The 199,800-nt window shown below is 60.0% G+C and carries 198 protein-coding genes, 7 tRNA genes and 3 CRISPR repeat arrays (1 of these 208 cut by a window edge); of the genes, 73 read left to right on the top strand and 132 right to left on the bottom strand.

Annotation, left to right across the window (positions count from 1 at the left end; translation table 11 throughout):
* The 4 genes from QXU97_06140 to QXU97_06125 all read left to right on the top strand — a co-directional run.
* The coding region (locus QXU97_06140; protein ID MEM4036168.1) for an AAA family ATPase at window positions 1-659 on the top strand (659 nt) is incomplete at its 5' end.
* A 25-nt stretch (window positions 660-684) separates the two neighbouring features.
* A complete protein-coding gene (locus tag QXU97_06135) occupies window positions 685-3,195 on the top strand; it encodes a GNAT family N-acetyltransferase (protein ID MEM4036167.1) in 2,511 nt (836 codons plus the stop codon).
* Complete coding sequence (locus QXU97_06130; GenBank protein ID MEM4036166.1) at window positions 3,179-3,976, top strand: tRNA (adenine-N1)-methyltransferase; 798 nt, start codon at window positions 3,179-3,181, stop codon at window positions 3,974-3,976. Before QXU97_06135 ends, QXU97_06130 begins: the two co-directional genes overlap by 17 nt.
* Window positions 3,977-4,021: 45 nt before the next feature.
* On the top strand, window positions 4,022-4,336 hold the full coding sequence (locus QXU97_06125; protein ID MEM4036165.1) for a twin-arginine translocase TatA/TatE family subunit: 315 nt from the start codon (window positions 4,022-4,024) through the stop codon (window positions 4,334-4,336).
* Here the strand turns inward: QXU97_06125 and QXU97_06120 are convergent.
* Both QXU97_06120 and QXU97_06115 read right to left on the bottom strand, forming a co-directional pair.
* Entirely contained in the window at window positions 4,333-5,757 is a 1,425-nt protein-coding gene (locus QXU97_06120) for a nodulation protein NfeD (GenBank protein ID MEM4036164.1), read from the bottom strand. The two genes, QXU97_06125 and QXU97_06120, sit on opposite strands and share 4 nt — an antisense overlap.
* Entirely contained in the window at window positions 5,754-6,563 is an 810-nt protein-coding gene (locus QXU97_06115; protein MEM4036163.1) for a slipin family protein, read from the bottom strand. The genes QXU97_06120 and QXU97_06115 overlap by 4 nt, the downstream gene beginning before the upstream one ends.
* 82 nt (window positions 6,564-6,645) lie before the next feature.
* On the opposite strand from QXU97_06115, the gene QXU97_06110 reads away from it, so the two are divergent.
* Window positions 6,646-6,939: a hypothetical protein gene (locus QXU97_06110; GenBank protein MEM4036162.1), complete on the top strand. Its 294-nt coding sequence runs from the start codon at window positions 6,646-6,648 to the stop codon at window positions 6,937-6,939.
* 19 nt (window positions 6,940-6,958) lie between these two features.
* Here QXU97_06110 and QXU97_06105 read toward each other — a convergent pair whose 3' ends face one another.
* From QXU97_06105 to QXU97_06075, 7 genes are all read right to left on the bottom strand, one after another.
* On the bottom strand, window positions 6,959-7,636 hold the full coding sequence (locus tag QXU97_06105) for a winged helix-turn-helix domain-containing protein (protein MEM4036161.1): 678 nt from the start codon (window positions 7,634-7,636) through the stop codon (window positions 6,959-6,961).
* An 88-nt stretch (window positions 7,637-7,724) separates the two neighbouring features.
* Window positions 7,725-8,897: a nicotinate phosphoribosyltransferase gene (locus tag QXU97_06100; protein ID MEM4036160.1), complete on the bottom strand. Its 1,173-nt coding sequence runs from the start codon at window positions 8,895-8,897 to the stop codon at window positions 7,725-7,727.
* Window positions 8,898-9,026: 129 nt separating this feature from the next.
* On the bottom strand, window positions 9,027-9,443 hold the full coding sequence (locus QXU97_06095; GenBank protein MEM4036159.1) for a hypothetical protein: 417 nt from the start codon (window positions 9,441-9,443) through the stop codon (window positions 9,027-9,029).
* A gap of 69 nt (window positions 9,444-9,512) precedes the next feature.
* Window positions 9,513-9,779, bottom strand: coding sequence for a hypothetical protein (locus tag QXU97_06090; protein ID MEM4036158.1), 267 nt, complete (start codon window positions 9,777-9,779; stop codon window positions 9,513-9,515).
* Window positions 9,776-11,050: an alkaline phosphatase family protein gene (locus QXU97_06085; protein MEM4036157.1), complete on the bottom strand. Its 1,275-nt coding sequence runs from the start codon at window positions 11,048-11,050 to the stop codon at window positions 9,776-9,778. The genes QXU97_06090 and QXU97_06085 overlap by 4 nt, the downstream gene beginning before the upstream one ends.
* Window positions 11,051-11,054: 4 nt before the next feature.
* The gene (locus QXU97_06080) at window positions 11,055-12,560 is read right to left on the bottom strand and encodes an NAD(P)H-hydrate dehydratase (protein ID MEM4036156.1); all 1,506 of its coding nucleotides are present in this window, start codon (window positions 12,558-12,560) and stop codon (window positions 11,055-11,057) included.
* Between the two features lie 14 nt (window positions 12,561-12,574).
* Window positions 12,575-14,149 carry an ATPase, T2SS/T4P/T4SS family gene (locus QXU97_06075; protein MEM4036155.1) on the bottom strand — a complete coding sequence of 525 codons (1,575 nt, stop codon included), beginning with the start codon at window positions 14,147-14,149 and terminating at the stop codon, window positions 12,575-12,577.
* 88 nt (window positions 14,150-14,237) lie between these two features.
* On the opposite strand from QXU97_06075, the gene QXU97_06070 reads away from it, so the two are divergent.
* Complete coding sequence (locus QXU97_06070) at window positions 14,238-15,104, top strand: geranylgeranylglycerol-phosphate geranylgeranyltransferase (protein MEM4036154.1); 867 nt, start codon at window positions 14,238-14,240, stop codon at window positions 15,102-15,104.
* A 54-nt stretch (window positions 15,105-15,158) separates the two neighbouring features.
* Window positions 15,159-15,521, top strand: coding sequence for a hypothetical protein (locus QXU97_06065; protein MEM4036153.1), 363 nt, complete (start codon window positions 15,159-15,161; stop codon window positions 15,519-15,521).
* 27 nt (window positions 15,522-15,548) lie between these two features.
* Here QXU97_06065 and QXU97_06060 read toward each other — a convergent pair whose 3' ends face one another.
* From QXU97_06060 to QXU97_06050, 3 genes are all read right to left on the bottom strand, one after another.
* Entirely contained in the window at window positions 15,549-15,851 is a 303-nt protein-coding gene (locus QXU97_06060; GenBank protein MEM4036152.1) for a winged helix-turn-helix domain-containing protein, read from the bottom strand.
* A 72-nt stretch (window positions 15,852-15,923) separates the two neighbouring features.
* On the bottom strand, window positions 15,924-16,406 hold the full coding sequence (gene hjc, locus QXU97_06055; GenBank protein ID MEM4036151.1) for a Holliday junction resolvase Hjc: 483 nt from the start codon (window positions 16,404-16,406) through the stop codon (window positions 15,924-15,926).
* Window positions 16,407-16,527: 121 nt separating this feature from the next.
* A complete protein-coding gene (locus QXU97_06050) occupies window positions 16,528-16,905 on the bottom strand; it encodes an iron-sulfur cluster assembly protein (protein ID MEM4036150.1) in 378 nt (125 codons plus the stop codon).
* 75 nt (window positions 16,906-16,980) lie between these two features.
* On the opposite strand from QXU97_06050, the gene QXU97_06045 reads away from it, so the two are divergent.
* A complete protein-coding gene (locus QXU97_06045; GenBank protein MEM4036149.1) occupies window positions 16,981-17,103 on the top strand; it encodes a hypothetical protein in 123 nt (40 codons plus the stop codon).
* 57 nt (window positions 17,104-17,160) lie between these two features.
* On the opposite strand, the gene glyA is transcribed toward QXU97_06045, so the two are convergent.
* From glyA to QXU97_06030, 3 genes are read right to left on the bottom strand one after another with little or no spacing between them, the layout of a single operon-like run.
* Window positions 17,161-18,465 (bottom strand): serine hydroxymethyltransferase, encoded by a 1,305-nt coding sequence (gene glyA, locus QXU97_06040; GenBank protein ID MEM4036148.1) that lies wholly within the window; start codon window positions 18,463-18,465, stop codon window positions 17,161-17,163.
* Window positions 18,466-18,508: 43 nt separating this feature from the next.
* On the bottom strand, window positions 18,509-18,964 hold the full coding sequence (locus QXU97_06035) for an RNA-binding domain-containing protein (GenBank protein MEM4036147.1): 456 nt from the start codon (window positions 18,962-18,964) through the stop codon (window positions 18,509-18,511).
* Window positions 18,931-19,506: an AAA family ATPase gene (locus QXU97_06030; GenBank protein MEM4036146.1), complete on the bottom strand. Its 576-nt coding sequence runs from the start codon at window positions 19,504-19,506 to the stop codon at window positions 18,931-18,933. Before QXU97_06030 ends, QXU97_06035 begins: the two co-directional genes overlap by 34 nt.
* 86 nt (window positions 19,507-19,592) lie before the next feature.
* Here QXU97_06030 and thpR point away from each other — a divergent pair, with 86 nt between their 5' ends.
* Genes thpR through QXU97_06015 form a run of 3 tightly spaced genes read left to right on the top strand, consistent with a single transcriptional unit; the run spans window position 19,593 to window position 22,229 of the window.
* On the top strand, window positions 19,593-20,147 hold the full coding sequence (gene thpR, locus QXU97_06025; GenBank protein MEM4036145.1) for an RNA 2',3'-cyclic phosphodiesterase: 555 nt from the start codon (window positions 19,593-19,595) through the stop codon (window positions 20,145-20,147).
* A gap of 22 nt (window positions 20,148-20,169) precedes the next feature.
* Window positions 20,170-21,576, top strand: coding sequence for a CCA tRNA nucleotidyltransferase (gene cca / locus QXU97_06020; GenBank protein ID MEM4036144.1), 1,407 nt, complete (start codon window positions 20,170-20,172; stop codon window positions 21,574-21,576).
* The gene (locus QXU97_06015) at window positions 21,552-22,229 is read left to right on the top strand and encodes a hypothetical protein (protein ID MEM4036143.1); all 678 of its coding nucleotides are present in this window, start codon (window positions 21,552-21,554) and stop codon (window positions 22,227-22,229) included. The genes cca and QXU97_06015 overlap by 25 nt, the downstream gene beginning before the upstream one ends.
* Here the strand turns inward: QXU97_06015 and QXU97_06010 are convergent.
* Complete coding sequence (locus QXU97_06010; protein MEM4036142.1) at window positions 22,212-22,529, bottom strand: hypothetical protein; 318 nt, start codon at window positions 22,527-22,529, stop codon at window positions 22,212-22,214. The two genes, QXU97_06015 and QXU97_06010, sit on opposite strands and share 18 nt — an antisense overlap.
* A gap of 203 nt (window positions 22,530-22,732) precedes the next feature.
* On the opposite strand from QXU97_06010, the gene QXU97_06005 reads away from it, so the two are divergent.
* Window positions 22,733-23,797 (top strand): hypothetical protein, encoded by a 1,065-nt coding sequence (locus tag QXU97_06005; GenBank protein ID MEM4036141.1) that lies wholly within the window; start codon window positions 22,733-22,735, stop codon window positions 23,795-23,797.
* On the opposite strand, the gene QXU97_06000 is transcribed toward QXU97_06005, so the two are convergent.
* The 4 genes from QXU97_06000 to QXU97_05985 form a co-directional block, all read right to left on the bottom strand.
* On the bottom strand, window positions 23,775-24,797 hold the full coding sequence (locus QXU97_06000; protein ID MEM4036140.1) for a radical SAM protein: 1,023 nt from the start codon (window positions 24,795-24,797) through the stop codon (window positions 23,775-23,777). The genes QXU97_06005 and QXU97_06000 overlap by 23 nt on opposite strands.
* A complete protein-coding gene (locus tag QXU97_05995; GenBank protein MEM4036139.1) occupies window positions 24,794-25,519 on the bottom strand; it encodes a nucleotidyltransferase domain-containing protein in 726 nt (241 codons plus the stop codon). The genes QXU97_06000 and QXU97_05995 overlap by 4 nt, the downstream gene beginning before the upstream one ends.
* A gap of 136 nt (window positions 25,520-25,655) precedes the next feature.
* Window positions 25,656-26,183 carry a DUF2286 domain-containing protein gene (locus tag QXU97_05990; protein MEM4036138.1) on the bottom strand — a complete coding sequence of 176 codons (528 nt, stop codon included), beginning with the start codon at window positions 26,181-26,183 and terminating at the stop codon, window positions 25,656-25,658.
* Window positions 26,184-26,717: 534 nt separating this feature from the next.
* A complete protein-coding gene (locus tag QXU97_05985; GenBank protein MEM4036137.1) occupies window positions 26,718-27,797 on the bottom strand; it encodes a radical SAM protein in 1,080 nt (359 codons plus the stop codon).
* A 59-nt stretch (window positions 27,798-27,856) separates the two neighbouring features.
* On the opposite strand from QXU97_05985, the gene QXU97_05980 reads away from it, so the two are divergent.
* Entirely contained in the window at window positions 27,857-28,228 is a 372-nt protein-coding gene (locus QXU97_05980) for a hypothetical protein (protein ID MEM4036136.1), read from the top strand.
* A 9-nt stretch (window positions 28,229-28,237) separates the two neighbouring features.
* Here the strand turns inward: QXU97_05980 and QXU97_05975 are convergent, their stop codons facing one another.
* A complete protein-coding gene (locus QXU97_05975) occupies window positions 28,238-29,029 on the bottom strand; it encodes a radical SAM protein (GenBank protein MEM4036135.1) in 792 nt (263 codons plus the stop codon).
* 50 nt (window positions 29,030-29,079) lie between these two features.
* Between QXU97_05975 and QXU97_05970 the strand changes: the two genes are divergently transcribed.
* Window positions 29,080-29,976, top strand: a complete 897-nt coding sequence (locus QXU97_05970; GenBank protein MEM4036134.1) for a hypothetical protein — start codon at window positions 29,080-29,082, stop codon at window positions 29,974-29,976.
* Between the two features lie 52 nt (window positions 29,977-30,028).
* On the opposite strand, the gene QXU97_05965 is transcribed toward QXU97_05970, so the two are convergent.
* The 3 genes from QXU97_05965 to QXU97_05955 form a co-directional block, all read right to left on the bottom strand.
* Window positions 30,029-31,642, bottom strand: a complete 1,614-nt coding sequence (locus QXU97_05965) for a glutamate synthase-related protein (GenBank protein ID MEM4036133.1) — start codon at window positions 31,640-31,642, stop codon at window positions 30,029-30,031.
* A gap of 100 nt (window positions 31,643-31,742) precedes the next feature.
* A complete protein-coding gene (locus tag QXU97_05960; protein MEM4036132.1) occupies window positions 31,743-32,576 on the bottom strand; it encodes a CBS domain-containing protein in 834 nt (277 codons plus the stop codon).
* A 54-nt stretch (window positions 32,577-32,630) separates the two neighbouring features.
* The gene (locus tag QXU97_05955; protein ID MEM4036131.1) at window positions 32,631-33,842 is read right to left on the bottom strand and encodes a CoA transferase; all 1,212 of its coding nucleotides are present in this window, start codon (window positions 33,840-33,842) and stop codon (window positions 32,631-32,633) included.
* A 143-nt stretch (window positions 33,843-33,985) separates the two neighbouring features.
* On the opposite strand from QXU97_05955, the gene QXU97_05950 reads away from it, so the two are divergent.
* From QXU97_05950 to folP, 3 genes are read left to right on the top strand one after another with little or no spacing between them, the layout of a single operon-like run.
* Window positions 33,986-35,923 carry an arginine--tRNA ligase gene (locus QXU97_05950; GenBank protein MEM4036130.1) on the top strand — a complete coding sequence of 646 codons (1,938 nt, stop codon included), beginning with the start codon at window positions 33,986-33,988 and terminating at the stop codon, window positions 35,921-35,923.
* Window positions 35,924-35,957: 34 nt separating this feature from the next.
* Window positions 35,958-37,172 carry a magnesium transporter gene (locus QXU97_05945; protein MEM4036129.1) on the top strand — a complete coding sequence of 405 codons (1,215 nt, stop codon included), beginning with the start codon at window positions 35,958-35,960 and terminating at the stop codon, window positions 37,170-37,172.
* 49 nt (window positions 37,173-37,221) lie between these two features.
* The gene (gene folP / locus QXU97_05940; GenBank protein ID MEM4036128.1) at window positions 37,222-38,097 is read left to right on the top strand and encodes a dihydropteroate synthase; all 876 of its coding nucleotides are present in this window, start codon (window positions 37,222-37,224) and stop codon (window positions 38,095-38,097) included.
* 13 nt (window positions 38,098-38,110) lie between these two features.
* On the opposite strand, the gene QXU97_05935 is transcribed toward folP, so the two are convergent.
* The 4 genes from QXU97_05935 to QXU97_05920 form a co-directional block, all read right to left on the bottom strand.
* On the bottom strand, window positions 38,111-39,445 hold the full coding sequence (locus tag QXU97_05935; protein ID MEM4036127.1) for a TRAP transporter large permease subunit: 1,335 nt from the start codon (window positions 39,443-39,445) through the stop codon (window positions 38,111-38,113).
* Entirely contained in the window at window positions 39,442-39,951 is a 510-nt protein-coding gene (locus QXU97_05930) for a TRAP transporter small permease (protein ID MEM4036126.1), read from the bottom strand. The genes QXU97_05935 and QXU97_05930 overlap by 4 nt, the downstream gene beginning before the upstream one ends.
* Window positions 39,952-40,044: 93 nt before the next feature.
* The gene (gene dctP, locus QXU97_05925; GenBank protein MEM4036125.1) at window positions 40,045-41,139 is read right to left on the bottom strand and encodes a TRAP transporter substrate-binding protein DctP; all 1,095 of its coding nucleotides are present in this window, start codon (window positions 41,137-41,139) and stop codon (window positions 40,045-40,047) included.
* 92 nt (window positions 41,140-41,231) lie between these two features.
* On the bottom strand, window positions 41,232-41,771 hold the full coding sequence (locus QXU97_05920) for a hypothetical protein (GenBank protein MEM4036124.1): 540 nt from the start codon (window positions 41,769-41,771) through the stop codon (window positions 41,232-41,234).
* Between the two features lie 112 nt (window positions 41,772-41,883).
* Here QXU97_05920 and QXU97_05915 point away from each other — a divergent pair, with 112 nt between their 5' ends.
* From QXU97_05915 to QXU97_05885, 7 genes are all read left to right on the top strand, one after another.
* On the top strand, window positions 41,884-42,099 hold the full coding sequence (locus QXU97_05915; GenBank protein MEM4036123.1) for a tautomerase family protein: 216 nt from the start codon (window positions 41,884-41,886) through the stop codon (window positions 42,097-42,099).
* A 232-nt stretch (window positions 42,100-42,331) separates the two neighbouring features.
* Window positions 42,332-43,165 carry a prephenate dehydratase gene (gene pheA / locus QXU97_05910; GenBank protein ID MEM4036122.1) on the top strand — a complete coding sequence of 278 codons (834 nt, stop codon included), beginning with the start codon at window positions 42,332-42,334 and terminating at the stop codon, window positions 43,163-43,165.
* A 60-nt stretch (window positions 43,166-43,225) separates the two neighbouring features.
* Window positions 43,226-43,801 (top strand): ECF transporter S component, encoded by a 576-nt coding sequence (locus QXU97_05905; GenBank protein MEM4036121.1) that lies wholly within the window; start codon window positions 43,226-43,228, stop codon window positions 43,799-43,801.
* Window positions 43,767-45,143, top strand: coding sequence for an ATP-binding cassette domain-containing protein (locus QXU97_05900; protein MEM4036120.1), 1,377 nt, complete (start codon window positions 43,767-43,769; stop codon window positions 45,141-45,143). The genes QXU97_05905 and QXU97_05900 overlap by 35 nt, the downstream gene beginning before the upstream one ends.
* Window positions 45,140-45,841 (top strand): energy-coupling factor transporter transmembrane component T, encoded by a 702-nt coding sequence (locus tag QXU97_05895; protein ID MEM4036119.1) that lies wholly within the window; start codon window positions 45,140-45,142, stop codon window positions 45,839-45,841. The genes QXU97_05900 and QXU97_05895 overlap by 4 nt, the downstream gene beginning before the upstream one ends.
* Before the next feature lie 27 nt (window positions 45,842-45,868).
* The gene (locus QXU97_05890; GenBank protein ID MEM4036118.1) at window positions 45,869-47,122 is read left to right on the top strand and encodes an Nre family DNA repair protein; all 1,254 of its coding nucleotides are present in this window, start codon (window positions 45,869-45,871) and stop codon (window positions 47,120-47,122) included.
* The gene (locus QXU97_05885) at window positions 47,101-47,934 is read left to right on the top strand and encodes a radical SAM protein (protein ID MEM4036117.1); all 834 of its coding nucleotides are present in this window, start codon (window positions 47,101-47,103) and stop codon (window positions 47,932-47,934) included. Before QXU97_05890 ends, QXU97_05885 begins: the two co-directional genes overlap by 22 nt.
* Here QXU97_05885 and QXU97_05880 read toward each other — a convergent pair.
* The 3 genes from QXU97_05880 to QXU97_05870 all read right to left on the bottom strand — a co-directional run bounded on the left by QXU97_05880 (window position 47,909) and on the right by QXU97_05870 (window position 49,400).
* Entirely contained in the window at window positions 47,909-48,331 is a 423-nt protein-coding gene (locus QXU97_05880; GenBank protein MEM4036116.1) for a hypothetical protein, read from the bottom strand. The genes QXU97_05885 and QXU97_05880 overlap by 26 nt on opposite strands.
* Window positions 48,332-48,498: 167 nt before the next feature.
* Window positions 48,499-48,780 carry an ATP cone domain-containing protein gene (locus tag QXU97_05875; protein MEM4036115.1) on the bottom strand — a complete coding sequence of 94 codons (282 nt, stop codon included), beginning with the start codon at window positions 48,778-48,780 and terminating at the stop codon, window positions 48,499-48,501.
* A gap of 56 nt (window positions 48,781-48,836) precedes the next feature.
* A complete protein-coding gene (locus tag QXU97_05870; GenBank protein ID MEM4036114.1) occupies window positions 48,837-49,400 on the bottom strand; it encodes an archaemetzincin family Zn-dependent metalloprotease in 564 nt (187 codons plus the stop codon).
* Window positions 49,401-49,534: 134 nt separating this feature from the next.
* Between QXU97_05870 and QXU97_05865 the strand changes: the two genes are divergently transcribed.
* Both QXU97_05865 and QXU97_05860 read left to right on the top strand, forming a co-directional pair.
* Window positions 49,535-49,972: a hypothetical protein gene (locus QXU97_05865; GenBank protein ID MEM4036113.1), complete on the top strand. Its 438-nt coding sequence runs from the start codon at window positions 49,535-49,537 to the stop codon at window positions 49,970-49,972.
* A 3-nt stretch (window positions 49,973-49,975) separates the two neighbouring features.
* Complete coding sequence (locus QXU97_05860; GenBank protein MEM4036112.1) at window positions 49,976-50,428, top strand: hypothetical protein; 453 nt, start codon at window positions 49,976-49,978, stop codon at window positions 50,426-50,428.
* A gap of 63 nt (window positions 50,429-50,491) precedes the next feature.
* Here QXU97_05860 and QXU97_05855 read toward each other — a convergent pair whose 3' ends face one another.
* From QXU97_05855 to QXU97_05840, 4 genes are read right to left on the bottom strand one after another with little or no spacing between them, the layout of a single operon-like run.
* Entirely contained in the window at window positions 50,492-51,499 is a 1,008-nt protein-coding gene (locus QXU97_05855) for a membrane dipeptidase (GenBank protein ID MEM4036111.1), read from the bottom strand.
* Between the two features lie 56 nt (window positions 51,500-51,555).
* On the bottom strand, window positions 51,556-52,455 hold the full coding sequence (locus QXU97_05850) for an ARMT1-like domain-containing protein (protein ID MEM4036110.1): 900 nt from the start codon (window positions 52,453-52,455) through the stop codon (window positions 51,556-51,558).
* Window positions 52,452-53,546, bottom strand: coding sequence for an alanine--glyoxylate aminotransferase family protein (locus QXU97_05845; protein ID MEM4036109.1), 1,095 nt, complete (start codon window positions 53,544-53,546; stop codon window positions 52,452-52,454). The genes QXU97_05850 and QXU97_05845 overlap by 4 nt, the downstream gene beginning before the upstream one ends.
* A complete protein-coding gene (locus tag QXU97_05840; GenBank protein MEM4036108.1) occupies window positions 53,530-54,534 on the bottom strand; it encodes a D-2-hydroxyacid dehydrogenase in 1,005 nt (334 codons plus the stop codon). The genes QXU97_05845 and QXU97_05840 overlap by 17 nt, the downstream gene beginning before the upstream one ends.
* 66 nt (window positions 54,535-54,600) lie before the next feature.
* Here QXU97_05840 and QXU97_05835 point away from each other — a divergent pair, with 66 nt between their 5' ends.
* From QXU97_05835 to gltA, 3 genes are all read left to right on the top strand, one after another.
* Window positions 54,601-55,323 carry a DUF72 domain-containing protein gene (locus QXU97_05835; GenBank protein MEM4036107.1) on the top strand — a complete coding sequence of 241 codons (723 nt, stop codon included), beginning with the start codon at window positions 54,601-54,603 and terminating at the stop codon, window positions 55,321-55,323.
* A 650-nt stretch (window positions 55,324-55,973) separates the two neighbouring features.
* Window positions 55,974-56,819: a sulfide/dihydroorotate dehydrogenase-like FAD/NAD-binding protein gene (locus QXU97_05830; GenBank protein ID MEM4036106.1), complete on the top strand. Its 846-nt coding sequence runs from the start codon at window positions 55,974-55,976 to the stop codon at window positions 56,817-56,819.
* Window positions 56,816-58,183 carry an NADPH-dependent glutamate synthase gene (gene gltA, locus QXU97_05825; protein MEM4036105.1) on the top strand — a complete coding sequence of 456 codons (1,368 nt, stop codon included), beginning with the start codon at window positions 56,816-56,818 and terminating at the stop codon, window positions 58,181-58,183. Before QXU97_05830 ends, gltA begins: the two co-directional genes overlap by 4 nt.
* Before the next feature lie 19 nt (window positions 58,184-58,202).
* Here gltA and QXU97_05820 read toward each other — a convergent pair whose 3' ends face one another.
* The gene (locus tag QXU97_05820) at window positions 58,203-59,507 is read right to left on the bottom strand and encodes a hydroxymethylglutaryl-CoA reductase, degradative (protein ID MEM4036104.1); all 1,305 of its coding nucleotides are present in this window, start codon (window positions 59,505-59,507) and stop codon (window positions 58,203-58,205) included.
* Window positions 59,508-59,734: 227 nt separating this feature from the next.
* Here QXU97_05820 and QXU97_05815 point away from each other — a divergent pair, with 227 nt between their 5' ends.
* Window positions 59,735-60,625, top strand: coding sequence for a hypothetical protein (locus QXU97_05815; GenBank protein ID MEM4036103.1), 891 nt, complete (start codon window positions 59,735-59,737; stop codon window positions 60,623-60,625).
* A 1-nt stretch (window position 60,626) separates the two neighbouring features.
* Here QXU97_05815 and QXU97_05810 read toward each other — a convergent pair whose 3' ends face one another.
* The 3 genes from QXU97_05810 to QXU97_05800 form a co-directional block, all read right to left on the bottom strand.
* Window positions 60,627-60,953, bottom strand: coding sequence for a hypothetical protein (locus QXU97_05810; protein MEM4036102.1), 327 nt, complete (start codon window positions 60,951-60,953; stop codon window positions 60,627-60,629).
* Window positions 60,950-61,681 carry a flavodoxin family protein gene (locus tag QXU97_05805; protein ID MEM4036101.1) on the bottom strand — a complete coding sequence of 244 codons (732 nt, stop codon included), beginning with the start codon at window positions 61,679-61,681 and terminating at the stop codon, window positions 60,950-60,952. The genes QXU97_05810 and QXU97_05805 overlap by 4 nt, the downstream gene beginning before the upstream one ends.
* Window positions 61,682-61,768: 87 nt before the next feature.
* Window positions 61,769-61,846: transfer RNA gene (locus tag QXU97_05800), tRNA-Asp, on the bottom strand.
* 74 nt (window positions 61,847-61,920) lie between these two features.
* Here QXU97_05800 and speB point away from each other — a divergent pair.
* The gene (gene speB / locus QXU97_05795) at window positions 61,921-62,832 is read left to right on the top strand and encodes an agmatinase (protein MEM4036100.1); all 912 of its coding nucleotides are present in this window, start codon (window positions 61,921-61,923) and stop codon (window positions 62,830-62,832) included.
* Here speB and QXU97_05790 read toward each other — a convergent pair.
* From QXU97_05790 to QXU97_05730, 13 genes are all read right to left on the bottom strand, one after another.
* The gene (locus QXU97_05790) at window positions 62,825-63,001 is read right to left on the bottom strand and encodes a hypothetical protein (GenBank protein ID MEM4036099.1); all 177 of its coding nucleotides are present in this window, start codon (window positions 62,999-63,001) and stop codon (window positions 62,825-62,827) included. The genes speB and QXU97_05790 overlap by 8 nt on opposite strands.
* Window positions 63,002-63,127: 126 nt before the next feature.
* Entirely contained in the window at window positions 63,128-64,348 is a 1,221-nt protein-coding gene (locus QXU97_05785; GenBank protein ID MEM4036098.1) for an acetamidase/formamidase family protein, read from the bottom strand.
* Window positions 64,349-65,067: 719 nt separating this feature from the next.
* Window positions 65,068-65,403 (bottom strand): 50S ribosomal protein P1, encoded by a 336-nt coding sequence (gene rpl12p, locus QXU97_05780; GenBank protein ID MEM4036097.1) that lies wholly within the window; start codon window positions 65,401-65,403, stop codon window positions 65,068-65,070.
* A 100-nt stretch (window positions 65,404-65,503) separates the two neighbouring features.
* The gene (gene fdhF / locus QXU97_05775) at window positions 65,504-67,546 is read right to left on the bottom strand and encodes a formate dehydrogenase subunit alpha (GenBank protein MEM4036096.1); all 2,043 of its coding nucleotides are present in this window, start codon (window positions 67,544-67,546) and stop codon (window positions 65,504-65,506) included.
* A gap of 118 nt (window positions 67,547-67,664) precedes the next feature.
* A complete protein-coding gene (gene purQ, locus QXU97_05770) occupies window positions 67,665-68,480 on the bottom strand; it encodes a phosphoribosylformylglycinamidine synthase I (protein MEM4036095.1) in 816 nt (271 codons plus the stop codon).
* The gene (gene purL, locus QXU97_05765; GenBank protein ID MEM4036094.1) at window positions 68,453-70,828 is read right to left on the bottom strand and encodes a phosphoribosylformylglycinamidine synthase subunit PurL; all 2,376 of its coding nucleotides are present in this window, start codon (window positions 70,826-70,828) and stop codon (window positions 68,453-68,455) included. The genes purQ and purL overlap by 28 nt, the downstream gene beginning before the upstream one ends.
* Window positions 70,825-71,082, bottom strand: a complete 258-nt coding sequence (purS, locus tag QXU97_05760) for a phosphoribosylformylglycinamidine synthase subunit PurS (protein MEM4036093.1) — start codon at window positions 71,080-71,082, stop codon at window positions 70,825-70,827. Before purS ends, purL begins: the two co-directional genes overlap by 4 nt.
* A gap of 3 nt (window positions 71,083-71,085) precedes the next feature.
* Window positions 71,086-72,453, bottom strand: a complete 1,368-nt coding sequence (locus tag QXU97_05755; GenBank protein ID MEM4036092.1) for an ATP-grasp domain-containing protein — start codon at window positions 72,451-72,453, stop codon at window positions 71,086-71,088.
* A 7-nt stretch (window positions 72,454-72,460) separates the two neighbouring features.
* Window positions 72,461-73,984, bottom strand: coding sequence for a phosphoribosylamine--glycine ligase (purD, locus tag QXU97_05750; protein ID MEM4036091.1), 1,524 nt, complete (start codon window positions 73,982-73,984; stop codon window positions 72,461-72,463).
* Between the two features lie 5 nt (window positions 73,985-73,989).
* A complete protein-coding gene (locus tag QXU97_05745; protein MEM4036090.1) occupies window positions 73,990-75,288 on the bottom strand; it encodes an amidophosphoribosyltransferase in 1,299 nt (432 codons plus the stop codon).
* Between the two features lie 6 nt (window positions 75,289-75,294).
* On the bottom strand, window positions 75,295-76,797 hold the full coding sequence (locus QXU97_05740; protein ID MEM4036089.1) for an amidophosphoribosyltransferase: 1,503 nt from the start codon (window positions 76,795-76,797) through the stop codon (window positions 75,295-75,297).
* Window positions 76,794-77,753 carry a phosphoribosylaminoimidazolesuccinocarboxamide synthase gene (locus tag QXU97_05735; GenBank protein ID MEM4036088.1) on the bottom strand — a complete coding sequence of 320 codons (960 nt, stop codon included), beginning with the start codon at window positions 77,751-77,753 and terminating at the stop codon, window positions 76,794-76,796. The genes QXU97_05740 and QXU97_05735 overlap by 4 nt, the downstream gene beginning before the upstream one ends.
* A gap of 163 nt (window positions 77,754-77,916) precedes the next feature.
* Window positions 77,917-79,083 carry an AIR synthase-related protein gene (locus QXU97_05730; GenBank protein ID MEM4036087.1) on the bottom strand — a complete coding sequence of 389 codons (1,167 nt, stop codon included), beginning with the start codon at window positions 79,081-79,083 and terminating at the stop codon, window positions 77,917-77,919.
* A gap of 81 nt (window positions 79,084-79,164) precedes the next feature.
* On the opposite strand from QXU97_05730, the gene purE reads away from it, so the two are divergent.
* Window positions 79,165-79,692: a 5-(carboxyamino)imidazole ribonucleotide mutase gene (purE, locus tag QXU97_05725; protein ID MEM4036086.1), complete on the top strand. Its 528-nt coding sequence runs from the start codon at window positions 79,165-79,167 to the stop codon at window positions 79,690-79,692.
* 6 nt (window positions 79,693-79,698) lie between these two features.
* On the opposite strand, the gene QXU97_05720 is transcribed toward purE, so the two are convergent.
* Entirely contained in the window at window positions 79,699-79,986 is a 288-nt protein-coding gene (locus QXU97_05720) for a hypothetical protein (protein ID MEM4036085.1), read from the bottom strand.
* A 91-nt stretch (window positions 79,987-80,077) separates the two neighbouring features.
* Between QXU97_05720 and QXU97_05715 the strand changes: the two genes are divergently transcribed.
* Complete coding sequence (locus QXU97_05715; GenBank protein MEM4036084.1) at window positions 80,078-81,514, top strand: rhomboid family intramembrane serine protease; 1,437 nt, start codon at window positions 80,078-80,080, stop codon at window positions 81,512-81,514.
* Between the two features lie 34 nt (window positions 81,515-81,548).
* Complete coding sequence (gene panB / locus QXU97_05710; protein MEM4036083.1) at window positions 81,549-82,370, top strand: 3-methyl-2-oxobutanoate hydroxymethyltransferase; 822 nt, start codon at window positions 81,549-81,551, stop codon at window positions 82,368-82,370.
* A gap of 6 nt (window positions 82,371-82,376) precedes the next feature.
* On the opposite strand, the gene QXU97_05705 is transcribed toward panB, so the two are convergent.
* Window positions 82,377-83,531: a thiamine-phosphate synthase family protein gene (locus QXU97_05705; protein MEM4036082.1), complete on the bottom strand. Its 1,155-nt coding sequence runs from the start codon at window positions 83,529-83,531 to the stop codon at window positions 82,377-82,379.
* A gap of 124 nt (window positions 83,532-83,655) precedes the next feature.
* Here QXU97_05705 and thiW point away from each other — a divergent pair, with 124 nt between their 5' ends.
* Genes thiW through QXU97_05680 form a run of 5 tightly spaced genes read left to right on the top strand, consistent with a single transcriptional unit; the run spans window position 83,656 to window position 86,696 of the window.
* Window positions 83,656-84,168: an energy coupling factor transporter S component ThiW gene (gene thiW, locus QXU97_05700; protein MEM4036081.1), complete on the top strand. Its 513-nt coding sequence runs from the start codon at window positions 83,656-83,658 to the stop codon at window positions 84,166-84,168.
* The gene (locus QXU97_05695; GenBank protein ID MEM4036080.1) at window positions 84,128-84,676 is read left to right on the top strand and encodes a hypothetical protein; all 549 of its coding nucleotides are present in this window, start codon (window positions 84,128-84,130) and stop codon (window positions 84,674-84,676) included. Before thiW ends, QXU97_05695 begins: the two co-directional genes overlap by 41 nt.
* On the top strand, window positions 84,673-85,419 hold the full coding sequence (locus QXU97_05690; protein MEM4036079.1) for an ABC transporter ATP-binding protein: 747 nt from the start codon (window positions 84,673-84,675) through the stop codon (window positions 85,417-85,419). The genes QXU97_05695 and QXU97_05690 overlap by 4 nt, the downstream gene beginning before the upstream one ends.
* Entirely contained in the window at window positions 85,376-86,071 is a 696-nt protein-coding gene (locus tag QXU97_05685; GenBank protein MEM4036078.1) for an energy-coupling factor ABC transporter ATP-binding protein, read from the top strand. The genes QXU97_05690 and QXU97_05685 overlap by 44 nt, the downstream gene beginning before the upstream one ends.
* Window positions 86,046-86,696, top strand: coding sequence for a hypothetical protein (locus QXU97_05680; protein ID MEM4036077.1), 651 nt, complete (start codon window positions 86,046-86,048; stop codon window positions 86,694-86,696). The genes QXU97_05685 and QXU97_05680 overlap by 26 nt, the downstream gene beginning before the upstream one ends.
* On the opposite strand, the gene QXU97_05675 is transcribed toward QXU97_05680, so the two are convergent.
* Window positions 86,649-87,068 carry a hypothetical protein gene (locus QXU97_05675; GenBank protein MEM4036076.1) on the bottom strand — a complete coding sequence of 140 codons (420 nt, stop codon included), beginning with the start codon at window positions 87,066-87,068 and terminating at the stop codon, window positions 86,649-86,651. The genes QXU97_05680 and QXU97_05675 overlap by 48 nt on opposite strands.
* A 116-nt stretch (window positions 87,069-87,184) precedes the next feature.
* On the opposite strand from QXU97_05675, the gene QXU97_05670 reads away from it, so the two are divergent.
* Window positions 87,185-88,006, top strand: coding sequence for an aldo/keto reductase (locus QXU97_05670; protein ID MEM4036075.1), 822 nt, complete (start codon window positions 87,185-87,187; stop codon window positions 88,004-88,006).
* Here the strand turns inward: QXU97_05670 and QXU97_05665 are convergent.
* The 5 genes from QXU97_05665 to QXU97_05645 form a co-directional block, all read right to left on the bottom strand.
* Window positions 87,993-88,286 carry a DUF123 domain-containing protein gene (locus QXU97_05665; GenBank protein ID MEM4036074.1) on the bottom strand — a complete coding sequence of 98 codons (294 nt, stop codon included), beginning with the start codon at window positions 88,284-88,286 and terminating at the stop codon, window positions 87,993-87,995. The genes QXU97_05670 and QXU97_05665 overlap by 14 nt on opposite strands.
* Before the next feature lie 85 nt (window positions 88,287-88,371).
* Window positions 88,372-89,781, bottom strand: coding sequence for an NAD(P)/FAD-dependent oxidoreductase (locus tag QXU97_05660; protein ID MEM4036073.1), 1,410 nt, complete (start codon window positions 89,779-89,781; stop codon window positions 88,372-88,374).
* On the bottom strand, window positions 89,782-90,795 hold the full coding sequence (locus QXU97_05655) for an adenylosuccinate synthetase (GenBank protein ID MEM4036072.1): 1,014 nt from the start codon (window positions 90,793-90,795) through the stop codon (window positions 89,782-89,784).
* Window positions 90,789-92,135, bottom strand: a complete 1,347-nt coding sequence (gene purB / locus QXU97_05650) for an adenylosuccinate lyase (GenBank protein MEM4036071.1) — start codon at window positions 92,133-92,135, stop codon at window positions 90,789-90,791. The genes QXU97_05655 and purB overlap by 7 nt, the downstream gene beginning before the upstream one ends.
* Window positions 92,136-92,218: 83 nt before the next feature.
* Entirely contained in the window at window positions 92,219-92,668 is a 450-nt protein-coding gene (locus tag QXU97_05645; GenBank protein MEM4036070.1) for a winged helix-turn-helix domain-containing protein, read from the bottom strand.
* 144 nt (window positions 92,669-92,812) lie between these two features.
* Here QXU97_05645 and QXU97_05640 point away from each other — a divergent pair, with 144 nt between their 5' ends.
* Window positions 92,813-94,858 carry a beta-propeller domain-containing protein gene (locus tag QXU97_05640; protein MEM4036069.1) on the top strand — a complete coding sequence of 682 codons (2,046 nt, stop codon included), beginning with the start codon at window positions 92,813-92,815 and terminating at the stop codon, window positions 94,856-94,858.
* A gap of 103 nt (window positions 94,859-94,961) precedes the next feature.
* On the opposite strand, the gene QXU97_05635 is transcribed toward QXU97_05640, so the two are convergent.
* From QXU97_05635 to metG, 4 genes are all read right to left on the bottom strand, one after another.
* Window positions 94,962-95,744, bottom strand: coding sequence for a DUF2208 family protein (locus QXU97_05635; GenBank protein ID MEM4036068.1), 783 nt, complete (start codon window positions 95,742-95,744; stop codon window positions 94,962-94,964).
* Between the two features lie 116 nt (window positions 95,745-95,860).
* Window positions 95,861-96,130: a hypothetical protein gene (locus QXU97_05630; protein ID MEM4036067.1), complete on the bottom strand. Its 270-nt coding sequence runs from the start codon at window positions 96,128-96,130 to the stop codon at window positions 95,861-95,863.
* A 156-nt stretch (window positions 96,131-96,286) separates the two neighbouring features.
* Window positions 96,287-96,763 (bottom strand): deoxyuridine 5'-triphosphate nucleotidohydrolase, encoded by a 477-nt coding sequence (locus QXU97_05625; GenBank protein ID MEM4036066.1) that lies wholly within the window; start codon window positions 96,761-96,763, stop codon window positions 96,287-96,289.
* A gap of 16 nt (window positions 96,764-96,779) precedes the next feature.
* Complete coding sequence (gene metG / locus QXU97_05620; GenBank protein ID MEM4036065.1) at window positions 96,780-98,489, bottom strand: methionine--tRNA ligase; 1,710 nt, start codon at window positions 98,487-98,489, stop codon at window positions 96,780-96,782.
* 111 nt (window positions 98,490-98,600) lie between these two features.
* Between metG and QXU97_05615 the strand changes: the two genes are divergently transcribed.
* Window positions 98,601-99,368: a hypothetical protein gene (locus QXU97_05615; protein ID MEM4036064.1), complete on the top strand. Its 768-nt coding sequence runs from the start codon at window positions 98,601-98,603 to the stop codon at window positions 99,366-99,368.
* Window positions 99,365-100,408: a hypothetical protein gene (locus tag QXU97_05610; protein MEM4036063.1), complete on the top strand. Its 1,044-nt coding sequence runs from the start codon at window positions 99,365-99,367 to the stop codon at window positions 100,406-100,408. The genes QXU97_05615 and QXU97_05610 overlap by 4 nt, the downstream gene beginning before the upstream one ends.
* Here QXU97_05610 and QXU97_05605 read toward each other — a convergent pair.
* Entirely contained in the window at window positions 100,377-100,817 is a 441-nt protein-coding gene (locus QXU97_05605; protein ID MEM4036062.1) for a hypothetical protein, read from the bottom strand. The two genes, QXU97_05610 and QXU97_05605, sit on opposite strands and share 32 nt — an antisense overlap.
* A 49-nt stretch (window positions 100,818-100,866) precedes the next feature.
* On the opposite strand from QXU97_05605, the gene QXU97_05600 reads away from it, so the two are divergent.
* Window positions 100,867-101,415 (top strand): nicotinamide-nucleotide adenylyltransferase, encoded by a 549-nt coding sequence (locus tag QXU97_05600; GenBank protein ID MEM4036061.1) that lies wholly within the window; start codon window positions 100,867-100,869, stop codon window positions 101,413-101,415.
* A gap of 13 nt (window positions 101,416-101,428) precedes the next feature.
* Here QXU97_05600 and QXU97_05595 read toward each other — a convergent pair whose 3' ends face one another.
* The 3 genes from QXU97_05595 to QXU97_05585 form a co-directional block, all read right to left on the bottom strand.
* A complete protein-coding gene (locus QXU97_05595; protein ID MEM4036060.1) occupies window positions 101,429-102,160 on the bottom strand; it encodes a hypothetical protein in 732 nt (243 codons plus the stop codon).
* 234 nt (window positions 102,161-102,394) lie between these two features.
* The gene (locus QXU97_05590) at window positions 102,395-103,555 is read right to left on the bottom strand and encodes a radical SAM protein (GenBank protein MEM4036059.1); all 1,161 of its coding nucleotides are present in this window, start codon (window positions 103,553-103,555) and stop codon (window positions 102,395-102,397) included.
* On the bottom strand, window positions 103,501-104,409 hold the full coding sequence (locus QXU97_05585; protein MEM4036058.1) for a hypothetical protein: 909 nt from the start codon (window positions 104,407-104,409) through the stop codon (window positions 103,501-103,503). Before QXU97_05585 ends, QXU97_05590 begins: the two co-directional genes overlap by 55 nt.
* A gap of 169 nt (window positions 104,410-104,578) precedes the next feature.
* Here QXU97_05585 and QXU97_05580 point away from each other — a divergent pair, with 169 nt between their 5' ends.
* The 4 genes from QXU97_05580 (at window position 104,579) to QXU97_05565 (ending at window position 107,117) form a co-directional block, all read left to right on the top strand.
* A complete protein-coding gene (locus tag QXU97_05580) occupies window positions 104,579-105,523 on the top strand; it encodes an NAD(P)-dependent oxidoreductase (GenBank protein ID MEM4036057.1) in 945 nt (314 codons plus the stop codon).
* Window positions 105,524-105,591: 68 nt separating this feature from the next.
* Window positions 105,592-105,679, top strand: a tRNA-Leu gene (locus tag QXU97_05575).
* Window positions 105,680-105,754: 75 nt separating this feature from the next.
* A complete protein-coding gene (thiI, locus tag QXU97_05570; protein MEM4036056.1) occupies window positions 105,755-107,008 on the top strand; it encodes a tRNA uracil 4-sulfurtransferase ThiI in 1,254 nt (417 codons plus the stop codon).
* Window positions 107,009-107,042: 34 nt separating this feature from the next.
* A tRNA-Arg gene (locus QXU97_05565) sits at window positions 107,043-107,117 on the top strand.
* Window positions 107,118-107,373: 256 nt separating this feature from the next.
* On the opposite strand, the gene QXU97_05560 is transcribed toward QXU97_05565, so the two are convergent.
* Window positions 107,374-108,300: a cation diffusion facilitator family transporter gene (locus QXU97_05560; GenBank protein MEM4036055.1), complete on the bottom strand. Its 927-nt coding sequence runs from the start codon at window positions 108,298-108,300 to the stop codon at window positions 107,374-107,376.
* A gap of 379 nt (window positions 108,301-108,679) precedes the next feature.
* Here QXU97_05560 and QXU97_05555 point away from each other — a divergent pair, with 379 nt between their 5' ends.
* The 4 genes from QXU97_05555 to QXU97_05540 are packed head-to-tail and all read left to right on the top strand — an operon-like array spanning window position 108,680 to window position 113,994.
* Entirely contained in the window at window positions 108,680-109,372 is a 693-nt protein-coding gene (locus QXU97_05555) for an ABC transporter ATP-binding protein (protein ID MEM4036054.1), read from the top strand.
* A 59-nt stretch (window positions 109,373-109,431) separates the two neighbouring features.
* The gene (locus tag QXU97_05550) at window positions 109,432-112,320 is read left to right on the top strand and encodes a hypothetical protein (GenBank protein ID MEM4036053.1); all 2,889 of its coding nucleotides are present in this window, start codon (window positions 109,432-109,434) and stop codon (window positions 112,318-112,320) included.
* Entirely contained in the window at window positions 112,317-113,534 is a 1,218-nt protein-coding gene (locus QXU97_05545) for an FtsX-like permease family protein (protein MEM4036052.1), read from the top strand. The genes QXU97_05550 and QXU97_05545 overlap by 4 nt, the downstream gene beginning before the upstream one ends.
* A 16-nt stretch (window positions 113,535-113,550) precedes the next feature.
* Entirely contained in the window at window positions 113,551-113,994 is a 444-nt protein-coding gene (locus QXU97_05540; GenBank protein MEM4036051.1) for a ParB N-terminal domain-containing protein, read from the top strand.
* Between the two features lie 18 nt (window positions 113,995-114,012).
* Here the strand turns inward: QXU97_05540 and QXU97_05535 are convergent, their stop codons facing one another.
* Together QXU97_05535 and QXU97_05530 are read right to left on the bottom strand one after the other, a co-directional pair.
* Window positions 114,013-114,732 carry a hypothetical protein gene (locus tag QXU97_05535; GenBank protein ID MEM4036050.1) on the bottom strand — a complete coding sequence of 240 codons (720 nt, stop codon included), beginning with the start codon at window positions 114,730-114,732 and terminating at the stop codon, window positions 114,013-114,015.
* The gene (locus QXU97_05530) at window positions 114,729-115,028 is read right to left on the bottom strand and encodes an MTH1187 family thiamine-binding protein (protein MEM4036049.1); all 300 of its coding nucleotides are present in this window, start codon (window positions 115,026-115,028) and stop codon (window positions 114,729-114,731) included. Before QXU97_05530 ends, QXU97_05535 begins: the two co-directional genes overlap by 4 nt.
* A 97-nt stretch (window positions 115,029-115,125) precedes the next feature.
* Here QXU97_05530 and QXU97_05525 point away from each other — a divergent pair, with 97 nt between their 5' ends.
* Window positions 115,126-115,992, top strand: a complete 867-nt coding sequence (locus QXU97_05525; GenBank protein ID MEM4036048.1) for an N-glycosylase/DNA lyase — start codon at window positions 115,126-115,128, stop codon at window positions 115,990-115,992.
* Here QXU97_05525 and QXU97_05520 read toward each other — a convergent pair.
* The 6 genes from QXU97_05520 to QXU97_05495 form a co-directional block, all read right to left on the bottom strand.
* Window positions 115,986-116,453, bottom strand: coding sequence for a small multi-drug export protein (locus QXU97_05520; protein ID MEM4036047.1), 468 nt, complete (start codon window positions 116,451-116,453; stop codon window positions 115,986-115,988). The two genes, QXU97_05525 and QXU97_05520, sit on opposite strands and share 7 nt — an antisense overlap.
* On the bottom strand, window positions 116,437-117,060 hold the full coding sequence (locus tag QXU97_05515; protein ID MEM4036046.1) for a phosphatase PAP2 family protein: 624 nt from the start codon (window positions 117,058-117,060) through the stop codon (window positions 116,437-116,439). The genes QXU97_05520 and QXU97_05515 overlap by 17 nt, the downstream gene beginning before the upstream one ends.
* Before the next feature lie 22 nt (window positions 117,061-117,082).
* Window positions 117,083-117,868, bottom strand: coding sequence for a hypothetical protein (locus tag QXU97_05510; GenBank protein ID MEM4036045.1), 786 nt, complete (start codon window positions 117,866-117,868; stop codon window positions 117,083-117,085).
* 365 nt (window positions 117,869-118,233) lie between these two features.
* Window positions 118,234-119,190, bottom strand: coding sequence for a hypothetical protein (locus tag QXU97_05505; GenBank protein ID MEM4036044.1), 957 nt, complete (start codon window positions 119,188-119,190; stop codon window positions 118,234-118,236).
* Entirely contained in the window at window positions 119,174-120,163 is a 990-nt protein-coding gene (locus QXU97_05500) for a hypothetical protein (protein MEM4036043.1), read from the bottom strand. The genes QXU97_05505 and QXU97_05500 overlap by 17 nt, the downstream gene beginning before the upstream one ends.
* A 68-nt stretch (window positions 120,164-120,231) precedes the next feature.
* On the bottom strand, window positions 120,232-121,305 hold the full coding sequence (locus QXU97_05495; protein ID MEM4036042.1) for a hypothetical protein: 1,074 nt from the start codon (window positions 121,303-121,305) through the stop codon (window positions 120,232-120,234).
* Window positions 121,306-121,487: 182 nt separating this feature from the next.
* On the opposite strand from QXU97_05495, the gene QXU97_05490 reads away from it, so the two are divergent.
* A tRNA-Arg gene (locus QXU97_05490) sits at window positions 121,488-121,562 on the top strand.
* 184 nt (window positions 121,563-121,746) lie between these two features.
* Here the strand turns inward: QXU97_05490 and QXU97_05485 are convergent.
* Complete coding sequence (locus QXU97_05485) at window positions 121,747-122,466, bottom strand: sulfite exporter TauE/SafE family protein (protein MEM4036041.1); 720 nt, start codon at window positions 122,464-122,466, stop codon at window positions 121,747-121,749.
* A 40-nt stretch (window positions 122,467-122,506) separates the two neighbouring features.
* Window positions 122,507-122,836: a CRISPR direct-repeat array (repeat unit 24 nt; unit sequence CTTTCAGTCTTTTCTGATTGCTTC).
* Window positions 122,837-122,996: 160 nt separating this feature from the next.
* Between QXU97_05485 and QXU97_05480 the strand changes: the two genes are divergently transcribed.
* Both QXU97_05480 and QXU97_05475 read left to right on the top strand, forming a co-directional pair.
* Window positions 122,997-123,470, top strand: coding sequence for a hypothetical protein (locus QXU97_05480; protein ID MEM4036040.1), 474 nt, complete (start codon window positions 122,997-122,999; stop codon window positions 123,468-123,470).
* 66 nt (window positions 123,471-123,536) lie between these two features.
* Complete coding sequence (locus tag QXU97_05475; GenBank protein ID MEM4036039.1) at window positions 123,537-123,983, top strand: hypothetical protein; 447 nt, start codon at window positions 123,537-123,539, stop codon at window positions 123,981-123,983.
* Window positions 123,984-124,167: 184 nt separating this feature from the next.
* Window positions 124,168-125,220: a CRISPR direct-repeat array (repeat unit 24 nt; unit sequence CTTTTAGTTCTTTGTTATTTTGCG).
* Window positions 125,221-125,339: 119 nt separating this feature from the next.
* Here QXU97_05475 and cas1 read toward each other — a convergent pair.
* The 8 genes from cas1 to QXU97_05435 all read right to left on the bottom strand — a co-directional run bounded on the left by cas1 (window position 125,340) and on the right by QXU97_05435 (window position 133,659).
* Window positions 125,340-126,314, bottom strand: a complete 975-nt coding sequence (gene cas1 / locus QXU97_05470) for a CRISPR-associated endonuclease Cas1 (protein ID MEM4036038.1) — start codon at window positions 126,312-126,314, stop codon at window positions 125,340-125,342.
* The gene (locus QXU97_05465) at window positions 126,311-126,958 is read right to left on the bottom strand and encodes a hypothetical protein (protein ID MEM4036037.1); all 648 of its coding nucleotides are present in this window, start codon (window positions 126,956-126,958) and stop codon (window positions 126,311-126,313) included. The genes cas1 and QXU97_05465 overlap by 4 nt, the downstream gene beginning before the upstream one ends.
* On the bottom strand, window positions 126,930-127,211 hold the full coding sequence (gene cas2 / locus QXU97_05460) for a CRISPR-associated endonuclease Cas2 (GenBank protein MEM4036036.1): 282 nt from the start codon (window positions 127,209-127,211) through the stop codon (window positions 126,930-126,932). The genes QXU97_05465 and cas2 overlap by 29 nt, the downstream gene beginning before the upstream one ends.
* A gap of 13 nt (window positions 127,212-127,224) precedes the next feature.
* Window positions 127,225-129,423 (bottom strand): hypothetical protein, encoded by a 2,199-nt coding sequence (locus tag QXU97_05455; GenBank protein MEM4036035.1) that lies wholly within the window; start codon window positions 129,421-129,423, stop codon window positions 127,225-127,227.
* 18 nt (window positions 129,424-129,441) lie between these two features.
* Complete coding sequence (locus QXU97_05450; protein ID MEM4036034.1) at window positions 129,442-130,164, bottom strand: hypothetical protein; 723 nt, start codon at window positions 130,162-130,164, stop codon at window positions 129,442-129,444.
* Window positions 130,161-131,321: a type I-D CRISPR-associated protein Cas7/Csc2 gene (cas7d, locus tag QXU97_05445; protein MEM4036033.1), complete on the bottom strand. Its 1,161-nt coding sequence runs from the start codon at window positions 131,319-131,321 to the stop codon at window positions 130,161-130,163. Before cas7d ends, QXU97_05450 begins: the two co-directional genes overlap by 4 nt.
* Window positions 131,318-131,728, bottom strand: a complete 411-nt coding sequence (locus tag QXU97_05440) for a hypothetical protein (protein ID MEM4036032.1) — start codon at window positions 131,726-131,728, stop codon at window positions 131,318-131,320. The genes cas7d and QXU97_05440 overlap by 4 nt, the downstream gene beginning before the upstream one ends.
* A 92-nt stretch (window positions 131,729-131,820) precedes the next feature.
* Window positions 131,821-133,659 (bottom strand): HD domain-containing protein, encoded by a 1,839-nt coding sequence (locus QXU97_05435; protein ID MEM4036031.1) that lies wholly within the window; start codon window positions 133,657-133,659, stop codon window positions 131,821-131,823.
* Window positions 133,660-133,744: 85 nt separating this feature from the next.
* Here QXU97_05435 and QXU97_05430 point away from each other — a divergent pair, with 85 nt between their 5' ends.
* The 3 genes from QXU97_05430 (at window position 133,745) to QXU97_05420 (ending at window position 139,900) form a co-directional block, all read left to right on the top strand.
* Window positions 133,745-134,410: a hypothetical protein gene (locus QXU97_05430; protein MEM4036030.1), complete on the top strand. Its 666-nt coding sequence runs from the start codon at window positions 133,745-133,747 to the stop codon at window positions 134,408-134,410.
* Complete coding sequence (locus QXU97_05425; GenBank protein ID MEM4036029.1) at window positions 134,407-135,267, top strand: hypothetical protein; 861 nt, start codon at window positions 134,407-134,409, stop codon at window positions 135,265-135,267. The genes QXU97_05430 and QXU97_05425 overlap by 4 nt, the downstream gene beginning before the upstream one ends.
* A 116-nt stretch (window positions 135,268-135,383) precedes the next feature.
* A CRISPR array of direct repeats spans window positions 135,384-137,633; the repeat unit is 24 nt; unit sequence CGCAAAATAACAAAGAACTAAAAG.
* A gap of 911 nt (window positions 137,634-138,544) precedes the next feature.
* Entirely contained in the window at window positions 138,545-139,900 is a 1,356-nt protein-coding gene (locus QXU97_05420; GenBank protein ID MEM4036028.1) for a radical SAM protein, read from the top strand.
* Window positions 139,901-140,058: 158 nt separating this feature from the next.
* Here QXU97_05420 and QXU97_05415 read toward each other — a convergent pair whose 3' ends face one another.
* The 6 genes from QXU97_05415 to QXU97_05390 all read right to left on the bottom strand — a co-directional run bounded on the left by QXU97_05415 (window position 140,059) and on the right by QXU97_05390 (window position 143,711).
* The gene (locus QXU97_05415; protein MEM4036027.1) at window positions 140,059-140,811 is read right to left on the bottom strand and encodes a 7-cyano-7-deazaguanine synthase; all 753 of its coding nucleotides are present in this window, start codon (window positions 140,809-140,811) and stop codon (window positions 140,059-140,061) included.
* An 87-nt stretch (window positions 140,812-140,898) separates the two neighbouring features.
* Window positions 140,899-141,675, bottom strand: coding sequence for an FkbM family methyltransferase (locus QXU97_05410; GenBank protein ID MEM4036026.1), 777 nt, complete (start codon window positions 141,673-141,675; stop codon window positions 140,899-140,901).
* Window positions 141,672-141,866 (bottom strand): hypothetical protein, encoded by a 195-nt coding sequence (locus tag QXU97_05405; GenBank protein MEM4036025.1) that lies wholly within the window; start codon window positions 141,864-141,866, stop codon window positions 141,672-141,674. Before QXU97_05405 ends, QXU97_05410 begins: the two co-directional genes overlap by 4 nt.
* Window positions 141,867-141,902: 36 nt before the next feature.
* On the bottom strand, window positions 141,903-142,550 hold the full coding sequence (locus tag QXU97_05400) for a YkgJ family cysteine cluster protein (GenBank protein MEM4036024.1): 648 nt from the start codon (window positions 142,548-142,550) through the stop codon (window positions 141,903-141,905).
* A complete protein-coding gene (locus tag QXU97_05395; GenBank protein MEM4036023.1) occupies window positions 142,547-142,870 on the bottom strand; it encodes a hypothetical protein in 324 nt (107 codons plus the stop codon). Before QXU97_05395 ends, QXU97_05400 begins: the two co-directional genes overlap by 4 nt.
* Window positions 142,848-143,711, bottom strand: coding sequence for a biotin/lipoate A/B protein ligase family protein (locus QXU97_05390; protein MEM4036022.1), 864 nt, complete (start codon window positions 143,709-143,711; stop codon window positions 142,848-142,850). Before QXU97_05390 ends, QXU97_05395 begins: the two co-directional genes overlap by 23 nt.
* Window positions 143,712-143,834: 123 nt before the next feature.
* Between QXU97_05390 and QXU97_05385 the strand changes: the two genes are divergently transcribed.
* From QXU97_05385 to QXU97_05375, 3 genes are read left to right on the top strand one after another with little or no spacing between them, the layout of a single operon-like run.
* Complete coding sequence (locus QXU97_05385; GenBank protein MEM4036021.1) at window positions 143,835-145,151, top strand: Clp1/GlmU family protein; 1,317 nt, start codon at window positions 143,835-143,837, stop codon at window positions 145,149-145,151.
* A gap of 24 nt (window positions 145,152-145,175) precedes the next feature.
* Window positions 145,176-146,357 (top strand): MFS transporter, encoded by a 1,182-nt coding sequence (locus QXU97_05380; GenBank protein MEM4036020.1) that lies wholly within the window; start codon window positions 145,176-145,178, stop codon window positions 146,355-146,357.
* Entirely contained in the window at window positions 146,354-146,863 is a 510-nt protein-coding gene (locus QXU97_05375) for an RpiB/LacA/LacB family sugar-phosphate isomerase (GenBank protein ID MEM4036019.1), read from the top strand. The genes QXU97_05380 and QXU97_05375 overlap by 4 nt, the downstream gene beginning before the upstream one ends.
* A 15-nt stretch (window positions 146,864-146,878) precedes the next feature.
* Here the strand turns inward: QXU97_05375 and sucD are convergent, their stop codons facing one another.
* Genes sucD through QXU97_05355 form a run of 4 tightly spaced genes read right to left on the bottom strand, consistent with a single transcriptional unit; the run spans window position 146,879 to window position 149,922 of the window.
* Complete coding sequence (sucD, locus tag QXU97_05370) at window positions 146,879-147,769, bottom strand: succinate--CoA ligase subunit alpha (protein ID MEM4036018.1); 891 nt, start codon at window positions 147,767-147,769, stop codon at window positions 146,879-146,881.
* Between the two features lie 3 nt (window positions 147,770-147,772).
* Window positions 147,773-148,936 (bottom strand): ADP-forming succinate--CoA ligase subunit beta, encoded by a 1,164-nt coding sequence (sucC, locus tag QXU97_05365; protein MEM4036017.1) that lies wholly within the window; start codon window positions 148,934-148,936, stop codon window positions 147,773-147,775.
* Between the two features lie 24 nt (window positions 148,937-148,960).
* The gene (locus QXU97_05360) at window positions 148,961-149,542 is read right to left on the bottom strand and encodes a YkgJ family cysteine cluster protein (protein ID MEM4036016.1); all 582 of its coding nucleotides are present in this window, start codon (window positions 149,540-149,542) and stop codon (window positions 148,961-148,963) included.
* Complete coding sequence (locus tag QXU97_05355; GenBank protein MEM4036015.1) at window positions 149,539-149,922, bottom strand: MGMT family protein; 384 nt, start codon at window positions 149,920-149,922, stop codon at window positions 149,539-149,541. The genes QXU97_05360 and QXU97_05355 overlap by 4 nt, the downstream gene beginning before the upstream one ends.
* Window positions 149,923-150,015: 93 nt before the next feature.
* On the opposite strand from QXU97_05355, the gene QXU97_05350 reads away from it, so the two are divergent.
* Window positions 150,016-150,333, top strand: a complete 318-nt coding sequence (locus QXU97_05350) for a hypothetical protein (GenBank protein MEM4036014.1) — start codon at window positions 150,016-150,018, stop codon at window positions 150,331-150,333.
* 11 nt (window positions 150,334-150,344) lie between these two features.
* On the opposite strand, the gene QXU97_05345 is transcribed toward QXU97_05350, so the two are convergent.
* From QXU97_05345 to QXU97_05300, 10 genes are all read right to left on the bottom strand, one after another.
* Window positions 150,345-150,464: transfer RNA gene (locus QXU97_05345), tRNA-Arg, on the bottom strand.
* An 82-nt stretch (window positions 150,465-150,546) separates the two neighbouring features.
* Window positions 150,547-153,813 (bottom strand): carbamoyl-phosphate synthase (glutamine-hydrolyzing) large subunit, encoded by a 3,267-nt coding sequence (carB, locus tag QXU97_05340; protein ID MEM4036013.1) that lies wholly within the window; start codon window positions 153,811-153,813, stop codon window positions 150,547-150,549.
* A gap of 3 nt (window positions 153,814-153,816) precedes the next feature.
* Window positions 153,817-155,004, bottom strand: coding sequence for a glutamine-hydrolyzing carbamoyl-phosphate synthase small subunit (carA, locus tag QXU97_05335; GenBank protein ID MEM4036012.1), 1,188 nt, complete (start codon window positions 155,002-155,004; stop codon window positions 153,817-153,819).
* 82 nt (window positions 155,005-155,086) lie between these two features.
* Window positions 155,087-156,004, bottom strand: coding sequence for an ABC transporter permease (locus QXU97_05330; protein MEM4036011.1), 918 nt, complete (start codon window positions 156,002-156,004; stop codon window positions 155,087-155,089).
* 6 nt (window positions 156,005-156,010) lie between these two features.
* Window positions 156,011-157,033, bottom strand: a complete 1,023-nt coding sequence (locus QXU97_05325) for an ABC transporter permease (GenBank protein ID MEM4036010.1) — start codon at window positions 157,031-157,033, stop codon at window positions 156,011-156,013.
* Window positions 156,996-158,585 (bottom strand): ABC transporter ATP-binding protein, encoded by a 1,590-nt coding sequence (locus QXU97_05320; protein MEM4036009.1) that lies wholly within the window; start codon window positions 158,583-158,585, stop codon window positions 156,996-156,998. The genes QXU97_05325 and QXU97_05320 overlap by 38 nt, the downstream gene beginning before the upstream one ends.
* A gap of 89 nt (window positions 158,586-158,674) precedes the next feature.
* Window positions 158,675-159,961: a BMP family ABC transporter substrate-binding protein gene (locus tag QXU97_05315; protein MEM4036008.1), complete on the bottom strand. Its 1,287-nt coding sequence runs from the start codon at window positions 159,959-159,961 to the stop codon at window positions 158,675-158,677.
* Between the two features lie 140 nt (window positions 159,962-160,101).
* The gene (locus QXU97_05310) at window positions 160,102-161,286 is read right to left on the bottom strand and encodes an RsmB/NOP family class I SAM-dependent RNA methyltransferase (GenBank protein MEM4036007.1); all 1,185 of its coding nucleotides are present in this window, start codon (window positions 161,284-161,286) and stop codon (window positions 160,102-160,104) included.
* Between the two features lie 24 nt (window positions 161,287-161,310).
* Window positions 161,311-162,678: a VWA domain-containing protein gene (locus tag QXU97_05305; GenBank protein MEM4036006.1), complete on the bottom strand. Its 1,368-nt coding sequence runs from the start codon at window positions 162,676-162,678 to the stop codon at window positions 161,311-161,313.
* A gap of 49 nt (window positions 162,679-162,727) precedes the next feature.
* The gene (locus tag QXU97_05300; GenBank protein MEM4036005.1) at window positions 162,728-163,960 is read right to left on the bottom strand and encodes an AAA family ATPase; all 1,233 of its coding nucleotides are present in this window, start codon (window positions 163,958-163,960) and stop codon (window positions 162,728-162,730) included.
* A gap of 591 nt (window positions 163,961-164,551) precedes the next feature.
* Here QXU97_05300 and QXU97_05295 point away from each other — a divergent pair.
* Together QXU97_05295 and QXU97_05290 are read left to right on the top strand one after the other, a co-directional pair.
* Complete coding sequence (locus QXU97_05295) at window positions 164,552-165,310, top strand: DUF2192 domain-containing protein (GenBank protein ID MEM4036004.1); 759 nt, start codon at window positions 164,552-164,554, stop codon at window positions 165,308-165,310.
* Complete coding sequence (locus QXU97_05290) at window positions 165,273-166,136, top strand: hypothetical protein (GenBank protein ID MEM4036003.1); 864 nt, start codon at window positions 165,273-165,275, stop codon at window positions 166,134-166,136. Before QXU97_05295 ends, QXU97_05290 begins: the two co-directional genes overlap by 38 nt.
* On the opposite strand, the gene QXU97_05285 is transcribed toward QXU97_05290, so the two are convergent.
* Genes QXU97_05285 through QXU97_05275 form a run of 3 tightly spaced genes read right to left on the bottom strand, consistent with a single transcriptional unit; the run spans window position 166,123 to window position 169,242 of the window.
* The gene (locus QXU97_05285) at window positions 166,123-166,752 is read right to left on the bottom strand and encodes an HAD hydrolase-like protein (GenBank protein MEM4036002.1); all 630 of its coding nucleotides are present in this window, start codon (window positions 166,750-166,752) and stop codon (window positions 166,123-166,125) included. The genes QXU97_05290 and QXU97_05285 overlap by 14 nt on opposite strands.
* Window positions 166,736-167,878 (bottom strand): hypothetical protein, encoded by a 1,143-nt coding sequence (locus QXU97_05280; GenBank protein MEM4036001.1) that lies wholly within the window; start codon window positions 167,876-167,878, stop codon window positions 166,736-166,738. The genes QXU97_05285 and QXU97_05280 overlap by 17 nt, the downstream gene beginning before the upstream one ends.
* Entirely contained in the window at window positions 167,875-169,242 is a 1,368-nt protein-coding gene (locus QXU97_05275) for an aspartate kinase (GenBank protein ID MEM4036000.1), read from the bottom strand. Before QXU97_05275 ends, QXU97_05280 begins: the two co-directional genes overlap by 4 nt.
* A 199-nt stretch (window positions 169,243-169,441) precedes the next feature.
* Between QXU97_05275 and QXU97_05270 the strand changes: the two genes are divergently transcribed.
* Genes QXU97_05270 through QXU97_05260 form a run of 3 tightly spaced genes read left to right on the top strand, consistent with a single transcriptional unit; the run spans window position 169,442 to window position 171,848 of the window.
* Entirely contained in the window at window positions 169,442-169,732 is a 291-nt protein-coding gene (locus QXU97_05270; GenBank protein MEM4035999.1) for a hypothetical protein, read from the top strand.
* Window positions 169,733-169,783: 51 nt separating this feature from the next.
* Window positions 169,784-170,722 (top strand): polyprenyl synthetase family protein, encoded by a 939-nt coding sequence (locus tag QXU97_05265; protein ID MEM4035998.1) that lies wholly within the window; start codon window positions 169,784-169,786, stop codon window positions 170,720-170,722.
* 28 nt (window positions 170,723-170,750) lie between these two features.
* Window positions 170,751-171,848, top strand: coding sequence for a hypothetical protein (locus tag QXU97_05260; GenBank protein MEM4035997.1), 1,098 nt, complete (start codon window positions 170,751-170,753; stop codon window positions 171,846-171,848).
* A gap of 95 nt (window positions 171,849-171,943) precedes the next feature.
* Here QXU97_05260 and QXU97_05255 read toward each other — a convergent pair whose 3' ends face one another.
* The 8 genes from QXU97_05255 to serS all read right to left on the bottom strand — a co-directional run bounded on the left by QXU97_05255 (window position 171,944) and on the right by serS (window position 178,423).
* Window positions 171,944-173,026, bottom strand: coding sequence for a site-2 protease family protein (locus tag QXU97_05255; protein ID MEM4035996.1), 1,083 nt, complete (start codon window positions 173,024-173,026; stop codon window positions 171,944-171,946).
* Between the two features lie 51 nt (window positions 173,027-173,077).
* Window positions 173,078-173,746: a thioredoxin family protein gene (locus QXU97_05250; GenBank protein ID MEM4035995.1), complete on the bottom strand. Its 669-nt coding sequence runs from the start codon at window positions 173,744-173,746 to the stop codon at window positions 173,078-173,080.
* Window positions 173,747-173,858: 112 nt separating this feature from the next.
* The gene (locus tag QXU97_05245; GenBank protein ID MEM4035994.1) at window positions 173,859-174,632 is read right to left on the bottom strand and encodes an ATP/GTP-binding protein; all 774 of its coding nucleotides are present in this window, start codon (window positions 174,630-174,632) and stop codon (window positions 173,859-173,861) included.
* 29 nt (window positions 174,633-174,661) lie between these two features.
* Window positions 174,662-175,708, bottom strand: a complete 1,047-nt coding sequence (gene amrS, locus QXU97_05240) for an AmmeMemoRadiSam system radical SAM enzyme (protein ID MEM4035993.1) — start codon at window positions 175,706-175,708, stop codon at window positions 174,662-174,664.
* A 68-nt stretch (window positions 175,709-175,776) separates the two neighbouring features.
* On the bottom strand, window positions 175,777-176,016 hold the full coding sequence (locus tag QXU97_05235; protein ID MEM4035992.1) for an RNA repair domain-containing protein: 240 nt from the start codon (window positions 176,014-176,016) through the stop codon (window positions 175,777-175,779).
* Window positions 176,009-176,485 carry a hypothetical protein gene (locus QXU97_05230; protein MEM4035991.1) on the bottom strand — a complete coding sequence of 159 codons (477 nt, stop codon included), beginning with the start codon at window positions 176,483-176,485 and terminating at the stop codon, window positions 176,009-176,011. The genes QXU97_05235 and QXU97_05230 overlap by 8 nt, the downstream gene beginning before the upstream one ends.
* The gene (locus QXU97_05225; protein ID MEM4035990.1) at window positions 176,469-177,047 is read right to left on the bottom strand and encodes a DUF429 domain-containing protein; all 579 of its coding nucleotides are present in this window, start codon (window positions 177,045-177,047) and stop codon (window positions 176,469-176,471) included. The genes QXU97_05230 and QXU97_05225 overlap by 17 nt, the downstream gene beginning before the upstream one ends.
* Window positions 177,044-178,423, bottom strand: a complete 1,380-nt coding sequence (gene serS / locus QXU97_05220; protein MEM4035989.1) for a serine--tRNA ligase — start codon at window positions 178,421-178,423, stop codon at window positions 177,044-177,046. The genes QXU97_05225 and serS overlap by 4 nt, the downstream gene beginning before the upstream one ends.
* A 262-nt stretch (window positions 178,424-178,685) precedes the next feature.
* Here serS and QXU97_05215 point away from each other — a divergent pair.
* Window positions 178,686-178,778, top strand: a tRNA-Thr gene (locus tag QXU97_05215).
* Window positions 178,779-178,825: 47 nt separating this feature from the next.
* Window positions 178,826-179,653 (top strand): hypothetical protein, encoded by an 828-nt coding sequence (locus QXU97_05210; GenBank protein MEM4035988.1) that lies wholly within the window; start codon window positions 178,826-178,828, stop codon window positions 179,651-179,653.
* Here the strand turns inward: QXU97_05210 and QXU97_05205 are convergent.
* Window positions 179,625-180,326, bottom strand: a complete 702-nt coding sequence (locus QXU97_05205) for a hypothetical protein (GenBank protein ID MEM4035987.1) — start codon at window positions 180,324-180,326, stop codon at window positions 179,625-179,627. The two genes, QXU97_05210 and QXU97_05205, sit on opposite strands and share 29 nt — an antisense overlap.
* Window positions 180,327-180,331: 5 nt before the next feature.
* The gene (locus tag QXU97_05200; GenBank protein ID MEM4035986.1) at window positions 180,332-180,850 is read right to left on the bottom strand and encodes a hypothetical protein; all 519 of its coding nucleotides are present in this window, start codon (window positions 180,848-180,850) and stop codon (window positions 180,332-180,334) included.
* A gap of 95 nt (window positions 180,851-180,945) precedes the next feature.
* Between QXU97_05200 and QXU97_05195 the strand changes: the two genes are divergently transcribed.
* Complete coding sequence (locus QXU97_05195; protein ID MEM4035985.1) at window positions 180,946-181,743, top strand: ERCC4 domain-containing protein; 798 nt, start codon at window positions 180,946-180,948, stop codon at window positions 181,741-181,743.
* Window positions 181,744-181,874: 131 nt separating this feature from the next.
* On the opposite strand, the gene QXU97_05190 is transcribed toward QXU97_05195, so the two are convergent.
* The 3 genes from QXU97_05190 to QXU97_05180 all read right to left on the bottom strand — a co-directional run bounded on the left by QXU97_05190 (window position 181,875) and on the right by QXU97_05180 (window position 184,021).
* Window positions 181,875-182,083 (bottom strand) — tRNA-Trp (locus QXU97_05190).
* Window positions 182,084-182,145: 62 nt separating this feature from the next.
* Complete coding sequence (locus QXU97_05185; protein MEM4035984.1) at window positions 182,146-182,892, bottom strand: DNA polymerase sliding clamp; 747 nt, start codon at window positions 182,890-182,892, stop codon at window positions 182,146-182,148.
* Between the two features lie 82 nt (window positions 182,893-182,974).
* Window positions 182,975-184,021, bottom strand: coding sequence for an MBL fold metallo-hydrolase (locus QXU97_05180; protein MEM4035983.1), 1,047 nt, complete (start codon window positions 184,019-184,021; stop codon window positions 182,975-182,977).
* Between the two features lie 83 nt (window positions 184,022-184,104).
* On the opposite strand from QXU97_05180, the gene QXU97_05175 reads away from it, so the two are divergent.
* A complete protein-coding gene (locus QXU97_05175; protein MEM4035982.1) occupies window positions 184,105-184,512 on the top strand; it encodes an NfeD family protein in 408 nt (135 codons plus the stop codon).
* Here the strand turns inward: QXU97_05175 and QXU97_05170 are convergent.
* The 4 genes from QXU97_05170 to QXU97_05155 form a co-directional block, all read right to left on the bottom strand.
* Complete coding sequence (locus QXU97_05170) at window positions 184,463-185,218, bottom strand: ABC transporter ATP-binding protein (protein ID MEM4035981.1); 756 nt, start codon at window positions 185,216-185,218, stop codon at window positions 184,463-184,465. The two genes, QXU97_05175 and QXU97_05170, sit on opposite strands and share 50 nt — an antisense overlap.
* Entirely contained in the window at window positions 185,215-186,225 is a 1,011-nt protein-coding gene (locus QXU97_05165) for an iron ABC transporter permease (GenBank protein MEM4035980.1), read from the bottom strand. Before QXU97_05165 ends, QXU97_05170 begins: the two co-directional genes overlap by 4 nt.
* A 25-nt stretch (window positions 186,226-186,250) precedes the next feature.
* Window positions 186,251-187,360: an ABC transporter substrate-binding protein gene (locus QXU97_05160; GenBank protein ID MEM4035979.1), complete on the bottom strand. Its 1,110-nt coding sequence runs from the start codon at window positions 187,358-187,360 to the stop codon at window positions 186,251-186,253.
* Window positions 187,361-187,436: 76 nt separating this feature from the next.
* A complete protein-coding gene (locus QXU97_05155; protein ID MEM4035978.1) occupies window positions 187,437-189,785 on the bottom strand; it encodes a sodium-translocating pyrophosphatase in 2,349 nt (782 codons plus the stop codon).
* A gap of 162 nt (window positions 189,786-189,947) precedes the next feature.
* Here QXU97_05155 and QXU97_05150 point away from each other — a divergent pair, with 162 nt between their 5' ends.
* Window positions 189,948-191,069, top strand: a complete 1,122-nt coding sequence (locus QXU97_05150) for an aminopeptidase (GenBank protein ID MEM4035977.1) — start codon at window positions 189,948-189,950, stop codon at window positions 191,067-191,069.
* 3 nt (window positions 191,070-191,072) lie between these two features.
* Here QXU97_05150 and QXU97_05145 read toward each other — a convergent pair whose 3' ends face one another.
* From QXU97_05145 to leuS, 6 genes are all read right to left on the bottom strand, one after another.
* Entirely contained in the window at window positions 191,073-192,023 is a 951-nt protein-coding gene (locus tag QXU97_05145; protein ID MEM4035976.1) for a tyrosine-type recombinase/integrase, read from the bottom strand.
* A 188-nt stretch (window positions 192,024-192,211) separates the two neighbouring features.
* Window positions 192,212-193,177 carry a thiamine pyrophosphate-dependent enzyme gene (locus QXU97_05140; protein MEM4035975.1) on the bottom strand — a complete coding sequence of 322 codons (966 nt, stop codon included), beginning with the start codon at window positions 193,175-193,177 and terminating at the stop codon, window positions 192,212-192,214.
* Window positions 193,178-193,195: 18 nt separating this feature from the next.
* Entirely contained in the window at window positions 193,196-194,446 is a 1,251-nt protein-coding gene (locus tag QXU97_05135; protein ID MEM4035974.1) for a hypothetical protein, read from the bottom strand.
* A 29-nt stretch (window positions 194,447-194,475) separates the two neighbouring features.
* Complete coding sequence (locus QXU97_05130) at window positions 194,476-195,606, bottom strand: 4Fe-4S binding protein (GenBank protein MEM4035973.1); 1,131 nt, start codon at window positions 195,604-195,606, stop codon at window positions 194,476-194,478.
* Between the two features lie 215 nt (window positions 195,607-195,821).
* The gene (locus tag QXU97_05125; GenBank protein ID MEM4035972.1) at window positions 195,822-197,309 is read right to left on the bottom strand and encodes an Nramp family divalent metal transporter; all 1,488 of its coding nucleotides are present in this window, start codon (window positions 197,307-197,309) and stop codon (window positions 195,822-195,824) included.
* Window positions 197,310-197,391: 82 nt separating this feature from the next.
* On the bottom strand, window positions 197,392-199,800 hold the 3' portion of the coding sequence (leuS, locus tag QXU97_05120) for a leucine--tRNA ligase (GenBank protein ID MEM4035971.1). It continues 480 nt past the right edge of the window; 2,409 of the gene's 2,889 nt are visible here — the last part of the coding sequence; the start codon falls outside the window, past its right edge; its stop codon occupies window positions 197,392-197,394.

Here is a 199,800-nt window from a genome sequence, read left to right as displayed (position 1 = left end):
TGCTGGCCAAGGCCGTCGCGACGGAGAGCGAGGCCAACTTCATCGCCATAAGAGGCCCCGAGATACTGAGCAAGTGGGTCGGCGAGAGCGAGAGGGCGATAAGGGAGCTGTTCAGGAGAGCGAGGCAGGTAGCTCCGGCTGTGATATTCTTCGATGAAATGGACTCCATAGCAGTGGCCAGGGGGCTGCGCTACGACTCGAGCGGGGTCACAGATAGAATAGTGAATCAGCTCCTCACGGAGATGGACGGGATACAACCTCTGACGAACGTCGTCGTCATAGGGGCCACAAACAGGCCCGACTTGATCGACCCAGCGCTCTTAAGGCCTGGCAGATTCGACAGATTGGTCTACGTCCCGCCTCCAGACAAGAGAGCCAGATTAGAGATTCTCAAAATACACACGCGAAGGGTGCCCCTGGCCGACGACGTCAACCTCGAGGAGCTGGCCGAGATAACTCACGGCTACACCGGCGCAGACCTCGAGGCCTTAGTGCGCGAGGCGGTGTTCCTCGCCCTAAGAGAAAGACTCGAGGCTAGGCCCATCGAGATGAAATACTTCCTCCGCGCGCTAGAAATCGTGGGTCCAAGTCTCACCGAGGAGGACATAAAGCGCTACGAGAGGATGGCTCGCGAGCTGAAGAAGCTCGCGACAGGCTGAAAGCCGCTTAGGGAAGAAGACGACGATGACGAACGACCTCTCTAGGGAAAGCCTAGAGAAGATTGCCGAGGCGTCTCTCGAGAGAGGGGCCGAGCTCGTAGCCGAGGAATTCAAGAGGCTCCTCAAGAGGGTGAGGATGGACCTCAAGGCCAGCGCGAAGTTGAGACATAGACGGCTCCTAGTGATATGCGGCGGCTCTCCCGAGAAGCAAGGGACGTTGGCAGCCTACACTCTCCGCAGCCTGGCTCTGACTAGAAAACGAGCCGGCTCTCAGAGCTTTAGCGTGCTCTACATATATCACGACGAGTTTGAGCCCTCGAAGCTCAGGAAGGAAGTGTTCAAGCTCTACATGAAGAGGTTCGCTAGCAAGCGAGAGCTGGGAGTCGAGAGGACGATAGACGTCTACGAGAAAACCGATAGGTACCTGGGGATGACGTTCGACGCCCTAGTGTTAGATCTCAATGACGACCTCAGACCCAATGACGTGGGCAGACTCGTCGAAGTGGTCCGAGGAGGCGGGGTCGTCGTCTTCCTCGCACCTCCCTGGAGCTCGTGGGATGTCGCTCTCACGCTCTTCAAGCAGCGCCTCCTCGTACCCGGCTTCGCTGAGCCCAGGCACATTTTCATTACGAGGTTCAAACGCAAGCTAATGGAACACGACGGGATCTACATCTACAACGCCGAGAAGGACGAGATAATCAAGAGGCCTAGGGTTCGTAGGCCTAAACTCTCTGCCACGGAAACGCAAGCCGCGGGGCAGGTCACGCGACCCAAAGGAAGAGCGTTTCCCTCGGTCCTCTACGACATGGCTCTCACGAGCGACCAAGCGGAGGCAATCGAGGCTCTGGAGAGCCTCGTCCCGAGACCTAAGAAGGGGAGGAAATCTGTCGTGGTTATCACGTCGGATCGAGGCAGAGGCAAGTCCTGCGCCGTCGGCATAGGTCTCGTAGGACTCGCCGAGGCCTTGAGACGCTACAAGCACAGGGTCCGTATAATTGTCACGGCTCCGTCGCCTACCAACGTCCAATCTCTCTTCTCTCTCGCGTGCGCCGCCGCTAGAACTCTAGGTCACGAAGTGCGTACGATAGAAAAAGAGGGGACAGTGATAGAGCTCAAAGGCCCCTTCTATTCGATTGAGTACTGGGAGCCTTTAGCCGCCTCGAGAGTTAGAGGCGATGTGCTGGCGACGGACGAGGCCTCTGGCATCCATGTCCCAATGTTGCTGAGGCTTTACGAGTCCTACGATAGGCTGATCTTCACGGCGACGATACACGGCTACGAGGGAGCTGGCCGAGGCTTCTCTGTGAGGTTTCTCGGAGCTCTTAAGAACGACCCGAGAGCCGATCTCCGAATGTGCGAGCTCGAGGAGCCCATTAGGTACGGTCCCGGCGATCCAGTTGAAGCCTGGCTCTACGACACGCTGCTGTTGAGCGCCGAGCCTGCGGAGCTAGATGAGGACGACATGAGAGCGATCGAGAGAGGAGATCTTCGATACGTTGAGCTAGAGCCGGCGGATCTGTTCTCGGAACGTGGCGAGGAGACTCTCAAGCAGCTCTTCGGGATCTACGTCCTCGCGCACTATAGGAACGAGCCGGACGACTTAGGCATGCTGGCCGACGCTCCCCACCATCTTATTAGGGCGGTAGTGCTGCCGAGCGGGAAGGTCGTCTGCTCGCTCCAGGTGGCCGTAGAAGGAGGACTCGAGGAGGAGCTCATCGAGGTATTACTGAGAGGGAGCAAGATCCCCGGCAACATCATACCCGATAGATTGTTAAAGCACCTCAGGTTCCGAGAAGCCGGTCGAATGAAAGGTTACAGGATAGTCAGAATAGCGACTCATCCGGCGGTTCAGGGGCGTGGCATAGGCTCCTTCGCCATCTCGATGCTCCTGGAAGAGGCCAAGCGCTTAGGCATGGACTGGATCGGCAGCGGCTTCGGCGTCAACGCTCAGCTCCTCTCGTTCTGGTTGAAGAACGGCTTCGTGCCTCTCCACATGAGCCCGGATAGGAACCCCGTGAGCGGTGAGTACACGCTAATAGTACTTAAGCCTGTGAGCAGCGCGGCCGAGCTCCTCGTCAGGGTCGGGAAGGGGTGCTTCCTCAGGAAGCTCCTCAAGAGTCTCCGCGACGTCTATAGAGAACTCGAGACAGAGGTCGCTCTCATGCTGATCAAGACCCTCGAGGGCGACGAGGAGAGAGACCTGCTTCCTCTCGACGAGATAAATGCCGAGAGACTTTGGATCTACGCTCACGGTCCCATGACCTACGAGGCCTCGAGTGATGTTATGCTCGATGTCGCTATGCACTACTTCACACACTACGGGAAAACCAAGGTCTCGCTCTCGAAAGAGGAGGAGCTCGTGCTGTTGGCCAAAGTGCTGCAGTGCAAGGGGTGGGAAGAGGTGGCCCGAGAGCTGAAGCAAGACGAGACCAAAGTGATGTACAAATTGAAAGACGTGGCGCGGAAGTTCGTCGAGGCGTACCTAGGGCGCGGGCCCGACTCGGAGGTGGGCTTGAGCCTTGAGCGAGAGGCCTGAGCCGGGCTCCCCTGTCCTCCTCGTGTTTCGGGATGGAAGCGCCAGAGTAATCATCGCTGAGAGGGGTCGCGTGCTCGATACGAAACACGGACGCGTGCTGCACGACGACGTGCTGTCGAGCGCGTGGGGCTCTACCGTGATGACGAGTACAGGGTCTAAAGCCTTCGTGTTTAAGCCTTCTCTCATCGACATTCAAATGCACGTGGCCGAGAGAGTCACTCAGGTCATTTATCCGAAAGACTGGTGCTTCATGATAGCGGCCGCCGGCGTCGGGCCCGGCTCGATCGTGGTCGAGGTGGGGACCGGGTCGGGCTTTCTCACGATGGCGCTCGCTTGCGCGGTCAGGCCCACCGGACGCGTTTACACCTTCGACGTCCGGAGAGAGTTCGTTGACGCGGCCAGGAGGAACGTGGGGCTCAGCGGCTGCGGCGACGTGGTAGAATTCTTCGAGCTGGACGCGAAGTCCGGGATCCCCGTGAGAGGGGCCGATGCTGCTTTCGTCGACGTGCCGGACCCCTGGAACCTCCTCCGGCCTCTGCATGAAGCCCTGAAGAGCTCAGGCTCGCTGGCCGTCTTCCTGCCAACGGTCAATCAGGTCTCCAAATTGCTCGCCGAGTCCTCAAAGAGCGAGCTCTTCGGATATCCCAGAGTCTTCGAGATTATGCTCAGAGAGTATCAGCCGGACCCCAGCGCTCTTAGACCCATATCGATCCAAGTGGCTCATACAGGCTACGTGGTGTTGCTGAGGAGGCTCGCAGCGATCGATGAGGATCGACGTTAGAAATCCTTATCAGGAGGATCGACGCCGAGAAGAGCGCGTGGGAAGTTGCCCCTGAGCCTCGGAACCCCGGAGATCCTGATAATACTGGCCATAGCCCTTCTCATACTGGGCCCGAGCAAATTGCCGCAGCTGGCCAGGTCCCTGGGAGAGGCGCTCAGGGAGTATAGAAGAGCGGTTAGCGGGGAGGAGAACAGGCCTCGGGCCGAGAGGATGCCCGAGGTAGACGACGAGCTCCTCCTCAAGTTGGCCGAGAGGCTCGGCGTGAGCCGCGAAGGTAAGACGCCTGAAGAGCTCAAGCGCGAAATCCTAGAGAAGGCCAGAGAGAGCGGCCTCTTAGAGGAGGCGAGAGGTTCTAGTTAAGCCCTCCCTCGCGACTCGGCCTCCTCCGTCGCTTGCTCGCTGATCTTCTCCACGACTAGCAGCGGACCTCTCTTTTCTAGGACCCTTACGAGATCTCCGGCGGTTACGGGTCCGCCTCGACTAATCGCTCTCCAGTATTCTCCCTCGATAATGACGAAGCCCTCGGTGTTCTCGTCGAAGTTGTCGAGCGCCCTACCAGTCTTCCCTTCTACGGTCCAATACTCAAAGGGCTTCTTCTTCCTCACCTGAATGATCTTGTAGATAGCAAAGCCCGTGAGAGGGCCGAGCAGTCCGCCGCTCGCATAGGCCGCGTACAAGAAGCCTCTGGCGTATTCCCTCGAGAAGTAGTAGCCTCCGCCCGTCGGGAGGAGAGCTATTCCAAAGAGCAGCATAGCTATGCCTGTCATGCCGAGCACGCCGAAGCCCGGCGTGACGAGCTCTGTCACGAGAAGCGCCGTGCCGGCCGCCAAAAGAAACAAGGTCGTAGCGTTGATGCTATAGCCGGACCCGAGGAAGCCAAGCGCCAACAAGAGTACTCCGAGCGGAGCGTATTGCGGGTGGCCAGCCACTATCGATAAGAGAGTTATCGCTAAGCCGAGCGACAAAAGGACGCTATTGAGCATAGGCTCCGAGAGATGGTGCACTATCTTGACCCTCATGGGAGGCTCGTATCGCTCTACCGCAGCCCCGTCGGTCACCAACAAGAACCTCTTGCCCGCGTAGGGGATGAATACCTCCGTGCCATTCATCTGCCTCAGGAGATCGCTCAGGTCCCGAGCGACGTAGTTTATCACGCCGTACTTCAGCGCATCTTCCGCCCCCAAGTTCAAGTTCTCCGTAACGAACGCCCTCACCGCGGTCATGTTCCTGCCTTTGGGCCCCGCGTGCTCATCGAGGAACTCAAGTATCGGGTTGATTATCTTCGTGTCGTTCACGGGCACGTATCTGCCGGTGAGAGGGTCGTACTCTATTGGTTGCATAGACCCTATGATCGTGCCCGGCTGCATGGCCGCTACGTGCATCGTCACTAGTATGAGGGTCCCAGCGCTCAGAGCCCACCTATCGACGACCATGCCGACGACGGGTATCTTCGCTCGGTCGATCGCCAAGGCTATGTTAAGGGCGGAGTTCAGAAGCCCTCCGGGGGTATTGAGCTCAAAGACGACGAGGGCTCTCTCGCTCTCTGCTCTGCTTATGGCTCCGCTCACTAGCTCCTCCATAGCTGTGTCGATTATGCCATCGATCCTAGCCACCAGCACCTTATTGCCTATAAGCGTGTGCTCCGGCTCAACCTGCTGAGCTAACGCGAACTGAGACAAGAGAGAGGCTGAGGTCAATGCGACAAGTAATAATGTCAAAAAGACGCTCGTACGTGCTGCGCTCATAGCGCTCTCCTCGACGTCGCTCTCTAGACGACTCACCCGCTCTCGCCGCTCTTCTCCCTCTGCTGAGATGCCCTCGTGAGCGCCAGCAGCCCACCCATCTGCGAGAACTCCTGAGGCATCACTACAATTAGATTCTTCTCCCTGGCCACCTCTATGAGGGTCTGGAGCTCTCTCAATCTCATGGCCAGCGGGTGTATCTCGTAGAACTCCGCGGCCTCTGACATTATGCTGGCGGCCTGCCTCTCGCCCTCGGCCTCGATTACTCTGGCTCTCCTGAACCTCTCGGCCTCGGCCTGCTTGGCCATAGCCCTCAGCATGCTCTCGGGCAGCTTAACCTCCTTGAGCGTGACGGTCGTCACCTTTATGCCCCAAGGATCCGTCAACTCGTCGATTATCTTCTGAAGTCTCTTATTGATCTCTTCTCTTTTAGTCAGGAGGTCGTCTAACTCGACCTGACCTATGACGTCTCTCAACGTAGTCTGGGAGATCATCATCACCGCGAAGTGGTAGTTCTCAACGCTAACTATGGCCTTTACCGGATCCATGACCTTATAGTACACCACGGCATCTACTCCCACCGTGACGTTGTCCTTTGTGATTATCTTCTGCTCGGGTACGTCGACGGCGACGACTCTGAGGTCCACTTTGACCAGGGAATCGACGAATGGAATAATGAAGAAGAGTCCGGGCCCCTTAGCTCCCAGCAGCCTGCCGAGCCTGAACACGACCGCTCTCTCGTACTCACGCACTATCTTAATGGTCATGGAGAGGAGGAGGACGACTACGAGTAGCGTTATCAACATCCAAGCCAATCTAGCTAAGGTCTCGGCGAGCGTGGGCACCTACCATCTCACCGAGTAAAGAATTAAGACTCCCCCGTAATAAAAAGGCGCTCGAGCGCCGAGACTCGACGGTGTATCCACGTTGGGGCGGGAGAGAGCGAAGCGCGAGGAGTTAAGGCGAGAGCTCGTTGAGCTCATCGAAGAGAGCCGGGACTCTTGGATCAAGGCAGCGTTCTTCTCTGACCCGACCGTGGCTAATCTGCTCGAGGAGCTGCACGAGAGGTGGGCCGGCTCGGGAGGCGTGGGGGCGCCGCTCGACTACGCGGAGCAGAACGAATTAGAGGAGCTAGTCACTAGGGCTAGGAGATATTCCTCCATGAGCAGCTCCGAGGCCGCTAGACTGGTTATTGAGAGAATGACTGGCTCTCCGAGGTAGTGCTCAAAGGACGACGAGATTACAAGATCGACCTCGCGCCGCCGATGAGAGAGACTATGCGCTCGATCAACGTCTCCATAGGTCTGCTCTCGACCACCTTCACGAGAGCCTTCGCGGGTTCAGGCGTTATCGAAGCGATCTCTATTCTATCCGTCACGGCGATAGCCTTAGAGTTCGAGTCGAGCGCTGACATTATGAGATCGAGTAACTCGAGCTTCGCCTCCGTCTCCTCGAGACCTAAAATGACCTGGACGAGGTATCTCTCGCCCTCGCGGACCAGCACGGCGGTGGGCTTGTAGTCCGCCCCCGACCTCCCCATGACTTCTCTCCCGATCTTCACGTTCCAACCCATCTCGCCTAGCTTCTGCAACTCTCTAACGATGAACTCCTCCTCCGCGGACCTCTTAGGGGGGTAAAGAATCCTGTAGAGGGCCTTGAGAGCGATGAGGGCCTTCCTACCGGCCGGCCTCATCTTCACGATTTTGGATTTCGCCACCGCGATCTCTTCGATGCAGTCGGCCGACTTTAGGAGATCGAGATATCTGCTCAACATCTTCGAGTTGAGATTGGTCCTATACATCAAATGCGTCTTCTTCACACCTCTGTCGCCGGAGGCCGCAACAGTGCTCATTATCTCATAGAGTATCTCCACGTCCGATCTGTATTTCCTTTTCTCGACCGCTTGGGTGCTATCCATGACTCTCGGCTCCACTCGAGTTATCTATGCTATGTTATCTATATCATATTAACACTTAATAAGTTACACTTAATGAGAGCCAGCGCGCTCAGAGACTTAGCTGAGATAACTGCGCGAGCACCCTCTTTCTGACCTCGGCGAGGGGCCTCGGTGTCCTCACGATTCTTCCTCTCATCACAGCCGGCTTGAGCAGAGGTTCTGGTGAGGTTCCGTCCGAGCACTCGGGCGCCGACGCGCCCCACCTTACGACGTGATCTTCGTTGACGCTGCACCTGTAGACCTGTCTGGCCCCCGGCAGTTTCCCCCTCTTGGTCCTGGGCCTCCAAGCGCCTCCTTCCATTACCTCCACTATGTCCATGCTGATGTCGACGCTGGGGGGAAAGGCTATGGATGTGCCAACGCCGAAGCCGTCTACTAAGTCTCTCAGCCCGGCCGCCTCCTCCTCATCGATTCCCCCGCTGACGAAAATCTTGACACGCTCGAAGCCCTCGAGCCTCAGAGCCCATCTCACCTCCTCAACGATTCTCCTCATGTCTCCTCTCCTCGAGCTGGGCGTATCGAGCCTGACGCCGCTCAGCCTCTCCCCGAGAGTCCTAGCCGCTCTCAGAGCCTCCTCCCGCTCGTCTAAGAAGGTGTCCACTAACACGATCCTCGGGACTTCAGGCTCGACGTGCTTGTCGAATGCCTCAGCCGCTCTCTCGACGCCGCCGAGAACTATCACGAGGGAGTGGGGCATTGTGCCCACGGGCTCTACCTCGTTGTACTTCCTGGATAGGGCTCCGCTAACTCCGTCGACCCCGCCTATCAGAGCGGCTCTATCCACTGCGGGCTGAACGATTGGGTGCACGCACCTGAGGCCAAAGAACAGCACGGTCTTCTCGCCAGCCGCTTTCTTTATTCTAGCCGCCTTTGTCGCGATGCTTGTGTAGAACCTGAGCATTCCGAGCAGACTCGTCTCGAGCTCCACGAACTCGGAGTACGGGCCTTCTATCAACACGAGAGGCTGGAGGGCTCTGAAGACCGTGCCCTCCTCCATAGCGTAGACGTCGACGCTTCTGCCCTCGAAGAGCTTCAGCGCCTCATCTACTCCGGCCAAGACGGCCCAATTGTAGCCCCTCGGAAGCCCGTAGGCGTGGACCTCGGCTCTTACTCGAACCCCCTCTAGCCCCTCCCTCTCTAGGATCTTCTTGGTCCTCAAGAAATAGATGTCCGTAGCTTCGCCTCGTAAGATCTCGTCGTCGCTCGCCACTATGAATTTCACATCTGGTTCCCTCGCTTCGGGCCAACACGTCCTAGCGATTACCACATTTTAATCTTTTTTATTACTCTATTTCTACGGGGTCCCCCGGTCCGTGAAGCTCTCATATTTAGTTCGAACGCCGAGGTCCGGTCATCCCCCGCCGGTCATCGGATTGATCTTCTTGAGAGGCAGCTTGAGGTGCTCGGCCACTCGCTGAGTTGCCCAGAAGTACGATCTACTGCCAGTGCTTCTCCTGAGCTTGAAGCTCTTATAGACGCATTTCAACAGGAGCTCGCCTCTCGGGGAATAGACCGCCAGAGAGCCCGAGACCCTCCCGCCGAGCGACTTCACGAGCCTCACCTGAACGAGGACCGCCCCCTCACGCGGCGGGTCCTCCAGGCGAACCTCCTTCGCCGAGCCGCGGGAATAAATGGGCTTCGTCGGCGTTCCTTGAGAAGCGTCGACTTCCTCAACCTGACCGCTCTTCCACACCCAGTAAGCGTTAGCGAAGCACGCGTGCTTCCCGGTGGAGCTCCGGCTCTTCTCGATCCTACAGATGACGGGCAAGAGTCCTCCCCATCGCTCGAGCGTGGATTCCACCGCGCTGGGAAAAACTTTGAGCCTCGGCGACATCTCTCAGCTAATAATGACGCAGTCCCCGTGCTCCTCGGCGACTCCCCTCGCCGGCTCGAGCGCTAGAGTCAAGTCGACGCGAGCTAGAGGCCTCGTTAGCGTCAAGCGCGCTTCCCCCGCCTTTATCACGATACAGTGGGCTGAGCTCTTCAGGGAGCGCTCCTCGAGCAGCTTCCCCTCGCCGCTCGAGTAAACGCGTAGCTCTATCTCGAAACTCGATGGACTCGCAATCAAACGAATTAGTGCCTTCCTCTCCTCTTTCTCGCTCAATCAGCGCCACCCAAGACCCTCAGCGCGACCCTCAAAATCTCGGTTCCCCTCTCGAGCGTCCCGAGAGAGCCCGCGGCGCACGAAGACTCATCGAAGCTTTTCACGTTATCAGGCACGAGGCCTGGTCTGCGAATGAGGAGCGGAACGGGGTCGCTGCTATGCGATCTAAGAGAACAAGGCGTGGCGTGATCGGACGTGATTATGACGGAGAGGTCACGCTCTAGCTCGAGCAACTCGCCTAGAAAGTACTCATCGATAAGCTCGATGCTCCTCCTCTTGCCCTCATGATCTCCGTCGTGCCCGTACTCGTCGGGCCCCTTCACGTGCACGTACACGAAGTCGCTGTGAGAGAGTTCTCGCGATACCGCTCTCGCGAGCTCTTCGTAGTATCTCCTCTTGTTTCGAGCCCTCGGTATCTCCGAGGAGACCCTCATGCCGGTCGCCTTCGCTATGCCGATTTCGACTGGCATCTCCGCTATAGCTGAGCAACGCACCCAATGCCCGATCTTGAGCCTGAGAGGAGTGAGGCGAGGGAGTTTGTCGCCGGCGTCGCGCAGTAGGATGGCGTTAGCCTCGGGAAGGCCGCGGCTTCTTCTGCGAGCGTTAACGTGGTGAGAGGAGAGGACCTCGATCGCTCTCCTCGTGAACTCGTTGACTAGTTGGGCCGCCCGAAGAGGCGCTTCCCCCTCAAGTAGCGGGCGCGCCTCGGCCACTTTGCGCGGGAATTCGCTCGCCGCCTCGGAGGCGAGGCCCTTCCTCACGTACGCGGGGTCAGTGTTACTGACCTCCGCGGAGAGCTCTTTTTCGTGGCCCAATACTACGACGACTCTGTGCCCCACAGTATGTCTCACGCGCGCGTAGCCTTTCCCTCCATCGAGCTCCATGCCGTCGAGGGCTCGAGCTAGCTCTTTCCCCTCGCTTTCGTCGAGTACTCTACCGGCTCTCCTATCGATTATCTCCATTGTCGTGGGGTCCACCGTCGCGAAGTTGCCGCGGAGAGCTATCTCGTGTCCCTCGACGAAGTTGAGCCCGGCTCCTAGAGCCTCTAGCGGGCCCCGACCGGTGTAATACCGCTTAGGGTCGTAACCCAATATGGAGAGGACCGCGACGTCACTCTCCGGGGCTACTCCGCGAGCGACCGGATAGACGAGGCCGCACCGACCAGCTCTGGCCAGCAAGTCTAGTCTAGGCTTACGGGCGGTCTGGAGAGCGGTCGTCTCTCGAGATGGAGAGCCCGCGACCCCGTCGATGACGAAGTAAACGAGCCCCACGTTCTCATCCCCCGAGGTAGAGCGCGACCGGAATTGAGTCGAGGAGGTCCGTGGCGCTTATGCCCTCGCCGAGGCGCCGCGTCGCCATTTCTCCCGCTCTCCCGTTCACGTATGCAGCGATGAAGGCCGCCTCGAATATATCGCGCGTCCTCTTGACCAGAGCCGCCACGATACCAGAGAGCACGTCGCCCGTGCCGCCCGTCGACATGGCCGGCGTGCCCGTGGAGTTCCTCATGCACTTCTCCCCCTTGCATATCACGTCCACGGGAGCCTTGAGGAGCACGACGGACTCGCTCCTGGTGCTCAACTCGATGACCGTCCTCTCTTGCGGGAGATCACTCGGCAAGCCGTAGCCCTCGGAGAGGACTCTCAGCTCCCCTCTGTGGGGCGTGAGCACAGCTCTCCACCCCAGCTTGGGCCTCAATCGAGCCGCAACCTTGAGAGCGTCGGCGTCGACCACGAGAGGGGGGGCCCCCGAGGCCTTCCAGGCCTTCTCGAGGAAGACTGTGACGAACTCTTCGGTCTCTCTATTCAGTGACATGCCAGGCCCCAGCACGATAGAGTCGGACTTCTTCACGAACTCCATTACTTTGTCCAGGTGATCGGGGCTGAGGTAATCTCTGCCAACCGAGAACGTGATTATGTTTGGCGAGAAGGATGCGACAACGGGCCTCACGATCTCCGGGACGCCAACGAAGACTAGGTCCGCTCCGGTCCTCAGAGCCGCCATGGCAGCTAGAGCTGGGGCGCCAACGTATTCTACGCTGCCGCCCAGCACCAGCACCCTCCCCCCGTCGCCCTTCTTAGCATCCTTAGGTTTCCTTAAGACGAGGTGTCTGACGTGGCCCGGACCCACGTATTCTTCCGCTGCCCTCGGTATCCCCACGTTGCATACTACCACTTCGCCGACTCGAGAGCGCTCTAACACGTGCACGGGCTTCCTATAATGTATCGCGACGGTATAATCGGCGAAGACTGCCACGTCGCCGATGTAGCCGCAGTCCGGGTCCAGCCCGCTCGGTATATCGATAGCTATCTTCCGTGCTTTAGATGCATTTATCGCCTCGATGGCCTCGCGGATCGGGCTCCTCAGAGGAGGCCTCACTCCGGTGCCCAATATCGCGTCGATTATGAGAGATGCTCCCTCTAAACCCGCCGGACCGTGCTCCCTAAAGTACTGGATCTCTACTCCGGCTGCGCTCAGGAGAGCAAAGTTCGTCCTCGCGTCCGGGTGCTCGATCTCCTCGCGACCGTAGAGCGCCAGGACCCTGACCCTGTAACCGCGCGAGGCTAGGTGCCTCGCCGCTACGAAGCCGTCACCCGCGTTGCCTCCGCGCCCGGTCACAACGACGACGAGCTTTTCTTCGCGGGGCTCGCCGAGGAGCTGAGCCGCTAAGTCGGCCACGCACTTGCCGGCGCACTCCATCAAGTGGGAGAGCGAGAGCCCGAGAGTTGAGGCATTCTCTTCTATAGCTCTCACGTACCTGGACTCGAGAACCTCGCCCAGCAAGCTCCCTCCTCGGCTCAGCGTCCGTTCTCGGCTTCGATTCTGAGCTCGAGGTTGTGCTTCTCGGCTACTCTCCTGATTTTTCTCAATTTCCTGGAGGCAGCCCTGGCGGCCTCTCTTGGGACTCTGACGATGACGGCCACGTCGTCGATCTCGACGGTAGCCTCCGGCAGTAGGCGCTCTATTTGCGCTTTGAGCGAGCTCTTAGGCTTCTCCTTGCTCCTCCTCACCGGTACGACTACGACTTGCTCGCCGAACGTGTATAGCTCATACTCAAGCTCTCCCGTGATGAAGTCCCTCACCTCGACTACAGGCCTCGAGAGCTCGGCCTCCTTGAGGCCGGTTGGCAGCTTTATCGTCATTGTTATCTCGTAGACCTTCCTGACTGTCCCTTTATCGAGGAAGATCAGCGTATCTACGATGCTCGGTATCACGCCGAGCTCCACGCGACCGATGAATCTTTGTATCGCGTCTATCGGCGACGTGGCGTGGAGGACCCCTATCATGCCTATGCCCGCGAGCCTTAAGTCGACGTAGAGCTTGAAGTCCTCATCGGTCCTCAGCTCGTCAAAGACCGTGTAATCAGGCCTGCTGAGGAGCAAAATATCGTGTAATTCTCCCTTCTCGGCCAAGTGCTTGCTGTACTGAACAATATTGGGCGGCAATACCATGTCGCGCGGAGACTCAATGGTTTTTACTATCTTGCCCTTGCTGGCGTAGTATTCGGCCAGCGCTTGAGCGAACGTGGTTTTGCCCATGCCAGGCGCTCCTGCTACTAATATGCCCTCGGCCCTCTGCTCGAGTCTCTCGAGGAGCTTGCTTCCCAGCTCGTAGTCCGAGAGCGATAGCTTGACGAGAGGCCTCACCGCCGTGACCTCCCACCTGCTCCCCATGGGGGGTTTTACTACGATGATCCTATAGCGCTCCAGCTGGACTATCGTGCTACCCGCTCTGTCTATCTCAATAAAGGAGTCCTCGCGCGATTTCGCCTCCTCCACGATCTCCTCAACTATTTCTTGGATCTCCTCACGGCTCAAGGGCTTCTCTGTTATCTTCTCGAAGACCCAGTAGCCCGGCGTGCCCCTCTTAGCTACCGGAGGGGCCCCCTCTATTAGGTGCACGCTCATCGTTCTCTCGTCGAAGAATTCTTCCAGCTTCAGCCTCCCCCTCCTCTTATTTCCCGGCAAATAGACTACTCTCAGCCCTAAGGCTGAAGCGGCCAGTCTCGACACCTCGTCGCTCGTCACTAACACGGCGTTCAGCTCTCGAGCAAGCTCTCTCGCCGCTGCGCTGAGGATCAGAGGATCGAGATTTCTCGGGTCACGCGGCGTATCTCCGACGAAGATCACCTCGAGACCCTTCTGGGAGGCCAGCCTGGCGAGGGAGGAGAGCTCTTCGAGGCTGGCGAGGCCCAGCGACCTCCCCTCGGCGGCTAGCCTCTCGAGATACGTCAGAATAGCCCGGTGCACGTATATTTTGCTGCCCGGCCCAAGAGAGCCCTTCTCGATCAGACTCGTTGGGGCTCCTCGCATTATCGAGCTTAAGTCTAGGACGTAAGCCTCGCCCTCGAGGCTGGCTGCGATCGACGCCATCTCGTCCATCCACTACGAGCGGGAGTTCGTCTCTTTCCCTAATAAGCGGCTCCTGCTATATCGCGAAGAGTGCCCGCGGGTGAGCTCGATGAAGAGCTCGGTGAGAAGAGCGATCGCCCTCATTGAGATGGTGAGGCCTCTCAATTCTCTCATGATGGCCGCGGCGGTGCTAGTCGGGGCGCTCATAGTCGCGCCGAGCCACCGAGATCTCTCGGACAACGCGCTTCGTCTGTTGATCGGCTCGATCGTGGGATTCTCTTTGACCGCCTCCTCGATGGTCTTCAATGATATCATGGACGTAGAAATAGACAGGATCAATGCTCCTCACAGACCTATACCGAGCGGCAGAGCGAGCGTTGAGGAGGCTTGGGTCCTGTTCTCGGTCCTCTCGGTCGTCGGCATAGCTCTCTCCGCTCTCACGGGCCCTTACACGCTAGCTCTCGCCTCATCTTCTCTAGCCTCTTCGTGCCTCTACAGCCGTTGGGGCAAAAGGCTGGGGCTCCTTGGAAACGCTATGGTGAGTTACAACGTGGCGATCCCCATACCGTACGGTAGCCTCCTCATAGAGCGGATCGAGCCCAAGATCCTCGTCTTCTCTCTGATGATATTCCTGGCCAACATGGGAAGGGAGGTCACTAAAGGCATCGCTGACGAGGAGGGAGATAAAGCTCGCGGCGTGAGGACTCTCTGCGTGACTCGCGGCCCCGCGGTGGCAGCGGCGGTCTCCGTCGCGTTCTACTCCGCTGCCGTGGCTCTCTCACCCTTCCCCCTCCTGATGGGCTGGACTGGTCCGCTCTACGGCGCTCTAGTGGCTCTCGTAGACTTCGGATTCGCTTACTCTTCAATCGAATTATTGAGGGCGCCTTCGAGGAGCTCGGCGCTGAAGATCAAGCGGAGGGCGCTGCTCCTCATGTTGTTGGGGCTGTTAGCCTTCGCGCTCAGCCGAATTAGATGAGTCCTCCCCCTTTTATAGCGAGAGCCGCGGAGAGGCCTCAGCGGTATCAAAGCCTTGGTCTCTCCCGGCGATGCTCTGTCGAAAGTGGTGCTCTTAGTCGATTGGAGCGAGGAGAGCTCCAAGGCTCTCGTAAATCTACTGGAGGCGAGGAAGCTTCTGCACTCGATCGGCCCCGAGATCTTCCCGAGCGAGGTAGAGGTGATAGAGGCCGAAGTAAGTGGGGAGCCCTCTTGGGCGAGTCCCCCCGCACTAATTGTCAGCGGCTCCGTGATATTGTCGGGGAGAGCTCCAACGATCGACGAGTTATTAGACGCTCTGCTGCTCGGGTGCGTAACGAGCGAGGCGGAGAAGTTCGACCCCCTGAGATCCGCTAGGAGCTCGGCGAGTGCCGGCTCGGCCTCTCTCCTCGAGAGTTAGGGATTCTTATGATCCATTTATAGATGTTTAGATGTTTTGGTTATAGGGGAGGAGGGCGAATTCTCGCGCGAATTCCTCGTACTCCGCAATGAATTTGCGCCCCTTGTCCGTTATGTGTATTAGCCCGGTAACCTCGTCGACCTTGACGAGCTTAAGCGATAGAGCTAACGCGAGGTGCCTCTCCATGACGCGAAAGTCCAGCCTGGCCCTGTTCGCCAGCTGCGTCTTCCTCAGACCTCCGTTGGTCAGAGACCTCAACATGTCGTAGATTATCTCGAGCGTGGACCTCTTCTCTGAGTTCAACCGCTCCTCGTAGGTGGCGCAGACCAAAGCGCATCAAGTCTCCGGGGGATCCGTCTCTTCACGTCACTTTTCTACTGTGCTCGATAAGTTCGTTATCCTTCATGGTAATCCATCGCGATTTTGCAATCTATAAGAATCAATTCTACTTACATGAGGGTCAGTTAGATTCTTGAGAGAGAGGAGGTCATGCGCTCTCGAGAGGGCTTCCCGCGTCACCTTGGCGTTACCGCTCCGCGTCCTCTCAAGCCCGTCTATGGTTACAAAGCGCCATCCCATCTCTCTTCCAACGTAAACTGCTACAAGGGGCACGCAGGATTCTCCGATTCTCCTTCTCCACTCCTCTAGCTTCTCGATCTGCTCTTTCTCGACATATATTGTCGAGCTCTTGCGCCTAGTCTTGACTTCTATGACCAACACCCGACCGTTCCTTATCGCGACGATGTCCGGTTGAAGGACGTGCTTCGCCTTAGCGCCGCTGGCCGGCCCTCTCACGCACGCGAAGCCCATGCTCCACAGCTTCCTCGCCAACTCCCTCTCCTTTGAGAAGCCGCGGGAGCGGCTGGAGCCTCTACGCGCCTCCATATACATCACGTCTCTAATTATGCTACATAATTATCTTATCTCAGGTTTGCGTTTCCGGCTCTTTTGACCCCCCTTTTAAAGGGGCAGGAGCTCTCCTCTCCATCAAGCGCCAAAAGCTCCTCTACTTAGGTTTTCCCTTAGAAGAGAGCTCTCTAGATAACATTTCTCCGATTACATCGTAACCGTATATCTGTTTGAGCCTCTCTCTACCCTCGGGCGTCACTCTGCTGGGATGCCAAGGCGGGTCCAGCGTCACCTCGACCCGCACGCTCTTGGCCTCGGGCACTCTCCTCTTGATCTCCTCCTCTACGAGCGTCGCCATGTAAAACGCGATAGGGCAGAAAGGCGTCGTCACGCCCATCTTAACGTAGATTTCTCCTTCCTCGCTGACCTTCGCCTCGTAAACGAGGCCGAGGTCGTAGATGTTAACTGGGATCTCGGGGTCATATACTTCCCGGAGAGCTCTCACGAGCTTTTCCTCGAGCTCGCTCTGCGACAACCCAATTTCTACCCCGCGCGTGAGAGCTCGCTACTTTCCTTCATTAATTTTCGCCTTACCAAAATTAGAGAGACTATGGGGGCCGACAGGAGAGAGGAGGCGCCACCTATGAACGACGCTAAGCCCAGGGGGTCCGAGAGCCCTCTCCTAGCCGATAATGCAACGAGGAGGACTGCTACCAAGAGGAGCGGGACCTGATACTTGAAGAATTGGGCCAGAGATCTTCGGCTCGGGGTCGACCTCTTCAAGGGAGTCTCACGCTCTCAAGTCTAGGGTGCTCGTCAACTTGTTCAAGAGCTCGTGGCTCGATAGCGAGTACTTGACCTCGCGGAACCACTTCCTGAGTTCGACTACCTTCGACCGAACCTTGGCAGGGTCTTCGCCGTCTATTGCGACTCTCCTCATGAGGAATGCTATCTCGACCATCTCCTGCTCTCTCATGCCGTACCTCGTCATCTCCTGCACGCCTATTCTTATCCCACTCGGGTTAGCTGCTGCCGTTGGAGGGTCCCAGGGCAATAGATTCTTGTTGACGATTATGTTCGCCTCCTCGAGGATCGAAGCCACCTTGGCTCCGCCGCCTTGGGCCGATACATCCACGAGGACTTGATGGCTTCGCGTGTAGCCCAGCCTCTCGCCGACCACCTTGAAGCCCTCCTCCGCTAGAGCCTCGGCCAGCCTCCTCGCGTTCTTCACGATTTGATCAGCATAGCTCTCGCCGTGCACCATCATCTCGGCCGCCGTGACTATCGTTGCCGGTATCCTATGGAGATGGTGATTGCTGACAAAGTAGGGAAAGATCGTCTTTGACACGAGCTTGTAGACCTCCTCTTCCGAGAAAGCTATCAAGCCGCCCTGCGGACCCGGGAAAGTCTTGTGGGTGCTCGCCGTAAGAGCGCTGCCCCCGAGCTTCAATGGATTCTGCCATCTTTTCCCCACTATGAGTCCGAGGACGTGGGCGCCGTCGTAGACCACGCGGGCTTCCACCGTCGCGGCGACTTGAGCTATCTCGCGAACCGGGTGCGGGAACAAGTAAACGCTGCCTCCCAAAATCACGAACTTGGGCTTAACGCTCTCGATCACTCGGGCTGCCCCGTCGACATCTACGTTCATGCTATCGGCGTCGTAGGGTAGCTCGCGTTGCTTGAGACCGAGAGCTCCGACGGTGCCGAACTCCGTGTGACTGACGTGGCTCCCCGCCTGCACCGGGGCTACAAGCACGACGTCCCCGGGCTGAGCGAGCGCTCGGAAGACGGCCGCGTTGGCTACGGTCCCGCTCACGGGCCTTGACTCGATCATCTCGGTCCCTAGCAGCTCTCCCATCATTTGCTGCAACATGAGCTCCAGCTCGTCGATCTCGCGCGTACCTTGGTAGAACCTCTTCCTAGGTTTGCCCTCGGCATATCTCCCCATGAAGTCGCTCAGGTAAGCCTTCTCGGCGAGAGGGCTCATGACGTTCTCGCTGGCGATTAAGTTTAGACACTCGAGCCTCCGTCTCCTGTTAGCCTCGTTGATGAGCTCGATAGCCTTCTCCAGGTAGATTAGAGCTCTACCCTCCAAGCCCATCGCACCAGCGGTGAGTGAATAGAGCTCCTTTAAAAGATTAAAAGCTCGGCGCGCAGTCGGGTTGAGGCGTCTCTCTCTCCCACAGAGGTCTGCCCTCTCGAGTCGGAGGAGCGAGCCAGTCTACTACTTCGAGCGGCCTCTCGTGATACACCACGACCCTTACCGCGCCCAAAGGGCTCTCGCTTTCGTGATCGACTAACGAAAGCCTCCCACCAGCTAGCGCCTGCTTATGAATGAGCACCCTGAGCGTTTCCTCGCTGGCTCCGCTCAACATCCTCTTCCTGGCGGCGTCGAGTATTCTCTCCCTTCTGAGAAGGTCGCGCAATTTGGCTAGGGAAGATAAGCACCTTGAGACGGCCACGAGCCTCTTCTCACTCGCCTCTTCCTCCACGAACACGCGCTCCGGCTCTACGATGCGGTTCAAGAGCTCCAAGAGCTTCGATTCATCCTCGGTGAATCTCACCGGGACCTCCACGCGTACCTTCCACTGCATTCCTCGAGCACCTCTCTCGCTCTCTCCACGGACCTCGAGAGCTCCTCGAGCGTGGACTCATTCACTATCATGACGTCCGCCAGTGCTATGACCTCGCTTACGCCGAACTCGAGCTCGGCCGCGTCTCTGCGGACGAACTCCTCCCATGAGCGGGGGTCGCCGGCTCTCCCTCTTCCCCTAAGCCTCTCGAATCTGGTCTCCGGGCTTGCGTGAACCGCGACGACCTTAATGCACTCCGCCTCTCGTGCCAATACATCGAGCTCGGCAGAGCTCCTGACCCCTTCTACCACGACGAGCTTGCTCTCGATCCTCCTCAACTCATCTAGGACGAGCTCGGCCACGGCCCCGGCTCCCCGCTCGCGCCTCAGCTCGCGCGCGATCTTCATCACATTCTCTAAGTCCTCCCTCAGCCCGCGTTTCCTGACCTCTCTTCTCACGACGTCGCCCATTGAAATGACTGGGGGGCCGAGCAGCTTAGCCACGGTTGATTTGCCGGAGCCGGGGAGGCCGGCGACGGCCACGATTCTCTTCCCGCCCGACATTAGCGTCCCCCGCGACGTCGTGGTTGGGCAAAATTATTAACGCTATATCGGCGCCTGTGGACACGAAGCGGCGCGGAGCTATGGCGTTGAGGCTCTTCGTCTCAATTGACGTAGAGAATCCCGACCTCGTGGCCAAGATCTCCGAGCTGAAATCGCTCATTGATTCGGTAGGAGCGCCCGTGAAGCTCGTCGAGGACGAAAACCTACACGTGACGCTAGCCTTCATCGGAGAGGTCCCCGAGGTCCTCGTCGATAGAGTCAGGAACTGTCTGGCTAGGGTGAGTCGCCCCTCGTTCTCGGCGCATCTCCGAGGTCTCGGGGCCTTTCCCTCGCCTCAGAGGCCGAGGGTTCTTTGGGTGGGCATCGAAGAGGGCAGAGCCGAGCTCGAGGAGCTTCATAGAGCGGTTTCGAGGAACTTAATCTCGGCCGGTGTTGGCTTCAGAGGCTCGAGCTTCGAGCCTCACGTGACGATCGGGAGAGTAAAGGGCGCGAGGAATATCGCAGTTCTGACGAAGATACTGGAACAATACTCTGACTTCGAGGTGGGATGGCTGAAGGTCTCGGAGTTCAGGCTGAAGCGCAGCGTTCTCACGCCACGCGGCCCCATCTATTCAACCCTGGCCAGCTTTCCCCTACAGTGAGCCAGGAGTGGTGGTCTAGGCTTTGCGCTCGAAGAGAGAGGAGATCGAGAGAAGCGTCCTAGTCAGGATCAAGCCGAGCCCCGAACTCTACGAGGAGGGGCGCTCCATCTTCTCCGAGGTCGCTAATTTAGTGAGAGCCTTAGCCGCTAAAGAGGGTTGGACCTGCGACGTGAGGCTCGAGGGGAGCTTCGCTAAAGATACTTGGCTCGCCACGAGCCCTGAGCTCGACATCTTCGTGTTGTTCGACGAGGGGGTCTCGGGCGACAAGATAAAGACTGAGCTCTTCCCGAGGCTGCTGAAGATATTCGAGGCGTACGAGCCCGTGGTGAAGTACTCGGAGCACCCCTACCTCTCTTTCCAAAGAAAGAAGTTCAAGGTCGAGGTAGTGCCGGCAACGCGCGCTCGGCCAGGCGAGATGAGGACGGCCGTGGATAGGACCCCTTATCACACGAAGTACGTGCTCGAGCACTCGAACGAAGAGCTGAGAGACCAAATGAGGCTCCTCAAGCAGTTCTCCAAAGCGGTGGGGGTCTACGGCGCGGAGATCGCCGTAGAAGGCTTCTCCGGTTATCTGCTGGAGCTGCTGACGATATACTACGGGGGATTCGGGGAGGTCCTCGAGGCCGCGTCAAAGTGGGAACCCCCCGTCGTTATAGATCTCGAAGGCTACTATCGAGACGAGAGAGAGGCCGTCGAGAGGCTCGGGAAGAGACCTCTCGTGGTAGTGGACCCCGTTGACGAGAGGAGGAACGTGGCCTCGGCCCTCTCGCTCGACAAAATGATGGAGTTCTCTATGGCCTCCCGCCTCTATCTAACGAGGCCCAGCGTCTACTATTTCTTCCCCGAGGAGCTGCCGAGCTCCGAAAGATTGCTCGAACTCTTAATCGAACTCGCGAAACACGTGGTCGTGGTCGAAGTGAGACTGCGGGCCCCGCTCCCCCCCGACACGCTCTGGGGCGAAGCCAAGAGGCTCTCGAGAAACGTCTCCTCGTTCTTGGAGAACGAGGGTTATGATCTCATTAGATGCTCAACGTGGACCAACGAGTCAACGAGGGCGCTAGTGGCCTGCCTAGTGGAGGAGCCCTTCAAGCCGGGCCCGAAGAAGCACGCGGGCCCCCCTGTCACGAACTTCGAACACACTCTGAGATTCGTGGAGGCCTACGCCGGCCGACCCGGCTCGGGCCCCTGGATAGAAGGCGGGAGGCTCTACGCGCTCAAGGAGAGGAGACACGTGAGCGCCCCGGCCGCGCTCGAGAGCGCTCTCCGCAGTCTCCTAGTTTCGCACCTCAGAGAGGGAGAGGCCTCCGCGTACTCTCTCTCGTGGCGCTTGGACCTACTCGACGAGGAGCCCGGCGCATGGCTCAGGGAGTTCCTCTTGGGGAAGCCGAGATGGCTCCTCCCCTATTGCCTAGAGCTCGAGAAAGCATAGCCTGTTATCCACCCGACCGCGACGAGCGCGAGTGCCTCGAGACTATTAATGCGCTAGTCGCGGCCGGGTTCTCGCTCGAAGATCTTCGACCCTACGCCAAGGGGACGGACTCGCTCCTCTTGCTTAACGCTCCGACCAAGACGCTGATCAAGGTCCCGAGGCTGGACTCTAACGCCAGTCCGCTCAAGGAGGGACTCTTTCTGCTCCTCTTGGAGAAGTCCTCGGAGGTGAAGCTCGCTCCGAGGGTTTACTCCTTTTCCGAGAGGTTCGTCCACATGGAGCTGATCGAGGGGGAGGAGCTCGCGGATTTCTTAGATCGAGGGGGGAGGTTGAGACCGAGCCAGATATGCTCTCTCCTGAGAAAGGCCCTAGCCCTCGACCTCATCGGAGTAGACCACGGAGAGTTGGTCAGGCCGCATAAGCACGTCATGTTGACTAAGAGAGGGGGAGAGCCCGTCTTCGTTGATTTCGGGAGAGCTAGCGCGACGAGGAGGTCGAAGAACCTCGCGTCTCTGCTCTCGTTCCTCGTAGGATTGAGCGACGAGCTGAGCCGTATGAGGGCGCAGATCATAGAAGAGCTGAGGAGATGCAAAGTGGAGAAGGATAGATGCCGCCTCCTCGTGGAGTTCCTCTGCTCAGAGGTCGGAGCCTAGAGAGCTCTCGGCCTCCGCAGGCGCATAGAGAGGCTTCGGCGCAAGCCTCGCTCTGACGTCCACGTAGAAGGAGCCCCCGACCTCCACGGGCAGCAATCCCATTGTCTTTGCTGCATCCGCGCTTGTTATCAAGACGTCCTCCTGACTCGGTCGCGAGAGCCTGCTGCCGCATTTGGGGCACACGTATCCGTACCTACTTAAGACTTCGTAGACGGAGGGCACGCCCACGTAGTCCTGACCCACGTAGCGGAGATAGTGCAAGACGTAGCCGCAGCCTTTGCATCTGTAGACGAGGGGCAACGAAGGACACCACACCGAAAGTATTCTTTCGTCGAGTTATAATCAGAGCGCGAGGTGGTACCGCGCTCCGCATGGTATTATCTGCATCGATGAGGTGCACCGCGCAGATCTCGCGCTCGGCAAGGACAAAGTAATACCCCGCTTTTCTTCTTTTAAGGGAGGATGGTTCCTCCCGCGATTCGGCTCAGAGCGTGAGCGAGGCCATGAGATATCGATTTCTCGACCATAAGCGGAGGCTACTCGAGCTCAAGATAGAGTCTCCCGACGACCTATGGATCCTGCGCACGCTGGTCAGACCCGGCGACGTGATCACGGCGAGGACTACGAGAGAGGTCAAGCCGTCGAGGGGGGGCCCCGGCAGGAGAGTTCCAATGATCCTCAGCATAAGAGTTTCCTCGCTCGAGTTTCAGCCATTCACGAATAGGCTCAGAATAAGGGGGGTTATAGTCGAGGAGCCGGAGGAGTACGGGCTCCTCGGAAGCCATCACACCTTGGCCGTGGGGGTGGGCAGCGAGCTGCTGATAACTCGCGAGGAGGGCTGGTCCGACGCCGACCTCAAGAGGCTCTCTAGAACAATGGAGAGGAGGAAAAGAGTCGTGGTCCTAGCGATCGACCACGACGAATACGCCGTGGGGATCGTGGGAGTCCAAGGCCTCAAGATACTGACGGAGAAGGCCCTAAGCCTCCACGGGAAGGCGAGAGGTTTAGACCAAAGCGACGAAGTGGAGAGGGCCTTAGAGGAGGCGGTCCAAGTCGTATTGACCGCGGCAGAGAGAGAGGAAGCCGACGTCTTCGTGGTAGGCGGACCTGGCTTCCTCAAGGAGAGAGCCGCGGAGATCCTCTCCACCAGAGTCGGGCCCGAGCGCGTGCTGGTGGATGACGCCAGCTCCGGCGGGTCCGCCGGCCTCGTCGAGCTCGTGAGACGCGGCGCTCCTCTCAGAGCGGCCGAGGCGTTCGAGCTAGAGGAGGCCGAGAAGACCCTGGAAGAGGCCCTGAGGCTCATGACCCTGGACCCCGCGGCTTTGGCCGTGGGCCTCTCGGAATGCGGCGAGGCGGCGAAGCTGGGAGCGGTCGAGAAGTTGCTTATAGTCGACGACCTCCTCTCCACGTTTGATGTAAAACTGAGAAGCTCGATAGAAGAAGTCCTCGAGATTGTAGACGAAAAGCGCGGGGCGATCACGGTGGTGCCGTCTAAGAGCCCGGCCGGAGAGCGTCTACTGGGGCTGGGTGGGGTCCTCTGCCTCCTCAGATTTCGCCTGAGTACGTGACGTGGACTTCCTCGAGAACGGTCCTAGGATGCGTGGGTAGACCCCTGAGCATCTTCGCTCTCTTGACGCATTTCGCCGGCACGTGCTCGAGCGAGGCGGAGAGGAGCTTGCCCGAGCTCTCTGAGCGAAAAACCAGCCCCTTCTCGATCAACTCCTCGACCTCGCAGTCGTCGCTCAGCTCCACCTCGTACCACGCCACCTCGTAATCGCTGAGGGCTCGCTCGTATACCTGCAGGTCCGCGCGGAGGGCTCTCGCGTACCTGAGCTTATCCTGCACCGATGTCTTGAAAGAGGCCGAACAGAAGTGGATCGATATCCTAAGCCCGAGCTCGGCGATCTCTCGGATCACCGAGAGCGCTGCCTCTCTGCTCCCCCTCACGGCCACCCCGCTCTCGTCAGGCTCTAGGCCCAGCGCCGAGAGGGCGAAGATGTTTGGCTCGGCCGCCTCGAGCTCGTTCAAATTGATGAATCCTCCTCCGGCCTCGTGGAGAAGCCTCGCTAATTCGAGGATCTGCCTCTCGCGCCCAGGTATCGCCGGGACCTCGAAGCCCACGTCCATGCTCGTCAACTTTTTAGCGAGAATAGCCCTCCTCTCTAGGCCGGGCTCCACGGGATGGAACCTTATTTCGTCTAGACCCGCTCTCTCGAGCGCTCTGAGGACCTCGGCCGTGGCGAGCCTCCCGTTGGTGTATAAGTGTATGTGAAATCTATCGCCAAAGAGATCCTTCAATGCCTCTACGACGCGGAGCGTCCGGTCGAACCTATAGAGCGGCTCTCCGCCCGTTATCCCGGCTCCTCGCGCATCTACTCTCGCTACCTCGAGCACCAGCTCCTCGATCGAGCGAACCTTCTTGTCGCCGGCGAAGACCACGTCTCTTCTCCTGGCGCGACTGATGGGACAATAATAGCACTTGTACTCGCAGAGGCCGGTGATGAAGATGGGTATCTTGAGCCCCTCGCGGCAAAGCTCGCACCCTACGCTGAGCTCCGAGCCTCTCACGCGCCACCTCTCTCCTCGAGGACTTTGCGTACGGCCGGGTTCCTCGCGGCTAGCTCCTCTAGCGCCTCCTCGAAAGATTCGCCGGGCCCTAACCTCCTCTTAACGAAGACGCCCGTCCTGCCCAACTCATCTCTTCGCGTGAGTACTCTCACTCTCTCCATCACAGTCTCGAGACTCACGCCGAGCACCTTAGCGACCTCGGGCTCTATGCCCAAGATAGACGCCGCCACGTGTCCCCTCGGTGTCGGCCTGATCAGCTCGAGCCTCTTGTTAACTCCAGGCCTCCTCTCTCCTCTCAGGAGACCTTCTAGGTCTAGCGCTCCACCGAAGTAGTAGAATTCGAGCTCGCGCGGCAGGAGGCGAGCCAGCGGGAAGCTCACGACGACCTTCTCCGCTGGCTCGAGAACTAGATAGGCCTTGGGCGTGTGCCTCGGCGTAGCCTGGACCAGGAGCCTCTCCAAGATTTTGAAGCCGCTCTCATCGACCACGAGCTCTGCAACGTAGGGAGGAATCGGTGTAGGGATGAAGACGTCCACGTCGCTCTCCGGGCTCACATCGCCTCGAGCTACGCTCCCGTGGACTATTGGGTTGAGTCCCCATCTACGCATGGGCTCCATGAGCCTTCTAGCCGTTTTCCTCTTCTCCTCGAGGAGGAGCCACCTGGATGCGTTATAAATCACCTCGAACTCTGAGCCGGGCCTCGAGACTTTCTCTCTGACCAATTCCGTTCTACACCGGTGATGTCGCGTCCAATATTGAAGGAAGATTGGGTCGGGTGGGGGAGGTCCAAAGCCCCGCATCCTTGGCCGCTAGACGACCCGGCTCCGAGTGATATCGCTGAGAAGCGGCTCTTTAAGCTTAAGCCTTGGACTTACCCCCGCGACTTCTGCTCTTTTTCTCTTCTTCTATCAGCTCGCTCTCTAGCTCCTTGAGAGCTTCGACCTCCTCCTCTCTTAGGGTGGGGGCCTTCGTCGTCTCCTCGAGTAGCTCAATCAGCTCTTCGAGGTCCTCTTCGTCGTGAACAACCGAGACGGCGGCCACACCTCTGTCGTGGAATTCATCCTCTGAGAGCTTTAAGCTCTCGTAGACTATCAAATAAAGCGGTAGACTGGCCGAGGCCAGGTTTGAGTTTATCTTCTTGAGGTCGAACCTCTTGTAGAAGGCGTACTCGTCGTCGCTGAGCGGGAGCTCGAGCTCTACGTCGAGTTTATCCCTCAATACGATGAAGTCGCTCAGCTTAGGCAACCACTTTTCTCTGAGGAGCTCGGAGGCCACGCTCTTAACGACCTCCTCTATGCTCTCCCCCTCGATGATCTTCTTATTGACTACCTTCCCGGAGTACGCCTCGACCACCGCTATCTTGGTCTTCTCTTCCGCGATCTTCACGTCTCATCAGCTCGCCGTCTCGCCTCTTCGGCCCTCTCGCCTCTAAAAAAATAATTGGCTCTCGTTCCGAGCGGAGCGGGCCTCGGATCGGCTCTCCTCGTCACGCCTCAGCCGGGTAAGTTCTCTTCACGGGCCGAGTGCTCATCTATGTATTGGGCCGATTAAAAGCGTAAGAGAGACATTATTGTCCGCTACCTCACTCGGGAAATCACGCGAAGGGAAGCCCGAGGGATCGTGGTCGGATGGTCGGAGAGCCGTCGGGGGGTGTTAAGGCGCTATATCCGTAGCAATAGTCAAAACCCAAAACCGATGCCTGCTTCAGTCCCTAAGATCCGGCCTCCAAAAGCGAGGCGGGGCTCCGACCGAGGCTAAGCCGGCTGGTGAGCGTAGGCTCGCGCTCATCTATAGGGGTTCACTGAAGCTGATTATTGCTATTCTCAACGTCGTGGCGCGCGAGCCCCCTTCTAAGAGCCGCGGGGCGTTTTTATTCGAGACTTTTTATTCGAGAGAAGCGTTGAGTCTATCACGAGGGTCTCATAGGAAGAGCACGCGGCGGCGCTTAGCTACGTATTTGCCGCGTATGGGGACGGGCCTACCGCATCTGGGACACCGGTATCTCCCCTGAGCCTCCTCGAGCCCGAAGAACGTGACTCTATAATTGCGCCTCGCGATTAGCGCTTTATCGCACCTCGGACATCGCGTGGTCTCGAGCTCCGGGTCTCCGACGTTCCCCACATAGACGAATTCTATCCCCTCTCGCCGCGCCCTGTCGGAGATCTCGAGCAACCTCCTCAGGGGGGTTGGAGGCTCTCTCCAAAAGTGAGCCGGATAGTATCTGTTCACGTGGAGGGGGACCTCGGGGCCCAGAAGATCGAGGTGCCTCCCGATTATCCACTCTACGCACTCTTCGGAGTCGTTCGTGTTCGTGACAACGAGGTAGACCATCTCCACGTGCGCCCCAGAGTCCAAAGCCCTCTTCGCGTTCCTATAGACGATCGAGTGATCCACCGTGGTCAGGCTCCTCCTCATGGAGGGGCACCCCTTTATGTCGATGCTGAATCCGTCGTAGCCCGCCTCGATCAATAGGTCGAGAGCTCTCTCAGTGAAGTAGCCGTTCGTGACGAGGGTCAAGTAGAGGCCTCTCCTCTTTGCCGACTCACCGAGGTCCAGCAGATAGTCCAGGCCTACGATCGGCTCATTGAAGCTAGCGCAGAGTCCCTCGTCGCCGCTCTTCATGGCCTCCCTGATTAAGTCTTCGGGCAGCGTGAGAGGATCGTCGATTTTAGGTCGCCTGAAACTCAAGTGGAAGTTCTGGCACCAGGGACAGTAGAAGTTGCAACCCCAGAATGAAAAGGTCGTGGACGTGCTATTGGGCCAGTAGTGGAAGAGCGGCTTGATCTCGATGGGTCTGCTCTCCACGGCGCTAAGCCTCCCGTAGCCCACGTTGACTAGTCTCCCGCCTTCGTTGGCGTAGTTACCGCACGCCCCGAGCCTACCGATGGATATGCGGCACCTCTTCTCGCAGACTTCGCACTCTATTTCGCGCTCGCCGAGCGATCTCCACAATCTGGCCTCGATGGACCTCCTCGATCTGCTCGTCTCGGCGCGCTCCATTTTCTCGAGAGTTCGGTTGTCTCTCTCGACTTATTAGGCTCAGAGAGAGCGCTCATGGCGTGGTGGTCGCCGTGGCTACGAGCAGGCAGCTCAAGTTAGCGAGAATTTATGAGGAAAAGCACGGGGTACTCGGAGCCGTGGCGGCTAGATACGTGACAGCGGGCAGGAGCGTCGAGTTTAACCACCCCACGAGGCACGGGCCCGTCCACCTGCTCGTACGAGGCTGCGGGGAGACCCTCGTCGTCGAGGTCCACGCCGGCTCCTCGAGAGTAACGAGCGACGTGGTGCAGAGACTGGTCGAGAAAGCTAAGCTTCTGAGGGGGAGGCCGGTCCTAGTTCTCTACTCGAAGTCGGCCGAGCCCTCGCCCGAGGCCCTCGAGCTTTGCAGAGTACACGGAGTCAAGGTCAAGAGAGTGAGGCCGAGGAGCTGAGGCTCGATCTCACACCATCTCTCGAGGGACCCCCGACGGCGAGCAGGCTCTCAGAGGTCTGAGGCCGAGCGACTTGAGCTTCCGTTCTACATGCGGGTATAGAAAGACGTACTCCCAGTCCACGTCCTCGAAAGAGGGATGTAGAGCTCTCAGCCTCTCGACGAGCTCCATCACTCTCTCGTCGGGGCTGAAACCTATCATGACTGCTGGGTAGACCTCCGTGCCCGGCTTGAGCCCGGAGTTCACGAGGTTCTCGAGCGCTTTAAGCTGGAGCTCGAAAGCGCTGGGCCGAGCTCCTGTCAGTTTGTGGAACTCCTCCGGGTTGCAACCCTTTATTGAGACTCTGACCACTAAGCCCTCGAGGCGCGCCAGGTCGCTCGCGTAGCTTTCATCCCACCCTATGAGGATTCCGTTGGTCTCGAGCACGAAGACTCTGCCGCTTCCCTCGAAGAGCTTTATCAATTCTATTAGGTGCTTCCTCGTCAAGGTGGGCTCTCCTCCGCTGACTCTCACTTTGTTGATCCTCCTCTCGCTGGCCAACGCCTCTAGCCTCGAGAAGGCCTCGGCCGGGCTCAGGAGCCTCCCGAGACGCGGGTCGTCTCTGAACCTCCAGCTCCAACAGAAGACGCAGGAGAGATTGCAGCCTATGACGTCGCCCGTGATTATGCCTCCGTACCATCTATCTGCCCTAAATCTATAGTAGCGTCTGAGCTCGGTCTCGCCGTCGTTCGCGGCTATTGAGCGTTTCACCCTCTCGGCTCTCTCTATGGGATCGTAACCCGGCTCGCTCAACGTCCTCACCCGACTGAGCCTCTGTTTTATAGTGCACGCTCTCGAGGTAGAAATACCCGATGAGGGTCGAGCTAGAGGTCGCGGCGGTCCGACGCCTCAGCGAGCTGTTTTATCCCTCTTTCGCCTCGCCGCTCTTCGATATAGACGAGAGTGGAGCTCTCAAGAGATGGGGCCACTGCCGCGGGCTCGTCGTGAAGGTGCTTGGATCTCGGAAATACGCCGTCTCGCACGAGCTGGCGGAGTGCCTCGAGTACGCCATCTACGTGGTAGGGGCGTGGCTGGACCTAGAGAGAGCGGCTAAAACTGCCTCGAAGAGAGGCAAGCGTATCCTCGAGGCGCTTAGTGAGGCCTACGAAGGCTTCGGGATCGCGACCTCTCCTCTCGATGACCGCGAGCTCTTCGCGTCGATATTCCTCTCCAGGAACACGAATTACCACACGAACACGGTCAAATGGATGAGAAAGATCCTCGAGCTCCACGGGGGTTTAGTCGGAGAGCCGCCCTCGACCGTCTCGAGGAGCTACCAAGTTGGCCAGCTGCCGGAAGCTCTCGAGTGTTACGCCGGTCTTAGGTCGCTGATCTTAGAGAAGAGATCCTGGAGAGAGCTCCTCCTCTGTCGGAACGTCGGCCCGAAGACCTCTAGAGCCTTTGCTCTCCACGTGCTCCTCGAGCCTCGGGTCGCCCCGCTCGACGTTAATGCCGAGAGGCTCGCGAGTTATCTGGGGATCAAGCGCTGGAAGATGAGGCCCAATAAAGCTCTCTGCCTCGCGAACACCTGCTCTAGCTGTCCGGCTCGGTCGAATTGCGGGGGGGCCGCCTTCGAGGAGCTGTTCGGGGACGCCGCTGGCTGGGTGCAGACCATAGCGTTCGTGCATGTAGACGCGTACTGCTCTCGAGGAGCCTGCGCGAGTTGCCCCCTCGCCGAGATGTGCCATCGCGACCCGAAGATTCAATGAAGCAGCTGATACGAAGAGATATGCGAATTTATTTAAAAATTTATTTAAAAAGTCAAGAGAGAAGAATTCGCTCGAAGTCCTCCTTGTCTACTTCGTGGAGCATCGGAAGCCCCGTTACCTCGCTCGCCAGAGGGTCGAGAGCTGCCAAGTCGTCTCTGTTTATTAGCTCCAGCTTGAACTTCCTCGCGCCGGCGAGAAGCTGCTTCAGTCCCGTCGCCATCTTCTGTACATAGCTATAGAGGCCCAGTCCCCCCCACGGTATGTCTACTCCCGGCGTTCTGGCGTAGGTCCTCCTCACGTGCTCGTACAGCGAGAAGAACTTCTCTGGTCTCTCCCCGTACTTCTCCTTGAAGCCCGAGGGAAGCTTGCCTTCTACGGCGAGTCTGACGAAGTACTCCGACTTCATGACGGCGGTCAAAGGAGCTCTGGCCATCGTGACTGCCTTGACGAAGGGTCCGTCGCCGAAGTTGCTCATGGCTATGGCCTTGAAGATCTGGGTCTCATCGATGAAGCCTCCCGCCATGACTATGTCCGGCACGTGCTTTCCTCTCTTTTTCAATGTGGTGGCAGCTCTGAGCACGAGTGCCTCTAAGTAAACCGTGGGCACACCCATCTCATTCATCATGGGAACCGGTGACATTCCCGTCCCGCCGCCGGCGCCATCGAACGTGATGTAGTCTACCTTGAGCTCGCTGGCCACCTTCATTTGCCAAGCCACATCGGCCGGCCTGTAGGCCCCGGTTTTTATGGTGACGTTCTTCACGCCGAGTCCCCGGATGAAATCGACGAGCTCCTCGGTCGACTTCTCGGTCGGCATGCCGACTCTGCTGTGCCTCTCGAAACCGTCGATGAGACCTAGCCTGAAGGCCTCTTGAGCAATGGGGTCCTCGGGATCGGGCAAAACGATGTAGCCTCTCCTCTTCAACTCGATGGCTCTCTGTAGGTCTCTAACTCTGATCTCGCCGCCGATGGCCTTAGCCCCCTGTCCCCACTTGATCTCGACGACGTCGACCTCGAGCTTCGAGGCGGCGTACTCGTGCACGCCGAACCTCGTGTCCTCCACGTTTATTTGGACGACGATGCCTCCGTGCGAGCCATCCCAGTGGTCTCTGTAGATTCTCACCCTCCTCTCCATCTCGGGCGACCTGACCACTTTGCCTCTCTCGAAGAGAGCTTCGGGGTCGACGCCGCACACGTTCTCGCCTATGACTATAGCGCAGCCCGAGAGAGCGGCCCCCGAGGCCAGGCCGTCCCAGTACTTCCTGGCCACATCCGTCGATCCGTAAGCTCCCATGAGTAATGGGAACTTTAGCTTGAGCTTCCCCACCCTACTGGACACGTCGGCATTGGGGAAGACGGCGACGTCCGGATCCTCTTCCACCCCCTCGGCTCCCCGCAGCCTCGGCAGGATGTTTATGTGGCTCCAATCGATTCCGTAATCCTTCAGAGAAGATGCTGTGCTCTCCCCGAAGTATTTCGTGTCCGGGTATAGAGCCTCATTGGCTCTGAAAGCCGCGAGCGAGATCGAGCACACGAATGCACAATCGCTCACGCATATCGGACAGAGGCCGCTCTGCGGATTGACGTCCCTCACCCTGGTCCTAGTAGAAGTTGTCGACATGGCGTTAAGGTAAGATGAGTTCCTCAACACGCGCTCCAAGCTCACACCTGCTGGAGCGGGGGGGATAAGAGAAGTTATTATTTTTTCCTCTCAATAATGCCTTCCATGCTGCTTCTCGTGGAATTCGAGTGGTCTCCGTTGAGAGCTAAGCTGATCTCAACTCTCGAGCCAAGGCTCTAAGTACATCGCGCTCGGTTATGATGCCGGGCCCCTTTCCGAGCTCTCGGTCGTAGACCAGTACCGCTCCCATCGGGTCGGCCGATATCATGGAGGCTACCTCTTTCAACGTGTGACCGCAGTCGGCCTCCCACGGCGTCTCGGCTAAGGTTATGACCGGTTTCTCGAGCGGCGATCTCTCGCCTCTCATCAGCCTCCTCAAGATCTCGTCGCGCGACACGTAATCGAGGACTTGAGATAGTGAGACGAGCTTGTGGCCTCCGCCCGGCGCGGGTACTACGAGCCTCCTCACCCCCATCGATAGCATGTATCCGACCGACGCGGCTACATCCTCGTCTGGCTCTACCACTACAGGGTTCCACGTAGCCGCATCGCACGTGGCTTGAGTGGAGTACTCCGGGAACGCTCTGACGAGGAACCTCTCGTCGAGGACTCCCGTTAGCCTCCCGTTTTCGTCGACTAGAGGGAGACACCCCAATCCTCTGCTGACCATGACGCTCAGGGCCTCCTCGAGCGAGACGCTCTCGGGAGCGGTCACGGCCGGACGAGAGGCGTAGAGGTACGATGGGTTCTGAAGTATTCTACCGAGGCTCCCGGCCTCGGCGACCTCTATGCCCTCCTCCCCGATCACGAAGACAGCTCTGGCCGCGTCGCGCGCGCTGAGCACCCCCCACGGCGACCCCGCCTCGTCAACGAGGACGACGTGATAGCGCTTTCTCCTTATCATGCTCCTGACGGCTTGGAGCAGCGAGGTGCTGGCGTGTAGGACCACCGGTTTCTTGTCGCTGTAAACCGCGGCCATCCGCGTTCTCACCGAGGAGGATGCAATAATTGTTTCATCAGAATGTTTAAAAATCTATGGATTTTTTTCCGAGCGCTCGGTCTCGACCACTCCCATAGCTATGAGGCTCTCTATCTCCTCGTCAGTGAAGCCGACTTCCCTCAGGACCTCGCGCGTGTGCTCGCCCTTAAGAGGCGGAGCCCGCCTGATCTCGAAGCCAGTAACCGAAGACTTTAGGGGTACGCCGAGAGCCGGCACCTCGCCGTAGACGGGGTGCCTCATCTTGGTCACCATGCCCCTGTGGAGGACCTGCGGGTCGCTGAGCACCTCGCTGATTTTCTTGACGGGGCCGCAGGGGACTCCGGCTCTCTCGAGAAGCTCGACCACTTCGCTCGTCGTCATGCGCGAGAAGATCTCCTCGATTTCTTCCACGAGCTCTCGCCTGTTCGTCACCCTCAGCTCGTTGGTCTTGAACCTCGGGTTCTCCAAGAGGTCCTGTCTACCCAACGCCTTGCAGAAGTCGACCCAGAGCTTGTCATTGCCGACTGCCACTGCCACGTAGCCATCGGAAGTAGTGAAGACCTGATAGGGAGCTATGTTTGGATGAGCCGAGCCCAATCTCTCCGGGTCTCTGCCCGTGGCGAAATAGTTGTAGGCCTGATTGACGAGCAGGTAGACCTGCGTGTCCAGCATCGACACGTCTATGTATTGACCCACTCCCGTCTTCTCGCGTTGATGGAGAGCCGCGAGTATCGCTATCACGGCCATCATGCCGCTGGTCAAATCCGTTATGGGAACTCCGAATTTAACCGGGGGCCTTCCGGGCTCGCCGGTTATGCTCATGTGCCCGCTGAGAGCCTGGATTATAAGGTCGTAAGCCGGTTTCTCTCTGTAGGGTCCGGTCTGACCGAATCCCGAGATGCTGCAGTAGATGATCTTGGGATTTATCCTCGAAAGCGTTGCGTAGTCTATGCCTAATCTCTCGGCGACGCCCGGTCTAAAGTTCTCGACGACTATGTCGGCCCACTTGGCCAGCCTCTCGACCACGAGCCTCGACTCCGGCTTCTTGAGATCTATTACAATGCTCCGCTTGTTCCTGTTCGTGCTTAAGAAATAGGCGGCAATTCCCCTTATTTCGGGTGGGCTCCAATACCTCGTGTCGTCTCCCTGCGGAGGCTCTACCTTGACCACGTCGGCCCCGAGGTCTCCCAGTATCATAGTGGCGAAGGGGCCGGCCAAGACTCTCGAGAAGTCCAGGACTCTCACACCCGAGAGAGGGAGGCTCAACGATGGAGTCCCGACGAGAACCCGACAAACAACATTAAAAACGTTGGTTTAGGTGGTTCCCGGCGAAAGCGGCTCTGCTCGATGAGAGGGCTGGAGGTTCAAATCGAGCGCGACGCGACCGCGATGCGAGCGTGAGAGGGCCCGTGGGAGAGGCAAGAGAGCCCAAGCGGGATCCTTTCGGCTACGTAGTTGGGGAGCTGGGGACTCGTGTGGCCAAAGTTCTCGGAGTGGAGCCTGAGAAAGTAGAGGCCCTCATCGTTGAGCCTCCCCGGCACGTCGGCGCCGACCTTTGCGTTCCTCTCATGAGGTTGACCAGAGACTCCGATCTCGCGGCGGCGGCCTCCTCCGAGGTCTCGTCTCTCCCATTCGTTGAGAGGGCCGAGACGCAGCGAGGCTATCTCAACGTGTGGATCAAAGGTGAGGCCCTCTCGGAGATGCTGTTCGGGGCGCTCGATGCTCTGGGAGACTCCTATGGCATTCCGAGAATCGAGAAGAAGCTGAAGATAGTCGTGGAGCACACGAGCGCTAATCCCGTGCACCCCCTCCATATCGGGCACGCGAGAAATGCCTGTATCGGGGACTCGCTCGCAAGGCTCTTGGAGTTCGTTGGTCATGACGTTGAGAGGAGGTTCTACGTCAACGATGTCGGGAGGCAGACCGCTCTCCTAGTATATGGTCTCATGAAGCTCGGAGGACCGAGCGAGTGGCGCGAGCTCATGGGAGATACCAAGAGCGACCACTGGTTCGGCCTGGTCTACGCGTTGACCAATCTGCTCGTCGAGCTCAGAGCGCTCAGGAAGAGGCTTGAGGAGGCCGAGACCGACGAGGAGAAGAGAGAGGTTATCGCTAGACAGGACGCCTTGATCTCCAGAATAGCCAGAGTGGCCGAGAAAAGCGCCGAGCTCTTCTCGGCGCTGTCGAGCGCGATCTCCAAGGACGAGGACCCAGAGGAGGAGATCTCGAAGATAATGCGGTCCTACGAGGCCGGCGAGGAGCCCTATAAGTCTATAGTTCGCGAAGCGATCACTCTCGTGCTGAGAGGCTTCGAAGAGACCCTCGGCAGGCTCGAGATAAAATTTGACAAGTGGGACTTCGAGAGCGAGGTCGTGTGGGAGGGACTCGTCGATGAGGTCTCGAGAGAGGCCTCCCGCAGTCGTCTCTTGACGGTTTATAAAGACGCGTTAGCGCTCGATTTAACTCCCCTCGCGTCAACGAGAGAGTTGAGAGAGAGGCTCAGGATCCCCGCGGGACTCGAGGTCCCGCCGCTCATCTTGAGGCGCAGAGACGGCACCACTCTCTACACGACGAGAGACATCGCGTACACACTCAAGAAATTCGGGGAAAGCGGTGCGGACGTCGTCATCAACGTGATAGCGAAAGAGCAGACTCTACCGCAGGCTCAGCTCAGGCTGGCCCTCTACGCTCTCGGCTACGCGAGCTACGCCGAGAGGTTGATACATTACTCCCACGAGTTAGTGAGCGTGCCGGGGCTTAAGATGAGCGCTAGGCTGGGCGAGTACATCAGCGTGGACGAGGTGCTCGACATGCTTGAGGCCAGGCTGAGGAGCGAGTACAGCGGCAGAGGCCGAGAGGTTGACGGAGAAGCCGCGAGGGCGCTCGCGGCCGCATCGCTCAGGTACTACTTGGTTTCGGTAGATGCCGATAAACCGCTCGAGCTCAGATTGAGCGACGTGCTGGATCCCGACAAGAACACCGCCCCTTATCTTATGTACTCATACGCGAGAGCCTGCGGAATACTCAGAAAAGCGGAGAAGGAGCCCGTCGAGGCGATTGAGCACTTCTGGGCCTCGGAGTTCGAGCTCAGGCGTGAGCTCGTGAAGAGGTGCTCTCAGTTCCCCTACGTGGTTCGCAAGGCTTCTCACGACTTGAAGCCTTCCATGATTGCTGAGTACGTCGGAGAGCTCGCGAGAGTCTTCAATAAGTGGTACGATGAGGATCCTGTGTTGAGCGATCCTCTCGAGAGCAGGAAAAGGTACAAAATAGCATTGGTACGCGCAGTGCGAATCGTGCTATCCAATTCCATGAGGATACTTGGGATAAAGCCCCTCGAGAGAGTATGAGTTCGGAGGAAGAGATGCCAGAGATGACGCCGACGTGGCGCCGGTGGAAAGTCTCAGCGAGAGGCTCAAGCGAGAGAGAGGTTCCCTCAAAGAGTCTCTCTTCTCCATGAGCATTGCCGTTGGAGGGGAAGTAGCCTACAGCGCGGCCCTCGTCTCTGCGAGAGGCCTCATGCTCACCGTACCAACCATCCCGCTGCTCATTCCCGTGCTCGCGCAGGCGCGCGGCGGCGTTTACTCGAGCATCGCCTCGAGCGCCTCGACGAGGCTCCACTTCGGCCTCGGACCTTCTAAGCTGAGGGACCCTTGGGTCGCCTCTAGGCTCCTCGCCGCGAGCCTCGTGCTCCTCGTGGTAAGCCTGGCGGCCTCGATCTTCATCTACGTTGGGACGAGAGGTCTCGTTGGATTCGCGGAGCTCCTCTACGCCTCCTCCACCAGTCTCCTGTTGGCGAACTTCTTCCTCTTCCCCTTCACTCTCCTCTTGGCCGTATGGAGCTTCAGGCGAGGATGGAATCCCGACAACGTGATGGCCCCTATCCTCATGCTCATGGGGGACGTCGCGACGGTCCCGACTCTGATCGCGGTCGTGCTCGTTCTCCACCGAGCGGGGGCTCTCCCGGCCGCTCTCCTCGCATTGCTGACGCTCGCGCTGAGCGCGGTCTTCGTCATTGCGTTGAAAGAGGGGAGAATCGAAGGCGCGCTCATAGGAGAGGCTCTGCGAAGCTTCACGGTCCAGAACGGGGGAGCGGTGCTTCTCTCAGTCCTCATAGAGGCGGCCGCTGGGGTAGTCCTCGAGAAGAACGTAGAGCTCGTAGCCGCCTACGCGGGAGTCCTCGGGACTCTCCCCGTCATGATGCAGAGGTCGGGAGCTCTCGCGTGCATCACGGCCTCCAGAATGTCGACTGGGCTTCACCTTGGCACTTACCCGAGCAGCATTCGGCCGAGAGGAGAGCTTGTCGACGAGCTCCTCAGAAACCTCCTATTGGGCCTCTTTGGTTATGCCGTGGCCTCGTGCACCGGCATGGCCGGAGCCGCTCTGAGCGGAGCGCACGTGGACGTCATCCACACCCTCATCGTTTTGCTGTTGGTGGCTCTCGTGCTGACGCCGATGATCCCGGTCTTGGCGCACATCATCGCTGTGACGGGCTTCAGACTAGGCCTTGACCCGGACAACTTCAGTTTGCCGACTCTGGCGGCCCTCATGGATCTGCTCACGATCTCGAGCATCGTTGCTGTGCTCAAAATAATCTAGGGCTCGCTTTTAGACGCGAGGGCCCGGAGGTTCTGCGGGGGAGAGGGGCTTGACAGAGTCGGAGGCGCATCTGGGCAGAGTCCCGGTCGGGGATCGCCACCCCGTCAGAGTGATAGGCGTCATCAACGTTTCTCCTGAGTCCTTCTACGCCGGGAGCGTCGCGCGAGGCAGAGAGGAGATCGCGAGGAGAGCGGCGAGACTCGCCGAAGAGGGCGCCGACATCATAGACGTTGGGGGCAGGTCGACCGCGCCGTACCTCGAGACTGAGGTCCCTCTCGAGGTGGAGATCGAGAGAGTGGCCGAGGCGGTGGAAGCGGTGAAATCAGCGGTCGATGTCCCGATATCCGTGGACACATTCCGAGCGAGAGTGGCCGAGGAGGCCCTGAAGCGCGGCGCTGAGATCGTCAACGACGTCACGGGTCTCAGAGGAGACCAGCGAATGTTGTATGTTCTGCGCGAATACGAGCCCTCCCTCATAGTGTGCGCAAGCGACGACGGCGTGCGAGCGGGACCCGACCCTCTCGAGAAGATCCTGAGGACCCTCAGATGGTCTCTCGAGAGGCTCGAGCAAATAGACTATGACGTGTCGAGAGTGGTCGTCGACCCCTGCATCGGATTCTTCAGGAGAGAGTCGATTCCGTGGTATCTCTGGGACCTGAAGGTGCTGGCCGGTCTGCGGAGGCTGCGAGAGCTCGGGAGGCCCATCGTCGTTGGCGTGTCGCGGAAATCGTTCATTGGAGTAGCGACCGGGCGCGAGAGACCCGAAGAGAGGCTGCCGGGCAGCTTAGCCATGACCGCCGTGGCGCTGCTCGGCGGAGCTCACGCCGTGAGGACGCACGACGTCGAGGCGACTAGAGACGTTGCGAGAGCGATCGAGGCCTTCGCGAGATACGGTGTTCCTCTCGAGATAAAATACCCGAGGTAGCTTGGGAGAGCTCTCATCTCATCATGCGACTTGGCAACCAGAGGACGAGACCCGGGAAGAAGTATATCAAGATCAGCATTATGGCTATGCACAATAGATAAACCAGGCCTCCCTTGAGTATATCGCTAAATGATATATCAGGCGCTATGCCCTTCACGACAAAGAGATTGAGGCCGACTGGAGGGGTGATGAGGCCGGCCTCCAAGTTTATGGTGAGCATCACGCCATACCATATTGGGTCTATGCCCGCAGCCGTCACGACCGGCTGAAGTATGGGCGTGGTTATCACTATTATCGAAACGGGAGGTAGGAACATGCCCAATAGGAACAGGAAGAGGTTGACGACGAGGACGAGCTGCCACTTAGCGAGGCCCGCTCGAGCTATGAGCTCGGCGAACTCCTGCGAGAAGTGGAGCCTCGTGAGGACTATTCCGTAGAGGAAGGACATGGCTATGAGGAACAGCAGGAATACCGACTCCTTCACGGTGTCGTCGAGCATCTTGAAGTAGTCGCTGAGCCTAGGCCTGTAGAGCGCCGTCGCGATGAGAAGGGCGAAGAGGGCGCCCAGCGCTCCGGCTTCATTGGGCGAGGCAACACCGGCGTAGATGGAGCCTAAGATGAAGACTATTATCGCGATGAACGGGACGGTCCTGAGCAGTAGTTTAGTGGTCGATTGAGGATCCCCTCTCTCATCGAGGGACTCTCTTCCCACAGAAGAAGAGTCGGCCCCTCGAGCTCTCCTATCGAGGTAGACGTGGTAGAGGCAGGTCGTCGCGGCGTAGAGGCCTGCCAACGCGAGGCCGGGTATCACTCCGCCCAGGAATAGCTTGCCTATGGAGGTGTCCGTGGCTATGCCGTAAACTATCATGGTTATGCTCGGCGGTATCAATATGCCGAGCGTTCCTCCGGCCACCACGGAGCCCGCGGCTATCCGCGGATGGTATCCTCTCTTGAGCATCTGCGGGATTGCGATCTTGCCCACGGCCGCCGTGGCGGCTGCGCTCACGCCCGTGAGAGCGGCGAAAGCCGTCGAAGTCGCTATGGTGGAGAGGCCCAGAGAGCCGGGCAACCTCTTAAGGAGCCTCTTGGTGGCTTCGTAGAAGTCTTCGCCAGCTCTAGTCCTGGCGACCACCGCACCCAATAGGACGAACATAGGTATAGCCAGATATGAGAAGTCGTTGAGGGCCTCGAAGAGCCTGACAGCGAGCATGTTCAACTCCGCATATCCCACGAATACCAACGCAAAGAGCAGAGACGTGACTCCCAGAGCGAAGGCCACGGGCATGCCGAGCAATAAGAGTATCGTGAGAACGGCGTAGGCCAAGAACCCCGCTAAGAGGGGGCTCATCGCTTGCCTCCTCCTAGATCGATGATTAGGTTTATGACAATCTGCATCGATAGGAGGAGCATGCCGACGCCTATCAGCGCGTATATCGGCCAGAGCTTCATCTCGAATAGGCCGTAGGTCTTCCAGCCTAACACGTAGGTCCTCGCCGAGTAATCTATGCTCCTCCAAGCCATGACCGCGAACACAAGAGACGCGATCGCGTCGAAGAGGATCCTGAGGAACTTCTTAGTCCTGTCGTTGAATCGAACCGCTAAGACCTCAACAGCGACGTGCACTCCGTGCTTGTGACCGTAGCCAGCCGCTAGATAAGCCATGCAGAGAGAGACGTAGATCGCCAGGGGTATCTGCCAATAGGCCGACATGCCCAGTAGAGTCCTCGCCACTATGCCCCAGACTATGGCGACGAGCGCTATGACCACGGCCACGGTCGAGAGCTTCCCGAGGACCTCGTTAATGGCGCTCAGCGCGTAGATTAAAGCGCGCCCTCTCGGCTTACTCGCGGGCACTCGGCTGCACCTGCTCTCCGAGCGTGTCCACGTCGAGGAGAGCGAGCTAAAAAACCTTAGATCGTTATCCAAAAGTTCCAGAAGCCTCCATCGCTAAGCAGGGACCTTGAGGGCCAGATCGAGCAGTTCCTTGCCTCCAGGCACGGTCTCGGCGAAGTACTTCCACGCAGTTTTCTCGGCGAAGTCCCTCCAGGCCTTCCACTCGTCGTAGGTCATGTCGTGTACTTCGACGCCCTTCTGCTCGAACTCCGTTACCATGGCGGCGTTGTTGTCCTTGAGCTGTTGATAGACCCAGCTCTCGAGCTCTCTGCCGACTTCGAGTACGATCTTCTGCTGCTCGGGAGTCAGCGAGTTCCAGGTCTTCATGCTGATTATTAGAGGTTCCAGCATATACCATATCATGTAACCCTTTCTGTGCCCCGTGTAATACCTGATGACCTCGTACAGTCTATAGGAATAGAAGGAGTCCACCGAGGTGAAGGCCGAATCCAGTACACCTGTCTGGAGAGCCGTGTAGATCTCGGAGGAGGGCATTGACACTATAATGGCCCCGGCCTGAGCGAGCATGTATTCGAACATCTTGCCGGCCGCTCTCATCTTGAGGCCCTTCACGTCTTCGGGGAGCCTAATTAGCCTGGTCCTGGAGCCTATCCCACCAACGAACCAACCCCATGAGATTATCTTGGCCCCGTTCTTTTCCAATATTTCCTCGAACTTCGAGCCTATCTCGGCACCTCTCCACTTGAACGCCTGCTCGAGGCTCGTTATCGTGGCGGGCATTAGGGTTACCGAAATTTGGGGGACCTTCCCCGACGCGTAGTCGAGCGGAATGATCGTGAACTCGAGGTCTCCCGAGACTATGTAATCCCACTGCTCCGCCGCCTTGTAGAGGGACTGAGCCGGGTAGATCGTGAACTTGAGCTCTCCCCCGGTCCTCTCCTCGACCATCTGAGCGAATTTGACGGCCCAGATGTGCCTGACGTCGGTCGTGGACCACTGATGCGATATCTTCATGGTCCTCGGCGTGATGGTCTTAGCTGGAGATGGCGTAGGAGCGGTCTTGGTCGGAGTAGGGGTGGGAGTCCGCTTCGTGGAGATGGCGAGGCCCGCTCCAGCTGCTACGCCCGCTATCGCTGCGACCGCTACCGCCCACTTGAGAAATCCTCTCCTAGATACTCCGCTACCCATTTAAAGGTCAACCGGTGAGAGAATATTGCGGAGACTTTAAAAATTTGAATAAAATTATTAATAATTATTGAAAAGATTTCACCATCCGCGCTCTAGGCCTTCTCGATCGTTATTACCTTGACTCCGCAAGATAGTTCGACCATGCTATCGGGCGGGAGGTTGTGGGCGCTCCTGAGCGATGCGTAGATCTCCGGGATCAGGTAAGACGGAGCCACCACGAGTAGAACGCTCGACCCGCTCTTGATGCGGCTCAAAATAAGCTGGAGCTGCTCCTTCGCGTCGCTGTTCGCTCCCAGCAGTATCTCGAGGTGTTCGGCGCAGCCACCAGGAGACTCTGATCTCTTCGCTCTCACATCCTTCACGAGCCCTCTCTCCTTAAGCGCGTTGAGTAATCTGAGCAGGGACTCCCAATCCTTCAGGCCGCCGAGGGTCTCCTTAAGCACCACGAGCGCTGATCGGTCCACGACGACTCTGTCGCCCTCGAGTCTTACTACGCCGAGCCTCTGAGCCTCCAAGACGTACCTTCTAGCGCTCTCGAGCTTCACCCCCACGGTCTCGGCGAACTCACGCAGACTGAACTCCGTTCTGTTTGTCTTCCTTACGAACTCGTCGATCTGGCCCAAGCCGAACAAGCGCTTCCCCCGGAGGCTTCCTTTACGGGATCCCGCGCGCGCCGGAAAAATCGATTGCGCTCGTGACACGGAAGATTTTTCGCCAAGCGATCGCGAGCCGGTGACTCGGGCGATGGGGTTGCCCCTGGTTCACGTCTATCTCTGGACCGGCGCGTCGACTGAAGCCAAGAGGAGAATCATAGCTGGGATCACCAAGGTCTTCGCTGAGCTCGGCATACCGCCCGAGGCTGTCGAGGTCCTGGTGCACGAGCTGCCCAAGGAGAACTGGGGGGTCGCCGGCCAGCCGGCGAGCGAGCACCCGAGGCTGAGAGACGCTAGACCACCGTAGACTCGGCGAGTCTCGAGCTCGCGCTCAGCAGTCGACGAGGTGCATTTTTATCCCGCGAGCTCTCCTCGATATATACGAGCGAAGGGGCGTTGGTCTTCGAGAGTACTCGAGAGATCCGAGAAGGGAAGAAGCGCTGCCGAGAGCTCTGCGCGGAGCTCTGCCTCGGATATTCTGAATGCTTCTACGACTGCGTGCTCGAGTGCGAGTCCAAGCACTCGTGAGGTCCTGAGCTTTGCGTAGGATCTGCTACCTAGGACCTCCCGGGACATTCAGCGAGGAGGCCGCTCTCGAGGTATTCGGCTCGAGCGAGGAGTTGATCCCCCTCTCGAGGGTGAGCGAAGTATTCGAGGAGGTCTCGAGAGGCTTCTGCGAGTACGGCGTCGTCCCCGTCGAGAACTCGCTGGAGGGGGGAGTCGGGGAGACCCTCGACGAGCTGGCCCGCACGGAGCTGAGAGTGTGTTGCGAGGTGCAGCTCAAGATAGAGCTCGTCCTCGCGGCGAGGCCCGGGACCAGGCTCGAGGACGTTAACTTGGTGCTCAGTCACCCCAAGGCGCTGGCGCAGTGCAAGGGGCTCCTCTCGAGGCTCGGGCTGCGCTGCGAGGCCTGCGCAAGCACCGCCGAGGCCTTGAGGAGAGCTCTCGAAATAGAGGGGTCCGCCGCTCTCGCTTCACGCAGAGCGGCCGAACTCCTCGGAGCCGACGTGATACTCGAGAGGGTTCAAGACGAGCCCGAAGACTACACTAGGTTCTTTGTCGTGGGTCATCGAAGGCTCCCAGTGGGGCCTCCCTATAAGACCTCGCTGGTCATGTGGCTGCCCCACGTGCCCGGCTCGCTTTATCGGGCCCTGGAGCCCCTCGCCAGGAGGAGGATCAATCTGACGAGAATAGAGTCCAGGCCCGTGCGAGGGAGGCCATGGGAGTACTTCTTCCACGTAGACTTCGAAGGGGACGCCGAGGCGGATGAGGAGATAGCGGCGGCTCTCGAGGAGCTCGCGAGCATTGCTCGAGTTAAGCTCCTGGGCTCGTATGGGGTCATCCTACCGAGCCGAGGCTCTGACAAGCGATAACCGGATTAAGAGAAAAATATTAACCGAGGAAAACACTCAACATGCGCGGGTCATGTTGAGTTGACGAAGCTAGCCCCGAGAGACTGGGCGTTGATCGCCGGGTTCTCCGTGCTCTCCGGCGTGATCTTCGCTATAACATCGCTCGTCATAGCTCCGCCTCTCTACGTGTTCGGCCACGTTGGCATAGCTGTCATCTACGGGCTGTGGTTCGTCGGAGGCACGCTGGTGGGATACGTGGTTAGGAAGCCCTGGTCAGCCTTCTTGGGGGAGACCTTAGGAGCTATAGTGGAGCTTCTCATGTTGAGCCCTTACTCGATCATGCTGTATTACTACGGGCCGGCTCAGGGCATAATGACCGAGATAGTCTTCAGGCTCAGAGGCTACAAGAATTTTGACTATAAGACCATGGCTCTGGCGGGCGCTATGCCCACGATCGCCGCCTATCCCTTCGACTGTTTCGTATCGCCCTTCTACCCGGCTTGCAGAGAGCCCGGCTACCCGCCGGAGCTCCACGTAGCGTTGATAGCACTCTACTTGGTGAGCGGGGCTCTGCTCGCTGGCGTTCTCGTTAAATTCCTCGTCGACTCCGCGGTGAAGATGGGTGCCTTCGCTAGGAGACCCTCTGCTGAGCGCTAGAGACGCGTCGCCTAGGGAGGGCTCATCTAGCCCTCTCTCCGAAGGCGTGAGCTTCGACGTATACGAGGGCGAGGTCTGCGCGATACTCGGGAGGAGCGGTAGCGGCAAGAGCGCGCTCTTGAGGGCTATATTGGGCCTCGTCGAGTACTCCGGGAGCCTCAAGATCGAGGGGAGAGAAGTCAGAGAGACCCCTCGCGATGTCCTCCTCTCGAGAGTCTTCTACGTGCCCGAGAACCCCGAGGAGATATTCGTGATGAGTAGAGTCGAGAATGAGCTAGCGTTCTTGCTCGAGGAGAGGGGGGTGGAGCCCTCCGTGATTAGGAGGGAGATCGACAGAGCCCTCGAGCTCGTCGGCCTTGAGAGAAAGAGGAGCAAGAACGTGCGCGAGCTAAGCGGAGGAGAGAAGAGGAGATTGGCCATAGCCGAGGGCCTGCTCTCTCGCGCGAAGCTCATCTTGATGGACTCGCCTACGTGCGATTTGGACGTGTCCATGAGGAGAGAGCTCGAGGACCTCTTCGAGATCTTGAGGTCTTCAGATAAAGCCGTGATTTACACGGCCTGCCTCACGAGAGACGCTAGATACGCCGACAAAGTGGTGGAGCTGAGGGCCCCTCCGAGGAGGCTGAGGCTCGAGCCGGAGCCGCTCGGCGTTCGCTTGATCTCGCCCGAGCGCGGCTTTTCTCTCTTCGTGAACGATGTGTGGTTCGGCTACTCTAGGCGCGAGCCCATCATTAAGGGGATATCGTTGAGATCCGAGGGGCCTGGTTCGCTCCTGCTATTGGGGCCTAATGGGGCCGGCAAGACCACTCTCGCAAAGATCATTGCCGGTCTGCTCAAGCCCTGGAGGGGGCTCGTTAGGATCGATGGGGGAGGCGCGAGTGACGTCGTCTACGTCTATCAGTCACCGGACGACGGAATAGTCGGCAGAACCCCCATTGAAGACCTGGCGACGACTATTAGAGTGGCGCGAGGAGCAGCGGGGCCCGAAGCCGCCGAGATCGCCAGGAGGGCGCTCCGCGAGATAGGACTCGAGGAGCGCTCCGATGACCCCATATATTCTCTCGACAGAGGGGCGCTGAAGCTCCTCAGCTTGGTATCGGCCCTGCTGCTCGAACCGAGAGTCTTCGTCTTGGACGAGCCGACGAATTATCTAGATGACGCGCTGGCGGAGCTTGTGCTGCGCGCCGCCTTAGAGCTAAAAAAGACGCGGCTTCTCGTCGTCGCGACGCACGACTTGGAGCTCGCCGAGGCCCTCGGGGGCTCGGCCGTGGTTCTTAAAGAGGGGGCCGTGCTCTTCGAGGGGGCGGCCAACGAAGCTGTCGAGGTGGTCTCCGCGCTGTGAGCTCCTTCTTAGAACGCGCGACCCCCCTCTCCAAGACTATTCTGGCTATCATCATAATAGTTCCCCCGATGATGTCAGGCTCCGTAGAGCTCGCCCTAGCGTCTCTCCTCTACGCCGCGGTCCTGAGCTCTCTCGGCGGAATCGATTTCTCGAAGCTGACGAGAGACGTCGCGCCGTTCTCCCCCCTTCTCCTGGGCGTGCCGTTGGGCAACGCCGTGATAGCCTGGACGCGAGGGGCCGAGCCTCTCGAGGCCGGAGCGAGGGCTGCCGCGATGCTCGGGGTCCTCGTGATGAGCGCCACGATCTTCGCGTACACAACCACGCCCGACGACTTCGCTTACATGCTCGCCAAGCACTTGAGGCTGCCACCCGCCTTCGCGTTAGGAGTGGCGATGGTCTACGGGCTCCTCGTCGATTCTCTCGCGAGATACCATAGAGTTCTCGAAGCGTTGAGAGCGAGGAGAATCGTGAAGAGCAGAGCAGACGTCTTAAGGAACTTCGTGCCCATCGTAGCGAACTTGATATATTACGTGACGAGGAGGAGCGAGGAGCTGTCGGTCGCCCTCGAGATCAAGGGGTACGGCAATCCGAGGAGGACTTACGCCTACGCGCCGAGGCTCGGGCTCCTCGATCTGATGCTCGTAATCCCGGCCGCAGTCTACGTTGGGGCGGCGCTCGTCGCGCTCGGCTCCCGATAATTTATTTCCCGTCGCTCCGAAGAGCTTTTGGTCAAAGAAGTGGAGCTCGACGCGAGGCTCTGCCTGCTCTGCAGAGGCGGTAGGTACCTCTGTGGACTCGTCTATTGTCCCGTACTCGCGAGGAGCTCCATCTATCGGGGTCTCTCTCGAGTGGAGGGGGCGCGTGAGCTTTGGGGTTCCAGCCCGCCGACAATCTTCGTCGGGAGAGCGGGTTACCCGAGGGTGAGAGCGGGGCTCGGGGCTCCGCCTGTCGAGGGCGACACGAGCGTCTACGAGAGCCCCGAGGCGTGGACCGCGCTGCCGCTCGAGAGGGTCCTCGAGTTCAGAGTGGGCCTCGTATTGGGCTACGAGCTCGTCGACGTACACGGCGGTTCTTCGAGGATCCTCGATGAGCTGCGAGAGCTGGCTCTATCCTCCAGGCCTGTGGACGTAGAGATGGAGTTCGCCAGACCGTTGAGACCGCGGGTCCTATTGGACGAGCACGTCCCACCCATGGGTCCGGGCTCCCCGCTGAGGCGCCTCAGGCTAGCGAGCAACCCCTCCGTCCCGCGAGTGGTCGAGAGAGTGTCCTCAGATGTGGATCTCGACGCGGAGGAGGCCTTGGTGGAACTCTACGAGAACGGCGTACACGTGAGCTATATCCAGAGGCTTCTGAGCGCGGGCTGCCTCGGAGGGCGCTCTCGCAGGCTCGTGCCCACGAGGTGGTCGATCACGGCGGTCGACGACGTGATCTCGAGGGCGCTCCTCAGAGAAATCTCCTCCTCGCCCTCCATAGACGAGTACGAGGTATTTCACTTAGAGCACTCGAAGAATCTCTTCGTGGCGCTCCTGGCCCCAGGAGCCTGGGCATTCGAGTGGATGGAGGCCTGGTATCCGGGCTCGACGTGGAACCCGGCGAGCTCGGGCGAGCCGGCCATTGAAGGGGATCACGAGTTTCACTGGGGTAGGAGGACTTACGCGAGCATAGGGGGCTGTTACTACGCTGCCAGGCTAGCCGCAGCGGAGCACCTGGCCAGGCGCGGTAGGCGAGCCACGGTGGTGCTGTTACGAGAAATCTACCCCGGCTTCGATGTCCCGATTGGTGTCTGGTTCGTCAGAGAGAGCCTGAGAAAGATGTTCTCCTCGAGCGCCCCGGAGAGATTCTCCTCACTCGATGAGGCTCTGGCTCGCGTGGCCGAGCTCTCGAGGCTGGGCCTGAACAGGTGGCTCGCTCGCTCGAGGCTCCTCGAAGCCCTGAGAGCGCAGAGGAGGCTGGACGCGTGGACTGCTCCTACACGGTGAAGAGGGCCAGGGTAAGAGGGGCGCTCTCCCGCAGCGGCCTCCCCGGCCTTGACTACGCGCTCAACCCCTACGTTGGGTGCTCTCACGCGTGCATCTACTGCTACGGGAGGGAGTACGTGCGCAATGAGGAGGTCGCGAGGAGCTGGGGCTCCGTGGTAGTCGTTAAGGAGAATCTAGTGGAAGTCCTGAGGAAAGAGACGTCGAGCGTCGCCCTCGGGACCGTGGGGCTCGGCACAATCACCGACGCCTATCAACCCGTGGAGCGATCTGAAGCCGTCTCCAGGAGGTCGCTGGAGGTCCTGCTCTCCCGCGGCTTCGGAGTGAGCATTCAGACCAAGTCAAGCCTAGTCCTGAGAGACGTCGATCTGCTGGAGGCCTATTCAAGTAGAGTCGACGTTGGCTTCACCATAACGACCCTCGATGAGTCGCTCGCCGAGCTCATCGAGCCCTGCGCCCCCCCGCCGAGCGAGCGGGCCAGAGCTCTAGAGGAGCTGTCGTCGAGGGGAATCGAGACCTGGATCTTCCTCGGGCCCATAATACCCGGCGTGAACGACGAGTTCGAGTCGATCGAGGAGATAATCGAGCTGGCCTCGTCGACTGAGAGCGTGCTATACGTCGACAAGCTCAGAGTAAAGCCATTCATGATGAGAGCGGAAGGGCCAATCCGCGACTACGTGGCCAAGGCCCGATCCTACGATTGGGGGAGGCTCCTCGCGTCGATCGAGGAGCTCTGCGAAAAACGGGGAGCCGAGTGCCGCGGGGCCTTCGAGATTGAGCCGGAGAGCGCTACCTCCTCGCGAAGGCCACGATGAGTCCCACTATGAAGCCGAGCGAGACGGGGCCGAGCGCCAGCACGCCGAGCGTCCCCGCCAGAGCCTTGAGCTCGGGCAGGAGCTCTCTCAGCCTCTGCACCGCGTAGCTGATGGCCTCGCTCGCGTTGGAAACCCTCCCGAGGCTCCACACGTTCAGGGCCGCGCCCAGCACGAGGAGTGCGGCTAGCGCTACGACGTACTTGAGTATCCTGGCTGAAATGTAGCCCAGCCCGAACCCGAGGCCAAACTGTAAGAGCAAGTTCGCGAGAGCCCAAGGATCGCGCAGCGCGACTCTGAGCGCCTCGAGGGCTCCAGGTTCCTCGGCTCGCGCCAGCACCGCCAGCAGAGGGAGGACGAAGAGGATCAAGATGAGCTCTCTCGAGCTTCCCTCGCGCATCGCTACTTGACCTCTGCGCTCTACCCTCGCTCTTCGAGGGCGACGAATAAAAAAGCTCTTCACCTGCCACCTGCGGGGACGAACCGAGCTCTCCCGGGACAGCTGACGTGGGAGGCCTCGCGAGCCGGTCTGGAGAAGAGAGGAAAAAGCGAAGCCTCGGGTGACTTTTAGAGCTCCTCCTCAGTTCTCCTGCGCTTAATCGCCCGATCGAATACTATCCAGTTCCTGTACCACTCCTCGTTCTCTTTCTTCAATAGCTCGAGCACGTGCTTCGTCAGCTCCTTGGCCGTCACTTCGCTCTTCCCACTCTCGAGGATCCTAGCCTCAACTATCTTGGCGATCTTCCTGGCGGCCTCGAGCGTGGCCCCGGCCTTGAGACAGCTAACGACTATCTTCTCAAAGATGAAGGGCTCTCTCCCCCCATCTCTTTTGACCACGGTTATCTCCAAGTCGGCTCGCCACGAGAGATTCAACTATCTTTCTTAGATAAATTCTCTCCGGGAGCTCAGAGGGCGCGAGAGGTGCGAACGATTATACCTCTGCTCGCGAGCAGCGCCGAGCACGAAGAGCAGAATCTTGAGGTCTTGGCGTCTACCTCGGCCAGGCTGTTGCTGAAGCTCATTACGCAGAGCCTGCGAGAGCAGTGGCCTAAGCCGAGAAGGTGTCCCACCTCGTGTAGGGACTCCTTCTCGACGCGCTCGATGAGAAGCTCGAGACCTCCCTCTCTTTCGAGGGGGAGCTTGAGCCTGCTCAGAAATACCGCGGCTGCCCCGAGACGCGGGAGAGCGAGGCCGAAGACGAAGTTCAGACCCTCGACGTATGCGTCGACGTCGGCCAGGAGCAGGAAGAGCGCGCGCTCCTCGCGCCTATGAGAAGAGGCCCACGCTAAGACCGCCTCGGCCTTATATTGTCGTCTCCTCTCATCGAAGGTTGAGCTCGGAGGAGCTGGGATCCGATTCACGGTCGTTGCCCTTAGGCCCAGCGCGTCGGAAAGGACTAAGGCCGCTCGTTCAATGATAGAGAGTGGGACCTCGATAGTCCCGACGACCTCGATGCTCGGCGCTCGCAACGCCTCATCGCGATCTACACCTCGCGTGCTCCATAAAAACGCTACTTCCACGCTTTTCACAACATGTTATCAACGTGTTATAAATATGTTATGAAGCTTAAGTGTTTTTCGTCACTAATAAAGGGGAGGACGCAATGGAAAGAGGACGGAGGCGCAGGCTAGCCTTCATCGTGTTATCGTGTGCAGCTCTCCTGGCGGCGATCGCCGGGATCCGGCCACGGAGGGAGCGCATGGCCTTAGCCCTCATGACGCGCTCCAACATAGTCGACCCGCACTTCTCGAGGAACATGACGTGCCTAGACTGCCACAGCGCGAGCGAGGTCCACGGAGTGAAGTTCAAGCTCGACGGCTCGCCCTACATCAGCTTCTGGGAACCTGGCTTCTTTGACGCGAGCTGCGAGAAGTGTCACGTCGAGGGGACGGCCCCTAGGCCCCCGCAGAACGTAGCAGAGCACCAGGTCCACGTGTACGCGCTCAGGAACGTAGCGTGCGAGGCTCGTCACACGGCTACGGTGCAGACGTGCTACAGCTGTCACCTCGATGGGTCCCTGAGGGGGATCCCCCACGCCTAGCTCTTGACGGGGCCGCTCGTCGGATGGGTCTTCTTGGTGAAGTACGACGGCAAAGCGTACCCGGCTAACCTGATGAGTATAACCTACGAGGGTAAGAACGCGACGTTCGCCGTATGGGCTCCCTTCTTCTCGCACATCGTAGTCGAGGAAAGGAGGCGGTGCGCCGAGTGCCATGGGACGAGCGTCGTCAAGACCATCGTTGAGTCCAAGCAGTTGAGGCTCACGTGGTGGAATGAGACCGCCGGCGGCCTGGACTGGCTGAGAGGCTCCCCGACGAGGGGTCTGGTCATACCCGTAGTAGAGGGTGTTCGGTATGAGATGCTATTCGTCAAGAAGCTCAATTACACGACGGGCGAGATTGCCGCCTTCGCGGTGAGCACGTCCACACAGTCGAGCGAGCCCGTAGACGAGCTCGGTTACGCTGCGGTCATCGCGTTTGGGAAGCCGCTGAAATGAGAGGAAATGGTGAAGCTTAGTAATGGGATAGCCCGCGCTTTTCCTCAGTCCCTTCCGTGGGCCTCACCCGAGGTTCTCCCGGATCACTCTTAGGGCATTGCCGTAGGCTACCTTCTCTAGGTCCGAATCCTTGAGCCCGGCCTCGGCCAGCCTCTCGAAGAGGAGAGGAAGAGAGTCTACGGTCTCTAGCCCTCTCGGTATCTCCGCTCGCCGAAGTCCGAAGTAGTCCGTGCCGATAGCGAGGACGTCGGGTCCAAACCTCTCGTAAATGTAAACGAAGTGTTTGATCACGTCGTCCACGGTGGAGCGTCCTCCTGGCTTCACCATTGAATCAATGAGAGAGACCCCGATCACCCCTCCGCGCGAGCTGAGCGCCTCTAGCACCTCATCGTCAACGTTCCTCGGGCTGTCCACGATGGCTCTGACATTAGCGTGACTAATTATGACGGGCCTCCTCGAGACCTCGAGCACCTCGAGAGCAGTCTTCTTGCTGGAGTGAGCGACGTCTATTATCACGCCGAGTCTATTCGCTTCCGCTACGAGCTCCTCGCCCTCGCCGGTCAATCCTCTGTCTCGCCTCGAGAAGCACCCGGACCCGTATTTATTGTCGTGGTTCCACTGCAGACCGAGGCTCCTGACGCCCGCTCCATGCAATATCTCGAGGTCGTAAGGGCTGTCGAGCGCGTCGGCTCCCTCGAGATGCAGGAGCAGGCCGGGAGGTCTAGCCTCGGGAAAGTGGAGGAGCCGCTCGGCGTCCCTCGAGGTCTTCACGATCTCCATGCCATATAGCCTCGAAAGTCTGTAGTAGATCGAGAGGTGCTCGAACAGCAACTCCTTCGATGCTCTAGGCACGAGGACTTGCCGCTTCTCGTTGTACTTCGTCGAGAGGGTCCTGAAGAGTGTAGTCACTGATGCGAACACCAATCTAACGTTGGCTCTAGCGTACTTGGGGAGGTCAGCTTCTCGGCCCGACGAGTCCACGGAGAGATCGAGCTCGGCCCCCTCGGCTTGAGGCGACGAGTAATACAGGCACAGGTCCTCGTGGAGATCGATTATCGGAGGCCTTCTCAAATACTCATCCGCCCCAACGAGCGCCGACCGCCTCGAGCGCGCTCTATCGTTTATTGCTACGTCTCTCCAGGAGAGATCGCGACTAAGCTCAACGGCCCTCTCTCGAGCAACTCCATCACGCGGTGCTCCGAAGCGACCAGCGGAGAGCCCCGAGGCACTCCGAACATCTTAGCGATGGGAGGGCATTTCGCTCTGAGCGCGAAGAGGGCTTTGCCGCGAAGCCAGCCGGGCTCGTCCATGTAGGCTTCGAGGTTGGCTATGCCTTTAGCGATGACGAGGTCGACCCCCTCGAGGACCTCGACGACCTGTCTCGGCGCTCTCCTTCTGTAGAGCGCCGGGTACGGCGTCCCCGTTGAGAGTACTTCGATGTTCTCTCCCAGCAGCTCGAGAGCCTCGGCGTAAGTCACATCGATCTCGTAGGGCGACCCTCTGGCCACGACTTTTACTTCGAGACCGAGGCGGGAGAGCTCCGCCGCAACCAGAGCGTCGACTACCGCCTCTCCATGATTGTCGAGGACGTAGGCTAAGGTCCTCGCTCTGCGCAGCAAGGCCTCGTCTGCGTCGTTTATGAGCGGAGGAGTCGCCAGCAGATCGCTTAAGTTAGAGCCCTCGTTGAACTCGTAGCCTAGGACCCTCGTGTCTAGAGCGTTAGCCGAGGCCGCGAGCCCTAGGAGCCCCCTGATACCGTCTCCTTTAGCCGCCTCGAGGAGCAGAGGCGCTACCTCCGCTACCGCGCGCATGAGCCTCGTCTTCGTGGGCCCGTAGGGGTCCGAGACCCCGGTTAGCTTCTTGACCTCCTCGAAGCTCTCGACGAAAGCCTCAGTCCTCTCGAGCGCGGAGAGCCTGCTGAGAGCATCGAGCATGAGCAAGAGAGAGTCGCTAGAGGAGCCTAGCTTCAGAAGATCCTTCAGCCTGTTCTCAACGAGACAGACGAAACACTGAGGAGGCCTGTTCACTTCGAGAGCCCCTCCATGACTCTCCCAAACGCGGAGACTATCGTGTCGACATCCTCATCAGTCATGTAGCCCATCACTCCGATTCTGAGCATAGAGTCTCTGAGCTCGCCCATGCCCCGCGCGATGATCACGCCTTCTTCTTCGAGTTTGTCGACAACGATGGAGGCGGAGAGGCCCGGGGGAGGCCTCAGAGCGACGATCGTGTTGGCGCGGAAATCCCGCTCGGGGAAAGCCTCGAGGCCCAGCTCGCCCAGCTCGGTGTAGAGTCTGGACGCGAGATTGGCGTATCTAGCCCACCTGCGCTGGAGCCCCTCCTCGGCCAATAGAGTCAGGGCCTCTCTCATGGCGAAGAGCAGATTCACCGCTGGAGTAAAGGGCGTTTCGAATTTCTCGGCGAATTCTATGTACTTACTCAAGTCCAAGTAGGGGGGCTTGGCCTTGGTCTCGCGCGCTCTCCGAACGGCCTCTCGGCTTAAGAGAACGAAGGATAGACCGGGCGGGCCGCCAAGGCACTTCTGGCTGCAGGTGGCCACCGCGTCGATTCCCCACGCGTCCATGTAGAGAGGCTCTCCCCCCAACGAGGAGACGGCGTCTATGCATACGAGGAGCCCTCTCTTCTTAGCCTCCTCCGCTATCTCGCGGAGGTCGGAAAGCTTCGCGCCCGTGCTTGTCTCGTTGTGAACCGTGAAGAGGGCTCTGTAGTTCGAGCGCGTGTCTAGGACCTCTTCAACCTCTTCGACCTCGACGGCTCTCCCGGGCCGAGCTCTCAGGACCGTCACATGACAGCCCCTGGTCTCGAGAGTTTTCCTGAGCCTGGAGCCGAACTCGCCGAATTCGAGGAGGATTACTTCGTCCCCTGGGTCTACTATGCTGTAAACCATAGAGTCTACGGCCAGGGTGCCCGAGCCCGTGAGCAGAAGGGGGACCGCGTGCTCGGATAAGGCGGCTCTCCTCACTCCCTCGAGGATCTCCGCGAGCACTTTCCTGAACTCGGCACTTCTGTGGGAGAGCACCTGCTTCGAGAGAGCGGTCAGCACTCTCTCGTGCAGCTCAACGGGCCCCGGCGTGAAGATTCTAGCGCGCGTCTCCATCTCTCCTCTCCTCGCTCATCAGCGCTCTCAACCTGCTAAGGATCTCTGCTGCTATCCTCTTCTGAGCCTCTACGGTCTGGGAGCCTATGTGCGGCGTGACCAAGACCCTCGGGTGCCTCAGCAGCTCGAGCTCGTGGGGCTCTCTCGGCGGCTCGTTCTCAAGGACGTCCAGCGCCGCCGCCCCGATCTTGCCCGAGTTGAGAGCGTCGAGCAGAGCTCTTGTATCGATTACCGCGCCTCTCGAAGTGTTCACTAATATCGCTCCGTCTTTGAAGAGCTCGAACTCCCTCGGACCTATCATGTGATAGGTCTCCGGCGTTAGGGGGACATGGAGGGACACTATATCGGAGCGCCTCAGCAGATCGTGTAAGCTCCTCGCCACTTCGGCGCCGAGCGCTAGGGCCTTCTGGCTGACGTCCGCGACGTCGTAGACGAGGACGCGGGCTTCGAACGCCCTCAGGATGCGGGCGACCTTTGAGCCTATCCGGCCGAATCCGATTATTCCAACGAGCTTGCCTTGGAGCTCGAAGCCCTGCACCTTCTTCCAAGAGCCGGACCTAGCGAGTTCTATGGCCTCGGTCAGTCTGCGAGCGGCAGCTATCATGAGCCCTATAGTGAGCTCCGCGACAGATTGCGCGGGGGCCTCGGGAGCGCAGAGGACGGTTATCCCGAGCCTCGTGGCAGTTTCCACGTCAACGTTATCGAGGCCTACGCCCGCTCTCGCTACGACCTTGAGCCTCGCTCCCCGCTTCAGGACCTCGGCGTCTACCTTGGTCCTGCTCCTGACGATTAGCAAATCGTAATGTTCTATGGCGCGGAGGAGCTCGTCACGCGTTATATTCGGCGAATAAGTCACGCTGAAGCCCAGGCTCTCGAGGCCATTGATTAGATCTTCGTCTACCGGATCGGCTACGAGGGCCCGAGAGCCCAGCTCGAGGGCCCTCCGCGGCTGCGCGAGTCCGAGTCCGACAAAAACTCTCCACCTCAACCTAGAGCGCTCGCACAAAGAGCTTTCCTCGAGGATTTAAAAACTAAACGCCCAGAGGCTCTCGGGATGGCGACGAAGCCGGAAATCTACGTAGGCACGAGCGGCTGGCTTTACGATTGGAACCCCGAAGGCACCCTGGACTGGTACGTCTCCCACAGCGGCCTCAACGCCGTCGAGCTCAACGCGTCGTTCTACAGGTTCCCCTCGGTGCGTCACGTATCTTCGTGGGCGAGGAGAGGATCCGCGCTCAGGTGGAGCGTGAAGTTCCACAAGTCGATCTCGCACATCTACAGGTTGAACGAGAAAGCCGCCGAGATCGCATCAAGGTTCTTGGAGAGGTTCGAGCCGTTGGACCGACTCGTCGATTTCTACCTACTACAAATGCCGCCGACCTTCGCTAGGACACGCGCTAATGAGGAGAGGGTCGAGAAGATCTCCTCGAGGCTGGGATTGGGTCGGAGGCTAGCCATAGAGTTCAGGCATGCGTCGTGGTTCTCCGAGGAGGGGCTCGCCGTGGTCGAGAGAGCTAACGCGACGGTAGTTTCCGTCGACTCTCCCGATATCACGTGGATCGAGATGACAGGGGACGCTGTCTACTTGAGGATGCACGGCCGAGCGACCTGGTACGCCCACGACTACGAGCTTCGCGAGATCGAGGAGCTCCTGAGGTCGGCTTTGTCTATTGGTCCGGCGAAGCTATACATCTTCTTCAACAATAATCACTGGATGCTCAAGAACGCGAGAGAGGCCCTGAGGCTGGCTATGCTCCTTAGCTCGGAGCGACCCTAAAATGGCAGAGCCGAGCTCGTCCTCGGAGCTCTCCTGATCGGCTCGCTCGCCGCTCTAGCGGCGCTTAACGTCGTGGCCTCGGTCTTCGCGCGGATTCCAGTCTACGCCCAGCCGACCTCCATTTAATGCTCAAACGACCACGAGAAAAGCGTAGGCCTCTCCTCCCCCGATCTTCCTCGCGCTCTCCACAGCAGCGACGTAACCGATGCCGTTTCCCGCTCTAGGTTTTTGCGGGTTTTCCTAGGGCGGGTTGCGCCTCAGCCCCGCGGTTCACCGTGGTCACCGACCGCTCCGCGCAGGGGTCATGGGCACCGTTCGAGCCCAACGGCACGGGGCTCGCATTTAGTTTTAGAGCTGTGTTCCACGCTCCTATTACGTCTCTGTCGTGAGTGAACCCGCATTTACCACATTTTACGGGTCTGAAGCTCCAGCCTCTCCTCTGGGCATTGCCCGTCATTAGAGATAAGCTGGAGCCACAGACAGGGCATCTTCTGGACGTGTTTCTCGGGTCTACGAGCTCTACTCTTACACCATGCTCTGGCGCTATCGAGGACGCTCACAATGGGTCAAGAGGTAAGGCCGCGCACCAAAATAATAACGGCTCTCTCGAGGGCTCCCCGGTGTCGGGCGCGAGAGAGGGGCGTTGCGCCGTGAAGACGAAGCACGAGGTGCTGAGGAGGAGGGCCCTAGCCCCCGGCATAGTTGACATAGTGGTCAGGGCTCCGCTCGTCGCTAGAAAGGCCGAGCCCGGCCAGTTCGTCATGGTCATGGCCGATGAGAGGGGGGAGAGGATCCCTCTCACTCTCGTGGACTGGAGCCGCGAAGAAGGCTGGATAGAGATGGTTTTCCTCGAGGTGGGAGTCAGCACGAAGAAACTCTCCGCTCTGAGAGAAGGTCAAGAGGTCTACCACGTGGCTGGGCCACTCGGCAATCCCAGCAAGATAGAGCGGTACGGCAGAGTGGCCGTTGTGGGGGGAGGAGTCGCCAATGCTGCTCTTTACCCGATCGCGAGAGCGCTGAGAGGCCTCGGTAACGAGGTTATCGCGGTTGTCGGGGCCAGGTCCTCGTCTCTCTTGGTCTTCGAGGAAAAGCTCTCCGAGTTCTGCGACGAGGTCCACGTAGCAACCGACGACGGGAGCAGAGGATTCAAGGGTTTCGTCTCTCAACTCCTCGATGAGCTCATGGGAGAGGGGCTCGAGCTCGACGCAGTCTGGATCGTGGGCCCCGCCCTTATGATGAGGGCGTGCGCTCAGGTCGCCGCGAAGCGCGGCGTGCCCGTAGCATACGCGAGCCTCAACCCGATCATGGTATGCGGCATGGGGATGTGCGGGGCCTGCAGAGTAAAGGTGGGGGGCAGAGTTCGTTTCACGTGCGTCGAGGGGCCTGAGTTCGATGCGTATGCCGTCGACTGGGAGGACTTGATCAGGAGGCTGGGGGCCTTCAGGGACCAGGAGGGCCTTTCTCTAAGGCTCTACTCGGAGGCGAAGAGAGCTTGAGGCTCAGAGTACCCGTCCCAAAGAGAGATCCCCTCGAGAGGTCGAGAGACTTCGCCGAGGTCTCTCTAGGCTATGACGAGAGAGAGGCCGTGGCCGAGGCCTCGAGGTGCATACAGTGCCCCTCGAGGCCCTGCGTCTCGGGGTGCCCAATAGGGGTCGACGTACCGAGATTCGTGAAGCTCCTGGCCGAGAGGAAATTCTCCGAGGCCTACAGAGTTCTGACCGATAGGTGCCCAGTGCCCGCGATAACTGGGCGCGTGTGCCCCCAAGAGAGGCAGTGCGAGGCCCTGTGCACGCTCGCAAAGCTTGACCAGCCCATCGCCATAGGAGCGCTCGAGAGATTTCTCGGCGACTGGGCCTACGAGAACGGGCTCGAGAGGCCTAAGCGCGTCGACGCGGTGAGAGGGAAGAGCGTAGCCGTAGTGGGCTCAGGAGCGGCGGGTATAATCGTGGCATCTGACCTCGCGAGGCTAGGGTACGAGATAGTGCTCTACGAGGCCCTCCACGCCCCGGGGGGCGTCATGGTGTACGGAATACCCGAGTTCAGGCTGCCGAAGCGCGTAGTCGAAGCCGAGCTGAGATATCTCGACGAGCTTGGAGCGGAGGTCTTACTCGGAGCGGTCGTGGGCAAGACCTTTACGGTGGATGAGCTGCTGGACCAACACGACGCGGTGTTCCTCGGAACGGGCGCGGGGAGGCCTAGGCTCTTAGGAGTGCCGGGCGAGGAGCTCAACGGCATCTACACGGCAAACGAGTTCCTCGTTCGCGTGAATCTGATGAGGTCTTACCTTTTCCCCGAATACGACACGCCGTTAAAAGTAGGAAGCAGAGTCGCCGTAATCGGAGCCGGCAACACGGCCATGGACGCGGCCAGAACCGCGGTGAGGATGGGGGCGAGAGAGGTCTGGGTCCTCTATAGGAGGACGCGCGCCGAGATGCCCGCGAGGCTCGAAGAGGTGCGCAACGCCGAAGAGGAGGGGGTCAAGTTCGTGTTCCTGGTGAGACCGGTCGCGTTCCGCGGCTCGTTCTCCGTCGAGTCGGTTGTGCTCGAGAAAATGAAGCTGGGAGAGCCCGATGAGAGTGGAAGGCCCAGGCCCCTTCCAACCGGCGAGCTCATCGAGTTCGAGGTCGATACTGTGATAAACGCGATAGGCTTCCACCCGAATCCTCTCGTGCCTTCGGTGACGCCCGGCCTCAAGACGCTTCCCGACGGCAGAATATACGTCGACAGCTCCTGCAGGACGTCGCTGCCCCGCGTGTACGCTGGGGGCGACGTGGTAGTGGGCGAGGGCACCGTGATAGAGGCTATGGGCTGGGGCAGGAGAGCGGCCAAATCTATTCACGAGGATCTCGCGAGATCTTAAGGGCCGGAGCCGCCCTCATCTAGTCCTTTTGCTTAGGCGAGTGACCCTCGGAGCGTCTCCTCCTGAGGTCCTCTAGAGCTCTCGTGACGCGCTCGAGCGTCACGGGCCCTCCGCCCTCGAGAGATCTAGCCACCTCCTCGGCTTCCTCCGGCGTAGCTCCAGCCATTATGGCGAGGTTCCTCGCGTGAAGCCTCATGTGACCTCTCTGAATTCCCTCGGTCACGAGAGCCCTCAGAGCGGCCAGGTTCTGAGCCAATCCGACGGCCCCCATTACCTCCGCCAGCTCTCTGGCTCCGCTCACGCCCAAGATCTTGAGCGCTATCCTGGCCACGGGATGACTCCTCACGGCTCCCCCCACCGTGCCCACCTGAACGGGCATCTCCAGGACCCCCGCCAGGTCGCCCGCCCTGGTCTTCCACCATGTGGATAGAGGCCTGTATCTCCCGGTCCTCGCGGCATACGCGTGAGCTCCCGCCTCTATGGCTCTGTGGTCCTGACACGTGGCCAGAGCGACGGCGATTACCCCGTTCATTATGCCTTTATTGTGAGTCGCTGCTCTGTAGGGGTCGGCGTCGGCTAGAGCCCACGCGTCGACTATTGCGTCGACCACCTCCTCTCCCCCGAGCGCCTCCTTCTTGACGACGGCTCTGCTCCTGACAATCCTCCTATCGGCTAGATTGCTCACGATCTTGAGCCTGGCTTTGCCGCCGGTTATCTCCTCGAGAAGAGGCGCCACGGTCTCCGCCATGGCGTTCACCGTGTTAGCTCCCATAGCGTCTCTGACGTCGACGAGGAGGTGGACCGCCACCGCCGGGCCGCGCCTCGTCTCGAGGGACCTGCACTCTAGATCTTTAGCTCCTCCTCCTAGCTTGAGGAGGGTCTCGTTAGTCGAGTTGGCGAGCGAGAGTATCTCGCCCCTCCTCTCGAGAACCGCGGCGCACGCCAAAGTGGGAGCGTCGACGTCGATCAACATGACTTGCCCTATCATTATCGGGTCCGATGCGACGCTTATGATCCCTCTGCCCTCTCTCATCAGCTTGGCCGCGTGGCTCGCGGCCGCTACGACGCTGGGCTCCTCTATCACCATGGGCACTAAGTAGTCTCTATCGTTGACTCTGAAATTCGTCGCTATCGCGAGAGGGAGGCTCATTGCTCCAATTACGTTCTCGATCATTACGTCGGCGAGCTTGGGATCTAAGTTGCCCCAGCTGGACAGCAGAGCTCTCTCCTCGTTGCTCAGCTCCGCGATCTCGGCTATCAGCTCTAGCCTCTTCTCGAGCGGGATCTCGTAAAAGCGGGGCAGCCTCGAGCTCTTCTCCCTCAAGGCTCAGAGCCTCTAGCTACGATCCGCGCGCTCGACGCGAGGTCCTCTCGGTGAGCTCGCTGAGTCTCCCCGTGATGAGGCGAGGTTCATCCCCCCTCACCCGAGTCGCGCGAGCGCGAGCAAACAGTCGATGCTCGGACCTCATAAATGATGCGGGTCTACGGGCCGCGCGAGGCTATTACCCGGCCTGTCCGAGCTCTTCGCATCGAGCGAGAGGCCTCCGCCGCTTGACCACGAGCAGGTCTATTCTATGCTCGCGCTGTGGTAGGAGAGGAGCGGTGATCTACAGGCCCCTCACTAAGCAGAGGCTCTGTACAGAATGCCACTGGAGGCTCGTCGTCTCGACAGTCAAAGAGAACATGTCCTCTCCTCTGCTTCGAGGACGCGGCGTGCTCGTCACCGTGCCCATCCACCCTCTCGCCCCTCTCGAGAGTCTCCTCGTGCTCGAGGCCGCCGTAGAGGTGGAGAGGGCAATGGGGGGTTCCGTTGCCGCCGTCGCGCTCGAGGGCTACGAGCGCGCGCTCGAAGCGCTCCCTCCCACCTCTAGGCCGGACTTCTTGGTGCTGAGCTGGCGCAATGCGACTCGGCGCAGCGGGGCGCTGGGGAGCTCTCCGAAGAGCCTGGAGCAGCTGGGGCTGCCCGGGGCTTGGAGAAGGCTTAGAGCCCTCTACGCCTCGGTCGCTAACGAGCTCGCGGGAGAAAAGAGAGCGATAGGCGTCCTGCTCCTGCCCGCGTGCCCCGAGATGCTGTTGGTCCTCTCGCTCTCCTCTTTCATGCGTGGCGAGTGGGCCGGGCTGGCCGAATTCACCAGATCCTTCGTGCACCCGAAGCTCGACGTGCTCATCGTCAATGGCCTGTATGGGATCCCGTGCTACGAGGCCGCGGCCCTCGCCTCCATGAAGTACGGGCTCGAGGCCGCTGAGCTGAAGCTCCAAGCGCTCGACGGCCTTGACTCCCAGCTGGCTCGGCTGGTGGAAGAGGTTACGGCAGGGAGAAGCCTAGAATTCTTGTTCTCGCCGAGGAGAACGGCCGAGAAGATACGGGAGCTAATCGGCGGCGCCTGCTCTCTCTGCGGGGGGCCGGCGAGCAGCGACCCTTGTCTCTTCTGCTCTCAGTAGATCAGCTCTCGTCCCACTTGATTCTCCTGGCTATCTCCTCGGATCTCGCTCTGGCGAATCTCGACACGAGATAGCTTAGGAGAACCTGAAGCCTCTCCTCGTGTCTGCTCCTGATGGATCGAAGCTTGCGCTCCAGCTCGGCCGGCGAGGGGTCGGCCCCGCCGAACCAAAGCTCCACGATGTTCTTGTATATGTATCTGAGCAAGAAGTCGAACTCCTCCTCTACGTCGATGGGATAGCCCTGTTCCACGATTATCAGCTCGAGGAGGTCCCCGCAGAAGTCCTGGAGGATTTCTAGGTTCTCCCTTTCGATCCTTTTTCGCATCAAGTTCTGACCTCGGAGAGTGCTGGATAGCAGCTAGTCTCCGACATTTTTAATACTTTGTGCTCTGCGCCGACCTTAGCGACGATCTCGTCGAGCAAACGGAGGTACTCGGGGTCGGCCCTATACCAGGTCCTCGGAGCTCTCTCCCCCTCGTTAAGCATCCTCGCCGCCAAGACCACGACCCTCCCCACGTTCGCCGCATCCAAGAGGGCTTTGCGATTGGCGAGCGGGGAGCTCGGGGATTCGTGGTAGGCTAGGGCCCAAGGCGGTATCAGAGCTCCGAAGCTATTGAATACCGCCATGAGGTTTTGTATCACGGCTATGGCCCCCGCGTCGCTGCCAATGGCTATGAAGCCGCAGACCTTGCCCTCAAGCCAGCTCCTCCCGTCGAAGTGCAGCATGTTCTCGAGGACCGTCATCCTATCTATGGCGTTCTTGAGCAAACCGCTCACGTTGAACCAATAAATGGGGGTGGCGACGACGATCCCGTGACTCCTCAGCAGAGCCTCGTAGAGTTTCCTCCCGTCATCCTCGATGGGGCAGGGATATCTGCACTTGAGCTCGTCCTCACTGACGCACCCCTCGCAGGGCCTCAGGTTAAGGTCGGCCAGGTGCAGAACTTCCGTGGTCGCCCCCTCGGCGCGAGCCGCTTCCAGAGCCACGGCGAGGAGAGCCGAGGTGCCCCCCGTCCTCCTCGGCGAGCTGTTTATCCCGAGTACTCTGATAGGCAACTTGAACCTCCCCGCGGGAGTTCTTCATTGACTGTTTCGAGCTCTTCCACTCCTCGAGCTTTCCACCAATCGCTTCAACGAGTCCTCTGGCGCCGCGGCCGGGATTTGAACCCGGGTCACGGGCTCGACAGGCCCGCATACTCGTCCGGGCTATACTACCGCGGCTCCGCCTCATCGTCGCTGCGCGAGCTATTATAAGCTTTCGGCGAGCTCGTTAGCGCGCGACGAGGAGACGAGGCATGAGCTCTTGGGAGCTCTGGAGGATCCCGGCCTGGAGAGCCTTCGGGGGCTCCCCGAATCCGAAGCGCGACACGGTCAGGACCAGCCTGCTAGGAGTCCCCCTGGACTCTACGTCAAGCTTCTACCCGGGCTCGAGGTTCGCGCCCAGCGCGGTGAGGGCCGTCTCTGAGAGCCTGGAGTGGTACTCGTACGTAATGGAGAGGGCTCTGCCCGAGAACATGGTATATGACGAGGGAGACTTGCTCGTGAAGCCCGACGACGTCTCCTTCTCGCTGCGCGTGACCTCCGAGGCTCTGAGAGAGCTCGTAGAGGAAGGGAGGTTCCCCGTGCTCCTCGGAGGAGAACACACCGTGACGTACGCCGCGACGGAGATACTCGATGGGGATTCCCTCCTGGTGGTCTTCGACGCGCACTTAGATGCGAGGGACGAGTACCTCGGGTCTCGACTTAATCACGCGACCGTGATGAGGAGGATCCTCGACAAGCTCCCCAGCGAGTGCATTCTCTTCGTAGGTACCAGAGCGCTGAGCGAGGAGGAGGAGGAGTTCGCGAGAAGCACGGGCTTGAAGTTCATATCGTCGAGGCGCGTGTGGGCGTATGGACCTAGGAGAGCCGCTCTATCGCTTAGGGAGGCAGTAAGAGGAAAGGAGAGAGTATACATCTCGATCGACGTAGACGTGCTCGATCCCGCCTACGCGCCCGGCGTGGGGACCCCGGAGCCCCTGGGCTTGGATCCGCACTCTCTCCTCGCACTGCTGGGACCCCTCCTCTCCTCCGCCAACGTCGTTGGGGCCGACGTGGTCGAGGTCAATCCTCTGCTGGACCGCTCGAGCGCGACGTCTTTCATGGCGGCGAAGCTTATCATAGAGCTGGCGGCTGCCGCTCAGCTCCGGCGGGAGCTCTCTAGATAGCCTCGACGCGCTTGACCGAGGGCTTGCGCGCCTTGTAGATCACTCTGCTGCCGCAGTACACGCACTTTATCCCGTGGAGGAGCTCGAAGTCCTCCGGCCTCAGCTCCTTGCCGCATCTCGCGCAGTAGTACGCGATTTCTGCTCCAGGCTCCGCTTTATCGCGACTCAAGGCTCGAGGACACCTCTTCCCGCGGATAGAGGTCGAAGCCTAAAAATCGAGCGCCCGCCCCGGAGCCGGAGAGGGGGAAGAGAGGGAAAAACCGCGGATCGAGAGGCTCTGCCTCTCGGCGCTCGCTCACCTTATGAAGGAGTCCGACGCTACGATGCCAGGTGCCGCCGGGCCGCTTGGCAGAGTCAGAGTGTTCCTGTGAGGATAGCCCACGAAGATCGCCTTCGGGATATTGGCCTGTACCGAGAGCATCATATTGCAAGCCTCGTTTATCACGAAGTCCACGGCCATGCTCGCCACCGCGTAGGCTGTCTGTCTATCCAAGCCGTAGTTCCAGACGATGAAGTTCACGGCGTTCACGACGGCCTTCTTGAGAGCCGCGTCTAAGTCGGTGTCAAAGCCGAAGACGATCCACTTATCGACGGTTGACATCATGGGCTGGGTCAACTTGATGTCCTTCCGCACGTCGATTTTCATGACGATCCAGGCCGCTCCCTCGAGAGCCGAGGTCGTCACCTCGCCATAGCCCTGAGCTACGTGGAAGTCGCCGATCTTGAGGAGAGCCCCGCGTACCCATACAGGTATGTACTCGATCGTCCCAATGGTCCTGTCCGGCGTATCTATGTTGCCTCCGTGCTTTCCAGGGGCGACCCCGCTGTAGTGGCCCGGCTCGGGCAGCGCGACCCCCACCACGCCTGGATGCGGCCTGAAGGGTATGACGACGCCCGGGGCCACTTCGGATTTCTTGCCGTAGATGTCAAGGAAGTACCACCATATGCTGCCGTTACCGGCTAACTCGGGGACCGTTGGAGCGCCGGGCAACATCTCCTGGAACCCGTAGGGTTTAATGTAGAAGTCCAAGTAACGTATTTCGAGGACGTCTCCGGGCTCTGCTCCTCTAACGTATATTGGGCCCGTCAAAGTGTGATGGCCCTCTTCTTTGTTGGGGCCTCCCGGCCAAGCGTACGTGTAGTTGAGCGTCTTGGCCTTCGCCTCAGCGTGCCACTTCAGGATCTGCTCTATAGTCACGCCCGGTATGTTCTGGTCGAGGTGGTGATAGCACGTCTCGACGATCACTATGTCGCCCGGATTCACGTATAGGACCGGGGGCTCGGCGTTGTCGAAGAAAGACGCCGTGGCCGTGACTCCCGGCACGCACGGCAGTATGTGAACTCTGCCTGTCGCGTCCCACCTCTCTTCGGGAAGCCCATAGATCCCGAGAGGCGTCGGAGCCGACGAAGCGGGAGCCGCGACGAGCGCCAAAAGGAGGAGGAGAGTAGCGGCTGGGATTGCCGAGTAGAAAAGCGGCTGACGCATCACAATCACATGATAAAACCTTATCTTCATATATAAAAAATTATCTTCTCCGAGGTCTTGGCTCTCATTCCATCACAACGACGTCGTGAGAGCGGTGGGGCCTCGGTGGGACCGTCTCGCTTGACCCCTTGGAGTGAGAAAGAGTCTACCGTCGGAGCTGCGATACGGACCGTAGGAGCGCCCCACTCGGCCGTTAATCCGCAAATAATAGAGGCCTAGCGTTGGTCACACGCACTCAATCACCGTGAGCAACGACCGGCCACCACGAGAAGAACTCGTGGGAAGCTAAATGCATCTGGTGATCGGGCCGACGTTACGTGAGCTCTCCACCTCAGCACGATCGAGGTCCTGTCTCCACTCGAGGTCCTGAGCGCGCAGACTCGCGACCTTCGCTAGCTCTTCTCTAAGCAACATCTAAGCAGTAGGACCCCCTCCTCTCCGGCTCTCGCGCTTCTCTCCAGCGGGATCCTCCCATGCTTCCAATCAGCCCGGTGCTCGTGATTATCCGAGGATCGCCACGACCTCGGGTCTCTCAGTCTTGAGACCCGAGGGTCCCCCTGCAGGTGCAGATCTGCGGCGGGTAGTGCGCGAAGCCCTAGCTCGAGGTTGAGAATCTCGAGCACGTAGCCGCGCCTAGCTCCATGCGACAGAAGAGCGATGAGAGAGAAGAACGGGGCTGAGTCCGGTACTATCCTTAGAAGCTCCCTCGAGAGTTGAGAGCCCAGGGGCTCTCGAGCTCTTCTCGGATCTCATCCGAAGAGGGCGGCTAGGCCCGAGGCCAGCTCCTCTTCGCTCAGCTCCTTCTTCTCCTCCTCGGCCTCCTTCTCCTTCTCCTCCTCGACCGAGGCCTTGGCCTGGACCGCCGGCGCCGGGGCCGGGGCCGCGGGGGCAGCGGCAGGCGTTATGGCCGCGCTTCTCAACACCTCGTCTATGTTGATCTCACTGAGAGCAGCCACTGTGGCCTTCAACCTTACCTCGTCTACCTTGAGCCCAGCCGCCTCGAGCACCCTGCGCAAGTTTTCCTCGGTGATGCTCTTTCCCGCTCCGTGTAGCAGCAGCGAGGCATAGATGTACTCGAGACCCAAGTCTCACCACCACGCTCCTCACGAGCTCGTAGCAACATGTGTTCTTCGAGGGTAATTTAAGCTGTGCTGGGTCGCTCTCCGCCGCTCACTTCGAGCTCCGCTAGCGGCGGAGAGGCTCCAATGCGCAGGCACAAGATTTGAGAGCCGGGGCCCCAGAATAGGGATCGAGAGCGTCTAGCGTGAGCAGGTTAGCCTCCCAATGCCACGGGATCGAGACCAAGCCCTCGGCCACGCAGTAGCACGTTCTGACCGAGACCTCGAGCTTTCCTCTCCTGGTCCTCAAGATGGCTGGCTCACCGTTCTTCAGACCGAGGGCTTGAGCCGTCGCGGGGTTCACTAGGACCTCGATGATGCTTGGGCGCTGGACCGACCTCCCCGTTCTCCCCGTCATTGTATCGGTGTTGTAGACGGCGGCGAGCCTATACGTAGTCAGCAAGAGGGGGAACTCCTCGTCGGGGACTTCGGGCGGAGTCACGTAGTCGAAGAGTAAGGCTCTGAACTTCCCGCTTGGAGTCATGAAGCGCTCCTCGTGGAGCCTCTCAGTGCCTCGGTGATCGGGGGAGGGGCAGGGCCAGTGCACGCCCGCTGGGCTGTTCTTCAGCCTCTCGGGCGTCGCACCAGCATAGGCCGGAACGAGCGCATTTATCTCCGCGAGCACATCCTCCGGGCTCGAGTAGGGGAAGCGATGTCCGAGCCCGAGTTGTTCGGCCAGCGACGTCGTAATCCATAGGTCAGGTCTGGCCTCGCCCGGCGGCTCCGCGGACCTGAAGCTCCACTGTATCCGCCTCTCACCGCTCGTCGCGCTGCCCTCTTTCTCGAGCGGGCTCGCGGCCGGTAGAACTATATCGGCTAGCTGCGCCGTCTCCGTGAGAAAGAGGTCCTGAACTACGAGGAGCTCAAGCTTCTCCAGGGCTCTCCTCACTCTCGCGGAGTTCGCGAGGCTCACAGCAGGATTCGAGCCAGCCACCAGCAGAGCCACTAAGCTCCCTCGATCCGCCTCCATTATCATGCACTGCATTCTGAGCCCGACCTCGCTCGGCAGATCGTCGGTGCCCCACGCTCTCGCGAACTTGACCCTTTCGCGCTCGTCTTCCACGCTCGCGTAGCCAGGCAGGAACTCGGGCATGGCGCCCATGTCGCACGCCCCCTGGACGTTGCTCTGGCCCCTGAGACCGCCGACGCAGGTCCCTCTCTTCCCATACCACCCGAGGAGGGCGGCAAGCGTAGCGAGAGACGCCGCGCACGCGAAGCCGTTAAAGTGTTGGGTGACCCCCATCGACCAGAGCAGCGAGCCTTTCTCAGCGTCAGCTAAGAGGTGGGTTGCTTCGACTATCAGCTCGGGCGGTACACCGCAGATGCGGCTAGCGACTTCAGGGGTGTACTTCGAGACCATGGGCTCGAGGTCTTCTAATCCTTCGACTCTACTCTCGACGAAATCTCCATCATATAGCCCCTCTCGTAAGATCAGGCTTATCATTGAGTTCACTAACACGACGTCCGTCCCGGGTCTCACTTGGATGAAGAGGTCGGCGGAATTCGCCGTCGAGGTCTTAATGGGGTCGACCACCATCAGCTTCGCCCCTCTAGCCCTCGCCTTGGCCAAATAGTGCGATACCAAGACCGGGTAGGTCTCCACGGGATTCGTGCCCCACAAAACGATCAAGTCCGACTCTATCAGGTCCTCGAAGGAGCAAGTTAGAGCTCCCGCGCCGGTCGTCGCCCTCATGGCCAAGACCGTGGGGGCGTGGCAGAGCCTGGCGCAGTTGTCTACGTTGTTCGTGCCTAGGAGCCTCGCCAGCTTCTGGATCGCATAGATCTCCTCATTGAAGAGCTTCGCTCCCACGATGAATCCCAAGCTTTCGGGCCCGCGAGTTCTCGCGATCTCGCGCAGCCCCTCCGCGACCCTCTTGATGGCGTCTCTCCAGCTCAGCTCTCTGAAGCCGCTTTCCCTCCTCTCGAGCGGTCTCAGCAGCCTATCTCGAGAGGAGATGAACGATAGGTCTCGAGCTTTGCCGCAGATGGCTCCGTTGTGAGGACCTTCCCCCGGGAGACCCAAGATGATGCTAGCTCCATTGACCCGCTTCGCTCTCACTCGACAACCGATGCCGCAATAGGGGCAGAGGCTCGAGCGAGCTTCGAGCACACGAGGTGCACCGCCTGAGCTTGCTAATCAACCGCGCTCTAAAAAGCGGTTGCAACTCGAGTGAAACGAAGCCGGTCATTTGAGGAATATTTATCATGCTCTTGCCGGGCCGCCGACGTCACCTGAGCCGCTCAAGCACGTAATCGGCCATCGACGCGAAAATGAGCCGCCCGTCCGACCGCGAGTCGTTGCGGGGGCCCTCGGGCAGCTGCCACGAGTAGAGGGCTCTCTCCGGATGCGGCATGAGCCCCATAACGTTGCCGCGTTCGTTGCACAAACCGGCTAAGTCCATCATCGACCCATTCGGGTTGTATGGGTACTCGCCCGCCGCCGGGCTGCCGTCGGGCTTCGCGTACCTAAGGAGGGTCCTGGGGCGAGAGACTAGATCGCGTAGAGCCTCTGGCGGCGCAATGAATCTCCCCTCGGCGTGAGCCACAGGCATTCGCAGCAGAGCTCCCTCCGGCACGAGCCTGGTGAAAGCGCAGAGCTCCGGTCTCTCTACTATGAGCCTAACCCATCTGGCTTCGAACCTGGCCGTGACGTTGGGGGCCAGAGCCATCGAGACCCCGCCGAATCGCCCGGAGTCGGGCAAGAGCCCGGCTTCGACGAGAGCCTGGAACCCATTACATATCCCGAGCACTGGGGCTCCCGAGCTCACGTAGTCCCTGAGCTCGTCTCCCAGGTGCGCTTCGAGAAGCTTGCCCAATATCGCTCCGGCTCTCACTCTATCGCCATAAGAGAAGCCTCCGGGTATGATCAAGCCAGCGTAGTCCTCGAGCCTCTTTCTTCCGCGAATTAACAAGCTTACGTGAACCACCTCGGCCTCTAGGCCTACGTCTCTAACCGCCCTCGCCGTTTCCTCATCGCAGTTCGTTCCCGGAGCTCTCAGCACTAGTATTTTAACGCTCAACGGACCATCAGACCTCTTCTCCACGCTTCTCTGAGCTCGCTCACTCCCAAGTCGACGACCACCTCGTCCGGGCGCCTCAATCCGTAGACCACGAGCCTCCCGTCGCCTCTCACCTCACCGATTTTGGCGAACGCGCAACCCATGCTCGACATCAGCTCCTCGAACTCGCGCGCTCGGCTCCTCTCGACCTCGACCAAGAATCTGCCGTTGCTCTCGGAGAAGAGAGCGTGATCGTCGCGGTCGACCCCAACGCGCGGGAGAGAGCTGAGCTCCAGCACCACGCCGAGACCTCGCGCTAAGGTCATCTCTGCGATCGCTACCCCCAGACCTCCCTCCGATATATCGTGGGCCGCTAGGACGTGCCCGAGGTCTATGGCCCTCGTCAGAGCTCTCATAGTTTTCCTCGACTCGTCCGGGTACACCTTTGGAACCGAGGCTCCGACTATGCCTCGAAGCCTGTAGTACTCTGATCCGCCGAGCTCTCTCCTCGTGAGGCCCAATACGTAGATGGGATCGCCGGCCCTCTTCAATGAGACCGAGACGGTCTTCTTGGCGTCCGGGATCACGCCGATCGCGGTTATCAAGAGCGTGGGGAGTACCGGACCGAGCGGCGACTCGTTGTAGAGGCTGTCCTTGCCCGAGATGAAGGGAGTCCCAAAAGTCTTGGCGAAGTGATAGCAAGCCTCCACGGCTCTCAGGAGCGCCCCCATCCTATCCGGCTTCTCCGGATTACCCCAAACGAAGTTGTCGAGGATCGCTATCCTCCTGCCTCCCACCGCTACGTTATTCCTCAAAGCCTCCTCGATGCTTGAAGCCGCCATCCAATAGGGGTCTATTTTGGAGTAGGAGGGCTTGAGCCCGACCGAGATCACGACGCCAGCCCAGCTGTCGTCGAGCGGCTTTAGTACCACGGCATCGTTGGGACCGCCAAGCTCGCCGTCTAACGGCTTGAGCAGCGTGTTGCCCTGAACCTCGTGATCGTACGTTCTGATGATCTCTTCTCTGCTGGCCACGTTCGGAGACGCTAGGAGCCGGAGAAGCTCCGAGCTCAGGTCGCTCGGCTCGGGCAGCTCGGGCTCCTCGAGGCTCGGGGGCCTCCACGACGCGACCCTCACCGCTCTCGGGGGATTGAGAAGGAACTCTACGTCCAAGTCGGCTACGGTCTCTCCGTAATAGTAGACGCGCAGCGACCGCCCGCTCGTGAGACGACCGATCACCGAGGCCTCGAGCTCTTCCTCCTCGACGATGTCCAGCACTCTCTCGACATTTTCTCGAGGAACGGTCAGGAGCATCCTCTCTTGCGACTCTGAGACCCAGATCTCCCACGGTGCGAGGGGCTCGCGCAGATGAACCTCCCCGAGCTCCACCTCGGCCCCAGTCCCCGCTCTACCGGCTACTTCTGCAACGGCTACGGCCAGACCTCCTCCTCCTAAATCCGTGATGCCGGTGCCGAGGCCCTCATCTCGTATCCTGAGGATGGCCCTCTTGAGCTTCTCTTCTTCTATGGGATCCGGTATCTGGACCGCCGACCTGTGGGCCTCGGCCTCATTGCTGAGCTCGTCCGAAGCGAAGGTCGCGCCTCCTATGCCGTCCCTTCCCGTCCTATTGCCGAGGAGCAAGAGGTATTCTCCGGCTTTCGCGGCCCACTTGTAAGCGTTCTTCGGCAACACGCCTACGCAGCCAGCGTAAACGACCACGTTCCCAACGTAGCCCTCATCGAAGTAGACTGCTCCGGCGACCGTTGGGATGCCCACGTTGTTGCCGTAGTATCCTATCCCCGAGACTACGCCTCGGAAGAGATACCTGGGGTGCTTGACGCCGAGAGGGAGCCTCTCGTGTGGGTAGTCGAGAGGACCGAAGCACAATACGTCGATTAGCGCCACGGGCTTAGCCCACACGGCCAAGACGTCTCTTATGACTCCACCAACCCCGGTAGCAGCTCCACCGAATGGGTCAACCGCCGACGGGTGATTGTGCGTCTCGACCTTGACGGCGAGGGCGTAGCCGTCGACGAATTCTATTATCCCCGCATTGTCCTTGAGAAACGAGAGGACCCAAGGGGCTCCTATTTCCTCCGTGGCTCTCGCTATGTAGCTCTTGAGCATATCCTCGGCGACTACTCTCCCGCTCTCGTCGACGATCACTCCCCGGAAGGTCTTGTGTCTGCAGTGCTCCGACCACGTCTGGGCCAGAGTGTGCAGCTCAACGTCCGTTGGGTCCCTGCCGCGCTCCGCGAAGTACCTACTCACGGCGCGCAGCTCGTCGAGCGAGAGCTTCAAGCCCAGCTTCTCGTTTATCTCTCGGAGCCTCTCGTCAGAGGCTCCGACGAGCTTTATCGTCTCGACCAATCGGGAGCTGCGAGCGCTCCTCACTCCCTCCGCTCCTCCAGAACTACCGAGTACGTGTCCTTGACGGGATTCGCCAAGAGCCTCCTACACATCTCGTCGAGGACCTTCAACGCCCCTTCCTCGCTCTCGGCCTCGACCTCTATTGAGTAGACTTTTCCAACCCTGGCGTCGGAGACCTTATAGCCAAGGCTCCTGAGCGCCTCGATCACAGTCCTGCCCTCCGCGTCGACGAGGTCCCTCTTGAGCCAAACCTCGACTCTAGCTCTGTAGCGCGGCACAGACTACCCCTCGTAGATGACGGCCCTCTCGGCGAAGTGCGCAACCTCCTCAGCGATGCGTCTAGCCTCGGCGAGATCCTCGTGGAAGGCCACCGCGAGTCCCATCCTCCTGCCCGGGTAGGCGGTGGGCTTACCGAAGTACCATAGGTCGGCCGAGTATCCCCGGCTCATCGCGAAGGCCTTAACGGCTGAGGGTCTCCACGAGAGCACGCGAGCCCCTTCTCTAACTGCTTGAGGGGCCAGCACCACGTGAGCTACGGCGAAGCCTCGGGGCAGAGAGAGCGAGAGGTCCGCGCTTCCTATCGGGAGGCCCATCGACGCCAACAGGTGAAGCGCGCCTTCGTCTCTCGACATTGCCCACTTCGTCACCATCCCCGTGTCGTGAGGTCTATTGGCGAACTCGCTGTTGTATACCCGACCTCTTATCGCGAACTGCTCCACGGCATATATTCCGAGGCCCCCGAAGAAGTCTGCTATCTTCTTAGCGAACTGCCTGCAGCTCTCGCGAACGGAGCTCTGTAGAGTGGGGGGGAGCCAGCTCTCGTGATACGTGGCGCCTGGCCTCTGATGCTCTACGGGCGGCAGCTCGCTGCTAACCACGCTCCCCTTCTCGTCGAAGTGCCTCAGCACGAGCTGGGTTACCTCGAGCCCCTCGGTTTTGAGCTCTTCGAGGTACTCTTCCACCACCACCTCGTCTCCTCGCCCTCTCGCGTGTCTCAGGGCGTACTCGTAGGCTCTCTCCAGGTCCGCGCTCGTCTTGACTATCGTGGTCCCGTGTCCGCTGGAAGTCATAACAGGCTTCACGATGACCGGGAGACCTAGTTCCTTCGCGGCTCTTCTCAGCTCCTCTTCGTTACTCGCGTATCTCCACTCGACCATTGGTATCTTCAATTTCTCCATTAAGAGCTTCGTGGCCACTCGGTCCATGCCAACGAGAGGAGCGTAGGGGGTAGAGACGATGTTGTAACCCTCCTCTATCCCCATTCTGGCCACGGTAGCGGTATCGATCCTCTCTATCTCGAGGCATATCGCGTGCTTTCTTTCGCGAGGCCTCGGCACGTACTTCTTTATGGCTCTCCTCAGCTCGGCCCCGTTGAGTAGGTCTAGGACCTCGCTGTAGTCCGAGGAGTCCTGAGCGGGGAAGCCTTCGTACCTGTCCATGGTGACGGTGAGTACGCCTCCCCTGGCGCCTCCGAGGATGGTCCTCGCCGCCGTCACCATGAGGTCTCCCAGCTCTCCTCCGCCCAGAGAAATGAAAACGAACGGGTCGGTCGGTCTCAGTTCCTCGAGCGGCTCTAGTCTCTCCTCGAGCTCTCGGCCGAACGCCTCGGCCTCCTCGAGCAGTCTGAGCCTCTTCTCCAAGGGGTCCACGATCTTCTCACCCCCGCTCCGCGAGGGCCTCCTTCATCATCTCGATCGACGGGTCGACTTTGCCTACCTTGGGGATCCAATCCACTCTCCTGCCCAAGAGCCCTCGTTTTTCTCTGTACTTGTAGAGAGCCCTCGCTCTCTCGGCCAACCTCGTTCTCCTCGCGACCATCTCCTCAGAGCCTATGTCTCTCCTATAGAAGAGGCCCCATCCGTCGAGAAGCTTCACCGCACCCGTTTCGAGGCACTCGTCGAGGAGTCTGGAGGCCTCCTGCGGCGTAGCAGCGGAGGCCAGAAGCTCTACGGCCCTGGAGCCTCCGGTCATCATCGAGCCATCGTCGAACAGGTGAACCGAGCCCCAGTACACGCGACAGCCTCTGCTTCTGAGCTCCTCTTCATTGACTGCTATCGGGTGGCCTCGCGCTATCTCCTTGAAGTCGGGATAGCCCTTCGGCGCCACAGCTTTGACCACCGTGGCCTCCTCGGAGAACTCGAGCTTTAGGGAAGCTAGCCTCCCGTCCACTATCGCCTCGAGGAGGTCGAGAAAATCTGTCTCCATAGTGACGAGCACGTTGAGGGCCTCGGGGTCTCCCAGCCTCGAGTACATCTCTATTAACGTCGGCCCCTCGATCTCCGTCAACATCATCTGACCTGCCACGAAGCCCTTGTAGAGCTCGCCTGTCTCCCTCTGGATCGCCTCGACCATTCTCCTAACGATCTCGAGGCTTCTCTCGTACTCCTCAATCGTTATGAAGGGGAGCAGCATACCTCGGCCCGTGTAGGAGCCCATACCTCCAGTCTCGGGCCCGATGTCGAAGTCGTGAGCGTGTTTATTGTCTTGGACGAGCGGCATCCCGAGAACGGTCCTGCCGTCCGTCGCGCACTGGAGCGTGTACTCGGGCCCCCAGACCTTCTCCTCGACTAGTATTTTCTCCTCGATGTCCCCGTAGAGCTCCACGTACTTCTCTAGCCACTCGACATGTCTCCTCTTGAAGTCTCTCTTCTCTTCTCTCAAGTAGACCTGAGAGTCCTCGATCACCTTCACCCCTCTGCCCCCGGCCTGCCTCGCCGGCTTCAGAGCGACGTTCTGAAGCCACGTCGGGTCGTCCGCTCTCCTCGAGAGATCGGCCAGGGCCTCCTCGTAGCTCTTGTAGACTTTGAAGAGAAGCCTGCCCGGTATGCCGTGCCTCCACTGAATCCTCCGCATCTCCGCCTTCGACATCTCGAGAACAGCGAGTCTCCTCTTTGCTCCAACGCAGGGAATCCCCAATTTCTCGACTTCGTCCGGGATGCCGTGGAAGTTCGGCTCCTCTGGGCCCACAACTACGAGATCGACGCTCCACTCGGCCGCGAGATCAGCTACTCTTCTCGCGTCGTTCGTGTTGACGAGCGCGTAGCGACCCCCGGTCCTCTCGACGAGCCTGAATATGCCGGGGTTCCTAAGGTCCCCTGCCCAGAATATCTTGGGCTCCCTCGCGCTTCTCGCCAGGGCTTCCGCTATCGCGTGCTCCCTGGCTCCCGATCCCACTCCCATGACCTTCAACGCGCTTCACCTGCGCGCCAACAAAGCATACAGAGGCGATGCGTTGGGAGGCCCGCAGACTCGGCCAGCCCCTCCTCGGATATGAATGCTAAGCTGTCCGCACCCACGACCTCCGCTATTTCGCTCGGCGAGAGCGACCTCGCTATGAGCTCGTCTGGTTCGGTCGATCCGGGGTCGTATGGGCACGGGCTCCTGAGAGGCGGGCTGCCTATCCTCACGTGCACTCTCCTGGCTCCTCTGCGCTTGAGGTTCCAGACCGTATTCCTCAGCGTAGTGCCTCGGACCACGCTATCGTCTATGAGCACCACGTCTCGTCCCTCCACGGCGCATCTTATGGGGTTCAGCTTGAGTTGAACCCCTATCAGCCTCTCGAGAGCAGACGGCTTGAGGGCGGTCCTCAGCCTCCTGCCTGTCGTCACGAAGCCCAGGCTGGCCGGCGTGCCCGACGCCTTCGCGTAGCCCAGCGCGAATGGCGTCGCCGTCTCGGGAACGCCGATGACGACGTCGGCCTCGGCCGGCGCCTCGCGCGCTAGCCTTGCGCCTATCTTCTCCCTCACCGCGTATACGTCGATGCCGTCTACCACTGAGTCGTGTCTAGCCAGGTAAACTAGCTCGAAGCTGCATAGAGAGGGCGGATCACTCCCCCTAGGCCTCGCGCGCGCTCTCTCTATGCTGTATGGGTCGAGTTTAAGCACCTCGCCCGGTTTCACGGAGCCTGCGTGTTCCATGCCGAGCACGTCCAGCGCGCAGCTCTCCGACGCGACGGCTCCTATATCGAAGCCGAGCGAGCCGACCTCGAGGGGCTTGATCCCCCTCGGGTCTCTGCCGGCCAACATGATCTGTTCCGCCGTTATGGCCACGAAGGAGTACCCCCCTCTCGCTCTCTCTATCACGTTGACGGAGGCCCTGAGAGGGTCCCCTACTCTGCTCATCTCATCGCTCAGCACCTCGGCGAACGCTCTCCAGTCTCTCTCGCCGTCGAGCTCGGGACAGCCGTCTCCGGCCACGACGAGCTCGATAGGCGAGCTCGACGAGGCCAGCGAGTCTCGGGGGAGCGGCGAGACTCTACCGAGAGCAATGAAACCATCTAGGCCGCCCAGGTCATCGAGCTCGAAGGCCTCCTCGGCTGGGCCCGTCGCCTCGAGCACCCTCATTCCGCCTCTTCCTAGAACAGCTAGGCTCGCGGTCTCCTGCCCGCGATGCTGCAGAGCCATGAGGCCATAATAGACGAATCTCGCGATCTTCCAGTTCTCGCGACCCAAGCCGAAGGGATACAAGGCGATTATCCCGGGCACGAAGTCTCACGCTCCGTGGCTCTCCAAAATCCTTACCCTCCTAGTTCTGGAGCTCGTTAGCTCGATCCTCCTCGAGGCCTCTTCGCGGGCCTCGTCGGCGAGCCTCTGAGCGCGAGGAGTCGGGTAAATGCCCGTGACGCACGCCATACAGAGGGAGTTCGAGCCCACGGCCCTGACGTAGTCCTCAGGCTCTTGGTAGCAAACGGAATCGGCTCCGATCAGCCTGGCCACTTCCTCGGGTCCCCTCTCGAAGCCCGCCAGCTCCTCGTATGTAGCCATATCGATACCGTAGAAGCAGGGATGCGAGATCTTCGGGAAGGTGCTGAAGACGTGCACCTCCCTAGCCCCAGCCCTCTTGAGGCGCTCCACGAGCAAGCGCGTGGTCTCGCCGCGAACTATGCTATCGTCGATTAGCGCTATTCTGGCCCCGGCGACCTTGTCTCTGAGCACGTTGTACTTCATCTCTAGGATCCTCCTCCTGGTCGCCTCATCGAGTATGAAGGCCCTCTGCTTCACGTACCTGTGCCTCACGATGACCGGCTCGATGGGCTTGCCCGAGGCCGAGGCCAGCCCTAGAGCCGCGTCGACGGCCGTCTCGGGGACGGGCGCGATTATATCTATCCTGTTCATTACCTCTCGAAATCTCTCGGCCAGAATTGCCCCGAGCTCTCTCCTGATTTCGTAAACGTAGCGGCACCCCGGCAGGAGTCTCGAGTCGGGGCGCGCGAAGTACGCGAACTCGAAAGCGCAGAGCCTCTCCTCTCCGGGGGCGAACCTGAGCCTACTCGTCTCCTCGCCATCGAATGAGACTAGCTCGCCCGGGCCCACGTGGGTCCACGAGGAGACCTCGAGATCCTCCAAAGCGGCGCTCTCCGAAGACGCGAGGAACATTCTCCTCTCATCGATGGAGCCCACCGCGAGCGGCTTCAAGCCGCGAGGGTCCCTGAAGGCTAGCAGCGAGCCATCGCTCAGCGCGCACACGACAGAGTAGGCCCCGTCCACTCTCTCAGCTAGTAGCGCGAGAGCCTCGACCACGTCGCCTGTCTCGATTATCCCATCGAGGATCTCTCTAGCTAAGACGTCGGCATCCGCGAAGAGCCCGGTCTCGGAGCCTCTCGACCTCTGCTTCTCGGCGAGCTCTCGCGCGTTTACGAGATTGCCGTTGTAGGCTAAGGCTAGCCTCAGTCCGTTTCTCTCCACCAAGACGGGCTGGGCTCCGAGGAGGAGTTCGTCGGGCGAGTCTCCGCCGGAGGTGGCATACCTGACGTGACCGAGCGCGAGGCTCCCCGAGAGGCCGCGCGTGCCGACTAACTCTTCCAGATCCGTCTCGGATACGAGGCCGGCTCTCTTCAGGCCTCTGAAGACTCCGCCGTCGTAGGCCAAAATCCCGTAGGACTGCTGCCCGCGATGATTCAATACGATGAGCATCCTATACACGTAAGGCAGAACATCTTCCCCGATCGAGCTCGCTGCTCCAGCCACGCCGCAGCTCTCGGTTGGCTTCCTCATAGCTCTAGCTCCTCCAGGGATCTCAGCCCCAGGCTCTCTATCGATGACTTCCCCGCGAGCACCTCATAGGCCCCTCGGGCTCGCAAAGCCACCTGCCTGACGATCTCTCCGGGTAGGCGAGGCGGAGAGCCCTCTCCTCGATAGCCCCGCCTCTGCAGGTATGCCCTTAAGAACTCCTTGTCGAGGCAAAACGACTCCTGCCTTCTGCCAGGCTCGTAGTGCTTGGCAGACCAGAGCCTGGCCGAGTCGTGAGTGGGCGGCTCGTCTATTTGGATGATGCCCTCGCGCGTCCTGCCGAACTCCAGTTTCACGTCCGCCACTATGATGCCTCTCTTCTCGGCCTCTTTAGAGTAGAACTCGTACAGCCTGAGGCTGGCCTCCTCGAGCTCGGCCCACTCGTCGCGCTTCACGAGGCCGAGCGATATAGCCTGCTCCTTCGTTATCTCGACGTCGTGACCCACGTCACTCTTCGTAGTGGGAGTCAGCACGGGCTCCGGCAGCTTCTCGGCGAGCCTCAGCCCCGACGGCAGCTCCACGCCGGAGAAAATCCTCTCCCCTTTCTCGTAGGCTCTCCACATAGAACCGTAGATGTAGCCTCTGACTATCCACTCGATGTCTACTCTCTGAGCTCTGCTGACCAACAGAGTTCTATCGTCGACGAGCTCGATGAAATGGTTCGGGAAAACGCTCGCAGACTTCTCGAACCAGAGAGCCGAGAGCTTGGCGAGGAACGCCCCCTTCAGAGGCACGAGATCTTCTAAGACCACATCGAACGCCGAGACTCTATCGGTGAAGAATATGAGGAGCTCCCCGTTGCGCGAGTAGACCTCCTTAACTTTCCCCCTCCTCAGCCTAGACCCGCGAACCAGCTCGAGAGTGCCTCGGACGGCCTCGACGACCGAGCCCTCCTCGAATGGATTGGGGAGGATCTCTGTGATCGCGTCGAACAACCGCAAGAGGGGGGGCCTCTGAGCTCGCGCTCTCGCTAAGACCTCTTTTTAGCTTAGAGCGCCTCTTTTTCGGGAGATCCGAGGGGATCCTCAGAAAGGATCTGCGTCGAGAAAACTTCGCCCTCCAAAAGTTAATTGGCGAGCTGCCCGGGCTCGAAATCCCCCGAGGTCAGCCAACGGTCCTCGAATAGTGCAGCCTCGAGCTCTCCGCGTATACGACGAGCTCGTTTACTCCAGGCTCCCCCTCGACGACTCGTCCTATCACCGCGGCCTCGACATCGTACTTCTCCGACGCACTTATGATCTCCTCCTCGGCCCCCTTCTCCGCTATGACGACAATGCCGATCCCCATATTGAAGACCTCGTACATCTCCCTTAGGTCTATCCGGCCCTCGCGCCTTATCAGCTCGAAGATGGGGTCGGGCCTCGGAGGAGAGTCCACGACGTATCTCACGCCTCTGCCTAGGCGTGTGAGCTTGGTGAGGCCCCCACCCGTCACGTGAACTATCCCTCTCACTGACTCCGCGGCCCTGACCAGGACCTCACCGATGATCGGCGCGAATATCCTCGTTGGAGAGAGCAGCGCCTCTCCCACCGTCGAGCCGAGCTCATCGATATAGTCGTCGAGCTCGTACCTCCCGCGATAAGTGAGCTCGGCCGCTTTCTCTTCTCTCGTCTCCGGGTAACGCTCCGAGTACTTCTTGCTCAGTAGAACGTGTCGGGCCAGCGTCAGTCCGTTGCACATTATGCCGCTGTTCTCTCTCTCCTCGTACTTCGCTCTGCCGCCGCTTCTAAGCCCCACGAGCACGTCGCCCTCGCGCACGTTCCCTCTCACCGCCCTCTCCAAGTTGATCTCGCCGAGCACCACCCCCACCAGATCGAGGGTCCTCAATTGATCTGGAAGATCAGCCGTCTCTCCGCCGGCTAGCTCCAGCGGCACCCCGTGAGTGGAGAGGAGAGAGAGAGCTCTATCGAGCCCCCGCGCGAGAGCCCTCAGGAGAAGCTGCTTATCGATTCTGTGAGTGTTCACCGCTACGTAGTCGGCGAAGAGCAGAGGCCTCGCCCCCACGGCGATTACGTCGTCCACGTTCATCGCCACGACGTCCTGCATTAATCCATCGAAGCACTCGCCTCCCCCCTCCTCCTTATAGCACAGATAAGCTATGACGGGCTTGCTCCCGGCCCCGTCCACGTGGAGGACCAAACCGTCGCCGCGCTGGGGGCACCTCATTATGTTGGCGAAGGCTCCGGGCACCGCGCTCCTCAACAGACGAGAGAAGGCCTCCTCGACCCCCCTCTTCTGAGCGTCTACACCTAGCCTCTCGTAAAGACCCACGCCTCGCGTACCTCGCGAGCTCCTCGACTCAAAGGGGCTCTTTAAATGCCGCGCAGACCCATCGTCGGGTGGGGGTGATTCTTGCCTCCCCGAGTAGCGGTTGTCTTGGGGAGCGAGTCGGACCGCGAATTAGGAGACAAGATATGCTCGATCCTCGCGGAGCTAGGCATCGAGACGGAGTACGTTATCGTATCCGCTCACAGAGATCCCGACGAGCTCGAGAAGTACGTCGAATCGTCAGAGGTCGAGGTCTTCGTCTGCGTCGCTGGGCTCTCGGCGGCTCTGCCAGGTGCCATAGCGGCGAGGACTTTGAAACCCGTAGTGGGTGTGCCTAGGTCCGTCAAGCTGGGCGGTTTGGATTCCCTGCTCTCTATAGCTCAGATGCCGCCGGGCACTCCCGTCGCCTGCGTTGGGATCGACGCGGCAGAGAACGCTGCACTATTGGCGGTCAGGATTCTCGCCGTGAAGTACCCGGAGATCCGAGAGAGGCTCCGCGAGTACTACGAGAAGAAGATCAAGAGAGGGCTCAAGCGACTTGAGCTCCCCCGAGGAGCGGGAGGAGCTCCTCAGCCCTCAACCTCTAACTCGACGTCGAGAGCTCACCAATGAAAAGAATCAGTCGCCTACCCTGAAGAGCATCCTCTCGATGCTCTCGTCTCTGATTTTAGATCTCTCCTCCTCGGTCGGGAGGAGACTCAGCAGTTTTTCGGAGGCGTAACGCCGGCTGAGCTCCCGCACGATCTCGTCGAACACGGGGAGATCTTCTAGCCTGAGCCTCGGTATCCACCACTCGAGCCTCTTGATGTCTTCGAGAAGCTCCGGCCCGGGGTTCTGCAGCTCGGAGCGGATCGACGATAGCGTGGCCAGAGCTCTCCCCTTCCACGTCTCGAACGCTATGTTCACTCGAAGACACCTCGTTCTTCAGGAGGCATCGAGCGCTAATCTATCTATTCTTCGCGTTTCAGCTCTTCTTTTAAACTCGAGTCCGAAAAAGATGATGTTGGAGAGTAGCTGGGCTTTGATCCGTCGAGGCACGGGCGAGACGCCCAGGCTCAAGTATTTCCCAACCAGGACGAGCCTTCCGGGCATCTCGCCTAAGAGGGGGGTCACGCTGAGCCTCGTAGCGATCAACGCGGCCTTATACCTGATGACGTCTTCATCGAATTTCTTCCTGCGCTCCGCCGATCGATGGGTCTCCGAGCTCGGCTTCGTCCCCGCCGAGCTGGCGGTTCAACCCTCGAGCTTCTTAAAGATCTTCACAAGCATGTTCACCCACGCCGACGTCTTCCACATATTCTTCAACATGTACTTCCTGTACTTCTTCGGAAAGGCCCTAGAGGGGGTCCTCGGGTCGGGCAGATTCTTGACCCTCTACATGCTCAGCGGAGTCGCCGCCGCCGTAGCCCACACGGCCTTCGGCTTCGTGCAAGGCGTCTCGTCTCTCATCGTGCCAGCCGTAGGCGCCTCGGGGGCCATAAGCGGTGTCCTCGGAGCCTATCTGTTGCTGTTCCCGGGCACTCACCTCACGGCTTGCCTCTGGTTCTTCGTGCTCCCTCTCTGCTTCACGACGAGGGCCTCGTACTTCTTGCTCTTCTGGTTCGCCACGCAGGTGATCTACGGGTACGCGAGCCGCGGAGCGGCCGTAGCGTTCTTCGCTCACGCAGGGGGCTTCGTTGCGGGGATCGCTCTCCTGCCTCTCCTCCTGCGCGGAGAGAGGCTCGCCTCTTTGAAATACTATGTGGCGCTGAGAGAGGGGCTCTTCTCCTTCATTAGATTCTTCGGCCAGGCCAGGCCTTCGGGCCTCGGCAGAGGAGGGAGGCTCGCGTTAGCCATCCTCGTGGTCTCCATGATAGCGGGGCTGGCGTACGTCAACATCGCAGCGAGGCCGGGTCTCTCCGCCTCGCTCCTCGAGCTAAACATAGACGAGACGTTGAAGTCCTCGGGGAGGTTCCTGGTGACGTGGGTGAACGGATCCCCCGCTATAACGGGCTCGGAGCTCATGCCGGACGCCGCGAGGATCACGCTCAATAGGCTCTGGGGCTCGGGGCTGCTCTATAACCCCACGATGAAGGGGGGCTTGCTGGAGAAAGACTCGTTGACCACGACCGCTCGCGTGCTCGCTTGCCCCGGCTCCCCTCTCGAGGTCCCGGTGCAGTTCAGGGGGCTCGTAGCGGTCTACGACGAGAGGGGGCTCGCGAAGGAGGCGAGGGGTATCCTCGCGAGCGTCGTCGTCAACGTGACCTTTGGAACCGGGGGGGCCTGCTCAGCCAGCCCGGGCGAGCCTTTCGTGAGCTCCTTCGAAGTATCGTCTAGGGGGAGCGGCGACTTGGGGCTCCTCGCCGAATATTCCTCGATCGCTTCACTCATCATCGTTGCGGCCTCCCTATACGTGGCCGTGGCGCGCGACAAGCACTACGCCCTCGTCTCGTAGGAGTTTTTAGCGAGTCGAGCTGAGGAGCTCCGCGGTGAAGACGTTGGGGGAGAAGATCACCGTCAGAAAGATCTTGCGAAAGAAAGAGAGGGGAGAGAAGATCGTGATGACCACCGCCTACGATTACGTCTTCGCCAAACTGGTCGACGAAGCGGGAGTCGACATAATACTCGTAGGAGACTCGGCGGCCATGGTGGTTTGGGGTATGGACAATACTTTGGGCATCTCGATGCGCACGATGCTCGAGCACGTGAGGGCGGTCGCCAGGGCAAGGCCAATGGCGCTCGTAGTGGCCGACATGCCCTTCATGAGCTACGAGCTCGGCCCAACTCAAGCGGCGAGGAGCGCCGGAGCATTCGCGAGGGCCGGAGCCGAGGCGGTGAAGCTAGAGGGGGGCGAGGAATTTCGCGACGAGATAAGAGCCATCGTGAGAGCGGGGATCCCGGTCATGGGGCACGTGGGCTTGACTCCCCAGAGGTACCTGAGGCTTGGCGGCTACAGACTCATTGGAAAGAAGCTAGACGAGAGAGAGCAGGTGCTGCGAGATGCCGAGGCCGTTCAGGAGGCCGGCGCGTTCTCGGTGGTCTTGGAGTTCGTCGTCGCGGAGGTGGCTAGAGAGGTTACCGAGAGGTTGGCGATACCGACGATATGCATAGGCTCCGGTCCCTATTGCGATGGCCAAGTCCTCGTGCTCCACGACATAATCGGGCTCTCGGCATCTCCGCCGCCCTTCGCCAAAAAATACGCGGACATCTCAGCCTCGACGAGAGATGCTCTGAGGAGATTCGCCGAAGAGGTCAGAAGTCGCGTCTTCCCCGGGCGCGAGCACTACTTCACCGCGGCCGGTTCGACTTGATGAGCGTCAAATTAGCGAAGGGACTGCGCCGGCCGCCGCTCTGGCCATCCTCACGAGCTTATCTACGACGTCAGTAGCCCTCTCCCCGAATACCGTGAGCATGGGCTCTTTCCCGTAGTCGCCCACGTGGTAGATCACGTCGGGCCGCGCCCCCCTCAGCTTCTCCAACGCCACGCCCACGCCCCAGGGTATTGTGGCGCCCTCTCTGGCCTTGACCTCCTCCGGCTCCTCTCTCCTGTCGTAGCTGGAGACGTTCAGACCGAGCCACTGGGCCGCCTCGACGAGCTTCTCGCTGTATCTGACGTTGACCGCCGCCCTAACAACGGGGTGGCTCTTCTGAACCGCCAGGATCGCTCTGGCGAGGTGCCTCGAGGCGCCGAAAGTCGGAGGGCCTAGGGCTCTGAGAAGTCCCTCGGCCGCGACTATCCTTCCCGGGAAAGCCGCGACGTCCTCGGGTCCCCTCGCGTACTTACTCGGTAGAGACATGGCTACGTTTATTCCGACCTCCGGTACGAGACCCAGTGATATTATGAGGCTCGATGAGGCCGCCAAAGTCCCTAGAGCTCTCTGGAGATTCTCCAGGACCTCCCATCTGTGATAACCGAGCATTCTGGGAGCCTCGGGAGCCGGCACGCACCCATGCTCGCTCGGCTCGCAGTATCTCCACGCCTCCCAAGCCGCGGCCAGAGCTCGCTTGGCCGCGCTCCCAGGCTCCTCCCCGCGCGCGAGGAAGCACGAGGCTAGCGACGCTACCGTATTGGCGTAGGCTTGAGCATCGGGGCCCCTCCTCGAGACGAGGCTCTCTACGCTAACGGCCCTCTCTTTCTCCTTCCACGTCAAGAGGAGCTTGGATCCCTCGATCGATACCGCAAGAGAGGCCCTCGGCAGCAGCGCTCCCCAGAGGTCGACGCTCACGCCCGGCCCCAGCACGAGGAGCGCTCGGCTCGCCGAGATGAGCTCGGCCTCCTCGAGGCTTAGACCCGTCTCGTCCGTGAAGGACACTTTGAGTACGTCGTGCTCCGCGAGCGAGCTCAGCTGTTCTCTCAGCTTGGCGCGATTCAAGATGAGGGGGATTAAGTCGTAGGCGACGGCGGCTTTCACGTCCGCCTCAGCGCATCTGGCCGGGTCCGATGTGCACGAGAGCACAGCCAATCTAGCCAAGGCCTCTCCCCTTCCCCCGGTCTCCTCCTCTCTCCCCCGGCTAATTTTGTAGCGATCGCTGCTTTAATCTGGTTAAAGAAAAGTACATAATTCGGGGAAGATGAGAACCGAGGAGGGGTCGCGCGTGCCGGTCAAGTGGAGCGTGGAGCGTAAGATCGCCCTAGCTCTGATGCTGTCGGCCCTGGCCGTGGCGCTCGCACCGATAAACATACCGGTGGGTCCCACGAAAGCTTTCCCGTGGCAACACATGGTCAACGTGTTGGCCGGAGTGATCTTAGGACCCTGGTGGGCCACCGGCATGGCGATTCTCATAGGGACTGTCAGAATAGCCCTCGGTCTGGGCACGATCTTCGCTTACCCCGGCGGAATACCCGGGGCCCTCTTGGTGGGCTTGCTGGCGTTGTACCTAGAGAAGAGGGGCAAGCCGACGGAGTATGCAGCCTTCATCGAGCCCGTGGGCACGGCCGTCGTGGGCTTCCTGCTGGCTCTCTACGTCTTCGCCCCGCTCATTGGAAAATACGAGGCATGGATGGCCGCGTTGGTACCCATATGGTTGATATGGCTAGCGAGCACATCTATCGGGACGGTAGTAGGTTTTGCGGCCCTCAAGCTGCTCAAGACCGCGAAGCTCATTTAGACTGCTGATCATTGGCGAGACGGGCTCGGGCAAGACGGGGGTCACCGAGAGGATCCTAGGATCCCTCCTATCTTTTGTTGATCCCGGCCTGGTCACGGTGCTGGACTTCGCGCCGAATTATCGAGGAGTGGGGAGACCTCTCGCCGTGAGCGGAGTGGGCGGAGAGCGCGTCAGGCTCGTCAGGCCGCCCAGGATCTTCGCTCCGAGACTCGAGGGGAGAAGCTGCGAAGAGGTGTGGCTGTACGCGAGGCTCAACGCAGAGGCCACCTCGAGAGCCCTGTCGGAATATCTGTCGCGTCCCACGCCGGTGCTCTTCGTAAACGACCTGAGCGTGCATCTCCACGCCGGGGACGAGCGCCTCATGCTCGAGGCCCTAGAGAGGTCCTCCTTCTTCGTAGGGAACGCTTACTACGGCGAGAAGCTCAGAGACGCGTGCGGCCTGTGGGAGCGCGAGAGGAAATCCATCGAGAGGTTGGCCGAGGAGGTGGATTTGGTCTGGCGCTTGTGAGACTCAACGATGTATATTACAAGTACGACGAGAGCGGCCCTTGGGTTCTGCGCGGCGTGACGACGGAGGTGAGAAAAGGCAGAACTCTCGTGGTCGGGGCCACTGGGAGCGGGAAGTCCACCCTCCTGCGCGTGGCCTCGGGCCTCGCGCCCTCGGTTTACGGGGGCACGCTGCGAGGCAGAGTCGAGATAATGTCCAGGGTCATCGTGGTACCGCAGCTCTTCGAGGTCTTCATCTTAATGAGGACCCCGGAGGAGGAGCTGAGGTTCGTGGCGGAGAACGAGAGTTTACCGTGGGAAGAGGCTTCCGAGAAGATCGGGGAGATCGCCGAGAGGCTAGGCATCGAGAAGATCTTGAGAAGAAACGTGTCGAGGCTCTCGATGGGCGAGAAGCAGAGAGTGGCCATAGCCAGCGCCCTCCTCACGAGGGCGGAGCTTCTCATGCTCGATGAGCCTCTAGCCTACCTCGACCCGCGAGGGTGCATTGAGCTGATCGAGCTCCTGAGCGACCTCGAGGTCGAGGGCGTGGTAGTGGCCGACCACAGGCTCCACTACTTCGACGGCTGGTACGATAGAATCCTCGTGGTGATCGACGGGAGAGTCATCGAGGCTCGAGACCTACTAGAGGTCGGCGAGATCCTCGGCGATACGGTGTATCTCCCGATCCACGCTAAGCTGGGCTTCAGGAGGCTCGAGGACCTTGCGTCCCATCTTCGAGCTAGAGGATGTGTGGGTTCGCAATAGGCTGAGCGGCGTGACTCTGAAGATCTGGGGAGGGATCACGGCTCTCGTTGGTCGCAACGGCAGCGGCAAGACCACGCTGTTGAGGGTGCTCTCGGGAGCGCTGAGGCCCGATAGAGGTCGAGTCAGTAGGCCCGAGAGGATCGGCTCGTCTTGGCAGAACCCCTATTATTCGTTCTATAAGTCGACGGTGCTCGACGAGCTCAGCGAGGCTGTGGGCGGCCAGAGAGCTCGGAGCCTCCTAGAGGATCACGGGCTCTCGAGCCTGGCCCACCGATCGCCTTTCACGCTATCCGCCGGCCAGGCTAGGATCCTGTCCATTCTTCTGGCCATCTCGTGGGATCCCGACGCGGTCCTAATCGACGAGCCGACAACGGGGCTCGACGCGAGAGAGAGGAGGAAGGTTGCCAGGATGCTCCGCGAACTCGGTAAGCCCGTCGTCGTCGCGAGCCACGATGTGGACTTCGTTTTGGAGGTTGCGGACAGAGTGATCATCCTGCGCGAGGGCAAAGTGGTGCTCGAGGGAGAGGCCCTCGACGTAGTCTACAGCGGAGCGCTGTGGGAGGAGGGGTTCCCGAAGACGGACCTCGTCAAACTGGCCGAGAGCGTGGGAATGAGGCTGAGAAGCGTTGACGAGTGCCTCCGAGAAGGCTGAGGCGAGGCTCAATCCCTTCGCGTCGCTCGCGCTGGTTGCCTGGTTGCTCTTCGCGCTCGCGACGGGCAGGCTCGCTGAGGCGGGCCTCATCTCGCTAGCCGCGGCCCTATACACTAGAGCTCTCCGAAGGCTCTACCCGCTCTACGCGTGGGCCTCCGTTCCTTCACTCATCGTTGTGTGGGCCTTCATGGACTTGGAGACGGCTCTCGAGACGGCTTACAGAATACTCGTCCTAGTCGTGGGCACATCCTCTGCTCTCATCGCCGTCGACTTCTCAGGGCTAGCTCGACTGCTCAACAAGGCGGGCATCCCCCCATTGGTCGGATTCGCCCTTCCCGTGACGATCAGGCTATCGGAGTTCCTGCTTAGCTCGGTCTACGAGGCTTACGCCGCGATGAGAGGGAGAGGGGTGCGAGGGAAGGTCGCGATTGTCACCAAGGTCCCCCTACCCTTAGTGGTCTTCTCGTTCAACTCCTCGCTCTATTTGGCTGAGGCTCTGTACTTCAAGAGGCCCACGAGGAAGAGAGCTTGGTATGGGAAGATATCGTGGGGGCCAGCCGACGTCGTCTTCGTCTTCTTAGCGCTCCTCCACCCGCTGCTGCTCGTGTTCCTCAAGGGCCTTTAGTATGGCCTTCTTCATGGCCACGTAATCATAATTGAACTTGGAGGGGGGAAGCTCGACGAGCTTTGTCCCCTCGGGATTCTTCAGAGCGAGCACCACGAAGGGGCTCCTCTTCACCTTGAACTCCCCGAAAGCCTTCTTCGAGCCAGGGTCTCCGCAGTTGCTCTCGAAGTAAGTGCAAACCACGCGAGCGAAGTTGAGGGACCTCAATTCTCTGTCCTCGACCATGGCGTCCCACAGCACATCGAAGATCCTGCAGTACGGGCAGTTGACGTTGTCGAAGAATATCAAAGTGGGGCCGTCCGGCAGCTCGAGCCTCTCGGCTCGCTTCGGCACCCCGTTCTCGTAGAGGTAAACCCCCTCCGGCAGAGGCAAGAGCCGTCGCCCCCTCCGCTCGGGGATTCGCCGCTCTCTTTTCTCTCCAGGGCCTCGGTCTCGGAGCCCCAAATAATAATTGCGAGCGCGATCTACGTGAGAGGGCCCGGGGGCGTTTGAGCGTCGAGCTCGTGATCGACTGGGAAGACCGCAAAGAGCTGGGGAGGACGGGAGAGAGGGTTCCGGCCATAGGAATCGGCACGTGGGACATCAGAGACTACGCGAAAGCCGAAGACGCGTTGACGAGGGCGATCGAGGAGGGGCTGAACCTCATCGACACAGCCGAGATGTACGACTCGGGGAAAGCCGAGGAGCTCGTGGGCCGCGTAGTCGCGAGAGTCGGTCGCGACAACGTCTTCATAGTAACGAAACTCCTCCCGGAGCGCTTCACGTCGCCCGAGATGGTGCTGAGAGCGACCAGAGCGAGCCTCTCGAGGCTCGGCGTAAGCAGCGTGGACTTGCTCCTGATACACTGGCCGCACCCCGTATTGCCCATTGAGATCCAAGTGAGGAACCTCGAGCGAGCTGCCGAGGCCGGCCTCGCCAGATACATCGGAGTGAGCAACTTCGACGAGAAAGAGCTCGAGCTGGCGCTGAGCTCAACGCGCAAGCACGATATAGTGGTCGACCAGGTGAAGTATAGCGTGTTGGACAAGAGCGTCGAGAGGAGGCTGCTGCCTCTGTGCGTGGAGGCTGGGGTTACGTTGCAAGCCTATACACCGCTCGAGAGGGGGCTCGTGGTTGAAATAGAGGAGCTGAAGAGGGTGGGCTCGAAGTACGGGAAGACCGCCGCGCAGGTGGCTCTCAACTACTTGATATCGCACAAGCGAGTCATCGCGATACCCAAGAGCGAGAAAGCCAGGAGAATCGATGAATTTCGAGGAGCTCTAGGCTGGAGGCTCTCACGCGAGGACCTCGAGCTCCTCAGAGCTCTGTAAGCGCGTCAATGACCGATGCCAGCGTGGCTCTGAAGAGATGAGTGCCGGCCTTTCTATCATCGGAGGAGCCGAAACCCGGGACGCCCGGCAATATTCTCGAGAGGGAGAGGGCGAGAGAGGGCTCCGGCAGCCTCAGAACTACGACCGAGGTGGGAGAGCAAGCATCGGTCAGAAAATCGATGTGCCAGAAGCGTTTCTTCTTCTCTGAGAAGTGCCTAGAGATCCTCTTGGCGCAGCTCCTGCCGCACGAGCCCACGTAAACGTAGCTCCCCGCCTCCAACTCAAAGGCTCCAGCCCTCGTCTCAACTCTTCCGCTTCTACACGAGAGCTCGAGCAGGTAAGAGAGCGAGGCCGAGCCCCTCCTCCTAAGTCAGCTTCTCCAATATGCCCCTGGCCGCCAGGACTCCCGTCGCGGCCGCTCCATTGAGGCCTCTCGAGAGCCCGGCGCCGTCTCCTGCGACGAAGACGTTCTCCACGGTCGTCTCCAGCTTCTTCGAAACAACTGCTCTCACGCTGTAGAACTTCATCTCGGGTGCGTAGATGAGAGTTGAGCCGGAGTACAAGCCCGGCATGACGTCGTCAAGTCTCTCGATCGACTCGAGGAGATTTGACACGATCCTGTGAGGGAGAGCCATCGTGACGTCCCCGGGGGTCACGTTCTTCAGCGTAGGCTCAACATTGCTCCTCGAGATCCTGCTCCACGTGCTCCTCCTCCCAGACAGCAAGTCTCCCAGCCTCTGAACTATGGGCTTCCCGCCGCCCAGCTTGGTCGCTAACATAGCTATGCTCTTCCCGTAAGCTATCGTGTCCTCGAGGGGGTCCGTGAGCTTCACCGTGACCAAGAGAGCCATGTTGGTGTTCGCGCTCTTTAGACCTCTATAGCTGACCCCATTGACCGCGACCATCTCGTTATTGTAAACCTCTTGCACGACGAATCCGTTTGGGTTCGTGCAGAAGGTTCTCACCTTATCGTCGTAAGCTCTCGTATACATTATGATTTTCGGGTCCCTCACCACGTTCGTCACGCGCTCGGCCACGTAAGATGGTATCTCGACTCTTATGCCTACGTCGAGAGGGCCGGGCTCTACTTCTATCCCGAGCTCTCGGGCTATCGCCGAGAACCAGGCGGCGCCAGATCTACCCGGCGCCAGCAGAACGAAGCGCGCCGCTATCGTGCCAGAATTCGTCTCGAGCAGGAACGCTCGGCCGCTCGAGCGCACTCGCGCGACAAAAGTGTTGAGGAAAAATTTCACCCCCGCTTTCTCGAGGAAAGAGTGCATGTTCTCCGTCACTTTGAGCGTGCCCTCGGAGCCCAAGACGCGTTGAGGCGTGGGCACGAACTTCGCGCCGGTCTTCGCGACTAATCTCTCGAGCTCCGAGACCTCTTCGCTGGGCAGCACTAGGGAGTCCTCGGGAGCTCCCAGCTTAACTAGGATCGAGTCCACGTAGCTGATGAGTCTCTCGGCTGCGACGAAGCTGCCGATCAGCTTATCTATGTCTCCTCCGACGTCTGGCCTCAGATTGAAGGCGCCGCTGCTTATGAGGCCAGCCCCCCCGACGCCATGCATCACGCGACACGGCGCGCACTTGGCGCAAGGAGCTGGCTTCTCCGGCTCCCGCAACGAGGAGGCGTGCATTGGGCAGACGCGCTCCGACGCTCGAGCCCCTCGGTCGATAACGGCGATTCTCAGCTTATCGCCCGACCTCATCACCAGCTCGTATGCAGCGAATAGCCCCGCGGGCCCCGCTCCCACGACGGCTACATCGAACTCCACTTAGAGGCCCCCCGCTTCTCTTCTTCTGTCTACGATGCAATCCAGCTCTCTGCCGGTTCCTATCAGGGTCACGGGGACTCCTATTGAGTTCTCGATCTCCTCGACCCACCTCCTCGCCTCGAGCGGCAACTTCTCCCAGCTCCTCGTGCACTTGACCGACGCAAAGAGCGCGTCGAGCTTCGTCACCGCTGCCTGCGTAGCGGAGTTAAGCATAACGGCTCGACGGGCCAATTCTACGTTGAAGGGAGCCACTCTCCTCGGCCTCCCCGTCACGGTGCCTCGCTCGACCCAGCCGCGCTTGGCGGCCTCCTCCGAGGAGAGCTCGCCGGCCAGCGGGCCTTCTCCGACTCTCGTGACATAGCTCTTGAAGACTACCAAGACCTCGTCGACGTCCTTAGGCCCTATCCCGACCTCGGAGGCGAAAGCCGAAGCCGTCGTGTCTCTACTCGTGACGTATGGGTAGGTCCCGTGGTAGAGGCTCAAGAACGTGCCCTGGGTGCCCTCCACGAGGACCGTCTCGCCCGAGCGCGCCTTTTCTACGACTTCTCCCGAGACGTCCGTGAGCATTCCTCTCAGCTCCTCGAATTCTCTCGCCAGCCTCAACCTCCTTAGCACTCTGTCCGCCGTAGCCGCCCCGACCCCCTGCAGAGTCGAGCCAACGCGCTTGGCCAGATTTTCGTCTCCGGCCTCCATAGCGATGTGCCTCTCCTCTATGACGCCGGTCTTCTCGTCGAGGAACAGCCTCCCCCTGGTCCCCGTCCTCTCCATCTCCTCGAACAGCAGGTCGAGCCTCACGAGCGCCCCGGGAGCTACGAGGAGCCTGGTCGACGGATTGACGAAGGCCGCGGGGACGATCCTGAGCCTGTACTCGACTCCCCTCCACACGACAGTGTGTCCGGCGTTCACGGACCCGCATCTAACGGCGACGTCTGCGTCGTCGGCCAAGGCCAGGTAGGCCGTCACGCTGCCCTTGCCCTCGTCGCCGAAGAATCCGCCGACTATTATGGTTAGCATCTTCTCACAGCCTCTTCGACGTATTCGAGGGCTCTCTCCGTCAGCTCGCGCGCATTGCCTAGATATTTAGAATAGTTCAGACACTCTAGGGCTTCCCCGCGCTCGAGCAGGTCGTCCAGAGCCCCTCGGCTCAGAGCATCGCGAACCGTCTCCCTCCTCTCGGAGCAGAGCGAGATCAACTCCATTACTCTCGAGTAGGCCTCGCGCCTGGAGAGGCCCGCCATTGTTACGAGCTTCACTACTAAGCACTCGCTAGCCAGCGCGCCTCCGCTGAGCTCTAGGTTTCTCCTCATGGCCTCCTCATCGAATTCGACCTCGTCGAGGAATGCCCCCATGTCTATCAACATTTGGTCGACTACCAGAAGCGCGTGGGGAACCAGGATCCTCTCGAGGCTGCTGTTGGTTAGGTCCCTCTCGTGCATCAGAACTACGTTCTCGAGAGCCGAGGCGCAGAGTCCGCGCGAGAGCCTGGCTAAGCCCGAAACTCTCTCCGCTAAAATCGGATTCCTCTTGTGCGGCATGGCGCTGCTGCCTATCCTCCTCGCGGCTAACCTTACCTCGCCTATCTCGTCCCTGGCCAGCTCCCTCAACTCGAGAGCCAATCTGTCGAGCTGGCTGGCTATTAGGGCTAGAGAGCAGACGAGCTCTGCGAATCCGTCTCGCGGGGCGATCTGCGTCGATATGGCGTGAGGCTCGAGACCCAGGCGCGCGAGGGCTCCTCTCTCTACCTCGAGCCCTCGACCCATCCAACCCGCCATTGTGCCGACTGCCCCGGCGATCTTCCCTCGCGTCAGCCTCTTCTCGCACTCGCACAGCCTCTCATAGCTTCTGGCCAGCTCGTACGCGTAGTTGGCCAGCTTGAAGCCGAGGGTTATCGGGAGCGCGTGGCGCCCATGGGTCCTGCCCACCATGATCGTGCCCGAGTGCTCCTTCGCGAGCCGAGAGAGCCTAGCGACCAGGGAGAGCATTCTCCTCTTCAACACCGCGAGGGCATCGCGCAGGGCGAGGGCCCACGCCGTATCAACGACGTCGTAACTCGTAGCTCCCAGATGCACGTACTTGCCACACTCGCCGCATCTCTCGCCCAAGAGAGACGCGAAAGCCGCCACGTCGTGGCCCGTTCTCCTCTCCTCGGCGTCGACTTCTTCGGGCGCCACCGACGAAGAGCACTCGAGGATCCTCTCGTAGCAGCCTCTCGGGGCGAGGCCGGCATCCTCTAGGCCCCCAACTATAGCCGCCTCGACGACAGCCAACCTCCTGAGAGTAGCGCTCCTAGAGAAGATCGAGCGCATCTCGTCCGAGCCGTACCTGAAATCGAATGGGCACACCAAATCGCTCAAGAGGCGCACCCTACCTGGACGAATATAGGAGGGTCCGACGAAGAGGCGGGGAGGCGCAAAATAAGCTTATTCCTCTTTTGTAACTATCGATTATTAAGTCGCTCACCTCTTCCGCTCCCACTCCCTCGCGACGTGAGCTTAGAGGCGCGAGTTCCCTCAATCATCAGGACGACCGAGGCGGTGATCGCGGAGAAGAGAGCCACCACGCCGTCGGAATCGAGAGAGCCTCGAGCCGCCAGAGCTGCTGCCTCGCCCACCGCTATCCCCAAGAAAAAGAACGAGTAGATCATTAATCGGGGAACGAGCCTTCTTTTCAACAACACGTAGCCCTCAATAGGAATGAGCCTCGATACCGTGTAGCCCTCGCGGCCCCTCGCCACTAAGCCGAGCTCCTCGAGTCTTTTCAAATGATAGTGCACGCTGCTGGCGGATACACCGAGCTCTCTCGCCAGCTCTCTCACGCCCATCTCTCCCGCCTCGAGGAGCTTAGCGTAGATCCTAAGCGCCGTGATGCCCAGCTTCTCGGCCTGCAAGCTTCCTCGGCTCCACCGGCGGGTCCGGAGCCTAACATAATAACGTATCGCGGTCCTCTCGGCGCGTTCGAGAGATCGAACGAGAGCGTTCGGTCCTCGTAATTATCAGGACAACTATTGGAGCTACTCGCGGTGATTCTAGACGTGGAGAAACGCTTCGCCGTCCTGCTCCTCGCGGCACTAGTGCTGGGTCTATCGCTGCCTCTATCTCTGAGCACATTGATGGCCCCGGGAGCTCCGATCACTCCGAGTCAGGCCGCGATCTCGGGGCCGCACCACTCGGTCGGAGCCGAGCTGCGAGGAGTGCCTACCTTCTCGACCTACGAGGAGCTCTTCGCGTTCCTGGAACGAGCGGCTCGCTCGGCTCAATCGATTCGATACACGACCGCAGGGATGATCCCCGAAGCTCAGTCATTTAAGCTAGGCTCCGCCGCGGAGCCCTACTCGCTCACTAACGTGCAGGTAGAGGGAGTAGACGAAGCCGACGTCGTTAAGACCGACGGCAGGATCATCGCAGTGGCTTCGGGCGACAGAGTATACTTGGTCGACGCGGCCGGTAGGAGGATCATCTCTAGGATCGACGTGGGGGGGCTCGTCCTCGGCCTTTATCTGAATGGCTCGAGGCTCGTCGCGTTACACTCCGACTACACCATCGCACGGCCCATCAACACCACCGTTACGGTCTACGATGTGAGCGACCCCTCCGGTCCGCGCCGAGTCGGCTCACTCTCTTTTACCGGTTATCTAGTGAGCACTAGAATGAACAGCGGCGTGGTCTACCTCGTGTTGTCGCTCGCGGCCCTCCCGCGCATGGTCCCGCTCGTCGACGGGGCCCCGCTAGCTCCCTCCAGCATAGGAGTTCTTAGCTCGAGCCCCACGCACTACACCGTGGTAGCGGCCGTAGATCCCGACACGCTGAGGAGTTCGGCGGTCGCGTTCCTCACGGGGTCTAGCAGCTGGATCTACATGTCGGCCGAGGGCAGACTTTACGCCGCCTCGAGTTACGTTCCTTCTCGCGAGGACGCGGCGAAGCTGCTCCTGAGGGCGCTGGCGATGCACGCGCCGAGCGACGCCTCGTTGAACATAACCAGGGCGCTAGAGCAGGGAGACCTCGAGGCCGCTCTCCGAGCCGCCGAGGCCTACCTGAGAGGGCTACGAGGCGAGGAGGCCGACGCTCTCTTAAAAAAAGCGGCTGCTGAAGTGGGGACCCTTGAGGACAGCACGAGGTTCTACGTCTTCTCAACGAGGGGGCTCCACTTAGACTTCTCCGGCTCTTTCGAAGTCCCGGGCGTCGTTCTAGACCAGTTCTCCATGGAGGAGCGGAGAGGCCATTTCATCGTTGCCACGACCTCGAGAGCGTGGGGGATCGAGGCGCGGTTCGCCGAGCCCGTTAAGATACTCGGTCCACCGAAGGAGGAGCAGGGCCGCGTCGTAACCGTCGAGGTCCTCGAGTGCTCGAGAGGTACCTGCGAGGTCAAGCTCGTCAATTTAACCGTGGCGCCAGCCCCGCCGCCGGAGCCCGTTCTACAGATTTGGCCCCTCCAAGTCGGCGAGAGCGAAAACAACGTCTTCGTCGTCTCGACGGAGGGCCTGAGGCTGCTCGGAGAGGTGAGGGGGCTCGCCCCCGGCGAGAGGATCTACGCGTCGAGGCTCGTCGGCGAGATCCTCTTTCTCGTGACTTTCAGGCAGGTTGACCCGCTCTTCGCTATCGACATGAGCGACCCCTCTAGGCCCGAGGTCCTCGGATTCCTCAAAGTGCCGGGCTTCAGCGAGTACCTCCACCCGCTGCCGGGCGGCAAGCTGTTAGGCCTAGGAGTCGAGAGCAGCGCGCTGAAGATCTCGCTATTTGATGTATCGAATCCGAGGAGCATGAGAGAGACGGCCGCGCTGCACATCGCCGATTCGTGGTCTCAGGCCCTGGGCGATCACCACGCCGTGACCGTGGACCCCGACAGGCAGAGGATCTACGTCCCGGTCACTATACACGCTAAGTCGGCTCACTACACGAGCTCGGGCGTAGCCGTGATCAGATACGTTAACGACGAACTGACGTTAGAGGGCGTGCTCGAGCACCCCGGGGCCAGCAGGACGATCTACATAGGAGCGGAGGTCTTCACAGTTTCCGGGAGCTCCGTTAGGGTCTTTGACGCTGCGACGCTCGACCGCTTGGCCGAGGTGAAGCTCGAGTGAGCCCGTTAGGAGGGCCGAGAGGAGCGCGAGCTCCTCCCTCGGCTCGGGCTCAGCTGAGACAGGTCACCTCACGGCTCTCCGCTCGGCCTTTCTCTACTCATCACTACTTCCCCGCGCTCCTCCCGATCTCTTCTTTAGTCTCGCCTCTCTTACGCGTTATCACGGAGTACAATTTCTCTGGGTTCTTCGTGTAGAGCCTGAGCTTCACTACGCTCTTGTCTGTCTCCTTCACTAATTCAACGAAGTTTCTCGCTGGATTTACCTTCACCTCGTATTCCGTCAATGGGAACGCTAAAGCGCTCTTCGAGAATGCGCCCTGCAGCACTATGCCTCGGCTCGTTACAATATAGGCCCTCGGAGCATTTATCATCGTTAGCTTCCTCTTCTGCCCAGCGAAGATCCTCACCTCGAGGTACTTCTGGAAGAGTCTGCTGACAAGGTAGCTGCCCTCGAAGAGCAAGAAGAACGCGGCCACGTAGCCGAGCCTGGAATGGTCAAAGTATTTGGGTATGTGCGTGAGCACGGGCTGATACATCAAATAGAAATAGACCAAGATGGGCACCATCGTGAGGAGGCTGACCTGAGCCATCTTCATCTGCTCAGCGACCTCTCTCTGATATTCTACGTCCTCGAGGAGGAGCCTCGTCGCGTTCTCCTCTTTGAAGAGCACCTTGCCGCTCTCCACCTCCTCAACTCTCGCCTGAGCTACTCTGGCGGGATTGGCGAATCTCTGCATGGCCGCGGCGAAGACGATCATGTACAATAAGACGAAGACCCAGTAGGTCCAGCTCATCCTCCCCACGAGTCCGGCGACCAGAGAGAAGAGCGCTATAGAGATCTGATTCAGAATCAGCTGCCTACGCGTCGTCTCAATGGGAGCCGCCAAGAGTCCTCCTCTCTCCTCGAGTCGAGTGGTAAAGTGTAGGAGCGGATGCTTTAACTTTGCCGCGCCCCTCGGGTCCCGCGAGAAGCTCGCTCCGAACTCTCGACCGCGATGGCATGCTACTTGAAGACTACCTCGACCATAGGGCCTACCGCGTTTACTTTGGGCTTCCTGACCTCTCTATGCTCTATGGCCACGACGTGGGGGGAAATGATTATCCTTTCGTAGCTGAAGTCGGCCGGGGTGACCACTAGCAAGACCGTGCCGATCGAGAGCTCTAGGTGCCTTATCATGTATCTCCCGAGGATCCTCGTTGCGTTCTCGCCCAGCGCTTTAGCGAGTCCCTCGAGCCTCAGAGGAGCTCGCGGCTCCACGTAGATGTAGCTCATGCCGAGGCCCTCGCCTAGCGAGACGCTCGGAGGGGAGGGTAAGCGCAGCACGAGAGAGTCCTCGAGAGCGATGAGGTGCAGCTCGTCGAGCTCCAGCTCCAGCCTGGAGCCCTCGACATAGAGCCTCGAGGTCCATCATCTCCAGAGGAGCGCTGATTACATGTTCTCGCCGCGATACGCTCCGGAGTAGAGCGAAGAGATCCTCTCGGTTGTCTTAATGAAGATGAGCTGAGCCACTCTCGCGCCTCTCTCGAGCACGAGGCCGTTGGGGTTGAGCACGACGAGCAGGGACTCGCCTCTCCCCTCGTAGCCCGGATCCCACACGGCGCACTCGACGAAGGCGCCGTATCTGAGTAGAGTAGACCTGGGGAAGCACAGGCCCACGCAGTCCTCCGGCACGCGCACCGCCTCGCCGTAGATTATCTTATAAGCCCCCGGCTCCAGGCGCCAGACCCCGCCCTCGGGCTCTAGCTCTTCCACCTCAGCCGGCACTCTGAGACCTCGAGCCACCACGCCGGCCCCTCTGAACTTGAACACGCGCTGAACTGTGAGGTCGACTCCGGCCGGCTGGACTTGCGCCTCATCGGCGGCTCCGATCACGTAGCGGAGAACCTCGCGACCGGGCAGAGCCAAGGCGCATCGCCACGCGTCACCGAGCCACCCTGGGCCTCCCGGCTTGAGCTCTGTTCCTAGCCTCGGCTAAGAGCTCGTCGGCTCTCTCGGGGAAGTCCTCCGGGAGCTTACGGAAGAGAGGCTCAGGTTGTCCGAGCTCGTGGCCAGGTCTCAGCGAGATCTCCCCCGCCAGCCGCATCTCTCCCGGCTTCGGGCCCTCGAGACCTAGCATTGAGTAGAGCTTCGATGAGGAGCTAGGCATGATCGGGTAGAGCAGCAGAGCGAGAGTCCTTAGAGAATTGAGAGCCAGATATATCACGGCCTCGGCCTCGCTCGGTCGATCCCTCACGAGGTCCCAGGGGGCTCTCGCATTTAGGTACTGGTTTCCGCGCCTGGCCAGCTCAACTATAGCGTCGCTCGCGGCTCTAAGCCTCGTCGAGCTGTACATCTCGATCGCGCGCTTAGTCAGCCTCTCGACGTCGCTCCAAAAGACCGCGTCCTCCGCCTCCATGGAGCCCGGCCCCGGCACGGACCCGTACTTCCTCTTGGCGAACGTGAGGACTCTGTGGATGTAATTTCCCACGTCGTCGTTGAGCTCATCGTTGACCACCCTGTAGAATTCTCTCCAGCTGAAGCTCGTGTCCTTGGTCTCCGGCCTCATTCTAATCAGCGCGAAGCGCCAGTAGTCCGCGGGCAAGAGCTCTAAAGCCTCGTCGGCCCAAACACCAACGCCTCTGCTCTTACTGAACTTTTCCTCGTGAAACAACAGGTACTCGGTGGCTCCTATCTGCCACGGCAGAGCGTAAGGTCGCCCCGAGGCCATGAGCATAGCCGGGAGTATTATCGCGTGGAACGGTATGTTGTCCTTTCCAATGAAATACACGGTCCTAGTGTTTGGATCGAGCCACGTTCTCTCGAACTCCTCAGCTCTCCCGAGCTTCTCATAGTACTCCTTAGTTGCGCTTAGATATCCCAAGAGAGCCTCGAACCACACGTATATGGTTTTGCCCTCGGCGCCGGGGAAGGGCGCGGGCACCCCCCACGAGCTATCCCTCGTGATGCTCCTTTCCCTCAGGCCCTCCTCGACCCAGCTCAGGCTATAGTTCCTGACCGAGTCTGGCAGCTCCCGATGAGAGCGCAGCCACTCGAGCAGTCTATCTCTGAGCTTAGGAAGGTCGAAGAACCAGTGCGAGGTCTCCCTCTGCTCCGGCTCGGCTCCGCAGATGGCGCAGCGCGCCTCGATGAGCTCCGTGGGGTGGAGGAGCCTGCCGCAGTTCTCGCACTGGTCGCCCCTGGCTCTTTCGTAGCCGCAGTGGGGGCACCTGCCCACTACGAATCTGTCAGCGAGGAAGGCTTTGTCGATGGGGCAGTACGGTAGGACCTCCGTTTTGCGCCTCACGTAGCCATTCTCGTAAAGCCTCATCATGATTTCTCTCACGAACTCTATGTGAGTTGGATTGTGAGTTCTCGTGTAGTTCGAGAACTCTATGTCCCATCTCTTTATGAGCTCGACGACGTAGGAGTGCATCGCGTCGGTAAGCGTCTTGGGCTCTACGCCCAGCCTCCTGGCCTCTAGTTCTATTGGCGAGCCGTGTTCGTCGCTCCCGCTGACGTAGATCACCTCCTCGCCCATCAATTTGAGGAACCTCGCGTAGACGTCGCCGGAGAGCAGGCTCCCTATCATGGTTCCCAAGTGCGGTACATTGTTAACGTAGGGCCAAGCGCTACAGACGACATACCTGGCCAAGAGCTCGACCCCTAGATCTACGAATAGCTTGAGCTCGTCGGAGCTTATTTAGGAGGAGGCTCGGCAAAGCTTTATTTGCTAGCCCCAGAGCCATCGAGCGAGGAGCGTTTCGTGATTCGAGCGTTTCTCATCGTAGCGTTGCTGTTGCTCTCTACGATGGGGATCTCGCCCCAGCTCTCTGAGGCTCCGTATTGCTCCGTCTTGAGCCTCGAGCTATCGCGTAGGATCTTGTACTCGGGCCAGGTCGGCTCGGTGTACGTCGTGGTCGAGGGCCCGCGAGAGGGCTCGAGCTTGTGCGTCCTCAAGTTGAAGATCAACGGGACGCTTGTAGCCGAGCGGCTGGTCGAGCTCGAGGCGAGGGCGCGATCTAGGGTCTCGCTCGAGTTCACAGCCGGTCCGCGGGGCATTTATGTGGTCGAGGTCAACGGACTTCAGGCATATTTCGTAGTGATAGATCTTGCCAGGACCGGGACGATAGTGGTGCTAGACTTCGTGGTCCCGGAGAGCGTGACCCGCGGCGACGCTGTCGTCGCCAAGGTCCTCGTGGTTAACGCCGATGACGCGCCCGGCGTCACCGACCTCGTCCTCTTCGTAGACGGTGTGCCTCTCGAGATAAGGAGGGTCAGGCTTCCAGGGGGCTACTTCGGGTCCGAGGTCTTCGTGGTCAGGGGGCTCGGCCCCGGAGACCACGTGCTCGAGATCGACGGGCTCAAGAGGGTGGTCCGCGTTGTCGAGAAGACTAGACCGAGCAGCGAGGAGGCCTTCGACGTGGGAGCGCTCGTCGGCCAAGCGCTCTTGGCGGCTCTGCTCCTCGGGCTAATCGTGGCTCAGCGGAGAGTCTCGAAGATGGAGACCGTGCCGAGGGTGGCGCTGCGATGAGGTCCTCCCCGCGAGGCGACGGTAAGCCGACTATACTCTTCGCGGACTACTACTTGCCCAGAGATCAGGGGCTGGAGACCGGGTACGTTTACGTCGAGGGTGGCGTCATAGCGGAGCTAGGCTACGGAGAGACCCCCGATGATCTCAGAAGCGCCGCACTGATCTACGAGGGGTGGGGGAGGAGATTGCTCCTACCAGGCCTCTCCTCGCCGGTGATACACCTCGGTCTCTACCCACTGAGGACGGAGCTCGGCTTCACCCTGAGCTTCGATGCCGCCTGGAGAAGCGTGGCCGAGTTGAGTCGACGAGAATACTCTCTCCTCATGTTATTGGGGCTGAGAGAGTTGATCGAGAAGGGCTACACGAGCTTCGGCCTCTTCGAGCCCAAGCCTAGCGCGGCCGCGGAGGTCGTGGCAGAGTACGACCTCGACGCCCTCATCATAGCCCCGTCCGACGTCTCTCCAATGGAGGCAGAGAGAGAGGCTCTCTCGGGCCTCGAGGCCTCCGAGATCTGGATCGACCGAGCCGAGAGACTCGAGGGGCCGAGGGGGATCACCTTGGGCCTGTCGCTGGGCTCGGCCACGGCGCTCGCGTGGCCCAGCGCCGAGATGTGCGATAAGGTCGATTACTATGCCGTGGGGCACAACGCCTCTTTCTCGGGCAGGCTGCCTATTTTGCTCTGCGACGAGCCCGTGAGAGCGAGAGAGAGGCCTCCCAGGACTCTGAAGAGGCTCACGAGAACGGAGTGGAAGCGAGGCGAGAAGCCCAAGCTCGACGGGAGCTGGCTGGAGAGAGGAGGCCCAGCCGACCTAATTTCGGTCAAGCTCGACGAGCCTCCTCTGGCCGGACTGCGATGGGATGACATAGCTTGGGTGCTCTCGCGCCTCGACGTCTGGCCCCCGGCGCTAGAGACCGTCGTGATCAAGGGAGAGGTGGTGGTCGACGGAGGTCAGCAGCTCCTCCTCGAGGAGCCGCTGTTGTCATTAGCCGAGAAGGTGGCCGAGAAAGTCAGAGTGTTAGCGATGCGGAGAGGCCCCTGAGAGAGCTCAAAGATTCGAAGAACCACGCGAACTCTACGAGCACTCGAGCGTCTACGTATATCCTGCTCTCGTCTCCTCGTAGAGCAAAATAGCTCAAGCCCTCGAGGGGGTTCGGCGGCGGAGGAGGGGCGCCCGGGGGCCTCTCACGGCCGAGGTAGATCCACCTCAGCTCCGACCTATTCCCCCTCTTACCAGCGTATTCTACTCTATACCAGTACCTCCCATAGTAGAAGTAGACTTTGACGAGGCCGCCGGTCCCCCTTCTGTAGACGATGTGGACGGGCTTGAGATAGAAGAGCCCCCTCAGCGAGCGGTTGTACTCGTAGATCGGCTCGAGGAGCTCGCGCGCTCTGGCCTCGACCTCGCGACCATCGACGCGCAGCTCGATCAGTTCCCCCAACGCTGCCACCGATCCTCTTTTTACGATCTGAGACCCTTTTGTCCTCGGCGACTCCCAATTGAGCAGAGCCCTCTTCGTAGGTAGATTCCAGCCTCCTCACCTAGGGCACGTGGAGGTGGCCAAGAGGATCCTCGAGATACACGACGAGCTCGTGTTCGCGGTGGGGATGGCTTCGGAGAGCCACACTATGAGGAATCCCTTCACGGCTGGGGAGAGGATCGAGATGCTTAGGATATCCTCGCGTGATGCCGGGATAGATTTGGAGAGAATAATCACCGTGACCGTCCCAACGTTGGACGTACACGTGGCCAGCGCGCTGTTCATACTCAAGTACTCGCCCAAAGTAGACGAAGTGGTCGTTGGAAACAGGATCGTCGCGAGAATGTTCCAAGAGCTCGGAGTGAAGACTAGGATACCGGAGCCTATAGATAGAGCCAGACTGAGCGGCGCCAGAGTCAGGGAGCTCATGGCGCGGGGCGACCCCGAGTGGAAGGAGCTGGTCACCCCTGGCACAGCCAGATTCATCGAGGAACTAGGAGGCCCGGAGAGGCTCAAGTGGATATGGGCTCAAGAAGAGGCCCGCGTCCTCGTTAGAGAAGGCGTCTAATAGAGGCGAAGGCTCAGAGCCTCTTGAGGACTACGGTGAGTCGATAGCCCTCCGGCGTCTTCTCGCTCCTCCAGTCGTGAGCGACCATAGGAGTCAAGGAGAACTCCGAGAAGAACCCACATAAGAAGCTCGCCACGAAGAGCTCCGCGGTGGGGAGCGTCTCCTCCTTGACCTCAGCCCACGGATCTCTCAACCTCACGATTACGATGTCATCGTATGCTTCATGTCTATCGACGATGGGGCCTCCCGCGACGGCCACGGCCGCTTTCAAGATGCCAACGGCCTCCGACAGGCTCTCGACGCGAGGCGCCGCTTCCCGCCATACCCTGGCGAGGCTCCGGCCCAATGCGTAAGCTATGCTGCCTATGACCGCGTTCAACAACTGCTCGCGTCCCGCCCCGAGAGCTCTCCCCAATTCTTCTAGGAAGAGCTCGAGCTGATCCTCGCGGAGAATGTAACATCTACGGTCGCCCGTGATCGGCAAGAAACTCTCGCTATATATCAACGGGCCGAGCCTTTTGGCGCGCCTCGCTTCGAGGACTCCGTCGATCTGACCGAGTCTCTCGAGGAGTCCGCCGAGGCTCAGGCGAGGCTCGCTTTTGCTTAGGTCGAGTATCGCGAAGATTAGGAACGCGTTGTTGACGTTCGCTGAGCGCTCGGCGAACCTAATGAAGTACCCCTCTTCGTTGATCGCGCGGATGACCTCGTCGAATATCCCCGATCTGTCTATGACCAGAACCTCCACTCCTTCTAGCTTCTCGCCCGGTTTCTCCCTGACGAGCAGCGGGATCTCTAAAGGAAGCCGCTCGAGTTGGGCGGGGCTCCCCGGTCTTTTATCATTGGCTGCTCGCCGCTCGGGGAGTCCGTTCATCGAATTTCCCGATATTTTCCCCATTTCTCTCTAATATTTTTAATTTACGATAATGGTTGAGTATCTCGTTCATAATGCGAAGCCCCTTTCAGTTAACTAGGCGCTTGGCTAAGAGAGGAGGCGCAAGCGAGCTCTCCTCCGAGCGATGGTCTCTATGAGTTCCTCGAGCACGTCGAGTCGAGCCCTCGAGCGTTCGCCCTTGATTAGAGCCTCGAGATGTTCGCCGGCTCGGACTTCGACGACCTCGAGGCCGAGCACCTCTAGGGCCTCTCTGGCGTCATCTTCTTCGATCGGCGGCGGACATCCGACGCCACAGGGCCCCATGCGACACCTGGCGCAGGAGAGGCCGTGCGAGCTTACGCTGGCCGAGCACGAGGCCGGGTGCGCTCTCAGGTCCAGCTCCTCGGCTAGCCGCGCCGCTTTCGTCTTCAGCTCGGGCGCTCTGATCGGACTCAGGCCCGGCCCGGTCGGCCCGACTCTCCTCTCGACTTCGGCAGCGATCCTCGGAGCGGCTCTCAGCTTAGCGAGTATCTCGCCGTCGACTTGAAGGCTCCCGAGCACCACGTCTCTCACGCCTTTCTCCGAGCAGATCCTCATGATCTCGCGCAGCTCCTCGGAGGGGACCCCCGGCAGGAGAGGTCTCATGAAGAGGGCCGGCGAGAGTCCCGCCTCGGCCAGACGCCCGAGGAACTCGAGCCTCTCCATTGGCGGAGGGGCTCGAGGCTCTAGCACTCGAGCTAGCCTAAGCGAGATCACCGTCACGAGCACACTCGTTCTCGGCTCAGCGGATCTTCTGAGCTCCTCGAGCTCCTCGCCGCTTAGGACAGACTTCGTGGCCACTTGCACCGGATTACCGAGGACGTCGCGTATCGCTCTCAAGTAGGAGAGGGTCCTCGACGTCACGCGCTCGTCGAGAAACGGGTCGGTGACCGATCCGACTGCCAACAACGTGCCCTCAGGGCCCGGCAGGAAGTAAGGGTTCGCCAACAGAGCGAGCGCCAGCTCTTCTGGCATAAGGTCGCTCAACTCGACGTCCACCCTTGACGTCCTCCCCCATTTCAGGACGGAGGGAACGTAGCAGTAGAGGCACCCGCGCGTGCAGCCGATCGCCGGATGGATCGTGAGGCCGCACGGTCTCGGCCTTCTCCTGGCGTGAGGATCTGACTCCGCTCTCCTCAGCGAGGCCTCGTCTAACCTCGATGCCATAGCGTCTCTCAGCTTGACCTTCGCCGAGATCGCTCGCTCGAGCCTCTTCGCGAGAGAGCCCACGCTCTTCGCCCGGCTAGTGCCTGACTAGTCTTCGCGACCTCTCTTAATTTCCTCGCGAGCCTAGTCCGGAGGCTCTCTCTCGATCGTAGAATGGAGGGCTTAAGCGGCTCGTAGAGCAACTCCAGGGCTCTCTCCGTAGCGATAAGCAGCGCCTCGTCGAGCCGCTTGTACTCGAGCGAGAACTTCGCGAGGAGGTCTACGAGGACGACCTTTCCTCGATAATACATCGATAGGCGCGGCGAACGGAGAGAGGGCATCAGAGCCTCGGCCAACCACACGCTCGCCCTGGCCCGGACGATCCTGCCCAGGTCCTCGGGCATCCGCAGACTCTCGCTGCCCAGCGGGCCGTGCCTCTTGATCTTCACGCGAGCGAGCTTCGCTCGCCCCACCGGCAACGTAACGTGGCCCGCCGTGCTCGTCACGATCACCGTGGCCTTCAGCCCGAAGAGTTCGAGCTTCACCGCGAGGTGGTGGCCGCTGCGAAGTCTCGCTACTATGGGGACTCTGGGCCCGAGGATGGCCCACTCCTCGAGTAACCCCTTGCCGCTCAGAGCCCTCGCCACCCCGTATCCCGTGGGCCACCTCTCGTAGCCTATCATGGGCTGAAGGAACGTGAGCGCGACTCCGACTATTATGGCCCCCATGGCTATGAGCGGGCTACCGACGAGGCCAGCTACGATGAAGATGAGGGCTCCTATCGTCAACAGCAAGGCGGCGTTGACGTCCTCCCAGCGCTCCCCGCGCCTTCTGCTCAAGTCGTAGTTGGGAGGGGTGGCGAGAGGCGTCGGCTCTTCTCGAAGAGCTCTGCGCTCCTTCTCCTCCCTCCTGGGCTCCCCCGGGCTCCGGCGACGCAAGCTCAGCTTCTCTTTGAACTCCCACATGAGCGACAAAAAGTGCACCCGTTGTTCGCGCGAAATGTGGCAGGCGGCGCGTATAAAGTTCTGTCGAAGCGGAGCCCCGCGTGGAAACCCCGTTATAACAAGCTAAAATACTGGGTAGACAGACGCTTCACCGGTGAGCTCGGTGAGAGTCCTAGTGACGGGGGCGGCGGGCTTCGTTGGGTTGGAGCTGACTAAGGCCTTCCTAGAGGCCGGTCACGATGTCGTGGCCCTGGACAAGGTGGAGGGGGGCCTCGCCGGGCTCAAGCACCCGAGGCTCTCCGTGGTGCTTGGGGGAGTAGAAGAGCACGATGTCGTCAAGAGGGCTGTCGAGGGCGTGGACGTCGTCGTGCACTGCGCGTGGTCCTTCGCTCAGAGGGCCCTCGACGCGTTCAGAGTCGACTTGGCCGGCTACGCCAACGTCCTCGAGCTCTCCAGCGAGGCCGGCGTCAAGCACTTCATGTTCGCGGACAGCACCATAGCGTACGGGAGGCCTCTGTGGATCCCCGTCGACGAACAGCACCCCCTGATCCCCTACGCGTCTAGGGCTCCGCTGTACGCTCTGACGAGGGTGATCACGCTCGAGCTCAACGAGCTCTTCAGGAGGACCAAGGGCCTCAACTACACCATTTTCAGATTCTGGTGGGCCTTCAGCGACGAGAGGATACCCGGCAGGACCCTGCGAAGGCTCATAGATCGAGCGCTGAGCGGCGAGGAGATCGAGGTCCCGAGCGGAGCCGGCGGGAGCGTGGTCTACACCGGGGACCTCGCCAAGTTCCTCCTGGCGGCGGCCCTCAACGAGAGAGTTTTCAACGAGGTGATCAACGTGGCCAGCTTCTACGTGACTTGGGAGGAGCTGGTCAAGAAGCTGATAGAGCTGGCTGGCTCTCCCTCTAGGGTGAAGCTCGTCCCAGAGGAGGAGTGGAGAGGAGAGGCCTTCTTGACGGGCCGATGGCTCCTCGACACGACGAGAGCGAGAAAGCTCCTCGGCGTGGCCGTAGACGAGGAGGCCAGGCGCGCCAAGTTCTTTGAGGTGCTGAGCAGTATGGTCTCGACTAGGAAGAGCGAGCTCGCCTCCGGCCGGGCCTAGGCGCGCCCGCTCCCCGCGCAGCGCGGACTGCAAGTTTTTTAGTTCCGTCGCAGATCCCTCGCGCCGGGGCGGGGGTGCCCGAGCCAGGACAAAGGGGCGGGACTGAGGCTCCCGTGGCGAAGGCCTGCGTGGGTTCGAATCCCACCCCCCGCACCAGCGAGTTCTCGGGGCCTTCGAGAAAATCGCCGCGTCGTTAATAGGGCGGGACGCCGCAGTAGAGAGTCGAGGGTCATGGGGGCGATCGGGGCTCTCGTCGAAGAGGGGCTCAAGAGGGGCTCCGGCTGGGCCGAGCCGGCTCTACTGGTCAGGTTCGGCGAGATCGCGGTCAAGGGCTCCTACTCTCGGAGGAAGATGCAGAGGCTCCTCCTCGATAACCTCGAGAGGGCTCTCGACGCGAGAGGCGTCTCCAGAGCAGGGATCAGGATCGAAGAGGGCAGGATCATCGTCTCGAGGCCTGAGCCCATGGAGAGGGCCGTCGAGGCGGCGACCAGAGTCTTCGGCGTCGTGAGCGCGAGCCCCTGCCTCGTCTTCGAGGCCTCGAGCTTGGAGGAGATCGCCGAGAAGAGCGTCGAGCTGTTGGGGAGCTCGTTCGTCGGCAAGAAGATCAAGGTGGAGGCCAGGAGAGTGGGGCGGCACGACTTCACCAGCCTCGACGTGGCCAGGAGGCTGGGCTCGGCGATGCTAGAGAGGGGGGCCTCCGGCGTGGATCTGGAGAGGCCCGAGTACACCGTGCGCGTCGAGGTGCGGGGCAAGAGGGTCTTCCTCTACGACTCCGTCGCGGAGGGGCCCGGCGGCCTCCCCCTCGGGAGCGAGGGCAGAGTCCTCGCGCTGATATCGGGGGGATTCGACAGCGCCGTGGCGGCCTGGATGATGATGAAGAGGGGGGCGAGAGCGGACTTCGCGTTCTTCAACATAGGGGGCGAGGAGCACGCCAAAGTGGCGAGGGAGGTCGCGTGTTATCTCGCGAGAGAGTGGTCCTTCGGCCACGAGCCGAGGCTGCTCGAGGTGGAGCTGCGCTGGATGCTCCCCCTGCTCGAGTTAAAGTTCCCCGAGGGCTTCAGGCACGTGGCCCTCAAGATCGCGATGTACGTTGGAGCCGAGGCTCTGGCTAAGAAATACGGGGCCAGGGCCCTCGTCACCGGCGAGAGCCTCGCCCAGGTCTCCAGCCAGACCCTCCACAACCTCGTCGTGACGGAGGAGTACGTCGAGGTCCCGGTCCTGAGACCCCTCATCGGCATGGATAAGGAGGAGATAATACGGCTGGCGAAGAGGATAGGCACGCACGACATAAGCGTCAAGAGCAGGGAGTTCTGCGCTTTGGCCTCGCCGAGGGCGTCGACGAGCGTCGACCGCGATAAGCTAGCCTCGCTGATGGCTGAGCACGCCCCCAAGGACGTGATCGTCGAGAGGGCTCTGAGCTACCACAGAGAGCTCAGGCTCCCGAGAGACTGCGCGGAGCCCCCCGGGCCGGCGAGCTCAGCTTAATTTCGCGCGGATCGGCCTACTATGCTCACCCGATGGGCCCGTGGCCTAGCCTGGATAAGGCGCCGGCCTCCGGAGCCGGAGACCCCGGGTTCGAATCCCGGCGGGCCCGCTTCTCGTCCTCCGCCTCGAACGCGTCGAGCGTTTGCGCTCGAACGCGGGAGCCTCGGCGCGTCGTTGAGGCCCTCTATAGCTCGAGCGTCGTTGTTCTGGGCCTCCGAGCTCGCGATCTCCACCTGAGCTCCCGGCGCCTTGGGCTTCTATCCGCGTACGTGAGTCGCGACAATTCGTGGGCCAATGATCGAGGCCCGCCCCGCCGCGGAGACGCGTGTCGAGCGCGGCCTTAGCGCGTTCTCTCGCTTCCGCTTCTATTTCTCTCGATCTCCTCGGCCGCGCGCTTTGTCCCCGCGCTCCAGCTTCTCGCAGCTCTTCTCGGGCTCTAAATGCACCGTAGCCTCCCATCCTATTTTTTCTTTTATAGCTCTCTCTATCTTGTCGGCGATGCTGTGGGCCTCCTCGAGCGGCATGTCGCTCGGCATCTTCACGTGGAGCGTGATCTCAACGTGAGACCCGTACCTGTGGACTTTAATCTCGTGCGGCTCTCTCGCGCTCGGCGAGCAGGTCTCGACGATCTCTCTCAGGCGCTCCATCTCCTCCCTCGTCGCGCCGAGCCCCAGTAGCTCGTCCGCGGAGCTCCGGGCCAGCTTGAGCGACACGCGGAGGATCAGCGACGAGAGGATCAAGCCGAGGATGGGGTCTATCCACCACGCTTTCAACGATAAGAGCAGGCCCGCCAGGACGACGAGAGACGTGAAGACTTCGCTTCTATGATGCCACGCCTCGGCCACGAGAGGCGCGGCCTCCGCCTCTCTCCCCAAGCGCTCGGACCATCTAGCTAACAGCTCCTTAGAGGCTGCCGTCGCTATTAGAACGACGACGGCCGAGGCTCCGAAGAGGGGGGCTGCTCTCGCCAGGAGCTTCCCCACGCTCTCTCGGATTACCTCGACGCAACCAAAGATCAACAGCATCGCTAGAGCGAGGGCCATCACCTGCTCGGCTCGCCAGTGACCGAAGGGGTGCCTCTCGTCTGCCGGCCTCGAGGCCAGCCTATAGCCCAATAGTATACCGACCGAGATGAAGGCGTCGGCCGCCGTGTGGAGAGCCAAGCCAACGAGCGCGGCCGAACCGTAGAGGAGGCCCACGTAAAACTGCGCCAAGCCCAGTGCGGCGCTCACAAGTACTGCCGGGATGGCCTGCAGAAGCGCCGCTCTTCTCTTGTCGAGCCTCTTCATCATTGGGCTCCTCGGCTGCTTCCGGCTCCTCGGCGGCTCACGGTCTCGAGAGAAGAGGGCAGCAGAGTCCTCAGCGAGGCCCGGCTCTTTATCCTAGATTTGGAAGACGCGGCGAGGAGCTCCCCTCTCCCTAGGTTCTCAACTAAGGAGCTCCGACCCCCCGAGCCCGTCGAGATCGGCTCTCCTACACTCTCTCCCCGCTTCCTCCGACGATTTCGTGAGCCCGCACGAACGATGGAGCAGACCGAGCTCGAAGCCGAAGCGCGCAAAGCCCCTCTTCTCGCGCGCTCGCTCCCCCGGAGGTCTCCTCCTTTAAGGATTGCGACGCGTTCCCAAGCTCTCTTTTTTAAAATACTTTGTGCGAAGTGCAGCCAGATCGAGCATGGGCTCGACCGTTGAGCTGCGAGGCGTCTGGAAGATCTATAGGTCCGGGAGGTCAGAGTACGCCGCGCTGAGGGGAGTGGACCTCGACGTAGAAAGAGGGGAATTCTTAGCCGTTGTGGGGCCGAGCGGCAGCGGTAAGTCAACGCTCTTACACATAATCGGAGGTCTCGATAGACCTACGAGAGGCGTAGTCAGGGTCGACGGGCTAGACCTGGCCAAGCTCTCTCCTCGAGAGCTGGCCCGCTATAGGAACGAGAAGGTCGGCTTCGTCTTCCAGATGTTCAATCTCCTGCCCTATCTCGGAGCGCTCGAAAACGTCGCGTTACCGCTCATAATACGAGGAGTGAGGCCCAGCGAGGCCAAAGAAAGAGCCCTGGTCGCCTTAGAGGCCGTAGGCTTGAGGGATAAGGCGCGAAAGAAGCCGGCCGAGCTGAGCGGTGGAGAGCAACAGAGGGTCGCCATAGCGAGGGCCCTCGCGGCGGGGCCCTCCCTGCTGCTGGCCGACGAGCCCACGGGAAATCTGGATAGCGCCTCGGCCGAATCCGTGGTCGGACTCTTCGAGGAGCTGAGCAGAGAAGGAGTCACGGTGGTGATGGTCACTCACAACCTCGAGCTAGCGGCTAAATGCGATAGAGTCGCGAGGTTGAAGGACGGGGTAGTCGTCGAGGTGATTGGGGGGGACGCGGACTGAAGAGGATCGCTCTGCTATCGCTCATCGTTCTCCTGGCGATCTCCTCTTCGCTCGCGAGCGTGATGACGGGGAGCTCGTCGCCCTTCGAGGTCGAGAGAGTCTCGTGGATGTTGGGCTCCTCAGAGGTTAGCGAGGCGGCCCCGGGCGACGAGCTCGCCCTCGTCGTCGTGGTGAGATATGTTGGCGCCTCTAAGCTAGGGAAGCTGAGCTTCGAGCTTCTACTCCCAGACGGATTCAGCGCCGTGGGTCGCGGGAGGTCCTACCAGGTCGAGGTCCTGAGGGGGGTCGTGGTCGAGTACGGGGCTAAGTTCAACCTGAGCGCGCCCATTTACATCTCGCGCGAGCTGAGGCCCGGTACCTACGAAGCGACTCTGATCGCGCGCTACCAGACTTTTGCGTCGGTAGGAGAGGAGACCTGCGCTCTCGAGATCGCCCTCGAGGTGACGGGGAGGCCCTCGCTCGTTGCTCGACCTCTAACGCAGCAGATCGAGCCAGGAGTGGGCGCGGTAGTCATCGAGGTGACCAACGTGGGCTCCGCCGACGCTAAGGAGGTGGCCTTAAGGCTCAGGCCTCAGTCGCCCGGGGTTACTGTGCTTCAGGACGTCGCGTACGTCGGCGCGCTCTCCACATCGGAGAGGAAGGCCGTCGAGGTCCCGGTGGAGGTCTCGAGCGCGCAGGTCGGTTCCATGCTGACGCTAGCGATAGATGTCAGCTATCGAGGGCCGAGGAGCGTCGGCTATTCCTCGACCTCGGCGTCTACGCTGCGCGTCTCTCAGCCCTCTCAGCGCTTGCTCGTGCAACTCGACTCGACGCAGGTAGAGGCTGGCGTCTCCTCGACGGTGAGGCTGAGAATACTCAACGCGGGGCCCGGGCCCATCTCGGGCACGAAAGCGGTAGTGCAAGCTCTCCCGCCGCTCTCGCTATGCAACGAAAAGGCTCTCTACGAGATCGGGGACTTGAGCGAGGGCTCGTCGACCGAGATCGCGCTCGAGCTATGCGCCCCGCCGTCGAGCTACGACTCGAGCTCGCAGCTACAGGTCGAGCTGCGCTTCACAGACTCGCGCGGAGCTCAGAGGACCGAGACCCTCCAGCTCCCCCTGAGAGTGACCGCAACGCCTCCGCAGACGTCTCGAGTGCTCATCGAGGTGCGAGAGCGAGAGCTGAGTTGTTCGGGGCTCCGCTCGGTGGAGCTCGAAGTGACGAACTTGCTCGATTACGTCATGGGGGACGCGAGCTTAACCCTAGCGGCTCAGGGGCTCGCCCTGCTCAACGCCACTCCGATCAAGCTCGGAGAGCTCGAGCCGGGCGACAAGCGCCCTCTCGCGATCGGAGTCCAGGTCCCCGCCTGTTCTTCGACGTCGGTCGCTGCGCTGAGCGCTAGGCTAGACTGGAGAACTCCTTGGGGGACCTCGGCCAGCCACTCGCAAACGCTCCCTCTGACGCTGACCCCGGGGACTCCGACGGTCTCTCTCAATGTAACTGCGAGCCGACTCGAGCTCTGGCCTCTCCAAACAGGCAACGTGACGATCGAGGTGAGCAACGCGGGGTCTGCCTCTCTCAAGAGCGTTTGCGTTGCCCTCCAAGTCGCGAGCCCGCTGATCGCTTCGTCGGATAGACAGATCTGCTGGAACGAGCTCGAGCCGGGAGAGGCTGCGACGGCGTTCTTCGAGGTGATAGCCCCTCAGCTTCCCGGAACTTATTGGGCCACAGCTCTCGCGACATACGTTGATCGAGATGGCCAGGGCTCTCAGCTCAGGCGCGCGGTCGAGGTGAAGGTCAAGGAGCCTAAGCTCTCGGACTTCGTATCGGTGAGACCCGATAGGCTCCTCTCCCCCGGCGAGCGCGTCGTTGAGATGACGATTGAGAACACGTTGAGCTTTCCGATGCTCGACGCGAGCCTGGACGTAAAGCTCCAGGGCGCGAGCCTGCTCAACGCCACTCCGATCAAGCTCGGAGAGCTCGAGCCGGGGGAGATGAGGGAGCTCGTTCTCGCGGTCTTAGTCCCGAGCTACTCGCTCAGATCCTCCGGCTTCCTCTCGGTTACGCTCTCCTGGACCAGCCCGTGGGGGGCGGACTTCGCTCACGTAGCCACGATCCCCTTGGTCTTTGAGCCGGAGCCTCCATCCGCCGGGCTCCTCGTAGACTTAATCGCGAGCCACTTCACGATAGGAGCGCGCGAATCAGCGCAGTTGGTCCTGAAGAACGCCGGGACCTCCCCTCTGCTCGACGTGATCGTGAGCGTTGACGCTGGGCAGGGGGCCAGGATCGTGGGAGAAGCGTCATGGATCGTCAAGCTCCTGGAGGTCGGGGAGAGCGTCGTCCTACCTCTCGAGGTCTACACGCCTCCGAGCACGACGTCGCAGCTCCTCTCCGTGACCGTGACGACGCAATATAAGGAGCTCGGGAGCGGTCGTGTCCTGTCATCGAGCAGAAGCTTCCAGGTACCCCTCCGAGGACTAGTCGAGCTGCGCGCGCTCGACGTCTCCGTGCTACCCGAGGCCCCGTCGCCCGGTCAGCTGTTCTCCGTGGTAGTGACCCTAGTCAACACAGGGACGTCGAGCGCGCACTCGGTCATCGTATCGCCCAGAGTCGAGGGGCTCCCCCTGAGACTGGTGGGCTCGTCCTCGGTCTTCCTCGGGGACGTGGATCCCAACAGGCCAACCACGCTGACGCTGAACTTCGTGGTGCTCAACGCGACCGATATACTCGTCATACCAATCAAGCTCAGTTACTATGATAACCTGCGGAACCCTCTCGAGAGCTACGTCAACGTAACGGTGAAGACGTCGCACCAGAACCAGACCGGAGCGTACGCATTGAACGTCGCGAGGGGCTCGACCGCGCAAACGGCCCCCTGGGCGAGGCTCGCTCTCTTCGCGGTCGGCCTCGCCGCTGGGGTGGCCATCGTCTTCGCGTGGAAGAGGCTGAGGGGCGAGGTCGGGTCTTGAGAGCGCGCGATCTCGTCGGGCTCTCCTGGAGGCAACTGCGCGAGAGGAGGCTCAGATCGATCTTGACCGTGCTAGCCGTCTCCGTCGGTGTAGTGATGATCATAGCGCTCTCGTCGATAACGGGCGGAATAGCGCGAGAGGTCGAGAAGCGCCTCATCGCCTTGGGCCCGGAGACCGTGATAGTGTCGCAGCGGGGAAGTTCTCTGCTCACGGACGCGGACGTGGCCGTGGTGAAGAGCGTCCCTCGCGTGAAGAGCGTGATCCCGCTCAGGACCCTCGTCGCCCAGGCCCCGTGGAAAGACTCCGCTCTCACGATCGTTGGGATCTCGCCCGGCGATCTAGCTAAGCTGCTGGGAGAGCTCAAGCTGGCCGAGGGCTCGCTCTATCTAGATGCCCCCGCTCCCCTCGCCGTTGCGGGGTCCAACGCGCTCATAGACGATAGAAGCGGCCAGAGGGCGTTTTCCACAAATCAGCCGGTCTCTCTCAATGTAGGAGGAAGGATCGTCGTGCTCAATGTAGTCGGAGTGCTCGAGCCTTATGGTTCGTTCTTAGGCGGGATCCCCGTGGACGACGCCATATTCGTGTCGGCGTCCTACGCCGAGACCGTAGCTAGAGGGGCTGGGTACAACATGCTGATCGTGAAGGCCGAGAGCGTTGACTCCGTTGATGAGGTGGCCGAGAGCCTGAGCGTTATTCTGCGGGGAAGAGCCAGCGTCACTTCGCTCCGACAGATGGTCTCCCAGGTCGGCCAAGTCATGGGATACATATCGATGCTCCTCATCGGGATAGCCTCCACGTCCTTCGTGGCAGCTGGGCTCGGAACCCTAAACATCATGATGGTCTCGGTCCTGGAGCGGACGAGAGAGATAGGAGTGCTCAAGGCGCTCGGGATGAGAGACGGGGACGTCATGATGTTATTCGTCTCCCAGGGGCTGATCATAGGATTGCTGGGCTTCGCCGTTGGGCTCCCATCGGGCGTGGCCGCTGCTCACTTGATAATAAGGGGGCTCGGGTCGCTGCTCGGAGCGGGATTCGGGGGCTCTCCGCGGCCCGGAGGCGCGTCGCAGTTCGCTCTCAGCGTGAGCCCGGCGTTCGACCCGATCTACGTGACGCTCGCGGCGATCGCTTCGATCCTCGTCACCGCCATAGCCAGCATATACCCGTCCTGGAGAGCGGCTAGGCTGGACCCCGTGAGGGCCCTGAGGTACGAGTGAGCGGGCGCGGGTGCGGATGGGAGAGAGCCGGCGGAGCGAGAGCGGGCGAGGCCGAGGACTCGCGGGTCGGGCCGTCGGCTTAGACCTCCTACCTCTGGACGTGCTCAGACCTCACGAGAGAGTCTCGGAGGAGCGGGTCGCGCTCGTCATGGAGGAGATCTCGAGGACTCGGGCCCTCGCCGCCCCGATCCTCGTCGACAGCAAGACCTTGGTCGTGTTGGACGGCCACCACAGACTCGAGGCTCTTAAGAGGCTCGGGGCCAGATACGCGCCTGTCCTGCTGGTCGACTACGACTGCGACCTGGTCGAGGTCGCGGCGTGGAGGGAGGGCGAAATCGTGACGAAAGAGCTCGTGAGGAGGGCCGGCCTCACCGGCGAGCTCCTGCCACCTCGCACTAGCAGACACGTCCTCAAGTTCGAGCCCCCGAGGCGCGTTTTCTCGCTGGAGGAGCTTCTCTGAGGCGCGGGCGCTGGCTGCTCAGTAGAACCTCACGACGTAAGCCGTGAGCGCTATGAGGAGGAGCCCCCCGATCACCGATATCTCCCTCGAGCGAGACGAGAGGGCCCTCCTGAGCCCGGGGGTCGAGAGCCCCGCGCAGACCGCCGCCAGCACGGCGAGGAGAGGGGAGATGAAGACGAAGTCGTAGAGGAAGAGCAGCGGGGCGGCCCGAGCCGCGGGGAGCCCGGATATCAGGCCCAGGAAGATCACGTACGGGCCCGCGCTGCAGGGGAGCAGAGTGAGCGAGATCGCGAGGCCCAGCGCGAAGGAGGCCGCCGCGCTCGTCGAGGCCCTCGAGAGCAGGCCGCTCAGGCGCGCGAGCAGCGACGAGGAGGGACCGATGCGGGGGAATTCTATGCACTCCCCCGGGCACGACCGCCCGCTCAGCCCCCTGTAGACGCTCCAAGCGCCGAGCGAGAACCCCACGACCGCGAGGGCGGCCTTCGGGACCGGGGGCAGGAGGGCGACCAGCCCTAGCCCCAGCAGCGCGTAGCCTAAGGCGACGGCCGACGCGAAGCTGAGGCCGGCGAGCAGAGCCCTGCCGACGCTCGCTCGAGCGAGCGGATCGACCGATCCCGCCAGCGAGGCCGCGACCAACATGGACGCGTAGATGTAGAAGACGCACGGATTTATCGAATCGACGAGAGCCAGAGACACCGCGGCCCGCGCCAGGTCGTGCAAACCATCAGCCCTGCTCACGCGAGCTTCTCTCGAACGCTCTCGACCATCGACTCCATGCTCAGCGGCTTATCAAGTCTCTCGTCCAACTTTATCTCCGCGATCACCCTCAATACGCCTTCGCACCTCTTGACCTCCTCGATCGCCTCCGCGATGGTCTCCAGCGCCTCGCGCACGCTCGCCGCCTCGAATATCGTCGAGGCCGGAGTCACCATGTACTTGTGGCCGCGCTTCTTGACGACCTCGACCGCCCTGGCCACGATGTTAGACACGCTGGGGCCGCCGGCGATCGGGACAACGTAAAACATCGCTATCACCGCCAAGCTCTCACCCAAAATAGCGTTTCTTGAGTGGCTAGAATTAAGCTAAGCTCTATATTTTTCGCCGACCCCTCGAACGAGGAGGAGACCCTCGCTGCTCTATCTGAAGCGAGATAGGATCGATGTAGTAGCTCGAGCCGTAGCCGAGCTAGGGCGCGGAGCTCTGCTGGCTCTCGAGAGAGGCGACCCCCAATTCGAGGCCATCTCGAGGCTCGCGGCCTCCTCAAGGGACCCCGGCCTTTTCGTCGCCATGGTCGTGGCGAACGCTCTCGTTAGCTACAAGCTCACGAGCCGAGGCGAGGAGTTCTGGGCCGAGTTCTCGCTGGCCGCCTCTTCCTCGGATGCTAGCTCTGTCGCGGAGTTCTTCGAGCGCTTTCTGCGCGAATCCAGGGCGAACAGGGCGTTGCTCGAGCAAAAGCTGAGTAGAGTGAGGGCCTTCGAGAGCTCTTCTCTCTCCGCGCTCCTCAGGGCTAGGTGGCCCGAGATCCTGTCATCGGAGGAGGGGCTCAGGGTGCTGTGGCTCAAGCTGAGCCAGCTCTTCGGCCCATCGAAGACTTCGGCGTTCGCCGTCAAAATGGCGTACTACGCGGCGAGAGCCCTTGGCCTCGAGCCCGATCCCCCGCGCGAAGTCCCCGTCCCCGTGGACCTCAGAGTCGCGTTAGTCACCGCAACGAGCGGCCTAGTGGCGGGGCGCCACTGGAGAGAGGTCTGGAGAGAGCTCCGCGGGGGGAAGAGAGAGCTCGCTTCGAGGGCGTGGGTCGCCGTGGCGGAGCGCGCCGCGATCCCCCCGCTCAACCTCGACGCGCTGCTCTGGCTCTCCGCCGACGCCGTGAGGGCTTCGGGCTTCGAGTGTCGAGCCTCCAGGACCTCGATCGAGGCGAGGCTGCTCGGGCTCGCCGGAGCGTCCGGGGGGGCCGTGGCGAGAGAGCTGACGCTCTCCCTATGCGGTGGAGATCAGTGAGATTTCAGAGCAGCGAGAGGGAGCAGGACCACGAGCTCGGCCGCGAGTCCCCCGGTCAACAGAGCTAGGGCGGCTCTAGCTCTATCCATGCCTAACACTGAGGCCGCGATAGCGCCGGACCACAGCCCGGTGAGAGGTAGAGGCAGCGCGACGAAGAGGGCGAGGCCCAGCGGCCCGTACCTATTGACGTAGGGCGAGATCCTCCTCCTCGTCGACTCAACGTACTTCTCGTAGAGCCTCCCGATCGGGTTGAGACGCTTCCTCCTCAGAATCGCTCTCTCGAGCCTATCCAAGGAGACGGGCAGCGCGAGCGCTAGCACGGCCGTCCCGAGACTAGCGAGTAGGAGGGCCGCCGCCGGCTCGAGGCCCATGGCCAGCGCCGTCAGCACGGCGTATCTCCCCTCGAATCCCGGCGCCAGCGAGAGCAGGAGAATAGCCATAGCTCTATCCGGGCTGACCACCGCGCCTCCCCCGCACCCTCTCCCCCAACGCTAGCTCGGAGACCTTGGAGCCCCAATAACCCACTAGCAAGCCCGCGAGCACGTCGCTCGCCCAGTGAGCTCCGAGGAGAATCCTCGAGAGAGCTACGCAGGCGGCATAGATCCAGAGAGGCCACCTAAGCTCTGGCCGCTTCCTCGCCGCGTAGTACGCCAAGACGGCCGCTCTCGACGAGTGACCCGATGGAAAGGCGTAGTGCCCGGCGAGAACGGCGAGGGGCGTCGCTTCAGAGTGCTCGGCTCCCGGCCTGGGGACTCCGGCCGCGACCTTCAACGCAGCCACGAGAGCCGTCGTAATGAGCATGGCCAGCGCGAACTCCAGCGCCTCCGCGCGCCCTCGGCTCCTCCTCCGAGCCAGGATCAACGCCGCCGCCACGTAGGCCGCCGCCGCGTAGATCGAGGCAGTCTCGCTCAAAGCGATCAGCGGGAGCGAGGAGCTGCGCGGAGTCAATTCGTAGACCATCTCGTCGATGGGAGCGTAGACCCCGGCTCGCGCGAGGGCGGTCAGAACTGCCACGAGCGCTCCCAGCGCGAGCGCGCCGAGGACCGCGCGGGGCTCCTCGCGCGACATGAGCCTCTCGACTCCTCGCGAGCTAGATTTGTTGCGACCTAGCGTCCAGGTCAATGAGCGTCAGCACCTTGAAATCACTCGACGTCCTGAGCCCCTCTCTCTCCTCCAGCTCGTCCACTAAGCGCTTTAATCTGATCCTAGAGCCCACGACTACGAAGAGCCCGCAGAGCTCGGCGTGAGCGCCGGCCAAGAGCCCGAGGGTGGCCGCTATGGACGGTTCATCGCGAGCGCAGAAGGCCACGAGTAGAGCCCTCGAGCCCCTCCCCAAGCATTTTGCCGGGAGAGCCAGGGCGTGGACGTGGTGCTCGCCCTCGCTGTAAGCCGCGTAGAGGCTCTCCTCCGAGTATCGCTCGCGAGAGGCTAAGCAGAGCGTCGCTCTGAGGCGGCTCGAGATGACCGAGGCGAAGGCGCTCGAATAACTCTCCGGCGCCGAGACCACCGTCTCGATCCTCGAGGCTCCGAGGGCTTCTACCACTTTATGCGCCGAGAGCTCGATTATGCCCGGGTTGCTCGCGAGGACCCACAGCTCTCTCTCGTTGAGATTCAAGCGCGCGACCGCGCTCTCCAGGAGACCGCTTTCGCGTATCTTAACGAGCAGTCTGCGGGCGGTCTCGCGCTCGGGCACAGATCTCAGCGTCGCGTATCTCCAGAGCACTTGAGAGGGGATCCCGAGCGTCTCCTCGAGCTCGCGGAAAGAGTAGAAGTAGTTGAGGAGCCTCACGAGATCGACGAGGAGATGCCGTGAGCCTCTGTCCGCGTGTCCTTGCTTCATCGAAGAACCACTCTGACCCCCGACCTGCTCGGGCACCTACGAGACCTCCTCGAATCAGTTTAAAGTTATTTCGTTAATGATCTCGCGCCAATTCGTTAACCTCGCGTTGACTTTCTCATCTCACGCCGTGATGCTATTCGGAGCGGCCGGGCCGCCTTATGCCGCTTCGCTTTCTTCTCTCTCGCGTCAACGCACGTATTTATCGATGCCGCCGGAATACCGCTAAGCGGGAAGCACCATGAGCAAGAAGAAGGAGAAGAAGGAGGAGAAGAAGGAGGAGAAGAAGTAGAGCGACTTTCGAGGCTCCCGAAATGCTTGACTCTTACGCTTTTTATCGCTTCTCTCCCCCCTCCGCTTCGCTAATGATTCTCTGAGATCCGGCGGCTCTAGCTCGCGAGGGCTCAAGAAGCGTATCTAAGTAGCTCGCCCACGAGCTCGCCGAAGTCCACGGAGGCCACGGCTAGGTATTTGTCGGAGGCGCCGTAGTACACGTAGAGTCTGCCGTCGAGGATAACGTGACCGCAGGAGAACACTATGTCGCCTCCGTCTCTTTCGTACCACTCTCTCGGCTCTAGCAGAGGATACGGGAGCCTCGCCAACACGGTGGTCGGGTCCTCCCTATCCAAGAGGGCCGCGCCGAGCCTGTAGGCCCCATCGTAGGCGCTCCTCGCGTGATATATCATGACCCAGCCCTCGCTCGTCTCAACCGGCACGCCGGCCAGGCCGACCTTGTCGCTGTCCCAGGACCTCGGCCTGGGCCTCATCACCTCGTATCCTCTGACCCAATAGCCCTCGAAGTCTAGGCTCTCGACGAAGTCCACCCAGATGCTCGGGAAGAATCTGTGTATCACCACGTATCTACCTTGAATCCTCTTGGGGAGGAGGCAGGCGTTCTTGTCCCACACGCCCGGCGGGCTCACGAGGATCGGCTTAGTCCACGCCGACCACCTCCTCTCGAGGAACTCGCCGACGCGTATCGAGGTCAGGGCCACCCTGACGTAATCGAACGCGTCGCTGACGGCCGTGTACAACATGTAGATCGTGTCGTCCAAGATCGTGAGTCGCGGATCTTCGCAGCCCACCGGGCCGGGGCCGCCGAGCACCCTCGACTCGAACTCCTCTCTCGGCGCGTAGATAGGCTCGTCGAGGTTCTCCTCTATCGAGACGCCGTCGCTCGTCACCGCGAGACCTATGGTCGACGTGAGGTCCGCGGATTGCGCCCTGTACAATATATATATCTTGCCTCGAAGCATCAACGCCCCGGCGTTGAAGACGGCGCTGCTCCTGAACCGCCTCGCGGGGTCGGGCGACAGCAGGGGATTCGATTTGTGCCTCTGGAGCTTAACCGGCGCGCCCAACTCTACACTCCCTCAATAGATAGTCCAGGAGCCGCGCGAGCTCTACGCGAGCGAGCGCGACGTACTTGTCGGCGGCCCCGTAGTAGACCCAGACCTCGTCGCCCACCAGCAGAGCTCCCGAGGGGAAGGCGATCCCCCTCGGGTAGGCGTTCTGCGTGAGCTCGTACTCCAGCTCGGGCCTCAGCAGAGGCCTAGTCGAGAGAGCCACGAGCTCGCTCGGGTCATCCGCTCTGAGCAGCGCGGCGGTGATGCTGAACTCGACGAAGTGCCCCTTCTCGTAGAGTATATCCGGGAGGAAGAGGAGCCAGTGGTCGTCGACCTCGAGCGGAGGGGTCCCCAATTCGACGAAGGGTTTCTCGCTCGTCCCCCTCAGCAGCGCCTTAGCCTCGCTCAGAGCGCCTCTCCAAAATTCCTCCTCTAGCAGGTCCCTCACGTCGTCGAACGCGACGAGCACTACGCTGGAGGGGGGTCTATCGGGGTTCAGGGTCAGAGCCATCAAGTAGCGGCCCTCGTATTTTCTCGGGAAGACGAAGCCGGCTTTGGAGTTGTAGGGGCAAATCACGCCGACTTTCGTGCACTTGACCAGGTCCTCGGAGAGGGCCAGGGCGAGCCTCACGGACTCAGGCCTCGGGGGCCACCTGCTGACGGCCGTGTACGTGATGAAATAGGTCGAGCCGACTCGAGTCACCCTGGGGTCCTCCGTGGCGTAGGCCTCCCAGGGCCGCTCGGGCCCGATGAAAAGCCCCCTCCGCTCGAAGCTCACGCCGTCCGAGCTCTCCGCTCTCATTATCGTCGATATCTTGATATGCTCCTCGGGGGATCTTTGCAGAGGCCTCGATAGAGCGCGGTACAGCATCACCACCTTCTCGCCGCGCTTGATCACCGTCGGATTGAACACCGCCTCTCCCTCGAGCCAGAAATCCGCGCGCGGCGTCAGGATCGGGTTGCCCGCGTGCCTCCTCAGCTTAAGCAAGAGCGAGTCCTCCGGTCGATCGACTGAGAGCTCCCGAGCTAAAAGCGCGAGGGCTCGCCGGGAGGCCCTCAGAGCTCCCTCGACAGCTCGTCCCTCAGCGGGCCCAGGTCTAGCTCCCCGAGAGCCACGAAGTAGTCCGAGGCGCCGTAGTAAATGAGGAGCTTCTCTCCCTCGAGCAGAGAGCCCGTGGGATAAATCACGTTGGGAGTCACGGGCTCGTGGAGCTCGTACCAGGCCTCCGGCTCGGCGACGGGCTCGGGCGATCTGTACAGCACCCTCGACGGGTCCTCTCCGTCGAGTACCATGACGCCGATCTTGTATCTGTAGCCGTCGCTCTCGGCGAAGTCCCTCGGGCTCAGGCCCTCGCTGTAGTAGTAGTCGTCCCACCCGGTCACGCCGTAGTACGTCGCCAGGAAGTAGGGGCCCCACTCGACGACGCTGCCCACGCCTATCTTCCTGCTGTCCCACGACGGAGGCCTCGTTCTTATGGCGGGGTAACCCCATAGGTACCTCCTCGTCAGCTCCGAGACGTCGTCGACGTAGTCGAGCCACACGTGCGGGAATATCCTGTGGAAGAACGCGATCTTGCCCCTCACTCTCCTCGGCAGCATCACGACGCTCTTGTCAGGTATGCTGGGGTGCGTGACCGGGATCGGCTTGGCCCACATGTCCCACCTCTCGTTGAGAAAGTCTACGACGTCTATCCACGTGAGGGCGCCGCGGGGAGGGTCCACCCCGTTGAAGGCCACGTACGTCAGGTAAATCCTATTATTCATCAGCGCGATCCTCGGGTCCTCCACTCCGAAGCAGCTCGCCCCCGAGACGTGTCTGAAGCTCGCCACCCTGGAGCAGAAGTCCTTGCCGCGCAGCTCTCCCAGAGCCTCCGGGTGCGTCTCGAATCTGGCTCTCGGCACGTAGACGGGCTGGGGCATTCTATCGAGGAATTCGTAGCCGTCCCTCGATACGGCCAGGCCCAGAGTCGAGACGCAATTCCTCGAGACCTGTCTATACACCATGTAGATTTTGCCGCCGTATCTGAAGACCGCCGGGTTGAACGTCCCCCCGGCTTCCCAGAAGCAGCCGGGCCTGGGCGCGAGCACGGGATTGCCCTCGTATCTGCGCATGAGCGGGCAGGGGGCCACGACCGGCTCCTTATCAGGCCTCCTCGCGAACGGATTAAAAGCGTTCCACGCGGAAGCCGCCCCCGGCCGGCTCTTCGCGAGGCTTTGAGCACGAATCTTCAAATACGAACGAAGATAATAGATCGACGGCGCGGGCCGCGAGAGCCCTCGGTCCGATTTCCCGCTGGCTCGCCGAGAGGAGGGGGCCCGTGGCCTAGCCAGGATAAGGCGCCGGCCTTCGGAGCCGGAGACCCCGGGTTCGAATCCCGGCGGGCCCGCTGGTCTTTCGATCGCTTTCGCGGACCGGGGGGCTCTCGCGAGAGCGAGAGCCGAGCGCGCTCTCGGTCTTTTCTACTTGCTCCGCTTGGCGAAGAGCGAGGCGAGGTCTACGGCGCTGCTCCAATCCCCCGAATCCCTGCTCGGCCTCTTTTGACTCGAAGAGGTCTAGAGCCCGTCTCATGATTAAGTTAATAAAGTTAACAATCTATATAACGTCATGACTACTATTAATAGCCCGAAGAGCTTCCTTAACGTAGTGCTTAATATGTACTTAGATGTTATTCTAGCCCCCGCGTACGATGCCGCCGTACTAACAATAAGTAACGTAGCTACCATAGTTACGTCGAGCGACATGCTGCCTAACCTAGGTATGAGCGCCGAGAACGAGGGAGGGCACACCGCAACCGCGTTGATGCCCGCAGCCTTCTTAGGCTCGAAGCCGGCCACGATCAAAGTCGGCATTAGGAGGAATCCGGGGCCCACGCCCAGAAATCCCGAGAGCATCGATATGGGAACGGCGAGTAGCAATGCGATTAAGTACCTCTCATTCTTAGGTACTGCCTTAACAGGTTTAAACAACCTATAAGCCAAATATGATACAGCTATGAAGTAACTAATCCACACATATACCTGCGGTACATACATAACTAGCAAGGAACCTACGGGCGCCGATGAAGTAGTGACCACGGCTAATAACAGCGCCCTCTTCCACTCGACAAGCCCACTCCTAGAGAACCCGATGGCCGAGAATAATGCTGTAAATCCGTTCAACAGCAACGCCAGCGGCTGCACCTCGCGAACTAAATCAGTTAAGAAAATGCTCAAAAAAGGAATTGCCGCAAATGCCACACCGAGACCAAGCATGCCGGAGAGTAGCGATAAAACAGCGAGGCCGCAATTCATCAGCACAATCTCTTCTAACGACATACTACCAACTCAATGCCTTTCAGTCTTTTCTGATTGCTTCGCCTGAGGATCCGCGAGACTCTGTCGTAGCTGACGCTGCCGAACGCCTCCTCCTTTCAGTCTTTTCTGATTGCTTCGCGACGAGCGCGAGCGCGTACTCTAGCATGTTCTCTCCGAACCGAGAGTGCGACTTTCAGTCTTTTCTGATTGCTTCTCGACAGGTACGTCGACTCGCCCGAGGAGGCCGAGCGCTTGTGCTCGACGATTAACTTTCAGTCTTTTCTGATTGCTTCGCCGACGACTATTGAGATGGAATCCACCGGGAAGAGGAATATGCCCTTCTTTCAGTCTTTTCTGATTGCTTCCCGTCGGTCGAGGTAACCGCGTGGAAGGATGGATGGATAGATGTGGAGATAAGCGTCTTCCACTTCCTGACCTGGGCACTCGACAGGGACGAGATGTGTGAGGAGCTTGAAAAGGAGTTCTACAAGTTTGCGGAAAGCAGGGACGGATCGTGGTTCACACTAATGCAGGAATTCGCTGACGAAGTCCTCGGGGAGAAGTACGGATACGAGGTGCTGGGGCACTGGAACACCTACAACTTCGAGTGCAACCTGCTGTCGCAGGTTCTACAGGGAATAACATTCAAGGTTGGCGATGACTACTACGTGATGCTGCAGGTGCACAACGGATGCGACGTGCGCGGCGGGTACACGAAGCCCCGGTTCTTCAAGCTGGCGGTCGACGAATACGACTTCTACGACGCGATGTGCAGCGTGAGGGCGTCCTGCGGCTGCACAACCGTTTACATCGACCGCGGCGAGCTCCGAGTAGCATCTGACGACGACTCGGAGGGAGAAGTTGAAGAGGACGACGATCTGCCGGGCTACTGGCGAGCGGTGCCAAAACGCGAGAACGCCGAGAGCTGGGAGTACAAGCTCGCGTGCGAGCGCTGCAATCGCGAAGTGGAGTTCTACTCGTACATGGACGACTACGGATGACCGCCGCTAGCTCCGAACCCAAACGCCTTTTTTCCCCTCTTTCCACTTTTTAAACCTGGTGGTGGAATGAAGACCATTAAGCTTAAGGATGAGACGTACAAGGCGCTCGCCAGGGTCCTCGGAGAGCTCACCGCGGACTGCGGTAAGCGCCTGACGTTCGACGACGCGATAAAGACCCTCGTGGACCTCTGGTTCAAGGTCGGGAGAAAGCAGATGATACATGGGATACCAACGGACAACGTTGCGACGAAGGGTGAGGGCAGAGTGGGGCCGTTCATAGCTGGGCTGTACACTGCAGCCGTTAGGAGCGCTGAGGCAGCTATAAGGATAATGAAGGAGGAGGGGGATAAGCTGACGCCGGAGGACATAGCTTATCTCGAGCACGTGATCAGAGAGGGGAAGATAGCCAAGAGGTTCCTCGATGAGCACGGGATACGCGTTAAGTCGCCGCTGCTGGACAGCTACCAGATGGACGAAGACATCGATCAAAGCAGCACCGCAGGGCAGTCGTAATACTTCTTAATTAAAGTACACCCCGCTCGGGGAGGGTCTCGGTGAGCGAGGAAGTTGAGAGAACTCTCGAGAAGTTCTTCGAGGGCGTAAGAGGTGTAACCTGCTTCAGGGAGAGGCTCAAGATACACGCTCCAACGCTTTCAGTCTTTTCTGATTGCTTCGCGATTCTCCGCGCAAGCCCCATCTTTTAGTTCTTTGTTATTTTGCGACTTGTACACATAATAATATAAAGCGGGGGAATAATACTTTTAGTTCTTTGTTATTTTGCGTTCGTGGTAGACCTCGATGGTAGCGACGAGAAGATCTTTTAGTTCTTTGTTATTTTGCGCCCAAGTCCAGGTCCCCCGGTGGGGGGAGTTCGAACTCTTTTAGTTCTTTGTTATTTTGCGACTCCCGTTACGACTCTGTCTCCCTGGAACCTACCCTGCTTTTAGTTCTTTGTTATTTTGCGAGTCCTCGAAGCTCACTTCGAGTTCGCCCGCGAACTCTTTTAGTTCTTTGTTATTTTGCGTCATCCTCTCAACCACTTCGGGGCCGAGAGCGCTCTCTTTTAGTTCTTTGTTATTTTGCGGAGTAAACGACCTAGCCGCCCAACTAGTAACGTTATCTTTTAGTTCTTTGTTATTTTGCGGAAAAGTTTATTAACCTCAAAAACAAGAATAAGGGGCTTTTAGTTCTTTGTTATTTTGCGTATCCTTGCCCTCCTCGAGAGCCCTCTTGATCTCCACTTTTAGTTCTTTGTTATTTTGCGCCGGAGCTGGAGCACGTCCATGCCGTGCTATCAGCATCTTTTAGTTCTTTGTTATTTTGCGCGGCCCCCGGGCCAGGCGGAGGTGATCCTCCCTAGCTTTTAGTTCTTTGTTATTTTGCGAGAGTTAGCGACGTCGATTTGATCTTGCTGACGCTGAGCTTTTAGTTCTTTGTTATTTTGCGACGTGACCTGCCCGAGCTGCCGGAAGTATTTCAAGGCACTTTTAGTTCTTTGTTATTTTGCGACTACGTAGTCGATGGGGGTCACTCCGACCATCTCCTCTTTTAGTTCTTTGTTATTTTGCGTCTCTCGACTGAGGGAGAGGATCCTCGGGCAATGATCTTTTAGTTCTTTGTTATTTTGCGTTTGCGACAGCTCGGGCAAGTCACATAGATCATTCTCTTTTAGTTCTTTGTTATTTTGCGCCGGGGGGTTCCCCGCACAGACTATCTTAACGTTGCGCTTTTAGTTCTTTGTTATTTTGCGAGGTCTCTCGCGTGGCGCTTTTCATCTACTCTCCCGTTCTCACCCAAGGTTTATAGAGGTTCGGGCGAGAGGGCGAGCCCCGCCCACGAGAATCGACGCGAGTAGCTCACCTCCGTTGTCTATCTATTGCTGTTATGGTATAGTATCTTTTTCGGGTTGTACGTGTAAGTGTAGCGTACTTGTCTGCTTCCTGTCCTTATTCTCGTTGCGAGTTTAATCGCGTTGATGTAGATAGCTCTATGCGGCGTAATCCTCGTTCCCCGTACTCTCGCATTCAGTATATTGAATAGTTCTTTCGACATCACGCTCAGGGATTCCTTAGTTAAGTAGCCGCCTTCATCTAACACTGGGAGTTTCTCCGCCTTCCTAAGTACTCTGATCACAGCGTGCACAGCTATCGGTTTATACATCTCGGTATAGTCGTAGACGAGTGGGACGGAGTACCTTGTCTTATGATGTAGCCCGTATGTGGGGTCTAGTCCGCTGGCGAGGAGCGCTCTAGTGCTTAAGGAGTAGAGAACCGCGTACAGAGCCGATATGGACTGATTAAACGGGTCTTTCGCGCGTGGATTCCTACCCTGAAACTCGTACTTATTCTCAAGCTCGTTGAGTATGTTACTCGGTATGAGGTCTATCATTAGCTGCCAGTACCTGCGGCTCGCAGTCGCCTCCCAGCGCAGTAGGTCTCTCTTCGCTACTGCTTCCTCGAGATCCGCCTCCGGAGCGCTCTTCTCGTGGTATTTGAGTATGTTTGATAAGCCTCTGAACTTAGCCTTCAGAATCTCCAGCATGATTTCAGCTTTCTCATCATCGCTCAAAGAGTACTGAGCACGTCTTGTTTCACTATAAAGTGTCACTACTGGAACTGTTAGAATGGAGACACCCAACTTATTGACTATTGACAAAGGAATGTTATACCTAGAGAGTAGAGAAACTACTCCGCAGTCTATTCTAGTGGTAGCTCCTAGGACCACAACAGCCTCTATGTCTCTAATATTCACCTCTCTGTAGGTACCGTCTTTTCGATGTATGATCAAGCTACTACGGCTTTTCCTGGTCACGAGCTCAGCGTTCTTAATAAAGATCGTTCTCAAGCCTCACTCCCTAGAGGGCATGAATGCTTTAAATCACACAAGCTACAAATCCACGGATGCTCCGCCCTCCTGTTTTCAGATAGCTCTACTGCTTTCTCGTGCTTCAGTCTCGAGAAAAGCCTTCTGAAGCGATTAACGGCGTTTTCTCTGAATGAAACGAGGTAGACGTGTCTGGGGTTAACGACTAGCCCCACCACTCTGCAACCGTAGTAGATGTATGCGGCTATGGAGTAGAACAGCATCTCTCCGTAGATTAGGTGTCGTGTGCTGGGGGAGAGCGTTGCCTCGACAACCAAGATTAGATCGTCTAGCTCTGTGCCGTAGAGGAGGTACATTAGGTCGGGGACCCCGCATACCGTGTAGGTGGAGTCCTTCAGCGTTAGCGTGAGACACAGCTTCATCCGCTCTAGCTCGAGAGCCTTTACACGCTTCGAGAAGAAGGCGTTGCCGAGAGCGTTCCTTAAGACTTTCACTAGCTCGTCGTGCTTACCCTTCATCTCTTCAACCGTGTGAGGCGTCGTGTACGAGAGCGAGCCAGCCGATGAAAGCACGATGTTCTTAGCAAGAGGGCACTTAGCCATCCACGAGAGCATCGTGGCTGAGAGGTGCGCTACGCTAGACGACCTCGAAGGAGATGTCCTCAACCCTCTTGCAATCCACCTTGGTGCATAGAACAGCCCGCATGTACTCCTGCTCCTGTACAAGGACGATAAACACGCTATCGCGTTCTCCAACGAGCTCTCCAGCTTTCTCCCGAATTTTTTCCACGATGCTTTGTCCCCCGACGCCGGCGTAGACGCTTCTATTGACCATCGATAGACCGAGAAACCTGAGGAACCTGCGTAGGCGTCCCCGCACGCGTTCGTCCGAGACGTCAAAGGCGACGATGACATACATCCTATCACTCGCTCTATAAGTAGAGCAGGATGATAGAGCCCTTGTTCAGCTTAACCCTCAACCCCTTCCCAGCTCTGTAAATGTATTCACCGAGGTCGTCGCTCGTAGTGCTTGGAATAAGGAATAGCTGGTTCTCCAGCTCCCTGCTGAGGCGCCCCAGCTCTTCAGGCTCTCCGGGACCGTTGTAGACCGCGAGGCGGCATTGGAACAGGTCTCTGAGCGTGAGCCAGTCGATGATTATCGGGGCCTTCGGCGTCATCCTCTCTTCTCCTCTCTCAACGAAGCGTCTCAAATCGTCAGCCCTATCCCCATTGCACTTGATCCTTATCTCGCTTCTGCCGATGCTCTTGATAAGCGGGTACCCGTTGTAAGCCGTGACCTCATAGTTCCTTATTAGTGTCCCGAGGTCCTCGCCTCTGCTATAGCACTTAACCTCGCCCTGGATCTCGCGGCAGTAGGTTACGCTCGGACCGGAGGACCTGAACATCAGCAGGGTGCCCACGTGGTCCGGGGCCGCAATGATTCTCAGGTTCTGTAGTGAGGTGCGTAGTTTTTCGGCGTGGCTCGCTATATCTCCGTATCTTGCGCCCGAGAGTCTGAAGTGGAGGGCTAACCCGATGAGCTTCAACACGCTCTCCCTCACGGATATTATTCCACGGTACACCGTTTCGTAGCCTGTCGGTATCTTCCTCATGAGCGGTTTCCCTGTCTTCTCAGCCCACTCGGCTAGCTCATAGTAGCTCACCTTCTTCTTCGCGAAAACGCTGTCCTCCGCTACGCCCTCAAGCTCCTTCTCTGCCATTGGCACGAGAACCGTGCTCTCCTCTCTAAGCCTCCTACCTACCCTACTGATCGACTGAAGGAAGTCTACAGCCGAGACTCTAGCCACCACACCAAAGGAGACTCCCGGGAACTCGACGCCCTGCCCTATTTTAGCGCCGGTTCCGACCACGAGTAGGCTTCCGCTAACTTCGTATGCAGGCACCTCCTCGCATACGTCTTCACGTGGCATCGAGTACAGACATATCGGCTTAACCCCGGTTTCGCTGTACAGCTTCTCCGCAAAGACCTCTGCGTGTGATACCTTTTCGAGTATGACCGCCCCCTTGCCGCGACCCTCTTTAAGCTTCTCTACGAACTTCCTGAACCTCGGCGTCGATATCAGTTCGTAGGCTCGCCTGCTCGCACCGTAGAGCCTAGCGATCTGGTTTCCCCCATCTTCGCCCACCTCCGCGAAGACCAGCTTAATTGGTCCTCTGACCAGCTCGTCCGCATCCCCTCTCTCCTTAACGTACCTGAGCCCATCGATACGGTGAACAGGCGCCATACCCACCTCTTTTGCTAGCTCCTCCTGGAAGTCCGTGCTGGGTGTGGCCGACGATAGGATTACCCTCCCGCTCCATCCGCGCACGGTGGTCAGCGTGTAGAGTAGAGCCTTGAACGACGACAGCTCATAGTAGCCGTACAGGTGGTATTCGTCGATGAACAGCGACGACCTTCTGCAGGGGAGGAAGGCTCTGACCATCTTCTCGAGCTCGGCTCTACTCATGCCCAGCCTCCTCATTAGCTCGTCGAACTCTTCGTAGCTACGCGGTAGCTCTCCTCTAAGTAGAACGTGGTGGATGAGCCTGCCTGCGAGGTCGATGTTGCGGTAAGCGTAGAGTGTGAGCAGGAAGAAGGTATCCGGGGTGGCTAGGACGACGACGTATCCGTCTTCACTTATGCTCGCCAGCCTGTCCGAGGCCTCTATCAGTACGTCGAGCTTGCCGCGGTCGGCTACCGCCTTGACCACGTCCCCGCTCATCCCGACAATATATACCTTGCTGACTCGTCTGCCGAACAGGTCAACGCTTCTGTCAGACACGTAGATGTTCATCGGGACGTAGTTTTCAGGAACAGCTCCGGTCCTGCAGTAGTCGTAGAGCAGCGTTTCCTTTGGTTGCATCCCGATGTGGTTCACGATGAAGTTGTGCAACCCCGCCACCTGGCTACGCAGTAACTCGTTACTGGGGTACAGCCCAATCGATACGCCGCGCTCCCCGTCCGTTAGGAGCGTCGCCGTTTTACCGGAGCCTGTGGGGGCGGATAGAACCACGAACCCGTCCGTGACGTCGGCTACCTCTTTCTGAAACTTTCTAACTCTTATATCGCCGAGTTGCTCGCTGGACGATTCAACGTAGACGGGGGTGAGCATGACCTCGTGCTCGTACACGGAAAAGCGCCTCCACGATTAGGTGGAGATGAAAAAGGGTATGGGCTTGAGGATCCTCTCCCTATTGGTGCGTATCTCGAGAGCTTTGGTGAAGACCCCGGATAAGGCTATGTCTCCAGCATAGTGCTTGAGCACGACGAGACTGCTACTCACGGTCTCGGGCGGGACATCGGCTACGTTGAAAGGCGAGGACACGGCTACGGGGCGGTCCACTGCTTCGACACGTGCTTCCTGGACGTAGGTTGTCCTCCACACGCCGTACCTCTTTGCCCCGAGTCTCAGGTAGAGCTCCCTGGGTAGCCCTCTGTCCCTCGGGACCACGACCACAGTTTTACCTCTCGTGCCCGGGGCGAAGGCATTGTACGTAGCCATGATAGGTACGGCTAGCCTTGTCTGCTGTTTGTAGACCAGGTAGTCGGACTCGGACATGCTCAGCAGAAGCTTCTTGTAGAACACTCTATCGAGTAGCATCGGGTAGGCATAAACCATCGCCTCCGAGAACATGGTAGACGGCGGTCCAACCCTCTTGTACTCGTTGTACTTAGAAATGTACGACCCCTCGACTATTTGTCCCTGTAGCGCCAGCACCAGAGGGTAGTTGTGCACCAATGGTAGCGGCGTCTGGACGAAGGTTTTGAGGTGCGGCTGGGCTATGGTTGAGAACCACATGATGCTGTGTAGCTCTAACTCCACTACGTAGAACCTCAGCTCATCGACGCTGTACCTCTCGTTGGCGATCATCGAGCCTCCTCTTTACCTTTTCCCTTAGACTTCTTCTCCTTCTTCCCGCCTTTCCCTGTCTTGGGCTCTGCTCTAGCGATATACTTTACTACGTTGTCAGAGTACCAGTAGTTGTCCTCTCCCCATATTTTAGCTATCTCATCGTCAGAGACGGCCGCCACCGTGTCTAGGCTGTCGATCCCCGCCTTTTCGTCGATCACGACATCAAACCCCTTACCCTTTATGTAGTTAGCAACCTCCTTGACAACCACCTCTGGCTCGACCAGCGCGCCTCCGGTTTTCTCCAGTACGTGTCTAGCTATATCGTAGCTGCTAATGGTTTCCCTATCGCCCGCTCTCAGCCCAACGATTATCACCTGCACGGAGCCGTACTTCGTTTCACCGCCCCCCATCCTGCTTATCGTCGCCAGCGAGTGTAGCACTAGCTTCGCCTCCCTCTCCGTGACATCGTACATCGCGAGCTTACCTACGAAGACGGTCCCTGGCACTATGTGAGGCTCCTCGTATAAGCTCCTACCGGTGTAGCTCACCCCATCGCCGACCTTATTATGAGTTAACTCGACTACGCACTTCTCGTAGGGAACCGTGGCGAACGCTATGTCGTGGACCACTCTGCTCTTGATGCCGTACGATGTCGATGCAAGCCCGTGTTCATTCTCTGTTATTATCGCTCCGAGGATGTTGCACGCCGGGCAGAACCCGCACATCCCTAGGTCTGTCTCTCCCTCACCGCTGGGGGGCATGATGAAGCAGTTCCAGGAGCCGTCCTCTCCCAACTTATTGAACCCTAGCTCCCTGTACCTCTTCACCTGCTTCTTGACTTCATCGTTGAACTCGCTCCTTAGTATTTCCAGCATCCTCCTCCTGAGCTTCGCCTGTATCTTCTCTGGCAGTATGGCAGGCACTTCTACGTATGATTTGTTAGCGTCGTGTCCGCCCTCCGACGGCGTGGAGCTCTCCTTCCTTAGAGTGATACCGATGGTTGTTACATCACCGGCTCCTTCGGTTCTGAAGAGCGGAATACCCTTGCCTACCACAGCGTATATTACCTCTATTTTCTTGCCTTTTGCGAATATTCTATCCTGCTCATTCGGGTTTCTCAGATAGCTGCTTTTCTCCTTCAGGAGCTCAGACAGATTCTTGAGCTGCTGACTCATTCTACCTCCTCTCCTATACTCTCCTCCAGGACCTCGGATACTTTTTTCTTATATTCGAACGTCTCGCTAGCGGTGGCTATATTGTAGAGGTTCTCAACAGTTAGGTTCACCGACCGCCTTCTCCACATCAGCGATAGCCCTTTGGCCAACTCTACCGTCTCGATCAACAGTTTCCTCAACAACTCTCTGTAAGCTCTGTTCAACGCGTCGCTCTTAAACGGTGGGTTGGTGTACACCACGCTGACTAGAGCCTCGTCGACGGTTCTAATCAGCGGTGACCTCAGCGCTAGCTCCAGCGCTCTCCTAACCTCCTTGGTTACCTCGTGTACTGATGCCCCCCTAGACGCTTTAACTGAAAGTAACCTGCCTAAAGCTAGCACTACCTGCTCCCTCGTAGCTTTGGACACGTTTTTCACCCCTAGGGCTTCTAACACGCTTTTCGTTTTCTCATCTAGAGAGGGTTCACTCACGCCATATCCGCCCCTCCATCTACCCCTCCTTACCCCCACGTGCCCGACCTAGGGCTACGTGATGGGCGAGGGGCTCGAGCCTGCTTGAAGAGGCTGACCGGGTTTTCCCTAAACTCAAGGTAGGTAGACAGCACGGTTCTCCCCACACTATGCTTCAACAGCAGGTCTCTATGCATAAGATACGGATACCTCAGGTACTCCATGACGAGCTTGGTCCTGTCGTCTGTTAGTTTCGTGCCTCTGCGAGCGCTCAGCTTGGCGTCGAGGCTGTCGATAATTGATAGCAGAGCGACTAAGAGGGGTGTTTGATCCCTCACCTCCTTACTCGCAGGGTCTAAGTCGTATAGGGGGTAGGCTGGGCTCAGCAACCTCCTCTCCGTTAGGGGATCTATCTTGTTCGAAAACTTAACCGGGTATACACCAGTGAACAGGATAACCCTTGCGAGGCTAGATAGACAGGTGGCCATCGTTTCAAGCTCTCCGTCTATCTGTGGAATCACTTCGAAGTGTAACGCCCACGTCGAGTCAACCAGTATTGATTCATCTGTACTCTTGGTGTACTCCGTAACGTGTTCAGCGTATTTCTCGGGGTCAATATAGGACTCTTCAACTAAGCTGACAAAGCTCTCCCCATCGCCTCGTGAGGTAGCTGTGGACAGTATCCTGTGAGCTATAGCTGACAGCGATCTCGCTACCTCGTAGTGTGTGGGTAGGGGGAAGTACAGTACCGCGAAGTAGTCAGCCGACTTGATATTATTACCGTGCATCATACAGTAGACCTCGTAGGCGTCTAGAACGCAGAGGGGGCAGGAAACAATCCCGTAATCGCGCCAATTGTCTCCGCGGAAGAGGTAGTTCAAGTTAACTCCGACCGCAGGGGCTCTCGTGTTCCATCTCTCCATACTGCTTGAAGCGTACTGAAGGTAGCCGATAACTGCTGGATGAATAGATTCGACTACTGGTAGACCGCAGAACACGCACCTGCAGCCCGAACCTTTGTCCTCCCACGATACGTTCGCTAAGTCTATGTTGAGGAGAAGCTCTCGTGCGGACTTACCGAGAGGTATCTTATTGCTGGAGCCGCGGAGGAAAAGTTCTCGTCGCATCCTCTCATCGAAGGTGTCTCTTGACAGTGTGGGTGCACGCTTCTTGACGCTCTCGTAGATGATATCGTACTGCTCTGCATCTACTCTAAAGACGTTGATGTCTATCTGTATCCGCGGTACCTCCGTGTTAGATGCCACTATTAATCCGTCTCTCGCAAGTATGGGGACGGCAGATATCTTGCTGAGGGTCCTCACCACCTCGGAGTATATCCCAGACCTCAGCGCCACCTGTGGAAGTAGCACCGAGAAAACAGATATGTTGAGAGATCGCAACAGCTTCCGCAACTTCTCGTCTAGCCTGCTCGATCGCTCTATTATCCTCTGCTCGACAATGAGGGCCGAAGGGGCTCCGGCAATTGTATCTGCGAGCCACATGCTTAGGCCGGCGACGGGGTGCTTGCCAGCCCATATGCCCGGGTTCTCAGCGACGTTGTACCTAGTCGCCTCGTTAACTATGACATCAACGATCTTTTTCTCGACGCCGCGCTCTTCGAGAACGCGCTTTAATATTTCCTCCCCACTCCCGACGGTAAGTCCAACGCTATCCCCCTTCTGGTAATAGTCGTGGGTTAGACCGGCATATGTAGCTAGTTCGACCTCGTCCGCGTTGTCGGTGAGCAACTCAGCAATACCTCCAGCAATCGATGCGACGCTGAGCGAGTGGTAGAGAGCGGAGGATGGAATCGTGTACTTCCAGCTGACGAGACCTATGAATGGGGGGAACAGCGTACAGGCGGTCTCGATCAGACTTCGTAACTTCATCATTAGTCTCCGAGGAACATGTATTCGTTCACAATACTTATAAGCTTTTCTGTGTAATATGCGCATCGAAGGTGAGTAAATGAACATGAAGCTCGCAATCTTCATAGTGGGGTTTGATGAGAAGCTCGTCATCAGGGCTGGATTCAGGGTCGGGCTACAGCCCGGGGACACCGCTCTCTTGGTCTACAGCCTGAGCGGAAGCGATTACGAGAGGCAGAAGGTCTCAAATGCGGTTAGCGTGGTCAAGAGCGTCTTCTCGTCCGCCGGCGTAGCGGTCAAGGAGCTGGTGCTGGACGCTAACAACTTCGGTAGAGACGCCTCAGCTCTCGTGGACGCGCTAAGGGAGCTGAGACCCGAGAGGCTAGTGATGTCCCTCGGTAGCGGGATGAGGTATCTCGGTCTCGTTGTCATCTACGCGTCCCTCATCTACAGAGAGCTAGTGAAGGGCGTAGAGCTCGCGGTTCACGCGGCGAGGGAGGACGGGCTATACGATGTAGCCCTGAGCCTCGAAACCGTGAGGCTCTGCGTCGGCAGGAGCGAGCTGAGGATGATATGTCTGGTTGGGGACAGAGTTGAGAGAGACCTCGTGGTTAAAGAGGCGTGCGGTGAGGCGGGGAAATCGCCGTCAACGATATACATGCTGCTGCGGAGGATGGCGAAGAGGGGGCTGATACAGCTGAGGGATAATACCGTAGAGCTGACACCGCTCGGGGAAGCCCTGCGCTACGCGTTCTGCGGTGAGCGCGGTTGAGCGTCGCCGACGGCGCGGTACTTGCGCTCAGAGTCTACATGGAGAGTAACGGCTACATCTACAACTACACGGGCAAGCTGACCAAGACGTTGGTGCTTACGGAGGCTCCGGAGCTTGAGCCCCTCTTCAGACCGTCAAAGGGGTTCTTCAAGCTCCTAAGGGTGAGCCCGCCTCTAAGTGGAAACAGCTCGGTCATACCAGTCTACGAGGTGACACGAAATAACAAAGAACTGAGGCCGGTGCTTCTAAGGGGCGAGTACGTCGTTGAGGTCGGAGCGAACGGCGATACCGTCAGGTTGCTCTACAACCGGTTCAAGCAGATTGAGGGGGTCAGGACCAGGCTGAAGTTCGAGAACGCGGTCGTGAGCTATACGGTAGAGGATGCCAGCATACACACTCCACAAGATAACAAAGAACTAGAAGAAAAACTGAAAACTATAGTCGTGAGGACCCTGAGCCCAGCGCTGCTTCCACACCCGCTAGTGCCAACACAGCACGTCAGAAGGTTTACCACCAGCCCGGGCGTGTTCTTCTGGGTCCCTTACATGATTGCGCAGGGGACGCTCAGCCTCGATCCTCACAAAGCATTTCAAGCCGCGGTGGAGCTCGAGTCCTGCCTAGCGGAGCACTACTCAACCAAGCAGAAAGCCGTGTTCGTGAACTACGACAACAACCGAGAGCCGACACTAACAGCGAAAGCGAAGTACATCGTCTTAACAAGAGAGAAGAGGTGCGAGGAGATAGTCAAGAGAACGCTACAAACAGCAAGGATCTACGGGATAGGGGCAAGTAGAGCCAATGGCTTTGGAACAATAACCATAGCACCACAAAAAATAAAAATAGAAACCAAAAGATAAACGGAGGTGAGCTACTCGCGTCGATTCTCGTGGGCGGGGCTCGCCCTCTCGCCCGAACCTCTATAAACCTTGGGTGAGAACGGGAGAGTAGATGAAAAGCGCCACGCGAGAGACCTCGCAAAATAACAAAGAACTAAAAGGATCGCTCTCGATCGACAAATCACCACGTAACGCACGCAAAATAACAAAGAACTAAAAGTATTGTACCGCGCGCGGCGTTTCTTGTTTTTCGGTTAACGCAAAATAACAAAGAACTAAAAGACCCGAGGATTCATCCCGAGGATCCGGCCGATCACGCAAAATAACAAAGAACTAAAAGTTTGTAACTTACCTCTTGAAACAAGGAGTTAATCCGGCGCAAAATAACAAAGAACTAAAAGATGATTCAGGAGAAGGAGGCATCGTGGCTGCTAAAGCGCAAAATAACAAAGAACTAAAAGTCCTCGGGGGGCTCCGTTCTCAACTCGTCTCTTCTCGCAAAATAACAAAGAACTAAAAGCGAAGCCCGCGACTCTCCCCGACCTCTTTAGGAGCTCGCAAAATAACAAAGAACTAAAAGACAAATCCCGGGGGCACCACGTAAACCTCTCCGGCTACGCAAAATAACAAAGAACTAAAAGCGGATTTCCGAGGCCGTGCGAGCCTTCAAGAGGTTTGTAACGCAAAATAACAAAGAACTAAAAGTGAGCCTGAGTCCGTTGCGGCCGTCTCGCGGGCCCGCGCAAAATAACAAAGAACTAAAAGCGGCCCCAAGCGATGAGGAGCTCGAGCGGGCCCTGCGCGCAAAATAACAAAGAACTAAAAGTGCGCGAGCGCGTGTGCCAGGTGTGTCCACATTTCGCGCAAAATAACAAAGAACTAAAAGAGCCGGCGCCGCGCGTACTCATAATCTATTCCCTTACGCAAAATAACAAAGAACTAAAAGAGGTTGATCTACATCACGTGCCCGAGCTGTCGCAAACGCAAAATAACAAAGAACTAAAAGAGCTCCTCCGCTACCTCATTTAGAGTCAACAAGATCCGCAAAATAACAAAGAACTAAAAGGGATCCCTCCTCCGGGGGACCCTCCTCGGGGGCCTATCGCAAAATAACAAAGAACTAAAAGACAATATTTCCTTGACCGACGACTGGGAGATCCCGACGCAAAATAACAAAGAACTAAAAGTTTCGCCGACGGGGCAGCCGAGGATCTGGGAGAGCACGCAAAATAACAAAGAACTAAAAGAGAGGAGATTGGTCCGATGCCCGAAATGTGGCCACCCGCAAAATAACAAAGAACTAAAAGAGTTGTTTGAGATGGCGGAGCTCGAGAGAAAGAACCGCAAAATAACAAAGAACTAAAAGTTAACGAGAGAATTTTCGAGATCGGTTTAAACACAACGCAAAATAACAAAGAACTAAAAGACGTCGCGCGTCACTCGAAGGGCCTTTATCTCGCCCACGCAAAATAACAAAGAACTAAAAGAGGCGATATTCTCCAGACTAAGAGAGAGAATCCTCGGCGCAAAATAACAAAGAACTAAAAGCGAAGACTTTCGTCTCCTTGAAGTGCTCTCCGACATCGCAAAATAACAAAGAACTAAAAGGATATACTGCATCTGGCGTTGTTCCTCCATGGGAGTCGCAAAATAACAAAGAACTAAAAGGGCCGACCTGATCAAGAGGCTGCTCTCGCCGATGGACGCAAAATAACAAAGAACTAAAAGATCCTCCTCGGGAGGCCCAGCGCGCGCGCGGCCCTCGTCGCAAAATAACAAAGAACTAAAAGACATTCCCGCTCCCCTCCACAAAATTGCAGATACCGTCGCAAAATAACAAAGAACTAAAAGAGCTTGAGGTCCCTCGAGCTGGGATCGAGGACGGCGCAAAATAACAAAGAACTAAAAGTGGTCCTCTTGGTCTCGATACCGAGGGAGAGGAGGACGCAAAATAACAAAGAACTAAAAGCCGACAATTACTATTGGTGGGACACGGATCTCCAGCCCGCAAAATAACAAAGAACTAAAAGCTGGGGAGAATCCAGAGCACGTTTCCATATCTCTTCGCAAAATAACAAAGAACTAAAAGATTGTATCAATAGGATAAGGGCATAGCATCTGCCGACGCAAAATAACAAAGAACTAAAAGTTCGTGATTTCCTCTCGACCCTCGGCCTGGCCCTCCGCAAAATAACAAAGAACTAAAAGAGGGTGCTCATCCTCTCACCTCCAAAATGTGGGGGGCGCAAAATAACAAAGAACTAAAAGCCTTCTAGGGGTAAGGTAAACTTTGCCTCAGTGGGACGCAAAATAACAAAGAACTAAAAGTCAAGATTTACACTGCAGTACTCTGAGATTTCCATCGCAAAATAACAAAGAACTAAAAGGTATATTGAGGTTTTTATACCATAGGAGCGAAGATGGAACATACTGGTAGGTCGAGCAAGGCTCGGAGTTCAGCACATGCATTGGGGAGACGCCCTACGGTAGCGTAAGCTTTTGAATAGAGTTTAAACCTAGCAGGGACGCCCATATGCGAGGCACGTTTAAACTCCATGACAAGATCATCTATGTTTCTACAGGTAGACGCATACCCGCTAGGCCTGATATTATTGTAGTAGTTAGAGGCTATTACGAGAATACGAGAGACCTCGTTAGCTCTGGAAAGGATATAGAAGTCCTTGTAGAGTATAAAGAGGATCCCTTCAATAGATGGGAAAACGAAATAAGCTCACAAATCTTACCGTACTTGCACACCTTCGGACTGAGTACATTCATTTTAGCCTCTCTGCGACGTGTTCCAGAACATGTGAAGGACTTCCTCGATAGGAAGGGGGTAATAGTGATTGACAAACTTAGACCTCGTAGTTCAAGTGTTAGGCTGCTGCACGAGATCTTCTCCTCGCAATTCTCTCGATATTGATTAAATGATTGTGAAGATAGCACATCAATACCTTTAACTAAAAAAGCTTTAAAGCGAAAAGTAAAGCTATTTATTTGCTCTTCATTGCAATCGACTCACCCGAGGAATTTAAACCGAGCTCTTTTCGGTCTTTTCCTGCCGCTGCGTGGTCTCTCCAGTTTGGGTAGGCGGAAACCCCGACGGAGCCTCTCGGTGAACATTCCTATAACCCCTCTAAGCGCTGATCTCTCTGTGAGCGCTTTATCGGGTTCCGCAGTTCGGTCTTCGCGCTGCCGTCGCGGCGTCCGCCGATGCTAGCCGCCCTCCCGCAGATTTTTAAACGCGGCGATCAACGCGGATTTCTTGGTGCACTAATATATGAATTCAGGTGCACCAGTGCTGGATAGGGGGAGGCTGAGGGTATGTAGGCTGCTGAGGCGCATTCCCGCTCTAGAATTCTACAGAGTGGACGACCCGGGCGCGCACCTGGACCTCGTGAAAAGCTCTATCGGCAGAACCGTAGGCGTCTACGTCCACGTCCCCTTCTGTAGGTACACGTGCGCGTTTTGCCCGTACAATCGATACGTGTTGAGGGATAGAGGTGAGATTGAGAAGTACTTTAGAGCGTTGATGAGGGAGGTGAGCGTCTACGGCGAGCTCGTGGAGGGGGCGGGCCTGACCGTCGCGGAGATGCACGTGGGCGGCGGAACGCCGAGCCTCGTCCCCCCGAGACTGTACGGGGAGCTCCTGCGTCACCTGTCTCAGTTCTTCGAGGTCAAGTGCGGTCTCGGCATCGAGGTCAACCCCGAGGACTTCAGGCGCTACGAAGACGTGGAGGAGTTCTACTCGGCGGGCGTCGACGAGGTGAGCATAGGCGTTCAAAGCTTCGACGAGAGGATACTGAAGTCCTTGGGCAGAAAGCACCTGCCGGAGGACGGCGTTAACGCTATCGAGAACTCCCTCGAGGCGGGCTTTAAGTGGGTTAACGTGGACCTGATGTTTCTCGCCCCGAGCATCGACGGCCGCGTGGAGCTCGCTTTGGGGGAGAAGGTGAGGGCCTTCAGAGAGGACCTGGAGAAGAGCCACGAGCTGGGGGTTCACCAGATAACGTTCTACCCGACGATAATACCGAGGTACTCCCCGGGGTACAGGCTCGTCGAGCTCGGGAGGGTGCGTCAGGAGATAGACTCTATCGACAGATTCGTCGATGAGGCGATAGGCTTCGCCGAGGACCGCCGTCTGCACATCGTCAGGGTCTATTCCGTCTCCATCAAGCCCTACGAGTACGCGACGGTAAACCTGGAGATGGTGGGTCCTCTGCTCGGCTTCGGGGCGGGCGCGTGGAGCAACACCGGTCTCTACCAGTACGTCAACACTCACAGCGTGTCCCATTACATCGGTGCGGCCGAGAGGGGCGCGCCGCCGGCCATATACTCGCGAAGCATGAGCCCGTCCTCGAGAGCGTGGAGGCTGTTCTTCGATCAGCTCGCGGCGGCTAAGGTGAGCGAAGAGGCGTTCAGGTCCATAGGTCTAAGGGGCGTGCCGCTTAAGATGAGGCTCCTCCTAAAGGTCATGGAGTTAGAGGGCCTCGTTAGGAGGGCCGGAGACGCCTACAGGCTGACCAGGCGCGGCATCAGAGAGATGTACAGGGCTCTCACAAACTACATCATCGAGGTGCCCGTTAAAGCCACGGGGACGTTCATTCAGGTATCGAGATCGGGAGACCGCCCGGAGGTAATCAAATTGAGCTGAGGTCGCGCGTCGAGCCGGAGCCCCGCCCACTCGACCGGGCGGCCATTGGGCGGAGTTCGCGGGTCCTCTCGCTATCTCTGGCCGCTGAAGCGACGGAGAGCCCGAGGCGGTGAGGATCAACGAGACCCGCTCAGGGAAGCGACTAGAAAAGGAAAGGTTCAACTCATGTACTCGGTCTTATCGGGCAAACCGGCCTCTCGCAGAGCTCTCCTCCTGTTCGCGCAGCTCTCGCACGAGCCGCAGTGCTTCTCGAGCCCTCGATAACAGCTCCAGGTCTCGTAGATCAGATCCCCGATCAGCTCGTAGCACGACCTCAGGAGCTCGCTCTTCCCGATGCCGGCCGCGCTCGGGGCCCACAGCTCTATTCTCCTCTCGCCCCTGAAGTGGCATATCTTGAGAGAGGCCTCCAGGGCGAGGAGGCACTCGGGCGAGCAGTCGGGATATCTGGGCTCCCACGTGTCCTCCCTCGGCCTGACGTCATCGCGTTGGCTGCCCAGGATCACCAGCACTCGCTCGAGCCTCCTCGCGCTCAGGAGCGCGTAGGCGCGGGCCGCGGCGACCGCCGCCATGATCACGTTCCTTATCGGGACCACGACGGTCACGTCGTACTCCTCGGTCACTTCGACGCTCTCGTCCGTGAGCTGAGAGCCGACCCAGAGCCTCCCCAGCGGCTTCAGGTCGAGGACCGTTGGCTCCTCCACGCGCCCCCACTTCCTCTCGCCGGCGATCTCCCTCAGCCTCTCCACGATCCTCCGCAGAGCCTCCAGCTCGCGTTTCGCGGCCTTCTGGCCGTAGTCGAAGAAGAGGGGGGCAACGTCGCACCCTCTGCTGAGCCAATAGACCATCGAGCATACGCTATCCGGCCCGCCGCTGACCGCGGAGACGGCGAGGCATTCGCTCGAGGAGCTCAAGCGCATCGCCGAGCCGCCGAGCGTTGAGGCGTCCGGGGCTTTTTATGCGTGCCGCGGGGGCTCGCTCGGTCCCCGCTCCGCGGCCGCTCATCTCTTGGCGTAGAGCACGAGCTGGTCGGGGGAGCTCGGCGGGGCGTAGAGGGCGAGCTCGCCGAAGCCCTCTTCCTCGAGCAGCCTCTCGACGTCGGAGGGGTCTACCTCGTCCTCGTGAACCTCGACGACGAGCCTCTCGACCAGCCTCAGCTCCCGGCGCGAGCCCTCGAGGACCTCGAGCTCCGCCCCCTCTACGTCCATTTTCAGCAGGTCCACGGGGCCAAGCCTTCTGAGCAGCGCGCCGAGCTCGACGCAGACCACCTCGAGCTCCGCGACGACTTCCGTGTAGCGCTCGACGTGCTCTCTCGAGAGAGAGCTCACGGAGCCGTAGCGTCCGACGTAGAGGGCCCTCCTGCCCCTCCTCCCGCAGAGGGCCAGAGGCGCCGCGGAGGCCGGGCTCAGGCCGTTCAGCTCCAGATTGGTCCTCAAGTAGCCGAGGGCGAAGGGGTTCGGCTCGAGCGCCGTCAGCTCCGCCCGGGCTCCCCCGAGGGCTCGGGCAGCGGCCGAGTAGAGGCCCAGCGAGGCCCCCGCGTCCACGACCCTCCAGCCCGGCCGCGGAATGGACCAGGGCAGCTGGAAGTAATCGGCGTCGAGGAGCACGTGCTCGACGCTCTCGAGCACCTCGGGGAGCCACGAGGTCGGGATCGAGAATCTGAGCCCGTGGCCCGAGAACCTGACGCTGAGAGCTATGCTCCGAGCTCCGACGGCCCTCAGGAGAGGAGTGGCGGCCCGGAGAAGCGCGAGCGGGGGCCGGGGAGCGAGAGCTTTCACGGTAGCTGGAGAGATCTCCAGCTCCGAGGAGCTCTCTTGTAAGCGAACTCGTGGCCGCAGGCCGGGCACCTCACGTACTCGCAGTCTCCCAGCGTCGCCAGCGAGCAGGTCCTGCACGACACGATTCTCGAGTAGCCCACGTCGAATCTGAAGCCGCAGCGGGGACAGGTGACGGCCCCCGTGGCCAGCACACCCCCGCTCCTCGATTTGAGTGCCGAGAGAGGCTATTACGGTTTCCCGCGCGCTGACGTCAGCGCCTCCAGGAGCTCCAGCGGCCTCGGCTCGCGGCCGAGCGAGGAGGAGAGCTCCTCGAGCTCCCTCAGCGCTCGAGCGGCGGCCGGGCAGCTCTCGGGGGCGATCAGCCTCGGGAGCCCCTCTCCATCGTACGAGGCCATGGCCTCGGCCTGCTCGTCCTCGGTGGCCAAGGGGTAGGACAGACAAGCGTAGGGCTTGACCGGTTGCACGGAGCAGGCCCACCCGCGCAGGAGGGGGCAGGGGCGCGGCAGGACTCTAAGTCCCTCGACCTCCGAGAAGATGCTCGCGTCTACCCCCGCCTCGACTAGCTCCTCGAGGTCAAAGTCGTAGATCGGGAGCGGGGGGCCCTCGAGGCAGCACCGAGCGCCGCACGCCTCGCACTCGGAGGGCGTGGAGGGCGAGGTGTTCATGTAGAACTGCGCGACGAGCGCGTAGGCGGCGAACTTGATCTGGGGTAGGAACTCGTATCGCTCCAGCCGCTCTAGCACGCGCCTGAGCTCGCGGGGATCGCCCCTCAGGCCGAGCTTCGCCGCTCTATTGAGGTCGTCGAGTCCCAAGGCGCCTCCAGCTCCATTTCTCTCCTCGTCGGGGGATTCGCCGCGGACCGAGGCGGAGCTCAAGATCTCCCCCCGCGAGACGATTCGAGAGCCCTCGCGATCGCCTCTAGAACGTCGAGGGGCTCCACGCCTATCAGCGCGACCCCGCGCGAGCGCAGCTCTCTCTCGAGCAGCTCCGAGGCCCTCTCTAGCCCTAGAGCTGACAGAGATTTCGCGGGGCCCGCGACGATCTCCTCGAGCAGCTCGTAGCCCTCCTCGGGCTCCACGAAGAAGTCCCCGGAGATGAGCAGCCTCGTCGGCTCCCCGCGCTCGTCCAGCTCGACGCAGGCCTTGACGAGCTTGCCTCCGGGGCGCTTCTTCTCACCGCAGATCGCGCTCCCCACGGCCCACCGCCTCCGGCGAAGCGACGAGCCTCAGGGCCTCGACCTCCTCGGGCGAGAGGAGGCCGCGGACTTTCTCGAGGCACCAGAGGTTCCACTCGAGCCTGGAATACCTTCGCTCGTAGAGCTCTCGGGCCGCGCCGAGCTCGAGCTCGTCGGGGCCGCGCGGCTCGCTGAGCTCGGCCCCCAGGGCCTCGGCGAGGCTCTCGGCCACCGCCCTCCCCACCTCCAGCGGATCGACCCTCCTCCCCAGTTCTCTCTCGACCGTCGTAACCCTCCTGGGCCTGCTCGGCACGAAGCTCTTATCTGATAGCTTCTCCGGCGAGATCTTCAACACCCTCCACAGGACTTCTATGTCGCTCGAGACGAGCATCGCGCCGTGCACGAAGACCCTGCCGGCCGAGATCGAGGCCGCCATGCCGGATATCTTCAGACCTCCGGCCTCGACGTCGTTGAGGGGCCTGTAGGAGGCGCCCTCGACTCCGAGCCCCGAGAGGGCCTCGGCCACCGCCCTCCCCACGAGCTCGAAGGCCGAGCGAGCGTCCTCGACGCCGTGCCTCCTCCTATCGATCGTCAAGGCGTAGTTCAGATTGCCGAGGTCGTGGTAGACCGCTCCTCCCCCCGTGAACCTCCTCACGACTTTGACGCCGAGGGCCGCGCACTGGAGCGCGTCGACCTCGAGGGGCGCGCACTGGAGCCTTCCCACGACCACAGCCCTCTCGTTCCTCCAGAGCCTCAGGACCCCCGAGGCCCCCCCGCGAGGGCCGACGCGGTAGACCGCCTCCTCGAAGGCTAAGTTAAAGAAGGGGTCTCGAGGCCACTCGGCGACGATTAAGTCGAGCATATCGTCTCACGCGGAGAGGAGCTGAGCTCTGCGAGGAGTAAAAGCTTCCCCGCGGCCTCGAAGCTAAAAGGCGGGAACGAGAGGAGTCGTCCCTCGCCGGCCCCGCGAGGAGGGTGGCGAGAGATGACCGCTCCGGGAGGCAGAGTGACGCTCTCCGGCTATTACCTGGCCGAGGGGCCGCTGAGGCTGAAGGTCGTCCGCGGACTCGTCGAGGTGACGGGCAAGACGCTAGAGCCCGGCTCCGAAGTGGTCGTGCCGGCGGCCAAGGCCACGCTCGTCGAGACCGCGGAGAGCGAGGCCGAAGTCGAGGTGAGGGGGGGCTCTATGTCTAAGTGCGAATCCTCCACGGTGCCCCCGGAGTGGCGCTCCTTCATCGAGGAGCTCGCCAGCGAGAAGAGGGGGTTGACGTTGCTGGTGGGACCGGTCGACAGCGGCAAGACGTTCCTCGCGACGTACGCGGCAAATAAGCTCATGGGCTACTCGATAAGGGTCTCAGTGATCGACGGGGACGTGGGCCAGTCCAGCATAGGTCCCCCGACCACGGTCGGTCTGGGCGTCCTCGAGTCGCAGGTGGCATTCCTCGAGGAGGTGGAGCCTAGAGCGATGTACTTCGTGGGCTCCACGTCGCCTGCCGGACACCTGCTCCCGACGCTAGTTGGGATCGCGATGCTGCGCGAGATAGGCTCGAGCCTGAGCGACTCCGTGCTCGTGGACACGCCGGGCCTCGTCTTCGGGGGGCCCGCTCGAGCCCTCCACTATCACTTGGCTGAGAGCTTGAGGCCCACGAGAGTGGCTCTCCTTCAACACTCGCGCGAGCTCGAGCATTTGGCTAAGCTCCTTAAGAGCGTCGGCGTCGACGTGCTCGCGCTGCCGGCCTCTCCTTACGCGCGTAGGAGGAGCAGAGAGGAGCGCAGAGTTCTACGAGAGAGAGCGTTCTTCAATTACTTCGCGAGGAGGGGGGCGCGCGAGCTGCGCGTGGACCTGAAGCGCGTTCCTCTCTTGGGGTCTTTCATTGGGAGCGGCGAGGAGGCTCCCGATGAGCTGCGCCGGCTCGTCGAGGAGACGCTGAGGTGCCGCGTCAGCTATTGCGAGCTATCTACGGACTCTCTCGTCGTCGTAACAGATGGCGAGAGGAGCTCGGCGAGTCGCGAAGCCCTCGAGAGGTTGAAGGCGTCGCTCGAGCGCGGCGAGCAGGGCCCCGAGAGAGTAGTGAGGGTCCTGAAGAGGGGCTTCGAGGAGGGTCTCGTGGTCGGGCTCTTGGAGCGCGGAGGCCTCTGCGTAGAGGTCGGGGTGTTGAGGAAGCTGGACCTCGGCGAGCGAGCGGCGATCGTGTTGACCCCGCTCGGCTCGCTAGATCGCGTGACCGCGCTCAGGCTCGGGAGCGTCAGGCTCGACAGCAATTTGCGCGAGGTCGAGAGGCTGGATCCTGGCTTCGCGTGAATTTCGCGAGCAGCGAGGGGCGCCATGTCTAACAGGTCTTGGCTCATCGAGGGGAGGGCTCGGTGGTGCTACCTAGCCGTCGCGTTGCTCGGCTCCGGCAATGCCGCTTATTACGTCTATACGAGAGCGATCGTGGCGGCGAAGGTCGAGGACAGCTACGCCTTCGCCGTGATGCTAGGCGCCTTCGAGAGCTCTCCGGCCCTCCTGGCAGCGCTCTTAGCCTTCTACTTCGATAGAGCGGGGCGCAGGCTCTCCTCTCTGTTGGGCCTCGGCGGAGCCTGCGCCGCGATCTCGATGGGCCTCATCGATGTGAGACTCTACCCCTATGCCGCTTTCGCCGTCTTCCTGGCCGTGAGCTCCTATCAGTCGGTGCTCTACGGGGCCGTGCTGCACGAGGTCTCCGGCCGAGCGAGGTCCTTCGGCCTCTTCGGCGCGATGGGCTCGCTCGGTTGGTCCGTCGGAGGTTTGCTGCCCGGCCTCATTGTGGCAGCCGGAGGAGGGGAGAGAGCGGTCTTCGCCTCGGTCTCCGCTCTCTACGCTCTCTCCTCGCTCGTTGGTCTAGCCTCGATCCCCGAAGGGAGAGCCGCCGCTCCTCCCTCTCTCGCCGATCTGAGAGAGGGGCTGAGCCTCAATCTAGCGCGCCTAGTCGCTCTGCTGCTGGGCTCGGCGGGGCAGGGGATTCTGATCAGCGCGGCCGGCGTCAAGCTCTACCGACAGACGAGCGATCTGCTGACCTTCGGGGCGGCGGCCGCGACGCTCACGGGTCTCCCGAGCCTCGCGGCTAGACCGATAGCGGGGGCGGCCGTGGACTCCGTGGGTCCGCGCGGAGTCCTCCTCCTATCTCTATTGGGCTACGCCGCTCTGGCCCTGCTCCTCCCGAGCGCATCGGGGGCCTTCTACGTGGCTCTGTGGGCGCTCCCCGTGTATCCCTTCTACGAGGTCTCCAGCTACACGCTCCTCTCGAGACTCATGCCCCCGGCTCTCCAAGCTACCGCGGCAGGGCTCGTGGCCGCGAGCCTGTCGATTAGCGGCCTCGTGAACTACGCTCTATTTCTTGGAGCATTGCGGGGGAGAGGGTTCGCCGAGATGATGTCGTTCTCTCTCGCTCTGCTCGCTGCCTCCGCGGTCGTCCTCGCCGCGTGTCCGAGCGGCGCTCGTGGAACGGTTAAATCGCCGGCGCGAGAGAGATCCGGGGGCTCGAGTTGAGCGGGCGCATAGCGCGCGCCGCGGTAGGATCCGACGACAATTACGGCGTGGTCAAGTTCGTGGCGGAGTACCTCGCCTCTAAGGGGTTCGAGGTGATCCCCGTGGGCAGCCTGAAGACAGGGAAGCCGGAGCCCTGGCCTCTGGTCGGGTACGAAGTCGGGAAGCTCGTCAGCGGGGGAGAGGTCGCCTTCGGAGTGGTCGTATGCTATACCGGCACGGGTGTCTCGATAGCGGCCAACAAAGTCAGAGGGGTCCGAGCCGCTCTCTGCTTCGACGCCAAGACGGCTGAAGGCGCGAGGAGGTGGAACGACGCCAACGTTCTGGCTCTGAGCGCTAGGCTCCTCAGCCAAGAGCTTGCCAAGGAGATAATCGATGCGTGGCTATCCGTCGAGAGGCCCGACGAGTCCGAAAGCGAGAACATCAGAGTGATCGCGAGCCTGGAAGAGGCGGAGAGCGCTGGAGCCCGCCGCGCCGCTCGACGCGCTCGCAGAAAACGATCCGAGTGAGAGATCCGCGGGAGTTTATTTCATCCTCGACTCGAGAGCCCTCTTCACGAGCTCCGCGGCCTCGAGGGGGGTCCTGCCGACGGGGACCCCCGCCTCCTCGAACGCTTTTATCTTGGACTCCGCCGTTCCTCTCCTCCCCTCAATGATCGCGCCGGCGTGGCCCATCTTCTTGCCCGGTGGAGCCGTGACGCCCGCTACGTAAGCTACGACGGGCTTCTCGAATCCCCGCGCGATGAACTTCGCGGCCTCCTCTTCCATCGTTCCTCCTATCTCGCCTATCAGCAGGACCCCCTTGGTCTCTTCGTCTTCTTCGAACATCTCTAGGACGTCCACGAAGTCTAACCCGGTGATCCTGTCGCCGCCTACGCCTATCACCGTGGTCTGACCCACTCCGAGGCGAGATAGGTACTGGCAGACCTGATACGTCAGGGTCCCGCTCCTCGAGACCACCCCCACTCCTCCCCCCTCTTTGCGCGAGAAAGCGCCCGTCGGCATGATCCCCAAGTGCGCTACGCCGACGCTGAGCACGCCCGGCGTATTGGGTCCTATCATGATGGTGCCAGACTCCTTGGCTCTCCAATACATCTTGAGTTCGTCATGCACCGGGATCCCCTCGGTTATGACGACGACCAAGTCTAAACCGGCCTCGACAGCTTCCATGAAGGCGTCGGGAGCGGCGGGGGCCGGGACGAAGATTATTGAGGCGTTGGCTCCGGTCTCCTTCACCGCCTCCTCGACGCTATCATAGACGGGGACTCCGTGGACCCTCTCGCCTCTCTTGCCCGGTCTGACGCCGGCCACGATCTTCGTCCCGTAGTCCAGCATCCTTCTGACGTGGAAGGAGGCTTGTCTCCCGGTTATGCCCTGAACGACCACGCGCGTGCTCTCGTTGACCAGCACGACCACGTCTCATCCCCCGGCCAGCTGAGCCGCCAGCTTGGCCCCTTCCTCCATGGTGGAGACCACGTAGATCGCGAGCCCGCTTCCCCGCGAGAACTCCTCCAATATGGCCCTCCCCTCCTCCTCGTTCGTGCCGGTGAGCCTAATCACGAAGGGAATGCTCGGTCTCAGAGCTCGGAGAGCCTCTACGATGCCTCTGGCCACTTCGTCGCACCTCGTTATCCCGCCGAATATGTTCATGAAGACGACCCTCACGGACTCGTGCGTCAGTATTAGCTCGATCGCTCTCTCGACCACCTCGCTCGAGGCGCCGCCCCCCACGTCGAGGAAGTTGGCCGGTCTGCCTCCCACGAATTGCACGAGATCCATCGTAGCCATGGCCATTCCAGCGCCATTGGCCAGAATCCCGACGTTCCCCTCGAGCTTGACGTAATTCAGGCCCATCTCGCTCGCCATCCTCTCTAGAGCGTCGGCCTGCGTGTACTCTATCACGCTCTCCAGCTCTCGGTGCCTGAAGAGGGCGTAATCGTCTACGAACAGTCTAACGTCGGCAGCTACGAGCTCCCCCGACGCGGTCAAGACGAGCGGGTTCACCTCTATCAGCTCCGCGTCCAGCTCCACCATGGCCTTGTAGAGGGCCCTGATCAAGGTTGAGGCCTCGACCGCTTGAGGGTCCGGGAGAGAGAGCTTCTGAACGGCTCTCCTAACATGATGGTCCCAGAGACCATAGAGGGGGTGTATCTTCAACCTCAGGAGCTTTTCGGGGCTCTTTTCGGCGATTTCCTCGACGTCCATCCCTCCCTCGCTACTGACTATCAACGCTATCGCTTTCTCGACTCTATCGAGCGATAGACCTACGTAGAGCTCCCTCTCGATCTCGAGCTTCTCCTCAACGTAGAGCTTCCTAACGATGTGCCCCTTGAACACTCGACCGAGAAGTTCCGAGGCGACGCGGGCCGCCTCCTCGGGACTCGAGGCTGTTCTTATGGCTCCAGCCTTTCCTCTCCCGCCAACGAGGATCTGCGATTTGAGGACGACTGGCCGCCCGAGCTTCTCGGCGATCGCGGCGGCCTCCTCCGGCGTCTCCGCAACTTCTCCGCGCGGGATCTTAACCCCGTACCTCTCGCTCAGAATTCTCTTAGCTATGTACTCCTGGAGCTGCAACGGTCTCATCCGCGGAGCTCGGCGCTGCCTCGGTTATTCTCTTTTTCCCCTCGGGGCGCGCCGACCGCTCTCGGTACATCGTGCCGCGTCGAGAGAGGCTTTCACCAGAGCATCGAAGGGCTCTAACCCTTCCTCGAAGATCAATCTATAGAGTCTCGCGTAGTGTTCTCTCACCTCTCTCGAGTAGGTCTCGTAGAGCTCGGCGTCGACGATCACTCCTCTCTCGTCCTCGAACCAACCGGGGCACTTCTCATCGAGCTCCAACGTCGAGAGCCCCGGCGATAGGGGGAGTGCCGGGTAGAGTCTGCACCTCATCGGCCTGCACTCGTAGACTTTGCAGCGGTAGCGTCCGCCTTCGAGCTCCAAGAACACGCACCTTCCCCGGTGATCTCCGGCGAGGACCGCGAAGGGCAGGAAATCCGCGACCACGACCTTGGAGTAGATCAGCAGGAAGTCCCTTGGTCCGACGCCGACTCTCTCGGCGAGCCTAATCACGTCGAATATCGTGAGAGAGACGTTCGGGCCCGTGCTACAGCATAGAGCGCAGCGTCTGCACTCGAAGCCTATTCCCCTCGCTCCAGCCCCGACGCGTATCCTGCCGCCTCGTCTTCTCAAGCGCGGCGCCCTCTCGTCGATCGATGAGAGCCTAGGAGGAGTTCGAGCCTGACGAAGTAAGCTCGAGGGACGCGCCCCCTCTCGTCGAATTCTACGCCCTCGAGCTCTAGCAATCTACGCTTCATCTTCTCGCGCCCCCCGAAGCTGTAACTGCCGAGGCTGCCGTTTGCTTTGATGACTCGGTGGCACGGCACGATGATGGGCTCTCTGTTTCGCGCCAACATTTTTCCCACGGCTCGCGGGCTGAGGCCCAGCGCAGCCGCTAGGTCGCCGTACGTGGTAACGCGACCCAGAGGTATCAGCTGGAGCAGAGCTCGCAGCGCCTCCTCCAAGTCCTCTGTCGAAGCTCTCTTGACTCCTCTCGAAGTCCAGATCAGCAAAAACTGCCACCGCCGCCGCTCGCCGTCCTCGCAAACTTTTCTGAGACTGAGGTAATTTTTACGTAGACGAGCTAGGTAGGCGTGGTGGACCGTTTGAGTTGCTTTATTAGAACCTCGCTGAGCATACTCTTCGCGGACCCCACCGCCGCGCCTCGCGTCTTCGAGAAGCTTTTCTCGAGCATGAGCCAGGGAGTCAGGCTGAGAGGGTTGGCGGCGGGCCGCTTGGGCGAGGGCTGCGTGATTCTCACGTCGCTCGAACATCGCCGAGAGGCGCAACGCGCCCTCGCCCCTATTGAGCTCCCGGCGCTGAGGATCGAGCTGTTCTGCGAGAATCCCGACTCCGTCCTCGAGTGCTTAGAGAAGATTAGGAGCGCCCTAGAGGGCGAGGTCTACACCAGCTCGATAATCTGAGCAAGGGCGCCTGGCGGCCCCGGGGGGATTCGAACCCCCGACCACCGGCTCTCTCCGGCTATCGCGAGCCCCCGGGGGTATCGCGGTCGGATTAGGAGGCCGGCGCCCTATCCTGGCTGGGCCACGGGGCCTCCGATATCCCAAATTTTGGGAGGAGACGCGGCTCATTTATCGTTTACTCCCGAGGCTACCCAATGATTTTGAGCATCGTCGCTAGGAACACGTCGCCGGCCTCCTCCCTCGGCTGACTATTCTATCTCGTCGCACGGCTCGCTCCTCGAGGGCTAGCCGACGCGCCCACTCGCTCCAGTACTCTGAGAGCTCCCTCACCTCGATATCGGTCAAGTCGAGGCTCATCATCGCTCTCGCCAGTTCCGCGGCCAAGTGCGAGTCGAGGACTAGGGGCACGTTGAGGTCCGCCGCCGCTCTCCTTATCTTGTAATCCAAACTAGGCGCGTGGCCCGAGGTGAGGACTAGACCTACGCGTCTTTCGGCGAGGAGGCCCAACGCTTTGGCTCTGTTCACTCTTTCGAGGCCTTGCACCTCGGCCTCCTCGAGCGTGAGGGTCTCGACTCCCATCCTCTCTAGAGCGTCCGCGGCCTCCTCGAGCATTCTCCTGGCGTCCTCGTCGAACGCGTAGACCAGCGCCGCTTCCCCCTCTCGCAGTAATCGATTAGGCGTGGCCGAGAGCCAACTCTTCAGGAGGGCCGCTTCGTATACTCTGTCGAGCGACGCTACTTCTCCCGTGCTCCTCATCTCCGGCCCGAGAGCTGGGTAGGAGCCTCTGAGCTGGGCCCAGGAGAATTGGGGGCTCTTGACGGCCCAGGAGTTAGCCGGGATCTCGTAGAAGACGCCGGGCTCGCCCAAGTCCATGGAGCCCTTCACGATGACGTCCGCGGCCAATTCCATCAGATTCACTCCACGAGACTTACTCGAGAACGGCATAGACCTGCTGGCTCGTAGGTTCAACTCAATTATGCTCACCTGCCCGTCTCTAACGAGGAATTGAATGTTGAAGGGCCCCCTTATCTCGAGCTCTGATGCTAGACGCACCGCCGCCTCGTGCATCTGCTTTATCGTTGAGTCGTCGAGGGTTCTCGGTGGAGTCACCATGGTAGCGTCTCCGCTGTGTACTCCCGCGGGCTCGATGTGCTCTAAGACTACTCCCACCACTCTGCTTGAGTCCGATACGGCGTCGATCTCGACCTCTCGGGCCCTCTCGAAGAACTTCGAGACTACGACGGGATAGCTCGGCGAGACCCTCGCGGCAGCCTCGAGAAAGGCTCTCAACTCCTCCGCGTTCCTGGCAATCTTCATGGCCGAGCCGCTGAGCACGTAGCTCGGCCTCACTATGACGGGGTAACCCGTCTCCTCCGCGAATCTGAGAGCCTCCTCGACGCTCGATGCCTCGGTCCAGGGAGGCTGCTTGAGCCCGAGCCTCTCGACTAGCTCGGAGAACAGATGCCTCGCCTCGGCTACGTGGACGCTGTGACCGCTCGTGCCCAATAGGAGTAGCCCTTTCTCTTGCATCTTCTTAGCGAGGTTGTTGGCTATCTGGCCTCCGGCAAAGGCCACGACTCCGTAGAACTTCTCGTGCTCGTAGACGTCGAGCACTCTCTCTAGCGATATCTCGTCGAAGTATAACGTGTCGTTGACGTCCCAGTCCGTCGAGACGGTCTCCGGGTTGTAGTTGAGCACCACCGTCCTGACCCCCCTCGCTCTTAAGGCCTGGGCCAGCGTCACGACGGCCCAATCGAACTCCACGGAGACTCCGATTCTGAAGACGCCGGCCCCCACGATGAGAACCTTGTTTCGATCCTCCTCGCGCGCCCTCGGAACATCGTCCTCGGAGGCCCCGTACGTGACGTAGAGATAATTCGTCACGGCAGGCCACTCGGCCGCCAACGTATCGATCTGCTTGACTCTCGGTCTGAGCTCTAGCTTCTTCCTAAGCTCCGCGACCTCCTCGACGCCGAGCCCCGTGGCCCTCGCTATCTGCTCGTCGCTGAACCCGTATTCCTTGGCTAGCCACATCAGCTCCTCGAGATCGCCTCGAGCGTTTCGCAGCGCCTGCTCGAGAGAGACCAGATCCTCTATGACGCGCACGAAGAACTTGTCCACGCCTAGCGCTCTACTCACCTCCTCGACCGTGGCTCCGAGCCTCAGGGCCTTGGCGGCGTGGAGGGGCCAATATGGCTCCCACCTCCTCAGCCTCTCCATGACCTTCTCGAGCTCTTCGTCCTCGTAGTAGTAGTCCCCTCCAACGACGCCCGGCTCCCCGATGTCCAGCATCCTGAAGGCCTTCTGGAACGCCTCGTGGAGGTTTCTGCCTATCGCCATGACCTCGCCCACGCTCATCATCTCGGAGCCGAGCATAGGCGAGACCCCCTCGAACTTCTCGAGGTCCCACCTCGGCACTTTGACCACCACGTAGTCGAGGCTCGGCTCGAAGCAAGAGCACGTGACCCCCGTGACTTTGTTGATCACTTCGTCCAGCGTGTAGCCCAGCGCCAGCTTCGCTGCTATGTAAGCGAGCGGGTAGCCCGTGGCCTTGCTGGCGAGGGCGCTGCTCCTGGACATCCTCGGGTTAGTCTCTATCACGTAGTAGCTCTCGCTGCTCTTCGGGTCGAGGGCCAGCTGCACGTTGCACTCGCCGATTAGGTCGATGGCGTTGGCCACTCCTATGCTGGCCAGCCTGAGCGTTTGATACTCGTAGTCCGTCAGCGTCTGGCACGGCGCGATTACTATGGAGTCGCCCGTGTGGACTCCCATAGGGTCGGCGTTCTCGAGACACGCCACCGCCACGGAGTTCCCGCGCGAGTCCCTAACCACTTCGAACTCTACTTCTTTCCAGTGATGGAGGTACTTCTCGACGAGCACCAAGCCTATGCCGCTGTGAGCGAAGGCTTTGAAGAGCCTGCGCTCGAACTCCTCGCGGTTCCAGGCTATGAAGCTCCCGCGGCCTCCCAAATTGAAGCTGACGCGAACTATAACGGGGTAGCCCAGTAGATCGGCCGCTCGGAGGGCTTCCTCGACGCTCGTGGCCGGGCCGCTGGGCGGGACGGGAAGACCGGCGCGCTTCATGGTCTCTTTGAACTTCTCGCGATTGAGGGCCTTCTCGACGCCCTCGATGGGCGTTCCGAGCACTCGCACACCATATCGACCGAGGACTCCTCTCTTGCTCAGCTCCACTCCGGCGCTGAGAGCAGCTTGGCCGCCGAATCCTATCATGATGCCATCCGGTCTCTCTCGCTCTATCACTTTCTCGAGGAAGTACGATTGTATGGGGACGAGGTACACTCTATCGGCTAGTTTGTGGCTCGTCTGTATCGTAGCAACGTTGGGGTTGACGAGGACGGTTTCGATGCCCTCCTCCGCCAGGGCCTTGAGAGCTTGGCTCCCGCTATAGTCGAATTCGGCCGCCTCGGCTATCTTGATAGCGCCCGAGCCTATCAGGAGCACCTTCTTCGGGAGCTCCATGACTCATCGGGCTCTCTGCGCCAATTTCAAGAAGAGGTCGAAAACCCACGTGGTGTCGCGAGGCCCGGGCGAGGCCTCGGGGTGGAATTGGACCGTGACGACGGGCCTCTTCTCGTGAATCAATCCCTCGACCGTTCTATCGTCCACGTTCACCATGCTCAACTTGAATCCGGTTCCGTCTAAAGACCTCGGGTCGAGCGCGTATCCGTGGTTCTGAGTCGTCACGTAGCACCTCCCGTCGCTTAGATCTTGGACTGGCTTGTTCGACCCTCTGTGGCCGTATCTGAGCTTGTAGACGGAGGCGCCAGACGCTATGGCCAAGAGCTGGTGGCCGAGGCATATGCCGAGGGCGGGCGTGCCGTACTCGAGCACCGCGCGAGCCGACTTAATCACGTCGCTTAGCAGAGAGGGGTTGCCGGGGCCGTTGCCGAGCACCACGCCCAGCGCTCCCTGCTCCCACACGTGCTTGATCGGGTCATCTCCGCATGGGATCCTCAGGACGGCCAGTCTCCTCGAGAGGAGCTCCCTCAGTATCCCGTACTTCACGCCGCAGTCGACCACGACGACGAGCCCTCTCACGCCGCTCTTCGGCTCGTGAAGCGTCGGCTCCTTCACCGTGACCTGATCGACGAATCTCGTGTCGTCGTATCTCTTGGACCTCTCGAGGAGACGGGCGAGTTCTTCGGATTTGGGCCCTTCCTCGTTCTCGGGATAAACCGAGAGGGCCGCCATCATGGTGCCCTTCTCTCGTAGCCTCTTGACGAGGGCTCTCGTATCCACGTGGGATGCCCCCGGCACGCCTTCCCTGGCGAGCCACTCGTGCAGGCTACACTCGCTGGCCCAATGACTCGGCTCGGTCTCGTAGGCCACAACCAGGCCCTCGACTTGAATTCTGTCCGATTCGTAGTTCAGCGGGATGCCCTCGAGCGTCATGAGCCTGCTGGGGACGCCGTAGTTGCCCACGAGCGGGTGCGTTACGACGAGGATCTGCCCTCTGTACGATGGGTCGGTCAGACTCTCCGGGTAGCCCACCATGGAGGTCGTGAAGACTATCTCGCCTACGCGGGAGCCGGGGAAGCCGAAGCCGCAGCCCTCGACGAATAATCCGTCCTCGAGGAGGAGCGCGGAGCGAAGACCGTGCCTGCATCGCTTAGGGCGCGGGCCGTTGCTCCGCTGGCTCTCTTCGTCCAAACGCGACCCTCCTAGGCGGGGAGGACGCCCCTTTATAACTATTTCGTCGTCCACGTCACATCATCAGACGCCCAGATCGAGCTCAAGGCGGGTAGGGTCTACCGAGGCTCTCGGGAGCTCCTGAGCGCCTCCTGAGCGGCTCGAACGATAACACGACGAGTAGGACGATTACCATTAGGTAGGGCAGAGACCTCAACAGCACCCCGCCCGCTCCTATATATGGAGCGAGGATGAATCTCAGCTGCATGAGACCGCCGAAGACGTAGGAGAGGACGAGAGCTCTGAGGGGATTCCACGAGGAGAATATGACCACGCCTATGGCCAACCAACCTCTTCCCGCGGTTATTCCCTCGAACCATCCAGGGCTCATGACGAGTGTTACGTACGACCCAGCTATCCCCGCTGTAGCTCCCCCCAGGACCGTCGTCACCATCCTAGTCAACAACACGTCGTGTCCGAGGGCCTCGGCCGCCGCCGGATCTTCGCCGCACGCTCTAACCTTGAGGCCCAACTTCGTCTTGAACAGAGCGAGCCACAGCGCCACCGACAGCAACATCGACGCATAGACTATGGGATCTAATCTGTCTAATCCCCCGAGCAGAGGCACGGAGCCGAGAGGCCCTAAATCGACCGTGATCTCTATTGGGTTGCCTCTGAGGCCCACGTGCTTCGACGCGACGAGGCTCGCGAGGCCCATTCCCACGATCGTTAATGCGAGGCCGCTCACCACTTGGTTACCTCGCAGTCTCACCGCGACCAAAGCGTGCACGGCCGAAAGGGCCGCGGCCGCGAGCACCGCCGCGGCGATCCCGAGCCATGGGCTCTCGGTTGTCAAGGAGACGACGAACGCCACCGCTCCGCCAACCGCTACCAAGCCCTCGAGTCCGAGGTTCAAGACGCCCGACCTCTCGGCGAAGATCTCGCCAAGAGCCGCCAAGAGGATCGGAGTCCCGTACTCTATCGAGAGCCTCACGAACGAGTTGAGGTGCTCCGCGTCCACGCGAGCTCACCGACCCGATGTGCGTCTCTTCGGCAATCCCGGCACGGCCAGAGCGAGAAGTAGCACTCCCTGAAACACCATGGTCGTGGCCACGGGAACCTTGTGCAAGATCTCGATGTATGCTCCCGCTTCGTAAATCACGCCCAAGAGGAGAGAGGCCGGCAGCACTAGTGCGGGGTGAAGATTAGCCAACCACGCCGCTATTATTGCCGTGTAGCCGTAGCCGGGCGAGACCCTTGAGGACTCCATGAGGACTCCCAACATCGTGGAAGCAACCACGAAGCCTCCGAGCCCAGCTAGCGCGCCGCTAAGTGTCGCCATCCACGTGAGGAGAGAGCGGTGGTCTATTCCACTGGCCTCGGCGACGGTACGACTGGCTCCCACGACCTTGACCTCGTAGCCGTATCTAGTGAGCTCGAGTAGAACTAGGACCAACGCGGATAATGCAACGCACGCGAGCAGAGCGTCGGAGATCTCCAGCCTCGCCTGGGCGGGAATGGGTGGACTTCTTATGAAGCCGTAGGCTCTCGGGTCGCGCAGAGGGCCCCTAACGATGTAGTCGAATATCGCCGCTGCCACGTAATTCATCATGAGAGTCGAGAGGACTTCATTCACTTCGAGCCTGGCCCTGAGATAGGCTGGCAGCAGGGCCCACAGGCCTCCGCTGGCCGCGGCCGCGGCCAGCGAGATCAGAGCGAGAGCTCTCGAGTCGACCTCGTTGGAGAGCGTCACCGCGCAAGCCGTGCCAACGAGCATTCCGACGAGGAGCTGCCCCTCGGCTCCTATGTTCCAGTAACCCATCTTGAAGGCCACGACGAGGCCTAGCGCGGAGAACGCCACGGGGAGAGACCTAACAATGCTCCTCTCGAGGCTCTTCGAAGTAGCTAGGACTCCGCCGAGAGACGTCAGGATCTCAATAGGATGGACGCCGTACAAGGCGTAGAGCAAAGCCGCGTATATAGCGAAGGCCGCGGTGAAGGCCGCAGCTACCCTAGCCGCGTGGCGCAGCGCCCTGCTCCGCTCCCTCACTCTCGACGCCTCTCCTCGAGCTCTCCCCGAAGCTCACGCCCTCTCCGGCGATCATCATGTAGCCGAGCTCCTCGACGCTGATGCCTCGATCGAAGGGCCCTAGTATTGTTCCATCGAACATCACCGCGAGCTTGTCCGAGACTTCCATCAGTTCCTCGAGCTCCTCGGAGACGAGCAGCACCGCCGTTCCCGCGCGTGCTAACTCTAAGATCTCGGAGCGAATCTCGGCGGTGGTCTTTGCGTCGAGTCCAGCGGTTGGGTTATGAGCGACGAGCACCCTCGGTCTCAGCGATAGCTCTCTGGCAACGATTAGCCTCTGTATATTCCCACCCGATAGGGTGTCGACGGGCGCTCTCAGGTCGGGAGCCTCTATCTTATAGCTTGAGGCTATACTCTGCGCCAGTCTCAACGCCTCGCTCGGCTTCAGCAGGGGACCGCGCCTCAACGCCAAAGACGCGTGGTGTTTCAGCAGTAGGTTCTCGGCTACGCTGAGGCCCCGAGCGACTCCTCTACCAAACCTACTCTCCGGTATGTAAGCGAGGCCTAACTCGATCCTCTTCTTGACGCTCGCTCGGCTGACGTCCTCGCCGGCCAAGATCACGGAGCCTCTCTCGATGCGCCTAAGGCCTACGAGCGCCTCCACGAGCTCTAGCTGTCCGTTGCCGGCCACGCCGGCGACGCCGAAGATCTCGCCGCGCCTAACGTCAAAGGATGCCCCCTTGACCGCCCACCTTCCTCTATCGCTCTTGACCCACAGGTCTCGCACCACGAGCACGGGCTCCCCCACCATCTTATCGACGCGGCTCTCGAGCTGCTCCACGCTCTCCCCGAACATCATGGCGATCAGAGTCGAGCGATCCACCTCGGCCCTCTTGAGCGTTCCCACGCGCTTACCTCGCCTCATCACGGTTATCCTATCGCATATCTCGAGGGCCTCCCACAGCTTATGAGTTATGAAAATCACGGCTTTGCCCTCGCTCCTCAGCCTGCGGAGCACCTCGAATAGCGAGCGGACTTCGATTGGAGATAAGGCGGAGGTGGGCTCGTCGAGTATGAGCAGCGTCGCCCCGAGCGCGAGAGCTCTCAGGAGCTCTGCTCTCTGCTTCTCCCCGGTGGACAGCTGCCACGCGTACGCTCTCGGGTCCACTTTCAGTCCGTATCTAGACGAGAGCTCTCTCAGCCTCCTCTCCGCCTCATGCGCGTTAAGGTCGATCGAGGCCCCGGCCGCGGCCAGCAACACGTTCTCCAAGACGGTCAGCTTCGGTATCAACGTGAAGTGCTGCGCCACCATGGCTATGCCTCTCCTCAGGGCTTCGCGAGGGCTCCATCTCTTAGGCCTCTCGCCCCAGACGATCACTTCCCCCTCATCTGGCTCGACGAGCCCGTAGAGCACGTTCACTAGCGTGGTCTTGCCCGCTCCGTTCTCGCCCAACAGGCAGTGGATCTCCCCCACGCACACCTCGAAATCGACGCAGTCGTTGGCCACGACGTTCGGATATCTTTTAGAGATTCGCCTAAGCTCCGCGGCCTTCTCGCAGCTCGCTTCGCTCAAGACCTCGCGCTCCCCTAAGAGTTTCCAGCGCTCTAACCTCGGGTGTCGATGAGAACTTAAATGGCTAAAAAACGAGCGGGCGAGAGAGCTCAGCCGATGCGCTCGACGTTATCGAGGAACCACTGCATCTCCCAGAGGTCGTCGTGCGAGGCTCTCTCGCCGCGCGCGATCCTAACGCGGCCCTCGTTATCGAGTATATCGCGCGGCTCCTTCTTCACGGGGTCGTAGCCGCTGAAGGGTTCGTAGAGCAGCTCCTTCATCTGCTCGTAGAGAATTTTAGCCGCTCCGAGGACGTTGCTCGGCACGACCTCGGTCTTCACCCTCGCCAAGTAAACGACTCCTTCGGGCTGACCCATCGCGCTCTTTTCCGGGCTCTTCATCCATCTGACGGGCTCGAAGTCTCCGAGCCTCGCCCAGATGTCCTCGCTCATTGAGGCGCCCGCGTAGTATTTGGCCAAGATGTATTCGTAGATCGGGCCCCAGTTCACGATCTGCCCGGTCAGATGGGCATTAGGCCCGTATTGATACATATCGCTGTAGTGGCTGAAGCTCCATACCCTTTTGTTGTACTTCGTCTGATACTCTTCGGCCACCTGGAGAACGGTCGGCGAGTCCTCGGTGTAGGCGATGACATCGACATTGTACTGGTCCACCAATATCTTGGCAGCGAGCCTAGCCTGCTCCGGCGTGAACCACGCTCCCAGCTCGCTCGAGACGTAAACCTTCACATCTCCCTTTCCGGCCAGCCTAGCTCCGTCTCTGGCGCCGAGGGCGAAGGCGTTGAGGTGCCTGATGACCTCCGGTATGAGGAAGGCCGGTACGTAGCCGAGTCTGCGAGTCTCCGTTACGGCTCCCGCGATAAAGCCGTTGAGGTAGTACACCTGGTAGAGCTCGGCGAAGTACGTGCCCACGTTGGCAGCTCTCTTGTAGCCGCTGCAGTGCCAGAACCACTTATCTGGATACGCTTTCCCGGCCTCTATCGTGGCGTCCATGAAGCCGAAGCTCGTCGTGAAGACCACGTCGAATCCTTGCTCCACGAACATCTTGATCGCGCTGAACGCCTCGGGCTCTGGCACGCTCTCCTTATATCTCGCCTCGAGCCAAGGGAATCTCTTCTCGACGTATCTCCTGCCGAGCTCGTGCGCGTGAGTCCATCCGTAATCTCCTATCGGCCCAACGTAGATCCACGCGGCCTTGACGCGCCTCGGCGGAGGAGTCACCGTGGCCGTTCTCGTGACGGTAGCAGTCGTGGTCCTCTCTACTATCCTCGTCGGCGCGGCCGCTCTACCGACGGCGTAGCCCAGGACTCCGGCAACGGCGGCCGCGCCCGCCGCTCCGATGAGGGCTCTCCTGGAGGTCCTAGGACCCGAGGACAATATCCTCCACCCAATGAGGCACCCGACGAGGATCGAGATGCGGATCTCCGCGCTCTCCCTAAAAGACTTATAGGGAGGGAATTGGGGGCCGAGGGCTCATTCGTGGTAGAAATTCGAGAGCAATGTTCGATCAGAGCCCCTCAGGGCTTCCTCAGCACACAGGCGAAGAAGCCGGGGGAGTCGTGCTCGCCCGGCACGAATCTCGCTGCAGCGTGATCGGTTAGCAACGATTGAGGGAATGGCGTTGGTGGTTCCTCCGGCTTGAGCCCGAGCTCTCTCCGAGCCCACGCGATCAGGTCCTCATTCTCTTCTCGCGTGAGCGTGCACGTCGAATACGAGATGAGCGCCCCAGGCGCGGCCGCGCGGGACGCCTCAGCGAGCAGCCTCCTCTGAAGCCTCACTAGCGCGTCGAGCTTCTCGCGCGTCAGCTCGAAGCGCAATCTCGGCCTAACGCCGAGGCCGCTGCACGGCGGGTCCACGAGAACTCGAGTGGGTCTTAGGCCGGCCAAGAGAGAGGAGATCCTGCGCGAGTCTGCTTTCATTACTGCTATCCCTCGATGGCCGAGCCTCTTGACGTTCTCGATCAATCTTCCGACTTTCTCGATGGTGTGGTCAACTGCGATCACGAGAGCTCTGCCTCTACTGAGCTCGTAGACGTGCGTCGCCTTGCCCCCCGGCGATGCCGTGGCATCCAACACTACGTCGTGCTCCCGCGGCGAGAGCATACGCCCAACGAGCATCGAGGGAAGGGCTTGATCGTATATGAGCCCCTCTCGATAGGCCTCGGTCTCCCTCATCTTCGGAGCCCTATAGGGGCTAGCCTCGACCTTCACCGCGAGCCCTCGTCTCTCTCCGCGCGCCAGCGGGTTGTCGACCAGGGTTCCCCACCCAACGACTCTGCCGTCCGGGTCTACCACGTGTACTCTCCGTCCTACTTCTCCTCGCACCGAGACGACGCCGGGGGCGTAGAGGTCTGCTCCAAGCGCTACGCTCTCGGCTGCGAATCTATCGGCGACGACTCGGCCCTCGGCTCTCAGGCTCGAGGGGTCGAGGCCTTTCTCGACCACGGCGTATATCGCTTCTTCGAATCTGCCGTCCTCCCTGAAAGCGAGAGATTCTCGCCGGAGCTTTGAGATCACGGTCGACGCTGTGGACTTCAACGTATTCACTCTGACATAATATCTCTTAGGCGGAGCGACGGCGGCGCATAGGGCGTCCTCTAAGCTCAGCCCGTAAGGCTTCAGCACTGGGCGCAAGAGCTCCACAACTAGGTCCGGGATTTCGAGGGAGGCGACCCAATGGTCTTCCGAACAGATGAGCCTCAAGGTCGGGTCGCCGATGCTCGGCCTCTACGCGGACGACCCGAGCCTCGCCCGCTCGATCAACTTGAGGACGCCGGAAACGTTGCGCTCACTAGGCACCACCTGATAGTAGAAGTCGCTCACTTCGCGCAGAGCCTCGTTGTCTCCCCCCACCATCACGGTGACCAAGATCGCTCGAGAGCTTTCGAGCTTAGCTCGCTCCAACATCACCGTGTCCTCGCCGTCGGTTATGAGGACCAGCGTGCTCGTCCCCGAAGAGCGCTCCCTCGCTGCCACGTCGAGCAGGGCTTGCTCGATCGAGGAGGCTATTCTCGTGCCTCCATTGGGCGGGATCTTGAGGAGGGCCTCGAGTATCTCCGTAGGCTTTTCTAGGGGGGGCCCGTTCTCCGGGTGGACCTTGACGTCAAACATCCTGAGCGCGAACCTCGACCCTTTCAGCTTGGCCAGCTTGAAGAGAGCGAGAGCGACGCTCCTCGACCAGATCATCTTGAAGCCACACATGGAGCCGCTCTTGTCGAGGAGGACATAGAGCGTCCCCTCCGCGCTCTCCTCGAGCTCTCGCGCGAGTAGCTGACCGACCGCGATCTTATACTCGAGGAGAGCGTCGGGGAGGCTCAGCTCGCGGGCGAGAGCTCGCTCGATCTTGCTCGTTGCGCTGTACCCTCTGAGCTCGTCGCCCCGTCTCTCCCTCCTCTTCAGCAGCCTGACCCGACGCGGCAACTCACGCGTGACGCGCGCTGCCAGCTCGACGATTGAGCGCGCATCATCTACAACGAGAACGTACGAGGTCAAATCGATGAGCTTCTCAATGAATCCCTCCTCTGTTCCAGCGCCCTTCGAGCCCATCAGCTCTTTCAGAGATCGCGCGATGAACGCTGCGCTCGCGGCTCTCCGGAGAGCTCTGCTCAAGAGGGCCTCGATAGATGGAGGGGTCGAGGCCTCGCCGCTCCTCTCCCCCGCCGGAGTCCTCTCTCCTCCCCTCACTCCCCCGTCCCAGAGAGAGCTCAATCTCCCGGAGGCTCTGCGCAGCTCCTCCAGGATCGTCTTGGCTAGCTCCACGGCATAGACCATCGATACATCCTCATCGAGAACGGTGCTCCTCCTGGCTCTAGTAAATTCGTCGGACGCCATGTACTTTGAGAAGACGCGCCTCAGCCTCTCCATAAAGTGGTCACCGTTCCTGTCCCGAAGTATCGGGTACACGGAGTAGTGCGCGAAAAATCCGTCGGCGATCGCCAGCCTCACGTGCGGGATAGCATCGTAGAGCTCCTTTTGCTCCGGGGACAGCCTGTCCCCGACGGCCCGCATTATGACTCGATAAATGGGGTCTTCCGGCACCACATTGAGTAAATTGTTGCTCAGAGCCTCGAGGTCCTCGCCCGCTCGGGGCCTCAACGAGACTGACCTCCCCCCAAACAGCGAGCGCTTTAACCGTCTACCGTCCTCATCTCATAACTTCCTCCGACCCTCTCGCCCCTTTCCACTCTCCTCGGCGAATTCCGTAGAGAGGCTCGTGCTCGGCACGCGCCCGCGCGTCCTCGAGGAGGCGCGCCGCCCTCGAGAGCTCCCTCTCCAGCTCTTTGGCGTAAGATCTAAGCCTCGGATTGTCCCCGGTAGATCTCATGATGAGGCGCGCGCGAGCGGCTAGCGCGCTTAAGGCCCTCTCGGCCTCCATTGCGTCGATCTCGCGAGTCATTAAATTGCGGCACAGATTCTTCAGCTCGGCTAGCAACGTCTGCAACTGCCTTATCTTCACGCTATAGGAGGAGAGACCAACTCTCATGAGAGCTTCCTCTACTCTCTCTAGGTCCTCCTCCGTCGAGGGAGCAGTCGCTCTGACTGCGTCGGCGAGGCTCTCCGGCGTGACCTCGGGCTCTCCGTGCACAACCGAGTACGCGGCTGACACCTGCAGCGTCTTGACCTTCCTCCTATCGCTCAGTTGGATGCCTCTCTGCCTCAACTCGGCTAGAACTTCTATGTACTTCTCGAGCAGAGGGCGCTGCTGTTGCAGCTTCTCGACCCTCCTGAGAGCCTCCGCCTGCAGCAGCCTGACGTCATCGGACTTCAGCAAGGGAGAGAGCGCCTGGTTCCCCAGAAGCCTGAGGCCCTTCGTCAGGAGGTCCGGCCAACTTTCCATGGACACGTTCCTGCCGAAGTATCTCAGCGTTATTCTATCATAGAAGGCCGCGTCCTCCGCGTCCGTGGACACCTCGTTGCTAGCCATGTAGATGGCCAGCAGAGGCAACCTGAAGTACTCGACGCCGTTGAGGAACCTCTTGTGTAATATCACATCCAGGAGGACGTTGCGAATAGCGCTCGACGCTTTGAACACTTCATCGAGAAACGCTATCTCGGCCTCGGGTAGCCTCCCGGCGGTTATCCTCTTATATCGGCCCTCTCGGAGAGCAACGACGTCGAGGGGTCCGAGCAGCTCATCTGGCTCGGTGAAGCGCGTGAGCAGGTAGTAGAAGTACTTGGCGTCTATGAGTTTGGAGAGCGTCTCCACGATCTGCGTCTTGGCCGTGCCGGGGGGGCCCACTAAGATGACTGGCTCGCCCGAGACCAAGGCCGCCAGTACAGCGTCGATCGCTTCGTCCTTCTCAACGAACAGATCTAGCATCTTCTCCCTGAGCGCGAAGAGCCTTTCGTCTATGCCGCTCGCGCGCGCCTCGACCATGGAGTTCACACGCACCGGTCTCTAACGAGAAACCGCAGGCAAGCGGGGCTTTCTGCTCAGACCCCACATATTAAGCTAATTCGAGCTCGCGAGAGCTCCGCGCTCGAGAGAAGCGATGGCGTTGCCGGCTTTACCGTGCTCATGAACACTACAGCCACAGCGAGGAGTCTCAGGCTTTGCAATAGATTCCATAGGATTCCACGGGTATAGTCGAGGCGTATACGCGACCGAGGAGGAGGCCCGTTGGACGAGAGTCTACGTAGCGAGCGCTGATAGAGGAGCGCCCTTCCCCGATGACTGGTCTGCTGGTCTGTCCCCAGAAGCCGAGGGCGGAAAAGAGGGCGGTTGGTCCGCTCAGCAACGGTGCCGGAGGCGCGGATCCCTCTTATCGAGTCGAGGGCTCGGTCACGGCTCTCGTGACCGAGCGGAGCGCTTAGCGGCGTCTCTGCCCTCGCCTCCGAGCTCGTCGGGGCTTCACGTCGACTACGAAGCGCCCAACCGCTCGCGCCGTTCACGAAGGAGCTCGAGGCTCCGCCCTCGATAGCAGTTTTTAGAGAGCCTGCCTCGCAGCATACAGCGGATGAATGTAAGTTGAGCAGGTCGAGGGAGCTTTACCGCGATAGGATAGCTCTGGCCGTGGAGCTGCTGAGCGAGCTCTCCAAGCGAGCTGAGGTCACGCGCGAGGAGGCGGTAGAGCTCCTCAAGAGGAAGTATAGCGAACTAGACCTGTCGCCTCTCAGAGGGGCAGCCATACCCAGCGACATATTCGACAAAGAGATGGCCACTCTCTTCGTCGTTGGTAAGTACGGCATGGGTCTAGACCAAGATTATCCCGCGCTCTTCGAGGAACTCTTCTCCAAGGAGGCTCGCTATGAGGAGGCGGCTCGTGTCATCCGAGACCCCGCTCTCCCGCTCGACGAGAGAAGAGCCAGAGTTAGAGCGCTGGTGGGGGAGCTGAACGGCAACGAGCTCTCTAGGATATTCCGAGTGGTCTTCACGAAGGTCGTGCTGGGCTTCGGCTCCGAGGAAGAGCTGAGGAGCCTCCTGAGCTGCGCCATGGAGGTCTTTCCGGAGTTCGAGAGAGAGATAGCGAAGTACGCTAAGTTCTACATAGGCTTCAAGATAGCGGAGAAGATAAGCTCAGGTGAGATCGCCGACAAGATCTCTAAAGAGGCTGAGAAGCAGGCTCTCAACATAAGCTTAGGGCTTGGCAAGACGATACCCGACGACGAATACATAGGGACGATTGCCGCTGGCGTCTTCAAGGTGCCGAGGAGGACGCTGAGGAGAATCCTCGGAGCCCGATGGGGTGGTGAGCGAAGTGAGAGAGCTCGTAAGAGTGGAGCTTAGCGGTGAGGATTTGCTCGAGGTCAGCCGAGGCCCTCCTCCCCCCATAGAGGAGGGGGAGCGTCTAGTCGAGGTAGATAGCCTCCTTGTCTCGCCCATCGACGTCGCGCTGTCGAGGCTCTCGAGCTCGACACGGCCCGGTATTCTCTTCAGCGGGAGGACCCTAGAGGCCGAAGGCTCGTCGAGCGAGAAAGTGATCAGGAGACCCTCCAGCTGCCGCGCCATCTCGAGAGAGCTTGCGCGCAGGTGCTACGGTGGAGAGCTCTCCTGCTCTCCAACGGACGAGCTTGTCGTCTCCTCGAGGAAGCTTAGGTGGCCAGCTCTGCAGTTCATCTACGAGTCGCTGATCGCGGCGCGCGACGCGATCGAGGGGAGGTCTCTGCTCGTCAGCGGACTCGGCCTTCAAGGTAAACTGATGAGCCTCCTGCTAGAGGGAAGGATCAGCGTCTATCCCCCCCAGCGTAGAGCCCCGTCGAGCTTGCCGGTAAACTTCGTTAGCTCGGAAGAAGTCAAAGAGAGAAGTTGGGACGTCGTGATCGCTTGGACATTAGACCAGGGGCTGATCAGCGAGGCGCTGAGCCTGGTGCAGGATCCCGCGACGATCGTAGTGGCCCCCATAGTTAACTGCTTCGCGAGCCTCCCGCTGGATAACTTGAGAAGAGCGCGCGTTCGCGTGGCCTGGCCGGATAGGCCCTTCGACGAGGAGGACTCGAGGCTGTTGGAGGAGCTGGAGGAGCGAGCGCTCGCGCTGGGCGACGTGGAGTTCGTGCACTTCAGCGAGCTGCCCGCCCGAATGAGGAGACCCTACGTGATTGTCAAGTTCGATTGAGCTCAGAGCTCGAGCACTCCACGAGCTCCGCTATCCTGCGACGCTCACTCGACGAGAACAGCCCCGATGTCCGTAGCACCCGCACGCCTTCTCTCGCGTAGACCTCCAAGTCGTAGTCTGAGTCTCCCACGAAGACTGCCTCTTCCGGCTCCACCCCCAGCCTCTTCCGCAGGGTCTCCAGGTGAGGTCTACCCTTCTTGTGAGACGAGCCGTCGAAGCAGAGGACTAAGTCCAGACGCTCCACTCCTCGGAGCATCTCGACGAGCTGACACTCGTTGTTCGAAGATAACGCCACGAAGCATCCCTTCATCTTAAGCTCTTCCACTAGCATTAGCGCCTCCTCGTGGATCTTCGCGCGTCCGATGATTTCTCTCTTCATTTCTACGAACGTCTCGTAGATCTCCTCCGCCACTCGGGGGCCTACGCCCAACATCCTCAGCTGATCTATGAACGTACGGCCGGAGGTTGCGAGGTAAGCCGCGCGAGCCTCGTCGTAGCTCATGAGGCCTCGTTCGCTCAGCAAGCGAGCGGCTAGATCCGCGTAGTCGCGCATCGTATCGACGAGCGTGCCGTCCAGGTCGAAGAGCACCGCTCGACATTTAACCTTGGCCTCCACCGTCTTCTCCCCCAGCCCTTCTCGATCTGCCGAGCCTCGCGATGTAGGCCTCGACGGGCGTCTTAGTACCGCAGTCAGCGACGCAGAGCCCTAGGGTCCTCATCTTATCGCAACCATAGGTGAAGTACTTCTTGCCTCCTCCTCTCTTCCCGAGCAGATGCTCCACCTGATATCTAGTCTTCTTCTCATCGAAGTCGGGCAGCCCGCGAAAGATGTCTACTATCTGCTCCTCACCTACCCCCACTTGAGCCAGAAAGGTCGCGAGAGCAAACCTCTCATGGTGGGACAGGTTCTCGCCGGACTCCGCCCTAGCGAGAAGAGCCGCTAAGCAGGGCGGCAGAGCCCCCCTATCGAGGGGCCCTAGCTCTACGCGCTCGAGCGAGGTCTCGATCCGCGAGGTCTCCGGCGCCTCGAGTTCTCTCCTCACCTCCCCCCAGAGCTCCTCCAGGCGCCTCTTGAGCCTCTCGTCTAGTGGAGAGCCGCTAGTTGAGTACTCCTCGATTATTCTGCTCACGGCTATACTCATAGCCTCCTCGAGCAACCTCAGAACCTTCCTCTTATCGAGGTAGACGCGCCCCCGAAGCAACCTCTGGTTCGTGAGCTTCCACCGAGGATCGGCTCGCAGTCTGCGAGACAGCCTCAGATAGTCCTTCAGCGGTACGGAGAATCCGTAGACCTTCACTCTATAGCCCGAGGCCGTCAAAGCGATCAGCACCTTCAGCGCGTCGTTGGCCTCGTGTCTGCGCAGCTGAACCCCGATCGTCCTCGCCACCTCAACGAGTAGCTTCTCGTCTGCTCTCTTCAGCTTCTCGGCGAAGCTCTTCGAGACTGCCGTGGAGAAGACTCTCCAGAGCCTCGCGTCGCCGAAGAGGGCGATAGTTCTGAGAGCCGCGTGGAACAAGACGACCTCCGTAGCCGCATCTCCCCGCCCGGCGTACGGGTACTTCTTCTTTTCGAGAGCCTCTCTCAGAGTCTCCTCTAGTTTGTCCCACGCGTTTAGCAAATCCACCGCGACTAGGGGGTCTCCGACGTCGCTTACGAGCCCCAGACTGCGCAGGTACTCCGACGGATCCCTAGCGAGAAGAGGTATCTCCGCCGCCCCAACGAGTCCGCTCTCGAATCTCAACCGGTCGCACCCAGCTCGCGCAGTGACGGCCCGAAGCCTTCCTGGCTAACCACTATCGAGTGGAGCTCGCCGGCTAATCTCGCAGCCTCACGCTCCTCGGCCACGAGAGTCAAGCTGAGGTCCAACGGGCCGCGAGCTATCATACGTAGCTCAGCGCCTCGCAGAGCCTCGAGCAATAACGCGAAGACGCTCGGGTCTCCTATTCCGTGCCCGATCACGGATACCGCCGCCACGTTCTCCTCCACCGAGTAATCTCGCACGTAACCTGAGTCGGCGAGCTCCTGGAGCTCGCTAGAGATGCGCCTGTGCGAGCCTCCCTCGACCAGGAAGTTCATGGAGGTTTCGGACGCCGGCTGAGCCATCGCTATTACGTTTATGCCCGATGAGCTCAACAGGCTCAGAACTCGAGCAGCTGTGCCGAGTCTGCCTACCATGCTCGCTCCGCGCACCACGAGGAGCTCGAGTCGACTAGACATGGTCACAGACTTCAGGGGAGGGTCCGCCGATGCGCCGCTCACGAGCGTGCCCGAGCTGCTGTTCATTCGCGTGACTCTCACATTGACGCTCGTTCCCAGAAGAGGCTCGAAGGTCCTCGGGTGGAACTTCTTGCCGCCCAAGTGCGAGAGCTCTATCGCCTCCTCGAAGCTCAGCCTCGGCACGAGCCTCGCATTGGGGAATAGTTTAGGGTCGCCCGTGAAGATGCCGGGGACGTCTGTGATCAGCCTAACTTCGGATGCTCCTAGACATTTGCCGACGAACGTAGCAGTGTAATCGCTCCCTCCTCTGCCCATGGTCGTGATCCTCCCGCTCGCCGTCTCGCCTATGAAGCCAGCTATTAGGGGGATCCGACCGGAGTCTATCTGTCTCAGAAGCTTCTCGCGCACGTAAACGCAGCACTCCCTAGTGGGTGATGCCTCGCCGAACCTCTCATCCGTTATTATCCCGGCCTCTCTCCCGAAGAGGGGCACGGGCTCTAGCGACATCTCCGTGAGGCTCTCGGCTAGTAGATTGATGGCCAACCTCTCACCGAAGGACAGGAGGAGATCGCGTACGCTAGCGACGTGTATAGCCAGCTTCAAGAAGGCGTCAAAGGTCCTCCGGAGCTCCTCGAGGAGCTCTCGCGCGGCGCGCGCGTAGCGCCCCTCGCCGAGCTCTTCGATTATCGACTCGTGATTCCTCACGACCTCGTCAATGGGCTCGCGTCTCTCGGTCTCATAGGCGTCCAAGATGAGCTGAGTGGTTCCGCGGAGAGCCGAGACAACCACTACGGGCTGAACCCTCTCCTCGATCAGGTCCCTCACGTAGCTAGCGGCTCTTCTCAAATCCTCCGCTCGCCCGAGCACGGACCCCCCGAATTTTACCACTAGCAGACCTCTCTTATCGACGCTCTTCGCGTTCCCAAAGTCTGCTCACCCCGGAGGTCCTCGAGGGCCCGCGGAGGTCCTCGCTGTGGCCGCCTTGCGATGGGATCGTAGAGCAATTTAAGCGTTTGGTGCGGCTCCCGCATATAAAGAGGGCGAGCGATTAATAATCGGTGCCTAGAGGAGCCTGTGGGAGCGCTCGTTGCCTCTCGAGGCGGAGCTCAGCGAGAGCGGCACCCTTAGGATAAGGGCGGCGAGCCCCGGAGTCGAGGTCTGGTCTGTTGAGTTCTCCTTCAAGACGGAGATCTCGAGAATAGAATGCGGAAAAGAGAAGCGAATAGTCGCGCACCTCAGCGACAAGATAAAGCTCAAGAAAGCGTTGAAGCTCGGCGAAAATATCGAGATCGAGCTCGGACTACCGCGGGATAGACTCGTGGAAGTGATAGTTCACTACGCGGAGGCAGGCCGATATTGTAAACTCAAAGTTCTATAGAGAGGAGAGCGGACGGATTCGGGTCTTCCGCGAGGGGCGGGGGTTCACTCGATGGTCGAATCGGCGAATCAGCGCAGACCCGACCACGAGGCCTTAAGACAGGTAGAGCTGCGCCTCGAGTCGGCCAAGAGCGAGCTGGACTTGTGGATAGAACGAGAGGTGATCGGAAAGCTCGAAGAAGAGCAGTTCACGGAACCCCTCCTCTATATAATCAGAGGAGGCAAGAGGCTGCGAGGATCTCTTGTTATCGCGCTATCCGAGGAGCTGGGAGGGACAGGCGATAAAGCCCTTCGCTCGGCTGCTGCAGTCGAGTTGGTCCACGCGAGTAGCCTAGCGCTCGATGATATAATCGATCTCGACCTGAACAGAAGAGGAAGGCCCGCAGCCTGGGTGGCACTCGGAGTCTCTAAGACTGTGCTCGTGAGTAATTACTTGATCCCACTTGCTCAGTCCCTAGTAGAGCCTCTCGGATTCGCTGCGCTCAGCGAGGTCATAAGATGCTGGCTCGAAATGACTCGCGGCGAGTTGCTAGACGCCTTTTCTCCCTCGGCCCCTTACGAGCTCGTGATAGATCTGAAGACCTCGAGCCTCTTCCGGCTCGCTTTATCGCTAGCGGCCTTCTCGGCCGACGAGCGCTCTCTTATCCCGACCCTGCGAAGCCTCGGGACTCGCTTGGGACTCGCTTACCAGGTGGCCGACGACTTGGTGGACATCTGCGCCGCCTCGAAGAAGGGCACGAGAGAAGTGGCGGGGCTCTCGAGGTTCGTTAAGTGGCTTGGCCTCGAGGTTGAGCCGAACGCGTTCAATTGCGGAGCGGAGGTCTTGGAGAGAGGGCTTGATAAGCTCCTCGGAGTCGTCCGCGAAGCCGAGGAGGAGGCTAAGAGGATCGGCTCGACTGCCCCTATTCTCCGATTCGTGCCACGCTACATGGTCTTCAGAATGCTGAAGGAAGGTCTGCCGAGTCACGCCGAGAAGGTTCTCCTCGAGTAATGACGCTCGGCGCGGGGGACCGAGGAGTTTGGAGAGTAGGCGCGTCGTTATTATTGGGGCAGGTCCCGCTGGCGCATCGTTAGCTTACTTTCTACGAGGAACAACACACGAGGTCGCAGTCCATGAGGGCTCCCCGAGGCTCGCCGCCAGGGCCTGCGGCTGGGTCACGCCGAGCTCTCTGAGTCAGCTCGTGAAGATACACGAAGAGGCGATCTTGACCGAAATCGACGAGATCAAGGCTTACTTGGACGGGAAAGAGCTCGTGGAGTTGAGGTTCGGAGCACCTTTCTTCCTGGCGGTGAATAAGCCGCTCTGGCTCGAGCTGCTGTTGGAAGAATCCGGGGCCGAGCTTGAGACCGGGCGTAGGATGCACCTCTACTCGCTCACTTCGGCCGAAGGTCAGCTTATCGTGATAGCCGCGGGCTCCATTGGGCTCCTCGCGAGAGCGCTGAGAGCGAGGGTGATCCGCGCGGTCCAATATTTGGTCGAGCTGACAGAGGGCAGGGCGGCGAGCGACGTCGTGGAATTCTGGTTCGATAGCCAGAGCGCGGGCTACTTTTGGGTCTTCCCGCGCGGCGGAGATAGGCTAAGCGTAGGCTTCGGGGGCGTAATAGACTACGAGACCCTTTGGAGGCGTCTAGAGGTATTTCTAGCGAGGAGGTTCGGAGGTCGAGCCAGGATAATCGGGCGAGGAGGAGGGCCGATAGCAGCCACGGGTCTCAAGATGAACCTACTCGAGGAGAGGGGGGTCTGCGCGGTGGGAGAGGCCGCGGGGGCCTCCCTCCCTCTCACTGGAGAGGGCATCAGGCCGTCGGTCATCACGAGCCTCGCGCTAGCTAGATGCCTGAGTGGTGGGAGATCCTACGCAGAGGAGCTCGAGGCGACAGGATTGCCTGGCGTATCTAAGCTCCACTCGGCGGTGCTCGAGGCCCTCCTCGGGATGAGGCCCGAGGCTCGCGCTGCCGTGTTGAGAGCTCTCCCCCCCGAGTTGATGATCGAGCTCGCGCTGGGCTCTGCAAAAGGAGGTCCCAGCCTGCGCGCTAGAATCGTGGAGGCGCTCGCGTCGTCCGGTCTCCTACGCCTCGGAGCATCACTGCTATCTCGCATCGGAAAAGACGGTCAGTAAGAGAGCTCCCTCTCACTCGACTCGACCGGTTTGCTTTACATCATCCCGCTTAAGCTTCTAGGAGCTCGGGCCCGATAAGCTCTCTGCCGACGCGCTCACAACGGCGACAGCCTTATGGACGTCAACACCATGAGTAGCGTGAGCGCTTGCACGAAGAAGCTCAAAGTTCCGCCTGCTCTCTCGCCCAGGGCCCTCACGAGCAGGTCCCGCGTCACCCTGCCGCCATCCGTTACGAAGAGGGGGGCAGCGTTTATCATTGCTAGGCTCAGATTTATCACGTAACAGTAGAATAAGAAGTCGACAGTGGGATAGTAGAGTTCGTCTGGCAGATTCCACGCTTTGGCCTGCCTGACGGTCACGCCGATGAGGTCCTCATCGGCTCTCTTGTGGATCACGTAGAGCGCTTCTTCGCCTCTCAGCGTCTTCCCGCGCAGCTCGAGAATTACGTCGCAACCTCTGTAGAACGAGACGGTCCGTTGGAGGTCCTCGACGGTCCTGATGGGGGTCCCATTGATCTCGAGGATGACGAAGCCGGGTTGGACTCCGGCTCTCTGTGCTGGTCCTCCCTCGCTCACCTCTAGCACTTCGACTCCGGCCGCTTGGCCGCCAATGAAAGAGAGGGCGAGTAACAGCGCGAGGGCTAGGGCCAGGTTCGAGGCGGGGCCGGCCGAATACACGAGCGTCCTCTGCTTAAGCCCGCGCTGAGTCAGCTCCCTCTCATCGGGTTCGACGAAGGCTGCTGGGATCACCACGGCCAAGAGCAGCCCCGACGACTTTATCTTGACGCCGAAGCGCTTGAGAGCCACGGCGTGGGCCACCTCGTGGACGAGAGCCGCGAGGCCTATAGAGATCAACACGTGTAACGCAACGAGCCCTCTGATCGTGAGCCCGGGTATGACTGGCACGAGCCCTCCCGCCGAGGGAGCGCCGGAGAGCGTGGCGAGAGATACTCGAGCCACGAAGTAGTAGAAGAGCGCCGCGGAGGCCACGAACAAAGCCGGGGAGAGAGCGAGATACGCGGAGGCCGCTCTCGAGGCGGCGAAAGAGTCGAGGAAAGACAGCGTGGACTCGAGACGATACATTATGTAAAGGGGCTTGACGACCAGGCCTCGCACTCTTGATGAGAGGAAACGCGCGATCAGGAAGATAGATGCCCACAACAAAGCTACGAAGAGCAAGACCTCGACGGGCTCTATCGTCTATCGCCTCTTTCACACGTTACCGAGCTCTCAGGCTCGCCTCGCGATCCTCTCGATGAGGTAGTCCTCGTCGGGCAGGCCCATTATGACCTCTTCCTCGTCTATTATCACCGCGGGCACCGTGGTAATGCCGTAGTACTCGGCTATATCGGGATTCTCGAAGGCCTCGATGGCGTCGCTCCGCACTTTGCCGTCTCCGCCGAGGTACGACTCGAAAGCTATCATGTGACTGAGAACGACGGCGTAGGGGCAGTAGGGGCAGAGCGGCGTGACTACCACCTTGAGATCGATCTCCTTCCTCAGGCCTCTCACGGCGCGCTTAGCGCCCTCGCTGAGGCCCGAGGCCCCCTCGCTTATCCTTAGAATAGTCTCCACCAGGCTCCTCACCTCCTCACCGGAGGGTATCCCGGTCCACCTCACGCGACCGCCTAACATCGCTATAGTGGGGGTCCTCTCCACTCTATAACGCCTCGCGAGCTCGGGGGCGGAATCCACATCGTGAACCCTGAGCCTCAAGAGCCTCCCGCCTTCTCCGAGCGGGCTGAGTCTCTCGAACTGTCTGAGCAGCTTGATCGACTCGACGCAGTAGTAACATCCATCGCCAACGAACAGGTCCACTTCGACAGGCCCGCGCATCTCCGCCAGCGCTTCTCGCAGCGCGCTGAGCGTGAACTCGTCGAGGTCTCCCCCGGGAACCATGGGGTGCTCGCGATCAAGCGCGGTATACTTTCGGCTTTCTCTCAAGCTCTTCTTCCCCCCAAAAGAGCTCCCCTTCCTCTTTAAAATTCCTACATGAGAGAGCCCTTGAGCCTCAGCGCTCCTCCAGCTCTTCGAGCTCCTCCTCGGCTCCTAGAGTCCTCTGAATCTCCTCGAAGACGTTCCATAGGCTATCGGGGTCGTGAGACGATACCCTGAGTATCTTCAGCCCATCCTCCGCGATTATCTCAACGAGCCTCTGAGCTAGCCTCGCCGGCGCCCCGCTCTCCCCCCTCAAGAGCTCGATCAGGAGGTCGGAGCTCTCTTCTAAGTCGTCCAAGAGCTTGGCTAGCTCGGGGGTAAGCATGTCCGCCTTTGAGAGAGCATCTATCTGCGGGAGACCGTGCCTGAGGCGGACACTTTGCGAGAGCAGGAGCAGCGAGATCAGACTCGACGGTCTCTGAGCGAAGACGCTGTCTATGAGAAAGAGCGCGACCGACGTGTAAGGGTTGAGTATTCGCTTCATGACCTCCATGCTGGCGATCCGATAGGCGAAGAGCTCCAGCTGCCCCGGCGTGTCCACTAACACGTACTTGGCGTCGGTCCTCGCTATCGCGTTCCTGATCTCATAGACGTAGTTGTGGAGGAGGTCTATGCTGGCTACGAGAGCCCCATTGGGCCCCAGCTTATATTCTTCGGCTACTTTCCGAGCGTCAACGAATTCTCTCACGTCTACGTCCGGCGAGTATGGGATCCACTCCACCGCCGGATCCAAGTTGACGCGGCAATAGCTAATGCCAAGGCTCTCCATCCAGTCTCCCAGCGCCTTCACGAGAGTAGTCTTGCCGGAGCCCGCGGGGCCCACAACGAGCACGTAGTACCTCTCCAAAGAGAGCCCTCCACCTCCTCTTCGATGGCTCACATAATGACGTTGAGCTTGTAGCCGCACTTGACGCAGCGCCCATTGGGGTCTAACCCGATGACGTTGGCGTAGAAGCCCCTCCTCTTAATAACCACGGCGCCGCAGCTCGGGCAGTACGTGTTCTCGAGCTCGTGATCCCATACATTGCCGAGGTACACGTGTTTCAGCCCCGCGCGCGCCGCCTCTTCGGCCAGCCTCTCCAAAGTTGACGTTGGAGTCGGGGGGATGTGGAGCATCTTATAGTCCGGGTGAAATCTCAGGAGATGGAACGGCGTCTCGGGCCCCAGTTGATCGGCCACCCATCTCGCTAGCTTTCGCACGTCCTCGACCTTGTCGCCGAGCCTCGGCACGACCAGATTCGTGATCTCAACGAAGACGCCGCGCTCCCGAAAGAGCTCCGCTGTTTGGAATATCGGCGATGGATCGGGGACCGACATGTAGCCTCTGTAGAAGTTGGGATTCGCTCCTCCCTTGAAATCCACAGTGGCGGCGTCCATGTACTTGCTCAGCTCCTCGGCCGGCTCCAGCTCCAGGTAGCCGTTCGTTACCATGGTGTTGAAGAGGCCGCTTCTCTTCGCTAGCTTAGCGACGTCAAGCATGTACTCGTAGAAGATGACGGGCTCGTTGTACGTGTAGGAGATCCCCCGAGCTCCGTATCTCTTCGCCAGCTTCACTACATCTTCCGGCTCGTGGTATACTCCGTAGAGCCCTTCCTCGAGTCTAGATTGACTTATCTCGTAGTTCTGGCAGAACGAGCAGAAGAAGTTGCAGCCGACCGTCGATATTGATAAGACCTCCGACCCGGGTTTGAAGTGATAAAGCGGCTTCTTCTCTATAGGGTCGACGTTCACGGCGGTGAGCAGACCGTAGACCAGCGTGTAGAGCTTCCCGCTCGTGTTCTTTCTAACGCCGCAGACGCCGTATCTGTCGGGGGCGATGACGCATCTCCTATAGCACAGCCCGCACTCTACTCTGCCTTCGCTTAGTGCCCTCCAATACATAGCCTCCCTCACGTGGGCTTTGGCAACGACGCCGGCCCCCATGGTCTAGCCTCTTCGGCCCGAGCTTTTCCAAGTAAAATGCCGGGACCGAGCGGATAATCGTTTACTCGCTAGCCCCTTTCCGCGAGGACGCGCTCGCCGCACTTGATTCTGCGGACTCTGTGGAGAGGAATGCAGGTGCCATCGCGTAGCACGAGATAGTTCAGAGGCGAGAGCCCGCGCAGCGCGTCCCCTCGTATCACTCTGAGGCCGCCCGCGGAGAGCCTATCTACTACCTCTATCTCACACTCTTCCGACTGCTCTGACCAGAGCACGCGTTTTACCGCGTTCATTATCTCGCTCCTACCCACGGAGCTCCGACACCCGCTCCGTTGGCTGAACGATGCATTTGCGCGTTGGTCTATACACGTGGAAGGCGCCGGTCTTCTCGTGGAGGACCAGACACAGCTCGTTGTTGACCTCTGAGGCGGCCTCGAGTACGTCCGGGTTGTCATCGTGTAACTCGCAAAGAGTCGCCCCGAGAGTCGCGGTCAATCTGTTAAGCACAGAGAGTTTCCACTCGATCTCGCCTTCGCAGCGAGAATCGGGCCTAGTTATCAGGGCGCATAAATCGGCGGGGACCACGCCGCTCTCCCACAGCACTTCCTCGATCCTCCTCCGCTGACTAGCCCTTCTGCCCGTTAGTATGAGCACCTCGATGCCCATCCTTATGTAGCTCTTGAGGAGCTCGAGAGCTCCCACTCGGGGTAGCTCCCCTTCGTCTACGAGGACTCCGTCGAAGTCGAAGATGACGATGCACTCGCTACGAGCGAGGCGCACGGCGTCTCACCTCGATCCTTCTCGAAAAGACTCGTTGACCGCGCGAGGGGTCGGGGAGGACGAAGGGGGGGCTTCCGCCGTAGTTTTTACAAGAGCTCTCAATGTAGAGTTCCCCCACTAGAGCGCAAAGCAGAGAATCCGCTTCGCCTCTGGTGAGCTTAACGCCCGTCAATTTCTCCGCCAACTCCACGGTGCTGCTCAAGCCGAGCGCCATCGCCGCGCTGGTGGGGTGAGTCTCCACGACCTCCAGGCCCAGAGCTTTCATCTCTCTAGAGAGCGACGCGCCCCGCAGCGCGAGCGCTCGCATGCTCTTCAAAGTGAGGGGCAGCAATTTGGCGCCCAGCTTCATAGCCGCGAGCTCCTGAGCTCTGAAGGCCTCGCCGAGGGCTGGCACGCTCAGGGGAGCATCGATGGAGACCACGCGTGGCCTCCTCGAGCTGACTGCGATGATTATCTCGCGATCTCTCAGCGCTCTCCAAAGTAGAGCCTCTCCGTCGCGTAGCTCGCATAGGTAGGTCGGCTTCTTCTCGCTGGCCGCTAGGTCTATTCCGATCGACGTCATTTCGCCGCTCGCTTCGGCGCTATGCAATCCTTCGGGGCCGTGGCCACCGGTTCGAGATATTTCCTGAGGCTTTTTGGTATCTCGACACAGTGGTCGTCTCTCTGGTGGTTCTCTAGGATCGCCGTTATGGCTCTCGTCGTCGGAAGCCCCGTTCCGTTGAGGGTATGCACGTATTCTCTTCTACCATCGGACGACCTCATATAGGTGAGCCCCGCCCTGAACGCCTGCCAGTCCAACATGTGGCTTATGCTCGCGATCTCCCGATACACGCCCTGAGCCGGGTACCAGACCTCCACGTCGTACTTCTTCGCTACGCCGAGGCCGAGCTCGCCGCTGACCACTTTCACCACCCTATAGGGGAGCTCTAGGTCTCTCAGTATCTCCTCGACGTTGAGGACCATCTCCTCCAAGTAGCCCCAGCTATCGCTCGGGTGCGCGAAGATGAACTGCTCCACCTTGTGAAACTGATGAACTCTGAATATTCCTTTGAGGTCCTTGCTGCCCGCCCCCGCTTCTCTCCGGAAGCAGGCGCTCCAACCGGCGAGCTTTATGGGGAGCTCCTCCTCTCGGGCCGGCCTCCTATAGAGGAGGCCCATGAGTGGGTGCTCCGCCGTCCCGATTAGGCTGAGGTCTTCGCCCTCGATCTTATAAATCATGTCCTTGAACGCGTCGTAGTCCAGCGCGCTCTCGAGTACCTCCGTTCGTATCATATAGGGTGGCACAACGACTCTGTAGCCCTTCGCGGCGAGCCTCTCGAGGGCGAAGAGACCGAGAGCGAAGTCGAGCCACACCAGGTCGTCGTAGAGATAGTAGAATCTCGAGCCGGCTACTCGCGCAGCCTGCTCCGTGTCGCCCATGCCGAGGACTTGCTCGAGCATTTCAGCGTGATGTATCGGAGGCCTCTCGATGATGACGTGCTCTACTCGGAATCCCCACTTCTCGGTTTGAGCCCTGAACTGCTCCAAGTGCTCACGAGCCACTTTAGGCTTGCCGCCGAATCTGACGGGAACGTTCTCGCTATCGGAGAAGCCCGTCGGCACGTCGTCGGCCAACACGTTGGGGAGAGCCCTGAGGATTCTCCTCCACTCTCGCTCGAGCTCTTCTAGCTGGCGCTCTCGACTCTCTAACAATTGCTCGAGCTCTTTCGCGCGCTCGAGGAGAGCGGCCCTGTGGGACTCGAGGCTCTTCCCGATCTCGCGGCTCAATTTGTTGTACTCGCTTCTCAGCCTTTCTACGTCTTTGAGCGTCTCGAGGTATTTGGCGTCGAGCTCTCTCACCATATCGACCAACGATGGAGAAAGTCCCCTGCGCTCGAGCATCTTTTTATACTCGTCGGGTCTCGAGCGGATGTACTCCATGACGGTCCATCGCGGCACGTCCTACACCTCGCGCCTCCTCGAGCGCGCGAAAACGAAGAAGCGCGAAGCGCTTCCTCGCGCGCGCTTCTCCCGCTAGCAGCTCGCCATCCGCTGCGCTTTCTCGGCCCTCTCCGCGAAGTGCCTTATCGCTTGTATCATCTTAGATTTTGCTCCTTTATTTTCTTCTCCGCTCAAAGCTTCGCGCCCTCTCTCTACGCTACTCATTACGGAGAAGACGAGCAAAATAAAAAATGAGCTCGTCCCCGTTGCTGCTGGAGGGGCCGCCGTAGCTCAGCTCGGTGGAGCGCCGCCCTGGTAACTCGGGCGGCCCGACAGGCGGAGGTCCCGGGTTCGAATCCCGGCGGCGGCTCCACGCGTGATCTCCATCTAGACGGGCGTCGCCGAGAGGCCTCGAGCCTTATGAGCTCCGTGCGCGTAGAAGCGCCGGCTGTCGTGATAACCAGGTTGCTGATCGATGATAGAACGGGGGCGCGCGTAGCCATCGCTCTTGAGGATCCCAGGGTCAGCGTCTCGGCGAGCTTGAGCGAGGGTGGCGCGGTGGTCGAGCTCGCGAGCGACTGCGCGGAGGCCTCCGTGCGACCGCACCCGCCATCTACCACGAAGATCGCGGTGCTGAGGAGGCTCTCTAGGCTCCCTCTGCTCGATCTCTCGTGTTCTAGCGCGAGCGTAGCCCTAGGCCTTTCTCTTTTAGCGCTCGAGCGCGGGCCCCTGTCGAGGCTCGCCGAGGTCGAGCAGAGGTTAGGAGCCGAGCTCGCTCCGATCTTCGGAGGCGTTGTGCTTGGAGGGCTGAACCTCTACGCTGAGGTCAGCGGGAGGCTTGTCCTCCTGTCGCACACCCCACCTCCAGAGAGAGCCAGAGTGCTTCTAGCGAGCCTGCCCCTGCCGGCCCTAGAGCCCTCGCCGGAGCTCGGAGAAGTCGCGCTGGCTCTGGCCGGCTACGCGAGAAGCCTCTGGCTGGAGGACGAGGCCAGCGCGTCGGAGTTCGCAAGCGCGTCGATCAAAGCACTGAGCGGGTGGCTGCCGAGAGAACTCGCGGACACGTTGTCCCGAGGAGGCTTCGCCGCCGTGCCGTCGACGAGCGGCCGCCTTCTCATGATCGCTAGCGAGAGCTCGGGGGAGCTCGGGGAGCTCTACGCGTGGCTCCTCGAGCGCTCGGGGGAGCTCTTCTCGACTCGAGTAGGGCGTCGAGGCCTTGTGGTCAGCCGCCGAGGGGCTCCTCGAATATGATCCAGCTCCTCGCTTCCTTGTTGTAAGAGGCCAGACCCTCGGCGCTGAGCTTGAGAAAGAGCCTCGACATCTTCGCTGGAAGCCTCGAGGCGACCTCTTCCGCTTTCTCTCCTCTCTCCTTGGAGAGCCTCGACTTGAACTCCTCCCAGAATCTCTGATCCACCGCTACGTATTCTCCCCCGAGCCTAAAGACCACGGCCCCTTCCCTCTTGAGCTTATCGAAGAAGGCCGGAGGATTCGAAAGCCAAGTCAACTCGCTCTGGAAAACCACCCCATCCTCGCGGAGCCTCTCGATAGCGCTCGTGCCGCGTCTCCGAGCGCGGGCGGGGGCTGGGCGAGAGGCCGGGGCCTCGCCTCGTCTCGAGATCTCCACGCTCTCGCGGAGCTCGTCAAGCCTCTCTATAACGGCGGCGATCCTCCTGGAGAGTTCGTCTATTTTGGCCGTGTAGGGATTTATGATATCGTGGATCTTCCTCTCCACCGAGGCGATCAGCCTAGCTTGCTCTTGCTCGATGAGCTGGGCCTCCCCGCGCGCGACACGCTGGGAGATCGGTGGAGTCTCTCTGGCTATGGCCAGCAGGTACTCCGTGACGGAGCTTAGACCCCTCTCCTCCGCCTTCTTCTTGAGGATCTCGTACTCCTCGTCACTGAGCTTGATCGTTATCGTCGGCAAGGGTCTCACGCCTCCCCGCTCGATTTCTCTGCTCGTATCCTCGAGGCTCCCACTTCGCTGGCCTCTCTTAGAATCGCTTCTATATCCTTGCTACTAATTCTTTCGCTCTCGGTCTGAACGCGCTTAAGCGGCACAGAGAGGGCGAGCGTCTCGCGAAGGTCCTCCTCGAGCTCTCCGACGAGCGTGCTCAGATCAGGAAAGCCCCGCAGGACGTCCTTCAGCTCTCCGCTGACGTCTCTCACGCTCTCGAGCAGAAGAGGAGCGCCAACCTCGAGGAATGTCTTGAGCCTCGCCTCGAGTCTCTCCAGTAGGAGCCTGGCTCTGACGGTCGAGGCGAGCAGCTCTCGCCTGCTCGAGAGCTCGGCAGCGTAGAGCTCGGCTCTGCTCGTGCGCGAGGCTTTCTCGAGCTCGGCGACGCTGACTCTCAGCCTGCTCTCTATGAGGCTGAGCTTGTACTCGGTCAGCTTGAGCGTTGAGAGGGCACGCAACGCCGCCGCCCTAGCTCTCGCAACGCCCCCTAGCATCGACGAGCTCCCTTCTACCGTGATGCTTACTTGACTCTCCCTACATTTAAAGCGGATCAGATTACGCTTCCATCGAGCAGAGGTGCTCCGACTTCTTGGGGGCGCTCCGTGGTCAATCATTTCTCGAAGACCTGGACGTAATAATCGACACGAGAGAGCACGCGCTTAACCCCATCTTCAAAGAGGCCTTGGAGCGTCGCGGCTTGAAAGTCGGGCTTATGAAGCTGGAGGAGGGAGACTTCGCGGTGCCCTCTTCCGGACTCGGCTGCGCATTAATAGAGAGGAAAACTGTCGATGATTTGATCAACAGCGTGATCGATGAGAGAATATGGTCTCAGCTGGCCAGGCTCCGAGCCGCAGCCTCGAAGGCTCGAGTCGAGGTCTACCTACTCATTGAGGGCGACGTGAGCCGTACGTTGAGCAATAGGTCCGTTGAGCCCCTCTCGGTGATGCGCGTGCTTGAGCTCTCTCAGAGACGCTATGGAGTCACGGTGGTGTTGTCGATCGATGAAGAGACGACGATAGAGTGGCTAGCCAGGAAGGTAGCCGAGCGCAAACGAGAGCTCTCGGAGAGCTCTCCAGCGGAGCTCGACGAGGCCGTGAGGCGTCACTCTATTTACCATGTAAAGGGCGCGAGAGCTGACGTCCGAAGTAAAATCGAGGCCGTCGCGTCGGTCTTGGCCGGGCGCGAGCTCGGGCTGAGACTGCTCGAGAGATTCGGGACGCTGAGAGAGCTGGCCAATGCCTCGATCTCAGAGCTCAAGACAGTCAGGGGGATAGGCGACGTGCGAGCGCGAGAGATCTTTGCCATCTTCAACAAGAAGTGGGAGGCCGCGAGCAGACGAGGAGACCGACGCGGAGCGAGGAGCGCGGGGCCGGAGGAGAGATGGTAGCCGGGCGGGGATTCGAACCCCGGTCACGGGGGCTCTCTCCGCTGCCGCTCGGCTGATGCTTGACCGATCTGCGTTAAAAACCTTCCTTCCACTCTCTTTTCTAATTGCTTCGTCGGAGAGATTCCGACGATTGGTGGGCCCGGGGGGATTCGAACCCCCGACCTACGGGTCTCTCCACTCTCCAGTCACAGCTCATCCCCCATGGGGGTCGTCAGACCCGTAGACCCCGACTCCTCGGGGCCGGGTCCTCTCAGCGCGATGACTGGAGCCCCGGCCGATCCCCCGAGCGCGACGCGCCGAGCGGATCGACCGCCGCTCTGCCTGGCTGAGCTACGGGCCCTCCCTCTGTCACCGCTTCGTTTTACTCCGACTCGACGCTTAAAACGTTTCTTCTCTTGCGCTCTATACCAGAGGCGCCAAGAGATAACTCACGTTTCCTCCACCGGCGAGCCTGAAAGTCATCTTGAGAGGCATATTGCTTGAGAACTCTATCGTGACGGCGTCGGACACCCTCGACAGATTCAGCGTGCTCAGCAGGTAGTCGATATCGTAGGTGCTCGATGAATCACCCTCGGATTCGAGCTCGAGAATCGCGCCGGAGCTTCTGCTGAGCTTGCTGACGTACTTGGTCTCGCCCGGCGCGTAGATGACGAGCGCGTCCTCGGAGCTCTTGTACTCTATCGTCGCTCTCTCCCCGACCACCTCAAGGTCTTTAAGTATGCTTCGAAGGTGATCGGCCAAGAGCGCGACTTTGGTTCTCAGAGCGAGCCTGGCCTCTGGCACCTCGGGCTCGGGCACCTCGAGGTTCCGCGCCTCGTATCTCCTCTTCGGAGCGCTCGGGACCTCGAGGATCACAGAGTCGTCGGAAACCTCTATTTTGAGCTGATCTCCGCGCCTGATCCTGCCTAGCGCTCGCAACACCGCGGCCACGTTGAGCCCCCAGGTCCCCTCCTCCTCGATTTCGTACTCGATGAAGGCAGAGCTGGGGTAGACCACCTCGATCAACGCTACGTTGGCCGGGTCGAGGGCTCGGAGCTTCAGGCCTCCTCTCTCGAATTTCACGCAAGCCTCGTCGACGAGCTTTGACAAGCTCTCGAGGACCGTCTTGAACTCCGAGGCCCCAGCGTAGAGAGCCCGCGCTTTGACCAAGCTTATCGCCACAGCTCACTACTCTTAGGCCTCCTCGAAATAAGGCTTGCCGAGCCGAACGGCTCCGCCTTCCATAGAGTCCTTAGTCCTCAACCTCGAGTCTCCTCGAGGTCTCGGGAAGGGGGAGGGCCTCGAGGCCGAGCCTCGATCTGACCTCGCGCGAGAAGATGGCAGCCGTCGGAGCGCTCGCCCTGCTCGCGTCGACGACTACGAGCCTAGGCCTAGCATCGTCTAGATAGAGCAGCGTGTCCTCGAAATCCGCGTGGTCGCTGAGGGCCACGTAGTAGATTTCTCGGGCTCCGGCATCTACGCGTTTTATGGGCTCGTCGAAGAGCCAGCCCGTGAGAATGATGTCGACTACTCCCCTCCTAGGCCTGCCCGCGCGAGACATGTGTTGAAACTCAACGAACCATCCGCTCCTCACGGCGTCGTCAGCCTCCTTCGTGCCCTCAGCCAGATAATCTGAGATGCGCGCTCCGTGTCTCCTGGCCACGGTCGTCAATTCGTATACTCTGTCCGGGAGCACGAAGGGAGCGTCGATGCCGTGGAGCCTCAGGATCTCCATTGCCTCCTGAAGCTTGCCATGGTAGGCCAGGACCCTCGCCGAGAGCCCCCGCGACATTATCGTGGCCACGAGGTCCGCGAACAGCACGTCGATTTCTCTCTTGAACTTCCTCACCATGCGGGGATCGCCGTACGTGGCATCTATCACTAATATGTCGAGATCCCTCATTGGAGGGGTCCCCGGGAGCTTGAAATCGCTGGTGTACCCGATGAGAGAGCCGTCGCTTGTCTCCACCAGCACCTGACAGCTGCCTATCACGTGCCTAGAACTTACGAGAGTGAGTCTCTCCCCGCTCGGGAGCTCCAAGCTGCGCCCCAGCGCGAGGCTCAGGGTCCTACTCCGAGGGAGTCTATGGCCTAACGCCTCGAGCATCTCGACCGTTGCCTCGGTCGCTAATATTGCGGCCGCTGCTCTCCGGCTTTCGGGGAGCCCCCTCAAGTGGTCGCGATGTATGTGCGTAACGACTCTGTAGGGTCTTCCGGCGTACCCGTCGACCTCTACTGCTCGCCCGAGCACGACGGCCCCCGAGGCCTCGACTCGAGCGTCAGCGCTCCGAGGCTTCACGCGCGCATCAGCTCGGCAGATGTCGCTTCGTCGGATTAACGTTAAAACCATTGCTGGCGGCGAAAGACTCGGAGAGGCTCCGATTGGGGCGCCGCGAGGCTCTGATCGCTCTCATAGACGAATTCGCGGTAGCCGTAGTCATAGTGATCGTGGCGGTCTTCGTGTTATATCGTGCTCACGTTCTGTCGCTCTCGGCCGGCCTGATCATATCGATCGCCGCAACGGCCGCTCTGACCTTCACCGGCTATCTAGCAGCTAAGGAGCAGCTCAAGAGCCCTAGAGTGGGTGCCGAGGCCTTGATAGGCAACGTAGGAGTGGCCGTTGAGGACTTGAACCCAAGCGGCATAGTGCTGCTGAACGGAGAGTACTGGACCGCGAGCTCGATCGATGGGAGATTCGTGCCCCGAGGCAGCAAGGTCGCGGTGATATCGGTTCGGGGGCTTAGGCTGATCGTCCGACCCCTAGAGGCCGGAGAGGGACGAAGAACCTGAATCTCCCAGAAAGTATCTCCTCGAACTCCACGCGATATGCTCTCGTCAAGTTCTCGGTCCTCAAGATCTCTCTGACGGGGCCCTGAAGGGCCTCGCCCCCGCTTAGGAGAGTCGCCGAATCGCAGTACAGCGAAGCCTCGTTCACCTCGTGCATGCTAGCAATGACCAGTTTCTCGCGGCGCGCCTCGCGGAGCAGCGAGAATAGCTCGAGCCTAGCTCTCACGTCCAGGTGGCTGGTCGGCTCGTCGAGGAGCAGGATCCGAGCTCTCGATGCCAGGGCTCCCGCCAGCATAAGCTTCGTCCTCTCCCCGGTGCTCAGCTCATCAGCTCCGCGCTCCGGCTCTATTTCTCCTCCGAGTCGCTCGAGGAGCTCGAGGGCTCTCTCGAACTCCTCGCGCTCGCGACCAGGCAGGATCCCTCTGCATCCCGAGACGTAATAGGACAAGACCACGCCGACCGATAGTCCGCTGAAGTCTGGGGGATAAGCTGGGACATACACCGCCTCGGCTCGAGGAGGGCTCAGCTCGACGCGGCCGCTCAGAGGTTTAAGAGCTCCGCCGAGCGTCAGCAGTAGCGTGGTCTTGCCGCTCCCGTTGGGCCCCAGAACGCAATTGAGCTCTCCCGACGAGAATGCGAGCTTGACGCGCTCCAGCACGGGCCTGGAGCGGCTCCAGCCTATGTCGCCTTCGATCCTTAGCCGGATCATCGCGCTCTGACCCCGATTCTCTTGATCGAGCTCAGGAAGATGTAGAGGAAGAAGAGAGAGCCCAGCACGCTGGTGACGACTCCCACGGGCAGCTCGGCTGGACTCGCTACAATCCTAGCCGCGATGTCGCCTAAAAGCAAGAGAGTAGGCGACAGCGCCGCCGTGAGCAAGAAGGTGGCGCCCACCTCTCCCCCCGAGACGAGTCTCGCGATGTGGGGCACCATGAGACCCACGAAACCTATGGGTCCCGCGGTCGAGGAGACGGCCGCCGCCCCCCAAGCCACCGCGAGGAGGACCTCGCGCCTGAGCTTCTCCGGCTCGACCCCCGCGACGCGCGCGTGCTCCTCCCCCAGCGCGTAGAGCTTGAGCCACCTGAGCCTAGCCGCGAGGAGCGCGATGAGTGGGGCGGCCCCGCTCGCGAGAATAAAGAGTTGATGCGCTCTCGCCACGAGCGAGAGCGAGCCGAAGTACCACGCGACGCCCCAGCGGAGCTTGTCGGCGTGAAGCAGAAGGAGCATCGCGGAGAGGCTGGAGCACAAAATCGTGACCACGACGCCCGAGAGAACAAGCCCCGTTGTGGTGAAGCCCGATATTCTCCCGGCCGCGTAAGTAGCGGCGAGAGCAGCCAGAGCCCCCAGCAGCCCCCCAATGAAGTTGCCCAGAGGACCGAGGGGCGCCCCGGCGAGCGCGGCGACGAAGCTGCCCAGAAGAGCTCCCGAGGACGTCCCAACCACGTAGGGGTCCACCAACGGGTTCCTGAGAACGCTCTGGAGAGCGAAGCCCCCGAGGCCGAGAGCCACGCCGGCCGAGAGTCCGCCTAGAGTCCTCGAAAGCCTGAGCGCAGCCACAGGCTCTCCGCGTAGTAGGTCCTCGAGGCTCAGGATGCCCGTCGGGCCGACGAGTAGGCTAAAGAGCGTTACTGAGAGTAGAGCCGAAAGCGATAGTAGTAGAGAGAACCGCACCCTGCGTTGGAGAAAAATTATGTAGAGCCTCTCGTCGCGCCTCAAAGAGCTGCTGCCTCTCGCCAATTTATCATCGAGCTACGGCCACGCTCGTCGTCGTGGCGTTGACCACGCGCCAGAGGAGTGGCACCACGTCGCTTAAGCTGAGATCCTTGGGCAGCTCGCCAACGCCTAGAAGCTCCGGGTGCAACACCGCGAGGAGAGAGGCCGCCACGACGGGCACTCTGGGCGAAGGTCTCGAGAAAGCGTCGTTGAGGTCGCCATGGACCATGTAGACTCTGCCGCTCTTTACGGCCTTGAGCTCTCCCCCGCCGGGGAGACTCCTCAGCCAGCTTAGAGCTTGCTCAGAGTTCGCGAGACCGCCCGCGTGCTCCGTGAGAATCACGACGTCGGGGTCGAGTCTTAGGAGCGTCTCCACCGAGAGCTGCGGCCAAGCGGTCGAAACATTTGCTAGGACGTTGATGCCCCCGGCGATCTCGATCAAATCGTTGATCCAACTCGCTCCTCCGGCCGCGTATATGGGCTCAACCCACACGATTAAAAGCGCCGTCGGCCTGCTCGGCGCTCCGCTCGACAGGCTCTCGATGAGCGATAAGTTGGCTTTCAACTCCTCGACCAGTGCTCTCGCTCTCTCGCTCTCGCCGGTCGCGACTCCTAAGAGGAGGATGCACCTGTACAGCTCCTCCAGGTTCTCGGCATCGAGGGCTAGAACCGTGAGGCCCCGAGAGGCGAGGGCCTCGATGTGTCTAGCCTGCACTCCTCCAGTTCCGACTACGAGATCCGGCCTCAACTTAAGTATTGTCTCGATACTGGGATTGATGAAGTCTCCCACGTATTGTATTTTGCCAGCTCGCGCGAGCTCCACCACATCGGGCGGATAATTAGAAAATCTATCGACTCCGACGACCTTCTCCCCGGCTCCGATCGCGAAGAGGATCTCGGTGGTCGAGGGAGCTATGCTGACTATGCGCTTAGGCTCGTTGACTATCACCACCGAGCGTCCCAGCGAATCTACGAGCTGAACGGGGAACGCGCTCGGCTTCTCCAGCTTAGCCTCGACGGCCTCCAGTCTAGTTTGAATTAGATCGAGGCGCCGCTCCGCTACCTCGTAGGAGGCCACGACGGATGCTATCGCGATCAACGAGAGAGCGAGAGCTAAGGCGTGAAGGCGAGAGCTCACGAGAGCCACCTGGCTAAGGAATCCAGGTTTTATTTAAAAAGATTTCTCTAAGAGGCGCATCACAGCGAAAGAGCCTTCATGGGAAGACTCCCTGCAATAGCCACAGCATGTACAGCGGTATGAAGACGAGCGATATCGTGTTGAGCAGCTTGATTACTATGTGGAGCGAGGGGCCGGCGGTATCCTTCAGCGGGTCCCCCACGGTGTCGCCAACTACTGCCGCCGCGTGAGCCGGTGATCTTTTGCCGCCGAAGTGGCCCGACTCTATGTACTTCTTGGCGTTATCCCAGGCCGCTCCGCCCCACATCATTGTTATCGCGAGAGATATGGCGCTCGCCGTAGCTCCTATCACTAGGGCCCCCACCGCCGGTCCGCCGAAGAGGGCGCCCACGATGAGGGGGGTCGCTATGACGACGAGGGCCGGAGCAGTCATATTCCTCAGAGCGAAGCTCGTGCTCACGTCGACGGCTCGATAATAGTCGGGCTTCTCCTTACCCTCGAGGATCCCCGGCCTCTCTCTAAACTGCCTCCTAACCTCCTCGACCATATGAAAGGCGGCTCTGGCGACAGCCCTGAGGGCCAGAGCCGAGAAGAGGAAGGGCAGCATGGCTCCAATGATGACGCTGATGACGATCTCGGGCCTAACCAAGAGGAGCTTGTCTAGGAACCCGCTGAGAGCCGAGAGGAAGCCCTCGGCGTCTATGGTCACTCCACCGTTGATCGCCGTGAGGACGGATGGGTCTCTAGCCACGTAGTCCTGCACGAAGGCTTGGAAGAGCAGAAGAGAGGCGAGAGCGGCCGACCCCATGGCGTAGCCCTTCGTTAAGGCCTTGGTGACGTTACCGAGGGCATCGAGGGGCTCCAGCCTCTCTCTTACATCGCTCTCGAGACCGCTCATCTCGGCTATCCCCCCGGCGTTATCCGAGATGGGGCCAGCCCCGTCGAGCGTCATGATGATTCCCGAGAGAGCGAGCATCCCCATGGTGGCCAGCGCCGTTCCGTAGACTCCCGCTATGAACTCGGCGAGCCGCGAGTCGACGCCAGAGTGGGCTAAGCCCAGCGAAGGCGCGGCATCGACCCCTATCACGAAGGAAGTAGCCAGCGCTATCGATATAACGATTATTGGGAGCGCCGTGGCTCTCATGCCTACTCCGAGGCCTTGGAGAATCGTTATCGCGGGGCCGCTTATCGAGGCCTCGGCGATCTCCACCACGGCTCTAGCCCTGCTGGCGGTGTAGAGATTCGTGAGCAACACTATCAACACCGACGCGGCGACTCCGCAGAGCGTAGCGGCTAACATGTGGGCCCACGACTCGGGGACCACGACTCTCAGCGTCGCCGCGATGCCCGCGACCGCTGCTAGGCCCGACAGCATCACGGCGTTCCTCATGGGCTCCACGGGCTCTTTGAATCTCTTTTGATGGGACGCCAAGAAGACGCCAGGAATAGTCGAGAGCACGCCCACGCCAGCCATCAAGAGCGGCAAGAAAATGTACTTCGACGCCTCGACGTGGTCTACGCCCGACTGCGCGAGCAATAGGTAGACTGCCCATCCTATGAGCATCGCGCCCAGGGTCTCGGCCGTGACCGACTCGAAGACGTCAGCTCCTCTCCCCGCGCAGTCGCCCACGTTATCTCCGACCTGGTCGGCTATCACGGCGGGATTCCTCGGATCGTCCTCGGGTATGCCCGCCTCGACCTTGCCCACGAGGTCGGCTCCTATGTCCGCCGCCTTAGTATAGATGCCCCCGCCGAGTTGCGCGAAGAGAGCTGAGAGACTGGCTCCGAAGGCAAATCCGGCCACCGCGTCGAGCGCCAGCCTAAGCTCTAGGGGCCCTCCGCCGCCCACGAGCGAGGAGTAGAGCAAGTAGAGGGCGGATATCCCGAAGAGGCTCATCGATGGAACGGAGAAGCCCAGCACCGAGCCTCCTAGAACGGCTATGCGTAGCGCGTTCCACGTGCCGACTCTAGCTCCCTCCGCCATCCTCACGTTGGCTCTCGTCGAGGCGTCCATGCTCAGGAACGCCGCGAAGAGCGAAGCTAGAGAGCCCAGGATCACCGAGGCTCCTATCAACGCGGACTCCAATATCACCTCATCGGAGAGCTCGGGCCTCGTTGGGAGAACTCGGATCCTATAGCCAACGTAGACGGAGAAAGCCGCCACGGCGGCCATGATCGCCGAGAAGCTCATGATCGTCTTCAGTTGCCTCCTCATGTACGCCGAGCTGCCCTCGCGTATCGCTCTCCAGACCTCGACCATTCTCTCCGTGCCCTTTGGCAGTCTCTCGATATACCAGAAGCTGAGAGAGGCCAGCCCTAAGCCGAGAGCCCCTAACGCTAGACCTATCAAGGCGTAGGTCGACGCGCTCAACGTCCCACCCCTGAGCCTCCCCGACTTGAGCAGCGCGCGGCTTAAAATTATCATCGCGCTACGCTGCGCGGTCCCGAGGCGAATAGATTTAATTAGAGCGTTTGCTGAGCGCTAGCGCGCCCGTGAAGAGACAACACCTAGGCGAACGATGAGCTGTTCTCTGCGAGCTGAGGCGCGCGGGGATGATCGCGCTCGAAAGGGACGAGGCGAGGACCTGTGAGTGCCCCGCGCAGGAGTGACCCCGTGGAGAGCTTCGGGGAGCTGTTGGCCGATTACTGCCTGGAGTTGAAGCCGCGCGACGAGCTCCTAATCGTTGGCGGGCTCCAAGGCCTCGAGGGAATCAAGAGCCTCTATATGCGAGCCGTGGTGAGGGGGGCCTACCCGAGAATCGAGCTCGTCGACGACGAGCTCCTCGAGTTCTTCTATAGGCGAGCTCCTCGCGAGCTCCTCGAGTTTCTATCGCCCATAGACGAGTTCGTATACTCTAAAGTGAGCGCCTTGGCCAAAATAGGAGCGCCATCCCACACCAAGCCGCTCCTAACGGTGGACCCCGAGAGGATTAGCGCGAGAGCTCGCGCCACGAGGAGGCTGAAAGAGATATTCCTGGAGAGAGACGCGAGGCGAGAGCTCAGGTGGGTGACGACCCACTTCCCAACTCCGGCATCGGCTCAGGAGGCCGGCTTCGCGCCGCTCGAGTGGCGGGAGTTCGTGTTCCGCTCAATGAAGCTTCACGAGCCCGACCCCGTGGCGGCCTGGCGCGAGCAGGCATCCGCGCAGGAGAGGATCGCGAGGGCTCTCTCCAAGATAGACGAGCTCAGGATCCTCAGCGAGGACTCGGATCTTCTGCTGAAGGTGGGAGGCAGGACCTGGCTCAGCGACGACGGCAAGAACAACATGCCCGGGGGCGAGGTTTTCACGGCTCCTCTCGAGGATACGGCCGAGGGGGCCGTGTCATTCACGTACCCGGCCCTATGGGGAGGCGCCGAGATTGAAGGCGTCAGGCTCGTGTTCAGGAGAGGGGTCGTAGTCGAAGCAAGAGCCCTCCGCGGCGATGAGTTCTTGCGGAAGATGCTGAGTACCGACGAGGGAGCGAGCAGACTGGGCGAGGTCGCGTTCGGCCTGAATTACGATATCGACAGATTCACGAAGCACGTGCTATTCGATGAGAAGATAGGGGGGACGATACATCTTGCTCTCGGAGCGGCCTACCCGGCCACGGGCGGCAGAAACGCCAGCTCCATCCACTGGGACATGGTCAAGGACATGAGGAGAGGGAAAGTGCTAGGCGACGGCGACGTTATCTACGAGAACGGGAGATTCCTCTGGGACCTGATCTAGGCGTCAACGACGCTCGAGCCCCCTAACTAGAGGAGCGGGGCTCCCGCACACGTGGCAGAATCTAGCGCCCTCCACGAGCTTCGCGCCACATCTCGCGCACGCGGGCTCGCCGAGCGCGCCGACCCGCGATGAGACGAAGACCCTCTCGTACTCGCGCTTTACGTCCTCCTTCATCAGGTGCGTGTAGATTTGGGTCGTCTTGACGTCGCTGTGGCCGAGGATCCTCTGGAGGGCGATCAGGCTCATGCCGCGCCTAAGCGCCTCGGTAGCAAACGTGTGCCTGAGGACGTGAGGTCTGACGGGCAGACCGTCGAGGCCTGCCCTCGACGCGAGCCTCTTCAGTCTCTTATAGACGGCGTTGTAAGTGAGCGGTATCACTCTATCATCCGGCTCTCTGCCGGCCAGAGCGACCTCCAGGAGAGACCTAGAGAGGGGGCCCACGAACACCGTCCTGGGCTTGCCGTATTTGCCGTGCCTCACCTCGACCTCTCCTCGCTCCAAGTCCACGTCTCGCGCCCTCAGGGCCAAGAGCTCGCTGATCCTCAGCCCCGTCTCGTAGAGCAGAGCCACGAGGAGCATGTCCGTGAAGTCTCGGGCCGACGCGATGAGCGCTCGAATCTCGCGCTCGCCGAGTGCCTCGATGGCCCCCCTCGGCGGCCTCTTCACGACGGGGACCATGTGGGGCGGCTTGCCGCACCACGCAAGGAACCTCCTCACGAAGAGCGAGTAGTAATGTAAGGTGGACTGGGCCCTCCTCCTCTCCTCGCGACTATCGACTTTCCTCCCGCGCCCGGAGCCGGCCCTCAGTCTCGAGTTGATCCAGCTCAGGACATCCTCGTAGCTCACTTCACTTATCCTCTTCTCGGGACCGACGCGCGAAGCAAAGTCGAGCAACGCCGCTCTATAGCTCTTGACCGTCTTGTCGCTCAGCCCTAGAGCTCCGAGGGTGGCCAAGAAGAGGGAGACGGCCTCCCCAATGCTCCTATTAGATAGATCTGGCGGGGGGCTGGGGAGACTAGTCAAAGATCTGCCCCGGCTGAGGATCAATGCCTCGTTGGGTTAAGAGGAGCGCGCCGCGGGGAGAAGCGGGGGGAGAGGGAAAAATTCCGGGTTCGTTTCGGTCTTACCCGCCCGAGCTCGCTTCACCTAGCCCAGGGCAGTATCAGCTTGCCCAGCTTGTCCATTTCCTCCCAGTACTTCCACTCCTGGTCGACGAGCTTCTGCACGTATTCTATGTCCTCGTCGGCCAGGTTGGCGAATCTGCCCTGCAGCCTCATGTACTCTTTGACCGGCTTCCTCTGGGCCGGCTTCACGGTCAGCCTGAACTTGCCGTGGTCGTACTCCCACAGAGCCCACATGCCCGTCTCGACAGCGAGCCTGCCGACCTTCACCGTGTCCTTCGCGTCGAAGAACCAGCCCTTCGGGCAGGGCACCAGCAGGTGTATCAGCGTCGGGCCTCCGGCGTTCAGGGCCTTCCTGACCTTGTTCATCAGGTCGAGCGGGTAGGAGACGCAGGCGGTGGCGACGTATCTGATGCCCGGATGGGCCGCTGCTATGAGGGCCACGTTCTTCTTCAGCCTGTCGTTACCGATTCTCTTGATCTTGCCCCAGGGCGTGAACGTCGTATAGGCTCCCCAGGGCGTCGTGCTGCTGGCTTGCACTCCCGTATTGGCGTAGGCCTCGTTGTCGTATAGCACAAACAGCAACCTCGGGTAATCATAGGTCAGGGCGCCGGAGAGCCCGGCGAGCCCGATGTCGGCGAAGCCTCCGTCTCCGCCGTACACGACTACGTTTATGTCCTCCTTCTTCCTCTTGCCCTTGGTCATCAGAGCTCTGAGCCCAGCCGCGGTTCCCAGGCCGGCAGCGCCTCCTCCTCCCAGCTGCGCGTGATACCAGGGCAGCGCGTAGGGCGACGTCAGGAACTGGTGAGCGTTGGCGACATACATGCAGCCCGTCGGTCCTAGCAGGATGGTCTTGGGCCCGGCGGCCTTGGCCACGAGCTTGTAGCCCAGAGCGGGGCCGCAGCCTGCGCAGGTCCTGCGACCCGACACGTAGTAGTCAACGGGCGGGATCTCCTTGATCGTCTTGAAGAGTATCTCCTCGCTCATCACGTATCACCTCCCTCCTTAGATGTCCTCACCCTTCAGGGTGAGCCAGTGCACGTTCTTCTCGACTCTCTTGAGCTCTGCGTATTTCTGGATTATCTCCACCGCCTTCACGAAGTGTCCCACGGAGGGCTCTCTGCCTCCCAGGAACAGGAAGTTCGTGATCAGCGGCCTCACATCGGCCTCGTAGAGCGCCGACTTCAGCTCGGTGTAGAGCACGCCCCCGGAGTACGGGGAGCCGAAGGAGAAGCTGAAGTCTAGCACGCCCACCGACTCAACGTTCTCGAGAGCCTGCCTCAGCTCGATGTACGGGAACGGCCTCATGTACCTGCTCCTCACGACTCCGACCTTCACGCCCTTCTCCCTCATCCTCTTGGCGGCGGCTATGGCGTTGATCGTGTAAGCTCCCATCGTGACGAGGGCGTATTTCGCGTCCTCCATGAACCAGCTCTCCACGAAGGGCTTGTAGTCTCTGCCAGCGACCTCGTTGTAGAGCTTCCACGCCTCGGGTATTACCTCCTTGTAGGCCCTCTTCATGGCAACGTCAATGCACTTCCTCTGCTCCGGGCCTATCAGAGACGGGGCCACGTGCTGGGCCTTCGTCACGGGGCCGAAGTCGGGGTCGAGCGGGTAGGGAGGCTTGTAGGGCGGCAGGAATCCCTCTCTTATCCTCTTCTCGTCGGGCGCCAGTACTGGACCTGATATGTGCGTGACGGTTGCTCCGTCTACTGCCACGAACGTCGGCAGCAGCACTCTCGGGTCCTCGCTGACTCTGAAGGCCACGATGGTCGCGTCGAGGGCCTCCTGCGGGCTCATGGGCCACGATATCATCCAGCCGTAGTCTCTGTAAGTCAAGACGTCGTTCCACTCCATGCCGAAGTTGCCCGGGTCGTCGAGAGCTCTGCAACCGGCCAGAGCTACCACGGGGCACTGAGCTAGGGCTGTGACTATTATGGCCTCGGTGGCGAAGATCATGCCGACGCCGCTGCTCCCAACGAACGTCCTAGCTCCCACAGTAGATGCGTGCTTGGCCACCTCGAACTGCGTGTGCTCGGAGTCGGCCACGATGAGCTCGGCCATCATCTGCCCGTCGGCTATCATTTGGGCTATCGCGTTCATGACGCCGGTGTAGGGCCTGATCGGGTACGCCGCGATGACGTCGACGTCAGCTATTCTAACGGCCTCGGCCACCGCTCTGGCTCCGTGCCAGACGTGCTTCCTCGGAACGGCCACGAGCTCAGGCGGGAGAGGCTTCACGCGAGCTGAGGACATATCTTTCACCCCTCATGACCGTAAAGGGTTTAGAAACCGAATTCTATCAGGGCCTCGCTCAGAGTAATCACCTCAGGATCCTCGAGGCCCTCAACGACCTTTAGCTCGGGCATCATCGTCTTAGCCTTGGTCGGGCAGACGTTGGCGCAGATCCCGCAGCCCTTGCAGTATAGGTAGTCGATCTTCGAGGTCGAGACGAAGTCGATTGCCCCGTCGGGGCAGTTGACGGCGCACTGCTTGCAGTCGATGCACTTGGCCTGATCGTGGACCGGTCTCTGATATCTGGCGAAGGCCGTAGTGAACCCTATGTTCTTCTCGCCGGGCTTAGGGCCGAACTCTATCAGGCCGGGCGCCAGGGCCTCCCACCTCGGCATGGCGGCCATTCTATCGGCGTAGGTGGGCGCGTAGGCGGCGGCGAGCTTGAACTTCATGTAGGTCTCGTAGTCCCAAGGCCCCTTGACTTCGGCGGGGGGCTTGTAGGGGCTCTCGCGCCTTACTCTGAGCTCCTCGGCAGCCACGCTGACGGGCATCTCTTGGACCTCGTCGTACGCCTCCCATATGATCTTGGCCTTGCCCTCCCACTTCAGAGCGGCGAGGGCGGCCTCTATGTCGGCTCTGCTGACTATGCCCTTCTCGATGAGGGCTCTAGCCACGGCCCCGAAGACGCCGAAGGCGAAGTCTCTGCCATACTTCTTGGCCCTGATCGTCATGATCTTGCCGCTCCACTCCTGAGCCAGCTGATACTTCTTGACGAGCTCTAGCACCTGGCTTGGCGAGAGAGCCGTGTTCACAATGAGATAAGCGTCTCTCTTAGCTCCATCGAAGAGCAGAGCCCTCTGGCTCGTCTTGTGGAGCAGCATGGAGGAGTCCAATACCACGAGCACGTCGTTTAGCTCGCCGACGGGCTCGGGCTCCTCGACCAGAAGCACATCGATCTTGGGCTTGCCTATAACAGCGTAGTAGATCAGCGGTATGTTCACTCTCTCGGGGGCGTCGTCGTACCTCATGTAGAAGTAAGAATCTTTTCCTCCGGCCATAGCCGCGTAGGCGGCGAGCCTGCATATGTTCATGGCGTGAGCGGTGTGAATGACGCCGCGGCCGTGGACGGCAACCCAGAAGAGCTCTTCGAGCTCGGGTCTCCTCAGTTCGAGCTCGCTCAAGGCCACACCCCACTTGCTTCGCGCTGTATTGAACGCGCTCCGAGTATATTAATCGTTACGGTAGCAGGCGCGGGCCTAGTCCCGCGGTCGGTCCCGGGGCTCGCGTGAACTTTTCCTCGTAAGTTTGAAAAGGTTTTTAAACGATAAAGAGCGAAAATTAGGTGATTTTTATAAAAAACTAAATATTTCAAATATTTAGTTTTTGTCGTGATGTCTTAGCCGCTCGGGAAGGCCCCGAACTTTATCATGCTGTAGAACAGGCCCGTCCAGTAGAACAGGAGCCCTCCGGTCAGCACGGCCGTCGATATTATGCTCATCCTAGCCTCCTTGGGCACGAGGAAGTTGTTGACAACTAATATTTGCAAGCAGTAGGCGCCCATGACGAAGCTGCTCATGAAGGCCAGCACGTCGAGTATGAAGCTCGGATTCTTAGCGCCCCCGTAGTACAGTATCACGATCACTCCTCCCAGCGAGGCGAGCCACAGCCAAATGTAGTAGAGCTTCCTCATGCCGATCTTCCTGGCCTGCGGTATCAGTATCATCGTCATGTCGGCCTGGCCTCTGCTGAACGCGTCGAAGATTCCGAAGCTCATCTTCCAGCCGACTATGCCCACGGTGAAGAGCCAGAGGAATTTCAGCGGGCCCCACAAGAAGGCGAAGACGTCGCCCATGCCGAGGATCGCGGCGTCTCTCTTGCCCTTGAGCATAGCCTCCTTGACCGCCGGGCTGAGCTCGGACGCTCCTTGGGCCAGCGTCGTGTAGAACAGCGTTATGATGAAAGTTATAAGGCCGAAGCTGATGGCTGCGTCGTAGACGTTGAGCTTTCTCCACGCCTTCCACTTCCTCATCTCCTCGGGGTCGCTGAGATCACTAAGGAATCCCGCCTCACGCCACTTCTCCTCTCTGCCGAAGATCAGGCCGGTGACCTTCGGCATGTAAGCGCTCATGCCGGACCCTTCTTCTCTGGCGAAGAGCGTGTACCACATCTGCTGCATGCCGGAGGGTCCCATGAAGGCTATCGAGCCGACGATGAGAGGCAACCAAAGCTTCGGGTTCTCAGAGATGGCCTTGGGCCAGTAGCCGAACCAAAAGCTGCCCTTGAAGGAGTACCACCAGAATATGTTCCTGCCTGCTTTGGCCGTGGCCGCGACCGCCACGCTGAGGCCCACGGCCGTCATTATTGCGACGGCTATAGTCAATATGGTTTTCACCGTCTTGTAGACCTGATATGGCGCCAGCGTCAAGATTATGGGAATGAGTATGAACGCTCCGAGCTGCCAGTACAAGAGAGAGGTCTTGCTCTTAAAGGCCTGCTGCAGAGCCCAAGCGCCGAAGGCCACGTGGCCGGGCCATATGTACACGAGAGTGGCAACTATGAGCCAGAACCACGCGATGAGCGGGTGGAGCCTATAGCCTGCCTGGAATATGCTCTCGCCGGTGAGGTAGGTCCACCTGGCTATCTCGGCCGTGACGAATATCTGGACGAGCAAGCCGACGGTAGACAGCCACCTGATTTCTGGGCCGAAGACTATGACGAGCCTCGGCCACATGTAGGTCTCTCCGAGGCCTACGCCGAGAGCGGCGATGATAAGGCCGGGGCCGAAGATCTTCCTGAGCTCTACGGGACCCGGATCGGGGAGCTTGGCGGGCTCGAGAGGCGGGCCATAGCCTATCTTAATTCCCGCCTTTTGCTCAGACGACAATGCGGAGCCTCACTCTCCTCGAGGAAGAGGAGAAGGAGGCTCTTTTTATAAATGCTTTTCCATGACTATTTCTTATAATCCCTCATCGAAGAAGGAGAGCCGGCTTCAGGGGGAGAGGCTCTCTCCTCGCCGCGCCTCTCGCCTCCTCTTCGACGACCTCAACGCGAGCTCCCGTGCACATCTCGACGTAGGCTTTCGCGATCCTCACCGCTTCGGGCTCTCTGCGCCAGTTCTCCCTCAGAACAGGGTCGAGAGAGCGCGGGAGAGCTTGGATCCTCTCAATAACCTGTCGAGCGGCATCTAGAGGGTTCCTCGAGCCCCACCTGGCCGCTATCTTAGCTAGATCGCTCGGGCTAGCGCCCGATCTCGCCGCGTCGATGAGGAGAGGCAGCGCCTCTCTCTTCCTCTCGCTCGCGACCACGACCTCGACCTCGCTTGGCCTCGCCCCTATCGCTCTGGCGATGTTGTTGACGTCAGCTACGACGAGTCTGCCGAGGTGATAGGCCATTAGATATATCGGGTCACGCGAGATCCGAGAAGCCTCGGGCCAAGAGCTCTCGAAGACGCTGCCTTCTCCCCCAAGCTCAGCCCACAGCTCTTCGGCCAGCGCCGGCGCGAAGGGAGCCATGAGCTTTATCCACGTCGTCGCGGCGATCGACGCGGCCCTCGACGAAACGGCGCGACCGCTCCTCAGGAACTCCCTCACGGTGGCGCACATCGTAGGGACGGAGGCGACCGCGGCTCGCCTGATCCTGTACGTCTCAAAGGCCTCACTCGCCTGCTCCACTACGTCTGCCACGGCCGCGAGCAGCATCTCGTCTAGCTCTCTCGAGCTCTCGGCCCCGCCCGCGCGCGCGATCTCCGCGAGCTCTCGCAGGAGCTCGTAAGCCTCCTCGAGCATGCGGACCGAGCTCTCCAGGAGATCCCTCGTGAAGTTCGCGTCGTTGCCGAGCTCGGCCGCGAGTGCCAGCGCGAGCCTGAGGGCGTCGGGGCCCGCCATGTCGAGGGCCCTGTGGAGCGGGATGAAGTTCCCCCTGCTCTTGCTCATCTTCTCGCCCTCGACCATGACGTGCCCGTTGACCACGATCCTGCGAGGCCAAAGCTCCTCCGGGAAGAGAGCCACGTGGTTGAAGACCATGAAGGTCAGGTGATTTTGGACGAGGTCCTTCCCGCTGTGTCTGTTGTCTAGGGGGTACCAGTAAAGGAACTCGCGCCTAAGCTCGTCGAGCGCCTTCGCCGGGATGCCCGTCTTCTCAGAGACCTCGCCCAGGTCGCCCTCGCCCAAGAACACGTAGTCCCAGAACTCGTGCGTGAGGCTCTCGGGTCTTATCCCGAGCCTCCTTATCCCCGAAATCACGGTGTAGAAAGCCATGTAAATCGTCGAGTCGCTCAGGCTCTCAATGATCCACTTATCATCCCAGGGGAGCTTCGTGCCGAGCCCTCTGCTCCTAGCGCAGGCCTTCTTCTTGAGCCAATCGATCGTGTAGAAGAATTGAGGTCTATACTCCTCCGGGACGACCTCGATCTTCTCGAGCGCGCGCCTCGCGCGCTCCTTCCACTCCGGGTTCTCGTAGTCGATGAACCACTGGTCCCTTAGGACCTTCACTATTATCTCGGCTCCGCACCTACAATAGACGGGCTTATTCGCTATATCGTAAAGCGGCGCGGCGAGGCCGCGCGCTTTGGTCCACTCCACGACGGTCTCTCTGGCCTCCCGCACGCTGACGCCCGAGAGCCTTCGCGCTAGCTCGAACTGCTCCTCGAGAGCCTCGACGATCGTGGATGCGAGGTCCGATCTCATGCGCCCCCTCTCGTATTCATCGAGATAAACGGTCTTCGTGGCCTCGTCCAGCAGATTTCTCTGCCTCGTGGAGGTGATGCCGAGCCTTTCCACGGCGTCTCTGGCCGGAATCTCCGAGTATCCTTCGAGCGATATCAACGAGATCGGAGCGATGCGCCCCAGCTCGCCTAGCTCAAGCAACGCTACGTAGTCGTAGGGAGCGTGAGCGGGGACGCTCATGACGATGCCCGTCCCGGTCCTCGGGTCGACGAAGTCGGCCCCGAGCACGGGCACGATTCTACCTGTGATAGGGTTCCTCGCTCTCTTGCCCACGAGCTCCGAGCCCCGAAGTCTCTCTCCCTTCATCTCTACTTCTTCTACCTGATAGCTTAACTTGCGAGCCGCCTCCTCGGAGAGGAGGACTCTCCTTCCTCCCACGCTCGCCACCACGTAGGGGGCCTCAGGGTTCACCCAGAGATTCGTCACTCCGAAGACCGTCTCCGGGCGCAGCGTGGCGACGGGGTACTCGGGGCCTCCGTCGACGTCGGCGAAGAAGAGCACCGTGAACTCCACTATCTCGGGCTCAACGTCGTCTCTCGTGTCGTGCATGCTCACCGGGCTCTGGTGGCGAGGGCACCAGCCGACCGGGTGAGTTCCCTGAACCACGTAGCCTCTGCGCTTGAGCTCCTCGAACTGCCATCTTATGAAGGC

Source organism: Fervidicoccaceae archaeon, from assembly GCA_038878695.1.
Taxonomy (GTDB): domain Archaea; phylum Thermoproteota; class Thermoprotei_A; order Sulfolobales; family Fervidicoccaceae; genus JAVZVD01.
The sequence above is the reverse complement of the archived record's forward strand: the minus strand, read 5'-3'. Positions and strand labels throughout refer to the sequence as shown.

Excerpts from the sequence above, each read along its gene's own strand:
- QXU97_05740 (MEM4036089.1), bottom strand. The coding sequence starts at position 76,797 with ATGAGGAAGCCAACCGAGAGCTGCGGCGTGGCTGGAGCAGCGAGCTCG.
- hjc (MEM4036151.1), bottom strand. The coding sequence starts at position 16,406 with ATGGAGGCGCGTAGAGGCTCCAGCCGCTCCCGCGGCTTCTCAAAGGAG.
- QXU97_05935 (MEM4036127.1), bottom strand. The coding sequence starts at position 39,445 with ATGAGCCCCCTCTTAGCGGGGTTCTTGGCCTACGCCGTTCTCACGATA.
- QXU97_05480 (MEM4036040.1), top strand. The coding sequence starts at position 122,997 with ATGCAGGAATTCGCTGACGAAGTCCTCGGGGAGAAGTACGGATACGAG.
- QXU97_05140 (MEM4035975.1), bottom strand. The coding sequence starts at position 193,177 with ATGAGCGAGGAGATACTCTTCAAGACGATCAAGGAGATCCCGCCCGTT.
- QXU97_05250 (MEM4035995.1), bottom strand. The coding sequence starts at position 173,746 with ATGGTTCCCGGGGGAGACCTCGACGAGTTCACGCTCAGCGCGCTGCGA.
- QXU97_05555 (MEM4036054.1), top strand. The coding sequence starts at position 108,680 with ATGGGCTCGACCGTTGAGCTGCGAGGCGTCTGGAAGATCTATAGGTCC.
- QXU97_06005 (MEM4036141.1), top strand. The coding sequence starts at position 22,733 with ATGAGATATCGATTTCTCGACCATAAGCGGAGGCTACTCGAGCTCAAG.
- QXU97_05300 (MEM4036005.1), bottom strand. The coding sequence starts at position 163,960 with ATGGTCGAGGCGCGCGCGAGCGGCATAGACGAAAGGCTCTTCGCGCTC.
- QXU97_05630 (MEM4036067.1), bottom strand. The coding sequence starts at position 96,130 with ATGAGCTACATCTACGTGGAGCCGCGAGCTCCTCTGAGGCTCGAGGGA.
- QXU97_06045 (MEM4036149.1), top strand. The coding sequence starts at position 16,981 with ATGGGGGCCGACAGGAGAGAGGAGGCGCCACCTATGAACGACGCTAAG.
- QXU97_05170 (MEM4035981.1), bottom strand. The coding sequence starts at position 185,218 with ATGATCCGGCTAAGGATCGAAGGCGACATAGGCTGGAGCCGCTCCAGG.
- QXU97_06135 (MEM4036167.1), top strand. The coding sequence starts at position 685 with ATGACGAACGACCTCTCTAGGGAAAGCCTAGAGAAGATTGCCGAGGCG.
- QXU97_05560 (MEM4036055.1), bottom strand. The coding sequence starts at position 108,300 with ATGATGAAGAGGCTCGACAAGAGAAGAGCGGCGCTTCTGCAGGCCATC.
- QXU97_05970 (MEM4036134.1), top strand. The coding sequence starts at position 29,080 with ATGAGGGTCGAGCTAGAGGTCGCGGCGGTCCGACGCCTCAGCGAGCTG.
- QXU97_05475 (MEM4036039.1), top strand. The coding sequence starts at position 123,537 with ATGAAGACCATTAAGCTTAAGGATGAGACGTACAAGGCGCTCGCCAGG.
- QXU97_05880 (MEM4036116.1), bottom strand. The coding sequence starts at position 48,331 with ATGCGCGAGGGAAGCTCGAGAGAGCTCATCTTGATCCTCTTCGTCCTC.
- thiI (MEM4036056.1), top strand. The coding sequence starts at position 105,755 with ATGGGGGCGATCGGGGCTCTCGTCGAAGAGGGGCTCAAGAGGGGCTCC.
- QXU97_05835 (MEM4036107.1), top strand. The coding sequence starts at position 54,601 with ATGGCGACGAAGCCGGAAATCTACGTAGGCACGAGCGGCTGGCTTTAC.
- QXU97_06070 (MEM4036154.1), top strand. The coding sequence starts at position 14,238 with ATGAAGAGCTCGGTGAGAAGAGCGATCGCCCTCATTGAGATGGTGAGG.
- cas7d (MEM4036033.1), bottom strand. The coding sequence starts at position 131,321 with ATGAGTCAGCAGCTCAAGAATCTGTCTGAGCTCCTGAAGGAGAAAAGC.
- dctP (MEM4036125.1), bottom strand. The coding sequence starts at position 41,139 with ATGGGTAGCGGAGTATCTAGGAGAGGATTTCTCAAGTGGGCGGTAGCG.
- amrS (MEM4035993.1), bottom strand. The coding sequence starts at position 175,708 with ATGGGGGCCGGCGTCGTTGCCAAAGCCCACGTGAGGGAGGCTATGTAT.
- QXU97_05225 (MEM4035990.1), bottom strand. The coding sequence starts at position 177,047 with ATGACGTCGATCGGAATAGACCTAGCGGCCAGCGAGAAGAAGCCGACC.
- QXU97_06035 (MEM4036147.1), bottom strand. The coding sequence starts at position 18,964 with ATGCAGTGGAAGGTACGCGTGGAGGTCCCGGTGAGATTCACCGAGGAT.
- QXU97_05200 (MEM4035986.1), bottom strand. The coding sequence starts at position 180,850 with ATGCTAGGGGGCGTTGCGAGAGCTAGGGCGGCGGCGTTGCGTGCCCTC.
- QXU97_06075 (MEM4036155.1), bottom strand. The coding sequence starts at position 14,149 with ATGGCGTCGATCGCAGCCAGCCTCGAGGGCGAGGCTTACGTCCTAGAC.
- QXU97_05715 (MEM4036084.1), top strand. The coding sequence starts at position 80,078 with ATGATGTTGGAGAGTAGCTGGGCTTTGATCCGTCGAGGCACGGGCGAG.
- QXU97_05430 (MEM4036030.1), top strand. The coding sequence starts at position 133,745 with ATGAAGCTCGCAATCTTCATAGTGGGGTTTGATGAGAAGCTCGTCATC.
- QXU97_05155 (MEM4035978.1), bottom strand. The coding sequence starts at position 189,785 with ATGATAATTTTAAGCCGCGCGCTGCTCAAGTCGGGGAGGCTCAGGGGT.
- QXU97_06105 (MEM4036161.1), bottom strand. The coding sequence starts at position 7,636 with ATGGATAGCACCCAAGCGGTCGAGAAAAGGAAATACAGATCGGACGTG.
- QXU97_05610 (MEM4036063.1), top strand. The coding sequence starts at position 99,365 with ATGAGGTCCTCCCCGCGAGGCGACGGTAAGCCGACTATACTCTTCGCG.
- speB (MEM4036100.1), top strand. The coding sequence starts at position 61,921 with ATGAGCTCTTGGGAGCTCTGGAGGATCCCGGCCTGGAGAGCCTTCGGG.
- QXU97_05960 (MEM4036132.1), bottom strand. The coding sequence starts at position 32,576 with ATGGCCGCGGTTTACAGCGACAAGAAACCGGTGGTCCTACACGCCAGC.
- QXU97_05210 (MEM4035988.1), top strand. The coding sequence starts at position 178,826 with ATGAGCTCCGTGCGCGTAGAAGCGCCGGCTGTCGTGATAACCAGGTTG.
- sucC (MEM4036017.1), bottom strand. The coding sequence starts at position 148,936 with ATGAGACCGTTGCAGCTCCAGGAGTACATAGCTAAGAGAATTCTGAGC.
- QXU97_05985 (MEM4036137.1), bottom strand. The coding sequence starts at position 27,797 with ATGGAGCGCGCCGAGACGAGCAGATCGAGGAGGTCCATCGAGGCCAGA.
- QXU97_05265 (MEM4035998.1), top strand. The coding sequence starts at position 169,784 with ATGGTCGAATCGGCGAATCAGCGCAGACCCGACCACGAGGCCTTAAGA.
- QXU97_05485 (MEM4036041.1), bottom strand. The coding sequence starts at position 122,466 with ATGAATTGCGGCCTCGCTGTTTTATCGCTACTCTCCGGCATGCTTGGT.
- QXU97_05655 (MEM4036072.1), bottom strand. The coding sequence starts at position 90,795 with ATGCTAACCATAATAGTCGGCGGATTCTTCGGCGACGAGGGCAAGGGC.
- QXU97_05380 (MEM4036020.1), top strand. The coding sequence starts at position 145,176 with ATGTCTAACAGGTCTTGGCTCATCGAGGGGAGGGCTCGGTGGTGCTAC.
- QXU97_05515 (MEM4036046.1), bottom strand. The coding sequence starts at position 117,060 with ATGTCGCGCGAGGAGCCCCGCGCGGTCCTCGGCGCGCTCGCGCTGGGA.
- QXU97_05915 (MEM4036123.1), top strand. The coding sequence starts at position 41,884 with ATGGGGTTGCCCCTGGTTCACGTCTATCTCTGGACCGGCGCGTCGACT.
- QXU97_05385 (MEM4036021.1), top strand. The coding sequence starts at position 143,835 with ATGACCGCTCCGGGAGGCAGAGTGACGCTCTCCGGCTATTACCTGGCC.
- QXU97_06030 (MEM4036146.1), bottom strand. The coding sequence starts at position 19,506 with ATGTCGGGCGGGAAGAGAATCGTGGCCGTCGCCGGCCTCCCCGGCTCC.
- QXU97_05785 (MEM4036098.1), bottom strand. The coding sequence starts at position 64,348 with ATGAAGATAAGGTTTTATCATGTGATTGTGATGCGTCAGCCGCTTTTC.
- QXU97_05135 (MEM4035974.1), bottom strand. The coding sequence starts at position 194,446 with ATGTCCTCAGCTCGCGTGAAGCCTCTCCCGCCTGAGCTCGTGGCCGTT.
- QXU97_05390 (MEM4036022.1), bottom strand. The coding sequence starts at position 143,711 with ATGCTCGACTTAATCGTCGCCGAGTGGCCTCGAGACCCCTTCTTTAAC.
- purD (MEM4036091.1), bottom strand. The coding sequence starts at position 73,984 with ATGGGAGTGGGATCGGGAGCCAGGGAGCACGCGATAGCGGAAGCCCTG.
- QXU97_05845 (MEM4036109.1), bottom strand. The coding sequence starts at position 53,546 with ATGGAGACGCGCGCTAGAATCTTCACGCCGGGGCCCGTTGAGCTGCAC.
- QXU97_05435 (MEM4036031.1), bottom strand. The coding sequence starts at position 133,659 with ATGAAGTTACGAAGTCTGATCGAGACCGCCTGTACGCTGTTCCCCCCA.
- QXU97_05865 (MEM4036113.1), top strand. The coding sequence starts at position 49,535 with ATGGAAAGAGGACGGAGGCGCAGGCTAGCCTTCATCGTGTTATCGTGT.
- cas2 (MEM4036036.1), bottom strand. The coding sequence starts at position 127,211 with ATGTATGTCATCGTCGCCTTTGACGTCTCGGACGAACGCGTGCGGGGA.
- QXU97_05450 (MEM4036034.1), bottom strand. The coding sequence starts at position 130,164 with ATGATCGCCAACGAGAGGTACAGCGTCGATGAGCTGAGGTTCTACGTA.
- carB (MEM4036013.1), bottom strand. The coding sequence starts at position 153,813 with ATGGAGCTCCCGAAGAAGGTGCTCCTGATAGGCTCGGGCGCTATCAAG.
- QXU97_05540 (MEM4036051.1), top strand. The coding sequence starts at position 113,551 with ATGGGAGAGAGCCGGCGGAGCGAGAGCGGGCGAGGCCGAGGACTCGCG.